Consider the following 208,616-nt stretch of genomic DNA (forward strand, 5'->3'; position numbering starts at 1 on the left):
TTCTCTCGCCTGTTGCTGTTGACGCTTATCCGCCAGTTGCTGCGCAATGGCGTAATAGCCGCAGACGGCGACGTTCGGGTTAATCGCCAGCACGCCGCACTGGGCATCCAGCACCGCAGGTTGCCCGGCGTAGCGACCGAGCGCGTCCAGGGGCAGCCCGCTGAGCACCGGAATCGCGGATGCGCGCGCCAGAATCAGCGTGTGCGACGTTCTGCCGGTTTTCTCCAGAATCATGCCGGACAGGTGCTGCAAATCGAGGCTCAGGAACTGGCTTGGCGTCAGATCTTCCGCCACCAGAATGGTCGGCTGTTCAAGAATCAACGTATTACGCGGGCATCGTTCCGGCCAGGTGATATGCAGCAACTGTTCGCTAATATCACGAATATCGCTTACCCGCTCGCGTAAGTAGTCGCTTGCGGAGGACGACAGCTTGTCGCACACCTGCTCCATATTGGCGATAATCGCCGCGCCCAGCCCCTTGTGCTGCTCGTCCATCAGGCGACGAATGTTTCCTGCAAACTCGTCATCCTGGATCAGCGACAGATGGGCGCTAAGGATCGTTTTACTTTCACCGTCACGTTCGCGAAGCTGTTGATTAAGCTGCTCCGCCAGCGTCGCCAGGCTATGTTCGAGCCGGGTGCTGTCTTCCGCGCTGGCCGGAATTGCGCGATACGCCTCCAGATTGTCGTTTTGCCACAACGTGAGCGCGCCAGCGCCGACGCCGTTAGCCAATACCGCGCCATACAGTAAATCGGGATTCAGTCGAACCAGCGAGCGCGGCAACGGATGCGCCGCCAGTTCCGCAGAGGTCGGCTGAACGCTGTCACTGTCGATAAACCGGTGCTGGAGATAGGTCTCCAGAGAACGCCTGGCCTGCTCTTCATCACTGCCGCTAATGTTCAGACTGCAACTGTCGTTAAACAGCGTTCCGGTGCCGATCAGCGCCAGCGAGCTTTTCGCATCCGCGCGCGCATTCTGGCGATGGTTAATAAACGTCACCTCGCTTTGCCACTGGCTGCACTGCTCTTTCAGTTCCCACGCCGGACGCGCATGCAGGCCATTTGGCAACGGGCAAAGAAATTGAATCGTTAACATAACAACTCCTGATTAACGCAAGACGCTCATCTGAAATCCGTAAGATGAACGACGGTCTCACGCGTAAGACGGGTAATAAGTGCCGATAAAAGTTGCTGCGTGTGGATAATGTCGCGGCAATCCGCAATGGACGCGGCGCAATGCCCGTGACGCGTGGCGGGCCCAATAACCACCGTCGGGGTTCCCGTCCCGGTCAAATGCACCGCTCCGCCATCCGTCCCTCCATTACTGAACATATCCAGTTGCAGCGGCAGACCGGAGTCACTGGCGACGCTTTCAACCCAGGCGGTCAGTTTGGGCGACGCGATAAGCGACTTATCGGCAAGCACCAGCATCGGCCCTTTACCGATCTGCCGATGATTCGCCGCGCCATAATCAAAGTTTTTCGCCCAGCAGGCGGTGTCCAGCACGATAGCGATATCGGGAGCAACCGCGCGAGCGGCCGTTTGCCCGCCGCGTAATCCGACCTCTTCGCTGGAGCTGGCTACCAGCCAGACCTCGGCGGGCAGCGCTGCGTCATGCCATTCACGCAGCAGCATGATCAACAAGTAGCACCCCAGTCGGTCATCAAACGCTTTCCCCATTACCCGCTGGTGTGGCAGCACCTGAAACGCAGAGTCAAAAGTGACGCGATCGCCAGGTCGAACGCCCGCCTGGATCACCTCATCATATGAGCGTGCGCCAATATCGACCCGCAAGGCGCCAACCTCATTTCCATTACGCTCGCCATCCAGCAAACCGGGAATTTTACTGTCTTCCCGCGTGGTAATACGCACGGGCTGGAGCTGGCGGGCCGCCATACGCACGTTGCCGACCGGCAACACATCGATCGCCCCTTCCGACGAGATACTGCGCACAATAAACCCCACCTCATCCATGTGCGCGCAGATCATCACTTTCGGCCCATCGGACTCATTAAGACGGATCAGCACCGATCCCAGCCCGTCAAAGCGCACCTCTTTGTGCAGACGATCCGCTTCCTCCAGTAAGATCTGGCGCACTTCCTGCTCTGAGGAGGCAATGGCATCCGCCTCGCTCAGGGCTTTTAACAGCGATAAATCCATTATGCTTCTCCCGTGAGCAATACTGTTTTCGGCATCGTGTAGAGCACTTCCACGCCGTCTTCCGTGACCAGTACGACATCTTCAATACGCACGCCGCCCTGCCCCGGCAGGTAAATGCCCGGCTCTACGGTCAGCAACATACCTGCGGCAAGTCGGGTGGTATCCGTTGGTGAAAAGCGCGGCGCTTCATGCACCTCAATGCCGATAGCGTGCCCGGTGTTGTGGCCAAAATAATCGCCATAGCCCGCCGCCTCAATCACCCGACGAGCCGCAGCATCCACCGCCTGGCAGCACACGCCCGGACGAATGGCGGCAATCGCCGCCTGCTGCGCCTCAAGAACCGTCTGGTAAACGGCGAACAGCGGATGAGATGCGACGGGCGCATCCTGCCCGTTCACGAGGAATGTTCGCGTCATATCCGAACAATACCCCTGATATTGCGCCCCAAAATCCAGGGTAATAAATTCACCCGCCGCGACGATTTTTTCGCTGGCTTTACCGTGGGGTAACGCCCCACGCCAGCCGCTGGCGACGATGGTGTCAAAAGAGGCTTTTTCCGCCCCCTGCTGGCGCATAAACCACTCCAGCTCCGCGGCAATTTCTCGTTCGCGAAGGCCGGGGCGAATAAAACGGCGGATATGCTCCGCGCTGCAATCGGCAATCCGGCAGGCCTCACGTATCAACGCTATTTCCTGTGCCGTTTTGATCTGTCGCAGCGCGTCCGGCGACGCGCTCACCAGCTTCGCCCGCAGCCTTTCCTGCCAGCGTTGCGCGCAATCCCAACTCACCTGCGCGCCTTCAAAACCAATGACCTGCAATTGCTCGTCGTCGATTATCTGGTTCACAATGGAAGTCAGCGTCTGCGACCCGGCCAACAGATGCAGTTGATCGCCATGCGCACGCGCTTCAACGTCAGCGTAATAGCGGCCATCCACCAGCAGATGCGCGCTTTTATGCGTGATAAAAACAAACCCGGCGCTGCTGGAAATCCCCAAATGCGGTTGCTTGTTCTGCCGGGATGAAATCAATACCGCATCCAGGCGTTGTTCCACCAGCCACTGGCGAAGCGATGCACGTAACGTCATGATGTCAGTCCTTTTTTCAGAGGCTTTCAATCAGCAGTTTGCCTCTGCGATACATCATGTGACGCAGGAAAACGACCATCAGCGCCGTGATCACCGCCCCTAACACGATCCCCGCCATATAGACGCCAAGATTGCTCACCAGCGGCCATGCCCAAATCGCAGACTCAGGGAACCACTGCACGGCGCCCAGCCAGACGGCGGTTGTCGAGCCGACAATCGCGCCCACCATATACGAAGGGATTGCCGTGATCGGGCTTTCCAGCGCGAAAGGAATCGCCCCCTCGCTGATCCCCATAAACGCCAGGAACATCGCGGTTTTGCCTTGCGGATACAGTTGCGCGTTAAACAGGCGTTTACCGGTTAAGCGACGATCGAGAATCGTTGCCAGCCCCAGACCAATCGGCGGGATCACAATCGCGATAGAACGCGCGGTGACGGGTAAAACGTGATCGGTAGTGAAACTAAAAGCGACAAATCCTGCGGCCTTGTTAATCGGGCCGCCGAGGTCAATTGCCGTTGCCGCTGAGATCCCCATTGCATACATCAGCGTTCCTTTTTCACCCGCCGCCGTCAGTAGCGTGCGGATACCGCCGTTGATCCATCCGCCAAACGGCGTGATCACGTAGTACATCGCTAGCATCACAAAAATGGCGGACAAAATGGGCAGCAAAAAGGTGGTTTTGAAGGCCAGTAAGAAATCAGGCAACTGGATTTTTTGATTCATCCACTTCACCAGATAGCCCGCGACAATCGAGATAATCAGCGCCCCGATGAACGTTGACGGTACGGGCGCGGTCGTTACCCATTGCAGGCTGGCCGGGTCAAAATTCAGTATCTGGGTTGGCTGGGTGGACATTAAGCCGCCGATGAATCCTGCGGGAAAGGCCAGCTTACCGCCGATAGAGTTAGCGACAAACGCCGCGAACATTGGAATCGCAAAGCCAAACAACACGCCGCCAAAGGATTGCGATAGCCAGGCGAATTTCAGTAATGAGAGGTTAAAACCGTCGAATTTTCCGCTATTCAGCGCATCCATAATGCCGGTATCTGCGGGAATTTTCAGCCAGCTATAGGCAATCAGCTGGCTGAAAGCGAGAATCACCCCACCCATGATTAACGTGGGCACCATGCGCGAAATACCCGACATGACGTGCTGCGGAAGTTCGCCCCAGAAGCTGTTACGGGAGGCCGGAGGGGTTTTTATTGCCGCTGCCGCACCGGATGCGCCAGGCACAACGGTTGCACTGCGTTTTTTAATGGCCATATGTGTATCCCTGTCGAAAATTATTGTTGCTCTGCCGCAATCATCTCTTCGATTTCTTTAATGATACCGGCGGCGTTTTTTATCGCGTCCTGGAGCGTAATTTCATACACATCGCGCGACTCAAACCGTTCATTGTCTTCGGGGGTCACGGCAACGGAATGGATGATTAGCGTCGCCTCAGCGATATCCTGCGCCGTCAGGCGATTCTGGATGCCGTCCGCCCCCTGGGTTTCAATTTTCACCTCGTATCCCGCTTCAACCGCCGCCTCTTCCAGCGCCTGAGCCGCCATAAATGTGTGGGCCAGCCCCATCGGGCATGCGCAAACAGCAATGAGTTTTTTCGCCATAACAGACTCCTCCAGATAGTTAACGAGAGAAATTATGGCGGTGAGAGCCTGCGCATTGTTATCAGACAAATAATGCTTTTACTGGACAAATAATCCCGTTAAACAGAAATGTGACGGGCGTCGGAAAGGTCGGTGACAGGCACAAAAAAACCGCGTCAGTGACGCGGTTTAAGGCCGGATAATGCAGGCAACGACTGTCATGCCCTGCCTGATGGCGCTAACGCGTATCAGGCCTGCCGATCTTCAATTACAGAATTTGCCCTAACGTCTGGCGCAGATGCGCGCCGGAGCCGAGCAGACCGGGATTATCATGCACAATCAGGTAAACCGGAATATCCTGAACGTAGGCTTTGAAACGGCCTTTGTCTTCAAACCCACCACGAAAGCCAGAGGCTTTAAAGAACTCCAGGAAGCGCGGCACGATGCCGCCCGCAATGTAGACGCCGCCAAACGTGCCCAGCGTCAACGCCAGATTACCGCCAAAACGGCCCATAATGACGCAAAACAGCGACAGCGCACGACGAGAGTCAATGCAGGTATCCGCCAGCGCGCGTTCGGTAATATCTTTCGGTTGCAGATTTTCCGGCAGACGGCCATCAGATTTGACGATAGCGCGATACAGATTCACCAGCCCAGGCCCCGACAACACGCGCTCGGCGGAGACGTGACCAATTTCCGCACGCAGTTCTTCGAGAATAATGCCTTCCTCTTCGCTGTTCGGCGCGAAGTCAACGTGACCGCCCTCGCCCGGCAGGCTGATCCAGCGTTTATCGACATGAACCAGGTGCGCCACCCCTAATCCGGTTCCGGCGCCGTAAACGGCAATCGGTTTGCCGGCAACCGGTTCCGCGCCGCCGAACTGGATCAGATGCTCTTTGCGCAGCATCGGGATCGCCATCGACACGGCGGTAAAATCGTTGATGATTTCCAGATGGCTAAAGCCAAGATTCTTTTTCATCTCCGCAATAGAAAATGCCCAGGTGTGGTTGGTCATCGCCACCCAGTCACCGGTGATCGGGCAGGCGATAGCGATACAGCCGTCTTCCACCCTGGCGCTATGCTCGTCCAGATACACGCGCACCACGGCTTCGAGGCTCGGATAGTCCAGCCCGGAATAGGTTTTCGCCTGCGAAATCTCCCCGCTGGTCATATCGCACAGAGCAAGACGCGCGTTGGTGCCGCCTACATCACCTACTAAAGCATATTTTGTCATTCTTCTACTGCTCCGCTAAAGTCAGAATAAATCTTTGCCACACTGTAAATTCATGGGGGCATAACAACAACGGTCGAGAGGCGAGCTCCCCAAAAATATCGATCTGCATCACATAATTACTTTATCGTTTCAGCACCATTTGCAGCGATGCCGTCGGGCAGGCTGTGCAAACTAAGCATATGACTCAGTATTAAGGAATAGATCATGCTCCATCCGCGAGCCAGAACGATGCTGTTATTATCGCTTCCCGCACTCATTATTGGCATTGCCTCCAGTCTGGTATTGATCGCCGTGATGAAAGTCGCCTCCGTTTTACAGCGCCTGCTGTGGGAGCAAATCCCCGTCGGCCTGGGCATTGCCCATGATTCCCCCGTCTGGATTATCGGCATGCTCACGTTTACCGGGATCATGGTCGGGCTTGTCATCCGCTACAGCCCTGGGCATGCGGGCCCGGACCCGGCGACCGAACCGCTGATCGGAGCGCCGATGAACCCTGTCGCGCTTCCGGGCCTGCTGATCGCGCTCATTCTCGGCCTGGCAGGTGGAGTAAGCCTGGGGCCGGAGCATCCCATTATGGCGGTGAATATCGCGCTGGCCGTCGCTATCGGCGCTCGCCTTTTCCCACGCATAGGGGCGCTGGACTGGACGATCCTGGCTTCCGCAGGCACTATCGGCGCGCTGTTCGGCACCCCTGTCGCCGCCGCGCTGATTTTCTCGCAAACCCTGAACAGCTCTGACGATACGCCCTTGTGGGATCGTCTGTTCGCTCCGCTGATGGCGGCAGCCGCGGGATCGTTAACCACCAGCCTGTTCTTCCATCCGCACTTCTCCTTGCCGATTGCGCACTACACGCAAATGCGGCTGAGCGATATTTTCAGCGGCGCAGTGGTGGCAGCCATTGCGATTGCGGCGGGTATGGTGGCGGTATGGTGTTTACCACGTCTGCATACGTTGGTGCATCGTCTGAAAAATCCGGTACTTATTCTCGGTATCGGTGGTTTTATGCTGGGGATTCTGGGCGTATTGGGCGGGCCGCTGACCCTCTTTAAAGGACTGGACGAGATGCAGCAGCTGGCGTTCAGCCAGACGCTGGGCGCCACGGACTACTTTATGCTGGCGATCGTTAAGCTGGGCGCGCTGGTTATCGCCGCCGCCTGCGGTTTCCGGGGCGGGCGTATCTTCCCGGCGGTCTTTGTGGGCGTGGCGCTGGGTCTGATGCTGCACGCGCATGTTGAAGCGGTTCCGGCGGCAATTACCGTCTCATGCGCGATTCTGGGGCTGATGCTGGTCGTAACCCGTGACGGCTGGCTGAGTCTGTTTATGGCCGCAGTCGTCGTACCGGACACCACCCTGCTTCCGCTGTTGTGCATCGTTATGCTTCCCGCCTGGCTCCTGCTGGCAGGCAAGCCAATGATGGCCGTCAACCGCCACGACAGATAACCGGCCACCGCGTTTACTCCCCGTTGCGCGATTCCAGCGCGCGGGTGACGGTACGCAGCAATTCCGGCAAATCGGCTTGGCAGCACGACCTCAATCAGCGAAAGCCGCTGCGGGGATTTCAGGCGCGCCAGCACTTCCTCCAGCTGGATAGCCTGCGTTACCCGCCAGCACTCCGCCTGACAGTTCGCACTGAGCGCCTGCGGAACCTGCGTCCAGTTCCATCCGGCGATATCGTTATAACGCTGGTTCGCCCCATGAATGGCGCGCTCCACGGTATAGCCATCGTTATTGAGCAGCAGAATGACCGGCGACTGTCCATCCCGCATCATCGACCCCAGTTCCTGAATCGTCAGCTGCGCCGCGCCGTCTCCGGTAATCAGAATCACTCGCCGTTCCGGGCAGGCGGTTTGCGCGCCAAAGGCGGCGGGCAAAGCATAGCCGATTGATCCCCAAAGCGGTTGCACCAGCACGTCCGCGCCAGCAGGCAGTGAAAGATCCGCCGCGCCAAACGCGGCGGTTCCCTGATCGGCAAGGATAATATCGCCCGGCAGCAGGTACGCCTGTACCGTATGCCAGAAGTTTTCTTGCGTCAGCGTCCCCTTCTCAATATGGCCGCCGGGCGCATGCGCCGGGGTCGGAGGAGGCGAAAATGAAAGTTCCAGACATAACTCGCGCAACGTAGTGACCGCCTGCTCCATCGACAGACCGCTGAACCAGCTATTCCCGACGCGCGAAGCATGCGGCTGGATTTCAATCGTGCGTTCCTGCGGCAGTTGCTGTGTGAAGCCCGCCGTCAGCGTATCGACAAACCGGGTGCCAACGCAGATAACGGTATCAGCCTCTTCAATCGCCTGACGCACCGATTCACTGCTGGCTCCGGCGCTGTATGTACCGACAAAATTCGGGTGCTGCTCATCAAACAGCCCTTTGCCCATGAGCAGCGTCGCGTGCGCTATTGGCGTTTCCGCCATCCAGCGTTGTAAAACTGGCTGCAAGCCAAAACGCAAGGCGAGAAAGTCTGCCAGCAGCGCCACGCGCGGGCTGTTCATCAGCCGCTGGCGCGCGCGATAGCAAAACGCCGCCACCGTGTCATTTTCCCCTTCAGCACGGTCAGGTGTGAGAACGTTTACAGGAGGGACAGCAGGTCGTTTTGCCACATCCGCCGGTAACATCAGATAGCCGGGTCTGCGCATCGTCAGCATTCCGCGTAATACGCGGTCGATTTCATAACAGGCGTTCTGTTCATTCAACACGGCGCTGGCGGCCGTTACAGCCTGGCTTATACGGTAAAAATGCTGAAAGTCGCCATCGCCGAGAGTGTGATGCATCAGTTCGCCCCGCCGCTGTGCGCCGCTGCATGGCGCGCCGACAATATGCAGCACGGGAACGTACTCTGCGTAGCTTCCCGCCAGGCCATTAAGCGCGCTTAACTCCCCTACGCCGAAAGTGGTCAACAACGCCCCTGCCCCGGCTAACCGGGCGTAGCCATCAGCCGCATAGGCGGCATTCAGCTCATTCGCGCACCCTACCCAGCATACGTCACGATGCGCAATCACATGGTCAAGAAACTGCAAATTATAATCGCCCGGCACACCAAAAAGATGCCCGATACCGCAGCCTGCCAGTCTGTCCAGCAGGTAATCCGCAACGGAATATGGGGTTTGCATGACAGCTATCCTTCTGACGGTAACCTCATGTTGAGTATTAAAGAACTGTGATAGCTGTCCAGAAAAGCTGCTGCAAAAGGGGTGGAAAGCAGGATTTACAGTTTTTCACGGTGTAATCTCATTGAATAACAATCCGTGTAAACGTATACACTGAAAACTCACGTCATTCAGAGGGCAACAACATGGTTTATCGGGCCGATGAAAATCGCTACCAGACAATGGAGTATCGCCGCTGCGGTCAGAGCGGTTTAAAGCTCCCCGCCATTTCACTTGGGCTATGGCACAATTTCGGTGATACCACTCAGGTAGAGAACAGCCGGGCGCTGCTACAGCGTGCTTTTGATCTGGGAATTACCCATTTTGATCTCGCGAATAATTACGGCCCGCCGCCAGGCTCAGCAGAGCGCCACTTTGGCCGTATCCTACAGGAAGACTTTTTACCGTGGCGCGATGAACTGATCATTTCTACTAAAGCGGGTTATACCATGTGGGATGGCCCTTACGGTGACTGGGGTTCGCGCAAGTATTTGATAGCCAGCCTCGATCAAAGCCTGAAACGTCTGGGGCTGGAATATGTCGATATCTTCTATCACCACCGCCCTGACCCGGAAACGCCGCTCAAAGAGACGATGAAAGCGCTGGATCATATTGTTCGTCAGGGAAAAGCGCTGTACGTCGGGATTTCCAACTATCCGGCGGATCTGGCCAGACAGGCCATTGAGATCCTGGACGACCTGGGCACGCCGTGCCTGATTCACCAGCCCAAATACTCGATGTTCGAGCGCTGGGTCGAAGACGGCTTGCTGGCCTTATTGCAGGAGAAAGGCGTTGGCAGTATCGCCTTTTCACCGCTGGCGGGCGGGCAATTAACCGATCGTTATCTCAACGGCATTCCGGCTGATTCCCGGGCCGCCAGCGGAAGCCGCTTCCTTAACCCGGATCAGATTACCCCAGAGAAACTGGAAAAAGTGCGCCAGTTAAATGCGCTGGCCGGACGTCGGGGGCAAAAACTGTCCCAGATGGCGCTGGCCTGGGTGCTGCGCGACGACAAAGTGACGTCAGTGCTGATTGGCGCCAGCAAGACCGCACAAATTGAAGATGCCGTGGGGATGCTGGCGAATCGTCATTTTTCTCCCGCCGAATGCGCAGAAATCAACGCAATCCTGAACGGCAGCCAATAATCATTTTTTAGCAAAAAGTGCTCTCGCTCATGATTTAAGAGTTAAGGCGATGAAACGGGGCTTTACCGCCCCGTAATATTGCGTTAACAGGCCGATTACGGCTCGATCGTGAAGGAGAAAAAGAATGTTCAGGTCACTGATTCTGGCGGTAGCCTTATTGGCTTTTACACCGCTTGCCGCGAACGCTGGCGAAATCACCCTGTTGCCATCGATAAAATTACAAATTGGCGATCGCGATAATTACGGTAACTACTGGGACGGCAGATACTGGCGCGACCGGGATTACTGGCACCACCATTATGAATGGCGTAAAAATCGCTGGTGGCGACACGATAATGGCTATCATCGCGGCTGGGATAAGCGCAAAGCCTATGAACGCGGCTACCGCGAAGGCTGGCGCGATCGCGACCACCACCCTGGCCGGGGTCACGGACACCGCCATTAAAAATAGCCCCGTTCAAACGGGGCTATTTTCGAATTGTGTTTTTATCAGCAATACCGATTCAACCATTTCTCTTAACTTCCCTGGCTATACGGTCTTCAAATCACAACCCCAGCGCGGTTCCTACCAGCAACCAGATATTCAGCGCCACCACCAGCACCACAATCATCCAGCCGATGTACTTAACCCATTGGGTATTCACCAGATCGCCCATCAATGTGCGATCGCTGGTAAAAATCAATAACGGCACCAGCGCCAGCGCAATGCCGAAACTCAGCAGGACCTGGCTCATCACCAGGATTCGGGTTGGATCAAGCCCCATAAGAATAACGATAAACGACGGCATCATCGTGATGGTGCGGCGTACCCACAGCGGAATGTGGAAGCGAACAAATCCCTGCATCACAACCTGCCCCGCCAGCGTACCGACCACGGTGGAAGAGAGCCCCGCCGCAACCAGGCTCAGGCCGAACACCGTCGCCGCAGCATGGCTAAGCAGCGGTTCCAGCGTCAGATACGCCTGATCAAGATCGGCAATACCGGTATGCCCGCTAAAATGGAACGCGGCGGCAGCGGTCGCCATCATCGCCAGGTTCACGAACCCTGCAATCGTCATCGCTATCGCCACATCCCATTTAGTGGCGGCATAGCGCTGCTGCCGGGAGCCGTCGTGCAGATGCTGCGTTAAAGAAGAGTGCAGATAGATAACGTGGGGCATGATGGTCGCGCCCAGCACCCCGGCAGCCAGAAATACCGCCTCAGAGTTCGGCAGGCTGGGGATGATCATCCCTTTGCTCAGCTGCGCCAGGCTTGGCTGCGAAAAAATCAGTTCCACAATATAGGCTGCGGCCACAAACAGCAGTAATCCGCCAATCACTTTTTCCAGCGGTTTTTGCCCACGACGCTGCAACATCAGAATCAGGAATGTGGCGATACCTGTCAGCACCGCCCCCTGCAACAGGGAGATGCCGAGAATGAGTTTAAAGCCGATCGCCGCCCCGATAAATTCCGCTAAGTCGGTGGCCATCGCGATGATTTCCGCCTGAACCCAATAGAACCAGACGACAGGGCGCGGGTAATGATCGCGAATTTGCTCCGCCAGGTTTTTGCTTGTCGCAATCCCCAGTTTGGCCGACAGAACCTGAATGAGCATCGCCATCAGGTTCGCCCAGACAACCACCCACAGCAATTTATAGCCAAAGCTGGCCCCGGCCTGGATATTAGTCGCAAAGTTACCGGGATCGATGTATCCGATCGCGGCGATGAACGCCGGGCCCATCAATGCGAGCCTTAACTTGCGCGCCGCCCGTCCACTATTGCTTTCAACGCGATCGTTTGTCATCTTTTGCCTCAGAAACATAGCCTTTGCTATGTTTTATGCTATGTTTATTGAGAATGATTATCAAGTGCATTTTAATGGGTAACGTTGATATCTCTGATAGCGCCAGGCTATGGGCCAGCAAGGGAGGGTCGAAAAACAAAACCAGGTTGTTTGTTAATTGTATGAGATTAGCACAATGACATAACTTTTCACTTCCATACTAAACATAACAGAAACGTATTCCAGATCACTAATTTTGAATCTCATCACAGCTCCTTATTATAGTGTGTGTTTGATCTCGTTTTCTTTATTGTTGTTGCATAGAATGTGCACGGAAATTAAACCTGCCTCATATTTGGAGCAAATATGGACCGCGTCCTTCATTTTGTCCTGGCCCTCGCTGTTGTTGCGGTACTCGCACTGCTGGTAAGCCATGACCGTAAAAAAATTCGCATTCGTTACGTCATTCAGCTGCTTGTTATCGAAGTTTTACTGGCCTGGTTCTTCCTGAACTCAAACGTTGGCCTGGGCTTCGTGAAAGGTTTCTCCGAGATGTTTGAAAAACTGCTCGGTTTTGCCAACGAAGGGACCAACTTCGTTTTCGGCAGCATGAACGATCAGGGCCTGGCCTTCTTCTTCCTGAAAGTCCTTTGCCCCATCGTCTTTATTTCCGCGCTGATCGGTATTCTTCAGCACATCCGCGTTCTGCCGGTTGTGATTCGCGCGATTGGTTTCCTCTTATCCAAAGTCAACGGGATGGGTAAACTGGAATCATTTAACGCCGTCAGTTCCCTGATTCTGGGCCAGTCTGAGAACTTTATCGCGTATAAAGACATCCTCGGCAAAATGTCCCGCAATCGTATGTACACGATGGCGGCAACGGCAATGTCTACCGTATCCATGTCTATCGTAGGCGCGTACATGACCATGCTGGAGCCGAAATATGTCGTTGCGGCGCTGGTTCTGAACATGTTCAGCACCTTTATCGTTCTGTCAGTGATCAACCCGTATCGCGTCGAAGCCAGCGAAGAAAATATTCAGATGTCTAACCTGCACGAAGGTCAGAGCTTCTTCGAAATGCTGGGCGAATACATTCTGGCAGGCTTTAAGGTCGCGATTATCGTTGCGGCGATGCTGATTGGCTTTATCGCCCTGATCGCGGCGCTGAACGCCCTGTTCGCGGCCGTTCTGGGCATCTCCTTCCAGGGCATTCTGGGTTACATCTTCTACCCGGTGGCCTGGGTCATGGGGGTTCCGGCGAATGAAGCGCTTCAGGTAGGCAGTATCATGGCGACCAAACTGGTATCTAATGAATTCGTCGCCATGATGGATCTACAGAAAATCGCCTCTACGCTCTCTCCGCGCGCGGAAGGCATCATCTCTGTATTCCTGGTCTCCTTCGCTAACTTCTCTTCCATCGGGATTATCGCCGGCGCGATTAAAGGTCTGAACGAAGAGCAAGGCAACGTGGTTTCACGTTTTGGTCTGAAACTGGTGTACGGCTCAACGCTGGTGAGCGTACTGTCTGCGTCTATCGCAGCGCTGGTGCTGTAATTACGGTATCGCCAGGCGGCGGCGCAAACGTCTTCATCTGGCCTTACGACGCGCAACCGGGGACATGTTCCCCGGTTTTTTATGGCTGTGGCGCTTCCAGCGGGCGCGGTCGCCCAATCAGATAACCTTGCAGATAGTTCACGCCCAGGCTTAAAAGTAATTCCCGCTGCTCCGGCGTCTCGACAAATTCGGCAACCACGCATAAGGATTTCGCTTTCGCGAGATCGGTAATTGATTTCACGATCATCGCATCCAGAGAGTCCGTCATAATGTCTTTTATGAAGCAACCATCAATCTTGATGATGTCTGCCCGCAGGCGTTTAAGACGTTCATAGTTCGCGTATCCCGTACCAAAATCATCAATGGCTATCCTGAAACCGAAATTCCGCAGTTGCGCAATATTCTGCGTGCTGATTTCAGAATTGGAAAACGCCTGCTCTTCGGTGATTTCGATGATCACGCTTTCAGGCGTAATACCATAACGCCTGAACAGGCCGATAATGCGTGATGCGCTCTCTTTATTCAGTAACGTCAACGGCATTAAATTGACCGAGAAACGGGCGCCCGGCGCTGTCGTCGGATGGGTGGCTATCCATCGCAGCAGGGCTTCCACAACCTGTAAATCAAAGCGGGCGCTGAGGTTAAATTGGGCAATCAGTGGAATAAACTGATCCGGCGTCATAATGCCGTCATCACTTTTCAGTCGCGCCAGAACCTCCGCATACCCTTTCCCCTGCGCGTTGAGAATCGGTTGCGCGTACAAAACCAGATCGCCGTTTTCCAGCGCCTTGCGAACCTTTTGCAGCAGTAATACCCGTTCCGTCGTCTGATCGGAGACCGCCTCAAGACTTTGGGTCAGCGCCATAACCCGGTGGTTCGCGCAGGATTGCTCCGACAGCCAGCTAAGCTGCCCCAGCAGGGGTTGTAGCGTCTCCTGTCTGCCGTCGTAAGCGCCCCACGCGGCGCCGTATTCCATGTCCAGCCCGGTATTGTTCCAGTAAATTTTGCGGCTATTGAGGAGATTAACCATATGTTGCAGGCGGGCTTCCGTCTCAGGGCCGCGAAGCACTAACAACAATTCGCTGCCTGGCACCTGAAATACGCTCTCGTTTTCTTGCAGGAACGGTTGCAGCATTCGACACACCGAGCGTTTGCAATGAACGCGCATCAGCATGCCGTAATGTCGACTCAAAAATTCCAGGTTTTCCATCCGCAGGCAGCACACCGTTTGTCCTGTTCCCTGCAACAAAAATTGCTCCAGCGCGCGAATGTTAGGAAGGCGCGTCAACGGGTCGGTTAATGCCTGACCATGCCACTGTCGGTTCAACCATTCGCTGCGTTGATAAATACACACCATATACAGCAAGCAAATACTAAAGGAGATGAGAACAGAGAGGATAAAGGCCAGTGAATATTCGGAGCCGACGCCCTGCAAGAAATTCCGGTTATACACCAGCAGGCACAGCGCAGAGATGGCCCAGCTGAGGTTCAGCAGCGGATAACTCAGCTTGCCCACGCCGAGCGTAAAAACAATAAAAAAGACGGGCACCAGATAACCGGCAATATAGTCGGCATCAAAAGGCGCGCACATCAGAACGATCAGCGCCACAACGACGGAGATCCAGGTCAGGGTAAACAGACGCTTCTCTTTGACCAGATACGGCGCAATGTCCCTGCGCCAGAAAATGCGGCAATAGCGCGGGTTGATTATCATCCGCAGAGGATAATAAAAGAGCATAGTGAAAATCAGGACCGCTGAAATCAGGCTCAGAATATCCACGATGGTATAAATAATGGTTGCCGTACCAAAGAATGTTGATATCGCAACAGGGTAGTCCAGACAATGCCCCGCGAGATACATGCTGGCTTTGATGCCCGCCGGCGCGACAAACCCGAGCCAGAAGATACGCAACCAGATATTCCTGTCAGGCAATCCATGACGCCAGCGCGCCCCCACTTGCCAGCGGACGATCCCGCAAATGCCCAATACGGAAAAGGTCTGACAAAATAACAGCACCGCTGCCTGCATTAACGGGAGATGAAGGTTCCAGTGATTGGTCGCCATCATCGCTAAAATGATGGGGACAATACCGCGTCGGCCAAATAAGAAAAGCACGGAAAACATGACGCATAGCGGCAGCCAGGCCAGGAAAATAGAGCTGTCATCGACAACGGCGAGCGGAGAAATAGAGCGGGAGAACTGTATACCGACAATGGATAGCGTCAAAGAAACGATAAATATTCTTATATTTTTTAGTAAGTTATGCTTATCCTGCATAGATTCCCTGTTCTCATCAGTCACGCTATAAGGCACACAAATAATAAGTTTATTCGTGACGCGAAGCAAACCTGCACAGGCCTGATATCAGGCGCTCTTACACGTTCTTTCATTTGATACAAAGGTATTGACGCTTACTGAAACTGTATTACAAAAATGGCGGGAACGCAGATACAAAAAACCCCCGCTTTTCAGCGAGGGTTCAAATTTTGGTGGAGCTAAGCGGGATCGAACCGCTGACCTCTTGCATGCCATGCAAGCGCTCTCCCAGCTGAGCTATAGCCCCACGATGCTTTTACGTACCAGATTTGTTGGGATTCAAATTTGGTGGAGCTAAGCGGGATCGAACCGCTGACCTCTTGCATGCCATGCAAGCGCTCTCCCAGCTGAGCTATAGCCCCGTCACGTAAAGCTTGTCGAGTTGACGGGCGGCATCATATGAATTCCCTTCGCATGTGTCAACGGCAAAATGCCGCCGGCAAATTCAATCGCTGAAAAAGCAGGCAAATGAAGAACATTGCGTAACAACTCGCATTTAGTAGTTAAACGCGTCACGGTTTCAACTAAAATGATGCTATAAAGTGAACCGCTAATTAACCATACGACTATTCAGGGAATCGTTATGTTCAAGGAACGGATGACGCCAGAAGAACTCGCTAATCTGACCGGTTACAGCCGACAAACCATCAATAAATGGGTGCGCAAGGAAGGCTGGACGACGTCGCCCAAACCAGGCGTACAGGGAGGAAAAGCCCGGCTGGTACACGTTAATGAGCAGGTTCGCGAATATATCCGCAGCGCCGAACGTTCTGCGGAGGGAGCATCGGAATCCTTTTCGTTAACCAGCGATACCTCTCTTGAATCGCTGCTGGTCACGCTGGCCAAAGAGATGACGCCATCTGAACAGAAGCACTTTACGTCTTTGCTTTTGCGTGAAGGGATTACCGGTTTGTTACAACGCTTAGGGATTCGCGATAGCAAATAATATGAAAAAATTACGCAGCAAAATGACGACCGAAGAGCTGGCGGAGTGCCTTGGCGTCGCCAGACAAACCGTTAATCGGTGGATCAGAGAACAAGGATGGGAAACTGAAAAGTTTCCGGGCGTAAAAGGCGGTCGGGCAAGGCTCATTCACATTGATGCTCGCGTACAGGAATTTATTCTTAACATCCCTGCCTTCCGCAACCATTCTGCGTTTTATCAGGCGGAAGAGCCGCTTGCCGAATACAGCCACGTTGTGCGCAGCCACGCCTATCGCCAGATTATTGATGCCGTGGAGAACATGTCGTCCAAAGAGCAGGAAAAGCTGGCGCAGTTTCTGTCGCGAGAAGGCATACGCGGTTTTCTCGCCCGTTTGGGCCTTGATGAATCGTAGACCCAATAAGCGCAGCGCCATCGGGCAACAGGCCGGATGGCGGCGCAACCCCCACCCGGCCTACGGTTAATACACCTTACTGCTGATTTTCACGTTCCGCGATAAAAGCCAGCGCTTTATTGATGCGCTCAATGCTGCGGGATTTACCAATCGCATGCACCGTGACGTCCAGCGCCGGAGACTGGCCTGCGCCAGTGACGGCAACGCGCAGCGGCATACCGACTTTCCCCATCCCCACTTCCAGTTCATCGGCTGTCGCCTGAATTGCATGGTGTACGTTTTCTGCGCTCCACTCTGTGATGGCCGCCAGCTTATCACGCACCACTTCCAGCGGCTGACGCGCGACCGGGCGCAGGTGTTTTTTCGCCGCATCCGCGTCGAACTCAGCAAAGTCCTCATAGAAATAGCGGCAGCTTTGCGCCATCTCTTTCAGTGTTTTGCAGCGTTCGCCCAGCAGTTTCACCAGTTCAGCCAGCTGCGGGCCGTTACGGGTATCGATATTCTCCTGCTCAATGTGCCATTGCAGGTGCGTTGCCACATATTCCGGCGCCAGAGAATTGATGTAGTGATGGTTCAGCCACAGCAGTTTGTCAGTGTTGAACGCACTGGCGGATTTGCTCACAGCATTCAACGAGAACAGCTTGATCATCTCTTCACGGGTGAAGATCTCCTGATCGCCGCTGGACCAGCCCAGACGCACCAGGTAGTTCAGCAGCGCTTCCGGCAGGTAGCCGTCGTCACGATACTGCATCACGCTGACCGCGCCATGACGCTTGGACAGTTTTTTACCGTCGTCGCCGTTGATCATGGAAACGTGCGCGTACACCGGAACCGGCGCGTTCAGCGCTTTCAGGATGTTAATCTGGCGCGGCGTGTTGTTGATATGGTCTTCGCCACGAATCACATGGGTGATTTCCATATCCCAGTCATCCACAACCACGCAGAAGTTATAGGTCGGGGAACCGTCGGTACGACGAATGATCAGATCGTCCAGCTCCTGGTTGCTGAATTCGATCGGCCCACGGATCTGGTCGTCAAAAATAACGGAGCCGTCCTGCGGGTTGGCAAAACGCACAACGCAAGGCTCATCGTCAGAATGATGTTCGTGACCATGACGGCAGCGGCCGTCGTAACGCGGCTTCTCGCCTTTCGCCATTTGTTCTTCGCGCAGTGCTTCCAGACGCTCTTTGGAGCAGTAGCATTTATATGCCGTACCCGCTTCCAGCATCTCATCAATCACCGCGTTGTAACGATCAAAACGTTTGGTCTGGAAATACGGGCCTTCATCCCATTCCAGGCTCAGCCAGTTCATACCATCCATAATGGCTTCAATAGCTTCCGGCGTGGAGCGTTCGAGATCGGTGTCTTCAATACGCAGCACAAACTCACCGCCGTGGTTACGTGCAAAAAGCCAGGAGTAAAGAGCAGTACGCGCGCCGCCGACGTGCAGATAGCCTGTCGGGCTTGGCGCGAAGCGAGTTTTGATTTTCATGAAATGGCCTTACGTTTATTAAAGATGCCGACAACCGGCAAATCCGGGAAAGATTATCAGGCTGGTATTCTATCACCGTGGTCTGATTCCTCAATGTTGTTCGGGTTGGAACATCACGCTTTGCGATTTTCGTATACAAATCATGCTGAACGGAGTAATTCGCGATCGTTTTGTTTAAATTTACGACGAACGGACAATTTCTTTAGAAAATGCGTTGACTCATTTTCAACTCTCCCTATAATGCGACTCCACACAGCGGGGGTGATTAGCTCAGCTGGGAGAGCACCTCCCTTACAAGGAGGGGGTCGGCGGTTCGATCCCGTCATCACCCACCAACTACTTTATGTAGTCTCCGCCGTGTAGCAAGAAATTGAGAAGTGGGTGATTAGCTCAGCTGGGAGAGCACCTCCCTTACAAGGAGGGGGTCGGCGGTTCGATCCCGTCATCACCCACCACTTTCTCGCCAGCTGGATTTCTTGCAGTAAAATGAAGTACCGAAGTGGGTGATTAGCTCAGCTGGGAGAGCACCTCCCTTACAAGGAGGGGGTCGGCGGTTCGATCCCGTCATCACCCACCACTTCGGGTCGTTAGCTCAGTTGGTAGAGCAGTTGACTTTTAATCAATTGGTCGCAGGTTCGAATCCTGCACGACCCACCAATGTAAAAAGGCGCCCTAAAGGTGCCTTTTTGCTATGCGCGATATTTATATGCCTGATGACGCTTCGCTTATCAGGCCTACGGGTCTTGTAGGCCGGATAAGGCGCTTGCGCCGCCATCCGGCAATGCTCAACGAATCAGCGCATCAATCAACTTCGTTAATGCCAGTGTTGCCTGCTGCGGCTCGTAAACAATATACAAATCTGCCGGAATACGTTCTTCCAGAGGGCGAAACACCACGCCCGGCCAGTTCATCTGCGCATAACTATCCGCGATTAACGTAATGCCAATCCCCATGCTGATCATCGCCAGCACCGTTTGCGGCTCCATAACTTCACGCACTATCATCGGCGTAAATCCGGCTTTCTGACAAACACGTTGCAAAAATGCCCAGTCGGTATGAATCGAAGGCATGGTAACGAAATATTCGTTGCGTAACGCATCAAGAGGGATCGCCGGGCAGCAAGCCAGAGGGTGATCTTCCGGCATCGCCACCAGAAATGCGGATTCATGTAAACGCAGACTGGTAAATCCCTCCGTCGGTTCGATCGCCATCCGCCAGATGCCAGCATCCAGCTCGCGTCGTTCCAGTAACGCCATCTGCATCGCAGGCATTTTTTCGCGAAATAACACCTCGACATTGGGGTTCTCTTTCAAAAAACGGCGCATCACAGGACGCATTTTCCCCCACATCGCCGTGCCCACAACGCCCAGTTCAATGCGCCCTGCCTCACCGCGTCCGATCTGTTCCACGCGCGCAAATGCCTGATTCGCGCTGAACAACAAACGCCGCGACTCTTCCATGAGAATTTTCCCCGCATGCGTTAACGCCACGCTGCGGGAATGGCGAACAAACAACGGCGTGCCGAGCTGATTTTCCAGCTCTTTGACATGAATACTCAGAGGAGGCTGAGACATATTCAGACGCGCCGCCGCCCGGCCAAAATGCAGCTCCTCAGCAACAGCGAGAAAATAGCGCAATAATTTAAGATCTATACGATGTACGCGTTCCATGATTATTGCGCTCCATAGATAAGGAATAATGCGCAACGTTAGCACATTTGTCTCAGGGACGTTGAAACGGCGGGCAGGCGCCCCGCCGTTTCAGCCGTTAGTGCGCCAGTGGTTTCGCCAGCCATTTTTCTGGCTCGTGTTTATATTTGAAAAACAGCGCAAAAATCACTGCCAGCGCCAGCGCATAAGCGGCGAATACCAGCCAGATGGTCTGCCAGTCTTTCACGCCGCCCACCGAGAAGTAGTCCACGGCGATACCGCTCAAAATTGACCCGACCCAGGCGCCTACACCATTGACCATAGTCATAAACAGCCCTTGCGCACTGGCGCGGATCGTCGAACTGACTTCCTGCTCAACAAATACCGATCCTGAAATATTGAAAAAGTCGAAAGCGCAACCGTAAACAATCATCGACATCAGCAGTAGCACAACGCCAAACGGGGATGGATCGCCAAACGCAAAAAAGCCAAAGCGCAGCGTCCATGCCAGCATACTCATCAGCATCACGGTTTTAATGCCAAAGCGTTTCAGAAAGAACGGGATAGTCAGAATGAAACCCACTTCAGCCATTTGGGAAACAGACAGCAGGATGGAGGGATATTTCACCACAACGCTGTCGGCAAACGCCGGATTGCGGGCAAAATCGTGCAGGAAGGGATTACCGAAAACATTCGTAATTTGCAGCACAGCCCCTAACATCATCGCAAACAAAAAGAAAATCGCCATTCGCGGATTTTTGAATAAGACAAACGCATCCAGCCCCAGTTTGCTGGCAAGCGTGGCGGACGTATTCTTCTTCGCCACCGGAATTTTCGGTAGCGTAAAGGCATACAGCGCCAGTAACAGCGAAGCGCCAGCGGCAATGTACAGCTGCGCGCTGCTTAGCTCCAGCCCCATCAGGCTGACCGTCCACATAGCGATAATAAAGCCCACGGTGCCAAAGACGCGAACGGGCGGGAATGCAGTAACCGGGTCCTGGCCGGACTGCGCCAGACAGGCGTAAGAAACGCTGTTGGATAAGGCAATAGTCGGCATATAGGCCATTGCATTAATTAACATTATCCAGAACATCGCATCCGGGTCGGTCACGGTCGTGGCATACAACAACGCGCCGGCGCACACCAGATGGCAGAGCATATATGTACGCTCGGCACGCAGCCATTTATCGGCGACGATCCCCATAATGCCCGGCATAATAATCGCCGCCAGCCCTTTTGAGCTGTAAATCATTCCAACGTTAGCGCCAGTAAAATGTAAGGTGTTAATCATGTAAGAACCCAGGGTCACCAGCCAGCTTCCCCAGATAAAATATTGTAAAAACGACATGACTTTTAAGCGGGACGTAATACCCATTTTTTTCGTTCCTTGCCGTAAAGTACGGCCCTGCAAGCAGGGCCATTATTATTTTGTGTTTTAAGCCAGTTGGCGTAAGAAGCCGCAAATCAGATTGATGAAGTTCTGCCGGGAAAGCTCAGCTGCCGCCAGCGTTTGCGCATGGGACAGTTTCACATCACCCAGCCCTTCCGCCAGATTGGTGATCGCGGATACGGCCACCACCTTTAGTCCGCAATGGCGCGCGCTAATCACCTCCGGGACGACCGACATTCCCACCACGTCGCCACCGATGATCTGCATCATGCGAATTTCCGCTGCCGCCTCAAAGTTCGGCCCCGGATAAGAGACAAACACCCCTTCGTGAAGCGTGAAGCCCTCTTCCCCTGCAACGCGCTGGAGAATGGCGCGGTAATCCGCATCGTAGGCATTGGCCAGCGAGAAGAAGCGATCGCCAAAGCGTTCGTCGTTCATCCCCACCATCGGCGTGCCCGGCATCGTATTGATATGATCGCTCAACGCGACCAGGCTGCCTGGCCCGACTTCCGGGCGCAGAGAGCCGGCGGCGTTAGTGCAAAACAGCAGTTCACAGCCCAGCAGTTTCAGGGTACGGATCGCGTCAGTCATGATCGTCATGCCGCGACCTTCGTAAAAGTGCCCACGGCCTTTCATACATGCCACCGGGACTCCAGCCAGATTCCCCAGCACCAGTTCCCCCGCATGCCCGTGAACGGTACTGACCGGAAAACCAGGCAAACGCGCATAAGAAATTGCCACCGCGTCTTCAATTTGCTCCGCCAGCGCTCCCAGACCGGAGCCAAGAATGAAAGCAACACGCGGGGTAAAATCAGGCTTGTGCGCGCGAATGATGTCAGCGCTGTACCAGGGATTCTGCGAAAAAAGGGTGTGGGTCATAAGGGGTCCTTAAAAACGGAATAATCGATAAATACGTTGGGTACGTCGTTGTTATAACGAGAGTAACCAACCGATTACCAATACCGTTTTCCCGGACGATCGATATAAAATGTATATTGATACGTAAAATAAAATGGTCAGACTTTGCCTGATTTGCCCACCAGAAATGGCAGGGACTGCTGAAGGTCTGTTCACCTCTGCCGATATTAATGTTTTAAGGCAAGAGGAAATGGTAATGACGACGATCAACACTTCAGTCTCCGCCGTTCAGAGCGGCAGCACGGGCAGCAAAGCCGCTACCGGTAACGATTTGTCTGCGCAAATCTCACGCATCACGCAGCAAATTACAAAGCTTACACAGCAGCTCAAAGAGGTTGCTGACGGCAGTGGCAGCACAGAAGAGAAACAAAAGCAGCAGGAACTGATACAGACGCAAATTAAAATGTTGCAGGCGCAGCTGGCGCAATTACAGCGCCAGCAGGCAGAAGAAACGCAGCAGAAGCAGGAGCAGAAACAACTCAGGGCCGAAGGTGTCAACGCGCCTTCCGACGATCACCAAATTGATGTTTATATCTGATACAACGGATCGCGTGCACGGCCAGCGGTAAGTTCACTGGCCTGCATGCGCACGACGTCCCACAGCGCCTGAGCCGCCGTAGAGAGCGACCGGTTCTTGCGTCTCGCCAGCATCAACTGCCTTTCGACGACGGGCGTCAGCCGTTTCACCTGCAAATGACTTCCCTGAGGCAGCGGTAACGCCAGCGCGGGCAACACGCTGATGCCAATCCCCGCCTCCACCATCGGAAACAGCGTTGCGGGATGCCCAATCTCCTGCACGATCGTGGCATCAATGGCAAAATGCGCGAAAGCCGCGTCAATCAACGGGCGGCTGCCGGAGGCGTAATCCTGTAATACCAGCCGCTCATGTTTAAGATCCTGCCAGTTAACCCACTCCCGCTGCGCTAACGGACTATCCTGGCGACACAACAGCAAAAAGGGTTCCGACAGTACGGCTTCACATTGCAAATCCGAAACAGCCCCGGGATCGATGACAATGCCAAAATCCACATCCCCCTGACGAATGCTCTCCAGCACCCACTGCTGGGGACGATCGTGCAGTACAAAATCAATTTCCGGGTACAGCTGGTTACTCTGCGCGATACACTGCGGGATAAGATGCGCGGAAATCGTCTGGCTGGCCGCCACGCGCACGGTGCCGGTTAACTGCGTCCCCACTCTTCCGGCTTCCCGCAGAGTACTGTGCAGTTCATCGAGAACACGCTCCAGACGCCCCGCCAGCTGCTGACCCGCTTCCGTCAGCGTCACTTCTCGCGTGGTGCGATCCAACAGCTTAACTCCCGTCTGCCGTTCCAGCTCTTTTACGCTGTGGCTCACCGCAGACTGACTCAGACCAATGACGTCCCCTGCCCGACTAAAGCTTTTAGCCTGAGCGACGGTGACGAAGATACGAAGTTGACGCAGAGAATAATTCATCTGTTAAATTCATATATAGATGCAATAAATCAATTTTATTTCTCAAACGGAAAAAAGCAAAATACCTGCATCGACTTTCAGGAGTTTTTATGAAACTTTTTCGTATTCTTGATCCGTTCACGCTGACGCTTATCACCGTCGTTTTGCTGGCCTCCTTTTTTCCGGCCAAAGGGGATTTCGTTCCGTTTTTTGAAGGCTTAACCACCGCCGCGATTGCGCTGCTGTTTTTTATGCATGGCGCAAAACTCTCACGCGAAGCCATTATCGCGGGCGGCAGCCACTGGCGGCTGCACCTGTGGGTAATGTGCAGCACCTTCATCCTGTTTCCGGTTCTCGGGGTGTTATTTGCCTGGTGGGCGCCCGTCAATGTCGATCCCATGCTGTATACCGGTTTCCTGTACCTGTGTATTTTGCCCGCGACCGTACAGTCTGCCATCGCCTTTACCTCTCTGGCGGGAGGAAACGTCGCGGCGGCCGTCTGTTCGGCATCGGCCTCCAGCCTGCTGGGGATTTTTCTTTCGCCGCTGCTCGTCGGCCTGGTGATGAATATCCACGGAGCAGAAGGCAGCCTGGAACAGGTCGGCAAGATCATGCTGCAACTGCTGCTGCCGTTTGTGCTGGGGCACCTGTCGCGTCCGTGGATTGGCAACTGGGTCGCGCGTCATAAAAAGTGGATTGCGAAAACGGACCAGACCTCCATTCTGCTGGTCGTCTATTCCGCATTCAGCGAAGCCGTCGTTAACGGTATCTGGCACAAAGTGGGATGGGGCTCGTTGTTGTTTATTGTCGTCGTCAGCCTTGTGCTGCTGGCGATTGTCATTGGCGTTAACGTGTTTGCCGCCCGCAGGTTCGGATTCAACAAAGCAGATGAGATAACCATTGTCTTCTGCGGGTCGAAAAAGAGTCTGGCGAACGGCATCCCGATGGCCAATATCCTGTTTCCCACCTCAGTGATTGGGATGATGGTGCTGCCGTTGATGATCTTCCATCAGATCCAGTTGATGGTCTGCGCGATGCTGGCGCGTCGCTACAAACGCCAGACCGATAAGTTGCAGGCGCAGCAAGAAGGCCGCGCCGCGAAGGCTTAAAGAGGCCGTTTCAGGGGCTGCACCAGCTGCGTCAGCCCCTCGGTTTTAATCAGCAGCGTGATTTGCATCAGCTCACCCAGTCTTCCCGCCGGAAATTCATCCTTACGGGCAAACCACAGCAAATACTCCTCCGGCACATCAATGAGCCGACGCCCTTTGTACTTGCCGAACGGCATCACCGTATTGGCTATCTCAATCAGCTGCTCTTTTTCCATGTCAGACACCCAGTAAGCGGAGCATCTCTGCTTCGTCGATCACGTCAATCCCCAGTTCCTGCGCTTTCGCCAGCTTAGATCCCGCCGCTTCGCCCGCAATCACCAGATCGGTTTTTTTCGATACGCTGCCCGCCACTTTCGCCCCCAGCGCCACGAGGCGCGCTTTCGCATCATCTCGCGACATCAGGCTGAGGCTGCCCGTCAGGACGATCGTTTTACCGGCAAACGGGCTGTCGATTTCGTCGGCGTTAACCACGATCGGCGCAGGCCAGTGAATGCCTTCCGCCAGTAACTGCCCGATCACGTCCCGGTTACTCTCTTCAGCAAAGAAGTTAAAGACGTGCGTAGCGACCACAATGCCGACATCCGGCACTTTTTGCAGTTCGTCGATAGAGGCCGCTTCCAGCGCCTCTAACGTACCGAAGTACGCCGCCAGCCCTGCCGCCGTGGCTTCGCCCACTTCGCGGATACCGAGCGCATAGAGGAATCGCGCGAAAGTGGTCTCTTTCGCTTTTTCCAGCGCATTCACCACATTCTGCGCCGATTTCGGCCCCATACGATCCAGGCCCGTCAGTTTGCCTGCCGTCAGACGGAACAGATCTGCCGGGGTGTGGACATACTCTTTCTCGACAAGCTGGTCGATAATTTTATCGCCCATGCCATCAACGTCCATTGCCCGGCGGGAAACAAAGTGCTTGAGCGACTCTTTGCGCTGCGCGCCGCAGATCAGGCCGCCGGTACAGCGAGCGACCGCTTCGCCTTCCACGCGCTCAACATCAGAACCGCACACCGGGCAATGCGTCGGGAACTCGACCGGGCGCGTCTCTTCCGGGCGTTCGGAAAGCACCACGTTCACCACCTGCGGGATCACATCCCCCGCACGGCGAATCACCACTTTGTCGCCAATGCGCAGGCCAAGACGCTCAATTTCATCCGCGTTGTGCAAGGTGGCGTTGCTGACCAGCACACCTGCAACATGCACCGGTTCGAGACGGGCGACGGGCGTGATCGCGCCAGTCCGCCCCACCTGGAACTCTACATCGCGTACAAACGTCATTTGCTCCTGCGCCGGGAACTTAAAGGCCACCGCCCAGCGCGGCGCGCGGGCGACGAATCCAAGCTGTTCCTGCAACGCCATCGAGTTGACTTTAATCACCACGCCGTCAATGTCAAAACCCAGCGTCGGGCGGTCTTCTTCCACTTTGTGATAGAAGTCCAGCACCGCTTCGGGAGAGTCGCACAGCGTCACCCGGTCGCTTACCGGAAGCCCCCAGGCTTTGAATTGCAGCAAGCGCCCCAGATGCGTATCGGGCAGTTCGCCACCTTCCAGAATGCCGACGCCGTAGCAAAAGAAAGTGAGCGGTCGCTTCGCGGTAATACGCGGATCAAGCTGGCGCAACGACCCCGCCGCAGCGTTACGCGGGTTGGCAAACACTTTATTACCGGTGCGGCGCGCCTCTTCATTAATTTTTTCAAACCCGGCCTGCGGCAGGAAAACTTCGCCACGAACCTCCAGACGCGCCGGAATGTTATCGCCACGCAGCTTCAGCGGAATAGCGCGAATGGTACGCACATTGGAGGTGATGTCCTCGCCGGTCGTTCCATCGCCACGCGTTGCCGCGCTGATCAGCACGCCGTTTTCATACAGGATGCTGACAGCCAGACCGTCCAGCTTCAGCTCGCAGCACCAGGTCAGTTTATCGCTGTTTTTTAGCCGATCCTGCACGCGCTTGTTAAACGCCAGAAAACTCTCTTCATCAAACACGTTGTCCAGCGACAACATGGGCACTTCGTGGCGAATCTGGCTGAACGCCGCCAGCGGCGCCGCTCCGACGCGTTGGCTCGGGGAGTCCGGCGTAATTAAATCTGGATGCTGCGCTTCCAGCTCACGAAGTTCGCGCATCAGACGGTCATACTCAGCGTCCGGGATCTCCGGCGCATCCATCACATGGTAAAGATACTCATGATGGCGAAGCGTGGTTCGCAGTTCTGTCAGTTGTTGTTCGATTGATTCCATATCGCACCATCAATGATAAAAAACCCCCGACAGGCGGGGGTTCAGAAAGGGGGGATCACGCCTGGGTTTCTCAGGCGTTGGATTCTTTCACTTCGCGAATGCGATCCTGATATTCACGCAGTTTCTGCGGCGTCATCATCCGGCGCTGGTCATCAAGCACCACGCCGCCGACTTCATCAGCGATATGCTGCGCAGACTGGAGCATCAGCTTAAAGTTTTGCAACTCGTCGCCGTAAGAAGGCACCTGCATAAAGATAGTGACCCCCGGCGTGGAGAAATCACCGGTCATTTCAGGATCAAACGTTCCCGGGTTCACCATGTTGGCCAGGCTAAACAGCGCAGGGCCGCTGCCATCCGGGCTCAGGTGGCGATGGAAAATATTCATATCGCCAAATTTGAAGCCCGCTTGCTGGATGCTGTTCAGCAGCACTTCGCCGCTAAGCTCGCTGCCATGATGAGCGGCGACGTTCATAATAATGACCGCTTCTTTACGCTGCGGTTTTTCCGCGACGGGCGCTTCTTCCACTACTGGTTCAGGCGCTGGCGCAGGCTCTGCGACAGGTTCCGCTGGCTGGAAAGTCTGCGGAGCAGGCTGAGGCGCAGGTTGCTGTGGCGCTGGCTGAACAGGCTGTTGCGGCGCAGACTGAACCTGCGGCGCTACCGGCTGTTGCTGTACTGGCTGCTGCACAGGCTGTGCCGGTTGTTGTGCCGGTTGCGGTTGCGACGGCTGCCCATACTGCGGCCGTTGCTGCGGCTGCGCTGGCGCTTCAGGCGGCTGCTGAGCCGGTTGACGAGGCTGTGCAGACGCATAAGGCGGCTGGTATTGGTGTTGCGGCGACTGACGAGGCGCATCATGCTCCTGAGCGTTGCCGGGGGCATGATTCACGCGGTGAACACGAACTTCACCCACGCCCTCCTCTTCTTCGACGTCATCGTCGTAAGAATCGTCGTCACGTTTTGACTTCATGCGTTTCAGTGGACGATCGCGGAACATAGAAGATCGTTCTTTACGGCTGGTCCAGAAACCATGTACCAGTAAAGCGATTATGGCGATCGCGCCAACAATGATTAATATCAGACGCAAATCCTGCATCATTATATTCTCTGTTGTTCTAACACCTTGCCACCACGGCAAACATTTACTCACTAAGAGTATTTGCCGATTACGTCAAGTGCAAGTGCGCTCTTGGCTTTCACAGCATAAAGATGAACGAAATCGTGCTTTTTGCTGTTTTTTCGAACATTTCTTAACTGGCGAACGCGTCACAACCCGGTAAGATACGCAAAGTTTACCCGGGGCTTTATTAAAGGAGCATGTCCTGATTATGGTGTCATCATCCGCAACTACACCTCGCAGCGGCTTTTACTATTTCTCACAGGGGTGGAAACTGGTCACGCAACCGGGGATCCGTCGCTTTGTTATTTTGCCGTTACTGGTAAACATTTTGCTGATGGGCGGCGCATTCTGGTGGCTGTTTACGCAACTGGACGTCTGGATCCCTTCGCTGATGAGCCACGTTCCCGACTGGTTGCAGTGGTTAAGCTATCTGCTGTGGCCCATTGCGGTCATCTCGGTTTTACTGGTCTTCGGCTATTTCTTTTCAACCATTGCCAACTGGATCGCCGCCCCTTTCAATGGTCTGCTGGCGGAACAGCTTGAGGCGCGCCTGACCGGCGCAACGCCGCCAGATACCGGCGTACTGGGGATTATGAAAGATGTGCCGCGCATTATGAAACGCGAATGGCAAAAGTTCATCTGGTATCTGCCGCGCGCCATTGTGCTGTTAATTCTCTATTTTATTCCAGGAGTCGGGCAAACCGTCGCCCCGGTGCTGTGGTTCCTGTTCAGCGCGTGGATGCTGGCGATTCAGTATTGCGACTATCCCTTCGACAACCACAAAGTCCCGTTCAAAGAGATGCGCACCGCCCTGCGCACGCAGAAAGTCGCCAATATGCAGTTCGGCGCGTTAACCAGTTTGTTCACCATGATCCCGGTGCTTAACCTGGTGATCATGCCCGTCGCCGTGTGTGGCGCAACGGCGATGTGGGTTGATTGCTACCGTTCCAGACATGGGTCATGGAAATGAATCACAGCACACTCATAAACCTGTAAAATAGTTGTATAAAAAAGGAGGGGCTTATGCCGCTCCTTATTCCATCTCGGTAGCCATTATTTCCCTTCCGAATATAGATATGCTAAATCCTTACTTCCGCATATTCTCTGAGCAGGTATGCTAGCCCATGTATCCCAATTTCATACAGTTAAGGACAGGCCATGAGTAAGATTTTTGAAGATAACTCGCTGACTATCGGTCATACGCCGCTGGTTCGACTGAACCGTATCGGTAACGGACGCATTCTGGCGAAGGTGGAATCACGTAACCCGAGCTTCAGCGTTAAATGCCGTATCGGTGCCAATATGATTTGGGATGCCGAAAAACGCGGCGTGCTGAAACCGGGCGTCGAACTGGTGGAACCGACCAGCGGCAACACCGGTATCGCGCTGGCTTATGTTGCTGCCGCGCGTGGCTACAAGCTGACGCTGACCATGCCGGACACCATGAGCGTTGAGCGTCGCAAACTGCTCAAAGCGCTGGGGGCGAACCTCGTACTGACCGAAGGCGCGAAAGGCATGAAAGGCGCTATCCAGAAAGCGGAAGAGATTGTCGCCAGCGATCCAGAAAAATACCTGCTGCTTCAGCAGTTCAGCAACCCGGCTAACCCGGAAATTCACGAAAAAACCACCGGCCCGGAAATCTGGGAAGATACCGATGGTCAGGTCGATGTCTTTATCTCCGGCGTCGGCACCGGCGGTACGCTGACAGGCGTCACCCGCTACATCAAAGGCACCAAAGGCAAAACGGACCTCATTACCGTAGCAGTAGAACCGACCGACTCTCCGGTTATCGCGCAGGCGCTGGCTGGTGAAGAACTGAAGCCCGGCCCGCACAAAATTCAGGGCATTGGCGCAGGCTTCATTCCGGGCAACCTCGATCTGAAACTGATTGATAAAGTTGTCGGTATCACAAATGAAGAAGCCATTTCCACCGCTCGTCGCCTGATGGAAGAGGAAGGTATTCTGGCGGGGATCTCTTCCGGCGCGGCCGTTGCGGCAGCACTTAAGCTCCAGGAAGATGAAACCTTTACCAATAAGAATATTGTGGTTATCCTACCGTCATCGGGTGAGCGTTATCTGAGCACTGCTTTGTTTGCCGATCTCTTTACTGAAAAAGAACTGCAACAGTAATGCCAGCATGTTAAAAACGCGTAAAAAAGCACCCTTTTGGGTGCTTTTTTGTGGCCTGCTTCAAATTTTCAACCCTCCTGGCATTGATTCACCCTGCCGGGTCTGGTATTTAACCAGACTAATTATTTTGATGCCCGAAATTAATCGTTACAGGAAAAGCGCTAGCTGAATCGATTTAATGATTTGGTTCAAGTCTTCCTTTCACGGCATAATGTTTAATGACGAGCGAAACGTCAGCGGCCAGCAGTTGCCAGCAACGGATTGCGCATAACACCTGGTGTGTCGCGTCCCGTTTACGCCGACGCTAACAATACAGGCTAAAGTCAAACCGCCAGGCTAGACTTTAGTTCCACAACACTAAACCTATAAGTTGGGGAAATACAATGTTCCAGCAAGAAGTTACCATTACCGCTCCGAACGGTCTGCACACCCGCCCTGCTGCTCAGTTTGTTAAAGAAGCGAAAGGCTTCACTTCTGAGATTACTGTGACTTCCAACGGCAAAAGCGCCAGCGCAAAAAGCCTGTTCAAACTACAGACTCTGGGCCTGACTCAGGGCACCGTTGTCACCATCGCTGCTGAAGGCGAAGACGAACAAAAAGCGGTAGAGCATCTGGTCAAACTGATGGCGGAACTCGAGTAAGTTCCCGGGTTCTTTTAAAAATCAGTCACAAGTAAGGTAGGGTTATGATTTCAGGCATTTTAGCATCCCCGGGTATCGCTTTCGGCAAAGCACTGCTGCTGAAAGAAGACGAAATCGTCATTGACCGGAAAAAAATTTCTGCCGACAAGGTTGATCAGGAAGTTGAACGTTTTCTGAGCGGTCGTGCCAAGGCATCTGCGCAACTGGAAGCGATCAAAACGAAAGCTGGTGAAACGTTCGGTGAAGAAAAAGAAGCCATCTTTGAAGGGCATATCATGCTGCTCGAAGATGAGGAGCTGGAGCAGGAAATCATAGCCCTGATTAAAGATAAGAACATGACGGCTGACGCAGCTGCGCATGAAGTTATCGAAGGTCAGGCCACTGCCCTGGAAGAACTGGATGATGAATACCTGAAAGAACGCGCGGCTGACGTGCGTGACATTGGTAAGCGCCTGCTGCGCAACATCCTGGGTCTGGCAATCATCGACCTGAGCGCAATCAAGGACGAAGTCATCCTGGTTGCCGCTGACCTGACCCCATCAGAAACCGCACAGCTGAACCTGCAAAAGGTGCTGGGTTTCATCACTGACGCAGGTGGACGTACCTCCCACACCTCTATCATGGCGCGTTCTCTGGAACTGCCGGCCATCGTGGGCACCGGTAACGTCACCTCTCAGGTGAAAAACGACGACTATCTGATTCTGGATGCCGTAAACAATCAGGTTTACGTCAACCCAACCAACGAAGAAATTGAAAAACTGCGCGCCGTTCAGGAGCAGGTTGCAACCGAGAAAGCGGAACTCGCTAAACTGAAAGATCTGCCGGCTATCACGCTGGACGGTCATCAGGTAGAAGTTTGCGCCAACATCGGTACCGTTCGTGACGTTGAAGGCGCAGAGCGCAATGGCGCGGAAGGCGTTGGTCTGTATCGTACTGAATTCCTGTTCATGGACCGTGACGCGCTGCCGACTGAAGAAGAACAGTTTGCGGCGTACAAAGCCGTCGCTGAAGCCTGCGGCTCTCAGGCGGTTATCGTCCGTACTATGGATATCGGCGGCGACAAAGAACTGCCGTACATGAACTTCCCGAAAGAAGAGAACCCGTTCCTGGGCTGGCGTGCGGTACGTATCGCTATGGATCGCAAAGAGATCCTGCGTGACCAGGTTCGCGCCATTCTGCGCGCCTCTGCGTTCGGTAAACTGCGCATCATGTTCCCGATGATCATCTCTGTTGAAGAAGTTCGCGCGCTGCGCAAAGAGATTGAAATCTACAAACAGGAACTGCGCGACGAAGGTAAAGCATTTGATGAAAGCATTGAGATTGGCGTGATGGTGGAAACACCGGCTGCGGCAATCATTGCTCGTCATTTAGCTAAAGAAGTTGATTTCTTTAGTATCGGCACCAATGATTTAACGCAGTACACCCTGGCAGTTGACCGTGGTAATGATATGATTTCACATCTTTACCAGCCAATGTCACCGTCCGTGCTGAACTTGATCAAGCAAGTTATTGATGCTTCTCATGCTGAAGGTAAATGGACTGGCATGTGTGGTGAGCTTGCAGGCGACGAACGTGCTACACTTCTGTTGCTGGGGATGGGTCTGGACGAATTCTCTATGAGCGCCATTTCTATCCCGCGCATTAAGAAGATTATCCGTAACACGAACTTCGAAGATGCGAAGGTGTTAGCAGAGCAGGCTCTTGCTCAACCGACAACGGACGAGTTAATGACGCTGGTTAACAAGTTCATTGAAGAAAAAACAATCTGCTAATCCACGAGATGCGGCCCAATTTACTGCTTAGGAGAAGATCATGGGTTTGTTCGATAAACTAAAATCTCTGGTTTCTGATGATAAGAAAGACACCGGAACTATTGAGATTGTTGCTCCGCTCTCTGGCGAGATCGTCAACATCGAAGACGTGCCGGATGTAGTTTTTGCCGAGAAAATCGTTGGCGATGGCATTGCTATCAAACCAACCGGTAACAAAATGGTCGCGCCAGTAGACGGCACCATCGGCAAAATCTTTGAAACCAACCATGCGTTCTCTATCGAATCGGATAGCGGCATTGAGCTGTTCGTTCACTTCGGTATCGACACCGTTGAACTGAAAGGCGAAGGCTTCAAGCGTATTGCTGAAGAAGGTCAACGCGTTAAAGTTGGCGATCCGGTAATTGAGTTCGATCTGCCGCTGCTGGAAGAAAAAGCCAAGTCTACCCTGACTCCGGTTGTTATCTCCAACATGGACGAAATCAAAGAACTGATCAAACTGTCCGGTAGCGTGACTGTGGGTGAAACCCCGGTTATCCGCATCAAGAAGTAATTCTTGCCGCAGGGAAAAATGGCGCCGACTGGCGCCATTTTTTTATCCTGGTTACGGTAAAACCGCGCCTGATGGCGCTTCGCTTATCAGGCCTACAATAAAATATCGCATGCCGGATAAGGCGATGTTTGCCTGATGGCGCTGCGCTTATCAGGCCTACAATAAAATGTCGTAGGCCGGATAAGGCGATGTTTGCCTGATGGCGCTTCGCTTATCAGGCCTACAACAAAATATCGTATGCCGAATAAGGCGATGTTTGCCTGATGGCGCTGCGCTTATCAGGCCTACAACAAAATATCGTATGCCGGATAAGGCGATGTTTGCCTGATGGCGCTGCGCTTATCAGGCCTACAATAAAAGATCGTAGGCCGGATAAGGCGTTTTTCGCCGCCATCCGGCATAGTTACGCACTCACAACAGCGAGGTGACCGGACGATAGCACTTCTCGCGCATCAGGATCTTCATCCCTTCCGGCCCGCTTTCCAGCATCCGCTTCTCCGAGTCCGACACCAGCAATTCACACTGATAGCCGCCCGCAATGCCGAACATCGCGCGCGCCACGCAGATATCCTCCAGCGCATCAAGCCCGCTCGTTTCAAAGTGACCAACCACACGCCCCTGCTGGCGAACCACCAGCCGATAGCTCTTCATCGCGCCTCCCCTGCCGGTGGCAGAATCAACTCATCACACCCGCAGCGCTGCGTCCAGGTCATCACCTCCAGCACACGCTCTGCGGCATGTCGCGTCGCCGCCGTCAGCGCTTTCCCCTGCACAATACCGCTCACCAGTTCGGCGCAGAACAAATCGCCCGTCCCTTTTAAATCGGTTTCCACACGCGGGTGTTCAATCACATCCACGCCGCCGTTCGTCACCACCGCCACATTGATGGTATCCGCCGTCTGGCCTGGCGCACTGGTGATCACAATCCACTTCAGCGTGTCGGAGAGCAGCGATTTCGCCGCCGCAACCGCTTCATCCAGCGTGCCGCACGGTTTGCCGCTGAGCATCTCCAGCTCGAACACATTCGGCGTCAGCCCCTGCGCCAGCGGCAGCAGATAATGACGATACGCCTGCGGGATTTCCGCTTTCACATACATTCCGCTGTCCGTGTCGCCAATCACCGGATCGACCAGAATACACACCTCAGGATGCGCGATCCGCACCGTTTCCAGCCATTTCGCCAGCAGAACGATTTGTTCCGCACTGCCCATATAGCCTGTCGTGACCGCTTTAAGCTCACGCAGCGCATCCCGCTCATTTAAGGCCTGGAGATAACCGCTGAACCAGTCGGCAGGAATAATGCCGCCGTAAAACGTTTCATAATGCGGCGTATTGCTGAACAGCACCGTGGGCACCGCCGTCACCCGCAAGCCCTGCGCTTTAATCGCCGGTACGGCAATACTGTTGCCTACGCTGCCGTACACCACCTGTGACTGAACGGCGACAATGTCGGTCTGTAAAGCCCGATGCTTATCGTCGAAGAGCACTGACTGTATTTCACTATCCTGCCCCATTTACCTCTCCTCTCACTGGACAGCGGGCTAACGCCTCACTATTATCGTCATATGCTAAAATTCATTTTGTCATAGGTCAATAATGATCGACGGAAAAACCGCCAGCGAAATCTTTGACAGTATTCGTCAGCATGTCACCACCGGCGCACTGGCGCCAGGGGAAACGCTGCCGCCGGTGCGGGAACTGGCATCGGAATTAAACGTGAACCGCAATACTGTCGCGGCGGCTTACAAACGGCTGGTGACATCCGGCCTGGCCCTGAGCCAGGGACGTAACGGTACGGTCATTAAAGGTGCGCCTTCTCCGCTCGCGCTGGAAGGAAGCAGCCCCAATACGCCGCTGACCGATCTTTCCGGCGGCAATCCCGATCCCCAACGGCTGCCCGATCTCAGCAGTTATTTTTCAACAATAAATAAGTCACCGCGTCTTTACGGCGATGCGGCCGTTTCTCCCGCCCTTCACGCGTGGGCGAAGCAGTGGATGCAGGATGCCATACCTGGCGAAGGCGAGATTGATATCACCAGTGGGGCGATTGACGCCATCGAGCGTCTGCTGTGCGCCCATTTACTGCCGGGTGACAGCGTGGCAGTGGAAGACCCCTGCTTTTTAAGCAGCATCAGTATGCTGCGCTACGCCGGGTTTTCCGCCATCCCCGTTGGCGTCGATAGCGAAGGTATGCAGCCTGAGATGCTGGAACAGGCGCTGAAAAATGGCGCCCGCGCCGTCATTTTAACCCCGCGCGCCCACAATCCTACGGGGTGCAGTTTGAGCGCCTCCCGCGCCGCCGCGCTACAGAACATTGTGGCGAAATACCCGCAAGCGCTGGTTATTATCGACGACCACTTTGCCCTGCTCTCTTCATCTCCCTGGCACCCGGTGATCGCCCCGGAGACGCTACACTGGTCAGTGGTTCGCTCGATGTCAAAGACGCTGGGGCCGGATCTGCGCCTCGCCATTGTCGCCAGCGATCCCGCCACCTCAGCCAGACTGCGCCTGCGCCTTAATTCCGGCAGTCAGTGGGTCAGCCATCTGTTGCAAGATTTAGTGCATGCCTGTCTGAGTGACAAAAACTATCAGCGAACGCTGGCGCAGACCCGGCAATTTTATGCTTCGCAGCAGCAGAAGCTGGCCTGCGCGCTCCAGCGAACCGGGCTTACACACGCCCCCGGCGATGGGCTGAATGCGTGGTTGCCGTTGAAAAGCCACAGCCAGAGCATCGCGTTTATGCTGGCGAAAGCGGGCTGGCTGGTACGGGAAGGCGAAGCATTTGGCGTCAATGCGCCCGCCCACGGTCTGCGTATTACGCTATCGACACTGGGCGACGGCGATATCAACAAACTGGCGGCTGATATCCATCAGGCGTTGAAACGTTAACAGGAGAGAAAAAGTGCGAGTTCATTTTGTCGTTCATGAGTCTTTCGAATCTGCCGGAGCCTATCTGCAATGGGCTGAGGATCGCGGTTATCCCCTCTCCTGGTCCCGCGTGTATGCCGGTGAACCTGTCCCCGCCAATGCGGATGGTTTCGATATGCTGGTGGTGTTTGGCGGCCCGCAGTCACCGCGTACTACGCTCGAAGAGTGCCCGTATTTTGACTCTTTAGCGGAACAGCGGCTTATTAATCAGGCGATCTCTGCGCGTCGTATTGTGATCGGCATCTGTCTTGGCTCCCAGTTGATTGGTGAGGCGCTGGGCGCAAAAGTACGCCAGAGCCCGGAAAAGGAGATCGGCCACTACCCGATTACGCTGACGGAAGCCGGGAAACAGAATCCGCTGCTTGCTCATTTCGGCTCTCCGCTTGTGGTCGGGCACTGGCACAACGATATGCCAGGGTTAACCGATCAGTCGGTCGTTCTCGCGACAAGCGAAGGATGTCCGCGCCAGATCGTGCAATACGGTAACGCCGTCTACGGTTTTCAGTGCCATATGGAGTTTACCGCCGAGGCGGTAGAAGGGCTGATCCAGCATTCAGAACAGGAACTGGCTGCGGCAAAAGGGAAGCGCTTTATTCGCTCGAACGCCGAAATGCGCGAGTGGAATTATCAGGAGATGAACGAGAAACTGTGGCACTTCCTCGACCTGCTGGTGGAGAAACGTAACGCTTGACGTTGCAGGCCGGATGAGACGCTTTGCGTCGTCATCCGGCGATCATGCCTTGCGGTTGCCGGATGGCGCTACGCTTATCAGGCCGACAGGCTAAATCCCTGCCCCCTGGCTGAAGTGTTCTTCGCCAAAGACGCCGGTAGAAAGATAGCGATCGCCGCGATCGCAGATGATCGCCACCACCACGGCGCCCGGCGTCGCGCGGGCAACGCGTAACGCACCGGCAACCGCGCCGCCGGAACTCACGCCGCAGAAAATACCTTCGCGTACTGCCAGTTCGCGCATGGTGTTTTCCGCCTCGCTCTGGTGAATATCCAGCACCTGATCCACAAGCTGAGCATTAAAAATACCCGGCATATATTCTGCGGGCCAGCGACGAATCCCCGGAATGCTGCTGCCCTCTTCCGGTTGCAGGCCAACAATCGTTACCGATTTTTCCTGTTCGCGCAGGAAGCGCGACACACCGGTAATCGTACCGGTTGTTCCCATACTGGAGACAAAGTGGGTGATGCGACCTGAGGTTTGCTGCCAGATTTCCGGCCCGGTCGTGGTGTAGTGCGCGTAAGGGTTGTCGGGATTGTTAAACTGATCGAGCAGCTTACCTTCGCCGCGTTCGGCCATTTCCAGCGCCAAATCGCGCGCGCCTTCCATTCCTTGCTCTTTAGACACCAGAATCAGATCCGCGCCATAGGCGCGCATCGCCGCGCGGCGCTCCTGGCTCATGTTGTCCGGCATCAGCAGTTTCATGCGATAGCCTTTCAGTGCGGCAATCATCGCCAGCGCAATACCGGTATTGCCGCTGGTCGCTTCAATCAGCACATCGCCGGGCTTAATTTCCCCGCGTTTTTCCGCCTGGACGATCATCGACAGCGCCGCCCGGTCTTTCACTGACCCGGCAGGGTTATTGCCTTCCAGCTTGACCCAAATTTCACTGCCGTTATCCGGCGCCATCCGCTGCAATTTCACCAGAGGCGTATTGCCAATTGTTTGTTCTAATGTGTTCACTTCTCTGTCCAGTAAAAAGCCCGGTGGCGCTTCGCTTACCGGGCCTACGCAGATCATATTGTAGGCCGGGTCAGCGCAGCGCCACCCGGCAAAACTACGTGATATTAACCTATCAGGCCGATTCTGCCAGAGCAAGCTCCTCTTCGCGCGTCTCAATGCGCTGGTTGCCATTGTACAACCGCGCATTTTGCAGCCCGACAAACAGCCGCTCGCCGCGCTGTGGGGGATTATCCCCCTGCATCACCACCGTCAGCGGTTCGTTATACCACCCCAGAGGCTGCACGACTAATTGGGTGTAGTGACCTTTCGGACTGGCCTCCAGCACCTGTACCGGCAGCGGGGAATCCAGACTGGTGCGACGGCTGACATCCACCTCCCACGGACGCAGGAACAGATCGACCGCTCCCTGGTACGCTGGCGTATACCCCAGCGGCCAGCGATGCGCGCCAACGTGGAACTGACCGCCGCGAATCGTTCCCTGCAAACGGTTCACTTCGCCCATAAACTCCAGCACAAAGCGGGTGGCGGGTTCACGCCACACCTGATCCGGCGCATCGGCCTGTTCAATGTTGCCCTGGCTCATCACCACCACGCGATCCGCCACTTCCGTAGCCTCTTCCTGATCGTGGGTGACAAACACGCTGGTGAATTTCAACTCTTCATGCAACTGACGCAGCCAGCGGCGCAGCTCTTTACGCACCTGCGCATCAAGCGCGCCAAACGGTTCATCCAGCAGCAGGATCTGCGGCTCAACCGCTAACGCGCGCGCCAGCGCCACGCGCTGTTTCTGCCCGCCGGAAAGCTGTGCCGGAAAACGCTCCGCCAGATGGGCCAGTTGCACCATTTCCAGCAGTTTCGTCACTTTCGCTTTAATGGCCGCCGCATTCGGACGTTCGCGACGCGGCAGCACCGTCAGGCCAAAGGCGATATTGTCGAACACCGTCATATGACGAAACAGCGCATAGTGCTGAAAAACAAAGCCGACTTTACGATCGCGCGCGTGCAGACGGCTTACGTCTGTACCGTGAAAACGAATGTGCCCGCTGGTCTGATGCTCCAGCCCGGCAATAATACGCAGCAGCGTGGTTTTACCGGAACCGGACGGCCCCAGCAAGGCAACCATCTGACCTGAAGGAATATCCAGCGAGATATCGTTCAGCACCTGGGTGCGACCAAAAGACTTCTTAATATTGGCAATCTCAATGCTCATGATTTTCCTCCTGTTGCGCACGTTTCTCCTGATTTTCCAGGCGCCATTGCAACATACTCTTCAAAAACAGGGTAATAATCGCCATCAGCGTCAGCAGCGCGGCAGCGGTAAAGGAGCCGACGGTGTTGTAGTCCTGCTCCAGTAATTCAATCTGTAACGGCAGCGACAGGGTTTCGCCGCGAATCGAGCCGGAAACCACCGACACCGCGCCGAACTCGCCAATGGCGCGCGCGTTGGTCAGCACCACGCCGTACAGCAGCGCCCAGCGAATATTAGGCAACGTAACGCGACGGAACATTTGCCAGCCGGAAGCGCCAAGCAGAATCGCCGCTTCATCTTCCTGGCTGCCCTGACTCAGCATAACCGGCACCAGTTCACGCACCACAAACGGACAGGTGACGAAAATAGTGACCAGCACCATCCCCGGCCAGGCGAACATAATTTGCAGGTTGTGCTCATCCAGCCAGTCGCCCAGCGGGCCGTTCGAGCCGTAAAACAGCAGGTAGACCAGACCGGCCACCACCGGCGAGACGGCAAACGGAATATCCAGCAGCGTCAGCAGCAGCTGGCGACCGGGAAAATTAAAGCGCGTCACCAGCCACGCCAGCAGAACGCCAAACACCAGGTTTACCGGTACGGCAATCAGCGCAATCAACACCGTCAGCCAGATCGCGTGCAGCATGTCCGGGTCGGCCAGGTTCTGTAAGACCGGCATCAGCCCTTTGCTGAAGGCCTGTACGAAGATATAAATCATCGGCACCAGCAAAATAAACGCCGAAACCAGCATCCCGGTGCCAATCAGAAACCATTTTCCCCAGTTAATGCGGGGGGCGTCATAACGCTTCAATTGGGTAACTTCCGCCATTAGTGACCTACCACACGTCGACCAAAGCGACTTTGCAGGGTGTTAATCGAGAACAGCAGCAACAGCGACGCCGCGAGGATCACCGACGCAATCGCGCTGGCCGCCGGATAGTCAAACTCCTGCAAACGAACAAAAATCATCAGCGAGGTCACTTCGGTTTTCCACGCGATGTTCCCGGCAATAAAAATCACCGCGCCAAACTCGCCGAGGCTTCGGGTAAACGAGAGCGCAATACCCGCCACCAGCGCAGGAGACAGCTCCGGCAACACCACTTTGCGGAAACTTTGCAGGCGCGTTGCGCCGAGCGTTTCCGCCGCTTCTTCATATTCCGGGCCTAACTCTTCCAGTACCGGCTGCACCGTGCGCACCACAAACGGGATGCTGGTAAAAGCCATCGCTACCGCGATGCCAAGCCAGGTGTAAGTCACTTTGATATCAAACTTCGCCAGCCATTCGCCGTAAAAACCGTTCACGGAAAACAATGACGCCAGCGTCAGACCCGCCACCGCCGTCGGCAGGGCAAACGGCAGATCCATCAGCGCATCCAGCAGCGTACGTCCCGGAAAGCGATAGCGGGTTAAGATCCACGCCATCAACAGGCCAAATACGCCGTTGAAGATTGATGCCACAAACGCCGACAACAGCGTGACTTTGTAGGCCGCCACCACCTGCGGGTTGGTGATAACCTCCCAGTATTGCGCCCAGCTCATTTGCGCCAGCTGCATCACCAGCGCGCTCAACGGAAGCAGCAATATCAGGCAGACGAACAACAGGCTGGTTCCGAGGCTTAAGGTAAAGCCGGGCAGCACACGTCTTGTCGATACTGCGAACATTACTTACGCCCCGCCGCCAACAGTTTGTCCAGCTCGCCGCCGCTGCCGAAGTGGGTTTTCATCACTTCCGGCCAGGAGCCAAACTTATCTTCCACGCGGAACAGTTCGGTCTGTGGGAATTTATCTTTCAGTTTGTCCATCACTTCCGGGTTATTCACGCGGTAGTAGAAGTCGGTGATGATGGTCTGCGCCTGCGGGCTGTAGAGCCAGTTCAGGTAAGCCTTCGCCGCTTTTTCAGTACCGTTGGCCTGTACGTTTTTATCCACCCATGCCACCGGGAATTCGGCCAGAATATTGGTTTTCGGGATAACGACTTCAAATCCCTGCGCTTCATACTGTTTACGGATGTTATTCACTTCCGATTCAAAGCTAATCAGCACATCGCCCAAGCCGCGTTCCGCAAAGGTGGTGGTCGCGCCGCGACCGCCGGTGTCAAACACTTCGACGTTCTTCAGGAACTGGGTCATAAACTGCTCGGTTTTGGCTTTGTCGCCACCGTCAGCTTTATCTGCCGCGCCCCATGCAGCCAGATAGGTGTAACGGGCGTTGCCTGAGGTTTTCGGGTTCGGGAAAATCAGTTTTACATCGGAACGCACAAGGTCATTCCAGTCATGGATATTTTTCGGATTCCCTTTGCGCACCAGGAATCCCATCGTGGAATAGAACGGTGAACTGTTATTCGGCAAACGGCTTTGCCAGTCGGCAGGGATCAGCTTGCCTTTGTCATGCAGGATCTGCACATCCGTGACCTGGTTATAGGTCACTACGTCAGCTTTCAGCCCTTGCAGGATCGCCAGCGCTTGTTTTGACGAACCGGCGTGAGACTGCTTGATGGTCAGCTTATCGCCGCCGTTATCTTTCGCCCACTGCTGTTCAAACGGCGGATTAAGGGCGGCAAACAGTTCGCGAGAAACGTCGTATGAGCTGTTCAGCAGCTCTGTTGCCTGCGCCTGCGTGGCCAACAACAGCATCGCGCTCAGCGCCAGGTATCTTTTTTTCAGTAAGTTAACAGCCATTGCGCACCCTTATAAATTTGATGACTTTCTTATGGTCATAATATTTATAACGGGTACGAAAGGAGTAACGGTTTTATATACCGTTTGATGATTTGAAAGTCGAAAAGGGAATAAGAGAATCCCTCCCCACATGCGGTGAGGAGGAAAGCGGCGTTAATCAGACGCCCACGCTCACGCTTTCAGGCAGCGTGCTGCCGCCATCAATCACGTTTTGCGTCCCGGTCAAATAGCTGGACTCATCCGATGCCAGGAAGGCCGCCAGTTCACCCACTTCGAGCGGACAGGCCAGACGGCGCATCGGGATCGCTTTCGCCATTTCGGTGAGTACCGATTCAGGATCGTCAGGATTAGACTGACGGGCAATATTTTCCGCCATCGGCGTGCGGACATAACCCGGACAGATTGCGTTCACACGAACGCCGGACTGCGCATACTCCACGGCCAGGGACTTGGTGAGTCCGATAATCGCCGCTTTAGACAGGGCATAAGCCGTTTCGCCTGGATCGGCCACCATATCCCCGGTCACGGAGGACATCATGACGATACGCCCATCTTTGCGTTCAACCATTTCCGGCAGAACGGCTTTTGTGACGTTCCAGACGCCTTTGATATTAATATCGATATGGAAATCGCGATCTTCTTCGCTCATGTCGAGGAAGTTGCCCAACCGGCAAACACCCGCATTGTTGACCAGAATATCAATTTTACCTTCTATCTTTTTCGCGCGCGCCACTGCCGCCGCGACCGATGCAAAATCCCTGACATCCGCTTTGATGGCGGTACAACGATGACCGCGTCCGCCCAGCTCATCCGCCAGTTTTTCCGCCTCATCGGAGATATCCAGCAAAATTAAATTCGCGCCGTGGCGAGCAAACACTCTGGCGATCCCCTCGCCAATGCCCTGTGACGCGCCGGTAATCAATGCCGTTTTGCCCGTGAGTTTACCCATTTCAATGTTCTCCTTTTCAGTCTGTTGCAGCGCATAAGCGGTGCGTCTTATGCGCTACTCTCGTCTCCAGCGAAACTACGATGAAGTCTTACACTCCATTAACATTGAAAATACAGAAAAAACAAATAAGTGCTGCGGAACAGCTCACTAATTAGGGTAAATCTTACGTAAAAGTCCCTAGCTCCTGCCTAAAAGATTAATCAGCTCGCTGCTGCGCTCAATCATACGAAGCGACTCAACATCATTGAGCTGCACCATGCCAACAAACAGCAGATCGGTCACCGAGTTCTGCGCGGTTCGGGTGGACATGGACGAACTGCGCCATTCGGTCTCACCGGATACGGTATCCAGCGTGTAATCGGCCAGCCGCCGCAGCGGAGAATCCGTCAAAGAGGTGATCGCAATCACCGTCGCCCCCTGCTTACGCGCCGCTTCGGCGCAAAGCACGATCTCCTTTTTCGACCCGCTGTAGGAAATGGCTATTTGCACGTCCCCTTCTTGCAAGGCCTGAGCAATGGTTGCCTGCACATGGGTATCGACCTCGCAGGCCACGCGATAACCAATTTTCATCAGCTTGAAGGATAAATCCCGTCCTACCAGCGCCGAACCGCCGACGCCCGTAATCTGAATAAGCCGAGCCTTGCTGATCAGGTTAATCACCTGCTTCAGGCGATCGAAATCCATCAGACTACAGGTTTCCTCCAGCGCGAACATTTTTTCTCTGTTCAGCTTACGGGCAATCACCTCCAGGCTGTCTTCACTGGTAATCGTACTGTGCAGATGCAGCGCCGTGTCATGTTTCTTTTCCCGGTTGACGCTGTACTCCTCAATGAGCGCCATTCTGAGCTCGGTGAATCCCTTCGCGCCAAGTTTCTGGGCAAATTTCACAATACTGGACTGGCTGACTTCCAGCTGCTTCGCCAGATTGCGGGAAGAAACGGTTTTTAGCTCGCTGACATGGGCCAAAAGAAAGCTGGCAATTTTCTGTTCATTTTCCGTTAACTCTCCCTCTGCATTACGCATTTTCGCCAGATACAACATCGCTCTTCCGCTCCCGTCATCATGGAATCATTAATTCCAACGCACTGTTCGCAGGATAACACAACGCGGGTGAGAATTTGATAGCCCTCACAATATTTGTATTGCGATTCAATGATTCTATTGTAAATATTTTTATGGAATATATGATTCCTTGCGTCTTTCATAGCAACAAAAAACTACACACAGAAAAGGATAATCATAATGAAACGTACTCTGAAGTCCCTGGCAATCTTTACTCTCCTCGCAACCAGCGCCAGCCATGCCGCCGTGATCTACCAGGCCAATGACGGATCGAATATCGATCTCTACGGACGTCTCGGATTCAATATCTCTGACAAGAAATCAGGCGACACCTCGGGCGATTTTGACGCGCGTATCGGTTTCTCCGCCCGCCAGGCGATTAATGACAAGCTGGCCGTTATTGGTTTTACGCAGTATCAGGTAAATGCCGCAGAGTACGCGAACAACATCAGCGCGGAAAACCCGAATGACTTCACCGCGCGTTACGTCTGGGCAGGGATTGATTTTGCCGAATACGGCAAGCTGACCGGCGGGCGCGTGTCATCCGGCCTGATCATGTTCACGGATATCGGCGATGTGTTCGCCAGCTCCGATGTCGCAATGGCTCGCCAGGCAAACTTTGTTGACCCGACGGCAGTACAGGTTTTCCGTCAGGACGGCACCATTCAGTACCAGAACACATTCGGCAATTTTGATTTCTCTACCGCCTATATTCTGGGCAACAACACCTCCGATCTGGATTACGGTTATAATGCCGCCCTTCGCTATACGCTCGATATGGGCGATTTTGGCCGCCTCCAGCCGGTGATTGCCGGTCAGACAGAGAAAGCGAGCCATGACGATACATCCACGCTGTCGGATAATAATGTCGATAAGTACACCTTTTATGGCATCGGCACCCGCTACTACCTGGGCGATTTCATGTTCGGCCTGCTCTATGCCCAGGATAAAGTGACCTACCTCGACGGTTCTGCGGACAGCACCGATAAAGATTACGAAGCAACGCTGGTCTGGAACGTCAGCCCGGACTGGGCGTTACGTACCGGCTATCGCCATCTGAAAAATGAGGACGGCGACGGGCTGAAACTGCGCGATACCACCTTTGAAGCGCAGTACAAACTCACCGTTCGCAGTTCCATATTTGCGTCTTACTCCTGGCGTAATGGTGAAGAAGGGAAAAAACGGACGAACGGCAATGATGTCTCCTTCGGCGGCAGCAACCCGGCTGATGACTATTTCCACCTTGGCTTACGTTACGAATTCTGATTCCCCTTTTCCGGGAGAGTAAAAATGAAGAAATATTTTGTGTCCGCCGCAGCACTGTTGTTTTGCAGCCAGGCTTTTGCCGCTCCGCATCTCTTTATTGGCGATAACGTCAGCGTGCTGGCGGCCCGTTCGGCAAAAGTCAGTATTTTTAGTAAAGACGTGGCGCTGCCAGACGGCGCTCAAAAAATGGTAGTGAAGTTCGACAGTCCAGCAAATCCTGAATCGGTGAACAATAACCGGGGCCGCGTGACGTCTAACCCGTATATCATCTCGTTTAACGCTTCCGGCAATGTGGATCTGCAACTGTCTGCGGGAAAACCGCTGGACGAAAAAGAAGCCAGTCAGATGGCGCAAAAACCGGTATTCACCCTGACGGCGGCCGGGAAACCCGTACCGTTTGATATCAAAATTCTCGACCGTGACAGCATCACCGTGTTCACCGACCTGAGCGCCATCGTCAACGATGACAGCACGATGATACCTTCTCCGGCGCGCTCCGCTTCCCCGGCGGCGCCCGCCACTTCGCATGACCAGCTCTCCCAGCTACAGCAACTGTATCTGAAAGCTGACGACACCCAGAAAAAAGCATTCCTGAAATGGGCGCTAAACCTGTAAGGCTGTAAGTAATATGCAACTTGAAAATATGATTACCGAAGGTGTTAACCGCGCCTCTTTTGAGATTGACCGGGCTTCCACCCTCGATATGTGCCGCATCATTAATGATGAAGATAAAACGGTTCCACTCGCCGTGGAGCAGGTTCTGCCCGAGATCGCCGCGGCTATCGACATCATTTATGCGCAGGTCAGCGCTGGCGGGCGGCTGATTTATACCGGCGCCGGAACGTCCGGTCGCCTGGGTATCCTTGACGCCAGCGAATGCCCCCCGACCTATGGCGTGGAATCAGGTCTGGTTATCGGTTTGATCGCCGGTGGCGAGCGCGCGATACAGCATGCGATTGAAGGCGCGGAAGACAACCGCGAGCTTGGGGTCAACGACCTGAAAGCCCTCGCACTCAATGAAAAAGATGTGGTTGTGGGCATTGCGGCCAGCGGTCGCACGCCGTATGTAATTGCCGGTCTGGAATATGCCCGTACGCTCGGCTGCCGGACGGTCGGGATCTCCTGCAATCCGGGGAGCGCCGTAGCAAAGGCGGCGGAGCTTGCCATCACGCCCGTTGTCGGCGCCGAAGTGGTGAGCGGTTCTTCCCGTATGAAGGCGGGCACCGCGCAGAAGCTGATTCTCAACATGCTGTCCACCGGCCTGATGATTAAATCCGGCAAGGTGTTTGGCAACCTGATGGTGGATGTTGTCGCCACGAACGAAAAACTCAACGTGCGTCAGGTAAATATTGTGAAAAATGCGACAGGCTGCACCGGGCAACAGGCTGAAGCCGCGCTGATGGCCTGTGGCCGTCACTGCAAAACCGCTATCGTCATGCTACTGAAAAACCTCAACGCAACAGAAGCCAGTCTGCGTCTTGAGCAACATGGCGGCTTCATTCGCCAGGTACTGGAAGAGGAATAAAGCGAATGGCAAAAGAAATCAGTAATGATCTCCTGAATACGATTATCTCCCGGGTCGGTGGCCCGGGTAATATTGCCACCTGCGGGAACTGCATGACCCGTTTACGCCTGGCGGTACATGACAGCGATCGGGTCGATCCGGCGATTAAAACGCTCGAAGGCGTGAAAGGCGTGGTCCTCTCGAATAACCAGGTGCAGGTCATTTTTGGCCCCGGTAAAGCGCAGCGGGCGGCAGATGCCATGAATGCGCTACTGAGCGACAACAGCGGCGCCGTCACGCAGGCGGCAGATATCGCCGCCAAAACCAAAAGCCAGCTAAAAGCGAAACAAACCTCAGGCATTCAGCAATTCCTGTCGAAGTTCGCCACTATTTTTACGCCGCTCATTCCCGGTTTTATTGCTGCGGGTCTGCTGCTGGGGATTGCCACGCTGCTGGGTACGGTATTGCACGTTCCGGCCGATGCGCAAGGTATGCTTCCCGACGCCCTGAACTTTATGAAAGTGTTCAGTAAAGGGCTGTTTACCTTTCTGGTCATTCTTATTGGCTATAACGCCGCGCAGGCTTTCGGCGGCACCGGCGTTAACGGGGCGATCATCGCCTCGCTGTTCCTGTTGGGATACAACCCTGCCGCTACCACGGGCTATTTCTCCGGTATTGAGGACTTCTTTGGCCTGCCGATCGACCCGCGCGGCAACATTATCGGCGTACTGATCGCCGCCTGGGCCAGCGCGCGTATTGAGGGCTTTATCCGACGCTTTATGCCCGACGATCTGGACATGCTGTTGACCTCCATGTTAACCCTGCTGGTCACCGCCGCACTGGCCTACCTGATCATCATGCCGCTGGGCGGCTGGCTGTTCGAAGGGATGTCATGGCTCTTTATCCACCTCAACAGCAACCCGCTGGGCTGCGCCGTTCTGGCGGGTCTGTTTCTTGTTTCGGTGGTGTTTGGCGTCCATCAGGGCTTCATTCCCGTCTATCTGGCATTAATGAGTAGCCAGGGATTCAACAGCCTGTTCCCTATTCTTTCTATGGCGGGCGCAGGTCAGGTCGGCGCCGCACTGGCGCTCTACTGGCGAGCAGAAAAACACAGCGTGTTACGCAGCCAGGTTCGCGGGGCGATTATTCCCGGCTTACTCGGTGTTGGCGAACCGCTGATTTACGGCGTTACGCTGCCACGAATGAAACCGTTTATCACCGCCTGCCTCGGCGGCGCTGCCGGGGGGCTATTCATCGGCTTAGTGGCCTGGTCGGGTCTGCCGATGGGCTTAAACAGCGCCTTTGGTCCATCCGGTCTGGTGGCGCTGCCGTTAATGACGTCCGCGCAAGGTATTCTGCCCGCAATGGCGGTATATGCCGGAGGAATGCTGATTGCGTATCTTGGCGGATTTATTTTTACCGCTCTCTTTGGCTGCCGTAATGTGAATCTGGACTAATACCATGAAAATGACATTACTTTTTGCTTCCCTGCTGGCGCTCAGTTGCACTGCCAGCGCCGCGCCATTTCCGGTATTGACTGACGCCGCGCCGGAAAAAGCAGGATTTAATATTGAACGGCTTAACGCGCTGGATAACTGGATAGCGCAACAGGTTGATGCCGGTTATCCGAGCGTTAACCTGCTCATTATTAAAGACAGTCATATTGTTTATCGTAAGGCCTGGGGTCAGGCTAAAAAATATGACGGCAGCGTCCTGATGTCTCATCCCGTCAAGGCAACCACTGACACCCTGTACGACCTGGCATCAAATACAAAAATGTATGCCACGAACTTTGCCCTGCAAAAACTGATGTCAGAGGGCAAATTACAGCCGGACGATCTTATCTCGAAATATATTCCCGATTTTGGCGATCGTCCGGGGGATGCGATTAAAGGGAAAAGCACGTTACGCATTGCGGATTTGCTGCATCATTCCGGCGGTTTCCCTGCTGACCCGCAATACCCGAACCAGGCCGTCGCGGGCGAGTTGTATTCGCAGGATAAAGCCACCACGCTGGAGATGATCAAACGCACGCCGCTGGCGTACCGCCCCGGCACGAAACACATCTACAGCGATGTGGATTATATGCTGCTTGGGTTTATCGTGGAGTCCGTGACGGGCCAGCCGCTCGATCGTTATGTTGAAGAGAACCTCTATCGCCCGCTCGGTTTAACGCATACGGTCTTTAACCCGCTACAGAAAGGCTTCCGCCAACAGCAGATCGCCGCGACGGAACTGAACGGCAATACCCGGGATGGCGTGATTCATTTCCCCAATATCCGCACGACCACCCTATGGGGCCAGGTGCATGATGAAAAAGCATTCTACTCGATGGGCGGTGTTTCAGGACATGCAGGACTGTTTTCGAATACCGGCGATATTGCGGTACTGATGCAGACCATGCTGAATGGCGGAGGGTACGGTAACGTGACGCTGTTCAGCCCGGAAACCGTGAAAATGTTCACGCAATCCTCGCCGGAGGATGCCACGTTTGGTCTCGGCTGGCGCGTTAACGGCAATGCGTCCATGACGCCGACATTCGGCACGCTGGCCAGCGCGCAGGCATACGGCCATACCGGATGGACAGGGACGCTGACCGTTATCGACCCGGCCAATCAGATGGCGATTGTGATGCTGAGCAACAAACCGCACTCACCCGTCGCCGACCCGCAAAAGAACCCGAATATGTTTAACAGCGGGCTGATGCCGATAGCCACATACGGTTGGGTGGTGGATCAAATATACGCGGCGCTAAAACATGAGTAACCGATAAGGCGGGACTACCGGGGGCGTTTCGCTTGCCCGGCCTACAAAAAGTCTCTGTAGGCCGGGTAAAACGACGCCGCCATCCGGCAAAAGAAATTACAGCGCCATCAATCTGTCCAGAGACGGTGCGAAGTAATAGCCGCCCGTCACTGGCTTCGTGAAGCGCAGCATGGCGTCACGCTTCCCGTCGGTATCGCCAAACATGCTCAGCAACTGCTGCTCAATATTGTACAGACGCGCGCAGTAAGCGCAGAAATAGAGGCCGTGGGTGCCGCTGGCCGTACCGTATGGCAGGCTCTGGCGCACAATTTTCAGCCCTTTGCCGTCCTCTTTCAGATCCACGCGGGTCAGGTGAGACGTGACCGGACGGTCATCGCCATCGATCTCTTCGTTGGCTTCTTTAGTACGACCAATCATCATCTCCTGGTCGTGAACGCTCATGCGGTTGAGCTGCGTCAGGTTGTGTTCCCAACGCTGAACGAACACGTAGCTGCCGCCCGCACCCACGCCGTCTTTGATGACCGCGACTTCGCGGCGAACCTCTTCTCCCGCCGGGTTTTCCGTCCCGTCAACGAAGCCGCTGAGATCGCGTTCTTCCACCCAACGGAAACCGTGGACTTCTTCCTGCACCTCGATGCACTCGCCAAAAGCCGCCATTGCCGCCTGCGCGACAGAGAAGTTCACGTCGTGACGCAGTGAAAGAATGTGGATCAGCACATCGTACTGGGTTGCTGGCGCCAGACCTTTACCGTAAGGGATAAAATCTTTCAGCTCTTCAGCCCCAACGCCGCCGCTCAGGGCGCGCCAGGTGTTGTTGCCAAATGCGACAACCGCGCCCAGATGCGCGTCAGGGAATTTCGCTTCGAAGGTTGCCAGTTTATCGGCAAACGCTTTGCTGGCCGCACGCAGGGCATCGACATCCCCTTTTACATTGGCTTCAATCCAAATCGCCGCGCGGCAGTGTTCTGGCAAAATGCCACTTTGAACCTGAGACATTGTTCCTCCTGAAAAATAAGAATGCCACGGCTGCGTGGCATTGATGGGCGTATTGTACCCGTTTTTTCAGCGAGGCGGTTTGTTCAGACGCAAATTAACGGCGCCAGATGATTTTGCTCACTTTCCAGTTCTTCAGCGTGTCGTCAGGAGGCATTAACCCTTCCGGGCCGTTCCACTCGCCGGAGAACAGATAGCTAATATGTTGACTGTCTTGTGCTTTACACTCGACCGACGCGCTGTCATCGCCCGTCGCTTTCTGGCAGTTACCGAAGGCTTTACTGTAAAGGTCGCTAAACGGCGTACCGATTTCAACGCCTGCATGCGATGGAATATCGCTGTCCAGCACATCAATACGGCTGATGGTTCCCTGGTCGCCATTGATAACCAGCGCAACCTTGTCCTCTTTCATCGCTTCAAAAAAACGCACCACGTTGCCGTTCTGGGTTTTCATTCCGCTACGCAGGCGATAGCCGCCATCCAGCGCGTCAGTAATCGCTTTTTCATCCAGCGGCGTGGACGCAGTTAATGCCCCAACGCCCTGCTCAGTGACCTCTGTCGACGAGCCAAACCAGTTCCACGGATTCGCAGCAGACCAGTTCACCGACGAGAGGGTTGAACAGCCGCTCAGCACCAGCGGCATTGCGCATAAAATCAAACGCAGCGATTTCATCTCACTTCCTTTCTTTATTAATCAACGTTGTTTGGAGTCCGGTTTCGCCAAAAAGTGCCGTTATTCTTTTACCGGTGCAAAGCAGGCGCGTAAACGACGGTTAGAGAGCAACCAGATAAGCGCGACAATATCGGCCACCACCAGCGCCAGCCCGATGCCGTTTACCGGTTCACCGTACAGCCACAGCACCGGTTGCCAGCAGAGCAGAACGCCCTGCGCCAGAATCAACAAGCCGCGCAGCCCGCGCCACAGCACCGGGAAAGCGTCGCGCCGCCCGCTCAGTAAAAACGCCAGTACCGCCGGGACGCCGGGCAACAACCCCAGCCAGAACGTATCGTGATCGGGATAAAACAGATTCAGCAGCGTATCGCCCTGCTCGCGGGAGGAGCCAGCAATCACAAACAGCACCCAGGTACGCGCCTGAAGCAGCAGCACGCACCAGAACAGAAAAGGCAGGCGCAAGCGCCCATGACCGTCGTAGTCAGCAGGATGAAACTCAGTACTCTTCATCTTCAATCAGACGCTTGCCCAGACTTAACGCGTCCGAATGTTCATAACCCAGGCGCTCGTACATGCCCAGTACAATGTCGTTGTCTTCCCGCACCATGATTTGGATTTTCGGGCAGCCGCGAGCAATGAGCTTTTTCTCCAGCCGGTTCAACAGCGCGTTGGCGATGCCACGACCGCGAAACTCCGGGTGTACGCCAAGATAATAGGCAGAACCCCGATGGCCGTCATAGCCGCCCATGACCGTACCGACCACCTCGCCATTCACCTCAGCGACCAGGAACAAGCTGACGTCATGGTTCAGCTTACGTTCGATATCCATTTCAGGATCGTTCCACGGACGCAGCAAATCGCAGCGCTCCCAGAGGGTGATCACCTCTTCGAAATCTTCCTGGCGAAAAACGCGTATCTCCATGGTATTGAGACCCTTTTCAAGGTTAAAACTCCGATTATGGCGCGAACGACTGATTTAGCCAATATCTGACGCGAAACGGCGAAAAAAATGGCATAATGACGGATTGTCACGTATTGAAATGAAAAGTAAAACAATTCTCATCACGAACAGTCGTAACGGATTACGCGATACGATATAACATCTGGAACTCAATTTTCACAACTCAGGCTGTATGAGCACTTTTAAACCCTTAAAAACTCTCACATCGCGCCGCCAGGTGCTGAAAGCCGGGCTGGCGGCTCTGACGCTGTCGGGCATGTCGCACGCCATCGCTAAAGAAGAAGCGCTAAAGACCAGTAATGGTCACAGCAAACCGAAGGCCAAAAAAGCAGGCGCCAGACGCATTGTTGTTCTCGATCCCGGCCACGGCGGTATCGACACCGGCGCGATTGGTCGCAACGGCTCGAAGGAAAAACACGTCGTGCTGGAGATCGCCAAAAACGTGCGCGCGATTTTGCGCAACCAGGGGATTGATGCGCGCCTGACACGCACGGGCGACACCTTTATTCCCCTGTACGATCGCGTGGAAATCGCCCACAAGCACGGCGCGGATCTGTTTATGTCCATCCACGCAGATGGCTTTACCAACCCCAGCGCCGCAGGAGCCTCGGTGTTTGCGCTTTCTAATCGCGGCGCCAGTAGCGCCATGGCGAAATACCTCTCCGACCGTGAAAACCGCGCCGATGAAGTCGCGGGGAAAAAAGCGACCGATAAAGATCATCTGTTGCAGCAGGTATTGTTCGATCTGGTGCAAACCGACACCATCAAAAACAGCCTGACGCTGGGATCGCATATTCTTAAGAAGATCAAGCCAGTGCATCGTCTGCACAGTCGCAATACGGAACAGGCGGCGTTTGTGGTGCTAAAATCACCGTCAATTCCCTCCGTACTGGTAGAAACCTCATTTATCACCAACCCGGAAGAGGAGCGTCTGTTAGGCACCACCGCATTCCGGCAGAAAATCGCCACCGCGATAGCCAATGGCGTGATCAGTTATTTCCACTGGTTTGATAACCAGAAAGCACACTCGAAGAAACGGTAATCATGAAACCCGATGCACAACGCGTAAAACAGTTCCTGCTCAGCCTTCAGGATGATATTTGCCAGCAGTTAGCCGCCGTTGATGGCGCTGATTTTGTTGAAGATAGCTGGCAGCGCGACGCGGGTGGCGGCGGGCGCAGCCGGGTACTGCGTAACGGCGGTGTCTTTGAGCAGGCTGGGGTAAATTTCTCCCATGTTCACGGCGACGCAATGCCCGCCTCCGCGACGGCACACCGCCCGGAGCTGGCAGGGCGCAGTTTTGAAGCGATGGGCGTGTCGCTGGTGGTGCATCCGTTGAATCCGTACATTCCAACCAGCCATGCCAATGTTCGTTTTTTTATTGCGGAGAAGCCCGGCGCGGAGCCGGTCTGGTGGTTTGGCGGCGGTTTCGACCTGACGCCCTATTACGCGTTTGAAGAGGATGCCATTCACTGGCACCGCACGGCGCGGGATCTGTGCCAGCCCTACGGCGAGGACGTCTATCCGCGCTATAAAAAATGGTGCGACGATTACTTTTTCCTGAAGCATCGCGATGAGCAGCGCGGCATTGGCGGGCTTTTCTTCGACGATCTGAACACGCCGGATTTCGACAGCTGCTTTCGCTTTATGCAGGCGGTAGGCAAAGGCTATACCGATGCTTTTCTGCCAATTGTCGAGCGGCGTAAAGCAATGGCCTGGGGCGAGCGCGAGCGTCATTTCCAGCTTTATCGCCGGGGCCGCTATGTGGAGTTTAATCTGGTGTGGGATCGCGGCACGCTGTTTGGCCTGCAAACGGGCGGACGCACCGAGTCCATTTTGATGTCGATGCCGCCGCTGGTGCGCTGGGAGTACGACTGGCAGCCGGAAGAAGGCAGCCCGGAAGCGGCGCTGAGCGAATTTATCAAAGTCCGCGACTGGGTGTAATTTACCTGGCCGCGTTTTTGCCTGATGACGGCTAACGCCTTATCCGGCCTACAACTACAACGGTAGCGCCCCGTAGGCCGGATAAGACGCAAAGCGTCGCATCCGGCACAATAATGTCATCACATCCACTGGCGCATACGCTGATGCAGCGTCAGCGACGGTTTTTCGGCAAACAGCTGCTGGTAATCGGTCGCGAACTGCCCCAGATGCCAGAACCCCCACTGCATTGCCGCCTCTTTGACCGTCGAACTTTGCGACCACGGACTGATCAGCTCCCTTCGCACCGCGTTTAATCGAATCCGCTTCAGCCACGCGTTCGGGCCAATCCCCAGAATCGCGTGAAACGCGTTTTGCAACGTGCGGCGGCTGACGTGCAGCTGATTGCACAGATCGAGCACCGTCAGCGGCTCCGACATATTCTCCAGCACGTATTCCCGCGCGCGGGACAGCAATTTTCGATAGCTCTGATGGCTGACGCTTTCTGCCGTTATAATCGGCTGCGCTTCTTCCAGCATCGTCCCCATCGCCAGCAGCAGGTTATCCCCCAGCACTTTACGCACCGCATGCTGATGCAGGTTTTCCGGGTTCTCGCTGAACGTCGCCAGCGCCTGCTGGACAAAGCCCCACAGCGCCGCTTTATGCTGCTCTTTCACCTCCAGCGCAGACTGGTTACGCAGCATATGCAGCACCCTTTCCGGGTGATGCAGGAAATTGGCCTGCCGGGTAAGCACCTCCTCCGAGATAACCACGCCAAGGATGGTGTAATCATCCGGCGTACTCAGCTCAAACTCCGTCCCGCCAGGACGGGTGGCGATCTCCGCGCTGCCAATGCACTGCGTGCCGATAAAACCTTGCTCGCCGCGCGTTGCCGGAATACCGAACCAGAAGGAGTTCGGCCAGACCAGGCAAGACTGACGCAGCGCCAGACCGGTGTACTCACGGAACACCTGAATTTCATCCAGCAGGATTTCCGTGAATTCCCCATGAAATTTACCGGGATGCAGCTGATCGTAAATCTGCTGCCAGGCGGTTATCGTCAGGGCGTGCTCATAGACGTCCGTTGTCAGCCGCTGGTGAACATTATCCACCTCAACCAGAGGCGTAAGTTTAACGTCTTCGGGTAACGCTTCATGATAAAGATGGTGCAAGTTTGCTGTACGAGTCTTTTTCATGATCTTCAAAGCCGGGGCGCAACGTCCCCGGCACCTCCGACAGGTTATACTTTCTTCAGACGATAGCGACTACTGCGTTTACGTAACGCCCCGTCAGAAAAGAGTTGCTCCAGCGCATTTCTGGCGCGCTCCAGTGACCAGCCAAAATGCGCGGCCACCTCCCCTGCCGTCATTCCCTGACGTACTGATGCTAATAACGCCAACAGCGCTTCTGAGGATTCAGAGGTAACAGGCGCATCTGGCGTCTTTCCGACTTTCGTTGGCTGGCGCTTAAAGCCGCCGATCAGCCACTGGGTGTCGTCTTCCGGCCGCCCAATTTCTTTGCGGCTGATAACACGGCCCGTGCGTTGTGCTGCGGCGCTTCCGGCATCCAGCGCCGCGCGACACGCCGCCAGATCGCCCTCCACCACCAGCGTCAGCCTGCCGGGATCGAGCACTTCGTGGCTGAGCAATCGCACATTGGCGGCTTTCAGCATGGCGTCCGCCGCATCAACGGCGGCAACCATGCCATCCACTTCCAGTAATCCCAGTGCATTGATCATCGCTACCTCTCTTACGCGCGCTGGACGGGATTACGGGCAATATCCAGAACGGCATCGGTAAAGGCGTTGCAGGCGGCTTTACAGGCGGCCTGGCTCCCCGTTAAAAACGCCGCAGAGTAGTTGGTTTCTGACGGCGGCGGCACGTAGGTCACCAGTTGAACATCGGCGGATTTCATCGCCGCATCAATGCCAAACGTCGCTTCCAGCGGCGGCGCCACCAGATAGGCGATAGGATCGCCCAGCGCGATGCCTGAGGTTGATGAGAGATAAGACCCGGTACGCGAAACCACATGCGCCAGGAATGCAGTATCTTCCGCATCGTTGGCCCACTGGAACGCTGCGCCGCCTTCAATATGCGCCACCATCGCATCCAGACCCGCCCGCACTTCCGCCGGGTTCGGGCCGCCCAACATAATCAAAACTTCACCGGCCGTCGGCGACGGCCCGTGGGCCGCTCCGGCATACAGTGAACGGCCATACACCACTTCCACCATCGCCTGTTTTGTCGCTTCGTCTGCCGCAATATATGTTACGTCATCAGAGTCTGCCGTGATGAGACCGAGGCTACGTATATGTGACGGTAATTTAAGCTCACGCGCGAAACCGTCATTCACCGAGGCAATCACGCGCATTGCGGTGACCGACGGTCGAATCAAATCTAATGCTGGCATGTTGCCTCCTTAACGGGTCATATTGATGCCGGATGCTTTCTGCTCCAGCATACGTTTCGCCAAATCCACAATTACCGCTGCGGCTTCAACCGGCGGCGTGCCGCCCTGGTGAATATTCGAAATACAGGTACGATCCGCTTCAACGGTGGTTGCCACCCGTGGTGAGTAAACCGCATAGCAGGAGAGGCTTTCCGACTGGCCTAAGCCAGGACGCTCGCCCACCAGCAGAATCACCACTTTCGCGCCGAGAATTTCGCCGATCTGATCTTCAATCTTCACGCGGCCATAGCGTACAAAGAACGGCGTCCCGACTTTCAGCCCCGCCTGTTTCAGGCCAGAGAGCAGCGGCGGCAGGATCTCTTCATAGTTGGCGGTAATCGCATCCGTCGATAAACCATCGGAAATCACCACCTGGACATCCGGGCTGGCGACACACTGCGCTTTCAGCGCGTCAATGGCCTCCTGGCTCAGACGACGCCCCATATCCGGGCGGGTCAGGTAGAGGTTTTTGTCGCTGATTTCCGAACGCACTTCCAGCAGCCCCTGTGCTTTCACCCACTCTTCCGGCACCTCTTTCAGGACGGTATCTTTCGAACGCGAGTGATCCGCCAGGAAGCGCAACAGCGCCAGGGTGCGCGGACGTGGGCCAGCGCGACCGGTACACACGCGCGCAGCGGTGCTGCGGCGCAGTTCGGCCAACACATCCGCGCGATGCGGATTCTCCACGCCTACCCAGGCTTTCGCCTCAGCCGAACCTAAATCCAGCGCGCAGCTTTCCGCCGCTGAAGGCGCTGAAGGTGCGGCACATTGTTTAGCGCTACAGGCTGGCGCGGATTCTGCGGGGGCCTGCGGCTGCGACTCGCCCATTGACGCCATTACACTGCGTACAATTTCTTCAATCTGTTTTTGATCCATCGTATGTCATCCCCGCGTCATCAGAAGAACAGTGACGGATCGCCCGCCCGCTTGGTCAGGCGACCGTTTTCCATAATGCCCATCGTTTCCAGCCAGCGCTCAAACTCCGGTGACGGACGCAGGTTGAGTAACTGACGTACCGTTGCGGTATCGTGGAATGCGGTGGTCTGGTAGTTGAGCATGATGTCGTCGCCGAGCGGCATGCCCATAATGTAGTTACAGCCTGCGGTGGCGAGCAGAATCATCAGGTTTTCGTTGAGGTTCTGATCGGCGTCGGCGTGGTTGGTGTAACAGCAATCGCAGCCCATTGAGATGCCGCTCAGCTTGCCCATAAAGTGATCTTCCAGACCAGCGCGAATAATCTGCCGGTCGTTGTAGAGATACTCCGGCCCGATAAAACCGACCACCGTATTCACCAGGAACGGATCGTAGTGCCGCGCCAGGCCGTAGTTACGCGCTTCCATCGTCACCTGGTCGGCGCCGAAGTTGGCTCCAGCCGAAAGCGCAGAACCCTGCCCGGTTTCAAAGTACAGGCAGTTTTCCCCGGCGATACGGTTGAACTCCGCGCCGACCGCACGCGCCTCATCCAGCATCGCCAGCTCCACGCCGAACTCTTTTAATCCTTTTTCGCTGCCGCAAATACTCTGGAAAATCAGCCCGCCCGGCGCGCCGCGACGAATGGCTTCAATCTGAGTGGTGACGTGCGCCAGCACGCAGCCCTGCGTCGGAATATTGAACTTGTCGATCACCCCGTACACGGTATCCAGCACGCGGCTTAAGTTTTCCACGTCGTCCGTTACCGGGTTAACGCCAATCACCGCATCGCCCGCCCCGAAAGAGAGCCCTTCATAGATTTGCGCGGCGATACTCTGTACATCGTCACGGGTATCGTTCGGCTGCAAACGGCAGCTAAAGGTGCCCGGAATACCGATGGTGGTGTTGGCCTTTTTGATCACCGGTATTTTCTTGCCACCGTAGATCAGGTCGGCGTTGGAGCAGATCTTCGCGACCGCCGCCACCACTTCCGAAGTCAGCCCTTTACGCGTAAACGCAATGTCATCGACGGACGTTTCATCACTCAGCACATATTCGCGCAGCTCACTGATGCTCCAGTTTTTAATGCGGTTATAGGCCGTTTCATTGACGTCGTCCTGAATCAGACGCGTCACGCAGTCCTCTTCATAGGAAATCACCGGGTTGTTGCGAATATCCGCCACCGACATTTCCGACAACACCTGTTTCGCGGCAACGCGCTCCTGTGAGCTTTCAGCCGCAACACCTGCCAGCACATCCCCCGAACGCAGTTCGTTGGCTTTTGCCAGCACCTCTTTTACATCCTTAAACTGATAAACATTGCCGAACAATGTGGTCTTTAGTTTCATAAGTCGTTCCCTCAGGAAGGAAATGCGAGTGATTTCACCGTCACCGGCACAACCGATCCGCCAAAAAGAGGCGTACCAATGTCGATATAGTCCCCCGCCCGGACGCTCACTTCGTCAATGACCGCCAGCGGGTGTTGCTGTAACTGTGGGCGCAATAACATGCCCAGGGCTTTGCCAAAGTCCTGCTCGGCCACCACCAGCAGGGGATGCGGATTGGGAAAACGCGCGGTAAACGCCAGCAGCGCGTCGATGACCGTGAGTAATGCCGCGTAGCGCACCGGAAGCCGGGCGGGAAGCGCCAGCACGTATGCGTCAGTGCCAGGGTCGAGATCGAGCTGAGTCAGCGCCTGTTCCCAGGCGGCCACCAGTTCGTTTTCATCTTGTGGAATAGCCACCGGCAGGTTGCGCAGCGGAAGCGCAACCCCCTCCAGCCAGATGGTGCTGCCGGACAGCGACAGCGTGTGCGCCCCCGCGCCAATCACCGTGGCGCGCACGGTTTGCGTCGGGAACTGCACGTTCATCTCACGCAGGCGCGGGTGCTCATGCAGCGCCGTCGCCAGCAGCGGGCCGACATCAGAAAAGCAGAACGGATCGGCAGGCTGATTGCGGTAGCACTCCCCGACGCCGCCGGAAAGGGTGATCACCTCCGGTTTCACCCCTGCGGGCAGTAATCCGGTTTGCATCAGCGCCTGCGCCAGCGGCGAAGGCTCGCCGTCAATGATTTCGACAATCAAATCCGCCATCCGCCGCACGACCTGCGCCAGCTGTGTGGCATTGAGCGAGCGGGCGTCAGTGCCCGCGCCGAACACCGCCTCAACGATCATCTGCCCCGGTTTATGCGCATGCACCACCCGCCCCTGACCGTCCGTTTCCAGCAATCTGCCGCCCACGTTCAGACAGGCGGAGCCGCTCACTTTTCCGGCGTCAAACAGAACATAGTTCGAAGTGCCGCCGCCGATGTCGATGTTGAGCACGCGACACAAACGCTGTTCAGACAGGGTCTGCGCCCCCGCGCCGTGCCCGGCAATCACCGATTCCAGATGCGGCCCGGCGCTGGCGACGACAAAATCGCCGAGAGACTGCGACAGCGCCATCACTGCCGGACGCGCATTGCGGGTTTTCGCGCTTTCGCCGGTAATGATGATCGCCCCGGAATCCACCGTCTCCGGCGCAATCCCCGCCGCCTGATACTGAGCCAGAATCAGCGCCTTAAGTTCGGCCTCTTTCAATCCGCCCTGCTTATCCACAGGGGTAAAAAAGACCGGGCTTTGCCAGCTAATTTCACGTTTGATAAATTCGTAGCGCGGCACCTGCGACACTGCCGCACGGTTAACCAGCTCAAGGCGTGAGAAGATCACCTGAGTGGTGGTGGTGCCGATATCGATACCGACGCTCAGTAGCTGGCGAGTGTTCACGACTGCGCCTCCACTTCCGTTTCTGCCGGAACATCTTCATCTTTGGGCACCAGCATCATCGCCACGCCAATCGCCGTCACGCCGCCGATCAGCTTGCCGACAATCATCGGGAAGATCATCGCGTTCATGTTGGCGGCCGCAAAGCCTAAGTGGTCGCCCAGCGCAAAGGCAGCGGAGACCGCGAAGGCGCAGTTGATCACTTTGCCGCGGGTATCCATCTGTTTCATCATGCCGAACATCGGAATATTGTTCGCCAGCGTCGCTACCATGCCGCCTGCCGCCATATTGTTGATTTTTAACAGGCCGCCAACGCGCATCAGCGGTTTTTCAAACCAGCGGGTCAGCAGAAGCACCATCGGATAGGCGCCGAGCAGAACGCAGGAGATAGAGCCGATCACTTCAATGGCGCGCATCACTTCGCCAGGCTGGTCGCCAGGGGACATGAAGATCGGGTCGAGGCCTGGGATCAGCTCCCATCCCAGCAGGAATTTAATCACCGCAGCCGCCAGACCAATGGTGATCAACGCCACCAGGAATTTAGCGAAGATCTGGAAACCGCTGATCATTTTCTCCGGGATAAATTTCAGCCCCAGCGCAACCAGCACCGCGACGATGATCACCGGGATCATGTTCATCAGGATCAGCGCGAAGGTGAACTCCACCGGTTGCCCGTTGATCTCCACGCCGGAGTACATCGCCACTAAACCACCGGCGATACAGCCAATGGGAATGGTAACAATCCCCGCCAGCACGCCCAGCGCCAGGTAGCGGCGGTCAGACGGCTCGATAATGCCGAGCGCCACCGGAATGGAGAAGACGATCGTCGGCCCCATCATCGCCCCCAGGATCAGACCGGAGTACAGCCATGCCGCCACATCGCCGCCCGCCAGTTCTTTGGCGAGGAAGAAGCCGCCCATATCGCAGGCCAGCAGCGTTCCGGCGAACATCGACGGGTTCGCGCCGAGCATTTCATACAGCGGGATAATCACCGGCCCGAGCAGCTTCGCCAGCACCGGCGCCAGGGCGGTCATACCGACCATCGCCAGCCCCAGCGCGCCCATCGCCATAAAACCTTCTTCAAACTGACCGCCCGACCCCTCGATGCTCTTACCGAATTTACCGAGAAAACGCGCCGAACCGCCAAACTGCGACAGGATCCTGTCCACGGCGGCAATCAGCATAAAGAACATCATGATGTACATGATGATTTCATTAATTCCCATAGCCCTATCTCCATTTGCCAGGTGTTTCATAGGCCTGATAAGCGCAGCGCCATCAGGCAATAGTGCCGCGTTTTTGCCGGATGGCGGCGCGAACGCCTTATCCGGCCTACATCCTGGTATGCTTTATTGTGCCGCCGCGTACAGGTCGATAATCTGTTCCTGTGTGGCGGTTCGTGGGTTACTGCGAATACAAATATCTTCCAGCGCGCCTTGCGCCCACGCGCTGTAATGCGCGGACGTCGCGCCAACGTCGGCGAGGCGTTTTGTCAGCCCGGTTTCAATAATCAGTTCGCTAACTGCGCCGATCGCGTCGCGATCGTCCGCTTTCTTGTTGAGTAACGCCCGGCCGATATGGCTGAACCGTTCGCGACACACCATGCGGTTAAATCCCATCACCGTCGGCAGCAACATACTGTTCGCCTGGCCATGCGGAATATGCAGCGTCGCGCCCGGCTGGTGCGCCATCGCATGACACAGCCCCAGCCCCGCGCTGGAAAAGGCCATCCCCGCCATGCAGGACGCCAGCAGCATGTTTTCCCGCGCCGCCATGTCGTGCCCGTTCCCCACCGCTTTCGGTAGCGACTTGCCGATCATCGCAATAGCGCCAATCGCCAGGCTGTCGGTAAACGGCGTGGCATTCAGAGCGCTATACGCCTCAACCGCATGGGTCAACGCGTCAATCCCGGTCATCGCCGTTACGTGAGAAGGCACCCCTTCCGTCAGCGCCGCATCCAGAATGGCGACGTCCGGCATCAGCGAGGCATGCGCCAGAACCTGCTTGCGCCCGCTTACCGCATCAATAATCACCGTCACGTTGGTGGTTTCCGACCCCGTACCCGCCGTTGTCGGCACGGCAATCAGCGGCAGACGCGGGCGCAGTACGCTCTGCGCCGTCATATCCGCCAGCGTCTGCCCTGGGTTGGTAAAGAGCAGCGCTACGGCTTTTGCCGCATCCAGCACCGAGCCGCCGCCAAACGCCACCACGCCGTCACATTTTGATTCGCGCAGCTGCGCGACCGCCGCGCAAACGTCAGTGATGGAAGGTTCTCCCACCGGGCAGGGCCAGATGCTCATCGCCACGCCTTTCATCGCCAGACTCCGTTCAAGCCCGGCGGTCATCCCTGCCTGATGCAGAAAACTGTCAACCATGACAAACAGATGCGTCAGCCCGCGCGTTTGCGCTTCCTGCCCGCAGGCGCTAAGCGCCCCCAGGCCGCACAGCGTGACGGGCGGAACGCTGAACGTTTTTATCCGTTGCAGATTCAGGGTATCGAATGCCTGAAAGAGCGCGGTCTGCAATTCACTTTGCATAGATCCCCTCCGCTTTTTCTTTCCCGCTGTTGGCAATCGCCAGCGGCGTCATAAACAGGCTGTGTTCAGGTAAATGCACCCGCAGTTCCGGGAAGCGTTTACGGAATAGTTCATCCACGCCCGGTTGCATACAGGAGCCGCCCGCCAGCCACAGATCGGCTATACCTTGCCCTTCGATATGCCGGGCAACAATCTCCGCCATCTTTTCGTATACCGGTTTTACCACCGGCCAAATCTCCCGGGCGTTGCTGCGCTTGAACTGCTCAGCGTCTTCCAGTTCGATGCGGCGGTTTCCGGCCAGCGTCAGGGAAATATGGTGTCCGCCGGTCGCTTCATCAGCGGAGTAAGTCACCTTGCCCTGCTTCACAATGGCGATCCCCGTCGTACCGCCGCCGATATCCACCACGCCCGCGTTATCCAGTCGCAGCAGATCCGCCACAGCGGTCGGCTCATCCAGCACATGACTGACCTCCAGCCCGGCGGATTCCAGAACATTGATGGAGATACGCGGGTCGGTGCCTGGCGGAAATGAGGTCGCCGCGTGGGTGAACTGGCAGCCAAGCTGGCGTTCGAGCGTGTCGAGATGGCGACGCACGATGGTGACGGCGCCGAAGAAGTCCCAGACGATGCCGTCACGCACGACGTCAGCCCAGTCCAGACAAACGGCGACTGGCTGCGCGTCGCGGTCGACAACCATCGACACCACATCGCACGTCCCTAAATCAATACCCAGCCACAGCGGCGAATCGCTGGCGACGGGATGCTGATTACACAGCTCAGCGGCTTTCTGGAGTCTCGGCGTCAGCCAACGTTGTTCATCGTGCGCCATCTCTTTTCTCCTTATAGACAGTCTGCTGGGCCGGAATCAGACAATGCGAAACGCATCCACCAACACGCAGCGACGCAGACGCACGAAGGTGCGCGCGCTGGTCACCCCTTCCCCGGTTGGCGTAGTAATGGTCATGGTGGTCCAGCCTTCGCCGCCCAGACCCAGCCCGGCGATACACGGCCCGTTCTTGACGAAGATGCTGGTATCAATGGCGTTTGCCATCCGGTTCATGTTGTCGATGTTGCGCGAGTGCATCGCCGCCGTATGGTGGCAACCGCCTTCCAGCGTGACCGCCAGCTCAATGGCCTCTTCTACGTTGGCAACCCGCACCACCGGCAGTACCGGCATCATCAGTTCCGTGACTGCGAACGGGTGCGTGGCAGGCGTTTCCACAAACAGCAAGCGCGTTTGCTCCGGCACCGTCAGCCCAATCGCGGCGGCGATTTTGGCGGCGTCACGCCCAACCCAGTCGCGGCTGACCGTTCCTTTGCCACGCTCGTCGATATTTTTCAGCAATACCGGCTGAAGCTGTTCGGCCTGTGCGGCGGTGAGTTTCACCGCATGCTGCCCTTCCATCAGGCGCATCAGTTCATCGGCAACGCTATCGACAACAATCAGCACCTTCTCGTCGGCGCAAATGATGTTGTTATCGAAGGATGCGCCTTTGACGATGGACTGCGCGGCACGCGCCAGGTCAGCGGTTTCATCCACCACCACCGGCGGGTTCCCGGCGCCTGCGGCAATCAGACGTTTGTTGGTGTGTTTACGCGCGGCCTCAACGACCGCTTCGCCGCCGGTCACCACCAGCAGGCCGATACCGGGATATTTAAAGAGGCGCTGGGCGGTTTCGATATCCGGGTTCGCAACGGTCACCAGCAGGTTAGCCGGGCCGCCTGCGGCAACAACCGCCTGGTTAAGCAGCGTAATGGCGCGCTGAGAAACCTTTTTCGCCGCCGGATGCGGCGCAAAGATCACGCTGTTGCCTGCGGCAATCAGGCTAATGGCGTTGTTAATCACGGTTGCCGCCGGATTGGTGGACGGCGTGACCGACGCCACAACCCCCCACGGCGCATTTTCAATTAAGGTCAGACCGTTATCGCCGGTCAGTACCTGCGGCGAGAGGCATTCCACGCCCGGCGTACCGCGCGCCTGCGCCACGTTTTTCGCTAATTTATCTTCGACGCGTCCCATGCCGGTTTCTGACACGGCAAGTTCCGCCAGTTCTCTGGCGTGCTTTTCACCCGCCTCACGTATCGCATGAATAGCGAGCTGGCGCATGGCCACGCTCTTCAGCCCCTGCTGAGCCACTTTCGCTGCGGCAACGGCGTCATCCAGGGAGGCAAAGACGCCCATTTCATGAACGGCGGCGGCAGGTTGACTGCTGTCTTTCATTTTCAGCAATACCGCTTTTACCACCTGTTCAATATCCTGTTGATTCATGATGTTCAGTCCTATTTATGGAAAACGACTTTCCCGCCAGCCACCACTTCATCGACAATACCAATCACGCACAGATCGACAGGTGAGGATTCGCTCCGATGCGCCTGGCGGGCAGAACTGCCGCTAACCAGCAGCACCCACTCCCCGGTTCCCGCCCCAATGCTGTCGATTGCAACGGCGCACTGCCCGTCGGGATTCCCTTCGGCATCAATCATTTTCACCATCAGCAATTTGTCATGCGCGAGTCCTTCATGGCGCACCGTACAAACAATTTGTCCTGTGACGACTGCCAGCTTCATACCCGCCTCCATGTGTTGTGTGTTGCGTGCCGAAACTGTAGGCCGGATAAGCGAGGCGCCATCCGGCATCGATGCCATCTCATTGCCGGATGGCGACGCGTTTGCGTCTTCTCCGGCCTACACGATCAGACGTAGCCATCCAGCTTAGATATTGCTGTCACCTTTGAAGCTGATCGGGAACACCTCTTCCAGATCGCCGTGCGGGCGCGGAATGACGTGTACGGAAACCAGTTCGCCAATACGCTGCGCCGCTGCGGCGCCGGCATCAGTAGCGGCTTTGCACGCTGCCACATCGCCACGCACCATCGCGGTGACCAGACCGCCGCCAATCTGCTTCACGCCAACCAGTTTCACGCGTGCTGCTTTAACCATCGCATCAGAGGCCTCAATCAGTGCAACCAGGCCCCGGGTTTCAATCATTCCTAATGCTTCCATTGTGTTTTCCTCTTCGGTAAGGGGGTCCAGACGGGACCTTTATACAACCAGTGTTTGCGAGTCGAGTTCACGACTCACGTCAGTCTGGCGCGGCACTGCTGCCACCAACGCCAGTTCGATAATTTCCTGTACGCTACAGCCTCGGGAGAGATCGTGAAGCGGTGCGGCAAGCCCCTGAATCAGCGGCCCAACGGCGCGATATCCTCCCAGACGCTGGGCGATTTTGTAGCCAATGTTGCCCGCTTCCAGTGACGGAAAGACCATCACATTGGCTTTGCCCTGTAACGGACTGGCGGGCGCTTTTTGCGCGGCGACGTCCGGGACAAAAGCGGCGTCGAACTGCAACTCGCCGTCAACAATCAAATCCGGCGCGCGCTCGCGAACGATCTCTGTCGCCTGCTGCACATTGGCGACATTGGGGTGACGCGCGCTGCCATGACTGGAGAACGACAGCATGGCGACCCGAGGCTCCTCTCCGGTAATGGTTCGCCAGGTCTGCGCGCTGGCGATGGCGATATCCGCCAGTTGCGCCGCCGTGGGTTGCGGCACCACGCTGCAATCGGCGAATCCCAGCGCCTGCCCGGTGTACTGCGGCAGCATCAGGAAGATCGACGACAGCGTTTTGCAGCCCGGCTGCAAACCGATCAGGCGTAGCCCTGCCCGCAGCACGTTCGCTGTCGAAGAGAGGTTGCCGGCAATGCACACATCGGCATGACCGGCGCTCACCATCGCGGCGGCGAACATCAGCGGGTCGTTCAGTTTTTCCAGCGCATCCGGCGGTGTTTTCTCTCCCGCCCGCGCCAGCCAACGCCCGGCGAACACCTCGCGCATAGACAGATTGCTCTGTGGGTCAATCACCTGAATGCCATCCATCGCGATACGGTGAGTGAGCGCAAACTGGCGTAGCGCAAACGGGCTGGTGACAAGAACCGGTCGCGCCAGACCATACCGTTGCAGATAGTGCGCCGCCTTCAGGACACGGACATCCAGCGCATCCGGGAAGACCACTCTGGCGGGCGTGCGTAAGGCCTGTTCGCGGCAACGTTCAATGATCATTGCTCCCCTCCCAGTCGCTGTTGAATCTGGCTGACGGTGAGCGGATGCTTTGTCACGCACAAAATCATCATCACGTAGACCGTACTGGAGAGGCGGTTCAACGCCTGTAGAAGATCCGGGCGCAGCACGTCAAAATTGCGGGTGATAAAGACCTGAGCGGCCACGACTTCCGTCTCACGCACTTTGGTACGCAGCAGATTCAGCAGCGCGGCATCGCGGCCGTGGCTGGCTTCCGGCACCAGATGATCGTGATCGAGATAGCGCAGCGGCTGATGGGACAGACGATGCAATTCGTCTTCGTTTAGCCCCACAATGGCCTGCGCGGCCAGCGGTTCATCCATCGCATCGGCACGCATGATGTTGCCCAGGCGGGAACGAATGTCGGCAAGCCAGGGCTGCCACTGCTCCGGCAACTCAATTTGCAGCCACACCACCAGCGCGATGGTGCTGTCCAGCGCGGCGCGAAATCCCAGGCGCGGATCGCTTTTCGCAACCATTTTGTCGGCGGTCAGGTGGGTCAGCGTATCGGGCTTTTTCGCCACCGGCTGGCGACACAGTTCGCAGCACGCCTTAGGGTGCGTATCGCTGCTGGTCAAACCGTGCACCGGCTGTAATTGCTGCTCATCGTCATCGACAAAAAGACGGCCTTGCTCATCCAGAAACTTGATGCGCAAATGGCGACTTTCCAGCAATTCCCGGGCAGATGGCGTCAGGCGAGCGTCAGCGGGAAGATGGATCTCCGCCCCTTCGCTGAGCGTATGATTCGCTCTGAGCCATGCTTCGGTAATGAAATCCTTCATACATCCGCCTTAGCAGGACTGCCAGTTCGCAGGCCAGGCAACGTATAAGAAGCGCACGGTCGACGGTGTGCCAAACTCAATGCTGGAGCCTTTCGGGATAAACATCACGTCCCCGGCTTTCGCGATCATGGTTTCGCCTTCATGACGCACATGCAGTTCGCCCTCCAGTACCATATCGATCTCGTCGTAGTTCAGCGTCCACGGGAAAAACGCGTTATCCCACTGCATGAACCCGGCGGCCATGCTGCTGCCGTCCTTGTCGGTGACCAAATCCGTTAAGCCGACGCAGTGGGGCTGCGCGCCGTCGAAGCGACCAAACTTCACGCTGCTGCCGTCGATCACTTTTACGCCGCCCTTGCCGGTGACCGACTTAAAGCCCGGCTGCATGTCAGCCTGCTCCAGCGACTGTTTTTCCTTCATCACTTTGTCCATCAGCTGCGCGACCAGGCTTTCGGTAAATTGCCCTTCCGGCAGTTGCGCGATGATGGTTTCACGAATGCGCTGACTTTCGGTTTTCGCGTCTTCCACCGGCGCGACAGCCGGTGCCGATTCGTCGCATTCCACGATCGTGAAGTCCAGCAGTTCCGCAACTTCGCGGGCCTCCGGGGTAATGATGCTGGCGCGCAGAACAACCGACATTTCCTGTTCGCCGCGTGCGTGAGCCGCACGAATATCGTTAGCTGTGATGAGTTTCTTCACCTGCGCCTTCCTCCTGTTCGGTGAGTGCTGCCAGATAATCCACCAGGTGCTGCACACTTTGCGGGTCATGGCTGTTGAGCTCGAAAATCGGCTCCTGAAATCCCAACCCGCTCAGTAGCTGTCGCGCGGCGGCGACGTCGGCATCCGGCATGTCCGTTTTGCTGATGACGGCGATGTGTCGTTTACTGGCGCCAATATCCAATAACCCGGCGGGTAAGCGACTTTCGCGGTCATTTGCCGCATGTACATAAATCAGCGTATCCACATCCTGTAGCGTGGTAATTAAGGCGTGATACCAGCGAGGATGGCTAAAATATTCTCCCGGCGTATCGATATCGCCGTTGTCATTAAATTCCACGGCTTGTGTTTTTCGGGCGAGGGAATAATTTCCCTGCAAGGCGTTAAAAAGCGTTGTTTTCCCCGCGCCAACGGTGCCGACAAACGCAATACGTTTCATTGCCGCCCCCCAATTAACTTTTTGTTAATTCGCACAACGTGAAATTTAATAAGCGTCCCAGCCCGTTGACCGTTTGCAATAAGGCTTCTTCGACGGCGCCAACGGAGCCATAAATCACCAGCGCGCCGCTGAATCTATCGAGAAAACCGATATGAACATCGGCGGCTTTCATGGCTAAATCGCCCGCGATCATCGCCGTTTCCCCTGGCGTTAGCGTCATGATGCCGATGGCGCCCGCTTCGGGAACGCCGATCTTTTTCGCCAGTTCTTCACCCGGGTGGGCAATCAGATGCGCCAGCGTGACCTGTTTCCCCGGCACAAATTCCTGAATAATGCGTTCTTTATCCATTGCTCACCGCCTCCGCTGAAACTGACCTCATCGTGGCAATTTTTTGTCAGAGTAAATAACAAAATTCGGCAAGCAGATTTAAAAGGTGAAGTAGATCACTAAGAAAGGAGGAAATAAAAAAGCGCGGGGAACCCCGCGCCGGAATGAATTAAAGTGAAATTACAGTGGCTGCGTTTGCGCTTCGACCACCGCCAGCGCCACCATATTAACGATACGGCGAACAGAAGCGATCGGCGTTAATACATGCACCGGTTTGGCAACGCCCATCAATACCGGCCCTACCGTCACGCCTTCCGAGCTGGAGACACGCAGTAAGTTGTAACTAATACGCGCGGCCTCCACGTTAGGCATAATTAAAATATTCGCCGCTCCTTTCAGCAGGCTGTCCGGCATCCTGTCGTTGCGAATACTTTCAACCAGCGCGGCATCACCGTGCATTTCTCCGTCGATCATCAGCTCAGGCGCGCGCTCGCGTACTAACTCCAGCGTCTGACGCATTTTGCAAGCAGCGACAGACTTAGACGAACCAAAGTTGGAATGCGACAACAGCGCCACCTTCGGCTCAATACCAAAGCGGCGCACCGTTTCCGCAGCCATTAACGTAATTTCCGCCAGTTGCTCCGGCGTCGGGTCGTCATTGACATAGGTGTCGGCGATAAAGGTGTTGCCGCTCGGCAACAGCAAGGCGTTCATCGCCCCCGCCGCGTGGACGCCCTCACGGTAGCCAAACAGTTCCTGCACCACGCTGAAGTGTTCGTGGTATTCGCCGATGGTGCCGCAGATCATCGCATCCGCTTCACCGCGCAGAACCATGATCGCGCCAATCACCGTGGTATTGCTGATCACCGCCCGCTGCGCCTGTTCCTGCGTCACGCCACGGCGTTTCATGATCTTATAGTATTCACCCCAGTACTCTTTGAAGCGCGGATCGGATTCATTATTGACGATCTCAAAATCCACACCCGATTTGATCTGTAGCCCCAGCTTCTGAATGCGCATTTCGATCACGCTCGGGCGACCAATCAGGATCGGTTTCGCCAGACCTAACGTAATCAGCTCCTGCGTCGCATGCAGGACACGCGCCTCTTCCCCTTCCGCCAGTACCACGCGCTTCGGCGCTTTACGGGCCAGAGAGAAGATTGGCTTCATGAACAGGTTGGTTTTGTAGACAAATTCGGTCAGCTTATCGATGTAGGCATCGAAATCAGCGATCGGCCTCGTCGCCACGCCGGAATCCATCGCCGCTTTCGCCACGGCAGGCGCAATCTTCACAATCAGGCGCGGGTCGAACGGTTTTGGAATGATGTATTCCGGGCCGAAGCTCAAATCCTGATCGCCATAGGCGGAAGCGACCACTTCACTTTGTTCGGCGTGCGCCAGTTCGGCAATGGCGTGTACCGCCGCCAGTTTCATCTCTTCGTTGATCGCGGTTGCGCCGACATCCAGCGCGCCACGGAAGATGAACGGGAAACAGAGCACATTGTTGACCTGGTTCGGATAGTCGGAACGTCCGGTACAAATGATGGCGTCTGAACGCACCTCTTTCGCCAGCGGCGGCAGAATTTCCGGCTCCGGGTTCGCCAGCGCCAGGATCATCGGCGCACGCGCCATTTTTTTCACCATCTCCTGGGTCAGCACTTTCGGGCCGGAACAGCCCAGGAAAATGTCCGCCCCGTCGATCACGTCATCCAGCGTGCGTTTGCCGTCATCCACCACCGCATAGGCCGCTTTGGTCTCCACCATGTTGGGTTCGCGATCTTTATAGATAACGCCTTTCGAGTCACAGACCACGATATTGTGTTTCTGCATCCCCAACGCTACCAGCAGGTTCATACAGGCGATTGCCGCCGCCCCTGCCCCGGAAACCACCATCCGCACGTCAGAGATATTTTTTTCCACCACGCGCAGGCCGTTAAGAATCGCGGCGGTGCTGATAATCGCCGTTCCGTGCTGGTCATCATGGAATACCGGAATATTCATGCGCTCACGCAGTTTCTGCTCGATATAGAAACATTCAGGCGCTTTAATATCTTCGAGGTTAATCCCGCCGAACGTCGGCTCCAGCGCGGCAACGACATCAATGAATTTATCCGGGTTATGTTCGTCGACTTCAATATCAAACACGTCGATGCCCGCGAATTTCTTAAACAGAACGCCCTTACCTTCCATTACCGGTTTACCGGCCAGCGCGCCGATGTTGCCCAGGCCGAGTACCGCCGTTCCGTTAGAGACCACCGCGACCAGATTGCCGCGAGCGGTGTATTTGTAAGCCGCCAGCGGGTCTTTTTCAATTTCAAGACACGGCGCCGCTACGCCTGGCGAATAGGCCAGCGCCAGATCGCGCTGTGTGGCAAGGGGCTTGGTCGGGGAAACCTGGATTTTACCTGGAACGGGAAATTCGTGGAAATCGAGGGCGCTTTGTTTTAATTGGTCATCCATCTTGTTGTTCCTTTCACGTATCGATCAAAAAAGTGGCGCGGGTAACCTCTGGTGCGCCGCACATTATCACCTCCCTGCGCGGCATAAACTTTGAAGGTAGCCATACTCTCACTACTCAAAGAAAGAATTTGTTATCAATTTATAGCATCCATGTTACCCGCTTAAACCCGCATTACCATGCCTGTCTGCTATGCTTTTTTGTTGTGTACTGCATGAATTTCTCAGAAGTGTGAATCAACGCACTCACCTAACGCTTTACTTTTCAAGGAGTATTTCCTATGAACCAGTTAGACGGCATCAAACAATTCACCACTGTCGTGGCAGACAGCGGCGATATCGAATCCATTCGCCATTATCAGCCTCAGGACGCCACCACCAATCCCTCGCTGCTGCTAAAAGCGGCTGGCCTTGCGCAATACAGCCATTTGATTGATGACGCGATCGCCTGGGGCAAGAAACGCGGTAAAACCCAGGAGCAACAGGTCGCCGAGGCCAGCGATAAACTGGCCGTCAATTTCGGTGCGGAAATTCTGAAAATCGTCCCCGGACGGGTCTCTACGGAAGTGGACGCGCGCTTATCCTTCGATAAAGAAAAAAGTATGCAGAAGGCCCGCCACCTGGTTGACCTCTACCAGCAGCAGGGCGTGGAAAAATCGCGCATTTTAATTAAGCTCGCGTCAACCTGGGAAGGGATACGGGCGGCGGAAGAGCTGGAGAAAGAAGGCATCAACTGTAACCTGACGCTGCTGTTCTCTTTTGCACAGGCGCGCGCCTGCGCGGAAGCGGGCGTTTTTCTGGTTTCGCCGTTTGTCGGGCGTATCTATGACTGGTATCAGGCGCACAGCCCGATGGACCCCTACGTCGTGGAAGAAGATCCGGGGGTGAAATCGGTACGTAATATCTATGACTACTTCAAACGTCACCGCTACGAAACCATCGTCATGGGGGCCAGTTTCCGTCGCACCGAGCAAATCCTGGCGCTGACAGGCTGCGACCGCCTGACCATTTCTCCCAACCTACTGAAAGCGCTACAAGAAAAAGAAGAGCCGGTGATCCGCAAACTGGTGCCGTCATCGCAGACGTTCCATCGCCCGACCCCGATGACCGAAGCGGAATTCCGCTGGGAACATAATCAGGACGCGATGGCCGTTGAGAAACTGTCGGAAGGTATCCGCCTGTTCGCCGTTGACCAACGCAAACTGGAAGACCTGCTCGCCGCCAAACTGTAAACCTTGCCACGGAGTGATTTATGTCCCGAAAAGACCTTGCCAATGCCATTCGTGCGCTCAGTATGGATGCCGTACAAAAAGCCAATTCCGGTCATCCCGGCGCGCCGATGGGCATGGCGGATATTGCCGAAGTGCTGTGGAATGATTTTCTCCGCCACAACCCGACCGACCCCACCTGGTATGACCGCGATCGCTTTATTCTTTCCAACGGCCACGCGTCAATGCTGCTCTACAGCCTGCTGCACCTGACCGGCTACGATCTGCCAATCGAGGAGCTGAAAAACTTCCGTCAGCTCCATTCAAAAACGCCGGGACACCCGGAAATCGGCTATACGCCAGGCGTTGAAACCACCACCGGGCCATTAGGTCAGGGACTGGCGAATGCCGTCGGTCTGGCGATTGCCGAACGCACGCTGGCCGCGCAGTTTAATCAGCCCGATCATGACATCGTCGATCACTACACGTATGTCTTTATGGGCGATGGCTGCCTGATGGAGGGGATTTCGCACGAAGTCTGCTCGCTGGCGGGTACGCTGGGGCTGGGCAAGCTAATCGGCTTCTACGATCACAACGGCATCTCAATTGATGGCGAAACCGAAGGCTGGTTTACCGACGATACCGCCAAACGGTTCGAAGCGTATCACTGGCATGTAGTGCATGAGATCGACGGACACGATCCCGAAGCCGTGAAGAAAGCGATTCTTGAAGCGCAGAGTGTGAAAGACAAACCGTCGTTGATTATTTGCCGGACGGTAATCGGCTTCGGCTCACCGAATAAAGCCGGGAAAGAGGAGTCTCACGGCGCGGCGCTGGGAGAAGAAGAGGTGGCGCTGACCCGCCAGAAACTGGGCTGGCATCACCCTGCTTTTGAGATCCCGAAAGAGATTTACCGTGCCTGGGATGCGCGTGAAAAAGGTGAAAAAGCGCAGCAGGCATGGCAGGAGAAGTTCGCGGCGTATCAGAAAGCGTATCCCGATCTGGCAAGAGCGTTTACCCGACGAATGCGCGGCGAGTTGCCAGAGTCCTGGGAAACCACGACGCGAAAATACATTGCTGAATTGCAGGCCAACCCGGCCAAAATCGCCACCCGCAAGGCATCGCAAAATACGCTGAACGCCTACGGCCCAATACTGCCGGAACTGCTCGGCGGCTCGGCGGATCTCGCGCCCAGTAACCTGACTATCTGGAAAGGTTCGACGTCGCTGAAAGAAGATCCGGCCGGGAATTACATTCACTACGGCGTGCGCGAATTTGGTATGACGGCCATTGCCAACGGCATTGCCCACCACGGCGGATTCGTGCCTTACACCGCGACCTTCCTGATGTTTGTGGAATACGCCCGTAACGCGGCGCGAATGGCGGCGTTGATGAAAGCCCGGCAGATCATGGTTTATACCCACGACTCTATCGGGCTGGGTGAAGATGGGCCGACGCACCAGGCCGTGGAGCAACTGGCCAGCCTGCGTCTGACGCCAAATTTCAGCACCTGGCGTCCGTGCGATCAGGTTGAGGCGGCAGTCGGCTGGAAGCTGGCGGTTGAGCGCCATACCGGCCCGACGGCGCTGATTCTCTCAAGGCAGAATCTGGCGCAGGTGGAGCGTACCCCGGAGCAGGTGAAGGAGATCGCCCGTGGTGGTTATGTGCTGAAAGACAGCGGCGGTAAGCCGGATGTAATCCTGATTGCTACCGGGTCTGAAATGGAAATCACTCTGCTGGCGGCGGAAAAGCTAACCGGAGAAGGCCATAACGTCCGGGTGGTGTCCCTGCCTTCGACGGATATTTTTGATGCTCAGGATGAGGCGTATCGCGAATCCGTGCTGCCGTCGAACGTTGCCGCTCGCGTGGCGATTGAGGCAGGCATTGCCGACTACTGGTACAAATATGTCGGGCTGAAAGGCGCGATTGTCGGGATGACGGGATATGGCGAATCGGCCCCGGCCGAAAAACTGTTCCCTTATTTCGGCTTTACGGTCGAGAATATCGTCGAAAAAGCGCATAAGGTGCTTAAAGCGTGAAAATGGATGAGTGGGTCGGAAGCCGGATGGCGACGCGATGCGTCTTATCCGGCCTACAAAATGGCCCGTAGGCCCGGTAAGCGTTAGCGCCACCGGGCGCCCCTAACGTGTGATCCACAACGTGGGCCAGGCATCTGGCCCATGCCAGTTATCGCAGCTTGGCTCTTCGGCATAACGCACCAGACGAAAACGCTGGCCGTCAAAACGCCAGCGCGTCTGGATACCGCAATCGGCCAACCCACGCCCTTTTGCCAGCGTGATTAATTCCCGGGATTTCTCGTCAAAAACCGCGTTCATCAGCTCCATATCATTGCTTTCAGCCCCGGAGTTAAAGGGCAAACGCAACCGTACAGCGCGGGAGGCGAATGGTTTTTTGCGTGAGACAATCCACGCGAGATCGACCGTATTATAGGCTCCGGCTTCGCAACCGATCATCAGCAGGGCTTTGTCATCGGTCAGGGCCGCGACGCGCACTTCCCGGCGCATCGGGTCAAGCGAGCAGTGAATACTGTTCATCCGCCAGTTACCGTAATCCAGCAGATCGTTGCGTTCATCATAAGAGAGCGGCGTCGGCGTTGGGTTGACGATAGCCACGCCTTTCAGCGCTGGCGCGGGCGGCACGCTGAGCGGCGGATCATTCCCTTTATCAATCCACGCCGTTTCGCTGCCAACGCGTTTTTGCTGTGCGTCGATAAACAACAGCGCAGCTTTAAGCCCCACCAGAGAAATCGTCTGTTTTCCCTTTTTCAGGGTAATCGCCTGGGCTTCCTGAATGGTCTGTAAAAACGCGGCAATGGTGGCGGTGTCGTCCGTCATCAGATGCCAGGGCGTGATACGCCATTGCCCGGCATTTAGCGGCAGCGGTTTTTCATCCAGCAGCAGACGCGGCGCAATCTCCGCCTCTTTCGCACCGGGCGAGGTCAGCCCCCCCAAATCAATGCGAAGTACCGCATCGGTATGCGCCCCGGCGCTGCGGCTTAACGTCATCACCAGCCCGCGATGTTCGCCGGTATTACGCGCCACGCAAAAGTTCTGATTGTTACAGGTGACCTGCCAGTCAGAAAAAGTCTGCTGCGCTGGCGCCGCCCACGTCAGCGACGTCGGCAGCAGGCCGAGCAGGAAAACGAAAATAACGCGATTGCGCATGGACGGTACAACCCCAGAAGAAAAACGAAACGGCTTTAGGCGGTATCTTCCTTGCGCGACTCCTGTGGCTCAATCAGATTTGTCGGATAGCGGCATCATTATGTAAAGAAATATAAACCTTATTTATCAATCCATTAGCGAGGAAGAATGCAAATAATTGAGCAATAACACGGTCTTACCGTCTCGTATCTCACCGGTTTTGATCATCGCCAGCGCCTGTGTTAATGGCAGTTCCAGTACCTCAATATCTTCATCTTCCACACCGCCGCCTGCGTTTGCCCGCTGGCTGTCGCTGTATTCTGCAATGAAGAAGTGAATCAGTTCCGTCACGCCGCCAGGCGACATATATAACTCAAACAGTTTACGCACCTCACCCACTTCATAGCCGGTCTCTTCAATCGCTTCTTTGCGAATGCACGCTTCCGGCTCGTCGTTATCCAGCAGCCCGGCGCAGGTTTCTATCAACTGGCCGCTTTCATTGCCGTTCACCCAGGTGGCAACGCGAAACTGGCGGATGAGCACCACGGTCTGCTTTTCACGGTTATACAGCAGGATCGTTGCGCCATTGCCGCGATCGTAAACCTCGCGCTTATGGCGAATCACATCGCCATTTTTACGGGTCAGATCGTAGGTAATATTGCGCAGGATAAAGTAGTTATCAGAGAGAACTTTGTCTTTGATGAGAGTAATTTTTTGCGACATACCGGCTCCACAGCGTAAGAAGACAGGTAATCTTACGCCGCAAGGCCGGTTTTGTCTGCGCGCTATCATGCTGCTCACGCCGAATGGAGACTTATCCGGTTTGCATGATCCCCAGCCACTGAATAATCCCCTGCGCGGCGTGACGCCCTTCCACCATCGCCGTCACCACCAGATCGGCGCCGCGCACGGCATCACCGCCCGCGAAGATTTTAGGATTACTGGTCTGGTAACGGAACGCGCTTTCGACATTTGCCGCAATGCGCCCCCAGTCATCCACTTTCACACCGTGCGCCTCCAGCCACGGCATACCATGCGGATGAAAACCAAATGCCATAATTACCGCATCAGCGGGCATGACAAACTCGCTGCCCGCGATGGGCATCGGGCGGCGACGCCCCTGCGCATCGGGTTCGCCAAGCTGAGTACGTAAAAAACGCACGCCGCTGACGCAACCGTCGGCATTCAGCACCAGCTCAATCGGTTGTACGTTAAATTCAAAGTGCGCCCCCTCTTCCCGCGCGTTTTTTACCTCTTTTTTCGACCCCGGCATATTTGCCTCGTCGCGACGATATGCGCAGGTCACCTGGCTTGCGCCATGACGCAGCGCGGTACGCACGCAGTCCATCGCGGTATCGCCGCCGCCCAGCACCACAACATTAAGCCCGGCGGTGTCGATAAAAGGTTCGTCAGGCAATTCATCCAGCCCCATAACCTGTTTCGTGTTGGCAATCAGGAACGGCAGCGCATCATATACGCCCGGCGCATCTTCGTTTGGCAGGTCGGCCTTCATGGAACGGTATGTGCCGACGCCGACAAAAACCGCATCGTACTCATCCAGCAGCGACGCCAGCCTGACGTCTTTGCCGACTTCGCAGTTCAGTTCAAAATGAATTCCCATCGCGCTGAAGATTTCGCGACGGCGCGCCAGCAGTGATTTATCCAGCTTAAAAGAGGGAATGCCAAAGGTCAGCAGGCCGCCAATTTCAGGGTGGCGATCGAACACAGTCGTGCTCACGCCATGACGCGCCAGCACATCCGCGCAGGCCAGCCCGGCCGGACCCGCGCCAATAATCGCCACGCGTTTATCCTGCTGCTGCACGCCGCTCAGGTCTGGCCGCCAGCCTTTGTCCAGCGCCCGGTCGGAAATGTAGCGTTCAATATTGCCGATCGTCACCGCGCCATACTCATCGCGCACCGTACAGGCGCCTTCGCACAGCCTGTCCTGCGGGCATACGCGCCCGGTAATTTCCGGCAGGCAGTTAGTCTGGTGCGACAGTGCCACCGCATCGTCAATGTTTCCTGCTTTTACCAGCTCAATCCACTGCGGAATATGGTTGTGCAGCGGGCACGTCCACTCGCAGATACTGTGTTCACCGCACTTCAGGCAGCGGGCCGCTTCGCGTTCAGCCTGCGCGGTACGAAACGGCAGGTAGATTTCATCAAAGCTGGTTTTTCGCGCGTCAATCGCCAGCTTATCCGGCTCGCCGCGTGGGGGCGTCGCCCGCATCTGTTCGACTTTATTGAGCTCACCAGGAGTGACTCCCGTCGCACAGACATGCCAGGGCTGATTTTCCTGACGCGCGGTGCGCAGACGCCGCGCTTTCGACAGCCGGGTCAACGACGCCTCCGTTACCAATTGCAACGCATCTGCCGGGCAGTTTTCAACACAGGCCGGGCCGCCTTCGCGATCCAGACACAAATCGCATTTGTGCGCCGTGGCTTTGACCTGATCCTGGCCTGTTGGCGTGAGGATTATCTGCATTGTGCCGAAGGGACAGGCAACCACGCAGGATTTACAGCCGATACATTTTTGCTGGTTGACCTGAACGCTGTCTTTGACATGACGGATTGCGCCATTTGGGCAACTCCGGGCGCAAGGCGCATCCTCGCAGTGGTGGCAGGTTACCGCGCTGCGCTGATGCTGATGTTTGATCACCGTAATTCGGGGCTGAAAATGCCGCTGATGCAGTACGTGTTGCTCATCATTGTGGGCCATTACGCAAGCGACCTCACAGGCATGGCATCCCAGGCACTGTTGGCTATTGGCCATAATAAAACGATTCATGGCGTCCTTCTGTTTTGGTGGCAAAAACCTTATTCTTTATATGAATGTTATTAACCGACGCCGAAGGGGTCGGCAATGTTCATTTGCCCAGGACGCACAACTATTTATCCAGAACCTGTGGCAGATCAATTTATTTCATCGCTGGTGAAATTGCGTTTCAGTTACACTTGCCAATGCCAATATTTATCCGTTCACTGTGAGCATATTTTTCGGGGATTACGCGCGTGGTCGTCAAACGCCCTGTCTCGGCCAGCCTGGCCCGGGCCTTTTTTTACATTGTGCTGCTGTCGATTCTCTCAACCGGTATCGCCCTGCTGACGCTGGCGAGCAGTTTGCGGGATGCCGAGGCCATTAACGTGGCCGGTTCACTGCGTATGCAGAGCTACCGACTGGGTTACGATCTGCAAAGCGGCAGTTCGCAATTGAACGCGCACCGTCAGCTTTTTCAGCAAGCGCTCAACTCTCCCGCGTTAAGTAACCTGAACGCCTGGTACGTTCCGCAGACGGTTAAAAGCCGTTACGGGCAACTGCATGCGAACTGGCTGGAGATGAACACGAGACTGGTGGATGCGGATATAAAGTGGTATCGCGCCAATATTAATAACTATGTCGATCAGATTGATCTCTTCGTTCTGGCGCTGCAACACTATGCCGAGCGCAAGGTGATGCTGGTGGTCGGCATATCGCTGGCGGGCGGCATCGGGATCTTCACGCTGGTCTTTTTCACCCTGCGGCGCATTCGCCAGCAGGTAGTCCAGCCGCTTAACCAACTGGTCGCCGCCAGCCAGCACATTGAACATGGTCAGTTCGACATCCCGCCGCTGAATACCCACTTGCCGAATGAGCTGGGGCTGCTGGCCAAAACGTTTAGCCAGATGTCGAGCGAGCTGCATAAGCTGTACCGCTCTCTCGAGGCTTCGGTAGAAGAAAAAACCCACGATCTGCACGAAGCCAACCGCCGTCTGGAAGTGCTGTACCAGTGCTCACAGGCGCTCAATACCAGCCAAATCGACGTTCACTGTTTCCGCCATATTTTACAGATCGTCCGCGAACATGACGCCGCGTACTATCTGGAATTAACCGTGGGCGATAACTGGCGGATCAGCGAAGGAGCGGAAAGCGCTGATTTGCCCATGCAGATTCTGCCGGTCACGATGCAGGAAACGGTCTACGGCGAACTGCACTGGCAAAGCCCCAACGTCAGCGCCTCCACCCCGCTGCTGCACAGCGTATCGACCATGCTGGGGCGCGGTTTGTACTTTAATCAGGCGCAAAAACATTTCCAGCAACTGCTGCTGATGGAGGAGCGCGCGACTATCGCCCGCGAGCTGCATGACTCACTGGCGCAGGTGCTCTCCTATTTGCGCATTCAGTTGACGCTGCTGAAGCGCTCAATTCCAGAAGATAACCTCCCCGCGCAAAGCATCATGGCGGATTTCTCCCGGGCGCTGAACGACGCTTATCGTCAGTTGCGCGAGCTGCTGACCACCTTCCGCCTGACGTTACAGCAGGCCGACTTACCTTCTGCGCTGCATGAAATGCTGGATACCCTGCAAAGCCAGACCTCTGCGAAACTGACGCTGGATTGCCGTTTACCGACGCTGGCGCTGGATGCGCAAATGCAGGTGCATCTGCTACAAATCGTTCGCGAGGCGGTGCTGAATGCGATTAAACACGCCAGCGCCACGGAGATCGCCGTTAGCTGCGTCACCGCCCCTGATGGCAACCATACGGTCTATATTCGGGATAACGGCGTCGGTATTGGCGAACCGAACGAACCAACGGGACACTACGGTCTGAACATTATGCGCGAGCGTGCGGAAAGACTTAGCGGCACGCTGAATTTCTCGCAACCGTCAGGGGGCGGGACGCTGGTCAGCATCAGTTTTCGCTCATCGGAAGATGAAGAGGGTCAATTAGCGTAAAGAACGGCAAAGCACCGCACGGCGGGAATACAGACAGGGCGGCACTGGCACAAAATGTATGCTGTAAACGTGCATGATAATTTACATTATCTTCTTTTTTTCTCCACGTTTGACACGTACCTTGCCGCTACAGTGAAGCAGGTCATACCCAATAATTATACGCAGAAACACGAGGTCCTCCTTTAATGGCGAATTTCTTTATCGATCGCCCCATTTTTGCCTGGGTGCTGGCAATCCTGTTGTGTCTGACGGGCACCCTGGCCATTCTCTCTTTGCCCGTAGAGCAATACCCCGACCTGGCGCCGCCAAACGTCCGTATTACCGCGAATTATCCGGGGGCATCCGCGCAGACGCTGGAAAATACCGTCACTCAGGTTATCGAACAGAATATGACCGGCCTCGATAATCTGATGTATATGTCGTCGCAAAGCAGCGGGACGGGCCAGGCAACGGTGACGCTCAGTTTTGTGGCCGGAACCGACCCCGATGAAGCCGTCCAGCAGGTACAAAACCAGCTGCAATCGGCAATGCGTAAATTGCCGCAGGCGGTACAGAACCAGGGCGTCACGGTCCGTAAAACCGGGGACACCAACATCCTGACCATTGCGTTTGTCTCCACCGACGGTTCAATGGATAAACAGGACATCGCCGACTATGTCGCCAGTAATATCCAGGACCCGCTCAGCCGCGTAAACGGCGTGGGGGATATCGATGCCTACGGTTCGCAATATTCGATGCGTATCTGGCTGGACCCGGCCAAACTCAACAGCTACCAGATGACCGCGAAAGATGTCACGGATGCCATCGAATCACAGAACGCGCAAATTGCCGTCGGGCAGCTTGGCGGCACGCCTTCGGTCGACAGGCAGGCGCTCAATGCGACAATCAACGCCCAGTCGCTGCTGCAAACGCCCGAGCAGTTTCGTGATATCACGCTGCGCGTAAACCAGGACGGTTCAGAGGTCAAGCTGGGCGATGTGGCGACCGTCGAAATGGGCGCTGAAAAATATGATTATCTCAGCCGCTTCAACGGTAATCCGGCCTCCGGTCTGGGGGTCAAACTGGCCTCTGGCGCCAACGAAATGGAAACCGCCAAACTGGTGCTTAACCGCCTGGACGAGCTGGCCGAATACTTCCCGCACGGTCTGGAGTATAAGGTGGCGTATGAAACCACCTCCTTCGTCAAAGCCTCGATTATCGATGTGGTGAAAACCCTGCTGGAAGCCATCGCGCTGGTGTTCCTGGTGATGTACCTGTTCCTGCAAAACTTCCGCGCCACGCTGATCCCCACTATCGCCGTACCGGTGGTATTGATGGGGACGTTCTCCGTCCTGTATGCCTTCGACTACAGCATTAACACGCTGACGATGTTCGCGATGGTGCTGGCGATCGGCCTGCTGGTCGATGACGCCATCGTGGTGGTGGAAAACGTCGAGCGCATCATGAGCGAGGAAGGTCTCTCGCCGCGCGAAGCCACCAGAAAATCGATGGGGCAGATACAAGGGGCGCTGGTCGGTATCGCGATGGTGCTGTCAGCCGTATTTGTGCCGATGGCTTTCTTTGGCGGTACGACCGGGGCTATCTATCGCCAGTTCTCCATCACGATTGTCGCCGCGATGGTGCTCTCCGTGCTGGTGGCGATGATCCTGACGCCCGCCCTGTGCGCCACGCTGCTAAAACCCCTGCACAAAGGCGAACATCACGGACAGAAAGGCTTCTTCGGCTGGTTTAACCGGACGTTCAACCGCAACGCTGAACGCTACGAGAAAGGCGTTGCGAAGATCCTGCATCGCAGCCTGCGCTGGATACTGATCTACGTTCTGTTGCTCGGCGCGATGGTGGTGCTGTTCCTGCGTCTGCCGACCTCCTTCTTGCCGCAGGAAGATCGCGGGATGTTTATTACCTCGGTACAGTTGCCAAGCGGCTCCACGCAGCAGCAGACCTTAAAAGTGGTGCAGGAAGTTGAAAAATATTACTTCACCCAGGAGAAAGACAACGTCATGTCCGTCTTCTCGACGGTGGGATCGGGGCCTGGCGGGAACGGTCAAAACGTGGCGCGCATGTTTGTCCGCTTAAAAGACTGGGACGAACGCAACGCCACAACCGGCACCTCGTTTGCCATTATTGAACGCGCCACGAAAGCCTTTAACAAGATTAAAGAAGCGCGCGTTTACGCCAGCAGTCCACCGGCAATCAGCGGTCTGGGCAGTTCCGCAGGGTTTGATATGGAACTTCAGGACCATGCGGGCGCCGGTCACGATGCCTTAATGGCCGCGCGCGATCGGTTGATTGAGCTGGCGGCGCAGGACAGTGCGCTGACCCGCGTGCGTCACAATGGTCTGGACGACAGTCCGCAGTTGCAAATTGATATCGATCAGCGCAAAGCCCAGGCGCTGGGCGTCTCTATCGACGACATCAATGACACGCTGCAAACCGCATGGGGCTCCAGTTACGTCAATGACTTTATGGACCGGGGTCGCGTGAAGAAGGTCTATGTACAGGCGGCGGCGAAATACCGCATGCTGCCGGACGATATCAATCTCTGGTATGTGCGTAATAAAGACGGCGGCATGGTGCCTTTCTCCGCCTTTGCGACGTCACGCTGGGAAACGGGCTCTCCGCGTCTGGAGCGCTATAACGGCTACTCGGCGGTCGAGATTGTCGGCGAAGCGGCGCCTGGCGTCAGTACCGGTACGGCAATGGATGTAATGGAGTCGCTGGTTCGCCAGTTGCCAACGGGGTTTGGGCTTGAATGGACGGCGATGTCTTATCAGGAACGCCTCTCTGGCGCGCAGGCGCCTGCGCTGTACGCCATTTCGCTGCTGGTCGTTTTCCTGTGTCTGGCCGCGCTGTATGAAAGCTGGTCGGTGCCGTTCTCGGTTATGCTGGTGGTGCCGCTGGGCGTCATTGGCGCGCTGCTCGCCACCTGGATGCGCGGACTGGAAAATGACGTTTACTTCCAGGTCGGGTTGCTAACGGTGATCGGCCTTTCCGCGAAAAACGCGATCCTGATTGTCGAATTCGCCAATGAGATGAACGAGAAAGGCCACGATCTGCTGGATGCCACGCTGCATGCCTGCCGCCAGCGTTTACGCCCAATTCTGATGACCTCTCTGGCCTTTATTTTCGGGGTGCTGCCGATGGCGATTAGCAACGGGGCGGGTTCCGGGAGCCAGCATGCCGTCGGGACAGGCGTCATGGGCGGGATGATCTCCGCCACCATCCTGGCGATTTACTTCGTACCGCTGTTCTTTGTGCTGGTGCGTCGCCGCTTCCCGCTGAAACCGAAGCCGGAATAAGGCACAAAAAAGGCGACTTACTTTGAGTCGCCTTTTTCTTATCCTTTTCAGGATCAGGATATCTTCCAGAAATTTATTTGCGAAGCATAACTTCGATAAAATCTTTCCAGTTCCCCAGTTCACGTTCAATCATAACAACCTCTCTTATTATTATGGCTATTCTACGAAAACATTATCCTCAAGAGAAGATAATTTAACCGATTGCAGTGATTACATCCTCCGGTGAATGGGGTTCATGGCATTACTATGACCCTGTAACCATAAATTTTATGTGACTTACTGCAATATTTTGAAACATTAATCCACTTCTGAAAACCGCGCTCATTTCAGTTAAGAAACAGCCTATTGCAGTTCGCTGGATTTATACTTCCCGATGAGATGCTTATTAAGCAACATTTCAGAATTATTATTCACAAGAGTTCAACAATGTTATATTTACCGTTTATTATGTCATGATAAATAACCGGTATATGGCAGTTCCGCACTGACGGATACCACGATAATATTGCTTAATTATTCGTAATTCGCGTAAAAGGATTCAACATGATCACCGTCTACGGCATCAAAAATTGTGACACGATTAAAAAGGCGCGACGCTGGCTGGAGGCTCACGGTATTGACTACCGCTTTCACGATTACCGCGCAGACGGAATCGATGCCGCGTTATTGAATACGTTTATTGCGGAGTCAGGCTGGCAACCCCTGCTGAATACGCGCGGAACGACATGGCGTAAACTTGATGAAGCCACGCGTAACGGCATCACGGATGCGGCGTCCGCCGCAGCATTAATGACTGAAATGCCAGCAATTATCAAACGCCCATTGCTCTGCGCGACCGGGAAGCCTATGCTGCTGGGTTTTAGCGAATCCAGTTATCAGCAGTTTTTTGATGAGGTGTAGTCTATGTCGTGCCCGGTTATTGAGCTGACACAGCAGCTTATTCGCCGCCCTTCCCTGAGTCCAGATGACGCAGGATGCCAGGCGTTAATGATTGAACGCCTGCGTGCAATCGGTTTTACCGTTGAGCATATGGATTTTGGCGATACACAGAATTTTTGGGCATGGCGCGGACAAGGCGAAACGCTGGCCTTTGCCGGGCATACCGATGTCGTACCTGCGGGTGATGTCGATCGCTGGATCAACCCGCCTTTTGAGCCGACAATCCGCGACGGAATGCTGTTTGGCCGTGGTGCGGCAGACATGAAAGGCTCTCTGGCGGCGATGGTCGTTGCGGCTGAACGTTTCGTCGCCCAGCATCCAGATCATCAGGGGCGTCTGGCGTTCCTTATCACCTCGGATGAAGAAGCCAGCGCGAAAAACGGCACCGTGAAGGTGGTCGAAACGCTGATGGCGCGTAACGAACGTCTGGATTATTGCCTGGTCGGCGAACCGTCCAGCACTGAAATCGTCGGGGATGTGGTCAAGAATGGTCGTCGCGGGTCGCTGACCTGTAACCTGACGATCCACGGTGTGCAGGGGCACGTCGCTTATCCTCATCTGGCGGATAACCCGGTGCATCGCGCAGCGCCGATGCTGAATGAACTGGTGGCGATCGAGTGGGATCAGGGAAATGAATTTTTCCCTGCAACCAGTATGCAGATTGCCAACATTCAGGCTGGCACCGGCAGCAATAACGTCATTCCGGGCGAGCTGTTTATTCAGTTCAATTTCCGCTTCAGCACCGAGCTTACCGATGAGACTCTCAAAGAGCGCGTTCACGCGCTGCTGGATAAACATCAATTACGCTACACGGTGGACTGGTGGCTTTCCGGCCAGCCGTTCCTGACGGCGCGCGGCAAGCTGGTGGATGCGGTGGTGAATGCCATTGAGCACTATAATGAGATAAAACCGCAGTTACTCACTACGGGTGGAACGTCCGACGGGCGCTTTATTGCGCGTATGGGGGCGCAGGTAGTCGAACTCGGGCCGGTCAACGCCACCATTCATAAAATTAATGAATGTGTTAATGCAGCCGATCTGCAACTGCTTGCCCGCATGTATCAACGTATTATGGAACAACTCGTCGCCTGACGCGTGTTCCTGTAAGAGGAAATAAGCATGGACTGGCTGGCAAAATATTGGTGGATTCTGGTGCTGGTGTTTTTGGTGGGTGTACTGATCAATGTGATCAAAGACCTCAAGCGGGTCGATCACAAAAAATTCCTCGCCAATAAACCGGAGCTGCCCCCGCATCGTGATTTTAACGATAAGTGGGACGATGACGACGACTGGCCGAAGAAAGATCAGCCAAAGAAATAGTCAGATAAACCTGTAGGCCTGATAAGCGTGTCGCCATCAGGCAACATACCGTCTGAATGCCGGATGGCGGCTTTGCCCTATCCGGCCTACGGTTCAGTTCCGGCTTATATCATTTCGATAATATCATCATCATTCGGCTTACCGCCGCTCAACGCTTCATCAAAGTAGTGTTTCGGCACGGTATAGCGCAAATGGTCGAGCGCAAACTGCATACTGCGATCGTCAATCGCATGGCCTAAATCCTCGACGATATCCAGCGTCACATCGCCTCCGGCACGGACTAACGCTTCCTGTGCGGCAACCGCATGAGATAACTCAATCACCCGGTCTTCACCGCCGTGAATCAAATGTACCGTTGTGGCGGTCGTGGCGATTTCCGGCAAGCTGGCGTAGCGTCCGTTGAAAGCAATCACGCGCGATGCCAGACCCGGCTCGGCTTTGATGCTTTCAAGAGACATAATCGCCCCCTGCGAAAACCCAATCAGCGCGGTAGCCTCCGGCCCAACGCCGCTCTGTTTCTGCCAGTAGCGAACCGTCTCGATAAACACCGGCATAATCGCATCAACCCGCGCCTGGCGGTTCTCTTCCGTCACATCCTGAACCGAAAACCACTGACGCCCAGGCGCCGGGCCACAAGGTTCCGCGCCGCCAATGCTGACCACCAGCGCCTCTGGAAATAACGGTGCGAACCAGGAGCCAATTTCTCCCATTGAGACCGGGTTATCGCCCACGCCATGAAACAGCAACAGCAGTTGTTTCGCGGGTTTATCGGGGCTTTGAACAACAAAATGGTCATGTTTCATGGCGATCTCCTTAACTGATAGAACAGATTCTACGCCGCTTAATCACAATGACCATGCCAGGAAATTGAAGGAGTTAGTGAAAAAATTGCCATTGCAAAACGCGTTCGCGTAACCGCTGCGCCCGTTCGTCATCCAGCGCGGTAAGCGCATGGGCGACTTCCCGGCGCTGGGCGACAAGCAGCGCTTTACGCCCAGGCAAACCCAGCCGGATACACAGATTCGCGTCGCTGCACTTCTCCTCCAGGCGTCCACGCAGCGCGGGGAGCGCCAGCTCGCTGCGCTCAAGCAGTCGACTCAGACTGCCTAACGACGTGAACAACGGTCGATGGGCAAACGCAAAGCCCGCCAGTTCATCCCAGTCATCATCATTAAGCGTAGACGCTTTCAGCGGGATAACCGGGATCGCTTCGCCGTTCCAGCGAGCAAGGATCTCCGCATCCCGGCGCAGACGCTGGTGCTCGCGGTGCGCCAGCCGCGCGCCGGTCTCGCTTATGGGCAGCAAAGCCATCGCCGTATAACAGCCGCTGCTCGCCTCCTTGTGGTTCCCCATCCGCACCAGCACAAAACCGCAACGCTGCCAGAATCGCCAGAGTTCGGCGGTATAACCAAAACTGACGGAGAGATAGTCGCACTGGCTGGCGCCGCCGTATGCCTCAGCGATCAGCTGCTGCCCAATCCCTTCCCGCTGGCGGGCCGGGTGGACGGCAATACGGCTCACCCGACGCCCGGTCAGCGTCGCCGCCAGCGGATCGCCGCCATGAGCGGCCAACGACTGCGCGACAAGATTTCCGCGCGGGCGACGATAGCCCGCCCACACGGCCTGGCTCAGCGCGGCCGATAATCCGCCCTCCTCCACCAGCCAGGCGGCCCCCGCCACTCGTTCAGCCGTAAAAGCGCCGAGAAAATGCTGCCCCGGCGCATCCATCATGCGACGCAGATCGAGCGGAGAGGTGCGGTAATGCGCGCCGGAAAGCAGCTGATACACCGCCAGCGGCTGCGCCGGCCCGGTATGCCAGAGCGCCTGCGTAAAAGCGGAGAACCGAATCGCCCCCTGCGGCGCATGGGCAAACGTCTCGTCGTCGAATATCAGCGCTTCGCCGACCCATTGTTCCAGCGGACACCCCTGCGCCCAGCGAACAGGCTGTCGCAGTTCAAAACGCCGGAGATGAGGAAAACGGGCGCAGAACTTCAGCAGAAAACCGCGTCCCGTCCCTTCATAGCCCTGAACGGTGGTGGTCAACAATATGCGTGAAAAACGCAACGCCAGGCGATGCAGCAGCGGCGCGGGGATTGCCGCCGCCTCATCGACAATCAGCCAGTCGGCCGTCTCCGTGCCCGCCAACAGCGCATCAGGAGCGAGAAAGCGAAATTTCTCACCGGCAAACTGCGCCAGCACGTCCGTCGCCGCTTTCGACGGCGCAGTTACAATGGCCGTCCCGCTCATCCGCGAAATTAACTGCCCGGCCAGCGCCGATTTACCCCGCCCTCGCGCCGCCGTAACGGCGGCCACGCCGGGTGGCATTCGCAGCAGGTGCTGCAAAATCGCGGCCTGCTCAGGCTGCGGTTCACCCGTAGCGGGTTGCCAGTGGGGACGGGCAGGAAAGCGCGGCCATGAAAACGGTTGAGACTGCTGCCAGTGCAGCGCCTGCTCGTCACGGGCCATCACGCGTTTGAGGTGCTGGATAAAATGTGGCGTTGCAACAGGCTGCGGGCAGTCGCTCCAGCGCAGCGAGTCCGCATCGGGACGGGATTCCCATGCAGAATACGGCGGCGTCAGCAGCACCAGCCAGCTTCCGGCTCGCAGCGTGCCGCTCAGCGCCGCGAATGCCGAGGCATCAAACCCCAACTGCGCATCAAAAACCGCGTGGCGGAACTCGCGTCCCAGTAGCGTTTGTAACGCCTGCGGCGTACAGTGCGGCGCGGCGGGCGCATCGGTTGCCACCCACAGCCAGTCGCCAGCCAATGCTTCTCGCAGCGCCAGCGCCCGTTCACGACACCAGGACGCATCGCCGCTGAGCACCAGCAGCCGACGAATCCCTTCCTGCGCCATTTGTGCGGTTAGCGCCCGCAATGCGTCATTGTCAGACATCCCTGCCCCGGTATGTTAAAAACCTTTGCCGAAGGTATTACATTGCGCCGGATCGCCGCTATCAAAACCGCGTTTAAACCAGGTATAGCGCTGCTCGGAAGTGCCGTGAGTGAAGCTGTCCGGCACCACGCGTCCCTGACTTTGTTGTTGCAGACGATCGTCGCCAATCGCCTGCGCCGCATTCAACGCTTCTTCCAGATCGCCGGATTCCAGTACGCCCTGTTGCTGCATGTTGTGCCCCCAGACGCCCGCGAAGCAATCCGCCTGTAGCTCCATACGTACGGAGAGTCGGTTCACTTCCGCTTGCGATGCGGTCTGTTGCAGCTGACGGACCTTCGGTTCGATGCCCAGCAGTTTTTGCACATGGTGCCCCACTTCGTGGGCGATAACGTAACCCTGGGCAAAATCGCCATCCGCGCCCAGTTTGTTTTTCATGTCATCGTAGAAGGAAAGATCGATGTAGACCGTGCCATCCGCCGGGCAATAGAACGGCCCCATCACGGACTGACCCGCACCGCATCCTGTGCGCGTCGCGCCACGGTACATCACCAGCTTAGGCTGCTGATATGTGCGCCCCATTTTCTCAAACTGCTGACCCCAGGTATCTTCTGTGGTCGCCAGAATGACGGAGGTAAACTTCGCGGCCTCGTCGTCATTTGGACTGATCGAACGCGTCGTTTCCTGCTGAGAAATCGGCTGCCCGGTCATTAAACCGGTAAGATCCACCCCGTAATAGCCCGCCACCAGCACGACAATCAGCAGAATGATTCCGCCTTTGCCGCTGGGCAAACGAAAACCCGGCCCGCCCATTGACGGGCCGCCGGAGCTATTGCGTCTGTCTTCTACATTGTCACTTTCACGACGCCCTTGCCAGCGCATAATCACCTCAACATACTATTCATTATGATGATGATCGTAGGCGGTTCAGCGCAAGATTACCATTAGAATAATGGTGGTAGAGAAAAACCGGAGAGCGTTGACTCTCCGGTTGATGCTGACGGAGGAAGAATTAATCTAACTGCACGCCCAGGCGACGTGCGACGGTCTCATAGGCTTCGATCAGACCGCCCAGACTCTGGCGGAAACGGTCTTTGTCCATTTTATCCAGCGTCTCTTTGTCCCACAGGCGGCTGCCGTCCGGGGAAAATTCATCGCCCAGCACTACTTCGCCTTTGTACAGACCAAACTCCAGTTTGAAATCGACCAGGATCAGACCGGCATCGTCAAACAGCTTTTTCAGCACGTCGTTAGCTTTGTAAGTCAGCTCTTTCATGCGCGCCAGATTCTCTTTGCTCACCCAGCCGAAGGTTTCGCAGTAAGAATCGTTGACCATCGGATCGTGCATCGCATCGTTTTTCAGGAACAGGTCGAACAGCGGCGGGTTCAGTTCGATGCCTTCTTCAATGCCCAGACGCTTGACCAGAGAACCAGCCGCACGGTTACGCACCACGCACTCGACCGGCACCATATCCAGCTTTTTCACCAGACACTCGGTATCGGACAGCAGCTGCTCCATCTGGGTCGGGATGCCCGCTTCTGCCAGTTTGGTCATGATGAAATGGTTAAACTTGTTGTTCACCATCCCTTTGCGATCAAACTGTTCAATGCGCGCGCCATCCCCTGCTGACGTATCATTGCGGAATTCGAGCACCAACAGGTCCGGGTTTTCCGTGCTGTATACGGTCTTCGCTTTACCACGATACAACTCAGCTTGCTTTTGCATCTTTATTACTCCTGGTGTGAATTAACGATAAAAATTCATTTTCTGCCACACTTTGCCGGATGGCGGCGTTGCCTTATCCGACCTACAGCCTGGGGGCGAAATTACGGTAAAAATTGCGTTTTTCTGCTGACGCACACGTTTGCGTATCATATCAGAAAAAAGGGCTGGATTGCTCCAGCCCCTCAATTTTTACTTGCTGAACGCTGCCTGGAAGACGGCAACCAGCGCGTCGTTCTGGCTCTGCGTCAGGGTATGCCCCTTCGGATCGATAAACTGTAGGCTACTGCGGTTGTCTAAATCGCCCACCTGCAATTTATAGTCGCCGGACGACAGCCCCGGATCGGTTGCGCCCAGATCCTGCCAGCCGCTGTCAGACAGCGGTTTGTAGGTCACTGCCAGGCTGCCCTGAGAACGCGTGCTGTCGGTCACTTTCATGCCCACTTTTTCAAGCGCGGCTGGCAGACGCTGCCACACCACGTTGAACGGCCCACGGACGACCAGCATTGGCAAACCGGTGTCATCTGCGGCGCTCTGCACATCCATCGTGGCGGCAGAACGGTTTTGCGCGGCGTTCGCAGCGTCGGTGGCGGTTTTATCCAGACCCGCCGAGATTACGTTCATCATCTCAGCGCTATAACGCTGTAGCGAAGCGGCATCTGCGGCAGGCTTGCCAGCCTGTTCCAGATTCACCAGTTTCACCGTTACAGCCTGCTGATAACCCTGCGGTTTCACCGAGATTTGATAACGTCCACGGTACTGCTGGTCTTCATCCAGACGGTTCCATTCAACCCAATCGGTCGTCAGGGTCTGGCTGGCGTCATCACGTTTTTCAATCGTGTAGTTTTTGGACTGAATCACGCTGACAACCTGCGGCCACAGGTTGGTATTGCGACCATTTTCCACCAGCAAGGTTGCGGTATCACCCGTAAACTGGGTACGCGCGCCGGTCACCAGCGCTAACGGCTGAGCAGGCGGACGAATGTCCAGCGCTTTGCCGACAGCGCCGCTGCCGTTGGTCACCGGAATGTTATAGTCGCCCGTCGTTACCGGCAGAATCATCCCTGCTGGCGCATGAAGTTCAGCAAGCGGCGCGGCTTCCAGATAGGATTCATCACCGCTCACCTGGCGCTTGTAGCGCGAGTCAGAGCTACAGGCCGCGAGCAGCATAATGAGCGAAACACCCGCAACCCTGGCCAGGCGCGACTTTTGTACTGAGTAAGCCATCAAATCTCCCTAAACTTTACAGCAAACCGGCATGCTTGAGCGCCGCTTTGACAATCTCACGACCCGTATCGGTGATCGGCGTCATCGGCAAGCGCAGCGTATCAGTCGCCACAAGTCCCAACTCCTTACATGCCCATTTCACCGGGATCGGATTGGGTTCGACAAATAGTTTGTTATGTAACGGCATCAGACGCTGATTAATCACCCGCGCGTCGGCAAAACGACCTTCCGCCGCCAGTTTGCACATTTCCGCCATATCACGCGCCGCAACGTTCGCGGTAACGGAAATCACGCCATGACCGCCGAGCTGTATGAAGTCCAACCCGGTCGCATCATCACCGCTGAGCAGAATAAAATCGTCTGAAACCAGCTCTTTGATCTGGTGAACCCGACTTAAGTTCCCTGTCGCCTCTTTGATTGCGACAATATTTTTTACTTTCGCCAGACGGCCGACGGTTTCCGGCAGCATATCGCAGCCTGTACGGGACGGCACATTATACAGAATTTGCGGCAGGTCAGTATGTTCAGCGATGGCTTTGAAATGCTGGAACAGACCTTCCTGAGTCGGGCGGTTGTAGTAAGGCGTCACTGTCAGGCAACCGACAACGCCGCTGTCGTTGAAACGCTGCGTCAGGCTAATGGCCTCCGCCGTCGCGTTCGCGCCCGTTCCGGCGATAACCGGAATACGCCCGTCCGCCAGCTCCAGCGTCATCATGACCACATCGCCATGCTCGTCATGGCTCAGCGTGGCGGATTCGCCGGTGGTGCCAACAGAAACAATCGCCGAGGTACCGCTGGCGACATGATAATCAATCAGTTTTTTCAGGCTTGACCGGCAGACATTACCTTTTTCATCCATCGGTGTAACAAGCGCGACAATACTTCCCGTGAACATGGGCCATCCTCTGTGCAAACAAGTTTCTCAATGGTACGTTTGGTACGACAATAAAAGCAAGAGACCATAGCCCTTCTGATTATTGTATGCAGGTTTTTTTTATGCTTTCCTTATGATTACCTCACCTCTCAAAGGAAGAACCGGTTTGACATCGTCATCACAACATTACCTGGTTATCACTGCGCTGGGTGCCGATCGCCCGGGAATTGTGAATACTATCACCCGCCATGTCAGCAGCTGCGGCTGTAATATCGAAGACAGCCGACTGGCCATGCTGGGCGATGAATTCACGTTTATCATGCTGCTGTCTGGTTCCTGGAACGCCATCACCCTGATTGAATCAACCTTGCCGTTGAAAGGCGCAGAGCTGGATTTGTTGATTGTGATGAAGCGCACCACCGCTCGCCCCCGTCCGGCCATGCCCGCAACGGTATGGGTACAGGTCGAGGTGGAAGATTCTCCGCATTTAATTGAACGTTTTACCGCGCTTTTCGACAGCCATCAGATGAACATCGCTGAGCTGGTCTCCCGCACGCAACCTGCTGAAAATGAAAAGGCTGCACAGCTGTTTATTCAAATCACCGCGCACAGTCCGGCATCCCATGATGCCGTAAATATTGAGCATGCCTTTAAAGCACTATGTACAGAACTCAATGCGCAAGGCAGTATTAACGTTGTTAATTACTCACAACATGATGAACAGGATGGAGTTAAGTAATGAATCCACTGAAAGCCGGTGACATCGCACCGAAATTTAGCTTGCCGGATCAAGACGGAGAACAAGTAAATTTGACCGACTTCCAGGGACAGCGCGTACTGGTGTATTTCTACCCTAAAGCCATGACGCCCGGCTGTACCGTACAGGCCTGTGGTTTACGCGATAACATGGACGATCTGAAAAAAGCAGGCGTAGACGTGTTGGGGATCAGCACCGATAAACCTGAAAAACTGTCTCGTTTCGCCGAAAAAGAGCTGCTTAACTTTACGCTCCTGTCCGATGAGGATCATCAGGTCTGCGAGCAATTCGGCGTCTGGGGGGAAAAATCCTTTATGGGGAAAACCTACGACGGCATCCATCGCATCAGCTTCCTGATCGACGCTGACGGCAAGATCGAACACGTATTTGACGACTTTAAAACCAGTAACCACCACGATGTAGTGCTGAACTGGCTGAAAGAAAACGCCTGATTTGCGTTTTGCCGGATAAAGCCTGATGCGACGCTAACGCGTCTTATCAGGCCGCTATCCGGCATACGCGTCGTTTATTCAAACGTTCCTTTCACGCACGCTTTACCGTCTTTCACCACCGCTTTGCCTTTCGCCCACAGATGGCTGACTTCCAGCGCCTGATTCAGCACCAGAATGTCGGCGTCACAACCTGCCGCCAGACGTCCTTTATGCTCAAAGCCGAGAAATTCCGCAACGGTGCGGGTAAGCGGACGCAGCGCCTGCTCCAGCGGCAGTTTATGCTGCGTAACTAACTGACGCAGCGTGCCGATCAGCGACTCAAAACCCGCCACGCCAATGCCCGTCAAATTCCCATGCTCATCAAATTCCGGCTGGCTGCCGTTGCCATCAGAACTCAGGGTAATGCGCGACAGCGGAACCTCATGGCGCAAGGCTGTCACGATGGCCGTCGCCGGATCGATCGGTTCATCAATGCTGCTGGTAATATCAATGTAGCCGCCATCAAGCGCGTACTCCAGCGCCGCCTGGAACAGCGGTTCGGCGCGGTTAACATGCGTCGGCAGCAGTTTCGTGATAGGGACATCGGCGTTGGCGAGAATATCGTACAGCGGTTCCAGCATGTGTGGGCTGTCGCCCATATGAAAGACGCTGATTCCCGGCTTCTGGCCCAGTAATCCCCCCACGCGGGACTGCGCCGCCATTGTCGCCAGCGCGGCGGAATTCGGCGCCGAAGAACGATGATCGGAGACGGCGCATTTCACGCCAATCACTTTATCGATCAACGCCACATCGCGATCGACGCTCCCGGTGATGGTTGGCGAAGGCAGAGAATACGCCCCCGTTAACATCCATGCGCTGATCCCTTCATATTCCAACGCGCGCGTTTTCGCCAGCAGAGATTCAGGATAACGGGTGATGCCGTCCGTTCCCAGCAGCCCGACAACGGAGGTGATACCGGCTTCAACCAACCGTGACAGCCGCACCTCTGGCGTACGGGTATGCGGCCCGGCTTCGCCGCCACCGCCGATGAGATGAACATGCTGATCGATAAATCCCGGGCAGACGATATCACCGTGAAGATCGATCTGCTGGCAACCGGGGAAGTCTTTCGCAGCGATAGTCGGCGCAATAGCGACAATTTTGCCGTTGGCAACCAGAATGTCCTGCTGGCCCAGATCGTCCGGGGCATATACGTGTCCGCGCTGAAAAAGCGTCAGATTAAGAATGGAATAGTCCATGATAGTCCTTTTTAAACAATAGCCTGCATTACCCAAATAGAGACCAGGGCATTAATCACGCACACCGCAATAATATGCGGGTAATAACGCGGATGAACGCCCGCCGTTCCCAGGCAGCGCCCTACATTCTGAACCGGGTTGCCCATCAGGTAAATGGCGGGTAACAGCACAGTGGCATCGTGACCGGACAGCGCGCCAGTAACCACCAGGCTGGCGCAGACGCCCACGCCGCCGCCCATACTCATCACCGCAGCCAGCAAAACGGTCGCCGATTCTCCCGGCAAACCCCATAGCGCCATTACCGGTTCACACACTCGCCCGACGATATCCAGCAACCCCGTCACCTTCAGCGCCTGAATAATGACAAAGGCCATGACGACGTTGGGCAACAGGCTGGTGGTGGCGATGGTAAAACCGCGCCGCGCGCCGTCGATAAACAGATCCATGACGTTTTTACGTACCTGTGCGCTCATTTCAGGCCTCCTGTTTCATACGACGATGTTCAAGCTGCGCGATCCACACCCGCAACAGGTTCGCACCGATAAATTTGAAGACTAAAATGACCGCCAGCGGCGTAATAACCGGTACGGTTATCGTGGCAAATAGCGCGGCGCCTGATGAGAAGTAGTTCGTCAGAATCGCGCTGCCGCTTGTCTGCCAGCAGGCGAAAATTGCCCGTTCCTGTTCGGTAATCACCCCCTCTTCCGCCAGCTCTTTGGTCATCCCGGCGGCGGCATCCGTATTTTGCAAATTGGCGATAAGCGCCAGGGAGCAAATGCCGGGGATGCCCAGGATCGGCCTGAGTATCGGCGTCATCAACTGCTGTGCGGCGCGCAGTCCGCCCAGCCCTTCCGTCACGGAAATAATGCCGAGCGATAAAATAACCGATGGCGCCAGCTCCAGTGCGAATAAAAAGCCATCTCTCGCCCCGGTACCGCCAGTGCCGCGAAATGAAACCGCCGTGTCGCCTGCTGCGTTAACCAGGCCAAACGCGCCATTGAGCACGGTAAAATCAAACACTCGCCACCATTCCGTACTTTTCGCGAACATGCCTGAAAAAAGGATAATGGTAATAAAAAAGGCGAGATAACCGCCCCACCCCACTTTTTGCTGCGTGTGCATCTGATGACCCATTTTTTTCTCCGGTTGGTCTTGTCCTTGTGAGATTAAAAAACCATCTATACCGGTAAGTTGAAAGCAAAAAAGGAGGGCGGGACAGCACATTCGGAAAACGTTCAGGAAAGGAGAAAGCGGATAAAACGTGGAACGCCCGATGACGTTGCGCCACCGGGCAGAGTGATAATCGTGCTTAACCGTCGCTGACCTGTCCGTCCGGCCAGGCATGTACCACGGCTTTAATTAACGTCGCCAGCGGGATGGCGAAGAACACGCCCCAGAAGCCCCACAGGCCGCCGAAAATCACCACCGACAGAATAATCACCAGCGGGTGCAGGTTGACGGCTTCTGAAAACAGTACCGGCACCAGCAGGTTTCCATCCAGCGCCTGAATGATCAGATACACGGCGAAGCAGCTCCAGAACTCCGTTCCGAGGCCAAACTGGAATAACGCCACGCCAATCACCGGAATGGTCACCACGAACGCGCCGATGTAGGGGATTAATACCGAGAATCCAACCAGAACCGCCAGCAGCAGCGAGTAGTTGAGACCAAAGAGCAGGAAGCCAAGCCAGGTCGCCACGCCAACCACCACCATCTCCAGCACTTTGCCACGAATATAGTTGGTGATCTGCTGGTTCATCTCCATCCAGACCTGCCCGGCCAGACCGCGATTGCGCGGCAGAACCCGGCGCACGGCATTCAGCATCTGCTCTTTATCTTTGATCAGGAAGAAGACCATCAGCGGCACCAGCACCAGATACACCGCCAGCGTCAACAACCCGACCAGAGAGGCCAGGGAGTATTTCACGACCGAATCACCTAACGTCAGCATCCGGGTGCGCATGTTTTCCGCCATCGCATCAATGATCCCGGCATCCATCAGCGCCGGGTAACGACGGGGTAACGTGGCGGCATAATCAGAGAGCTTATTGAGCATACCCGGCATATCGCGAATCAAATAGATCCCCTGCTGCCAGGCCACCGGCATCACGACAAACGCCATCAGCAGTAAAATGCCGACAAAAACAATCAGTACGATTGAGGTGGCCCAACGCCGGGAGCAGCCAATCGCCTCCAGACGGACCGTAGGCCACTCCAGCAGGTAAGCGAGGACAATAGCCACCAGCAACGGCGCCAGAAGCCCACTGAAAAAGAAAAGGATGCCAAAACCGGCAACCAGGATAACCAGCAAGGCGATCGCCTCCGGGTCGCTAAAACGACGGCGATACCACTGCATCAACATCTCAAGCATAGAAACCGTTCCCTGAACCTCAATAGCGGGATTGCGATCCCGAATTGTATCTAAATGTCACAAAAAAGACTTCGCTTTTTGTTGCTGATTCAGGAAACTGAAAAGTCATTTGAGCGGGGTATTCACCACCGGGTTTCGCAGTTACACTCCCTGTGCTGGCGTGGCGGAACGATACGTCGCGGCATCGGTCAAATGGCTATATTAAAGAAAACAGGACAGAGGTCTATGTTCAGGCTGTTGAAGAAAAACCTGGTTGCTACCCTCATCGCTGCGCTGACTATCGGTCAGATAGCCCCCGCGTTTGCAGATTCCGCAGACACGCTACCGGATATGGGGACCTCAGCAGGAAGCACGCTTTCTATCGGTCAGGAAATGCAAATGGGCGACTATTACGTTCGCCAGTTGCGCGGCAGCGCGCCGTTGATCAACGATCCGCTGTTGAGTCAGTACATCAACGCGCTGGGGATGCGTTTAGTCTCTCATGCAGACTCCGTGAAAACGCCGTTCCATTTCTTTTTGATTAACAACGACGAAATCAACGCCTTCGCCTTTTTCGGCGGCAACGTTGTGCTGCATTCCGCGCTCTTTCGCTATTCCGATAACGAAAGTCAGTTAGCCTCGGTGATGGCGCACGAAATTTCCCACGTAACCCAACGCCATCTGGCGCGCGCGATGGAAGATCAAAAGCGCAGCGCTCCGCTGACCTGGGTCGGTGCCTTAGGCTCTATTCTTCTGGCGATGGCCAGCCCGCAGGCCGGTATGGCGGCGCTGACCGGTACGCTGGCGGGAACGCGTCAGGGGATGATCAGCTTCACCCAACAAAACGAACAGGAAGCAGACCGAATCGGTATTCAGGTGCTGCAACGTTCAGGGTTCGATCCGCAAGCGATGCCGACGTTCCTGGAAAAACTGCTCGACCAGGCGCGCTACTCCACGCGTCCTCCCGAAATTTTGCTGACGCACCCCCTGCCGGAAAGCCGTCTGGCGGATGCCCGCAACCGTGCAAACCAGATGCGCCCGGTGGTAGTGGAATCGTCGGAAGATTTTTATCTGGCGAAGGCGCGTACGCTGGGAATGTACAATTCTGGCCGTAATCAGCTTACCAGCGACCTGCTCGACGCATGGGAAAAAGGAAACGTGCACCAACAGCGTGCGGCGCAATATGGCCGGGCGCTACAGGCGATGGAAGCCAGCAAGTACGACGAAGCTCGCAAAGCGCTGCAACCGTTGCTGACGACTGAACCGAATAACGCGTGGTATCTCGACCTGGCGACCGATATCGATCTGGGGCAGAAGAAAACCAGCGAAGCGATTAACCGTCTGAAAAATGCCCGCGATCTGCGCGCAAACCCGGTATTGCAGCTAAACCTGGCGAATGCTTATTTACAGGGCGGGCAAGCCAGAGAAGCCACGACCATCCTCAATCGCTACACTTTCAACAACAAAGACGACGGCAACGGCTGGGATCTCCTGGCGCAGGCTGAAGCGGCGCTCAATAACCGCGATCAGGAGCTGGCGGCGCGCGCCGAAGGCTATGCGCTGGCCGGGCGACTGGATCAGGCGATCTCTATGCTCAGCAGCGCAAGTTCTCAGGTCAAGCTGGGCAGCCAGCAACAGGCGCGTTACGATGCCCGTATCGACCAGCTTCGCCAGTTGCAGGAACGCTTTAAGCCATACACCAAAATGTAGTATTCGTTCTGTTGCCGGGTGGCGACGCTATCGCGTCTTATCCGGCCTACAGTTCGCGCGAAAGGAGAAATCATGTCTGATGCAGTAAAAATCTACCACAACCCGCGTTGTTCAAAGAGCCGCGACACGCTGAGCCTGCTGAAATCTAACGGCGTTGAACCGGAAGTGGTGCTTTACCTGGAAACACCTGCCGACGCAGCGACGCTACGTGAACTGCTGCGTATGTTAGGGATGTCCAGCGCACGCGAACTGATGCGCCAGAAAGAAGATCTCTACAAGTCACTCAATCTGGCCGACAGCCACCTGAGCGAAGAGGCGTTGATTCAGGCGATGGTGGAAAACCCGAAACTGATGGAGCGACCGATTGTCGTCGCCAACGGTCAGGCTCGTATTGGCCGCCCGCCGGAGCAGGTGCTGGAAATCGTGAGCTAATCCATGCGCCGCAGCGCTTCCAGAAAGTCCTGCGGCGTACAATCCCCCAGTTTTTTCTGTGTCTTACCACGGTTGTAGCATTCACATAAGCGGATAAGCAACTCGCTGGCAGATTCACTATTTAGCCGGGGAATAATCTCATTCAGCGGTACTGTCACCGACACCCAACCGGGAATCGTACCGGTTATTTGGCATGACATGCCGCGCGTCGCCAGGTGCGTTTTTAGCTGCGGGCATATGCGATAAGAAATATTTGTCTCAATAGATTGTATATCAGTCGGGCAGGTTTCCAGCAATTCATCCAGCCAGACCACGACCCGCTGCGGTGAAATACCCGCATACAGTCGGGCAAAGCACCAGCCGCTCATCGGCTCGCGCGCCCAGAACAAATGATGTTCGCCACCGTCGTCCATATGTAACGAGAGTGGAAGGTGATACAGCGCCAGATGATTCGGCAGCATCCCGGATTTTAACGCTTTTTTCCCTTGTAACGACGTCCGCTGTCGCCGAGGTGTCGCCGGTTTAAGATAACGATTCAACGTCGCGCGCGACACAACAATGCCCAGCACCTCGTTCACCAACAATAAGAGGTCATCCAGCGGCGCACCTGTTGCGTCGCGCAAGGCGTTCACCAAAACAACCTGCTCTTGTCTCATCGCTTTGTATATCGTCTTCGGCGTAGTTTGCCCATCACTAACCCGATCACGATGTCGCCATCGCCTTACTGTCGTAACAGAAATCCCAAGCTCGGCGGCAAGCTCTCTGTCGCTTTTTTCAGACTGTTGAAGATAGCGACGAATACGCGGTGTGGTAGTGGCATTGGCGTGCAATTTTATTTCCATCGCAAGAATCCCTGTCGATTTTTAGATAATTAATCTTATGAGATTTATATGCTAATCGCGATCACATTGTGAGCTATTTCACCTTTCGTTCACACGCCTTCGCAGATAATCCTCATGCATAGCACACACAACGTGAGTTAATCTTGTACGGAGTTCACAATGAACAATGTTCTGGGATTTCTTGAAGCAAAACTGATGCCTCTGGCGGCGAAAACCGCTCAGCAGCGGCATCTCGGCGCGATTCGTGGCGCATACGTTTCGTTTATGCCGTTTATTATCGTCGGCTCTATTCTGCTGGTGATCTCCTCGTTTCCGAATCAAAACTATCAGCAGTTTATGTCTCAGGCTTTTGGCGAGAGCTGGAGTGCGATTATTGAGATTCCGTTTAACGCGGTGTTCTCAACGATGTCGCTGTTTATCAGTTTCCTGGTCGCATTTCGTCTGGCGGAACACTACGGCGAAGATCGCATATCCTGCGGCATTCTGGCGCTGGTCTGTTTTCTGATCCTTACACCGTTTATCAAAGTGGCGGAAAGCGGCGGTATTACCGTGATCCCCGTAGAGTGGATTGGCACAAAAGGATTGTTCGTCGCGATGATCGGTTCGCTGCTGTGGACTGAACTTTTCTGCTGGCTAAAGCGTAAAAATCTGGTGATTAAAATGCCAGAAGGTGTGCCACCAGCGGTGCAAGAATCTTTTGCCGCGCTGATCCCCGCCTTACTGGTCATGATACTGGTACTGAGCATTCGCATCTTGTTTGAAAACACCCATTACCAGACCATCCATCAGTTTATTTACGAAGTGGTCGCCACACCGGTTCGTCATTACGGTACCTCTTACTTTGGCGCGCTGATGACAGTGTTCAGCATCACTATTTTGTGGTCGGTCGGTATTAACTCCGGCTCAATGGTTAACGGCATCATCCGTCCGCTGTGGATGGAAAACCAGACCGACAACATTGCGGCTATTCAGGCTGGCACCACACCCCCACACATCATTACGGAACAGTTTTTTGACATGATTTGGATGGGCGGCGCGGGCGCAACGTTGTCGCTGGTGTTAGCCATGCTTTTCTTTGCGCGCAGTAAAAACATGCGGGAAGTGGCGCGGCTCGGTGCCGGAGCGTCTGTGTTCAACATCAACGAACCGATTCTGTTCGGTCTGCCGGTGATAATGAATCCGATAATGCTGATCCCCTTCAACCTGGTGCCGCTGGTGCTGGTCACCGTATAGTATACCGCGATGAAGCTCGGCGCGGTCGCCGTCACCACGGGCGTCTTTATTCCGTGGACGCTGCCGCCAGTCATCAGCGGTTTTATCGTTACCGGACATATTAGCGGCAGCGTCATGCAGCTCATTAACCTGCTGATTGGCGCAATGCTGTATCTGCCCTTTATGCGGATCGTCGATAAACAGTACCGCGCGGCGGAACGGGCTGCCGTAACGCAGCCCGATGCACCACTTGCAAAACAGGAGTAAACCATGTGGGGAATTATCGCAACCTGGCGAATGGCGCTTGAAGGTGTGGCGGAATCCGCGTCTGTACTGGCTGCGGGGAACCCGGTCGCAATGGCGGTGGTAGACGCCGTCGCAACCGTTGAGGACTTTCCGTTTTATAAATCCGTGGGCTATGGCGGACTGCCTACTGAAAATGGCGAGGTCGAACTGGATGCCGCCTATATGGACGGCGATACCCTCGCGTTTGGGGCGGTCGGGAATCTGGTGGATATTGCCAACCCGGTGCGCGTCGCACATGCGTTAAGCCGTCAGCGCTATAACTGTCTGCTGGTTGGCCAGGGTGCGCGTGAATGGGCACTGAGCCAGGGATTTGCGGATAAAACCATGCTCACCGACAGAGCCATCCAGCACTATCAAAAACGCTGCCGGGAGACGCTGGATAAAGGCTTAAGTCCATATAACGGCCACGATACGGTCGGCATTATTGGTCTGGATAAACTGGGGTCGATGAGCGTTGCCACCTCCACCAGCGGCCTGTTTATGAAAAAACGCGGCCGCATTGGCGACTCTCCGGTTATTGGTTCCGGCTTCTATTGCGACAGTGAAGTCGGCGCAGCGACGGCAACGGGCGTCGGTGAAGATCTGATGAAAGGCTGCGCCAGCTATGAAATTGTTCGTCGCATGGCGCAGGGGATGACACCGCAACAAGCGGCTGATTCTGTCGTGTTTGAGCTGGAAGATAAATTGATGTCGCGATTTGGTCGCACAGGCGACCTCTCTGTGGTCTGCATGAACCGTAAAGGCGAGTTTGGCGCAGCCACTAACATCAAAACATTCTCGTTCGTTGTCGCTACCGCACGCCAACCGCTCACCGTATTTCGCGCCGAACGCCAGCACGAGAAGACCCATTATCACCCCGTCGATGAAGAATGGATGCAAGACTATGCCGCGCGGATACGTGCTCCAGTCGAGGAAGAGAAATGATTTCATACCAACTGATTTGCTCACCAGCAGAGGTTCAACCACAAGGCCATCTTATCGCACCTCCTGGCTGTTCGTTATTGCGGGATTCCGCTCTGCTCGCGGAAATGCACGTACTGGCGCAAGATAAAGTAGCGGATACCCGCTTTGGCTGCGCGCCTTTTACGCGAATTACCCTGTTGCCTGATGCGCTCTGGCAGGACAGCCTGACCGAAGGTTTACTCAATGCGATACGACCGCTGCTGGCCTCGCCAGTCAGCGAAAATGTGCTGATTGATGTCACCGAAATAAATGACACTGTACTGGCGCTGCTGCTGCGTTTTCTGTTCAATCAGGCGTATACGCTCAATGATTTACAATTGAAAAAAACGGATGCCACCGCCACTCGCATCCGCCATATCACCGCGTTCTGCCAGCCAGAACAATACGAGAAACGTGAAAAAATGTTCAGGCAGCAGCAGGCCATTGCCAACGGCATGGTCGCTGCAAGGCGGCTGGCGGATACCCCCTCCGATTGCTGTACGCCGCAGTTCGTGGTCAATGAGGCACAAACCCTGTGCGCCTCTTTTCCTGCGCTGCACTGTGAAGTCCTTGATGAACAACAAATTGTTGAACAAGGCCTCGGACTGCTCCATGCAGTTGGCAAAGGAGCGACCTGTCCACCGCGTTTGCTTGCCATTCATTACAACGGCATAAGTGACGGCCCGGTACGCTGCTATATAGGTAAAGGGATAACGTTTGATACCGGTGGCCTGTGGTTGAAAGAGGGCGCGGGTATGTACACCATGAAATATGACATGTGTGGCGCAGCCAACGTGTTGGGACTGCTCCTGACGGTTGCGGAGTTACAACTGCCCGTACGCATAATGGGCGTACTGGCGCTGGCTGAAAACGCGATCGGCCCGAACGCAATGCAGCCTGGCAGCGTTGCTCGCGCCTGCAACGGTATGACAGTGGAAATCAATAACACCGACGCCGAAGGACGGCTGGTGCTGGCCGACGCCATTGCATGGACGAGCCAACGACAGCCGCAGGCCCGTTATATCATCGACATGGCCACCTTGACCGGTGCGGTGGTGAAAGCGCTTGGCTACGAACTCAGCGGGCTGATGACTCAGGACGATGCGTTAAGACAGGCGCTAACAGAGGCTGGACGGCAGAGCGGAGATGAAGTCTGGTCTTTACCTCTGGATGCACGACTGAAAAAGCAGACCGAAAGCGCCATAGCCGATCTCTGTAATACGCCGACGAACAATGCGGCAATCAGCGCTTCCGCAGCCTGGTTACTGCATCATTTTTGCCCGTCGGATATCCCGTGGGCACATCTGGACATTAGCGGTACAGCGCTATGGCGAGAAAACGGCAGAAGCGTCGCGTCCGGCAGGCCGATTCCACTGCTGGTTGAGCACTTACTGGAAGATATTGCCTGAGTTTTTTGCCCGGCCACCGGGCAAAAACGGCAGCGTTACAGCGTCAGAATCTCTTTAACGAACGGAATGGTGAGTTTACGCTGTGCGGTGATTGAGGCGTGATCGAGCTGATCCAGCGTAATAAATAGCGTACGCATCTCGCGATCCAGCCGCTTCAACAGAAAACGCCCGACATCTTCCGGCAGTTCAAACCCACGCAGTCTGGCGCGCAGTTGTAACGCCTGGAGTTTGTCTTCATCAGAGAGAGGTTGCAGCTTGTAGATTTGCCCCCAGTCCAGACGAGAAGCCAGATCGGGTAATCCCAGCTTTAGCTGACGTGGAGGGCGATCGCCGGTGATCAGCAGGCGCGTTTTTCCCGACTCAAGGATGCGGTTATAGAGATCAAAGATCGCCATTTCCCACAGTTCATCTCCGGCGACACATTCAATATTGTCAATACACACCAGCGACAAATGCTCCATGCCGTCAAGCACTTCCGGTACAAACCAGGTGCGCTTATCCAGCGGCACATAGCCTACCGCGTCGCCGCGTTGCGACAGTTCAGCACACGCCGCGTGCAGTAGATGGCTACGGCCCGCGCCTTCACGCGACCAGAGATAAATATATCCGCTATGTTCCTGACGCAGCACGTTTTGCAGTGCAGCCAGTAAAGAGGCGTTATCCCCCGGCCAGAAACTTGCGAAAGTTTCGTCGTCAGGAAGATAAAGTGGCAGAGAGAGCTGTGCCGGAGTGTTCAGAGATACCTCAATCCAGGATTCCATAAAATCGCGATGAGTTTACCACAGAATTCCATCACGATAGAACCGGGCAGCAAGCACTGCCCGGTTTCAGGATTATTGCTGCGGCGTATCCGCGTCTTTCGCATCCAGCACCACTTCTTCCGGGCGCAGGACGCTGATCAGTTTGAAGATCAGGCTCAGGCCGATCCCAACAATGGTCGCCAGCGCCATTCCTTTCAGTTCAGCCGCGCCAATATGCACTTTCGCGCCGCTGACGCCGATGATCAAAATCACCGAAGTCAGGATCAAGTTCTGCGCTTTGTTGTAATCGACTTTTGATTCAATCAATACACGAATACCGGATGCCCCGATCACGCCGTACAGCAGCAGCGATACGCCGCCCATTACCGGCAGCGGGATTATCTGAATCGCAGCGGCCAGTTTACCCACGCAGGAGAGCAGAATGGCAAAAATCGCCGCGCCACCGATAACCCAGGTGCTGTACACGCGGGTGATCGCCATAACACCGATGTTTTCACCGTAGGTGGTGTTCGGCGTAGAACCGAAGAACCCGGAAATCATCGTTGATAACCCGTTGGCAAACATCGAACGATGCAGGCCAGGGTCACGAACCAGATCCTTTTTAACGATGTTCGCCGTCACGACCAGGTGGCCTACGTGTTCGGCAATCACCACCAGCGCCGCTGGCAGGATTGTCAGAATGGCAAACCATTCAAAGCGCGGCGTATAGAACGTCGGCAGCGCGAACCAGTGCGCTTCGGCAATCGGCGCGGTATCCACCACTCCCATTGCAAATGACAGCGCATAGCCTGCCAGCACGCCGATCAGGATCGGGATAATGGCCAGGAAACCCCGGAACAGCACGGAGCCAAAGACCGTCACCGCCAGGGTCACAAGGGAGATGGTAATGGTTTTGGTATCCGGGGATTGCCCTTCAGCAGGCAGTAACCCGGCCATTCCCGCAGCCACGCCCGCCAGTTCCAGACCGATAACGGCAACGATTGCGCCCATCGCCGCAGGCGGGAACATCACGTCCAGCCAGCCGGTTCCGGCTTTCTTCACGATAAAAGAGACCAGACAGAACAGCACGCCGCACATGATAAAACCACCCAGCGCCACTTCATACCCCAGCGGCAACAGCAGCAAAACCGGCGAAATAAAGGCAAAGCTCGACCCTAAATATGCAGGAATTTTACCTTTACAAATAAAGAGATACAGCAACGTACCGATGCCGTTAAACAGCAGAACGGTAGCCGGGTTGATATGAAACAGGACTGGCACCAGCACGGTTGCGCCAAACATGGCGAACAAATGCTGCAAACTAAGCGGGATTGTCTGTAAAAGCGGCGGTCTTTCACTTACCCCGATAGCACGGCGCGTCATAGTGTTTTCCTCTGAGTGTTGTATGTTATGGGTGTTTTATTCAAAAAAAAGCCGACTCTTAAAGTCGGCTCTTTATTATTCATTCACTTACTTCGTACCAAAGATCTTATCGCCGGCATCGCCGAGGCCCGGAATAATGTATCCGTGCTCGTTAAGTCCCTTATCAATCGATGCGGTGTACAGCTCAACATCCGGGTGCGCTTTCTCCAGCGCCGCAATGCCTTCCGGCGCAGCAACCAGCACCAGCACTTTAATGCTGTGGCAGCCTGCATTTTTCAGCAGATCGATCGTCGCAATCATTGAACCGCCGGTTGCCAGCATTGGGTCAACCACCAGCGCCATACGCTCATCGATGTTGGATACCAGTTTCTGGAAGTACGGAACGGGCTCCAGCGTTTCTTCGTTACGGTAGATGCCCACCACGCTGATACGCGCGCTCGGCACATGCTCCAGGACGCCTTCCATCATGCCCAGACCGGCACGCAGGATAGGAACCACTGTGATTTTTTTACCTTTGATTTGTTCGATTTCAACCGGGCCATTCCAGCCGTCGATGGTTACCGTTTCGGTTTCCAGGTCTGCGGTCGCTTCATAGGTCAGCAGGCTGCCTACTTCCGAGGCGAGTTCACGAAAGCGTTTAGTGCTAATGTCGTTTTCACGCATCAGACCCAGCTTGTGTTTGACGAGTGGGTGTTTGACTTCCACGATCTTCATACTCTTCTCCTTTCCTCAGACGAGTGGCAACCACAAAAAAAATCGCCGGATTATACCGCTTTTCCTCTCTGGCGCAACACAACGTATGCTTGACATGGATCAACCAAAGTGACATACGTCTGGAGAATGAGTATAAAACACGCCCCGCACAGATGGCGGGGCTGAATAACAACGCATTGAATCTTAAATGTTTTCTCCGTTATTTTTAATCACATTTTGATACCAGGCAAAAGATCTCTTCGGATGGCGCGCTAGCGTCCCGCTGCCGTCATTATTTTTATCGACATAGATAAAGCCATAACGTTTTTTCATCTCGCCCGTCCCCGCCGACACCAAATCAATGCAGCCCCACGGGGTGTAGCCCATCAAATCAACGCCATCTTCCACAACGGCTTTTTTCATTTCACGAATGTGCGCTGCGAGATAGTCGATACGATACCGATCGTCAACGGAACCATCTGCCTGCTGAATATCTATCGCGCCAAAACCGTTCTCGACAATAAACAACGGTAGCTGGTAGTGATCCCAGAACCAGTTGAGCGAGTAGCGTAACCCCACAGGATCGATCTGCCAGCCCCAGTCCGACTTCTGCACATACGGATTGGAGACCAGACTTTTCGTTTCGTCGTAATCAAGCTGTGGGTTATCTGCGGTCGCTTTCGTGGCAAAAGACATGTAATAGCTGAAACCGATATAGTCCACACAGCCCTGTAACAACGCCGCGCGATCTTCATCGGTGATATCCAGCGCAAAGCCCCGACGCGCAAAGTAGTTGAGGATATGCTGCGGATATTTCCCGCGCACATGCACATCCGTAAACCAGTAGCGACGGTGCATCGCGTTCATCGCCATCATCATATCGTCCGGCGCGCAGGTCAGCGGATAGATCGGACACATGGCGATCATGCAGCCAACCTGCAATGCCGGGTTGATCTCCCGCGCCGCTTTCACCGCCAGCGCGCTGGCGACCAGCTCATAGTGCGCCGCCTGATACATCACCGGTTCACGATCTTCGCCCGGCAGGTATTTCAGCCCCGAGTTGGTGAACGGCGCGAAATCTTCGTGATAATTGGCCTGGTTGTTGATCTCATTGAAGGTCATCCAGTATTTCACTTTGTGCTGATAGCGGGTAAATACCACTTTCGCGAAGCGCACGAAGAAATCGATCAGCTTACGGTTACGCCAGCCGCCATATTCCGTGACCAGATGGTAAGGCATTTCAAAATGCGACAGCGTAATCACCGGTTCAATACCGTACTTCAGGCATTCATCAAACAGGGCGTCATAAAACTGCAAACCCGCTTCATTCGGCTGTAATTCATCCCCCTGCGGGAAAATGCGCGTCCAGGCGATAGAGGTGCGAAAACATTTAAAGCCCATCTCGGCAAAGAGCTTAATATCGTCTTTGTAGCGGTGATAGAAATCGATAGCCTCATGGTTAGGATAATTTTTCCCGGCGATCACGCCGTCGGTAATTTCCCGCGGAACGCCATGCGCACCGGCGGTCATCACATCCGCCACGCTAATCCCCTTTCCGCCTTCCTGCCAGCCGCCTTCTAACTGGTGAGCGGCAACGGCGCCGCCCCACATGAAATTCGCTTTAAATCCAGACATACGTTTCCCTCATTGTAATTGCAATGTTAACGCCGCTACGCTGACAACCCGAAGCAAAACAGAAACCGGTTTCAGTACGATACTGTGCATAACTGGCGCAGGTTTCAAGCACGGTAATGAACCCGGTTTCATTTTCGTGGAGCAGTTCAAACAAATGGGTACACAACGGTAAAACGCTGAAAAATTCGGCAGATAAAAACGGATGCAGAGCAGGCTCGCAAACGTTTGCTTTCCCTGTTAGAATTGCGCCGAATTTAATTTTCACCGCAAGTAACGCGTGGGGACCTAAGCAGTGACCGACAAAACCTCTCTTAGCTATAAAGATGCCGGTGTTGATATTGACGCTGGTAATGCTCTGGTTGATCGAATCAAAGGCGTAGTGAAGAAAACTCGCCGCCCGGAAGTCATGGGTGGTTTGGGTGGCTTCGGCGCGCTGTGCGCATTGCCGCAAAAATATCGTGAGCCTGTACTGGTTTCCGGCACTGACGGCGTAGGGACAAAACTGCGTCTGGCGATGGATCTGAAACGCCACGACACCATCGGGATCGACCTGGTGGCGATGTGCGTCAACGATCTGGTCGTTCAGGGCGCGGAGCCGCTGTTCTTCCTGGATTACTACGCGACCGGCAAGCTGGACGTCGATACCGCCGCCAGCGTGATCAACGGTATTGCCGAAGGTTGTCTGCAATCAGGCTGCGCGCTGGTCGGCGGCGAAACCGCTGAAATGCCAGGGATGTATCATGGCGAAGATTACGATGTCGCCGGTTTCTGCGTCGGCGTGGTGGAAAAATCAGAAATTATCGACGGTTCCAAAGTGGCCGATGGCGATGTGTTGATTGCCCTTGGCTCCAGCGGCCCGCACTCCAACGGCTATTCTCTGGTGCGCAAGATCGTTGAAGTCAGCGGTTGCGACCCGGAAAACACCGAGCTGGAAGGCAAACCGTTAGCCGATCACCTGCTGGCGCCAACCCGCATTTATGTGAAGTCCATTCTGGAACTGATTGAAAAAGTCGATGTGCACGCCATCGCCCACCTGACCGGCGGCGGTTTCTGGGAAAATATTCCTCGCGTATTGCCGGATAACACCCAGGCGGTGATTGACGAATCTTCCTGGCAATGGCCAGCCGTCTTCAACTGGCTGCAAACCGCAGGCAACGTCAGCCAGCATGAAATGTATCGCACCTTCAACTGCGGCGTCGGGATGGTGATCGCCCTGCCGGAAGCGGAAGTGGATAACGCCCTCGCCCTGCTGAAAGCAAAAGGTGAAAACGCCTGGAAAATCGGTATCATTAAAGCCTCTGATTCCGAACAGCGCGTGGTTATTCAATGATGAATCTTGTGGTGCTTATTTCCGGCAACGGAAGCAATTTGCAGGCGATTATCGATGCCTGCAAAGAGAAAAGAATCAAAGGCACCCTTCGGGCAGTATTCAGCAACAAGGCCGACGCGTTCGGCCTTGAACGCGCGCGTGAGGCCGGAATTCCGGCACATGCGTTAACGGCCGATCAATTCGCCAGCCGTGAAGCGTTTGACCGCGAACTGATGCGTGAAATAGACGCTTACGCCCCCGATCTCGTGGTGCTGGCGGGCTATATGCGCATCCTGAGCCCCGCGTTCGTCGCCCACTATGAGGGGCGTCTACTCAATATTCACCCTTCCCTGCTGCCAAAATACCCGGGGTTGCATACGCACCGTCAGGCGCTGGAAAACGGCGATGAAGAACACGGAACCTCTGTCCATTTTGTTACCGATGAACTCGACGGCGGCCCGGTTATTCTGCAAGCGAAGATTCCGGTCTTTGAAGGCGACAGCGAAGATGAAATTACGGCCCGCGTTCAGACGCAGGAACACGCTATCTATCCTCTGGTCGTCAGTTGGTTTGTGGATGGCCGTCTGGAAATGCGTGATAACGCCGCCTGGCTGGATGGCAATCGCCTGCCGCCGCAAGGCTATGCCGCCGAGTAATAACATTCCCTCGCAGGACGGGTAAGCGAAGCGCCATCAGGCAATCCAACGTTTCAATGCCGGGTGGCGCGTCAACGCCTTATCCGGCCTACGCCTCAGGAATTCCCCTCATCTCTTTGCTTATCTGACGGTTTATTGTCATATTTTTCTGGCACAGTTGGACATCTGAGCGCAATGCTCGCCATAATAATCAGGCAGTGTCCCGTGAATAAAACGGAGTGTGAGTTGTAATGGGTCAGGAAAAACTATACATCGAGAAAGAGCTAAGTTGGTTAGCGTTCAACGAACGCGTGCTCCAGGAAGCTGCGGATAAATCAAATCCGCTTATTGAACGCATGCGCTTCCTGGGCATCTATTCCAATAACCTTGACGAGTTCTATAAAGTTCGTTTCGCCGAACTGAAACGTCGCATCATAATCAGCGAAGAACAGGGTTCTAATTCTCATTCTCGCCATCTGCTAGGAAAAATCCAGTCCCGGGTACTAAAAGCCGACCAGGAATTCGACAGCCTGTACAACGAATTGCTGCTGGAAATGGCGCGTAATCAGATCTTCTTAATCAACGAACGCCAACTGTCGGCCAACCAGCAAAGCTGGCTGCGGCATTATTTTAAACACTACTTACGCCAACACATCACGCCAATTCTGATCAATCGCGAGACGGATTTAGTTCAGTTTCTGAAAGATGATTACACCTATCTGGCCGTAGAGATTATTCGTGGCGATGCTATCCGCTACGCGCTGCTGGAAATTCCATCCGACAAAGTGCCGCGTTTTGTGAATCTGCCGCCGGAAGCGCCGCGTCGCCGTAAGCCGATGATCCTGCTGGATAACATTTTGCGCTACTGCCTGGACGACATCTTCAAAGGCTTCTTTGACTACGACGCGCTGAATGCCTACTCAATGAAGATGACCCGTGATGCCGAATACGATTTGGTGCATGAGATGGAATCGAGCCTGATGGAGCTGATGTCCTCCAGCCTGAAACAACGCCTGACCGCCGAGCCGGTGCGTTTTGTTTACCAGCGCGATATGCCAAACGCGCTGGTGGAAGTGCTGCGTGAAAAGCTGACCATCTCCCGCTACGACTCCATCGTACCCGGCGGCCGGTATCACAACTTCAAAGACTTCATTAGCTTCCCCAACGTGGGAAAAGCCAATCTGGTGAACAAGCCGCTGCCGCGACTGCGCCATCTCTGGTTCGATAAAGAGAAGTTCCGCAACGGGTTCGACGCCATTCGCGAGCGCGACGTTCTGCTCTATTATCCGTACCACACTTTCGAACATGTGCTGGAATTGCTGCGCCAGGCCTCCTTTGACCCCAGCGTGCTGGCGATCAAAATCAACATCTACCGTGTGGCGAAAGATTCACGCATCATCGACTCGATGATTCACGCCGCCCATAACGGCAAGAAAGTCACCGTGGTGGTAGAATTGCAGGCGCGATTCGATGAAGAGGCGAATATCCACTGGGCGAAGCGGCTGACCGAAGCAGGCGTACATGTGATCTTCTCGGCGCCAGGCCTGAAAATTCACGCCAAACTGTTCCTCATCTCGCGTAAAGAAGGCGATGAGGTGGTGCGTTATGCGCACATCGGCACAGGGAACTTCAACGAAAAAACGGCACGCCTGTACACCGACTATTCCTTACTGACCGCCGATGCGCGTATCACGAACGAAGTCCGTCGCGTGTTCAACTTTATCGAGAACCCTTACCGCCCGGTGACGTTCGACTATTTGCTGGTCTCTCCGCAGAACTCACGACGCCTGCTGTACGAGATGATCGATAAAGAAATCGCCAACGCCCAGCAAGGTCTCCCCTCCGGCATTACGCTGAAGCTGAATAACCTGGTGGACAAGGGGCTGGTCGACCGTCTGTACGCCGCATCCAGCTCGGGTGTGCCGGTCAATCTGCTGGTTCGTGGGATGTGTTCGCTGATTCCAAATCTGGAAGGCATTAGCGACAATATCCGCGTGATCAGTATCGTGGATCGTTATCTCGAACATGACCGGGTTTATATTTTTACCAACGGCGGCGACAAGCAGGTGTATCTTTCCTCCGCTGACTGGATGACGAGAAATATCGATTACCGTATCGAAGTTGCTGCGCCGCTGCTCGACCCGTGCCTTAAGCAACGCGTGCTGGATATTATTGACATCCTGTTTAGCGACACGGTAAAAGCCCGCTACATAGATAAAGAACTGAGTAATCGCTACGTGCCGCGCGGAAATCGTCGCAAGGTGCAGTCGCAACTGGCGATTTACGACTACATCAAATCACTCGAGCAACCTGACTAACGCTATGCCAATACATGACAAGACACCCCGGCCGCAGGAGTTCGCGGCGGTCGACCTCGGTTCGAACAGTTTTCATATGGTCATTGCCCGCGTGGTGGATGGCGCCATGCAGATCATCGGTCGGCTGAAACAGCGCGTACATCTGGCGGATGGTCTCGGCGAAGACAATATGTTAAGTGAAGAAGCGATAGAACGCGGGTTAAGCTGCTTATCGTTATTCGCCGAACGCCTACAGGGATTCTCCCCGTCAAGCGTGTGTATCGTAGGCACCCATACCCTGCGCCAGGCGCTGAACGCCACCGATTTTCTGAAGCGCGCGGAGAAGGTCATCCCCTACCCGATCGAAATCATTTCCGGTAACGAAGAAGCCCGCCTGATTTTTATGGGCGTGGAGCATACGCAGCCGGAAAAAGGCCGCAAGCTGGTGATCGATATCGGCGGGGGTTCGACGGAGTTAGTCATCGGTGAAAACTTCGAGCCCAAACTGGTCGAAAGCCGTCGCATGGGGTGCGTCAGTTTCGCACAAATCTATTTTCCTGGCGGCGCCATCAGCCCGGAAAATTTCCAGCGCGCCCGAATGGCCGCTGCGCAAAAACTGGAGACGTTAACCTGGCAGTTCCGCATTCAGGGCTGGAACGTCGCGCTGGGCGCGTCTGGCACCATCAAAGCCGCCCATGAAGTGCTGCTGGAAATGGGTGAGAAGGACGGCTTCATTACGCCAGAACGGCTGGATAAACTGATGGCTGAAGTGCTCAGGCACCGTTCCTTTGAAGCGCTGAGCCTGCCGGGTCTGTCTGAAGAGCGAAAAGCGGTCTTTGTACCGGGTCTGGCCATTCTGTGCGGCGTTTTTGATGCGCTGGCGATCCGCGAACTCCGCCTTTCCGACGGGGCGCTACGCGAAGGCGTGCTGTACGAAATGGAAGGCCGCTTCCGTCATCAGGATGTGCGCAGCCGTACGGCCAAAAGCCTGGCGAATCAGTATAACATCGACAGCGATCAGGCCCGGCGCGTGCTGGAAACAACCATGCAGATGTATGAACAGTGGCAGACGCAACAGCCAAAGCTGGCGCATCCACAGCTGGAAGCGTTACTGAAGTGGGCTGCAATGCTGCATGAGGTGGGGCTGAACATCAACCACAGCGGCCTGCACCGCCACTCTGCCTATATTCTGCAAAACAGCGATTTGCCGGGTTTTAACCAGGAACAGCAACTGATGATGGCGACATTAGTCCGTTATCATCGTAAAGCCGTTAAGCTGGATGACTTGCCCCGCTTTACGCTGTTCAAGAAAAAACAATTCCTGCCGTTGATTCAGCTGTTGCGCCTGGGCGTTCTGCTGAATAATCAGCGCCAGGCCACCACAACGCCGCCAACGCTACGGCTTAAAACTGACGACAATCACTGGACGTTGTGCTTCCCGCATGACTGGTTTAGCCAAAACGCGCTCGTCCTGCTCGATCTGGAAAAAGAGCAGCAATACTGGGAAGCGGTCACGGGCTGGCGTCTCAAAATCGAAGAAGAGAGTTCGCCCACTATCGCGGCGTAATTTCGCCTCAGGCACCAGACAATGGTGCCTGCACCTCTTCCAGCGTCGCCGCCAGCGGCCTGGGCTCGCCAAGCAAATAGCCCTGAAGGTAATCGATCCCCAACGCGCTCACCGCACTACGAATTTCTTCACTTTCCACATATTCCGCCACCACTTGCATATTCTTCATTCGCGCCAGATGACAAATGGACGCCACAATCTGGTAATCGAGACTGTTAGAAACGATATTGCGAATAAAGCTGCCATCGATCTTGAGAATATTCGCGCTCACATTTTTCAGCCGCGCATAACTGGCATAACCGGTTCCAAAATCATCAATCGCTATCTGGCAACCTAACTGTTGCAACTGTGACAACGTTGCCTGACCCTGTTCGGCATTGGAGAACGCATTGCTTTCGGTCACTTCAAAGATCAGCTGCCACGCTTCAACTTCATACTGGCTCAGCAGGTTACTGACATCAATCGGAAACTGGGCGCGGCATACCGACGTTGGTGACAGATTGATGGCAAACCGGTGGGCTGGCAGCTTATCCCGGTTCTGCGCCATAAAGCGCAGGGTATTTTCAATCACCCACAGATCGATGCTGGACGACAGGCCAAATTCGTGAGCAACGGGCAGGAAACCATCGGGATTGATCATGCCGCCATTATCGTCTTTCAGTCGCAGCAGTATTTCATGGTAAACATCGCCGCGAATGCCTGAAATCGGCTGCGCCATCAGGCAAAAATGATCGTGCTCCAGCGCATACTGCAAGCGGTTCATCATCGCCACTTTATCTTTCAGGTCCCGCTGCAAATGCATTGCGCCACGCCGCTGCATATTCTCCGGTTTGTTGGTCATCAGAGAAAGATCGGCGATGGTACTTAATTCGCCTAATAACAGATAGATATGGCTGACCGGAGAGCGCACATAGCAGTAGCTGACCCCAACCTGCGGCTGGAGCGGCATATCATCCCACATGAAACGGAATTGCTTGATATGGTTGTCCAGCGCTTCAATGCGCTGTTGATGCGACTCCATATTCAGACGCAGAATCAAATCATGCCCCGACAGCTGATACACGCACTCACCGGGCGCCAGCAAGGTGTTTATCCAGTGGGAGAGCTTTTGCTTGTACTGAATTCTCAGCATAACGCCATAGTTCTTCCCCAGTAATTCCAGGCCGGGCACGCGTAAAAAACAGAGTGCTGACCAGGGCGAATTTTTCAGCGCGCGATTTAGCGCCCGCAGGTTAGGCAGATGCACGACGGGATCAAGATACGCGAGCCGACGCGCCCGACCGCTGACGATTCTCTGGCGCGTCGCCAGCACCGCCATATAGCTCACAATAAAAGAGAAAACCAGGTAGCTTGAAGACGTAATAGTGAGTTGTGTGTCATACCCGGAGTAATAAGGCATGTAGCTCTGGTAATAATGAATTGCGGTAATGAGAACAGCCGACCATATCAGCGAAATAAATCGATAACCGTAGCGCATCGCTCCCCATAGCATTACCGGCAATAATAATGACAAGGTATAGTTAGTGCTAAATATTGAACTATTTTCATTCAATGGCATGCAAAGCATTGTCATGAGCAATGTCAGCACGAGCAACCAGATAACAACCTCTTTCTTTGTGACTTTCTTATCAAACTGTTGTTTCAGCTGCGCATAATATCCACGCAGATATAGCGGATTGCGGACAGTACGAATAATAAAATAACACAGCGGAACGCCGATAAGATTTCCCACCAGCAAAGCCTGATAGTTAATCAATGTATTGATATTAAAAGGCATTACGCCCATCATGCTTGATTTGCTCGCATACATTCCCAGGAAGGCGGCAAATTGAAAGAGCACCAGAAATAACGTCGCCGGGCAAAACACCTGCCAGAACATCCGCTGAAACATCAGATGAGCATCGCCATGAGACACCTGATTACGCCGGGGAGTAAACACGCGATACCCGCCCCAGCAGAGCACGACCGGGATAATGAAATGTCCGATAATGGAGAGCGTCTCATACAATCCCACTATCGGATAGCGGTTCCAGAAGATTGCGACCGCAATGCCTGGTAATGCCGCCCAGTCAAAAAATGACATCAGGCTAATGGTGAATGCCAGGGGAAGATAAAAAAGCGTGACATTGCCGGAACCCGTATTGGTATGCGCGTAGGTATTGGCAATGCTTAATATGGGCAACAGCAAAGAGGGTAAAATGAGAGGCAGCACCCACCATTTATCTCTGATTTTGATATAGGTCTGATTTAGTTTCATAGATGCTCAGCAAAAACCCTCGCTTCCTGCAAGGTGCTTCAGACAGGCATCCCACCTGACTTTAAAATAATAATAAAAACAACGTCACAATATGTGTCTTGATTCTAGTTATCAACGGGAAGCAACATTTGATATATATCAATCAATTTCCTTCTCATTAACTAATAATTACGTTTTTTCTGCTTCGTTATCATTAATTTATTATTAATGTAAATACTAAAATTATCTTCCATAACAATAAGAGATAAATCAACTGACGTATTTTTACATAATCGACAATTGACCATTCCTTTACAATGTGCCTTAATGTACCCATCGCCCACTATGCTGGGCATACCCTAAGGAACCTTTTGTGAGTCAGGCAACCAGTATGCGAAAACGACATCGATTTAACAGTCGAATGACCCGTATCGTACTGTTTATCAGTTTTCTCTTCTTCTTCGGACGCTTCGTCTACTCTTCTATCGGTGCCTGGCATCATCATCAGGATAAAAAAGAAGCTCAACAGTCCACTCTCTCAGTCGAGACGCCTGCTCAACGCTAAACTTTTCCTGCTCACATAAACATACTGTTTTCTGGATTGCATATGCATTCGCCAGACAGATAGCGCTGTGCCTCGGTCGGGTAATGGAATGGATTCTGGAAGATGACGTTGTAAGCGGTATCGTCGCCTGATTGTTCAGGCGGCAATCAGACGCCTGAACAACAACTGCTGTATATCCTGCCGATGTGACAAAATCGCATGTGCTGTCACTAATGCGCCGTCTACTGAATACAAAACTCGATAGCCTTCAGCGTGGTTAAACTCCCGGTACTTTGCACAGCCAATTTTCAGCAGTTCAGGGCAAATCTGGCATCCCAGCGGGAACTGGCCAACGGTACTCTCAAACTGCGTCAGTATATCTGCAATAACCGGACGCGGTTCAACATCAACATGGCGCAGAAAACCCGCTATTGTATCGATGCAGTGCTTTACCGTAAGCGTGTACTCAAAGGTCACCAGCTGTTCCATGGAAGTCCCTTAACGTTGAGTGCTCTGCGTTTAATCCGCAAGTCCATCCAGCAATTGGTCTTTTGAGAATACACGCCCTTCAGCTTTATCTTTCTCTGACAGGGTAAGCAGCTTCAGCAACGCAATAGCGTTTTCCCGCTCCTGCTGCTGGTCATAGGATTCTATAACATAAGCAGGGACACCATTTTGCGTGACCAGGATCGGTTCTGACAGATCAAGCGTTGCTGCGTTCTTTTTAACGTAGCTAATTGTCTCTACTTTCATGATACGCCCCACCGAATAGTCATTGGTCACTTTTCGGTTCAAATATAGACCACATTTAGACTAACAACAAGTATTCATCTTTTTCCTGCTGTCGAGGCTTGCTAATGTGGAGCGGCCAGCAAACGCTCTTCGACAATACCGTCACCTGTACCGTCAAAAGATGTGAGGTAGAGTGAATAGACATGAATACATAAAAACAAAAACCCTCTGCAATTACAGAGGGCTAATGATGAATCTGAATAGATATGATGAGCTATGAACTAGCTATACATCATTCCCACTCAATGGTTGCTGGCGGCTTACCGCTGATGTCATACACCACGCGGGAGATGCCGTTGACTTCGTTGATGATGCGGTTAGAGACGCGGCCGAGGAAATCATACGGCAGGTGCGCCCAGTGCGCGGTCATAAAGTCGATGGTTTCTACCGCACGCAGGGAGACAACCCAGTCGTATTTACGGCCATCGCCCATTACACCAACGGAGCGAACCGGCAGGAACACGGTGAACGCCTGGCTCACTTTGTTGTACAGATCCGCTTTGTGCAGCTCTTCGATGAAGATAGCATCCGCACGACGCAGCAGGTCGCAGTACTCTTTCTTCACTTCACCCAGCACGCGTACGCCCAGACCCGGCCCCGGGAACGGGTGACGGTACAGCATGTCGTACGGCAGGCCCAGTTCCAGACCAATCTTGCGCACTTCGTCTTTGAACAGCTCTTTCAGCGGCTCAACCAGACCCATCTTCATCTCTTTCGGCAGGCCGCCCACATTGTGGTGAGATTTGATGACGTGCGCTTTACCGGTGGCGGAAGCGGCGGACTCGATAACGTCAGGATAGATAGTGCCCTGCGCCAGCCATTTCACGTCTTCCAGTCTGAACGCTTCTTCGTCGAAGACTTCAACGAATACGCGACCGATGATCTTACGTTTCGCTTCTGGATCGTTTTCGCCTTTCAGCGCGGTCAGGAAACGTTCTTCCGCCGGAACGTGGACAATGTTGAGACCAAAATGATCGCCGAACATGTCCATTACCTGCTCGGCTTCGTTCAGACGCAGCAGGCCGTTATCAACGAATACACAGGTCAGGTTTTTACCGATGGCACGGTGCAGCAGCATCGCGGTAACGGAAGAGTCAACGCCGCCAGACAGGCCGAGGATCACTTTGTCGTCGCCAACCTGTTCACGGATGCGATTTACCGCATCGTCGATGATCTTCGCCGGAGTCCACAGCGCTTCACACTGGCAGATATCACGCACAAAGCGTTCCAGCATGCGCATACCCTGGCGGGTATGCGTGACTTCCGGGTGGAACTGCACGCCGTAAAAACGTTTTTCCTCGTTAGCCATAATAGCGAACGGGCAGGTTTCGGTGCTGGCAACGGTGACAAAGTCAGACGGGATAGCGGTAACTTTATCGCCGTGGCTCATCCACACGTCCAGCAGCGGCTTGCCGTCTGCGGTCAGGGAGTCTTCAATGCCGCGAATCAGCGCGCTGTCGGTTCTCACTTCCACCTGCGCGTAACCGAATTCACGTTCATTGGATGCTTCAACATGGCCGCCCAGTTGCATCGCCATCGTCTGCATACCGTAGCACACGCCGAATACCGGCACGCCAGCTTCAAACACATACTCCGGCGCGCGTGGGCTGTTTTCTTCAGTGGTGCTTTCCGGGCCGCCGGAAAGAATAATACCGCTTGGGTTGAATTCGCGAATTTGTGCTTCCGTAACATCCCACGCCCACAGTTCGCAGTAAACGCCGAGTTCACGCACGCGACGCGCAACCAGCTGAGTGTACTGAGAACCAAAATCCAGGATGAGAATGCGATGTTTATGAATATTTTCCGTCATTGACGCTAATTCCGAGGCAAGTGAAACAGATTAAATAAATCGCCCGACACGAGGTCGGGCGAAGAAAATCAGGAGCCCAGACGGTAGTTCGGGGACTCTTTGGTGATGGTCACGTCATGAACGTGGCTTTCCTGAATACCCGCACCGCTGATGCGTACAAACTCCGCTTTGGTACGCAGCGCGTCGATAGTACCACAGCCGGTCAGACCCATACAGGAGCGCAGGCCGCCCATCTGCTGGTGAATGATCTCTTTCAGGCGGCCTTTATACGCTACGCGGCCTTCGATACCTTCCGGCACCAGTTTGTCTGCCGCGTTATCGCTCTGGAAGTAACGGTCAGAGGAGCCTTTGGACATCGCGCCCAGAGAACCCATACCACGGTAGGATTTGTAAGAACGGCCCTGGTACAGTTCGATTTCGCCCGGGGATTCTTCAGTACCCGCCAGCATGGAACCGACCATTACCGCGCTTGCGCCTGCGGCGATCGCTTTGGCGATATCGCCGGAGAAACGAATACCGCCATCGGCGATAACCGGAATGCCCAGGCCTTCGAGTGCTTCTACTGCATCAGAGACAGCAGTAATTTGTGGAACGCCTACGCCTGTGACGATACGGGTCGTACAGATAGAGCCAGGACCGATACCCACTTTCACCGCACTGACGCCAGCGTCTGCCAGCGCGCGCGCGCCTGCGCCGGTTGCTACGTTGCCGCCGATGATTTGCAGATCCGGGTATTTGGCGCGGGTTTCACGAATGCGTTGTAGAACGCCTTCGGAGTGGCCGTGAGAGGAGTCGATCAGCAGTACGTCAACGCCAGCGGCAACCAGCGCGTCAACGCGCTCTTCGTTGCCCGCGCCCGCGCCGACTGCCGCGCCAACGCGCAGACGACCCTGCTCATCTTTACAGGCGTTCGGTTTACGTTCCGCTTTCTGGAAATCTTTTACGGTGATCATGCCGATCAGATGGAAGCTGTCATCCACAACCAGCGCTTTCTCAACGCGTTTTTCGTGCATTTTGGCAAAAACCACTTCACGCGCTTCACCTTCGCGCACTGTGACCAGGCGCTCTTTCGGCGTCATATACACGCTGACAGGCTGGCTCAGGTCGGTGACAAAACGCACGTCACGACCGGTAATGATACCGACCAGCTCGTTATCTTCGGTGACAACCGGATAGCCAGCAAAACCGTTACGTTCGGTCAGTTCTTTCACTTCACGCAGCGTGGTGGTTGGCAGAACGGTTTGCGGGTCGGTAACCACGCCGGATTCATGTTTCTTCACGCGGCGAACTTCTTCCGCCTGACGCTCGATAGACATGTTTTTGTGGATAAAACCAATGCCGCCTTCCTGTGCCAGGGCGATTGCAAGGCGCGCTTCCGTCACGGTATCCATTGCTGCGGAGAGCATAGGGATGTTCAGACGAATGGTTTTCGTCAACTGCGTGCTGAGGTCGGCAGTATTCGGCAGAACGGTGGAGTGAGCGGGAACGAGGAGGACGTCGTCAAACGTCAGAGCTTCTTTAGCAATACGTAGCATGGGCAATATCTCTAACCTGGGGGTGGATAAATATTGCCGTGGCATTATACAGAGCGAAACCGATTGCATCCACACTTTTTTGCAAATAATGCTTGCGATCCCCTGTGGGCGGGTTACTATCGACTGAATAACTTGCTGATTTAGAATTTGATCCCGCTCACATGTTATCCTCTCAGACCTCCTCAATCTTTACCGTAAGCCGCCTTAATCAGACGGTTCGTCTGCTGCTTGAGCAGGAAATGGGGCAAGTATGGATCAGCGGTGAAATCTCTAATTTCACGCAGCCCGCCTCCGGTCACTGGTACTTTACGCTAAAGGATGACACCGCCCAGGTACGCTGCGCGATGTTCCGTAACAGCAACCGCCGCGTCACTTTTCGCCCGCAGCACGGGCAGCAGGTGCTGGTTCGCGCCAATATCACCCTGTATGAGCCGCGCGGCGACTATCAGATCATCGTTGAAAGCATGCAGCCTGCGGGTGAAGGCCTGCTCCAGCAGAAATATGAATTACTGAAAGCAAAATTGCAGGCTGAAGGGCTGTTCGATCAGCAGTATAAACAACCGCTCCCCTCGCCCGCTCACTGCGTCGGGGTGATCACCTCAAAAACCGGTGCCGCTTTACATGACATTCTTCATGTCCTGAAACGCCGCGATCCCTCCCTGCCGGTTATCATCTACCCGACCGCTGTTCAGGGTGATGACGCGCCGGGCCAGATTGTTCGCGCCATTGAACGGGCTAACGCCCGAAGTGAATGCGACGTGCTGATCGTCGGGCGCGGCGGCGGTTCACTGGAAGATCTGTGGAGTTTTAACGATGAACGCGTCGCGCGGGCGATTTTCGCCAGCCGCATTCCGGTCGTTAGCGCCGTCGGCCATGAAACCGACGTCACCATCGCCGATTTTGTTGCCGACCTGCGCGCGCCGACGCCTTCCGCAGCCGCCGAGATAGTCAGCCGTAATCAGCAGGAGTTGCTGCGCCAGATTCAGTCCGCGCAACAACGCCTCGGGATGGCGATGGATTACTATCTGGCAAACCGCAACCGCCGTTTTACGCAGCTTTTCCATCGGTTACAGCAGCAACACCCGCAACTGCGCCTGGCGCGCCAGCAGACAATGCTGGAAAGATTGCGCCAGCGGATGAACTTCGCGCTGGATAATCAACTCAAGCGCGCGGCCTCGCGCCAGCAACGTGTCCTTCAGCGTTTAAACCAGCAAAACCCGCAGCCGCGAATTTATCGTGCGCAAACGCGTATTCAGCAGCTGGAGTATCGTCTGGCCGAGAACGTGCGCGCACGTCTGAGCGCCACACGCGAACGCTTTGGCAATGCGGTAACGCATCTTGAAGCCGTCAGCCCGCTCTCCACGCTGGCGCGTGGTTATAGCGTAACCACGGCGACGGACGGCAAGGTGCTGAAGCAAACCAGACAGGTGAAAGCCGGTGATGTGCTCACCACCCGGCTGTCAGACGGCTGGGTGGAAAGCGAAGTGAAAGGCGTGACGACCGCGAAGAAAACGCGCAGGAAAAAGACGGATTAAAGCGGCACAAACTCCACGCGCTTTTTAGAGATCAGCCCATGACCATTCTGGCAGAAATAATCCACCGCGCCGCAGGCTTTTAACACCTGGAGCGGCTTATGGCACTCCGGGCAGCGCGCTTCAAGTTCAATATCTTTATTGCAGCTGTCGCAGTGCGCCGCACCGTTTTGCGGTTCCAGCTCTGTATGGCAATCCGGGCAGGTAATCGACACGGTAACTCCTTTGATATGTTGCGAGCTGAGCATCAAAACCCATGACCAATAAATCCCTGAACGCCTGTTCCCGTCTCATTCGTTGAACTGCCAGGGCGTCACTCACGCCCCGGCCAGGTCGAATGTTGCATCAGGCGTTAGTGACCGGCTTCTGCTCATTTTTAGTCTGTGTATTTTCCAGCATACGACGAACCGGAACAATAAGCACGATCAGCACCGCAGCGCAAATCAGCAGGGCGACGGAGCAACGCGCGAAGAGGTCCGGCAGCATATCGAGCTGATCGGCCTTCACATGGCCGCCAATCAGGCCCGCAGCCAGGTTACCCAGCGCGCTCGCACAGAACCACAGCCCCATCATCTGACCGCGCATTCTTTCCGGCGCCAGCAGCGTCATGGTCGCCAGACCAATCGGGCTCAGGCACAGCTCGCCCAGCGTCAGCATCAGAATGCTGCCTACCAGCCAGAACGGCGATACGCCCGCCCCGCCGTTATTCAGTACGTTCTGCGCCGCCAGCATCATCAGGCCAAAGCCCGCCGCCGCACACAGAATACCGATAACAAACTTGGTGATGCTGCTCGGGCGAATGTTCATGCTCGCCAGCTTTGGCCATGCCCAGCTGAACACCGGCGCCAGCAGGATGATAAACAGGGCGTTGATCGACTGGAACCATACGGCTGGAATCTCAAAATCGCCGATCATGCGGTTAGTGTAGTCGTTGGCGAACAGGTTGAATGAGGTCGGCTTTTGCTCAAACGCAGACCAGAAGAATGCGGCTGAAACCAGCAGGATAAAGCAGACCAGCAGTCGTGCGCGCTCTTTACGGTTCAGGCCCGCAAAAACAAACAGGTAGATAAAGTAGAGCGCAACAGACGCCGCAATCACGTACACCAGCATGCTGGCTACCGCGACCGGGTTAATCACAATCACGCCCTGAGCGATCAGCGCAACAATAACCACCACGCCTACTGCCAGCGCCAGCAGCCATGCGCCCACGCCGTTTCTCTTCACTACCGGGCTGTTCCAGGTGGAGTCCAGCCCCACTTCGCTGTCGTAGCGTTTCATTGCCGGAACGGCAAACACGCGGAAGATGATCAACGCCACCAGCATCCCGATGCCGCCGATACCAAAGCCCCAGTGCCAGCCGTGGCTTTTAATCAGCCAGCCGGAGATCAGCGGCGCAATGAACGACCCCATATTGATGCCCATATAGAACAGCGAGAAACCGCCGTCACGACGCGCATCGCCTTTTTTATACAGCGTCCCTACCATGACCGAGATACAGGTCTTGAACAGGCCAGAACCGAGCACGATAAACATCAGGCCGATAAAGAACAGGTTGTCGCCCATCACGGCAGAGAGCGCAATCGACAGGTGGCCGAGCGCAATCAGAATCGAGCCGTACCAGACCGCTTTCTGCTGGCCGAGCCAGTTATCCGCCAGCCAGCCGCCCGGCAACGCCGCGAGATACATCGTACCGGCAAAGATACCGACAATCGCGGAGGCGTTTTCACGCGCCAGTCCCATGCCCCCGTCATAGACGGTCGCAGCCATAAACAGGATCAGTAACGGACGGATGCCGTAAAACGAGAAACGTTCCCACATCTCGGTGAAGAACAGCGAACCGAGCGGATAAGGATGGCCGAAGAACGTTCGGCTTTCTTTTTGATTAACAGAGGATTGCATAATTCTCCCGAAAAGGTATGTCGTTGTGCTTATAAACACCGCAATGCACGCCGACCAGTTACGTATCTGGCCGATTTTTTTACATGCGGCGAAGGGTTATTTAACCATTTGATAACCTGGAGCCAGTTTTGTCTAGTACCAACCCCTGGACTTTAAGATGAAAATTCGACAATTGTCTACTTTCTTAGATTTAAAGTTGGAAGAAAACGAATAGTCATTGACATCACACAGGGAAACCATCGGCTGGAGCAAAACAAAAAAACCCGCGACAAGCGCGGGTTTTATCAACGTCAGCGACGATTATTTGCTTTTTAATGTGAATGGCAAATAAGCCAGTTATCGATTGTTATAAAAGAGTTTTTTAATAAACACATCTAATTGTGTACACCCGTGTGTACATTAAAAAAACAAAGTGCTTACTTAATTCGCTCTATTTTTAATCAATTCCAAACGCTACGCGGTAGGGCGTTCATTCCAGGCATCATGAGCCAGTAAATTACCATCTTTATACAGATGGGTAATTTTTTCATAGTTCAGGGCCACTTCTTCCATATGGCCGGTTCCCGGACAGCCTCGCGTATCATGCATAACTGGACTGACCGAAATAACTTTCACATTTTCCAGAGTAATCCGGTAATACTCCGCCTCTTGTCCGGCGTGGTTAATGTGATAAAACTTGAATTCGGCTGATTTGAGCGTCTGACCGGTCGCTGCCGCCTTAAACAGATACGGCGATGTGCTATCAAGCTCTTTGGTAAACTGGAAAGGTGAATGCTGGCGTGTTCCCGTCACCTTCCCTGTCATTGGGTCGGTAGGGATAGTTAAATATGGTGTAACCCTCGAAGCTCAACACCTCCTTCACGGTCTTGTACATCGGAAGATCCACGGATCATTGCACCGCCATCGTCGGTCAAAAACAAGTGTACTGGTACTGCCATTTATAAAGCTCCTTGCAATTATTCGTACAACCATTTCCCGGCTTTAGCCGATTTAATAAACATGTCTATCGTGAAATCAGGAACATCTATAGGATTAGGCTTCTTGAATGGGTTCCATGAAAATTTAACTTCAGGGTAGTAGGTTTCAAGATGGAAATCAGACATGTCTACGCCAAATTCTTTTGCAAAATCTTCAACTAACTCTTCAACATCATCCTGATCAAGCTGCACATCAAAATGAATGTTTGACTCTGCCGTGTACGTGTCGTATTTCTTTTTCCTGAACATGTAAGCACCTGAACGAACAGAAAACATGTGTAGTACACGCTGTTCAATGTCGTCTTCGCCGATTACCATAACTTATCATTGCCTCTCGCTATGGTGTTGTATTCGCGGATCGAATTGTAGGTAATCTGTGAAACATCAGCCAAAAGAACAACCTCGCCAACCAATGGAATAGTACGGCCTACCCATGTACCAACCTTCCGCACCATTCTGCGTTTTACAGTCCACGGAGTATAACCACCGATCCATGTCGGCATTTTCAACCCGAACGGGAACATTCTATTTCCGAATACTTTCCTCACGCCTTTTGAAAGTCTGGAAGTTCCTTTCAGTGCCGTTTCTGGCTTAGTCCGAGTATCTTGGTCATTCATACCTGCGTACAGTGCATAAATTGCGGCAATGTCTTTAATGCCGAACTGGTCAGCAGTGTTGAAAATAAACACCATAAAAAATAGTTCAGAGGCGGTAAGATTCGACTTTCCAGCGTAGAAGTATGTTCCGTTTAATTCCTCAACCGTATCCACAGCCAATTCCTTTTTTGTGCAAAGGGCAATCATAACGGCCAATATTAAGCCATTCCAGAGCAACAGATTGATTTACATCAAGCACCAAGCGCATTCAGGAGCACACACCACCTTTTGCCAGCAGGACATACATACCACCAGCGCGGATTTTTCCGGATTGGGATAGGTTGACACTTTCCGGGAAAACTCGCATTTAACCTTAGGAAATCTTAGGAGGCCGGTTGACACTTTTGCGGAAAATCCGGGGTTTTATAGCAGCGTTAACGGGGATAAATTAATTCGGGGCCTGCAATCACAGGGGCTGTGGCCGGGTTGACGCTTTTTCGTAGGAAAGTGAAAAGTGTCAACCTGCGCGTTTCGTATCTCAGGAACGGTTTACACTTTGCCACCGGGCGACGTTGACACATATCACCTGTGCACCTTTTCGCGCCAGAGTGAAAGAGCCTTAATCCCCTCCGGATTCCAGTCCGCCATTTCATCAGGGTAATCCGTGGAGGTGTAAAACAGTTCGCGCCTCAGGGTCAACAGCAGCAGCGCCGCATTCTCTTTCAGGTCATAACGCTGAAAATAAAATTCAGCATCCTGCGTATCAAGATAAATACCTTCATCCTCCAGAAGCGCTACCTCATAGCCCAGTTCATCAGCTGCGGCGACAGCCACTGATTGATCGCCACAGCATCGAATGCTGTGATTTTCTCACCTAGCTTTGTTGGCTTCGGCAAAGTGCCGTCACGTACCTTGCGATCCAGAGTAGAAAGGCTCATACCCAGCATTTCAGCCAAACGATAGCGGCGGATGTAGCCGGTTGTAGGAATTGCAGACTGTGTGGAGGGTTGGTTTTTCATATGCCCCGTTACCTCTTGCTGGTGGTTGATGACTTGTAACGGAATAAATTGAAGACTGATTTGCCTCAAGGCGATAGGGTGCATATCCAGCTATGCACCATTATTTGTATTAGTCGGAATTGATCACTAATGAAAATGCCGTGTACTTATCTGGTTTAGGCGGTTGTAATTTTTATTTTTTTATCCAACGTTTGATTGAGTCTTTACTCACCGAGCCGTTGAAGTATTGATGTAGTTTCGAGAGCATTTCGTTTTTACTTGCCGCCGGATACTTCTCCCAAGTGTCTTTAAGTATTCTGATGGCTTTTGCATAATTGGGATTCCGTGGTTGTGATGAATTTTTTCGCTGCTTCAGTCGCTCAACAACCTTGCCAGAATGATAAACAAAGTGTAACTGTCCTAATTTCATGTTTTCATTGTAGAAAGCAACTTTTAACAGATTATCAGCAACGGAATCAAGCCCCATGAAATGCATAATGCAAGCCGAAAGAACTAAATCATTGCTTTCTTCTAATTTAAAAATATCGCCAAATGATCCATGCTCAACACCAGAAAATTCATTTATCAAATCAATTACTTCTGGTTTTGATATTTCATCTCGAAGATAAAACCTAAAGCCTTTATTTAACTCTTCAAGAACAGTTCTCTTTTCATTTGTTGTAACAAATCCCCGCGAACCTGATGCTGTTTCCATTATGTAAAAATCTGCGCTTTGGGAGAACTTCACGGCTTCATCAGCTATTCTTTTATTCACATTATTTACGTAATTGACAACTGGATGATTCGTTTTTTCCCCTGTTTTTTTGCTCACGAATGCACACATACTTTCATCCCTTTATTCAGCCAAACGCAAAGGCATTACGTTATATGTTTCACCTCGTTCCAACGCTACCAGCAAATCAGCCCACTGAGTCAGCGCCGCCTTGCGCTCGTTGAAATACTCATGCCGGTTACACCCTTGTGTACACGCTAATCATGCACTTTGTTGATTATTTATCATAGCTCTTGATATGAAAAAAGCCCGACGCAATGCGGGCTTCAGGATTTTTTGACAGCAGATGATTTTCAGTAAATCGTCATTTGCTTTTCTTAATGTGCTTAATCAGACGTTTACGCTTACGCATCTGAGTCGGGGTCAGCGTATTGCGCTTATTCGCATACGGGTTTTCCCCTTCTTTAAACTGAATACGGATAGGCGTTCCCATCACGTCCAGCGATTTGCGGAAGTAGTTCATCAGATAGCGCTTGTAAGAGTCCGGCAGGTCTTTCACCTGGTTGCCGTGAATCACCACGATTGGCGGGTTATATCCCCCGGCGTGGGCATATTTCAGCTTCACGCGGCGACCGCGAACCAGCGGCGGCTGGTGATCTTCAACCGCCATAGTCATGATGCGGGTCAGCATGGCGGTGCTGACGCGACGGGTTGAACTGTCATACGCTTCACGTACGGACTCAAACAGGTTGCCCACGCCGCTGCCATGCAGCGCAGAGATAAAGTGTACGCGCGCAAAGTCGATAAAGCCCAGACGGAAGTCCAGCGTCTCTTTCACCTGCTCTTTCACTTCCTGGGTCAGGCCGTCCCATTTATTCACGACGATGACAAGTGAGCGCCCACTATTAAGGATAAAGCCCAGCAGCGACAGATCCTGATCGGAAATCCCTTCGCGCGCATCAATAACCAGCATCACCACGTTGGCATCTTCAATCGCCTGCAACGTTTTAATGACGGAGAATTTTTCTACTGCATCGGTGACTTTCCCACGCTTGCGTACGCCTGCGGTATCAATCAGCACGTATTCACGCTCATCGCGTTCCATCGGAATATAGATACTGTCGCGCGTCGTTCCCGGCATGTCATAGACCACTACGCGGTCTTCACCCAGAATACGGTTAGTCAGTGTGGACTTACCTACGTTCGGACGACCGACAATCGCCAGTTTGATTGGCAGATCCTGAGGGTTGAAGTCATCTTCCGACTCCTCTTCCCCGTTCTCTTCCGCTGCCAGTTTCGCCCAGTATTCGGCGTCTTCATCCACCTCTTCCTGCGGGGCGACGTCGTCCATCCACGGCAGCAGAACATGCTCCAGCAGGCTGAGCACGCCACGACCGTGAGAAGCTGCAATCGGGTGAATTTCACCCAAACCCAGCGCATAGAAGTCGACAACCGCCTGATCGGGATCGAGCCCGTCAGTTTTGTTTGCCACAAGGAACGTGGGTTTTTCGCGGGAGCGCAGATGTTTGGCGATCGCTTCATCCGCTGGCATCAGGCCAGCACGCGCATCCACCATGAACAGCACAACATCAGCCTCTTCAATCGCCAGCAGCGACTGTTCCGCCATGCGGGTTTCCACACCGTCTTCGGTGCCATCAATACCGCCGGTATCAATACAGATAAACTCGCGGCCTTCAATCTCCGCACGACCGTACTTACGGTCACGAGTCAGACCCGGGAAATCCGCAACCAGCGCATCTCGGGTGCGAGTTAGACGGTTAAATAACGTGGATTTTCCGACGTTAGGGCGCCCGACAAGCGCGACCACAGGTACCATGTTTAAAGCCTCATTTAAAAAATCATCAAACAACGCGCGCGATTTTTGCGCCGTTGTTAAAAACAGTAAAACGGCCCCTGCACCAGGAGCCGTTTTTCAAAGCGTGCGGCCGTGACGATTAACGCGTAATAGAGTACAGCGTACCGTCTTTCGCCTGGATCAGCAGTTTGCCATCGGCAGAGACCGGTTCGGTCAGGAAGCCGGAGCTATCCACTTTTTGCTGAGCCACAAAACGACCGTCCTCAACGTTAATCCAGTGCATATAGCCTTCGCTATCACCTACCACCAGATTGCCATTATACAGCGCAGGCGATGTCAGCAGGCGGTGCAGCAGATCGCTTTGCGTCCACAGCGTCACGCCGCCGTCGGTGGTCAATGCCAGAATACGGTCGTTCTGATCCACCAGGTAGATACGATCGCCGTCAACGATGAAATCATTCACCGAGCCCAGCTCACGTTTCCACATAATCTGACCACTGCGCAGATCCAGCGCCGTCAGGTTACCATTATAAGCCAGCGCGTAAACGACGCCATTGACGATAACCGGCGTGGTATCGACATCGCTCAGACGGTCGATTTCAGTCGAACCGGTCGCCTGGGAAATACGCTGTTGCCAAATCATCTGGCCCTGCTGCATCAGCACGGCGCTGACGCGACCGTTATCACCACCCACAATGGCGGCGCCATACGCGGTAGCCGGAGCGGACTCACCGCGCAGCGAAAGCGACGGCATGTCGAGGTTCACGGTCCATTTGATCGCGCCGTCCGCCTCATTCAGCGCCTGCAACTGACCGTTGCTGGTATGAATAAGCACCAGGCCATCGCTGACAACCGGGCGAGATAACGCTTCACCGGCGACTTTCGTCTGCCATGCCGTCGTACCGTCAGCCGCGTTCAACGCATAAACCTGCGCTTTTTCGCTGCCAATATAGACATGGCCGCCGGAGACCGTTACGCCGCCAGACAGCAACGCAGGCGCTCTGGAGAACCAGCCGTCTTTCTCCGCCAGGTTCACGGACCAGACTTCTTTCCCGTCATCCGCGTTTACCGCTTTTACGGTGCCTTTACGGTCAGCCGCGTAGACCACGTTATCGGCATACGCCGGGTGCAGGTTGGAATAGAACTCGCCGATACCGCTACCTACAGACGTACTCCATGCGGTAGACGGCGTAAACTGGTTTTCCACCGTCGGCAACGGGGACATTTTGACAACATCTTCTTCGCCACTAAACAGTGAACAACCGCTCAATAACGTAACAGAAAGCAGTCCTGGCAGAAGTAATTTACGCAATTGCATCGGGTCCCTCTCAGATGGACAAATTATTGATTTTCATCTGCATCATTTCACTCAGCGCCGGGCTGGCATCGCTTTTCACGCCTGCTTCCCATGCGCTGCGCGCGCCTTGTTTATCGCCTTTGCTCAACAACGCTTCGCCACGCAGATCGGCGACAATCGCAGCCCATCCTTCACCTTTTACGGTATCGAGCGTTTTCAGCGCGGTATCGGCCTGCTTGAGCTGCACCTGAACGCGGGCAAGACGCAGATTAATCACCGCTTTGAGGTTCTCATCGCTGGTGGCCGCCAGTCCTTGCTGTAGCTGGGCTGCGGCTTTCTCAAGTTCATTTTGATCAACAAACTGCTGCGCCAGTTCCATAGAAGCTAACGCGCCGTAGGTATTTTTATTCTCCGTGGCGAATTTCTCCGCAGCGGAGATGCTATCCGGTTTGCCCGCGCTCACCGCGGTCACCGCATTTTGATATGCCAGAGAAGCAGAGCGTGCGGACTCCGTCTGATGACTGGTCCAGTAGCGCCAACCGAGCAGCGCGCCAACCCCTAAAATCACCCCAACAGCCAGCGCTTTGCCATTTTCAGCAAAGAAGCGTTTAATCGCATCAACCTGGTCGTTTTCGTTCTCGTAAATTTCCACGCTGTCCTTCTCCTTAACCCAATAACGTGCGCAAATGTGCGGTCACACTATCCTGTGCGACTGCCGTTTGCTCACCAGAGCGCAAATCCTTCACTACAACGGTGCCGTCAGCCACTTCGGACTCACCCAGCACCAGTGCAACGCGGGCGCCCCATTTATCGGCACGGGCAAACTGTTTCTTAAAGTTGCCGCCGCCGTGGTTAGTCATCAGTTTCACGCCCGGATTTTCATCACGCAGGCGCTCCGCCAGTGTCATCGCCGCAGACTGCATATCCGCGCCTGAGGCTACCAGGTATATATCGACAACAGGATCGGCATTAAATTCCAGATTAACTGCCTGAACTAACAAAACAAGTCGTTCCAGACCCATCGCAAAGCCCACCGCCGGGGTTGCGCGACCGCCAAGTTGCTCCACCAGACCGTCATAACGACCGCCGGCGCACACCGTGCCCTGAGACCCCAGACTGTTGGTTACCCATTCAAATACGGTGCGGTTGTAGTAATCAAGGCCGCGAACCAGACGCTGGTTGACGGTGTAAGCGATACCCGCCGCTTCCAGCAGTTTGCACAGACCGGCAAAGTGCTCGCGGGAGTCGTCATCCAGATAGTCGCCCAGAGCAGGCGCATCGTTGAGCAGCGCCTGAACGTCCGGGTTCTTGGAATCCAGCACGCGCAGCGGGTTGGTATACATGCGGCGTTTGCAGTCTTCGTCCAGCTTCTCTTTATGCTGTTCAAGGTATGCCACCAGCGCATCACGATAGTTGGCGCGCGCGTCAAGCGAACCGATGGAGTTCAGCTCCAGATTCACATGTTCAGCAATACCCAACGCACGCCACCAGCGCGCGGTCAGCAGAATCAGCTCCGCATCAATATCCGGCCCTTGCAGACCGAAGGCTTCGACACCCAACTGATGGAACTGACGATAACGCCCTTTCTGCGGACGCTCGTGGCGGAACATCGGCCCGATATACCACAAGCGCTGTTCCTGATTGTACAGGAGACCATGTTCGATACCGGCGCGTACGCAACCCGCCGTCCCTTCAGGACGCAACGTCAGGCTGTCGCCATTACGATCCTCAAAGGTGTACATCTCTTTTTCAACCACGTCAGTGACTTCACCGATAGCGCGTTTGAATAACGGGGTCTGCTCTACAATCGGCAAACGGATTTCACTGTAACCGTAGCTGCCGAGCACGTTTTTGAGTGTGCCTTCAATGCGCTGCCAGATGGCGGTTTCGCCAGGCAGATAATCGTTCATGCCGCGAATGGCTTGAATGTTTTTTGCCACGTTTATTCTCTTTCTGAATATAAAAATGAACCCTCAGCGCTTCCCAAACGATACGGGAGCCATGCGGGTTCAATCATACACGGGAAGCGCGCCGCTTCCCATCGCGTTATTATTTTTCAACCTGCTGCACGTCGATTCGACGCGCTTCGTCCATAATGCTGGCCTTCGCGCGGATACGGGCTTCAAGCTGCGTAATCATATCATCGTTGTCGAGTCTGTCTTTACGCACGCCGTCTTCATACAGGCCACTTTTTTTGTTGCCGCCCGTTACGCCCAGCGTCGAAACCAGCGCTTCGCCCGGCCCGTTCACCACACAGCCGATGATGGAAACGTCCATTGGCGTGATGATGTCTTCAAGGCGTTGTTCCAGCGCGTTGACCGTGCCGATGACGTCGAACTCCTGACGGGAACAGGTTGGGCAAGCGATAAAGTTGATCCCACGCGCACGAATGCGCAGCGATTTCAGAATATCGAAGCCCACTTTAATTTCTTCTACCGGATCGGCCGCCAGAGAGACGCGCAGCGTATCGCCAATGCCTTCCGACAGCAGTAAACCGAGGCCAATCGCCGATTTCACCGCGCCGCTGCGCGCGCCGCCCGCTTCGGTGATCCCAAGATGCAACGGTTGTTCGATCTGTTTCGCCAACAGACGATAGGATTCTACCGCGAGGAAAACATCCGAGGCTTTCACGCTGACTTTAAACTGATCGAAGTTCAGGCGATCGAGATGATCCACATGGCGCATCGCCGATTCCAGCAGCGCCTGCGGCGTCGGCTCACCGTATTTTTCCTGTAGATCTTTTTCCAGCGATCCGGCGTTTACGCCGATACGGATAGGGATATTTTTATCGCGGGCGCAATCAACAACGGTACGAATACGCTCTTCGTTACCGATGTTGCCTGGGTTGATTCGCAGGCAATCCACGCCATATTCCGCCACTTTCAGCGCAATGCGATAGTCAAAGTGGATATCAGCAACCAGCGGGACATTAACCTGCTGCTTGATCAGCTTAAACGCCTCTGCGGCATCCATTGTCGGCACGGAGACGCGGACGATATCCGCGCCAACACGTTCCAGCGCTTTAATTTGATTGACCGTCGCTTCCACATCCGTCGTGCGCGTATTGGTCATTGACTGTACGGCGATGGGGGCGCCATCGCCAATCGGCACATTCCCAACGTAAATACGTTTCGATTTTCTACGTTGAATTGGAGCCTGGTTATGCATGAAAAATCTCCCGCGTTGCCCGTCTGTTACTGCGCCGGTGATTGTTCGGCATTAAGGGTCAGACGCGCAACCTGGTTAGTTCTGATAAAACGGCTCAGATCGACAGGTTTTCCTTGATACTGGATCTGTACCGCAGCCGGGGCGCCAATTTTAAGCTTATAAGGCGCCTGACCGGTTAGGTTTAAATTGCCATCTTTACGCTGCATTCCGCTAAACAGTTTTTTCCCTGTCGCATCGGTGACTTCCAGCCAGCAATCGGCGGTAAAGTTCATCACCAGCGCGTTCTGATCGACCGCTGACGCAGCCACGCCCGCCTGCTCGGTCGGCAATGACGCCGCATCACCCGTCGCGGCAGGCGCCGTGGTTGCGGTATCCACATTCGCCTGAGAAGGCGCAACGACCGCATTCTGCTGAGCGTCTGCGGCAGGCGCCGTGGTCGTCGCGGACGCATCCGGCGTCTGCGGCACAGCGTTTGTCGCCGTAGAGTCAACAGGCGCAGTTGGCGCTGGCGTCGAATCCTGGCTTGCGGCTTCGCTGGTGTCCAGCGGTACGCTCTGGGCGCTATCGCCGCCGGCATTCAGTTCAGCAGAGGATTGATCGACCATCGTGGTGAGTTCTTCCTGCTGCGCCTTATGGTTTTGCCACCACCAGGCCCCCGTCAGGCCAACCACCACAAACAGCACCAGCCAGGTGAACGTCATCAACCAGCCATCGCGCTTTTTACGACGCTTACCTAAAGAGAAGCTCTGCATCGGCGCGACTTTGGAAGGACGAACCGGCGCCTGTTTTTCCAGACCGGGCAGCAGTTCTTCTTCAGGGATGTGCACCAGACGCGCATAAGAGCGGATATACCCGCGCAAAAACGTTGAAGCGAGATCGGCCGGGGCCTTATCTTCTTCAATATCGCGTACCGTGGAAACCTTCAGGCAAAGTCGCTCTGCAACCGCCTGCTGGCTGAGTCCGAGTTGTTCACGGGCATTGCGCAGACGAACGCCGGTGGATTGTGCTTCATTTTGGTCGTGCGTGGCTTCAGTATTCATTCGCTACAGCTGCTGGTACGTAAATTGGGGTTCAGGCGCCGGTGAGACACAATGCCCACCCGCACCGCGAAACATCTGGTCAGTTAACCTTAGTTGGACAGTATAAGACTGTCAGGCTACTTATGACAAAACAGCTTAATCCTTAAGGCTAAACTATTGTTGCACCGCTACATACTGCCCTAAAGTTGACAAAAACGCACCGTTAATATTGACCAGATAAGTACAACTTGAGGCATCATTCAACCAACATTGCGCCACTGTATACAAAACACACAATGGCGCAAGCCGTATCAGACCGCCTTAATGTCGATAGCCTCACCTTGCATACGCTTACGCAGAGTACGTTTGGTACGGTCAATCACATCCCCGGCAAGCTGACCACAAGCGGCATCGATATCATCGCCGCGTGTTTTACGCACAATGGTCGTGAAACCATAGCTCATCAACACCTTAGAAAAACGATCGATGCGGCTGTTGGAACTCCGGCCATACGGCGCGCCCGGGAACGGGTTCCACGGAATCAGGTTAATCTTACACGGCGTATCTTTCAGCAGTTCCGCCAGCTGATGCGCATGTTCCGTTCCATCGTTAATGTGGTCCAGCATGACGTATTCAATTGTGACGCGTCCCTGATTCGCATTGGATTTCTGCAAATAACGGCGAACCGCGTCGAGGAACGTTTCGATGTTGTACTTTCTGTTGATCGGTACAATTTCATCGCGAATTTCATCGTTCGGCGCATGCAAAGAGATCGCCAGCGCAACGTCAATCATGTCGCCCAGTTTATCCAGAGCCGGAACAACGCCTGACGTCGACAGCGTAACGCGGCGTTTAGACAGACCGAAACCGAAATCATCCAGCATGATTTCCATCGCCGGTACGACGTTGGTCAGGTTCAGCAGCGGTTCACCCATACCCATCATCACCACGTTGGTGATCGGGCGTTGCCCGGTGACTTTCGCCGCGCCGACGATTTTCGCCGCACGCCACACCTGGCCGATAATTTCAGAGACGCGCAGGTTACGGTTAAAGCCCTGCTGCGCAGTTGAGCAGAATTTACACTCCAGCGCGCAACCAACCTGTGAAGAGACGCACAGCGTGGCGCGATCGTCTTCCGGGATGTAGACCGTTTCCACGCGCTGATCGCCAACGGCAATCGCCCATTTGATGGTGCCATCTGAAGAACGCTGTTCTTCCACCACCTCTGGCGCGCGGATTTCCGCCACCTCTTTCAGTTTGCCACGTAACACTTTGTTGATGTCGGTCATCTCATCAAAGTTATCGCTGCAATAGTGGTACATCCACTTCATCACCTGATCGGCGCGGAAGGGTTTTTCACCTAATTCTTTAAAAAACTCCCGCATCTGCTGACGGTTCAGATCCAGCAGGTTGATTTTTCCATTTTTATCAGGAACAACTGGGGTGATGATTTCAGACGTGACAATTTGTTCAGACATATTCTATTCCGGCCTCGTTATTACACGTTATGGCCCCTGGAGGGTTGAAAAAAGAAGCGCCCCAGTGAGCGGTGCTCGTCCTGGGGCGCTGCATTGTACAAATTCTATCGCAAGGATGCCACGCCTGCGCGGGACATTAGCGAAAATAATGTGTAAAGGCAGAGCAGCGTCGTAGACCTGATAAGTCGTAGGCCGGATAAGCATCAGCGCCATCCGGCATTGCGCGACTGCCTGATGGCGACGCAGATGCGTCTTATCCGGCCTACATACTACATCACTGATTTATTAACGAGTGCGCGGGCACACTTCGCCTTCACCAAAGAAATAGGCGATTTCACGCTGAGCGGATTCCAGAGAATCTGAACCGTGGGTGCCGTTTTCGGTGAAGCTGTCCGCGTAGTCGGCACGCAGGGTGCCCGCCAGCGCGTTAGCCGGGTTGGTTGCGCCCAGCAGGTCGCGGTGACGCTGCACGGCATTTTCGCTTTCCAGTACGGAAACCACGATCGGGCCAGAGGTCATGAACTCGACCAGACCGTCGAAGAACGGCTTACCATCGTGCTCGGCATAGAAACCGCGCGCCTGCTCAACGGTCAGGTGCAGCATTTTCGTACCGACAATTTTGAACCCTGCTGCTTCAAAGCGCGCAAAGATGTTGCCAATAACGTTTTTTGCCACCGCATTTGGTTTGATGATGGAAAAAGTACGTTCAATCGCCATGATTACCTCTGTAATGTGTTCTGCTGTTGTATATATGCTTGTACGACCTGGCGCGGATTATAAAGAGCATCCGGGTTATTGCCTATGGATGAAGGTAACATTTTTTTAAAATAAGATGAGTATTAGCAACAAACTGTTGCTATCAGCTCTATTGCAGAGTAAATCGCAGCGCAGAAATCTGTCCAGCAGCATCCATAACCAGTAATTGATACTCGCCTTTTTCGGCAAGATGTAACGTAATATTCCGTTCGCGTTCTCCCAACGGCTCACCATTGAGGAACCACCAGCGCGCCCCCGCGCCACCACTGCTCTGAATCGATAAATCCACCCCGGAAGCGCCGGGTAACCGTTTCACTATCGCGCCATCACGCACGCCCGTTAACTGTAGAGGTAAAGGCGCATCCTGCCCCAGCGGCGGGCAGGCCGTCGAAGCCGTCGGTAGTCGCGCAGCGCGGCGTTCAGCAGCGGGCAACCAGGGCTCCAGCGGCAACGGCCAGACAATCAACGTCTGCTCCCGCGCCTGGGCGCAATCGGCGGCGACGCGTTTTCCGTCATTATCCAGCCAGACAGGAAAACGAATGCCGCTAATCCCTTCCTGTTCAGGTAACAGCAGCGTCGGCGGTTGGCTGTTCTCCAGCAGCCAGGTCGCCAGTCGACGGCGGCAGTTACTGTCTCCCGCCGAAAGCGCCTGTCCGCCCGGCCAGCAGATAACGCCCCGGCTCACCGACGCCGGACGCGGATCTTCAGGCTGCGTCGCGGCGCGCGCCATCAGCATATTATTCACCTGATTAAGCAGCGGCACCGCGCTGGCAAAACCAAACTGTCCGGCAACGGGTGTGCCGTCGGGCCTGCCCGTCCAGATGCCAGTCACGTAGCGGGAGCTAACACCTATCGCCCACGCGTCGCGATAGCCATAGCTGGTGCCGGTTTTCCAGGCGAGCGGCACTACGCGCGGCAGGGCGCTATCCGGCAACGGCTGCGCTTCATCGGCCATCACCCGCCGGATGATCCACGCCGCGCCCGGCGACATCAGCGGACGCTCCTGCAACGAATCCCCTGGCTGCAAGCGCAATATTGCCGCCTTGCCATGACGGGCGAACGCGCTGTATGCCGCCACCATCTCGTCCAGCCTTGCGCCCGCGCCGCCCAGAATCAGGGAAAGATTAGGGGCCGCGCCCGCAGGCAGATACAGCGGCAGGCCAACGTTACGCAGTTTTGCCGCAAAACGTTTTGGGCCATATGCTTCCAGCACCTGTACCGCAGGCAAATTTAACGAACGCACCAGCGCTTCGCTCATGCTGACGGGGCCATGAAACCCGCTGTCAAAGTTTCCCGGACGATAATCGCCGGTACGGCGCGGCACATCCTGTAACAGCGAGGCGGGATGGATCAACCCGTCATCCAGCGCCAGCCCATAGACAAAGGGTTTAAGCACCGATCCCGGCGATCGGATCGCAGTGACCATATCCACATGACCAAAACGACTGTCATCATTCATATCCACCGATCCAACCCAACCACGCACGCTCATATCGGTATGATCGACAACGATCATCGCCAGCGAACTGCGCGCAGGAAGCCGCCCCTTCCAGTTTTGCGCCAGCTCTTCAAGCTGACGCTGCAACCCGGCATCCAGCGTGGTGACGATTTTGTCACTGTTGCTTTTGCCCAGCATCATGCGTGAGAACAGCGGCGCCAGTTGCGGCATTTGTCGGGGCGCCAGCCAGACGGGTTCTTCGCGGGCCTCCTGAACATGCCGGGCCGACCATACGCCCTGCGCCGCCATCCGCTCCAGCACTTTATTGCGCGCCGCTTGCGCGCGTTCCGGCCAGCGATCGGGACGCAAGCGGCTCGGCGCCTGCGGTAAAACCGCCAGCAACGCCGCTTCCGAATAGCTCAGTTGCGCCGGTGGTTTACCCAGATAAGCCCAACTGGCGGCGCCGATGCCCTGCAACGTTCCGCCAAACGGCGCACGGTTCAGATACAGCGTCAGAATATCGCGCTTGGACAGGTGCCACTCCAGCTGGAGCGCGCGCCAGAGCTGGCGAAATTTACCGCCAAAGGTTCGCGGATGCGGGTCCAGCAGTCGCGCCACCTGCATGGTCAACGTACTGCCGCCGGAAATCACGCGTCCTGACGACAGATCCTGCCAGGCGGCACGCAGTACCGAAAACGGGTTCACGCCCGGATGCTGCCAGAACCAGCGGTCCTCGTAATTGATTAACGCGTCAAGATAGCGGGGAGAAACGTCTTCAATCGTCACGGGATAGCGCCAGATCCCCTCCGCATCGGCAAAGCGCCACAGCGGTGTGCCGTCATGCGCCACCACCACCCGTGCCGGATTGACCTCATGCAGCGGTAGCGGCCAGATTTTGTCCGCCGCCCAGACTGTCAGAATCATCAGAAATGGAGCGATGGCCAGCCAGCGCCAGCCACCGCGTAGACTACGCAGGACGATCATTTATGGCGTGACAATCAAAAGCCCCTCGGTTGATCCCGTCGCCCGCCACTGTGGAACATACATTGACTCCACCTGCGGGACAGGAACCTGATAGGTTCCCGGCGTCACCGCGCGCGCCAGATACACCAGCGTCACCGGCTGCCCCTGGTTAACCGCCACCGCCGCGACAAAGCGATCGTCACGGAACTCCATATGCTGAATATCCGCCTGCTGCATCTGATTTAACAGATTTTGCACTTCACTGCCGCTGTCCTGCAGGCTGGCGCTGCTGTTTGCTAGGTTCTGGTTTTCCAGCTCCAGACCGGCAGGCAGCAGGTCGACCACCAGCGCGTCTGGCACGTTTTGACTCGCTTTCACTTCGAGCCAGACCAGCACCAGTTCACCGCTGCGCAGGGAACTGAGCGATTTACTCTGACCATCGGTTCCCAGAATCTGGCGCTCGATGTGCAACACATTGCTGGCAGGTACGGGCGCCGTTTGCGGGTATCCGCTGCTGTCCAGACGCAGCCACAGCGGTTGGTCGCCGCTGTTGGTCACCTGCAACGCGGAAAGCCGATCGGCATCCAGATTACGCGTTTGCGCTTTATCGCCCGTCAACGGCTGGTCAGCGAGCGAAGTCTGCGCCTGCCATGTCCCCGGCAGATCCTGTAGCGTGCGCGCAGCAAGGAACAGCGCATTACTCTCCTGCGTCGAAAGCCAGCGCTGACCAAATGCCTGTTCAGAAAGCGTCGTCAGCAGCGTATTTTGCGCCTCGGGTTGCAGCTTATTTTCTTCCAGCAGCGACAGCATGAGCGCGTTATCACGCAACGGGCTACCGTAATCCGCCATCCATTGCTGCGCGTCACGGCGCGGCGTGTTCAGCGCCAGCGTCAGCGCCTGTTCACTGCGGCCGGCATCGCCCATATTTTTCAACGCAATGCCCAGTTGCAGAAGCGGCAAGCCCGACGCGGCCTGACCCCGGCGTTCCCAGATTTCCCGCAGCGCGCCAAGCGGCGCTTTTTGCTGACGCGCCAGCACCAGTCCCGCATACGCCTGAACGGCAAATTTGCTGGCCTGGGTATCGTCGCTATAGCGAACCGACATCATGCCCGGGTCCTGCAAATAGCGCAGCAGGCGTTCATTTCCCCGGTTAATCGCATCGGCCGGAACGCTGTATCCTTGCTCGCCAGCGCGCACGAGGAAATCCATCGCGTATGCGGTAAGCCAGTATTCTTCCGGCCCGTTGTTATCCCACAGGGCAAAACCGCCGTTATCACGCTGCATTTGCAGCATCCGGGAGATCCCCGTGTCGACTGCCGCACGGCGTTTTTCATCGGTATCACCCGCGATCCCCAACGCCTTCAGTTGCGCCGCGTTGGTATAGAGCGACGGGAACAGGCCGCTGGCGGTTTGTTCCAGACAACCATACGGATAAGCCTTCAGCTCCCGAATATAGCGCGCCAGGTTCAGCGGCGGTTTGCCGCTAAGCAACAACTGCCCCTGCAACGTTACCGGTGAGAAGTTCTCCAGATTTTGGGCGGGCGCATGCCAGGTTTCCCCCGCCTGAAGCACCGTTCCGCTATTTACCGTCTGCGCAGGCCAGGCCGGACGGACGCCAATTTTCCACTGCTTATGCTGAGCGGGAAGCGTCTCGCCAGGCAGGTTCAGGCCGGTCAGCGTGGCCTGCAATTCTCCCTCGCCAAACCCTTCTTTTGCGCGTACCGGGATAAACAAGGTCGTACGCACGCCCGGCGCCAGGTTTACCGGAGCAGGTTGCTGACTCACCAGTTCCAGTAACCCACTGGCGGCGAGTTCAATCGTCAACGTCTGCGGTTTGTCTGTCAGGTTAGTGACATCCAGCGTCAGGCGCGAAGTATCGCCGCCCGCCATAAAGCGTGGCTGATTCAGCTCCGCAATCACCGGAGCGGCAACAATCACCTTGCTTTCACTGCTGCCGAAGTCCTCTGCCGTCCATGCCTGGGCCATAACGCGTAACTCACCGTTAAAATCACCAATCGGCAACGTAACGGAACCTTCGCCCTGCTCATTGAGCGTAACCGGCAACGCCTGCTGCGCCACGATGTTGACATGGTTGACCGGCGGTTTGCCGCCGCGTTTGAGTTCATCGCCATCGCCGCCAAAACGCAGCGTCGCCAGACGTCCCTGCCCTTCAATCACCTGACCGTAGATATCATAAATATCCGCGCCATAGCGTTTTTGCCCGAAGAATGCCTGCCACGGATCTGGCGTAACGTAATCGGTGATATTCAACACTCCGCTGTCCACCGCAGAGAGCAGTACGTTGATCTGTTTTGGCGTTTCGCCATGTTTAGCGCTGGCTTTGACGTTCACCGTCAGCGGCTGGTTTGGACGTATTTTAGCCGGGCTTTCCAGCGTCAGATCCAGACGACGATTTTCATCCCCCAACGGCAGGTGCAGCAGCCCAACCGCGCGTTTCGGCGTCGCTGAACGCGACTTATCGCCCGGACGCACAACCAGCGCGCTCAGGTAGAGATCGTGTCGATTCCAGGCTTTATCGACGGGAATTGACAGGTCGAGGCCCTCGGCAGGTACATCTATTTCCTGCCACCAGAGCGGGCCGTCGCTTGATTCCACCATCGCGTAGCCTTTACCCGCCACCGGCGCGGCGACATGCAGTTTGATGGTGTCCCCAGGACGATAGGTGGGTTTATCCAGCTTCAGGGTGACGCGATCCGGGCGCGCCGCGCCGCTGCCGTCGCTGTTATCCTGCCAGCTGTAACCTGCCCAGAAGCGCACGCTGCTGATCGCATCGTTCGGGGCTTTCACTTCGAGACGATACGATCCCCAGTCAACCGGGAAGCTCACCTTGCCCGTTTCATCGGCGCTGAGATCCAGCGTCTGCTCCCCTTCAACCAGATCTTTTTGATCAAACTGCGACTGCCAGCCTTCGCTTTCCGACCAGTTCCAGTAGTAATCGCGCCGTTCACGGATCAAACGAACCTGCAAACCCGAAGCGGCTTTTTTATTGCCTTGCGCATCGGCGTAGACAATATCAAAGGCGGCGTTCCCGCCCTCATCCACGATGGGTTGGTTAACCGTGGCGTCAGTACGATAGTCATACACCGCTTTAGAGGCGAATTGCGGACGAATACCCGGCAAGGTATCGGCAGGCCAGATAGCCTGTTCCGCACGGCGAGTGACCGGGCGACCACCTGATTCCAGCAGGCTTGCCTGTAGGATCACCTGTAACGGCGAATGCGCTTCCTGCCACTGGCTGTTGGCGGAGACGTCGCCACGGCCATTTTCATCCAGCGTAAGCTGGACTTCGTCCAGACTGCGGGAAAGGTTTTCTTCTGCAATATCGCCAAACTGGAAGCCCGGCAGCGCCTGTACCGCTTCACGCTGCGGGCGCAGGAAGAGTTGCCCCTGTAACGTGTTGCCATTGGCAGGCGCTCCGTACAGGTAGTAACCAACAACGGAGAACGTCACTTCCTCCGACGGGGCTAACGGCGTTTTCTGCGCGCTGAGATTAAGCGCCATTCGCTCCGGCATAAAATCTTCGACATGGAAATCCCACATCCGGGGCTGGTTATCGCCCGTGTTCGCGCGGATGTGCCACATGCCGGTTGGCGCACCGCTATCCAGCGGATACGTAAAGCGGTATAACCCGTTTTCAGGCTGGCTGACAACGGTGCGCAGTACCTGACCGTCCGGCTTTACCACTTCCAGTTTGACGGGCTGATCGGGCAAGGTTTTACCGTCGCTGTCGCGCAGCAGTCCGTTGAGGATCACCGTTTCCCCAGGACGATACAGATCGCGCGGGCCGAACATAAAGAACTGTTTGCTGTAGCCCGTCGCGCCCGCAATCGCGAACTCCGCCAGATCCAGCGCGGGCAGTTTCAGATCCAACAGCGTGGTTTGTCCGTCTTTTCGCGCCAGCAACAGCGCCGCCTGCTGACTATTTTCCAGCTGTACATGCCCCTGCGCATCGCTGGCGGCTTGCGCCAGCGTCTGACCTTTCTCATCAAGCAGAGCAACCTCAACCCCCTGCTGCGCTGCGCCGTTTTCCAGACTCTGCGTAAAGATATCAAGACGATTGTGATAACGGTGGGCGGAAACGCCAATGTCGCTGAGGGTAAAGAGCGTGGCAGGATTACTGTAGTTGTAATGTCCGGCCTGATTCATTACCGCAATGTACACGCCCGCCTGTTGCAGGGGCTTAATGTCACTCAGCGGCAACAGGCGTTTTTCACGCGTATTACGTGCAGGATTGAGATCAAAACGCCCGGTATAGACCAGATCCGCCATTTTGAGCAGGTTGTCAGATTCCCAGTTCGAAAGAGCATTGCGGTATTCCCACTGGCTGACGAATGCCGCCAGCGACTCAGGCTTCACGCGAAAGAAGTTTACATCCACCTCGTTCACGTTCAGCGCCATGACCGGCAAGCCTTCCACCACTTTTCCCGGCAGCAGCGAGCCACGGCTGGCAAAGCCGACGCTCGGCTGAACGTCTCGCGTGGTAATGGTTTTTTCATACGCGCGGCCAAAAGCGGCTTTATTCAGCGCCGTTAAATCACGTTCAACGGACACCACCAGATCGCGGTTGGGTTCCAGGTGGCGCAAGCGCAGCTCTTTCAGATTCGGCGACAGCTCCCAGGCGCCATCAACCTTGCCGCTTTTTTTATCGACCACATGTACGGTGCGGGCAAAATCTTGTTCAGGATCTAACGGAATGGAGAACGTCAGCACCAGCGTCGCCGCGCCGTCCAACTGGACTTCGGAGGCGTCCAGCAGCGTCAGTTCTTTACCTTCGCTCTGTTGCGCCAGCTTTTGCAGTTGTGCCGAATCTTTCGTCGGAGCGGATTGCGCGGCGGGCGTCTCATCGTTTTTCACCGCCGTTGGCGCGTTATCGTTGTTATCGCACCCCGCCAACGCCAGCATGAGCATGCAAGCGGCTACGCGTATGTGTTTCATTCTTTCATCCCTGGCCACAGTGGCCCGTTAGCAACGTAGAGTAACTATTATGCGTGAGATTTCCCGTTGTGAAAGCCAGTATTCGTTATATAAGTTCTGATTTTTTCATCAGAAATGTGGTTTCACCAGACAAATCAGCCTCTTTTACTTGTCCCTTTGCGGTAAACGTCCGACAATTTGGCATTATTATGGCAAAAGATGGAGACGCCTATGTCCACCTCCTGGTTTGTCGCCGCCGACTGGCTGGCAGAGCATATCGACGATCCGCAAATTCAAATTATCGACGCCCGCATGGCACCTCCCGGACAGGAAGACAGGGATGTTGCGGGTGAATATCGTTCAGGCCACATCCCCGGAGCACTCTTTTTCGATATTGAAGCGCTCTCCGATCACACCTCGCCGCTGCCGCACATGATGCCTCGCCCGGAAGCCTTCGCCGTGGCGATGCGTGAACTGGGCGTACACCAGGACAGACATCTGGTGGTCTACGATGAAGGCAACCTGTTTTCCGCCCCGCGCGCGTGGTGGATGCTGCGAACGTTTGGCGTAGAAAACGTCTCAATTCTTGCCGGTGGCCTGGCGGGCTGGCAGCGCGATGAGCTGCCGCTTCAGGAAGGCGAAGTGGAACTCCCGGAAGGGGAATTTGACGTTAAATTCACGGTGGAGAAGGTTGTGCGTCTGACCGATGTACTTCTGGCGAGCCATGAAAGAACCGCGCAAATCGTTGATGCCCGCCCGGCGCCACGGTTTAATGCCGAAGCCGATGAACCGCGTCCGGGTCTGAAGCGTGGCCATATTCCCGGCGCGTTGAACGTGCCCTGGACAGAGCTGGTGCGTGAAGGGGAATTAAAAACGACCGATGAACTGGACGTCATTTTCTTCAGTCACGGCGTCAGTTTTGACAGACCAATTATCGCCAGCTGCGGTTCAGGTGTCACCGCGGCGGTCGTGGTGCTGGCGCTCGCCACGCTGGATGTGCCCAATGTCGCGTTGTATGACGGCGCATGGAGCGAATGGGGCGCGCGTAATGATTTACCGGTAGAACCGGCCTAACGTTTTGTAATGTGCCGGATGGCGCTTGCGCTTATCCGGCCTACCGCGCGAGGTGTCCCGGATGACGTTAACGCCATCCGGCTACCGGGATCAGATAATCCGATTCTGTTTGAAATCGCGCAGGAACCCGCCCCAGCGGCGCTCGTAGAACGGCGCGATGTGCTCGGTAATAAAGTGGCTGATGCCCTGCTCACCTTTTTTCACCTGACAGATATCAATCGGTTCATCGCCGGGCAAGGTGTCAGTCGCCACGCTGCCCGCCGCATGAATGATCTCTTCGATGTCGCCATCCGCTTCGATGCCAATCAACAGATTCGGCTGAGCGTCATTGCTCTCTTTAATGGTGCAAAGAAAGGCGCGCTTAACCAGTTTGATGGTTTTAAACAGCGTGGTCAGGGAGTCGATCATCTGCGCAGGTGGTTCTGCCACCTCAGACAGAATCAGCGATTCACCGCCTTCCAGCACTTCCTGTGTACTCAGCGGATTGCCCTCTTCACCGATCAGATGGCTGATCTCACGCGGCATAAACTCTTTGCCGGTAGGCAGTTTTGCGTTCAGGAAGAGCGTTTCGCCGAGCGTCATTTCAAATAACGTGCGCACCGGCATCACCACGAATGCCTGCTCGTCTTCTACCGCCTGCTGCAAGGCTTCCAGAGAGGTAAAAAACGGGATGACCGTCGTGCCGTCTTCTTTTTCCCAGTGCTGCAAATCCAGCGCGCTATCGTCAACAATCGCTTCGCCTTCAGCCGCTGTGCCTGGCACCCAGACGGTGGACTCCAGTAAGGTACGGAAAAATGCCGGACGATGCGCGGGTTCAGTCGCCGCCTTCTCCAGCAGGGTTTCTAATTCGTTTTTTGTTTCGGACATAAGGATCACAATAGAGATGCGTGTAGGGCGGGCAAGCGAAGCGCCCCCGCCGTTATCTTGCCGGATGGCGCTAACGCTTATCCGGCCTACATAATTATGCTGTTAACAGGTTAGCGATGGTGCGCACACCCAAACCGGTCGCCCCTGCCGACCACTGCTCAACCGGCGCTTTACGGTAGGTTGCAGAGCAGTCAATGTGCAGCCAGCCCTGCTGGTAGTTTTCGACAAAGTGCGACAGGAAGCCCGCTGCGGTGCTCGCCCCGGCAGGATACGCCGCGCTACCGGTATTGTTCAGTTCCGCAAAGTTAGAAGGCAACTGATTGCGGTGGAACTCCGCCAGCGGCAGACGCCAGAACGGTTCATTTTCTTCTGCCGCACTCGCCAGCAGACGCCCCGCCAGCGCGTCATCAAAACTGAACAACGCGTGGTAGTCGTTACCCAGCGCGGTTTTCGCGGCGCCGGTCAGCGTCGCCGCATCGATGATCAGCTCTGGTTTTTGCGCGCTGGCGTCGATCAGGCCATCCGCCAGCACCAGGCGCCCTTCCGCATCCGTGTTCATCACTTCCACGTTCTTACCGTTGCGATAATGAATAATATCGCCCAGTTTAAACGCGTTGCCGCTGATCAGGTTATCCGCGCAGCACAGGTACAGCTTCACGCGTTTGTTCAGACCACGGGTAATCGCAAATGCCAGCGCGCCCGTTACCGTTGCCGCACCGCCCATATCGGACTTCATCGAGTCCATAAATGCGCTTTGCTTGATGCTGTAACCGCCGGAGTCAAAGGTAATGCCTTTGCCCACCAGACAGGCGTAAACCGGCGCGTCTTTATCGCCGGTAGGGTTGTAATCCAGCGCCAGCAGCACCGGCGCGCGATCGGAACCCCGGCCAACGGTATGCAGCCCCATGTAGTTTTGCTCGCGCAGATCTTCGCCTTTGGTAATGCGGTAAGAGACGTGATCGCACGCGACGCTGCACAGCAGATCAACGGCACGCTGCGCCAGCTGTTCCGGCCCCAGCTCTTCCGCCGGTGCGTTAATGGTGTCACGCACCCAGTCAATGATCGCCAGACGGTTATCCAGTTCCTTCCGCTTCTCATCGTCAAGATCTGGCCACTCGACCTTGCGGCTGCCTTTCGGCCCTTTGTAACCCTGCCAGAATGCCCAGCTACGCTCCACATCCCAGCCAGCGCCGGTCAGTTGTACGTGTTTAATGCCCAGGCCGTCGATTTTACGCGCCGCGCGCTGGATTAAGCCGGAATCATCTTTACCGTTCAGGTGCAGGGTAATGCCGTCGTTATTGATGCTGTATGTGGCTTTGTCTCCCCAGCGAGCGTCAGCCGGTTGGGTGGAGAGCGTAATTTTCATCGCTTCAGTCATTGTTCTTTTCCTTCTTCGCGCATACAGGAAAACGGGCCACCCGTGGGCAGCCCGTTTATTTATTCAGCTTCGTCCAGCCAGACCAGCAGGATAGCCTCAAGGATCTTTTCATTTGATGCCTGCGGGTCATCATCAAAATCCTCAAGATCGCAAATCCATTGATGCAGGTCGGTGAAACGAACGGTCTTAGGATCGAGATCGGGGAACGCGTCGTACAGCGCCTCGCCGATTTCGCGGCTATCAGTCCACTTCAGTCCCATACTACCCTCTGTTAATGCTCGCGTGCATGGTTGATTGTGTAACGTGGGATTTCGACCACCAAATCTTCATCGGTGACGCGCGCCTGACAGCCTAAACGGCTCTCCGGCTCCAGACCCCAGGCTTTATCCAACATATCGTCTTCGTCTTCCGTGCTTTCCGGCAGGGAATCGAAACCTTCACGCACGATGCAGTGGCAGGTCGTGCAGGCACAGGATTTTTCACAGGCGTGTTCAATCTCGATACCGTTACGCAGGGCAACGTCAAGAATGGTTTCGCCGGTCTCAGCTTCCAGAACTGCGCCATCGGGACAGAGATCCTGATGAGGCAGAATAACAATCTTTGGCATATTAAACCTCGTCCACGGAATGGCCTTGCAGCGCGCGACGAACAGATTTGTCCATGCGGCGAGCGGCGAATTCCTGGGTTTGTTTGTCTACGTTTTTAATGGCTTGTTCTATCGCGTCAACATCATCGCTCTGCGCAACCTCGCTCAAGTGCGCGGCGGCATCATCAATGACCTGACGTTCTGCGGCGCTTAGCAGCGCGGCATCAGCAGCGAGCGCGCCGGTCAGGCTTTCCAGCACGCGCGCCGCTTCCACTTTTTGCTCTGCCAGCATACGGGCTTTTACATCCTGCTCGGCAAAGCTCATTGAATCCTGAATCATGGTGGCGATTTCGCTGTCCGTCAGACCGTAAGACGGTTTGACCTGGATAGACGCCTCAACGCCGGTGGATTTCTCCATCGCGGTGACGTTCAGCAGGCCATCGGCATCCACCTGGAAGGTGACGCGGATATGCGCCCCGCCCGCTGGCATCGCCGGGAGCCCGCGCAGCGCGAAGCGCGCCAGCGAACGGCAATCCTGCACCAGCTCGCGCTCGCCCTGCATGACATGGATCGACATCGCGGTCTGACCATCTTTAAAAGTGGTAAAGTCCTGCGCGCGCGCCACCGGAATGGTGGTGTTACGCGGGATCACTTTCTCCACCAGGCCACCCATGGTTTCCAGCCCCAGCGACAGCGGAATCACGTCCAGCAGCAGCATTTCACTGTCCGGCTTGTTGCCGACGAGGATATCCGCCTGAATCGCCGCGCCAATGGCGACGACCTTATCCGGGTCGATTGCCGTCAGCGGCGGACGACCAAAAAATTCGCCCACGCGTTCGCGCACCAGCGGCACACGGGTGGAGCCGCCGACCATCACCACTTCCAGCACCTCCTGCGCCTCAACGCCCGCATCTTTCAATGCGCGACGACAGGCCATCAGAGTACGTTTAACTAAAGCGGCGATAAGGTCATTAAACTGTTCACGGGTGATGTCGCCCTGCCAGCCCGCCACATTGACGCTAACGGAATCGGCATCGCTCAGCGCGATTTTTGCCGCGATGGCGGCATCCAGCAGTTCACGCTGGACACGGTTATCGCTGCGATCGGCAATGCCCGCCTGCTCACGGATGTAATCGGCCAGCAGATGGTCGAAGTCGTCGCCGCCGAGCGCGGAATCACCGCCGGTCGCCAGCACTTCAAACACGCCGCGACTCAGGCGCAAAATAGAGATATCGAAGGTGCCGCCGCCGAGGTCGTAAACCGCGATAACGCCTTCTTTGCCGGAGTCCAGACCGTAGGCGATCGCCGCCGCCGTAGGTTCATTGAGCAGACGCAAGACGTGCAGCCCCGCCAGACGCGCCGCGTCTTTCGTTCCCTGACGCTGTGCATCGTCAAAGTAAGCGGGCACGGTAATGACCACGCCATCCAGCTCGCCCGACAACGCTTCCGTCGCCCGCGCCGCCAGCGCTTTCAGGATATCGGCAGAAATACGTACCGGGTTGAGCAGACCTGCCGCCGTTTCAATCATCGGCAGACCATTTTCACTGGCCTGGAACTGATACGGCAGATGGGGATAGCGCGTCTGAATATCCGCCAGCGAGCGGCCCATCATGCGTTTTACCGAGCTGATGGTGTTAGCCGTGTCCTGCGCCGCGTTCGCACGCGCCGCGTAACCGACCGTGTGGCCCTGCTGCTGATAGTGAACGACTGACGGCAACAGATGGCGACCGTCGTGATCGGCCAGCGTTTCTGCCTGGCCGCTGCGAACGGTCGCAACCAATGAGTTGGTAGTACCTAAATCGATGCCTGCCGCCAGACGACGCTGGTGCGGCGCAGCGCTCAGACCAGGCTCACTAATTTGTAATAAGGCCATATTCGCTTCCGGGAATTAAAAATCGAGCAGCTTTTCTTCGAGTTGTTCGGCGCTGCTTCGCAGTTTATCGAGAAAACGCAGTTTACGCACGGTGTCCGCCGCCACGTCCCACGTCTCGTTGTCCAACTGTTCCACCATCAGCTGATGGCGGGCATCAAACATTGTTTTCACGCGCTTGATGAAACTTTCCAGTCGCGCTTCGTCCTTTGCCTGTTCTATTTCATCAAGCTCTTCACGCAGTTCCAGCTGTTCCATCAAAAACGCGGTATCGCGCACCGTATGCTGCTCGCTGGCCAGATCAAAGCCGTGTAGTGACAGTAAATATTCGGCGCGCATCAAAGGGTGACGCAGCGTTTGCCAGGCCTGATTAATGGTCGCGGAGTGTTGTACGGCGGCGAGTTGCTCAGCCTGCGTACCGCTGGCGAATTTATCAGGATGATACTGACGTTGAAGATCCTGAAAACGGAGGCTCAGCGCCTGGATATCGAGTTGATAGTGGGCTGGCAAGCCAAAGAGGGTGAAGTAGTCCATAACATTCTCAGGGCATCGACTCTCTGATGTTTCAGGGAGTCAGGTAAAACAAACCCCACGCGCAGGTGACCACGGTGGGGTTATCGGTAAGCACGTTACACGTTGAAGCTTTCGCCGCAACCACACTCGTCTTTTACGTTCGGGTTGGTGAATTTAAACCCTTCGTTCAGACCTTCTTTTACGAAGTCTAACTGCGTACCGTCCAGAAATTGCAGGCTCTTACCGTCGATCACGACTTTTACGCCTTTGTCTTCAAACACGGTGTCTTCTGCCGCCGGTTCATCAACAAATTCCAGTACATAAGCCATACCTGAACAGCCGGAAGTTCTCACCCCCAGGCGCAGGCCAAACCCTTTACCACGGTTTGCCAGAAAGGTATTTACTCGCGCTGCAGCACTGTCGCTAAGTGTAATCGACATAACAACCTCAACTCTTCTTATTTTGCTTCACGTTTGCTTTTGTAATCCGCAATAGCGGCTTTAATTGCGTCTTCTGCCAGAATGGAGCAGTGAATTTTCACCGGAGGCAGTTCAAGCTCGTCTGCGATATCGGTATTTTTAATCGCTTGCGCTTCGTCCAGGGACTTCCCTTTCACCCATTCGGTGACCAGGGAGCTGGACGCGATAGCGGAACCGCAGCCGTAAGTCTTGAAACGCGCGTCTTCAATGATACCTTCATTGTTGACTTTAATCTGCAACTTCATCACGTCGCCGCAAGCCGGTGCACCCACCATGCCGCTGCCTACGTTTTCGTCGCTGTTGTCAAAGGAACCCACGTTGCGTGGATTCTCGTAATGATCGATTACTTTTTCGCTGTAAGCCATTATAAATTCTCCTGATTCCGATACCGATTAATGATGAGCCCATTCGATGCTGTTCAAATCCACGCCCTGTTTGAACATTTCCCACAGCGGGGAAAGGTCACGCAGACGACCGATGGATTTGCGCACCAGCTCAATGGTGTAGTCGATCTCTTCTTCAGTAGTGAAACGACCTAAAGAGAAACGGATAGAGCTATGCGCCAGCTCGTCATTCATGCCCAGTGCGCGCAGCACATAGGACGGTTCCAGACTTGCGGACGTACAGGCGGAACCTGAAGACACCGCCAGATCTTTCAGCGCCATAATCAGGGATTCGCCTTCAACGTAGTTAAAGCTGACGTTGAGAATGTTCGGCGCGCCCTGTTCCAGGTCACCGTTCAGGTAAACTTCTTCGATATCGTTGATGCCGTTCCACAGACGGTTACGCAGCGTGCGCAGACGCGCCATCTCGGTTTCCATCTCTTCTTTCGCGATACGGTAAGCTTCGCCCATACCGACGATCTGGTGTACAGGCAGCGTACCGGAACGCATACCGCGCTCGTGACCGCCGCCGTGCATCTGCGCTTCGATACGAATACGCGGTTTACGACGCACATACAGCGCGCCAATCCCTTTCGGGCCATAGATTTTGTGGCCGGAGAAGGACATCAGGTCTACTTTCAGCTGGCTCAGGTCGATAGGCAGTTTGCCCACGCTCTGGGTGGCGTCAACGTGGTAGATAATGCCACGCGCACGGCACATTTCGCCGATGGTCGCGATATCCTGCACCACGCCGATTTCGTTGTTAACGTGCATGATGGACACAAGAATGGTGTCATCGCGCATCGCCGCTTCGAGTTCTTTCAGATCGATAATTCCGTTACTCTGCGGCGCCAGGTAAGTAACCTCAAACCCTTCGCGCTCAAGCTGACGGCAGGTATCCAGCACGGCTTTATGCTCGGTTTTGCTGGTGATGATGTGCTTGCCTTTTTTCTGATAAAAGTTGGCCGCACCTTTAATCGCCAGGTTGTCGGATTCAGTCGCACCGGAGGTAAAGACGATTTCACGCGGATCGGCGCCAACCAGTTCTGCGATCTGGTTGCGGGCGATATCTACCGCTTCTTCAGCTTGCCAGCCGAAACGGTGTGAACGAGAGGCCGGGTTACCAAAGGTTCCGTCCAGGGTCAAAAACTGCATCATTTTCTCGGCAACACGCGGGTCCACCGGCGTGGTTGCGGAGTAATCGAGATAGATCGGTAATTTCATTGCTCTATAAACTCCGTACATCGCTTCAATGCAAGGAATCAGGCAACCGGCTGGATGTACGACCGAGTACACGGGGCGAGTAAACGCCCCGGCCTGATTCTGAAATCTATTATAATTTTTTACCCTAACTGTTTTGCGGTGCAGCAAGGCGACAAGCTTGTGAAGCCCAGGCGCTTACATAAGTAAGTGACTGAGGTGAACAAGCGCGGCCAACGCAGCAGCGCCCCGAAACAGGGCGGGTAAATTACGCGCGCAGTTTAACGTCGATTGCGTCTTGCGTACGGGTGCTACGTGGCGCGTCATGGGTGTGCTGACGATCAGACACATCCAGAACTTCCTGGTTATTCACCAGTTCGCCTAAGGTAATGTTGTTGAGGAAACCGGTCAGACGGTCACTCAAATCACGCCACAGCGCATGCGTCAGGCATTTATCGCCGCCCTGACAGCCGCCTTTGCCCTGACAACGGGTCGCATCTACCGACTCGTCAACAGCGCTAATCACTTCGCCAACCGCGATGCTACCTGCGTCTTTACCCAACAGATAACCACCGCCTGGGCCACGTACGCTGGAAACCAGACCATTTTTACGCAAACGTGAAAACAGCTGTTCCAGATAAGAAAGGGAAATTCCCTGACGTTCAGAAATATCAGCCAACGGTACCGGGCCCGCTTCGGAGTTGAGCGCAACGTCCAACATTGCGGTCACGGCATAACGCCCTTTAGATGTCAGTCTCATGTCTTACTTAACCTCAAACTCGCCCCTGCCCGGGGTTTTTTATTGTAAAATGGGGGTATTGCATAGCAGGGTCAAGTCTGACATTCCCGACTAAATCAGTCAACTATTTACTTGACTAATTTAGTCAGGTATTTAACCTTCAGTGCCGTTTCTGTTTGCCGGATGGCGCTTCGCTTATCCGGCCTACAATATTCGGCCTGCAAATCGTGCAGCCATCCGGCATCAACACGCTTACTTGCCTTTATTCTGCTGCTCAATAGAAGCAAGAATGCCGCGCAGGATGTTCAGTTCCTGGCTTTCCGGGCGCGCACGCGTAAACAGACGACGCAGTTTGTTCATGACCTGCCCCGGATGGCCTTCACGGATGAAGCCAGTTGAAAGCAGCGTCTGCTCCAGATGGCCGTAAAAACGTTCCAGGTCGTCCACCAGCGGATATGGCGTCTCTTCATGTTCCGCCGCCTCGTCGTTTTCCTGCGTTGCCAGCCAGGCCATACGCACTTCGTAGGCGATCACCTGTACCGCCATCGCCAGGTTGAGCGAGCTGTATTCCGGGTTTGCGGCAATCGCCACATGGTAATGGCATTTTTGCAGTTCGTCGTTGGTCAGACCAACGCGCTCGCGGCCAAAGACCAGCGCAACCGGCGTATTCGCGGCTTCCGCCACGCTTTTCAGACCGCATTCGCGCGGGTCCAGCATCGGCCACGGCAGCGTGCGGGAACGCGCGCTGGTGCCGACCACCAGGCTACACCCTGCCAGCGCGTCATCGAGCGTATCGACGATCTGTGCATTGCCGATCACATCGCTGGCACCAGCCGCCAGCGCGATAGCCTGGGAGTCCGGCTTGACCAACGGATTGACCAGCCACAGGTTTGTTAAACCCATTGTTTTCATGGCGCGGGCAACAGAACCCATATTGCCGGTGTGAGAGGTTTCCACCAGCACAATTCGAATATTTTGCAGCATTGTCTTTCTTCGGCTAAAGATTATTCGGGCATATTATCATAAAACGGAGACATATTCCGAACTCGCTGCTATACTCTGCGCCGTTTTCCCGTTCTTTAACATCCAGTGAGAGAGACCGATGCATCCGATGCTGACCATCGCCGTGCGCGCAGCGCGCAAGGCGGGTAATGTAATTGCCAAACACTACGAAACGCCTGACTCAGTAGAAACCAGCCAGAAAGGCAGCAATGATTTTGTGACCAACGTCGATAAAGCCGCCGAAGCGATTATTATCGAAACGATCCGCAAATCTTACCCACAGCACACCATCATTACCGAAGAAAGCGGTGAACATGAAGGTACCGATCAGGATGTTCAATGGGTTATCGATCCACTGGATGGCACCACCAACTTTATCAAACGTCTGCCGCACTTCGCGGTATCTATCGCCGTACGCATCAAAGGCCGTACTGAAGTCGCGGTAGTTTACGATCCTATGCGTAACGAACTGTTCACCGCCACTCGCGGTCAGGGCGCACAGTTGAACGGTTACCGTCTGCGCGGCAGCACCGCGCGCGACCTGGATGGCACCATCCTGGCGACCGGTTTCCCGTTCAAAGCCAAACAGTATGCGACCACCTACATTAATATCGTTAGCAAACTGTTCACCGAATGCGCTGACTTCCGTCGCACCGGTTCTGCTGCGCTGGATCTGGCGTATGTGGCTGCGGGTCGCGTTGACGGTTTCTTTGAGATCGGTCTGCGTCCGTGGGATTTCGCCGGTGGCGAACTGCTGGTGCGTGAAGCGGGCGGTATCGTCAGCGACTTTACCGGCGGCCATAACTACATGACGACCGGTAACATCGTGGCCGGTAACCCGCGCGTGGTTAAAGCGATGCTGGCAAGCATGCGCGACGAATTGAGCGATGCGCTGAAGCGTTAATCGTTTGATGCCGGATGACGGCTAGCGCCTTATCCGGCCTACCAGGGGAGTTTCCCGTAGGCCTGATAAGCGAAGCGCCATCAGGCATTCATCCTACAACTGTGCTAAAACGGTCTTAATCCCCTGCCCACCGGCACCGCACTCATCCACATCACCACCGCCGCCACAACCAAAATCACGCCACCGGCTAACGCCAGCGTTGTCCATCCCACTTGCCGCCACAATACCGGCGTTTTATTGCCGCTTAATTTTACCGCCAGTGCGCGGAAACTGTGAACCAGCAACGCCAGAGAGGTAATGGTCAGCGAGGTTCCCGCCGCCATCGCCAGCGCCGACGCCATTCCCCAACTAAAGACGCCAATAACTTTACTGAACAGCAGCACCATAATCGCGCCGGAACAGGGGCGCATCCCCATCGACAGAATAATCATCAGCCGCGCGCGCCAGTCATCGCCATTCCTGAGTTGCTCTGGGTTCGGCAGATGCTGATGCCCACAGCCGCAATGTTCGTGGTGAACATGATGCGGCGTAAATGAGATAAATTTCGGCTTGCGCAGCAGCGCGCGAAGCGTCTTTAGCGCCCGCCAGCAAAGCAATATTCCCAGCACGCCGACTAACGCATAACTGCCCTTCTCCAGCCAGAAGCTACTCAGATGTAACTGCCTCGCCGGAAGCTGCAATACCGTCAGCACCACAACCACCAGCGCAATGGCCACCAGCCCCTGCAACAACGATGAGGCCAGCGTCAGGCCGATGCTTGATTTCAGCTTTGATGGATGCGTCGCCAGCCATGTGGTAATCACCACTTTTCCATGACCCGGCCCCAGCGCATGGAGTACGCCATACAGAAAGCTAAACAACAGCAGCGAACCGCCCGCCTGCGCCGGATTCGCCGCCACCGCTTTTAATAAAGCGCTCATCTGCTGATTCACTTCCCGCTGCCAGACAATGCTTTTCACCATCACCTGTGGCCAGGCCTGCCATAACCACAGCCCGCCCGCGATGGCCAGCAACAGAAATACCGCCAGCGGCCACAGCGGCAGCCAGCGTCGGGAGCGCGGGCGTTGTTGGGAGATTACTGACATTGCACCGTTACCTTCTGCGCGAACTGTTTACCCAAATCCATATCCTCCGGCGGTGCGTCTTCTTTATCCAGCGACTGCGCAAAACTGAGCGTCTCTTCACTCGGCATCGGCGTATGCACGCTCATGCTGCATTGTGTGCTTAACGCCTGCGGCAACGAGGCGTCCCGATCGTTGGCGTAGCTCATATCTACATAGTATGTGGGATCGAAGGTCGAGAAAGTATAAGTCTGGCCGCTCAGCGGCTGCGGTTCAGCCAACGGCAGGACAAACGTCAACACCGCCTGGTGCGCTTCCCGTTCCATTCCGTATTCCGTCGGGCGATTTTTAAACTTGACCTTTTGTCCGTTGTGCCACACTTCGGTGAAGTAGTGCTGGCCGAGCACGTTCGCCATCACTTCCGCCGCCAGCTTTTTCCAGATCTCCGAACCGGGCTTCGCGTCTCCCGCGTCGTAAAGCAGGTCGGCGGAGGTGATTTCATCCATCGTCCAGCGCATTTTTAGCGCCACAAACCGATCGTTTTCACTCACCAGCTGCGTCTGTAATCGAATAAAGCTATGAGGGTGCGCCTGCGCTGTGAAAGATAAAACAGCGAGAAAGAGTGTTAAAGCGCTGCGTTTAACTAATTGCATCTGTTCCTCACGTTAAAAATTCTGTGATGCTCGCCAGCATTCCTGGCGTAAAGCCCTCTTATAACCATTTCCACGCACAAACTTTAGCTATCCTTATCAAACAAACTAACGGGAGACCAGACAGATGATGCCAACGCTTACTTCGCCGTCTGTACTTTCTGCTCCCCAGCGCCGCTGCCAGGTTTTACTGACGCTTTTCCAGCCGGGGCAAATCGCCACCACGGAAACATTCAGCGCGCTCAATGGCGTCGATGATGAAATTGCCCGTGAGGATATCACCGAAACAGGCCTGGAGATCCAGCGCTATCATCGACTCGCCATCACAACGGGTCAGAACGGACGCTACCGAATCGAGGGGGCTGCGCTCAACCAACGTTTATGCCTTTTACACTGGCTCAGACGCGGCTTACGCATATGCCCGACTTTCATTACGCAACAGTTTACGCCGGCATTAAAAACCGAGCTTAAACGGAGAGGGATCGCGCGTACGTTGTATGACGATACCAATCTGCATGCGCTGATCAACCTTTGCTCGCGGCGGCTGCAAAAACCGTTTGAATGCCGGGATGTGCAGTTTCTGCGGCTGTTTTTACAATATTGCCTGCTACAGCATCATGCGGGCATCGCACCGGCGTTTAATCCGCTACAGAAACAGTGGGCGCAGTCCTGCGCCGAATATCCGCTCGCGCTGGAGATTGGCCGTCACTGGCAGCGCCGCGTCATGCAAAACGCGCCGCCCGACGAAACGCTGTTTATGGCTTTACTGTTTTCCATGATTCGCATCCCCGACCCTATCCACGACAACCATCAGCAGGATCGCCGCCTGCGCCTGGCTGTCGCCCGGCTGGTGTTGCGCTTTCGGGAAATGGGGCAGGTACGCTTCAGCGACGAACAGGGACTTAACGACCAACTCTATGTGCACCTTGCCCAGGCGCTGAGCAGAAGTTTATTCGCCATTGGTATTGATAACACGCTGCCGGAAGAGTTCAGTCGCCTCTACCCTCGGCTGGTGCGCACCACGCGTGACGCCCTCGCCGGGTTTGAAAGCGAATACGGTGTGCGTTTCTCTGATGAAGAGACAGGACTGGTCGCGGTGATTTTTGGCGCATGGCTGATGCAGGAGAACGACCTGCACGAAAAGCAGATCGTGCTACTGACAGGCAATAACGGCGAACTGGAGGCACACATTGAGCAGCAATTACGAGAACTGACGCTCCTGCCGCTCAATATTAAGCATGTGCCAACGCAGACCTTCCAGAAAGACGGTTCGCCGCGCGGCGTGGCGCTGATTGTCACCCCATATGCCACACCGCTGCCGCTCTTTTCGCCGCCGTTGATTCATGCGGACCTGTCGCTTACCGCACACCAACAGCAGCAGATCCGCAAAATACTGGAATCATGATGACGCGGCGACGTTAGGCCGTAAGAAAATAGCAGGCAACGCCACCAATGCCATCACCCAGAATACGCCGTTCCCTAAATGCTGATACAGGAATCCGGCGAATACGGTCATGATGGCGATGCTGCCGCCCATCGCCACGGCAGAATAGACCGCCTGTAGACGAATCACTTCGCTTCCCTGGCGAGCGGCGATGTAACGCATCGCGGCCAGATGGCAAACGGTAAAGGTGCCGCAATGCAGAATCTGGATCGCTATCAGCCACGGCAGCGCGGTGCTCCAGCCCATTAATCCCCAGCGGATGACGCCGCATACGGCGGAGAGCAATAGCAGATCGCGAGCGCTAAAACGGCGGAACAGTTTGTTGCTCAGCGCAAAAATAACCACTTCCGCCACCACGCCCAGCGACCACAAATACCCCACTGCCGAGGCGGAATAGCCCGCCCCCTGCCAGTAAATCGCGCTGAAGCCGTAATAAGCGGCATGCGCGCCTTGCAGCAGGCACACGCAGGCGAGAAAGCGCCAGCTCTGAACGACGAGCGTACGCCAGGCAGGCCAGCCCGCGCTCTCCTGATGACGGCTTTCCCCCTGCGGTAATACGCTCGGTCGCAGCAGCATACCTAACAGCATCGAGGCCACCCCAAGCGTCAATAGCCCCAGAATCGCCTGATAATCAAAGAGGCTCACCAGTTTCCCGGTCAACGCCGAGCCGATCACAAACGCAATGGACCCCCACAAACGCACCCGGCCATAGTCCATCGTTAACTGTTTTTGCCAGGTATTGGCCAGCGCATCGGTGAGCGGCACCAGCGGCGAGAAGAAGAGGTTAAAACCGATCATCACCACCATCAGCCACGCAACGTGCGTCCCTGCCCAGAATGCGAGGGCAAACACCAGCGTCAGCAGCGCCAGAAGGCGTAACGCAGAAATCAAGCGGGAAGGATCGCTCACCCGTGGCGCAATCAACAGGCTACCGAGGAAACGCGCCACCAGCCCCGCCCCCAGCAGGAGACCGATGGTTTCCGGCGTCAGTCCCAGGCCTTTAAGCCAGACGCTCCAGAATGGCAGAAAAATACCGTAGCTAAAGAAGTAGGTAAAATAACCGAGCGCCAGCCAGCGCGTGGAGTGCAAAACCATGATTCCCTCCCGTATGGAGGCGATAGTCTGGCGATAAATGCAGGCTGGCGCAAGAGAGCATTAACAGGCGAATAACATCTTTTTTAGCCTAAACAACAGCGATTTGCATCGCGAAATGGCACTGGTCTCCCTGAGCTAAAGCCTGGAGTCCCGGTTGCCCCGGCATGTTGTGGGCATTTACCGGGTGCGACTGCGGTTCCAGACACAAGAATGACTCCCCTTGCATTCTGAATAGCATAAGCCAGGGCGTTTGCGATAAAAGCGTGACCTTCATCACATCACGCTGCACGATCGCCCGCCCACTCCAGCCGGAATACCCTACGTTAAGCCACGCATCCTCGCCATATTGCGCGCCGGAAAAATCCGCCTGCCGGGGAATATCGCTTTGCCATTCCTGCGGCAGATGCTGCTTACCTTCCGGCCAGTAACCGCTGGCGGCAAACTGCACGGTACTGTGACGATCAAAAGCAAAGTACGGGTGGAATCCGCAACCATAAAGCATCGGTCGTTCCCCCCGGTGCGTTATCGTCAGCGAGGCATGAAGCACAGAGGCGTCCAGCTGATAGTGAAGATCCGCGACATAATCATAACCGCACGCCATTTGACGACCTGAACGCAGATGACAGGCATCCTCATGAACGGCAATCGTATCCCAGCGCCTGAGCCAGCCGTCACCGTGCAGAAAGAAAACGGCATCCTCCTCATGCCGGGGAAGATTCACCTCCTCTCCCCGGAACAAAAAACGGTTTTCGGCAACGCGATTGGCGACCGGCAGCATGGGGAACAGGCCGCATTCGCCGGGTTTTACGCCGCATCCTTCACGTAAAACGGCCTGCTGATGCGCTAATGAAAACAAACTCAACAATCTGCCGCCCTGTGGATCAACACGCATCCGCAGATACGTGTTTTGTAATGTCAGCGTATCGTCCATTACCGTGCGCTTCGCTGTTGAGCTGACGGGCTGGATTTCACATGCCGCGCCGCCAGTTGCTCTTCCAGCGCTTCCAGCGTCACGCCTTTCGTTTCAGGCACATTGCGCAGCACGTAGAAATACCCCATCGCGCAGATAACGCCGTAAAGCAGGAAACTGCCCGCCGCTCCCAGCCCCGCATTAAGCAGCGGGAACGTGTAGGTCAGCAGGAAGCAGGCAATCCAGAGCGCCAGCGTCCCCAGCGACATCGCCAGACCACGGACGCGGTTCGGGAAGATTTCCGACAACAGAACCCAGGTGACAGGCGCCAGCGTCAGGGCGTAAATCGCAATAGCCGCCAGCACCAGCACCAGAACCGGCCAGCCCATAATCCCCATCCCGTAAGCGGCAGCAATCAGTACATAAATCACCGTGAGTCCTGAAGCGCCAAACAGCATCAGTTTTCGGCGACCAATTTTATCGACCAGCGGCAGCGCTGCGAGGGTGAAGACGAGGTTAATAATCCCTGTGGCGACAATGGATTTTAACGTTCCGTTGATATCAAACCCTGCGGAAGCGAAGATCTCCTGCGCATAGTTGAAGATCACATTGATCCCGCACCATTGCTGGAAGACGGCCAGCACCATGCCGATGATGACAATCGGTTTAATCTGCGGCTGCAACAGCGTTGACCAGGCCACTTTGTGGTTGTCTTTCAGCAGAGTATGTTCTATTTCCCGCAACGTCTGCCCGGCATACTCCGCTGAGCCAATCCGTTGCAGCATGGCGCGGGCGCGTTCAGGTTTGCCCGCTTTGACCAGCCAGCGCGGTGATTCCGGCACAAAGAACATCAGAACCAGAAACGCCAGCGCAGGCACCAGTTCCGCGCCGAACATCCAGCGCCAGCCCATCTGCCCATTCCAGCTTTCAACAATCGCCTGCCGGGTCGCGTCGGTCGCCACCGGTTCAGCAATCATCAGGTTAATGAGCTGGGCCGCCAGCACGCCGATCACGATCGTGAGTTGGTTGACCGCCACAAAACGGCCACGCTTTTCCGCCGGGCTGACTTCCGCGATGTACAGCGGGCTAAGGGCGGACGCCAGGCCGATTCCTACGCCGCCAACGATACGGTAAATCACAAACATATCGAAATTGCTGGCGACAGCGGTTCCCCAGGACGATGCGCTGAACAGGATCGCGGCCAGAATCAGCGGCATTTTTCGCCCAAATTTATCAGCGCACCAGCCGGACATCAGTGCACCAAAGATACAGCCGACCAGCGCTGAACTCATCGCCCAGCCGGACTGCGCGGGATCGGTAATTGAAAAATAGGCTTCGTAGAACGGTTTGGCGCCGCCAATCACCACCCAGTCATAGCCAAACAGCAAGCCGCCGCAGGCGGCAACCAGACAGATAGTCCAGACATAACCGATTCTTAAATGTGTCTGCGTGTTATTCATTATGATTCCTCTTTCAGGGAAACGCAGGGAACAGCAGGTTTCAGGTGGAGTCGCCTCCACCTGTTCAGGGTCTATTGAAATAACGGTACGTTGAGCGCATGGCGCAGCAGCTGCGCCTTGTCATGCGTCGGATTGCGTTGCAGGAGCGCGTTTAGCGCCTGCTGGCACGCCGGGATATCGCCCAGCCCCAGATGGCCCAGCGCGGTAATGAACAGGCAGTGCTGCTGGTGTTTCTCCTGCGCGGGTGTATCCAGCACGACCAGATCCGGTAACGATACGGCGAAGAAATCGACGTCGGGAACCTTGTCACGCTGCGTCTCCACCCATTGCAGGAAACTCTGGAAAAGAAGGTTCGCTTCAGTGCAGTCACCTGACGCTTTCAGCGCCATCCCCTGCCAGAAGAGATAATCCACCGGCTGGTCATTGTAGTAACGTCCCGCGTCCAGCGAGCTGCCTCCGCGAGTCGCGCGGGTGAAATAGCGCTGCGCCTCATCATGATGACCTTGCTGGCGCGCGCAATAGCCCAGCAAATACCAGATGTCATTATCCGTTTGTCCCGGTAAACGCCCCTCGCCGAGATTGTGCGGATAGTGCAACGCCTGCTGAAGCAAAACGGTGGCGTTTTGCGGCTCGCCACGGCGAATAGCTTCCAGCGCCTGATGGATCTGATTCAGTAAATATTGCCCGGTGGCTTTGCCCTCCCCGCCTTCCCAGGGGTGAAAAACACGTTCGCGCAACACCCCGGCGGCCGCTTCGTAGCGACCGAGGCTATTCCATACGCTAAGCAATTCCACGGTCAGATCGTCGCGATGGAAAACAATCTCTTTGCTGGCCTCCAGCTGTTGTAAACGCGCCCCGGCTGGCGCTGCCATCAGTTTGTTCAGATAATCCAGCTCAAACAGGAAGCGGGCATTCTTCGGCTCCAGCACGACTGCCTGAGACAGGTATTTCAGCGCTTTCTGCGCATCGTGCTGTTTGTTCCAGGCGTAAATCCCCAGCAGCCGATGCACCGGCGCGAAATTCGGTTCCTGCTCCAGCGTAAACTGCCAGCAATTCACCGCCTCTTCATAACAACGTTTGCTGTACCAGAAACAACCCAGCAGATAGCGAGCGAAGGCGCAATCCGACAGCGTTTGCAGCATTTGCACTTCGTCGAGCGTGTTGGGAAAACGAACGCGGTTGTGCAAACAGTCGCGAGCCTGCGCAATAAACGGTTGCGGATCATCACTCAGCGATGCGCGCCACAGCATGGGCAGCGTCTCCTGGCTGTCGAGCAGCGTCAGCACCGCGCGGGCGGCCTCTTTTTGCCCACAAGAGACCAGCCAACCCGCCAGCTCGCAGGCGTTGGTGCCACGGCGCCCGGTAATGGCGATAAGCGCCTCTTTCGCCGCCTCATCCTGACGGATAGCCCAACGCGCATAATGCAGGGTGTAACTCAGCGGGTACTCAATAAGCTGCTGTGAAATATACGCCAGCGCTTCGGCTGTGCGCCCGAGTCCGGCCAGAACCAGTGCTTTCAGCCCCATCGCCAGATTATTGCTGCCATTAAAGCGCAAACTCAGATTCACTTTCTCCAGCGCATCGGCGTAATCATTCCGCTTCATGGCGATTCGCGCCAGCGACCAGAAGGCCGCGTCACGACAGTTGCCGCTCCAGCTGGCTTTGTAATAGTGCTCACGGGCGAAGTCGTCCTTGCCCTGGCGTTCCAGCGCGGCGGCCAGCAGCATACTCGCTTCCCCATCACGCGGGTTTTTATTGAGCTTATGCGCCCGCTGTAAAGCAGACTGCGCACAGCGCTCTGCCTGCGCCCAGTCCGCACGATTCAGCGCCAGCGTACCCAGCGCAACATTGTTGCGATAGTCATGCGGGTCCACGTCCAGCGCTCGCTGGTAATACTCTTCTGCATAGCGGCTGGCATGGTTGTACTGCTCCAGATGCTGACCAATAAAATAGAGCTCATCAGTACTGGACAGCGCCTCTGGCAGTTCGGGCGCGCAGGCCGCTTTCGGCAACGGCAAGTCCTCCGCGATATGCTCCTCATACGCCAGCAGCGTGACGCCATCACGACGGGCAACGGTCATTTTCACCCGCGCGTGGCCCGCGTCAGAAAGATCGGCGCGCCAGCTTTGACCGGGTTCCAGCGTGAGTGTTTTTTCAAAGAACGGTTGCCCCTGGGCACAAAGCGTTACCTGAACGTCATGTAGCGGCGCAACGGCATAAACGCCGGATGAAAGCTGGTTCCCTTCTCGCTCAAGGCGCAGCGCAAGCTGCGTACTGGCATTTTGCACCATGCCCAGTTCACTGTAGGGCAGGAAATTCTGCACGAAGACTTTCTCTTCATACGGCGCAAGCCAGGTAAAATCAGGCTGGTTGTCGGTGAAGACCCCGGTCATGAGTTCAATGTACGGGCCGTTGTCATCGGTCAGGTTGCGATCCCAGGCCACGCCAAAATCACCGTATCCCCACGTCCACTGTTTTTTACCCGGCGAAATATGGTGGTCGGCCACATGCAGCAGTCCCCCTCGTTCGCCATGATGCCAGGCGCCGACAAAATCATAATCTGACTTTTCAGCCATATAAGAGGTCGGCACCGGCACATTTTTATAACGCGAGATATCCACGCCGGCGGAGTAGTCCACTTTGTAATAAGTGCCCGTCGCGATCGGAAAGGCGGAGACATCCCGTTTACCGTGGTCATATACGGCAGTGACGTCCGGCGGGAAGACGCTCTGGTGGTCGTCTCCGCCTTTCACCGCCGGGTTTGCCCACCACAAAAAATGGCGCGGCGTAGCGTTGCCGTTAAAGACTTTTCCGGTGATTTCAATTAATGCCCGATCGGGGTACAGCGTAAATCCGGTCATCACCTGCAAGCCGCGCATGGGTTCCACTTCCCCCATCCACACGGTTTGTTCTCCGCGTTCGCCCTGCTGACAGGTAAAATCCACCGGCATAAATGTGGTAGGACGGTGATGCTGCGGCCAGTTAAATTCAATCCCACCGGAGATCCACGGCCCCAGCAGCCCGACCAGCGCGGGTTTCACCACTTCGTTGTAGTAAACAAAATCACGCTGCTGCACTTTGTCATACGCGCGATGAATACGTCCGCCCAGCTCCGGCAACAGCATGATGCGAATAAAATCATTCTCCATCCAGACTGCCTGATACTCGCGCATTTCACGTTCACCGGTCAGCGTATCGATGACGCCATAAGGATAAACCGCGCCTGAAGACCCCTGATAAACCCGCTTTTCCAGGAACATCGGGTTCGGATCTTCTTCGCCGGTTGTCCACGTAGGGAGTGAGAGTGTTTCCTGCCAGACCTTAACTGAACCGTACATGTCATTCTCCACTAAACAAACAAAAGTAAAATTTCACCTTGCTGCTATTCTGGGGCAGATAACTGGCGTTAAAATACGCAATGCTCACGCAATATAGTTAAGGGAGTTAAGTGTATGCAGCGTACAGGGTTCAATAACGCCCGGGTCAGGCAAGCCAACAAGCAGATCTTTCTGTCGCACCTGTGGCGTGAAAAACAGCTCAGTAAATCCCGGCTGGCGCAGCTCAGCGGCCTGTCGATTCCGGCGGTCAGCAATATTCTGGAGGAGTTGATCGATGAGGGAAGAATTTGCCATTCCCGGGAGACGTTAAGCCAACGAGGGCTGAGTAGCGGCAGCTATCATCTGCCCGAACAGGGAGACTGGACGCTGTGTATGAACGTGACGCCCACCAGCATCACCAGCCAGCTGGCAGATGCGCGTCTGGTCGCCGTAGGCGACTGGCGCCATGCGGAGATCAATGCCGGTTCGCCAAAAGCCTTGCTGACCGCGCTTGCTGCGCACTGGCGGGAATATCGTCAGCGCTATCCCGACGTGACCATCAATCTGGCATTAGGCGTTCACGGTCAGGTCGATCCCATTACCGGGGCGTCAAAAACCATGCCGCAGGCACCGTGGAAAACCCCGGTTGAGATTAAATATTTGCTGGAGGAGATGCTCGGCGTACAGGTGCGGTTAGACAATGACTGCGTGATGCTGGCGCTGGCGGAGAAGTGGCAAAACCCGGCGGCAAACCGCGATTTCTGCGTCATTAACGTCGATTACGGGATTGGTTCCTCCTTTGTCATCAACGACAACATCTGGCGCGGCAGTTTGTATGGCAGCGGTCAGATCGGACATACCATCGTCAACCCGGACGGGGTGGCCTGTGATTGCGGCCGCTACGGCTGTCTGGAAACTGTGGCCTCGCTCAGCGCGCTTAAAAAGCAGGCTCGACGGTGGATGAAAACGCAGCCCACGGCGGATTGCGATCCAGAAACTATCACCATCGATCAACTGATTACCGCCTGGCAACAGGGCGATGTCCGCATCCAGGCCTGGGTGGAACACGCCGCCAGCGCGATTGGCCTGAGTTTATATAACTTTCTGAATATCCTGAATATTAACCAAATCTGGATTTATGGCCGCAGTTGCGCCTTTGGCGAAAGCTGGCTGAATACGCTGGTGCAGCAAACGGGGTTTAATCCCTTTGATCATGGCGATAACCCGCAGGCAAGGTCCACCCGGATCGGCTTTGGCACACTCAGTCGTTCGCAACAGTTGATGGGGATCGGCTATCTGTACGTCGAATCACAGCTAAACGCGCTCTGAGTATGAGTCCGACACCCAGCGATGAAAGGAGATCCGCTTGTCGAACGAAAAACCACCGGCGTGGTATTAAAATTATTCATATAACCGGGTATCAAAGTCACGCCTGGATTCGCCCGCACGGCATGACCCGGAAATAAAAAAGGCTTCCCGCAGGAAGCCTTTTTCACGATGCCAGGCGTATCGCTTACGCGTAAACCGGGAAACGTGCGCAGATGTCCAGCACTTTGCCTTTGATGCGCTCGATAACCGCTTCATCGTTGATGTTGTCCAGCACATCGCACATCCAGCCAGCCAGCTCTTTAGCTTCAGCTTCTTTAAAGCCGCGACGCGTAATGGCCGGAGAACCGATACGGATACCGGAAGTGACGAACGGACTCTTCGGATCGTTTGGCACGCTGTTTTTGTTAACGGTGATGTTGGCACGACCCAGCGCGGCGTCAGCTTCTTTACCGGTCAGGTTTTTGTCCACCAGATCCAGCAGGAACAGGTGGTTCTCCGTACCGCCGGAAACCACTTTGTAGCCACGGTTCAGGAACACTTCCACCATCGCTTTGGCGTTTTTGGCAACCTGCTGCTGGTAGACTTTGAACTCCGGTTCCATCGCTTCTTTCAGCGCCACCGCTTTACCGGCGATCACGTGCATCAGCGGGCCACCCTGAGCACTAGGGAAAACGGCAGAGTTCAGTTTTTTGTACAACTCTTCGTCACCGCCTTTCGCCAGGATCAGGCCGCCGCGCGGACCCGCCAGGGTTTTGTGCGTGGTGGTGGTCACAACGTGAGCATGCGGAACCGGGTTCGGGTAAACGCCTGCGGCGATAAGACCCGCGACGTGCGCCATATCAACAAACAGGTACGCGCCAATGCTGTCGGCAATTTCACGCATTTTTGCCCAGTCAACGACGCCGGAATAAGCAGAGAAGCCGCCGATGATCATCTTCGGTTTGTGAGTCTGAGCCAGCTTCGCCATCTCTTCGTAGTCAATTTTACCGGACTCATCGATGCCGTAAGGCACGATGTTGTACAGTTTACCGGAGAAGTTTACCGGAGAACCGTGAGTCAGGTGGCCACCTTGCGCCAGGTTCATACCCAGAACGGTGTCGCCCGGTTGCAGCAGCGCAGTGTAGACCGCGAAGTTAGCCTGAGAACCAGAGTGCGGCTGGACGTTGGCGTAGTCTGCGCCAAACAGTTCTTTCGCGCGGTCAATCGCCAGTTGCTCAACGACATCCACATATTCGCAACCGCCGTAGTAGCGCTTGCCCGGATATCCTTCAGCATATTTGTTGGTCAGCTGAGACCCCTGCGCCTGCATCACGCGCGGGCTGGTGTAGTTTTCGGAGGCGATCAGTTCGATGTGCTCTTCCTGACGTACTTTTTCCTGCTCCATAGCCTGCCACAGTTCGGCATCATAATCGGCAATGTTCATTTCACGCTTTAACATCCGCATCTCCTGACTCAGCTAACGATAAATTTTTGGCCTAAAAAGGCAATCCCGTGGGACAACGGCCAACAGTATAACCGAATCATTCTGCGATAACAGGTCTTGACAAAGGATTTTACGCAAACGATTACCTTCATGCTGTACAAGGCTTTGTCGAATGAAGACCTTACGAATTTCAACGGATTTCTTTTCAGGTTTGTGATGCAGATTTTTCACGTTGTAACGTTAAAAACGCAAAGTTACAAAGAACCATTTACAATACAGGGTTATTTTTTATAAGATGCATTTGACATACATCATTAAAGTCTCAGATAAAGGAAGACAGTATGCTTGACGCTCAAACCATCGCCACAGTAAAAGCCACCATTCCCCTGCTGGTTGAAACCGGTCCAAAACTGACCGCCCATTTCTACGATCGCATGTTTACCCACAACCCTGAACTCAAAGAAATTTTTAACATGAGTAACCAGCGAAATGGCGATCAACGTGAAGCGCTGTTTAACGCCATCGCGGCCTATGCCAGCAATATCGAAAACCTGCCTGCGCTGCTGCCTGCGGTAGAAAAAATCGCCCAGAAGCACACCAGTTTCCAGATCAAACCAGAACAGTACAACATCGTTGGCGGCCACCTGCTGGCAACGCTGGACGAAATGTTCAGCCCAGGCCAGGAAGTGCTGGATGCCTGGGGTAAAGCGTATGGCGTTCTGGCCAATGTCTTTATCAATCGCGAAGCGCAAATCTACAGCGAAAACGCCAGCAAGAATGGCGGCTGGGAAGGCACTCGTCCGTTCCGCATCGTCGCGAAAACGCCGCGCAGCGCCCTGATTACCAGCTTTGAATTTGAACCGGTCGATGGCGGCCCGGTCGCAGAATATCATCCGGGTCAATACCTGGGGGTCTGGCTGAAACCGGAAGGCTTCCCGCATCAGGAGATCCGTCAGTATTCCCTGACCCGCAAGCCGGATGGTAAAGGTTATCGCATCGCAGTTAAGCGTGAAGATGGCGGTCAGGTTTCCAGCTGGCTGCACAACCACGCAAGCGTCGGCGATATCGTCCACTTAGCCGCTCCGGCAGGTGATTTCTTCATGGATGTCGCAACGGATACGCCTGTTTCCCTGATTTCCGCAGGCGTCGGCCAGACTCCGATGCTGGCTATGCTGGATACGCTGACCAAAGCCAACCACACCGCGCAGGTGAACTGGTTCCACGCGGCGGAAAACGGCGACGTGCATGCGTTTGCAGATGAAGTGAGCGAGCTGGGTAAAACCCTGCCGCGCTTTACCGCACATACCTGGTATCGCGAACCGACAGAAGCCGATCGTGCGAATGGCGCGTTCGACAGCACAGGTCTGATGGATTTAAACAAACTGGAAAGTGCGATCAGCGATCCGGCAATGCAGTTTTATCTGTGCGGTCCGGTCGGCTTTATGCAGTTTGCTGCGAAGCAGCTGACAGGGCTGGGCGTGAAAAGCGAAAACATTCATTACGAATGCTTCGGCCCACATAAAGTGCTGTAATTAAGTCATGCCTGATGGCGCTGCGCTTATCAGGCCTACGGGATTTTGTAGGCCAGATAAGGTGTTTACACCGCCATCCGGCAAGCACGACGCGGCTTAAATTGCCGCGTCGTCTTCTTCACCGGTACGAATACGAATCACGCGCGCAACGTCAAAGACGAAAATTTTACCGTCACCGATTTTCCCCGTCTGCGCGGTGCGAATAATGGTGTCAACGCAGGTATCCACGATATCGTCGGTCACCACGATTTCAATTTTCACCTTCGGCAGAAAATCCACCATATATTCCGCGCCACGGTACAGCTCGGTATGGCCTTTCTGACGCCCAAAGCCTTTCACTTCGGTAACCGTCATACCGGTAATGCCTACCTCAGCCAGCGCTTCACGGACGTCGTCCAGCTTGAAGGGTTTAATAATCGCATCAATCTTTTTCATGCTATTCCTTGAAAAGGTCGCCTGTCTTTTAATCTGATAAACGTAACATAATTCACGCTACTTTACGGCATGAAAACTACTCTTTGAAATCGTTTGCATCCAACTCATGGCGCGAGAGCAGCTTATAAAATTCCGTCCGGTTACGTCCTGCCATTCTCGCCGCATGGGTGACATTCCCTTTGGTGATTTGCAGCAGTTTACGCAAGTAGTTAAGCTCAAACTGATTACGCGCCTCAACAAACGTCGGCAGCGCCGTATTTTCGCCTTCCAGCGCCTGCTCTACCAGCGCGTCGCTGATGACCGGCGAGGAAGTTAACGCCACGCACTGCTCAATAACGTTCACCAACTGACGCACGTTTCCCGGCCAGCTTGCGGTCATCAGACGCTTCATCGCATCCGTTGAAAACGCCCGCACAAACGGTTTATGCCGCTCTGCTGACTGGCGCAGAAGATGATTCGCCAGCAGCGGAATATCTTCCGTACGCTCCGCCAGCGTCGGGATCTTCAGACTCACCACGTTCAGACGGTAATATAAGTCTTCGCGAAATTCACCCCGCGCCATCGCCTTAGGCAGATCGCGGTGCGTTGCGGAGATAATGCGCACATCAATATCGATATCGCGATTGCTGCCAAGCGGTCTGACTTTGCGCTCTTGCAGAACGCGCAGCAGCTTAACCTGTAACGGCGCGGGCATATCGCCGATTTCGTCAAGAAACAGCGTGCCGCCTTCCGCCGCCTGAAATAACCCTTCGCGATTGCTGACCGCGCCGGTAAACGCCCCGCGCGCGTGGCCAAACAGTTCGGACTCCAGTAGCTGTTCCGGCAGCGCGCCGCAGTTAATGGCGATGAAAGGTTTACTGCTGCGCGGGCTGGCGTTATGGATAGCCTGCGCGAAAATCTCTTTCCCGGTGCCGCTTTGCCCGTTAATCAGCACGCTGACATCCGATTGCGCCACCATCCGCGCCTGTTCCAGCAGGCGTATCATCAACGGACTGCGCGTAACGATTGATTCGCGCCAGCTGTCGTCCATTGCCGGCGCCGACTGTTCAAGCGCGTCATCAATGGCCTGATACAGCGCATCTTTATCGACCGGTTTGGTCAGAAAGCTAAACACGCCTTTTTGCGTCGCCGCCACCGCATCAGGAATAGAGCCGTGTGCGGTCAAAATGATGACGGGTATGCCAGGCTGGACTTTCTGGATTTCCGTGAACAGCTGCATGCCATCCATTTCATCCATCCGCAGATCGCTAATGACCAGATCCACTTTCTCGCGATTCAGTACGCGCAGCCCTTCCTGACCGCTTTCCGCCGTCACGACGCTGTAGCCTTCGCTGGTCAGGCGCATCCCCAGCAGTTTCAACAGCCCCGGGTCATCGTCCACGAGCAGCAGATGTGCCGGTTTGCGGCTTATCATGGCGTTACCTCATCTTGTGGCAGTGTGGAAGATGCGCCGTCGTCAGGCGCTGCGGGTTTGTCATTTCCGTGTGTCGCGTCAGGATTGTAGTTGCCTGCGGGTTTGCGCGTGGAGAGCTGACGCTCAATATCAGTCAGATTCTCCAGCTTGCGCGTCGTGAGATCGAGCTGCGCCTGTAAGTGCTGATGCTGCTGACGCAACGTATCAAGCTCGCTATCCGACGCTTGCTGGAGTTTACTGTAACGCTGGCGCTCTTCGGCAAGCTGTAACTGTAGCGCCTGACCGTCGCGCCAGAGCTGATAGAGCGGGCGCACCTGAGCGGGAATTTGCGCGCTTAGCGCATCGAGGCGAGTGACCATATCGCGCCGTTCAAGGGGCGTAATTTTAGCATCCGCCAGCAGAATCCCGCGTTTGAACGTGTTCTGCCAGCTGCCATCTTCCAGCGCCCGCGCTTCATTGCGTGACTGAACAGGCAACAGGCGATCGGCACAATCAATTGCCCGCTGCCAGTAAAGCGGATTGTTATCCGTCGATGGCCCTTTGAGTAACCAGATATCCGAACAGTCGGTAGAGAGATAATCCGCCAGCTGATACGGTGGAATTTTTTCCTGCGACGCATCATTTACGACATGCTTCGCGGCATGTGGCGCGCACCCCATCAGCACCAGGCAAGGCACACTCGCTAACCATCCTCTTCGGGGAAATAATCGCTTCAGAACTCGAACAAAAACGTGTGGCATACTCACCAGGCTTAGCTTCATTTTTAGTGGTTTTTCGATGCAGATAGCGGCAGTTCTATACGAAAGCAAACTTCTTGCGCATTCTCATCGACCAGATACAGTTCCCCCTGCATACGACGGATGCAGTCCCTGGCGATACTTAACCCTAATCCGCTCCCCTTCACCGCACCTTTACGCTGATGGCTTCCCTGGAAAAAGGGTTCAAAAATCATGGCCCTTTCCGCTTCCGGGATCGGCGTGCCCGTATTGATCACATCAATGTGCGCCTTTGAACCATATACATTGCTGCGAATACAAATGTTACCGGATTCAGCGCCATAGTGCACCGCATTGGAATAAAGATTGTCCAGCACGCTCATTAATAGCATCGGCTCGGCCAGACAGCTGTCGATAGCCAGCCTGACCTCGGTATGCATCATTTTAGCGCGCGCAGGCAAACTGTGAGCGGAAACCACCATATCCACCAGCGGTTCAAGCTCCACGGTTTCCATCTCAATCGCGCTGTCTGCCAGTTTCCTGTTGTAATCAAGCAGTTGCTCAATCAACTTCTGTAAGTTGCGGCTGCTATCGTCCAGAATGCCGACGACCTCTTTTTGCTCCGGCGTCAACGGCCCCACGACCTGATCGGCCAGCAGCTCTGTCCCTTCGCGCATACTGGCCAGCGGCGTTTTCAGCTCATGCGACAGGTGACGTAAAAACTGATGCCGTTGGGATTCCAGCCAGGACAGACGTTCACTCAACCAGATAATGCGCTGCCCCACCGAACGCAGCTCGCGCGGCCCGGTAAACGACACGGTATTCCCCAGAGAGCGCCCTTCTCCCAGCCGGTTAATCATCCGTTCTATCCCTTTCACCGGCCCAATGATCATCCTTGTAAAAAGCAGTACCATCGCCAGACTGACCAGAAACAGCACCAGCGCCTGCCAGCCGAAGAATTGTCCGCGCTCTGCGATTTCCTGCTGTAACTGCTGCCCGCGCGAGAACACCACCGTGCGCGTTGCCTGCACCATTTCCGTATTGGCATTGGCAAAAGCCTCCAGCCGCGCGGCGGCGGTAGCGTCAGGGCCGCTATTTTTACACTGTAATTGTGCAAGACCGTTCAGATCATCGCGTAGCGCCTGGTAAAGTTTAGCGTCCGGCAATACTCCCGCATGTGCGTCCAGCATTTCGCTGTAGCGTTTTCGCTGGCTCTGATACACCTTCGCCAGCGTACGGTCGTCGAGCACGCAATATTGCCGGTAGCTGCGCTCCATCTCCAGCGCCACGTTGGTCATCGCTTCGCTGCGCCGGGCATCTATCAGCGTGGTGCGGTTAGTCTGCGCCGCCTGGGCACTGAGCGCGTTGAGACTTTGCCAGGCCTGCCAGGCCAGTACCAACAAAGGTAACAGAATCAGCAGAAATGCCAGCATAACCAGTTGTCGCAAGGACCGGGGAAAAACAGACCAGCGCTTCAAGGCGTTACTCTCATCGGATAAGGATACAAGGATGCTAACCGAGGGGAACATCAGATACAACAAAGCCGGGATTAACCCGGCTTTGTTATGGAATAAGGCGGTGCCTAACTCGACGTTTCGCCCGGTGGTTGATAAAGCGACGCTATTATCAGAAGTTGGACGGCAGGCACCTTGTTGTGCGTCATTCGAAGTTTATGTAGCGCTTCCCGAAGGGGCTGACATAAGAAGGTGAATGAGCCACTGGTTACTATTATGCAGTAAGTGTGCCAATTCTGAAAACAAATAATTAACATTATGATTTTATTTGGTTTTATAGAGAAACCGTCACCATTACAAAACGAACAAAATTTCATCAAGGTGTCGCCATTCAGAGACACCTAAAAACAAACCTTACGCCATCTTTGTAAATCAATGAGTTAAATGTCTCCTTTTGGCGACACAAACAATCTGCTGATGTCGGCATTTCCCGACACCTTTATGGTTGATGGCTGGGCAAAAAAAAGCTCCCTTACGGAAGCTTCCTTGCCGGATGGCGGCTTCGCCTTATCCGGCCTACGCGTATGTCCAGGCCCGATAGCGCTTTGCTTATCGGGCCATTTACGTGCGGATTAACCTAACTGCTTACGCGCATTGCGGAAAATACGCATCCACGGGCTGTCTTCGCCCCAGTTTTCCGGGTGCCAGGAGTTGCTGACGGTGCGGAAGACGCGCTCCGGGTGCGGCATCATAATGGTTGCACGACCGTTTTCCGTGGTAACGGCGGTGATGCCATTTGGCGATCCGTTCGGGTTGGCCGGGTAGTTTTCCGTAACCTTACCGAAGTTATCGACATAACGCAGCGCAACCAGACCTTTGCTTTCCAGTCCGGCCAGATGCGCATCGTCACGCACTTCAACGCGTCCTTCACCGTGGGACACCGCGACAGGCATCTGTGAGCCAACCATTCCCTGCAACAGCAGAGACGGGCTTTGGGTCACTTCCACCAGGCTGAAGCGCGCTTCAAAACGGTCAGAATGGTTACGCACAAAACGCGGCCACAGCTCGCTCCCCGGAATCAGTTCACGCAGGTTAGACATCATCTGGCAACCGTTACATACGCCAAGCGCCAGCGTCTGCGGGCGGTGGAAGAACGTTTCGAACTCGTCGCGTACGCGATTGTTGAACAGAATCGATTTCGCCCAGCCTTCACCCGCGCCCAGCACGTCACCGTAAGAGAAACCGCCACAGGCAACCAGCGCCTGGAAATTACCCAGCCCAATACGGCCAGCCAGCAGATCGCTCATATGCACATCAATCGCGTCAAAGCCCGCGCGATGGAACGCCGCCGCCATCTCAACGTGGGAGTTCACGCCCTGTTCGCGCAGTACGGCAACCTTCGGACGCGCGCCGGTAGCAATATACGGCGCGGCGATATCTTCATTGATATCGAACGACAATTTCACGTTCAGACCCGGGTCGGCATCGTTGGTTTTTGCGTCATGTTCCTGATCGGCACATTCCGGGTTGTCGCGCAGGCGCTGCATCTGCCAGGTCGTTTCCGCCCACCAGGTACGAAGCGTGGTGCGGCTTTCGCTGAAGACGACCTGCCCGTTGGATTCAATCACAAAACGGTCGCCGGAAACGGCCTGACCTAAATAGTGTACGCAGTCACTCAGACCGTGCTTCGCCAGCAGCGCCTCGACCGCTTCGCGATCGGCCGCCCGCACCTGAATCACTGCGCCCAGCTCTTCGTTAAACAGCGCCGCCAGGCGATCGTCGCCAGATGTTGCAATATCGACCTGAATACCGCAGTGACCGGTAAAGGCCATCTCGGCAAGCGTGACCAGCAGGCCGCCGTCGGAACGGTCGTGATACGCCAGCAGTTTACGCTGCGCCACCAGCGCCTGAATCGCATCGTAGAAGCCTTTCAACTGTGCCACATCGCGCACGTCTGCCGGTTTGTCGCCCAGTTGACGATACACCTGCGCCAGCGCCGTTGCGCCCAGCGCGTTATGCCCCTGACCCAAATCGATCAGCAGCAGCGCGTTATCTTCGGTCGAGAGCTGCGGCGTGATGGTATGACGCACATCTTCCACGCGGGCAAACGCGGAAATCACCAGCGACAGCGGCGAGGTCATTTCGCGCTGCTCGTTGCCTTCCTGCCAGCGGGTTTTCATCGACATAGAGTCTTTGCCCACCGGAATCGTCAGGCCAAGCTGCGGGCAGAGTTCTTCGCCTACCGCTTTCACCGCGTCATACAGACCGGCATCTTCACCCGGATGACCGGCCGCCGCCATCCAGTTTGCGGACAGCTTGATGCGTTTGATATCGCCAATCTGGGTCGCGGCGATGTTCATCAGCGCTTCGCCAACGGCCAGACGGGCGGAAGCGGCAAAGTCCAGCAGCGCTACCGGCGCACGTTCACCGATAGACATCGCTTCACCGTAGTAGCTGTCGAGGCTGGCGGTGGTCACCGCGCAGTTCGCCACCGGCACCTGCCACGGGCCGACCATCTGATCGCGCGCCACCATACCGGTCACGGTACGGTCGCCAATGGTCACCAGGAATGTTTTCTCCGCCACGGTCGGCAGATGCAGAACCCGTTTAACCGCGTCAGCAATCGTGATATCAGCACGATCCAGCGCATCGCCTTTCGCTGTCAGCGTCTGCACGTCGCGGGTCATTTTCGGCGTTTTACCCAGCAGCACGTCCAGCGGCAGATCGATCGGTTGATTATCGAAATGACGGTCGTTCAGGGACAGATGCTGTTCTTCGGTGGCCTCACCGATCACCGCATACGGCGCGCGCTCACGCTTGCACAACTCATCAAACAGCGGCAACTGGTCGGCGGCCACGGCCAGCACATAACGCTCCTGAGACTCGTTACACCAGATTTCCAGCGGGCTCATGCCCGGCTCATCGCTGAGGATATCGCGCAGCTCAAATTTACCGCCGCGCCCGCCGTCGCTCACCAGCTCCGGCATCGCGTTGGAGAGACCGCCTGCCCCGACGTCGTGAATAAACAGGATCGGGTTAGCATCGCCTAACTGCCAGCAGCGGTCGATCACTTCCTGGCAGCGACGTTCCATTTCCGGGTTATCACGCTGTACGGAGGCAAAGTCGAGCTCCGCATCCGACTGACCAGAAGCCATAGAGGACGCCGCCCCGCCCCCCAGGCCAATGTTCATCGCCGGCCCACCGAGCACGATCAGCTTCGCGCCAACGACGATCTCGCCTTTCTGTACGTGATCGGCGCGGATGTTGCCGATCCCGCCCGCCAGCATGATCGGCTTGTGGTAGCCGCGCAGCTCTTCGCCGTTGTGGCTGTTTACTTTTTCTTCGTAAGTACGGAAGTACCCGTTCAACGCCGGGCGACCAAATTCATTATTAAACGCCGCGCCGCCCAGCGGGCCTTCGGTCATAATGTCCAGCGCGGTAACGATACGCTCTGGTTTACCAAAATCTTCTTCCCACGGCTGCTCAAAGCCCGGAATACACAGGTTAGACACGGAGAAGCCCACCAGACCCGCTTTTGGCTTCGCGCCGCGTCCGGTTGCGCCTTCATCACGAATCTCACCACCGGAACCAGTCGCCGCGCCCGGCCACGGCGAGATCGCCGTCGGGTGGTTATGGGTTTCCACCTTCATCAGGATATGCGCAGGCTCCTGATGGAAGTCATAGCGACCGCTCTCGTGGTCAGCGAAGTAGCGTCCCACGTCAGAACCTTCCATCACCGCCGCGTTATCTTTATAGGCAGACAACACATGATCCGGCGTGGTTTCAAAGGTGTTTTTGATCATCTTAAACAGCGACTTCGGCTGCGGTTTCCCGTCGATAACCCAGTCAGCGTTAAAAATCTTATGGCGACAGTGTTCGGAGTTTGCCTGCGCGAACATATACAGTTCGATATCGTTCGGATTGCGCCCCAGCTTCGTAAAGGCGTCTTGCAGGTAATCAATTTCGTCATCCGCCAGCGCCAGGCCCAGACGCAGGTTGGCGTCAGTCAGCGCCTGACGCCCTTCACCCAGCAGATCCACACTGGCAACCGGCGCAGGCTGGTGATGAACAAACAGTTTTTCCGCATCAGATAAAGAAGAGAACACGGTCTCCATCATCCGGTCGTGCAGTTCAGCGGCAATCGTCTGCCACTGTTCAGCCGTGAGCGTAGCGGCTTCAACGTAGTATGCAACGCCACGCTCCAGGCGGCTTACCTGTTGCAGACCGCAGTTATGGGCGATATCAGTCGCTTTGGAAGACCAGGGGGAGATGGTGCCAGGACGCGGCGTGACCAGCAGCAGCTTTCCTTCAGGGGTATGGCTGCTTAAGCTCGGCCCATATTTCAGCAAACGTGCAAGTTGCGCGTGCTCATCCTCGTTTAAGGGGGCGCTCAGGTCAGCAAAATGGACATACTCAGCGTAAATATTGTGGACCTGAAGATTGGCCGCCTGAAAACGCGCCAGCAGTTTGTTAATACGGAATGCAGACAGTGCAGGCGAACCACGCAGAATTTCCATCATAAGTCTCTCGTCTTCGAAGCGCCTGAGGCGCTTTAAGTGTGCGCAAGGGGGAAAACGGGCGACATTATAAAGAATCTGACGCCCCGACGAAACCGTTTGCGTCGAAATAAAATCGCCGCCTTTTCTTATCATACGGTGCGGCCAATCATTCTAATTAGTTGCCAACTGGCGCATTGTTGCGCAAAATGCCGCACATTCATGATGATTTTAACCCACCAAAATGACATTAGCAGGCTGAGATTACGCACGATTCAGAGAATTAACTAATTGAAAAAATTAAAGATTAATTATCTGTTCATCGGCATATTGACTCTGCTGCTGGCAGCGGCCCTCTGGCCATCAATCCCCTGGTTCGGCAAAGCCGACAATCGTATCGCCGCGATCCAATCGCGGGGAGAGTTACGCGTCTCAACAATAGAGTCGCCGCTGACCTACGCCCGCATTAACGGAAAAAAGTACGGTCTGGATTACGAACTGGCGCAGCAGTTCGCCAGCTATCTTGGCGTAAAGCTGAAAATTACCGTACGCCAGAATATCAGCCAGCTATTTGACGATTTAGATAATGGCAACGCCGATCTGCTGGCGGCAGGACTGGTTTACAACAGCGAGCGCGTGAAGAATTATCAACCCGGCCCGACCTACTATTCCGTTTCGCAACAGCTGGTTTACCGGGTAGGACAATACCGGCCTCGCACGCTGGCCACGGTGAATGAAAACCAGCTCTCTATCGCGCCTGGGCATGTCGTGGTGAATGACTTGCAGGCGCTGAAAGAGACAAAATTTCCCGATCTGAGCTGGAAAGTCGATGACAAAAAAGGGACGGCGGCGCTGCTCAGCGAAGTCATCAGCGGCAATCTGGACTATACCATTGCCGATTCTGTCGCGATCAGCCTGTTCCAGCGCGTACATCCTGAACTGGCCGTCGCGCTGGATGTCACCGATGAGCAGCCTGTCACCTGGTTTAGCCAACTGGACGATGACAACACGCTTTCCGCTGCGCTGCTCGATTTCTTCAACGCTATTAATGAAGACGGCTCACTGGCGCGTATGGAAGAGAAGTATCTGGGGCACGGCGACGATTTTGATTATGTCGATACCCGCACCTTCCTGCGGGCCGTGGACGGCGTACTGCCCGATCTCCAGCCGTTGTTTGAAAAATACGCGCAGGAGATAGACTGGCGCCTGCTGGCCGCAATTTCCTATCAGGAGTCGCACTGGGACCCGCTGGCCACCTCCCCGACGGGCGTTCGCGGTCTGATGATGCTCACCAAAAACACCGCGCAAAGTCTGGGGCTGACGGACCGTACCGATGCGGAACAGAGCATCAGCGGCGGTGTGCGTTATATCCAGGATATGATGGGCAAAGTGCCTGAAACCGTGCCGGAAGAGGAGCGTATCTGGTTTGCGCTCGCCGCCTATAACATGGGTTATGCGCATATGCTTGATGCCCGTGCGTTGACGGTCAAGACCAGGGGCAACCCGGATAGCTGGGCCGATGTAAAACAACGGCTGCCGCTGCTCAGCCAGAAACAATATTACAGCAAGCTGACGTACGGCTATGCGCGCGGGCATGAAGCCTACGCTTATGTGGAAAATATTCGGAAGTATCAGATTAGCCTGGTCGGCTATCTGCAAGAAAAAGAGAAGCAGACGGCAGAAGCGATAAAGCTGGCGCAGGATTACCCGGCAGTGTCTCCGGCCGAGTTTGACACGGAGACATTTCCTTTCTCTTCTTTCTTATCGCAGCCGTCATCGAACTACCTGTCACACTCTCCTTCTTTGCCGTTTTCACTGAAGAAGAAAGACGAAAACTAATCTCACAGGGCTGGACGCTTTCACGCCCTGGCCGCCCTACAACGATTCTTGCGAAGATTTTTTTAGCGCTTTGATCTCCTGGCGACGCATGCGAAAGAAATCACTGAGCAGCGCTGCGCACTCATCGCGTAACACACCTTCGGTGATCTCTACGCGGTGGTTCATGCCCGGATGATGCAATACGTCCATCAGCGACCCTGCCGCGCCGGTTTTCGCGTCGCGAGCGCCAAATACCACCCGCCCAATGCGGCTGTGTACCATTGCTCCCGCGCACATCACGCACGGCTCCAGCGTCACGTAAAGCGTGGTATCCAGCAAACGGTAGTTCTGAAGCACCAGCCCACCCTGACGTAGCGCCATGATTTCAGCGTGCGCAGTGGGATCATGATGACCTATCGGACGGTTCCAGCCTTCGCCAATGACGCGATTGTTATGCACCAATACCGCGCCAACCGGCACTTCACGCTCATCCCAGGCGCGTTTCGCCAGCGTCAACGCATGACGCATCCAGTATTCGTGGCTAAATTCAACATCAGACAAAGGAGACACTCCGGTAATAAAAGCGGGCGCATTATACATGGGCGCTATCGTTAACTCTATTCGAGTTGCTGGAGCTCCCCTCGCGGCGTGACGCGCCAGCGATGCTGGCAAAAATAGAGAAGCGGGTTATCCTGCTTACTGTCGCTGTAGCCGCTGTACAGACGTAACGGCGCACCAATCTGGCGTTCCAGTTGGGCGACCTTCTCGTGCCCCAGACATCGCATAGTCAGCAGCCAGCCGCCGTAGCCACGCCGCATCTGGCTGGCGATCAAGTTCACGCGCGGCAGCCAGAGCGTATCGAAATAGACCTGTTCCACCAGCGATTGCGGAGAGCCGGTAATCAGCCAGATATCAGCGTCAGAGCTTAACAGATAGGTCGTCAGGCGCTCCTGAACAACCGGAAACGCCGTGACGTTATCGCGAAACCAGCGAACGAAATCCGCCTGATGCGCCTTGAGCCGCGCTTCACTGTGACCGAAGGTACAACCCCATAACAGCAGGCTCATCGGCCAACGCGCCGCCCGACCTTCAATCAACAAGCCAATCCCGATAACCGGCAATAACGGCAGCACGAGCAACGCATTCAGCGGCTGGCGACGCAACAGATAACGCAGGAAACTGCCAAACATATCCTGCTGGTGCAACGTACCGTCCAAATCAAAAAATACGACACGACGCTCGTGATTAACCAAACCCTACTCCTCTGGATTGTTGAAGCCCAATAGCCGGGTCAACCGAAACCCGGCGATAATCGTTACCAGATAGACTAACAGATAGAACCTCAATTTTCCGGTAACGTTAGCGTTCTAACGCCGCCCGTAGAAATCCCCGGTGAGCGGACAATTTCGCCCTTGCGTCTTCGGCATTCAGCCCGGTAAGCGCCATCAGAATGGCCGGTTTAACCTCGAAATCTGTCTGCTTAAGCAACGCTTCGGCCTCTTCACGCGTAATCCCGGTAGCCTCAACCACCATCCGGCACGCTCTGTCGACGAGCTTAACGTTGGTGGCTTTCATATCCACCATCAGGTTCTGGTACACCTTGCCGAACTTCACCATCGCCCCGGTGGAGATCATATTGAGCACCAGTTTTTGCGCAGTACCGGATTTCAGTCGCGTCGAACCGGTTAGCGCCTCCGGCCCAACGACCGGCGAGATGGCGATGTCAGCTTCACGCGCGATGGGAGAATCGGGATTACAGGAGATAGCCACCGTGACGCAGCCCACCTGACGCGCGTATTTCAACCCGCCAATGACGTACGGCGTACGACCGGACGCCGCCAGCCCGACAACCAGATCCTGCGCGGTCACGTTAAGCGCCCGGAGATCGTCCTCCCCTAACTGCTGACTGTCTTCCGCGCCTTCCACCGCTTTCAGCAGCGCGCCGGGCCCACCGGCAATCAGCCCGATCACCAGCCCGTGCGGTACGCCAAACGTTGGTGGGCATTCGGAGGCGTCCAGAACGCCAAGGCGTCCGCTGGTGCCTGCGCCCATATAAATAATGCGCCCTCCCGCCTTTAAGGCGTCGGCGGCGGCATCTACCGCGCGGGCAATGTCTGGCAGCGTCTCTTTTACTGCTTGCGCTACAAGCGTATCCTGTTGATTAAAACGATGAACCAGCTCAAGCGTAGGGAGTGCGTCAAGATCCATAGTCTGTGGATTGCGGGTTTCTGAAACTAACGAGCCGAGATTCATTTTTGTTCCTTAGGAATTTTTAATTCATAATAACTATAACAATGGAATATTATATTCTTTCGGGCGAGGGAAAATCTTTTTATGATCCCCGTCATGTTTTTCGCCAGGAGTCCTCATGAACTGTTTGATTCGTATACGTCAGCGTTATCCGGACCTCGCACAAAGCGATAAAAAGCTTGCTGATTATATTCTTGCTCAGCCGGATGATACACGGCATCTCAGCTCACAACAGCTTGCCGTTGAGGCGGGCGTCAGTCAGTCCAGCGTGGTGAAATTCGCGCAGAAACTGGGCTTCAAAGGCTTTCCGGCACTGAAGCTGGCGATCAGCGAAGCGCTGGCCAGCAATCCAAATCCTCACTCTATTCCGGTACATAATCAGATCCGGGGCGACGATCCGATGCGGCTTGTCGGCGAAAAATTGATCGAGGAAAATGTCGCCGCAATGCACGCAACGCTCGATGTTAACAGCGAAGAGAAATTGTTCGAAAGCGTCATGATGCTGCGCAATGCCCGGCGTGTTGTCATAACCGGTATTGGCACATCGGGCCTGGTGGCGCAGAACTTCGCCTGGAAGCTGATGAAGATAGGATTCAATGTCGTCGCCGAACACGATATGCATGCGCTGTTAGCCACCGTGCAGGCGCTGGCGCCGGACGATCTCCTGCTGGCTATCTCCTATAGCGGCGAGCGCAGAGAGTTGAATATGGCGGCGGATGAAACGTTGCGGGTGGGAGGAAAGGTTCTGGCGATCACCGGCTTTACACCGAATGCCCTGCAACAACGCGCCACCCGTTGCCTGTATACGATCGCCGAAGAGCAGGCCACGCGCAGCGCCGCAATCTCCTCTACGCATGCGCAGACGATGTTGACGGATTTGCTCTTTATGGCGCTGGTACAGCAGGATTTGGGGCGCGCGCCAGAGCGTATTCGCCACAGTGAGGCCCTGGTAAAAAAACTGGTCTGAGCAAAGAATGCGCGTATAATGCCCGCCCGGTTTGTGATGTTTTGAGAGTTTCCTGATGGCCCTGTTAATCACTAAAAAGTGTATCAATTGCGATATGTGCGAGCCTGAATGCCCGAATGAGGCGATTTCAATGGGCGACAGCATTTACGAGATTAACAGCGACAAATGCACCGAATGCGTGGGCCATTACGAAACACCGACCTGCCAGAAGGTGTGCCCGATCCCCAATACCATTCTCAAAGACCCGGCGCATGTCGAAACGGAAGAACAGCTGTGGGATAAGTTTGTTCTGATGCATCACGCAGATAAGCTGTAACCCACCCTGATGGAATGACGCCAGGCCGGATGGCGGCGTAAACGCCTTATCCGGCCTACAAAGACCCGAATCTAGCTTTCGATGATCACCGTCGCACAGGCGTAATGACGTTCATCCGCTAATGTCACATGCATATGCGCCACGCCCAGCCTCTCCGCCAGTTTCAACGCCTCGCCCCACAAACGCAAACGCGGTTTACCCAGCTCATCGTTAAACACTTCAAACTGATTGAACGCCAGCCCGTTGCGAATGCCGGTGCCGAACGCTTTTGCCGCCGCCTCTTTTACCGCAAAACGCTTGGCGAGAAAACGCACCGGTTGCTGATGCGTCTCCCAGATAGCCCATTCGTTGTCGCTAAGCACGCGTCTTGCCAGGCGCTCTCCAGAACGGGAGATCACCGCCTCAATGCGGGCGATCTCCACAATATCCGTGCCTAACCCCAGAATCGCCATTAGCCGCGCGCTTCCAGCATCAGGCGTTTCATCTCGGCGACCGCCTCTTTCAGGCCGCTCATGACCGCCCGCCCAATAATGGCATGACCGATGTTCAGTTCATGCATTTCCGGCAGTGCGGCAATGGCCTGCACATTGTGATAGGTCAGGCCATGACCGGCGTTCACTTTCAGCCCCAGGCTTGCCGCAAACGTCGCCGCTTTGGCGATGCGCGCCAGTTCCTGCGCTTGCTCAGCATCCGTTTTGGCATCCGCATAACAGCCGGTATGGATTTCAATGTACGGTGCGCCAACGTCCGCAGCGGCTTTAATCTGTTCTTCATCGGCATCAATGAACAGCGATACCAGAATGCCTGCATCTGCCAGCCGTTTGCAGGCATCACGCATTTTGTCACGCTGACCCGCGACGTCCAGCCCGCCTTCGGTGGTCACTTCCTGACGTTTTTCCGGCACCAGGCAGCAAAAATGCGGCTTCGTCTCAACGGCAATCGCCAGCATCTCTTCAGTCACCGCCATTTCCAGATTCATACGCGTATCCAGCGTCTGGCGCAAAATGCGTACATCACGGTCGGTAATATGGCGACGATCCTCGCGCAGGTGTACGGTTATACCATCCGCCCCCGCCTGCTCGGCGATAAACGCCGCCTGTACCGGGTCGGGGTAAGCAGTACCACGCGCATTACGTAAAGTGGCAATATGGTCAATGTTGACGCCTAACAGTAATTCAGCCATGACAATCCTCGTTAATCATTATTCGTATTTTCTGCCCGCCCTGGCCGTTTCGGCATAAATTGTCGAAACAGTTCCCGGCTTTTTAACGGCTTACCACCAAGATACGGCTTTAGCGCCATGCGGGTAAAGCGTTTCGCCGCGCGCAACGTATCAACATCAGGAAATTCTCGTGCATCCAGCGCTTTCAGATGCCGCCCGGTAAAGGTGCTGTTATCAATGACCACGCTGGCCATGAATCCCTTCTCTTCGCGATAGCGGTAGGTCATGGTGTCATCGACCGTCTCGCCGCTCCCTGCGCAATGCAGAAAATCCACGCCGTAGCCCAGATGCCCCAGCAGGGCGAGTTCGAAACGGCGAAGCGCAGGTTCGGGCGAACCGGTCGCGCCAGCCAGCGACTGAATACAGTTCAGGTAATCAAAAAAGAGTTCAGAGAAGCGCGTTTCGTATTCCAGAACGCGGGAAAGCAGTTCGTTGATGTACAAACCGCTATAAAGCGTGATACCGCTTAAGGGGAGCGCCAGAGAGACCGCTTCAGCGCTGCGTAAGGTTTTCACCTCGCCGCGCCCGCCAAAGCGGAGCAACAGTGGCGTAAAAGGTTGTAATGCGCCTTTCAGACTGGAACGTTTAGAGCGTGCACCTTTGGCAACCAGACGCACACGTCCCGACTCTTCCGTGAAGACGTCCAGCATCAGGCTGGTTTCGCTCCAGGGGCGACTATGCAGGACGAAAGCTCTCTGCCAGCCTTCCACGTAGTGCTAACTCAGAGGTCGTCTACATAACCGAGACTGCGCAGCGCACGCTCGTCATCGGCCCAGCCGGATTTCACTTTCACCCACAGTTCCAGGTGTACCGGCGCTTCGAACATTTCCTGCATGTCTTTTCGCGCTTCGATACCGATGGTCTTGATTTTGGCTCCTTTGTTGCCAATGACCATCTTCTTCTGCCCTTCGCGCTCAACGAGGATCAGGCCGTTAATATCATAACCGCCGCGTTCGTTAGAAACGAAACGTTCAATCTCAACGGTTACGGAATACGGCAGTTCGGCACCGAGGAAACGCATCAGTTTTTCACGGATGATTTCAGACGCCATAAAGCGCTGTGAACGATCGGTGATGTAATCTTCCGGGAAGTGATGAGTCGCTTCTGGCAGGTGCTTACGCACGATACCAGCGATGGTATCCACGTTCATGCCAGTTTCCGCAGAAACAGGCACGATATCGAGGAAGTTCATCTGGCTTGCCAGGAATTGCAGATGCGGCAGCAGATCGGCTTTTTCCTGTACGTTATCCACTTTGTTAACGGCCAGAATGACCGGCGCTTTACCGTCGCGCAGTTTATTCAGCACCATCTCGTCGTCCGGCGTCCAGCGGGTGCCTTCCACGACAAAAATGACCAGCTCAACGTCGCCAATCGAGCTGCTTGCCGCCTTGTTCATCAGGCGGTTGATGGCGCGTTTTTCTTCCATATGCAGCCCCGGCGTATCAACATAGATAGCCTGGTACGCCCCTTCGGTATGGATACCAACGATACGGTGACGCGTGGTCTGCGCTTTACGGGACGTGATCGAGATCTTCTGTCCGAGCAGCTTGTTCAACAGGGTGGATTTGCCTACGTTCGGACGTCCGACGATGGCAATAAATCCGCAATAGCTTTTATCTTCGCTCATTCCAGCTCCAGTTTTTTCAGCGCCTGTTCGGCGGCAGCCTGCTCCGCCTTACGACGGCTCGAACCCGTGCCAACCACCGGTTCACTCAGGCCGCTGACCTGGCAGTGGATAGTAAATTCCTGATCGTGTGCTTCGCCGCGCACCTGCACCACCAGATAAGACGGCAGCGGGAGATGACGACCCTGCAAATATTCCTGCAAACGCGTTTTCGGATCTTTTTGTTTATCGCCCGGGCTGATTTCATTCAGGCGCGTTTGATACCAGTTAAGGATCAACTTCTCGACGGTTTGGATATCGCTGTCGAGAAAAACGCCGCCGATTAACGCTTCTACGGTATCCGCCAGAATAGATTCACGACGGTAGCCGCCGCTTTTCAGTTCACCTGGCCCTAAACGTAAGCATTCACCCAGATCAAATTCACGGGCCAATTCCGCCAGCGTATTGCCGCGCACCAGCGTGGCGCGCATACGACTCATATCACCTTCGTCCACACGCGGGAAGCGGTGATAAAGCGCGTTGGCGATAACAAAGCTCAAAATCGAGTCGCCTAAAAATTCTAAACGCTCATTGTGTTTACTGCTGGCGCTGCGGTGGGTTAATGCCTGCTGCAACAGCTCCTGATGAGTAAAAGTGTAGCCCAGCTTCCGTTGAAGCCGATTAATTACGATGGGGTTCATGCGATACCAATAAATGAATGCGTCAACAATTCAGCACACGAAACAGACCTGAGGAAACCAACGCTGTTTAGTGTGCCGTGGCAACCTGACGGCGCCAACCTAAAACTTCGGGGGAATATTCTATACACAACGACAGGGGATGTCGTTAGTCTGCGGAGATTTATCCAATAAATAATTCATGTTGTCGCCGCAATGACGACAACATGAACGATTATCAGAAATTAATGGATCCCACCAATACGGCTTAAGCGTACGCCGGTCGGCCATTCACCTTCCTGTTTGTCGAAACTCATCCAGATCGCGGTCGCTTTACCAACCAGATTCGCTTCCGGTACAAATCCCCAGTAACGGCTGTCCGCGCTGTTATCGCGGTTATCACCCATCATGAAGTATTGTCCTGGCGGTACGATCCAGGTCGCCAGTTGCTGCCCCGGCTGACGGTAATACATCCCCGCCTGATCCTGTGCGATCGGTACGGTCAGAATACGGTGGGTTACGTCACCCAGTGTCTCTTTGCGCTCCGCCAGACGAATGCCGTTATCTTTCGTTTCGTTTAATGGCACTTCGAAGAACCCACTGCTGGCTTCTCCCCCATTACGGCGGGCAAAGGTCTGCACGAAATCGCTGGGCTGAACGTCGGAGTAAGTCACCGGCAGCGCGTTTTCACATGCCTGACCGGAACGGCACCCTGGCTGTACAGTAACCTCTTTGGCTACCGGATCGTACGTCACTTTGTCACCCGGCAGGCCGACAGCGCGTTTAATGTAGTCCAGGCGCGGATCTTCCGGGTATTTAAAGACCACGATATCACCGCGTTTCGGATGACCCGTTTCAATCAACGTTTTCTGGTAAATCGGATCTTTAATTCCATAGGCGAATTTCTCCACCAGAATAAAGTCACCGATTAACAGCGTCGGCATCATCGAACCCGACGGGATCTGGAAAGGTTCATAGATAAATGAACGCACCACCAGCACAATCGCCAGTACCGGAAAAACCGAAGCCCCTGTTTCCAGCCAGCCCGGCTTAGGCGCCACTTTTTTCAACGTGGCTTTATCCAGTGAATCACCCGTAACGGCCTGTGCCGCTGCCTGACGTTCCCGACGTTTTGGCGCGAAGATAAATTTATCAACGCACCATAAAATGCCCGTCACCAGTGTGGCAATCACCAGAATCAGGGCAAACATATTCGCCATGCCAACTCCTTAGGATTATTTGCTGTCTTTACCGACATGCAGAATGGCGAGGAACGCTTCCTGAGGCAGTTCGACGTTACCGATCTGCTTCATTCGCTTCTTACCTTCTTTCTGTTTCTGTAGCAGCTTTTTCTTACGGCTGATATCACCGCCGTAACACTTGGCCAGAACGTTTTTACGCAACTGCTTCACGGTAGAACGCGCAATAATATGCGTGCCAATCGCCGCCTGAATCGCAATGTCGAACTGCTGACGAGGGATCAGCTCTTTCATCTTCTCCACCAGCTCACGACCACGGCTCTGCGAATTACCACGGTGAGTGATCAGCGCCAGCGCATCGACACGTTCGTTGTTGATCAGCACGTCGACGCGCACCATATCGGACGCCTGGAAGCGCTTGAAGTTATAATCCAGCGACGCATAGCCACGAGACGTTGATTTCAGGCGGTCGAAGAAATCGAGCACCACTTCCGCCATCGGGATTTCATAAGTCAGCGCCACCTGGTTACCGTGGTACACCATGTTGGTCTGGACGCCGCGCTTCTCGACACACAGCGTAATGACGTTGCCCAGGTATGCCTGAGGCAGCAGCATATGACACTCGGCAATCGGCTCGCGCAGTTCATAGATGTTATTCAGCGGCGGCAGCTTGGACGGGCTATCGACATAGATAATCTCTTTCGCCGTGGTTTCCACTTCGTACACAACGGTCGGCGCAGTGGTGATCAGGTCCAGATCGTATTCACGTTCCAGACGCTCCTGAATGATCTCCATGTGCAGCAGACCCAGGAAGCCACAGCGGAAGCCGAAGCCCAGCGCGGTTGAACTTTCCGGCTCGTAGAACAGAGAGGCGTCGTTCAGGCTCAGCTTGCCGAGCGCATCCCTGAAGTTCTCATAGTCATCAGAACTCACCGGGAACAGACCGGCGTATACCTGCGGCTTCACTTTTTTGAAGCCCGGAAGCGCTTTCTCTGCCGGGTTACGCGCCAGCGTTAATGTATCGCCAACCGGGGCGCCATGAATGTCTTTAATTGCGCAAACCAGCCAGCCTACCTCGCCGCACTTCAGTTCGGTACGGTCAATCTGCTTTGGCGTGAAGATCCCCAGACGGTCAGCGTTATAAACCTGCCCGGTGCTCATCACTTTGACTTTGTCGCCTTTACGCATGGTGCCGTTTTTAATACGCACCAGCGACACTACGCCGAGGTAGTTATCGAACCAGGAGTCGATAATCAGCGCTTGCAGCGGGCCTTCTGGATCGCCTTCCGGCGGCGGGATATCGCGCACCAGGCGTTCCAGCACATCCTGTACGCCTACGCCGGTTTTTGCCGAGCAGCGAACGGCATCGGTCGCATCAATGCCAACAATGTCTTCGATCTCTTCAGCCACACGCTCAGGATCGGCGGCTGGCAGGTCAATCTTGTTCAGAACCGGCACCACTTCGAGATCCATTTCCATCGCGGTATAGCAGTTCGCCAGCGTTTGCGCTTCGACGCCCTGCCCGGCGTCAACCACCAGCAGTGCGCCTTCACACGCCGCCAGTGAGCGGGAAACTTCATATGAGAAGTCAACGTGGCCTGGGGTGTCGATAAAGTTCAGTTGATAGGTTTCACCATCAGCCGCTTTGTAATCCAGCGTCACGCTTTGCGCTTTGATAGTAATACCGCGCTCACGCTCAAGATCCATTGAGTCGAGAACCTGCGCTTCCATTTCACGGTCAGACAGGCCACCGCAGATCTGGATAATGCGGTCAGACAGCGTCGATTTACCGTGGTCGATATGAGCAATGATCGAAAAGTTACGTATGTTCTTCATATAGAGTAATTATTGTGCCTTACGCCTGCCTGAGCAGGCTCTTAGAAGTCGCTGTTCTGAGCTTAACGTCTGTTTAACTGAAACGCCGCATTCTACACTACAACACTGAGGCGAGGAAATGTTCATACAGCAAGGATAGCGGGAACCGGAAACGGCATCGCTTTTCTGATGTAAAACGTCGTAAGGGAAGCATGATGCCCGATAGCACGAGCTTATCGGGCCTGGAGAGTCTGCTTATCGTTCCCAGGCCGGATCAGGCGAAGCCGCCATCCGGCAAAAATATCACGGGTTCGTTTCGGAAGATGGTGTTTCAACGCGAACCAGACCAGGAGGAAGAGCAACGTTAAGAATGACCGGCTGCCAGGCCTCGCGTTCAGCCAGTTTACGCGAGTAGCCGCGCGCAATCAGAAAACCCCCGACGCCGCCCAGCACCGCGCCGCTCAACGCGGCAATATCAGAACCAAACAGTACCTGGAACAACGCCGCGAAGATAAACAGCCCAACCAGCGGCGACAGGTAAACCAGCATTGCTGACCCCAGCAGGCTGCCTTCGGCAATGCCCAGTTCCACTTTTTGACCAGGCGCCAGCGGTTCGGCACTTGGCACCACAATGGTATGTGTGGTTTGCGGCCCGAGTTTATTCAGCACACGACTGCCGCATCCGGCCCGTGAGGCGCAACTGCTGCACGATGCTTTGACGTCGCAGCTCACCAGTGCCTGGCCATTTTGCCAGGAGACAACGGTCGCCCACTCTTTAATCATTGTGCCGCCCCGAACTTAATATTGTCCGCAATGCGTTTCGCGGTTTGCGGCGGAAGTTCGCCGACAATCGTAATTTCAGCGTTTTCACGTACGCTGGTGCTGACCGTTCTGCGCCCGGTTCGCAGCATCTGATCGGTGCTGTTCTGCGTCGCACGATTCACGTTCACAGAGAAACTGAATAGGCCGTCAGAATAGAGGCGTGACTCGATAGGCAGATTATCCATTGTAGGCAGCGGGCGTCGGCTGCTGGAGACTTCGCTAAACCCTTGCGGCAACCACGTCGGGCTCCAGTTGAACTTCGCCTTTTCCCCCACAGGAACAGAAAGCAATGGCGGCAAATTCGCTTTTGCCAGCATCTGCATGCTATTACCGACGTCCTGATTCACGGCGAAGGAAATCACGCGGAACTGCTCCAGCGTTTCACCATCCCGGTCAAGGAGATCCACCCGCATCGGCAGCTTTGTTTCGGTATCCAGCCATACGATATAGCTGTAACGGGTGCCGTCGCGCGCGACAACACGAATGACTTCACACAGCCTGTCGGCAATGCGGGTGCGGCCTACGGAAATAAAGTCATACCAGGGAGAAAGACGTTTAAAGTCGGCATAGATAAGGGACGGCAGAGAATCGACAATATAGTCGCCGTTCAGGGTGAACGGTTCGAGCCCGGGTTCGAAGTAGCTGATTTCGTTACCACGCTGCACCACTTCCCGGCGCGGGCCATCCATTTGCAACAGTTGTGCAAGAGGACGATTGTCCAGGCGTGCATGTCGATAACGCAGAGACTCAACGCCTTGTTTATTGATGCTGACGAATGACAGCTCGTAATTCAGTGACTGGCTGGCCAGATTCATCTGCTGCAATAACGCCCCGGACGCAGTATTGGCCGAGGCGTTAACAGAGAAGAACAGGCTACCCGCCACAAGTGACATGGCAAACCAAAGTTGCTTCATTACTGCGATTGCGTTCCTAAAGTTTGAATTCCTGGCACCTGTACAGCGGCTTGCTGTGTTTGCGCCTGCTCAAACTGAAGCTGTTCGGAGTGCAGTCGGCGTTGCAGTTCGTAATCCTGCAACATGGCATTAATGCGACGACGCTGCTCCTGCACCTGCTGTTGCTGACCGCCGTTAGCCGTCGCGTCAGAAGGTACTCCCAGGCTCACCGGACTGGCTTTGCCCATCATCGGTAATGTATTGAATACCGGCGTTTCGGGCTGCTGGGACGTTTCAGATTGTCCATTATAGTGCTGGACGCCAACAATAACTGCAAGTGATACGCATGCAGCCACACCCATTTGAGTGAGCTGCGCCGCCCACGGACGCATTTTCTGCCAGAATGGCATTTTCTGCCACTGGTGCGGTGCGGGCTGGGCCTCAGGAATCAGCGGCGCCGTCTGGCGTACCGGCTCATTTTCGATGGCGGCCATTACGCGGGCGGAAATATCGAAATGGAGAACGTCAGCGGTATCACCCCGCATGGAATCGCGGATCAGGTGATAACTCTCCCATGTTTTTTGCATTTCCGGGTCGTGAGCCAGTTCTTTCAGCAGCTCACTGTCCAGCGTTTCGCCATCCATTAAAGCGGAAAGTTTTTCTTTCTGCATGCCTAATACCTTTTCCAGTATCCCGCTATCGTCAACGCCTGATAAGCGGTTGAACTTTATTATCAATAGCTTCCCGCGCACGGAAGATACGTGAACGCACCGTACCCACCGGACAATCCATGATAGCGGCTATCTCTTCATAGCTCAGGCCATCCAGCTCCCGCAAGGTTATTGCCATGCGTAAATCCTCGGGGAGGGACTCAATAGTTCGGAAAACTATCTGTCTCAGCTCTTCTGACAACATTAAGTTCTCAGGGTTCGAAATTTCTTTCAATGCGCCGCCACTTTCGAAGTTTTCTGCGTCAATCGCATCAACATCGCTGGAAGGCGGCCTGCGTCCCTGAGCAACCAGGTAATTCTTCGCCGTATTGACGGCAATACGGTACAACCAGGTATAAAAAGCGCTATCCCCCCGGAAAGAATCCAGCGCGCGATAGGCCTTAATAAATGACTCTTGCACCACATCGGGAACATCGCCCGACGGTACATAGCGGGAAACCAGGCTCGCCACTTTATGCTGGTAGCGCACTACCAGTAAGTTAAAGGCTTTCTGATCTCCCTTCTGGACCCGTTCAACCAGGACCTGGTCCGTTAACTGCTCGCTCATCCGAGGTAAAGTCTCCCCAAACCAAATTTCCACGCGCTCTCGAAACGCCACTCCATAAACTGCACTATGAGCAAGCAACAGCTTAGAGTGTCTCTTTTTCGTAAAGTTCCGTTACGCATCTGTTTTTGTTTGTCATGTTGTAGACAGATCATTATCTCTCATTATAAGTCTACAGAGTCTGAACAACGCACTATCTGTATAGAAATGCCCTTTTAGCCGCTTGAAGAGTAACCCAACAGCCACTTTATTTCATCACATAATCTGGCGCTAACGGCCTGCTTCGCAAAATATTTTCTTTGTTTTACTTCCCCTTGAATTTTCCTTTAATGTTTAGCCATTGCAACACATTCAAAAATAAAACGTGCTGTATCGCGCAGTATGGTGCTATGCTGCCCAAACACTGTTTAGTAAATTAAACAAACGCTATGACTACGACTCCTGAACTTTCCTGTGACGTGCTGATTATTGGCAGCGGTGCTGCCGGACTCTCTCTGGCGCTGCGCCTGGCTGAAAAACATCAGGTGATTGTCCTGAGTAAAGGCCCGGTGAGCGAAGGCTCAACGTTTTATGCTCAGGGCGGTATTGCCGCCGTTTTCGACGAGACGGACAGTATCGATTCGCATGTTGAAGATACACTGATCGCCGGGGCCGGTATTTGCGATCGCCACGCGGTGGAGTTTGTCGCCAGCAATGCCCGCTCTTGCGTACAGTGGCTTATCGATCAGGGTGTATTATTTGACACCCAGGTGCAACCGAACGGGGAAGAGAGCTACCATCTGACCCGTGAAGGCGGCCATAGCCATCGCCGTATCCTGCATGCGGCTGACGCCACCGGCAAAGAAGTGGAAACTACCCTGGTCAGCAAGGCGCAGAACCATCCGAATATTCGCGTACTGGAGCGGAGTAACGCCGTCGATCTGATCATCTCCGATAAAATCGGCCTGCCAGGAACACGCCGCGTCGTCGGCGCCTGGATCTGGAATCGGAATAAAGAGTCGGTCGAAACATGCCACGCGAAGTCAGTCGTTCTGGCGACAGGCGGGGCATCGAAAGTGTATCAGTACACCACCAACCCGGATATCTCTTCCGGCGACGGTATCGCGATGGCCTGGCGCGCCGGGTGCCGCGTCGCGAATCTTGAATTTAATCAGTTCCACCCTACCGCGCTGTATCATCCTCAGGCACGAAACTTTCTGCTGACGGAAGCGCTGCGTGGCGAAGGGGCGCATCTCAAGCGCCCGGACGGCACGCGCTTTATGCCTGATTTTGATGAGCGTGGCGAACTGGCTCCGCGCGATATCGTCGCTCGCGCCATTGACCACGAAATGAAGCGTCTCGGCGCAGACTGCATGTTCCTCGACATCAGCCATAAACCGGAAGCATTTGTCCGTCAACACTTCCCAATGATTTATGAAAAATTGCTGGGGTTGGGAATCGATCTGACTAAAGAGCCGGTGCCGGTCGTACCTGCCGCCCACTACACCTGCGGCGGCGTGATGGTCGACGATTTTGGACGAACCGATGTGGACGGTCTGTATGCCATTGGCGAAGTAAGCTATACCGGCCTGCACGGCGCGAATCGCATGGCGTCCAATTCTCTGTTGGAGTGTCTGGTGTATGGCTGGTCAGCGGCAGAGGATATCGACAGACGTATGCCGTATGCCCGTAGCGTTAGCACGCTTCCGGCCTGGGATGAAAGTCGCGTTGAAAACCCGGATGAGCTGGTCGTGATCCAGCATAACTGGCATGAGCTACGTCTGTTTATGTGGGACTATGTCGGCATTGTGCGCACCACCAAACGTCTGGAGCGCGCCCTGCGACGCATTACGATGCTGCAACAGGAAATCGACGAATATTACGCTAACTTCCGCGTATCGAATAATCTGCTGGAGCTGCGCAACCTGGTGCAGGTCGCGGAACTGATTGTGCGCTGCGCGATGATGCGTAAAGAGAGCCGTGGCCTGCACTATACGCTGGATTACCCCGCATTGCTGCCGGAATCCGGCCCGTCGGTGCTTTCGCCGCTCAACGCTTACATGAACAAATAAAACGCCTGGGTCAGCGCCGTGTACCCTTCAGAGTAAAGCTGGTCTGGCCCACGAATCACCAGGCGATCGCTAAAGCATTCCCCCGTTCGCGGGGAAAATGCCAACAGTACCCGATGAGGCAATCGCGACTCCGTTTCGGCTACGTCGGTACGTAAACGCAAATGCCAGCCCATGCTTAACGCCTGCTGCGTGAAGATGTTGCCAGTCTGTTCCGGCAGCACCACGCAGAAAAATCCCTCTTCCGTAATACAGTCAGCCGCAGTGGTAAGTAACGCTTCGTGATCGAGCGTGGTGGTATAACGCGCCTGCTCTCGCTGCGGCGTTGCGCATTCCACCCCTTGTTCATAATAAGGCGGGTTACTGATGATAAGATCAAAGCGCGCGGTCTGGCGCGGCACCCACTGCCGGACATCTTCCGTATGCACCGTTATCCGCTGCGGCCACGGTGAGTGGGCGATATTCTCCTGCGCCTGCGTCGCCGCTTCGCTGTCCAGTTCAACGGCATCAATGGTGACGCTTTCGTCGGTACGCTGCGCCAACATCAGCGCCAGCAGACCGCTGCCGGTACCAATATCGAGGATCCGCGTTACGCCTGCGACTGGTGCCCATGCTCCCAATAAAATACCATCAGTACCGACTTTCATCGCGCAGCGATCGTGCGCCACAAAAAACTGCTTAAAGGTAAATCCATTACGACGAAGTGTGGATGTAGACTGGGACATGAAAGAACAACCTTCCTGGAAAAACGGCAATAGCGTAGGGTGAAAACAATACCTGAGAAGCGATATCCATACAAACAGATGAAGATTGCAGCCGTAACGTCTATAATCAGCGCCCCACACAGAGGTAGAACATGACTGTAACGACTTTTTCCGAACTTGAACTCGATGAAAGCCTGCTGGATGCCCTCCAGGATAAAGGTTTTACTCGCCCGACCGCCATTCAGGCTGCCGCCATTCCGCCTGCGCTCGATGGGCGTGATGTACTCGGTTCTGCGCCGACAGGCACCGGTAAAACGGCGGCATACCTGCTGCCAGCGTTGCAGCACCTGCTCGACTTCCCGCGTAAAAAATCCGGTCCGCCGCGTATTCTGATCCTTACGCCGACCCGCGAACTGGCGATGCAGGTTGCCGATCACGCCCGTGAACTGGCGAAACACACCCATCTGGATATTGCGACAATCACCGGCGGCGTGGCTTATATGAACCATGCCGAGGTGTTCAGCGAGAACCAGGATATTGTGGTCGCCACCACGGGTCGCCTGCTGCAATATATTAAAGAAGAAAACTTTGACTGCCGCGCGGTTGAAACGCTGATTCTTGATGAAGCCGACCGTATGCTGGACATGGGCTTCGCCCAGGATATCGAGCATATCGCAGGTGAAACCCGCTGGCGCAAACAGACCATGCTGTTCTCCGCTACGCTGGAAGGCGGCGCGATTAACGATTTTGCTGAACGTCTGCTGGAAGATCCGGTCGAGGTCTCAGCGACCCCGTCTACCCGCGAACGCAAAAAGATTCATCAATGGTACTACCGTGCCGATGACATTCAGCACAAAACCGCTTTGCTGGTACACCTGTTAAAACAACCTGAAGCCACCCGTTCTATCGTCTTCGTGCGTAAACGTGAGCGTGTACATGAGCTGGCAGGCTGGCTGCGCGAAGCAGGCATCAATAACTGCTATCTCGAAGGCGAGATGGTACAGGGTAAGCGTAACGAAGCGATCAAACGTCTGACCGATGGCCGCGTGAACGTGCTGATCGCAACCGACGTCGCCGCTCGCGGGATTGATATCCCTGATGTAAGCCATGTTTTTAACTTCGATATGCCACGCAGCAGCGATACCTATCTGCACCGTATCGGCCGTACCGGACGTGCAGGGCGTAAAGGAACAGCGATTTCCCTGGTAGAAGCGCATGACCATCTGCTGCTGGGAAAAGTGGGTCGCTATATTGAAGAGACGCTGAAAGCGCGCGTCATTGATGAATTGCGTCCAACCACTCGTGCGCCAAGCGAAAAACTGACCGGCAAGCCATCCAAGAAAGTGCTGGCTAAACGTGCTGAGAAGAAAAAACAAGAAAAAGAGAAGCCGCGCGTGAAGAAACGTCACCGTGATACCAAAAACATTGGTAAACGCCGCAAGCCTGCTGGTACGGGTACGGACGCGCAGAAGCAGTCCAACGAAGAGTAAAAAAAACGCCGGGGCTAACCCGGCGTTTTTATGTTATCAGTCAGCCTTACAGGCTTTCAGTAAAGGTACGAGCGATAACGTCGCGCTGCTGTTCCGGCGTCAGGGAGTTAAAACGCACGGCATAGCCAGAAACACGGATGGTCAGCTGCGGATATTTTTCCGGGTGCTTAACGGCATCTTCCAGCGTTTCGCGACGCAGAACGTTAACGTTCAGGTGCTGACCGCCTTCAACGCGAACTTCCGGTTTTACTTCCATCGGAATTTCACGGTATTCGATTTCACCCAGTTTGTTCACTGCAACCACTTCATCTTCGGCAAAACCGGCTTTCGCTGCGATGCAACGTGCTTCGCCTTTTTCGCTGTCCAGCAACCAGAAAGAATTCAGCAGGTCGTCGTTAGCGGCTTTAGTAATCTGGATACCTGTAATCATGTGATGCCTCCCCGGCAAAAGTGTTTGATTATGATCGGCCTGTTCGCGGCCAATTGGTAAAACCATTGTTGCTTGAGTGTATATATACCCCTCACACACCCTTGATTCTTTGATTTAAATCAACAAAAACCACACCACAAAGAGGGTGTTGCATGGAATTTATTGTTTTACATCAACTTACACCATATCCACACATAAACTTTTTACATAAATTTTCAACTATCTTTAAGGGGTAGCCGGGTTTGTGACGCACGCGATTTTGCACCATAGAAAGAAGCAGTTAAGCTATGCAGATTGAAAAATTCGCAGGAGAGCGAGATGGCCACCGATTTAACCTGGCACGATGTGCTGGCAGATGAGAAGCAGCAGCCCTATTTTGTTAACACACTCCATACCGTTGCGGGCGAACGTCAGTCAGGAATGACAGTCTATCCTCCACAGAAGGATGTATTTAACGCGTTTCGCTTCACTGAACTCGGTGATGTCAAAGTGGTGATTCTGGGGCAAGACCCTTATCACGGCCCTGGGCAGGCGCATGGTCTGGCGTTTTCTGTTCGTCCGGGTATTGCCACACCGCCTTCTCTGCTGAACATGTATAAAGAACTGGAAACGTCCATACCGGGCTTTACCCGCCCGGCTCATGGGTATCTGGAGAGCTGGGCGCGTCAGGGGGTATTGTTATTAAATACCGTGCTGACCGTCCGCGCAGGCCAGGCGCATTCTCACGCCAGTCTGGGATGGGAAACCTTTACAGACAAAGTGATCAGCCTTGTTAACGAACATCGTGAAGGGGTCGTCTTTTTACTCTGGGGTTCACACGCACAAAAGAAAGGGGCGATTATCGATCGCCAGCGCCATTACGTGTTGAGAGCGCCGCATCCATCGCCGTTGTCGGCACATCGGGGATTCTTTGGCTGTAACCATTTTGTATTGGCGAATCAGTGGCTGGAGCAGCACGGCGAGAAGCCGATTGACTGGATGCCGGTATTACCGGCAGAGAGCGAATAAGTTTTTGCTTTGCGCCGGGTGGCGGCTTCGCCTTACCCGGCCTACGAATCATTACCGCAGGCCCGGATAAGCGCAGCGCCATCAGGCGTTTACGCCGAGTACCCGGCCTACGAATCATTGCCGTAGGCCTGATAAGCGCAGCGCCATCAGGCACTTACACCTGATTATGCTTTATTCTGACGCCACCATTCGCCCAGCAATACGCCGGTTGCGACAGAGACGTTGAGGTTTTCAACATTTCCGGTGCCATCAATTTTCACGCACAGATCGCCAGGTTCACGCGCGGCTTCCGGCAGGGACTCCAGCTCACGCCCTAACACCAGCACCATTTTCGCTGGCAGCGCCGTACTAAACAACGGCTTGCCCTGATCGCTGGATGTGGTGACGATCGTATAACCCGCCTGACGGAAATCATCCAGCACATCCACAATGCTGTCGCCCGTGATCGGCTGAACATGCTCCGCGCCGCCTTCCGCCGTACGGATCGCCGCACCGGATTCAAGAAGCGCCGCGTCCTGTACCACCACACCTTTTACGCCAAAGTGCGCACAGCTACGCATCATGCCGCCAAGGTTGTGCGGGTTAGCCACATCTTCCAGCGCCAGCACGCAATCCTGCGCGTCCGCCTGGCTTACCCACTGCTTAACGGTCGTACCGTTACGCTTTTTAATCAGGAAACAAACGCCGCCGTGGTGCTCAGTTCCAGAGGCTTTCGCCAGTTCAGCTTCATCCACAACGTGGTACGCTTTGCGGTTAGCCGCCATCCAGCGTAACGCTTCTTTAAAGCGAGGGGTCACGCTCTGAATGAACCATGCGCGAACAATCGCATCCGGGCGACTCTGGAACAAGGCCTGACAGGCATTTTCGCCGTAGACACGGGTCTCTTCCGCACGCTGACGACGTAAAACTTCAGGATCGATAAAACTTTTACCGCTGATTCCACCGTGATCGGCTTTCTCAGGCGTGTCATCGCCTGGCGCACGGGAAACGGTACGCCACGGTGAGTCTTCACGCTTACGATCGCGAATCTGACCGCTTCTTTCATCACGAGCATCGCGGGCGGGGCGACGGCCACCGTCAGTACGAGACTTTCCTGGACGACCTCCCCCTTTCCCGGTACGCGGGTTATGGGTGCGTTTATCAGAGTCATCATCACTGCGGACATACATCACTTTGACCTTGCCGCTTTTGTTCTTTAATTCATCGTTCATGCTTTTCTCCACCAGCGCTGCGCGAAGCGCGAAGATTACCCGATGTGCACCCGGTTAGCCATTATTTCATTTAAAAGCTAATGACTATTGTACTCATTGAATAAAACACATTGTTGTTTAAAACACTCTCATCGATAATATGTAACATATTGGAAACATATCGGCGTGATTGCCGGAAAAGTCTACCCTACTCATCCAGAGGTTAGTTATGAATACCGTTTGTACCAGTTGCCAGGCAATCAACCGCATTCCCGATGATCGTATTCAGGATGCGGCAAAATGTGGACGCTGTGGTCACGACCTGTTCGATGGAGAGGTGATTAATGCGACCGGTGAAACGCTGGATAAGCTGCTGAAAGACGATCTCCCTGTGGTGGTCGATTTCTGGGCGCCGTGGTGCGGCCCATGCCGTAACTTTGCCCCGATTTTTGAAGATGTCGCGGAAGAGCGCAGCGGTAAGGTGCGTTTTGTGAAAGTTAACACAGAAGCGGAACGTGAACTCAGCGCCCGTTTCGGTATCCGCAGCATCCCGACCATCATGATCTTTAAGAACGGCGAAGTCATCGACATGTTAAATGGCGCAGTTCCTAAAGCACCATTTGACAGCTGGCTGAACGAATCGCTGTAATCTCCACGGGGCACATCTTGTGCCCCGTTTTCACCTCTGCGACAATAGCGTTTTTCACTGTATTCTTCCATGACTGATAACGCTGTTCTCCAGTTACGCGCCGAACGCCTCGCACGCGCCACGCGTCCTTTTCTTGCCAGAGGAAACCGCATTCGTCGCTGTCAGCGCTGTCTGCTCCCGTTGAAACTCTGCCTGTGTGATACCCTCTCACCTTCTCAGGCGACAAGCCGTTTTTGTCTGGTGATGTTTGATACCGAGCCAATGAAACCCAGCAATACGGGGCGTCTGATTGCCGATATTCTGCCGGAAACAACGGCCTTTCAATGGTCACGTACCGAACCGCCGCAGGCGCTGCTCGATCTGGTTAACAACCCGAATTATCAGCCGATGGTCGTATTCCCCGCCTCCTATGCCGGGGAAGAACGCGAGGTCATTTTCACGCCACCAGCCGGAAAACCGCCGCTGTTTATCATGCTCGACGGCACCTGGCCGGAAGCGCGCAAAATGTTCCGTAAAAGCCCTTATCTCGATAACCTGCCGGTTATTTCCGTTGATTTATCGCGTCTTTCCGCCTATCACCTGCGAGAAATTCATGCCGAAGGGCAGTATTGCACTGCCGAAGTGGCAATAGCGTTGCTGGATCTGGCGGGCGACACGGCTGCGGCAACCCATTTAGGCGATCACTTCTCACGCTTTAAAACGCGCTATCTGGCAGGAAAAACGCAACATCAGGGAAGCGTCACAACAGAAACAGCAGAAAGCGTTTAAAATCATTCGGTCACTTCTGCGTAAGGGAGACCGGCATGAGTCAGAGAGGACTGGAAGCACTACTGCGACCAAAATCGATAGCGGTGCTAGGGGCGTCGATGAAGCCCAATCGCGCAGGTTACCTGATGATGCGTAACCTGCTGGCAGGAGGCTTTAATGGCCCGGTATTACCTGTAACGCCCGCATGGAAAGCCGTCTTAGGCGTCCTGGCCTGGCCCGACGTCGCCAGTTTGCCTTTTACACCGGATCTCGCCGTTCTGTGCACCAACGCCAGCCGTAATATCGCGTTGCTGGAGGCGCTGGGGGAAAAAGGCTGTAAAACCTGCATTATTTTGTCGGCGCCCGCAGCGCAGCACGCTGAACTTCTGGCATGTGCCCAACGCTATAAAATGCGACTACTCGGCCCAAACAGCCTGGGTTTACTCGCCCCCTGGCAAGGGCTTAACGCCAGTTTCTCTCCGGTTCCGATCAAACGTGGAAAACTCGCGTTTATTTCGCAATCCGCCGCCGTCTCCAATACGATTCTCGACTGGGCGCAACAACGGGAGATGGGCTTTTCTTATTTTATCGCGCTTGGCGACAGTCTGGACATTGATGTTGATGAACTGCTGGATTATCTGGCGCGCGACAGTAAAACCAGCGCCATTTTGCTCTATCTCGAACATCTGAGCGACGCGCGACGCTTTGTCTCCGCCGCCCGTAGCGCATCGCGAAATAAACCCATTCTGGTGATTAAAAGCGGTCGCAGCCCGGCGGCGCAACGTTTGTTAAATACCAGTGTCGGCATGGACCCGGCATGGGATGCCGCCATCCAGCGTGCGGGGCTTTTACGCGTGCAGGATACTCACGAACTCTTCTCGGCGGTCGAAACGCTGAGCCATATGCGGCCATTACGTGGCGACAGGTTGATGATCATCAGCAATGGCGCTGCGCCCGCCGCGCTGGCGCTGGATGAGCTGTGGTCGCGCAACGGCAAGCTCGCCACCCTGAGCGAAGAGACCCGACTTAAGCTAAGCGAAGCACTACCTGCTCACGTCGATATCGCCAACCCGCTGGATTTGCGTGATGATGCCAGCTGTGAACACTACGTCAAAACGCTGAATATCTTACTCGCCAGCCAGGATTTTGATGCGCTGATGGTGATCCACTCACCCAGCGCCGCCGCACCAGGTACCGAGAGCGCACACGCGCTCATTGAAGCGGTAAAACATCATCCCAGAGGGAAATTCGTCACCTTACTCACCAACTGGTGCGGCGAGTTTTCCTCTCAGGAAGCCCGCAAAATGTTCAGTGAAGCGGGATTACCTACCTATCGAACACCGGAAGGCACCATCACTGCCTTTATGCACATGGTGGAATACCGGCGTAACCAGAAGCAATTACGGGAAACCCCGGTGTTGCCGGGCAACCTGACCTCAGACACGGCTCAAGCGCATAACCTGTTACAGCAGGCGATTGCAGAGGGTGCAACGTCGCTGGATACCCATGAAGTTCAGCCCATCCTGCAGGCGTATGGGTTACACACGCTTCCCACCTGGATTGCTGGCGACAGCGCGGAAGCAGTGCATATCGCCGAGCAAATTGGCTACCCGGTAGCGTTAAAACTGCGTTCGCCGGATATTCCGCATAAATCGGAAGTTCAGGGGGTAATGCTCTATCTGCGCACGGCAACGGAAGTTCAGCAAGCCGCGAATGCCATTTTCGATCGTGTAAAAATGGCCTGGCCTCAGGCGCGCATTCACGGTCTGTTAGTCCAGAGTATGGCGAACCGTGCCGGCGCGCAGGAACTTCGCGTCGTCGTCGAACACGACCCGGTCTTTGGGCCGCTGATTATGCTTGGCGAAGGCGGCGTAGAGTGGCGACCCGAAGAGCAGGCCGTCGTCGCGCTGCCGCCGTTAAACATGAATCTGGCGCGCTATTTGGTTATTCAGGGAATCAAAAGTAAAAAAATTCGTGGCCGGAGCGCGCTACGCCCGCTGGATATCACAGGGTTAAGCCAGCTGCTGGTACAGGTCTCGAACCTGATTGTCGATTGCCCGGAAATTCAGCGTCTGGATATCCATCCCCTGCTGGCTTCTGCTGGCGAGTTTACCGCGCTGGACGTCACGCTGGATATCGCCCCTTATGATGGCGACAACGAGAGCCGACTCGCTATTCGCCCCTATCCGCAGCAGCTTGAAGAGTGGGTTGAGATGAAAAATGGCGAACGTTGCCTGTTTCGCCCTATCCTGCCGGAAGATGAGCCTTATCTACAGCAGTTCATTTCTCAGGTAACAAAAGAGGATTTGTATTACCGTTATTTTAGCGAGATCAATGAATTTACTCATGAAGATTTAGCCAACATGACGCAGATCGACTACGATCGGGAAATGGCATTTGTTGCCGTGCGCCGTATTGATCAAACTGAAGAAATCCTCGGGGTAACGCGCGCTATCTCCGACCCGGATAACATTGATGCGGAATTTGCCGTGCTGGTTCGCTCAGATCTCAAAGGGTTAGGATTAGGCCGGCGATTAATGGAAAAATTGATTGCTTATACCCGAGATCACGGACTGAGACGCCTGAATGGCATTACGATGCCAAACAATCGCGGCATGGTGGCACTGGCCCGAAAGCTCGGGTTTGATGTTGATATCCAGCTCGAAGAGGGGATTGTTGGGCTGACGCTGAATCTGGCCCAATACGAGGAATCGTGAGTAAGGTACTGGAAATGTTGACCACTTTAACGGGTACTGGTGTTATCATTGCTCGCTTATGTCGTCTGCATAGCACAGAGGACCCTTCAATGAACAGAGAAGAAATGCACTGTGATGTTGTCAAAATTTAAGCGTAATAAACATCAACAACACCTTGCCCAACTACCTAAGATCTCTCAGCCAGTTGATGATGTAGATTTCTTTTATGCTCCCGCTAATTTCAGGGAGACTCTGCTGGAGAAGATAGCCAGCGCGACGCAGCGTATTTGCATTATTGCCCTGTATCTTGAACAGGATGACGGCGGCAAGGGCATACTCGACGCGCTCTATGAGGCTAAACGGCAGCGTCCTGAGCTGGATGTTCGGGTACTTGTCGACTGGCATCGCGCTCAGCGTGGACGTATTGGCGCAGCCGCGTCCAATACTAACGCTGACTGGTATTGCCGAATGGCGCAAGAAAACCCAGGCATCGATATTCCTGTCTACGGCGTGCCGATTAACACGCGTGAAGCGCTTGGCGTACTGCATTTTAAAGGCTTTATCATTGATGATAGCGTCCTTTACAGCGGCGCCAGCCTGAACGACGTCTATCTGCATCAGCATGATAAATATCGTTATGATCGTTACCAGTTGATTCGTAATGCAAAGATGGCCGACATCATGTATGAGTGGGTCACGCAGAATCTGCTTAACGGTCGCGGCGTAAATCGCCTGGACAGTGCCCAGCGTCCGAAAAGCCCGGAGATTAAAAACGACATTCGTTTGTATCGCCAGGAATTGCGCGATGCGTCATACCATTTCCAGGGCGATGCCGACAACGAGCAACTTTCCGTTACGCCACTGGTTGGGCTGGGAAAATCGAGCCTGCTGAACAAGACCATTTTCCATCTTATGCCCTGTGCAGAGCATAAGCTCACAATTTGCACACCTTATTTCAACTTGCCTGCGCTGTTGGTTCGTAACATCATCCAACTGCTGCGCGAAGGGAAAAAGGTTGAGATTATCGTGGGTGATAAAACCGCCAACGACTTTTATATCCCTGAGGATGAACCGTTTAAAATCATCGGCGCGCTTCCCTATCTCTACGAGATTAACCTGCGTCGCTTCCTCAGCCGCTTGCAGTATTACGTCAATACCGATCAGCTCGTAGTGCGTTTGTGGAAAGATGACGACAATACTTATCACCTGAAAGGAATGTGGGTTGATGATAAGTGGATGCTGCTCACCGGGAACAACCTTAACCCGCGAGCATGGCGTCTGGATCTGGAAAACGCAATTCTGATTCACGATCCAAAACAGGAACTTGCTCCCCAGAGAGAGAAAGAGCTGGAGCTTATCCGCACTCACACCACGGTTGTTAAGCATTACCGCGATCTACAAAGCATCGCTGACTATCCGGTTAAAGTCCGTAAACTCATCCGCAGACTCCGTCGTATTCGAATCGACAGATTAATCAGCCGTATTCTGTAAATCAAAAAGCCCCGTCCCTGCGACGGGGTTTTTCCTGTGAGGGTCACGGTGCGTTTCCTTATACTTTTTGGCATGTTGTTGCTCTCAGGCTGTAGCCATATGTCCAATGACAACTGGAGCGGGCAGGATAAAGCGCAACACTTCATTGCATCAGCCATGCTTTCCGCCGCCGGGAATGAGTATGCCCGGCATCAGGGAATGAGCCACGATCGCAGTGCAACCGTTGGGCTGCTGTTCTCCATTAGTCTCGGTGCGTCAAAAGAGATGTGGGACAGCCGCCCCGGAGGGAGCGGCTGGAGCTGGAAAGATTTCGCCTGGGATGTCGCAGGCGCAACCACGGGTTACGCCGTCTGGCAAATGGCGCGGAACTAGAGACGTAACCCTTTTCCCTTGCGGTGCAGCATCAGCGACACCAGAAATGCCACGATAGCCATAATGGTCACATACCAGAAGAATGATGTCTCCATACCAACGGACTTCAGAGACAGCGCAACATATTCCGCAGAGCCGCCGAACAGCGCATTCGCCACCGCATAAGAAAGCCCTACCCCCAATGCCCGCACCTGGGCAGGAAACATTTCTGCCTTCAGGATCCCACTGATTGAGGTGTAGAAACTCACGATCAACAGGGCGCACATCACCAACCCAAAGGCTGCGTAAGGTGACGTGACATTCTGTAATGCTGACAGAATAGGTACGGTGAATAGCGCAGCCAGAGCGCCAAAGCAGAGCATTGATGTCCGTCGGCCGATTTTATCTGAGAGAGCGCCAAACAGGGGTTGAATTAGCATGTAGACAAACAGCGCCGCCGTCATGATTCCGCTGGCGACATTGGCATGCATACCGGCGGTATTCACCAGATACTTCTGCATATAGGTTGTGAAGGTATAGAAACACAGCGAACCCGCAGCGGTAAATCCCAGTACCATAATAAACGCTTTACGGTTACGCCATAGTCCTTTGAGCGATCCAGCCTCTTTCAGCGCGCGGGTTTCTTGTTTTGAGGTTTCATCCAACTGTCGACGCAACCAAAGCGCGACAACGGCCAGTACGGCGCCCAATGCAAAAGGAATACGCCATCCCCATTCTCTGAGGGAAGATTCCTCCAGCGTTTGCTGCAAGATAACCACAACCAGCAGTGCCAGTAACTGACCACCGATCAGAGTGACATACTGGAACGATGCGTAAAAACCTTTGCGGCCTTCAACAGCTACCTCACTCATATAGGTCGCACTGGTTCCGTATTCTCCTCCAACAGACAGCCCCTGAAACAGACGAGCCAACAGCAGAAGAGCCGGAGCCCAGGTGCCGATCGTGGCATACCCCGGCAGGCAGGCAATGACTAACGAGCCCATACACATCATGCAAACAGAGAGAAGCATTGATTTCTTACGACCATGCTTATCGGCAATCCGACCAAAAAGCCAGCCGCCAATGGGACGCATCAGGAAGCCTGCGGCGAAAACTCCGGCGGTCTGTAAAAGCTGAGTGGTGGTATTTCCCGAAGGAAAAAAGATGTGCGCAAAGTAGAGAGAGCAGAAGGAATAGACATAGAAATCAAACCACTCGACCAGATTCCCTGATGATGCCCCCACAATTGCCCATACGCGACGACGGGTGTCACTGCTTGCCAGCGACCCGTTTACAGTTACACTGCTTTCAGTCATTAGAAATATACTCCCGCCAAAGATCCACCCGAGCTCGTCGGTGCTTTTCACTGTCTTTTTTAGTGAATGAAATGTTATATAATTGTTATTATTTATTTTGTGACAGAGATCGATATTTTAGTTAGCAGGAAAACGATTTAGGAGTATACGGAGGGAATAGTCATCCGGCAGAACAGCGCATATATGCCGGGCGCATGAACGCAAAAAGGCCATCCCTCAGGATGGCCTCTTCACTTAATTAATGCCTGGCAGTTCCCTACTCTCGC

188 protein-coding genes, 6 tRNA genes and 7 pseudogenes (1 of these 201 cut by a window edge) are annotated in these 208,616 nt (G+C 54.9%); 63 read left to right on the forward strand and 138 right to left on the reverse strand.

Annotated elements, in window-relative coordinates; genetic code table 11:
* From ptsP to glk, 6 genes are all read right to left on the reverse strand, one after another.
* Positions 1–1,095: the beginning of a phosphoenolpyruvate--protein phosphotransferase gene (gene ptsP / locus OGV79_RS19510; protein WP_230010361.1), read on the reverse strand. It extends 1,401 nt beyond the left edge of the window; only the first 1,095 of its 2,496 coding nucleotides appear in the window; it begins with the start codon at positions 1,093–1,095; its stop codon lies beyond the left edge, outside the window.
* Between the two features lie 26 nt (positions 1,096–1,121).
* Positions 1,122–2,159 carry an aminopeptidase gene (gene ypdE / locus OGV79_RS19515; RefSeq protein WP_230010358.1) on the reverse strand — a complete coding sequence of 346 codons (1,038 nt, stop codon included), beginning with the start codon at positions 2,157–2,159 and terminating at the stop codon, positions 1,122–1,124.
* Positions 2,159–3,244: an aminopeptidase gene (gene ypdF / locus OGV79_RS19520; protein WP_230010355.1), complete on the reverse strand. Its 1,086-nt coding sequence runs from the start codon at positions 3,242–3,244 to the stop codon at positions 2,159–2,161. The genes ypdE and ypdF overlap by 1 nt, the downstream gene beginning before the upstream one ends.
* Positions 3,245–3,260: 16 nt before the next feature.
* Complete coding sequence (locus tag OGV79_RS19525) at positions 3,261–4,508, reverse strand: PTS fructose transporter subunit IIC (RefSeq protein ID WP_047462213.1); 1,248 nt, start codon at positions 4,506–4,508, stop codon at positions 3,261–3,263.
* A gap of 20 nt (positions 4,509–4,528) precedes the next feature.
* Positions 4,529–4,855, reverse strand: a complete 327-nt coding sequence (locus OGV79_RS19530; RefSeq protein ID WP_047462211.1) for a PTS fructose transporter subunit IIB — start codon at positions 4,853–4,855, stop codon at positions 4,529–4,531.
* Positions 4,856–5,102: 247 nt separating this feature from the next.
* Positions 5,103–6,068, reverse strand: a complete 966-nt coding sequence (gene glk, locus OGV79_RS19535) for a glucokinase (protein ID WP_049011635.1) — start codon at positions 6,066–6,068, stop codon at positions 5,103–5,105.
* A 204-nt stretch (positions 6,069–6,272) separates the two neighbouring features.
* On the opposite strand from glk, the gene OGV79_RS19540 reads away from it, so the two are divergent.
* Complete coding sequence (locus OGV79_RS19540; RefSeq protein ID WP_200073627.1) at positions 6,273–7,508, forward strand: ion channel protein; 1,236 nt, start codon at positions 6,273–6,275, stop codon at positions 7,506–7,508.
* Positions 7,509–7,521: 13 nt separating this feature from the next.
* Here OGV79_RS19540 and OGV79_RS19545 read toward each other — a convergent pair.
* Positions 7,522–9,175 (reverse strand): annotated as a pseudogene (locus tag OGV79_RS19545) (alpha-keto acid decarboxylase family protein).
* 182 nt (positions 9,176–9,357) lie between these two features.
* Between OGV79_RS19545 and mgrA the strand changes: the two are divergent.
* Positions 9,358–10,356 carry an L-glyceraldehyde 3-phosphate reductase gene (gene mgrA, locus OGV79_RS19550; protein WP_047462199.1) on the forward strand — a complete coding sequence of 333 codons (999 nt, stop codon included), beginning with the start codon at positions 9,358–9,360 and terminating at the stop codon, positions 10,354–10,356.
* A 124-nt stretch (positions 10,357–10,480) separates the two neighbouring features.
* Positions 10,481–10,801: a DUF2502 domain-containing protein YpeC gene (ypeC, locus tag OGV79_RS19555; RefSeq protein WP_200075589.1), complete on the forward strand. Its 321-nt coding sequence runs from the start codon at positions 10,481–10,483 to the stop codon at positions 10,799–10,801.
* Between the two features lie 100 nt (positions 10,802–10,901).
* Here ypeC and OGV79_RS19560 read toward each other — a convergent pair whose 3' ends face one another.
* On the reverse strand, positions 10,902–12,140 hold the full coding sequence (locus OGV79_RS19560; RefSeq protein ID WP_230010349.1) for an Nramp family divalent metal transporter: 1,239 nt from the start codon (positions 12,138–12,140) through the stop codon (positions 10,902–10,904).
* Entirely contained in the window at positions 12,121–12,210 is a 90-nt protein-coding gene (locus tag OGV79_RS21735) for a hypothetical protein (RefSeq protein WP_418222348.1), read from the reverse strand. Before OGV79_RS21735 ends, OGV79_RS19560 begins: the two co-directional genes overlap by 20 nt.
* Positions 12,211–12,485: 275 nt before the next feature.
* On the opposite strand from OGV79_RS21735, the gene nupC reads away from it, so the two are divergent.
* Entirely contained in the window at positions 12,486–13,673 is a 1,188-nt protein-coding gene (nupC, locus tag OGV79_RS19565; protein WP_012131386.1) for a nucleoside permease NupC, read from the forward strand.
* A gap of 79 nt (positions 13,674–13,752) precedes the next feature.
* Here nupC and OGV79_RS19570 read toward each other — a convergent pair whose 3' ends face one another.
* The 3 genes from OGV79_RS19570 to OGV79_RS19580 form a co-directional block, all read right to left on the reverse strand.
* Positions 13,753–15,951 carry a bifunctional diguanylate cyclase/phosphodiesterase gene (locus OGV79_RS19570; protein WP_286468816.1) on the reverse strand — a complete coding sequence of 733 codons (2,199 nt, stop codon included), beginning with the start codon at positions 15,949–15,951 and terminating at the stop codon, positions 13,753–13,755.
* Positions 15,952–16,161: 210 nt separating this feature from the next.
* Positions 16,162–16,237, reverse strand: a tRNA-Ala gene (locus OGV79_RS19575).
* Between the two features lie 39 nt (positions 16,238–16,276).
* Positions 16,277–16,352: transfer RNA gene (locus tag OGV79_RS19580), tRNA-Ala, on the reverse strand.
* Positions 16,353–16,573: 221 nt separating this feature from the next.
* Between OGV79_RS19580 and OGV79_RS19585 the strand changes: the two genes are divergently transcribed.
* Together OGV79_RS19585 and OGV79_RS19590 are read left to right on the forward strand one after the other, a co-directional pair.
* Complete coding sequence (locus OGV79_RS19585) at positions 16,574–16,936, forward strand: YfeC-like transcriptional regulator (protein WP_012131384.1); 363 nt, start codon at positions 16,574–16,576, stop codon at positions 16,934–16,936.
* Position 16,937: 1 nt separating this feature from the next.
* Positions 16,938–17,327, forward strand: a complete 390-nt coding sequence (locus tag OGV79_RS19590) for a MerR family transcriptional regulator (protein WP_012131383.1) — start codon at positions 16,938–16,940, stop codon at positions 17,325–17,327.
* 76 nt (positions 17,328–17,403) lie between these two features.
* On the opposite strand, the gene gltX is transcribed toward OGV79_RS19590, so the two are convergent.
* On the reverse strand, positions 17,404–18,819 hold the full coding sequence (gltX, locus tag OGV79_RS19595) for a glutamate--tRNA ligase (protein ID WP_047462188.1): 1,416 nt from the start codon (positions 18,817–18,819) through the stop codon (positions 17,404–17,406).
* Positions 18,820–19,078: 259 nt separating this feature from the next.
* Between gltX and OGV79_RS19600 the strand changes: the two genes are divergently transcribed.
* From OGV79_RS19600 to OGV79_RS19615, 4 genes are all read left to right on the forward strand, one after another.
* Positions 19,079–19,154 (forward strand) — tRNA-Val (locus OGV79_RS19600).
* 44 nt (positions 19,155–19,198) lie between these two features.
* Positions 19,199–19,274, forward strand: a tRNA-Val gene (locus OGV79_RS19605).
* 46 nt (positions 19,275–19,320) lie between these two features.
* Positions 19,321–19,396, forward strand: a tRNA-Val gene (locus OGV79_RS19610).
* Between the two features lie 4 nt (positions 19,397–19,400).
* A tRNA-Lys gene (locus OGV79_RS19615) sits at positions 19,401–19,476 on the forward strand.
* Positions 19,477–19,604: 128 nt separating this feature from the next.
* Here the strand turns inward: OGV79_RS19615 and OGV79_RS19620 are convergent.
* The 3 genes from OGV79_RS19620 to xapA form a co-directional block, all read right to left on the reverse strand.
* Positions 19,605–20,489: a LysR family transcriptional regulator gene (locus OGV79_RS19620; RefSeq protein WP_115614583.1), complete on the reverse strand. Its 885-nt coding sequence runs from the start codon at positions 20,487–20,489 to the stop codon at positions 19,605–19,607.
* A 97-nt stretch (positions 20,490–20,586) separates the two neighbouring features.
* Complete coding sequence (locus OGV79_RS19625; RefSeq protein WP_286468817.1) at positions 20,587–21,843, reverse strand: nucleoside permease; 1,257 nt, start codon at positions 21,841–21,843, stop codon at positions 20,587–20,589.
* A 60-nt stretch (positions 21,844–21,903) separates the two neighbouring features.
* Positions 21,904–22,737, reverse strand: coding sequence for a xanthosine phosphorylase (gene xapA, locus OGV79_RS19630; protein ID WP_286468818.1), 834 nt, complete (start codon positions 22,735–22,737; stop codon positions 21,904–21,906).
* Between the two features lie 235 nt (positions 22,738–22,972).
* Between xapA and OGV79_RS19635 the strand changes: the two genes are divergently transcribed.
* Complete coding sequence (locus OGV79_RS19635; RefSeq protein WP_024130136.1) at positions 22,973–23,314, forward strand: FlxA-like family protein; 342 nt, start codon at positions 22,973–22,975, stop codon at positions 23,312–23,314.
* Here OGV79_RS19635 and OGV79_RS19640 read toward each other — a convergent pair.
* A complete protein-coding gene (locus OGV79_RS19640) occupies positions 23,305–24,231 on the reverse strand; it encodes a LysR family transcriptional regulator (protein ID WP_012131376.1) in 927 nt (308 codons plus the stop codon). The two genes, OGV79_RS19635 and OGV79_RS19640, sit on opposite strands and share 10 nt — an antisense overlap.
* A gap of 89 nt (positions 24,232–24,320) precedes the next feature.
* Here OGV79_RS19640 and OGV79_RS19645 point away from each other — a divergent pair, with 89 nt between their 5' ends.
* Positions 24,321–25,319 (forward strand): bile acid:sodium symporter family protein, encoded by a 999-nt coding sequence (locus OGV79_RS19645; protein ID WP_012131374.1) that lies wholly within the window; start codon positions 24,321–24,323, stop codon positions 25,317–25,319.
* Here OGV79_RS19645 and OGV79_RS19650 read toward each other — a convergent pair.
* The 3 genes from OGV79_RS19650 to zipA form a co-directional block, all read right to left on the reverse strand.
* Positions 25,316–25,534 carry a DUF3820 family protein gene (locus OGV79_RS19650; protein ID WP_012131373.1) on the reverse strand — a complete coding sequence of 73 codons (219 nt, stop codon included), beginning with the start codon at positions 25,532–25,534 and terminating at the stop codon, positions 25,316–25,318. The two genes, OGV79_RS19645 and OGV79_RS19650, sit on opposite strands and share 4 nt — an antisense overlap.
* Before the next feature lies 1 nt (position 25,535).
* A complete protein-coding gene (ligA, locus tag OGV79_RS19655) occupies positions 25,536–27,551 on the reverse strand; it encodes an NAD-dependent DNA ligase LigA (protein WP_058667836.1) in 2,016 nt (671 codons plus the stop codon).
* Between the two features lie 70 nt (positions 27,552–27,621).
* A complete protein-coding gene (gene zipA, locus OGV79_RS19660) occupies positions 27,622–28,647 on the reverse strand; it encodes a cell division protein ZipA (protein WP_012131371.1) in 1,026 nt (341 codons plus the stop codon).
* Between the two features lie 229 nt (positions 28,648–28,876).
* Here zipA and cysZ point away from each other — a divergent pair, with 229 nt between their 5' ends.
* The 5 genes from cysZ (at position 28,877) to crr (ending at position 33,761) form a co-directional block, all read left to right on the forward strand.
* Positions 28,877–29,638, forward strand: a complete 762-nt coding sequence (cysZ, locus tag OGV79_RS19665) for a sulfate transporter CysZ (RefSeq protein WP_286468819.1) — start codon at positions 28,877–28,879, stop codon at positions 29,636–29,638.
* Between the two features lie 188 nt (positions 29,639–29,826).
* Positions 29,827–30,798 carry a cysteine synthase A gene (gene cysK, locus OGV79_RS19670; RefSeq protein WP_047462171.1) on the forward strand — a complete coding sequence of 324 codons (972 nt, stop codon included), beginning with the start codon at positions 29,827–29,829 and terminating at the stop codon, positions 30,796–30,798.
* Between the two features lie 383 nt (positions 30,799–31,181).
* Positions 31,182–31,439, forward strand: coding sequence for a phosphocarrier protein Hpr (gene ptsH / locus OGV79_RS19675; RefSeq protein ID WP_005971891.1), 258 nt, complete (start codon positions 31,182–31,184; stop codon positions 31,437–31,439).
* Positions 31,440–31,483: 44 nt separating this feature from the next.
* On the forward strand, positions 31,484–33,211 hold the full coding sequence (ptsI, locus tag OGV79_RS19680) for a phosphoenolpyruvate-protein phosphotransferase PtsI (protein WP_286468820.1): 1,728 nt from the start codon (positions 31,484–31,486) through the stop codon (positions 33,209–33,211).
* A gap of 40 nt (positions 33,212–33,251) precedes the next feature.
* Positions 33,252–33,761, forward strand: coding sequence for a PTS glucose transporter subunit IIA (gene crr, locus OGV79_RS19685; RefSeq protein ID WP_000522253.1), 510 nt, complete (start codon positions 33,252–33,254; stop codon positions 33,759–33,761).
* A gap of 411 nt (positions 33,762–34,172) precedes the next feature.
* On the opposite strand, the gene OGV79_RS19690 is transcribed toward crr, so the two are convergent.
* The gene (locus tag OGV79_RS19690) at positions 34,173–34,412 is read right to left on the reverse strand and encodes a hypothetical protein (RefSeq protein ID WP_012131365.1); all 240 of its coding nucleotides are present in this window, start codon (positions 34,410–34,412) and stop codon (positions 34,173–34,175) included.
* On the reverse strand, positions 34,409–35,275 hold the full coding sequence (gene pdxK, locus OGV79_RS19695; protein ID WP_012131364.1) for a pyridoxine/pyridoxal/pyridoxamine kinase: 867 nt from the start codon (positions 35,273–35,275) through the stop codon (positions 34,409–34,411). Before pdxK ends, OGV79_RS19690 begins: the two co-directional genes overlap by 4 nt.
* A gap of 82 nt (positions 35,276–35,357) precedes the next feature.
* On the opposite strand from pdxK, the gene ptsJ reads away from it, so the two are divergent.
* Together ptsJ and OGV79_RS19705 are read left to right on the forward strand one after the other, a co-directional pair.
* Complete coding sequence (gene ptsJ, locus OGV79_RS19700; protein WP_130028540.1) at positions 35,358–36,650, forward strand: MocR-like B6 salvage transcription factor PtsJ; 1,293 nt, start codon at positions 35,358–35,360, stop codon at positions 36,648–36,650.
* 13 nt (positions 36,651–36,663) lie between these two features.
* Entirely contained in the window at positions 36,664–37,380 is a 717-nt protein-coding gene (locus tag OGV79_RS19705; RefSeq protein ID WP_115614578.1) for a type 1 glutamine amidotransferase, read from the forward strand.
* Between the two features lie 90 nt (positions 37,381–37,470).
* Here the strand turns inward: OGV79_RS19705 and cysM are convergent, their stop codons facing one another.
* From cysM to murR, 7 genes are all read right to left on the reverse strand, one after another.
* Complete coding sequence (gene cysM, locus OGV79_RS19710) at positions 37,471–38,382, reverse strand: cysteine synthase CysM (protein WP_047463959.1); 912 nt, start codon at positions 38,380–38,382, stop codon at positions 37,471–37,473.
* A 112-nt stretch (positions 38,383–38,494) separates the two neighbouring features.
* Positions 38,495–39,592 (reverse strand): sulfate/thiosulfate ABC transporter ATP-binding protein CysA, encoded by a 1,098-nt coding sequence (gene cysA / locus OGV79_RS19715; RefSeq protein WP_012131360.1) that lies wholly within the window; start codon positions 39,590–39,592, stop codon positions 38,495–38,497.
* Positions 39,582–40,457 carry a sulfate/thiosulfate ABC transporter permease CysW gene (cysW, locus tag OGV79_RS19720; RefSeq protein WP_012131359.1) on the reverse strand — a complete coding sequence of 292 codons (876 nt, stop codon included), beginning with the start codon at positions 40,455–40,457 and terminating at the stop codon, positions 39,582–39,584. The genes cysA and cysW overlap by 11 nt, the downstream gene beginning before the upstream one ends.
* A complete protein-coding gene (cysT, locus tag OGV79_RS19725; protein WP_012131358.1) occupies positions 40,457–41,290 on the reverse strand; it encodes a sulfate/thiosulfate ABC transporter permease CysT in 834 nt (277 codons plus the stop codon). Before cysT ends, cysW begins: the two co-directional genes overlap by 1 nt.
* A complete protein-coding gene (gene cysP / locus OGV79_RS19730) occupies positions 41,290–42,306 on the reverse strand; it encodes a thiosulfate/sulfate ABC transporter substrate-binding protein CysP (RefSeq protein ID WP_101744326.1) in 1,017 nt (338 codons plus the stop codon). The genes cysT and cysP overlap by 1 nt, the downstream gene beginning before the upstream one ends.
* A gap of 157 nt (positions 42,307–42,463) precedes the next feature.
* Positions 42,464–43,255: an SDR family oxidoreductase UcpA gene (gene ucpA / locus OGV79_RS19735; RefSeq protein WP_012131356.1), complete on the reverse strand. Its 792-nt coding sequence runs from the start codon at positions 43,253–43,255 to the stop codon at positions 42,464–42,466.
* Positions 43,256–43,432: 177 nt separating this feature from the next.
* The gene (gene murR / locus OGV79_RS19740) at positions 43,433–44,296 is read right to left on the reverse strand and encodes an HTH-type transcriptional regulator MurR (protein WP_012131355.1); all 864 of its coding nucleotides are present in this window, start codon (positions 44,294–44,296) and stop codon (positions 43,433–43,435) included.
* A 201-nt stretch (positions 44,297–44,497) separates the two neighbouring features.
* Here murR and OGV79_RS19745 point away from each other — a divergent pair, with 201 nt between their 5' ends.
* From OGV79_RS19745 to pbp4b, 5 genes are read left to right on the forward strand one after another with little or no spacing between them, the layout of a single operon-like run.
* Positions 44,498–45,583 carry a porin gene (locus OGV79_RS19745; protein ID WP_012131354.1) on the forward strand — a complete coding sequence of 362 codons (1,086 nt, stop codon included), beginning with the start codon at positions 44,498–44,500 and terminating at the stop codon, positions 45,581–45,583.
* Between the two features lie 24 nt (positions 45,584–45,607).
* Positions 45,608–46,198, forward strand: coding sequence for a DUF2057 family protein (locus OGV79_RS19750; protein ID WP_012131352.1), 591 nt, complete (start codon positions 45,608–45,610; stop codon positions 46,196–46,198).
* 13 nt (positions 46,199–46,211) lie between these two features.
* Entirely contained in the window at positions 46,212–47,108 is an 897-nt protein-coding gene (gene murQ / locus OGV79_RS19755; RefSeq protein WP_115608984.1) for an N-acetylmuramic acid 6-phosphate etherase, read from the forward strand.
* Positions 47,109–47,113: 5 nt separating this feature from the next.
* Complete coding sequence (gene murP, locus OGV79_RS19760; RefSeq protein WP_060815889.1) at positions 47,114–48,544, forward strand: PTS N-acetylmuramic acid transporter subunit IIBC; 1,431 nt, start codon at positions 47,114–47,116, stop codon at positions 48,542–48,544.
* Positions 48,545–48,548: 4 nt separating this feature from the next.
* Complete coding sequence (gene pbp4b / locus OGV79_RS19765; protein ID WP_047462148.1) at positions 48,549–49,853, forward strand: penicillin binding protein PBP4B; 1,305 nt, start codon at positions 48,549–48,551, stop codon at positions 49,851–49,853.
* A gap of 96 nt (positions 49,854–49,949) precedes the next feature.
* Here pbp4b and OGV79_RS19770 read toward each other — a convergent pair whose 3' ends face one another.
* From OGV79_RS19770 to OGV79_RS19785, 4 genes are all read right to left on the reverse strand, one after another.
* A complete protein-coding gene (locus OGV79_RS19770) occupies positions 49,950–50,849 on the reverse strand; it encodes a Dyp-type peroxidase (protein WP_286468821.1) in 900 nt (299 codons plus the stop codon).
* 94 nt (positions 50,850–50,943) lie between these two features.
* Positions 50,944–51,519: an RpoE-regulated lipoprotein gene (locus OGV79_RS19775; RefSeq protein WP_200030498.1), complete on the reverse strand. Its 576-nt coding sequence runs from the start codon at positions 51,517–51,519 to the stop codon at positions 50,944–50,946.
* Positions 51,520–51,579: 60 nt separating this feature from the next.
* Positions 51,580–52,029, reverse strand: coding sequence for a DUF2919 domain-containing protein (locus OGV79_RS19780; protein WP_049009818.1), 450 nt, complete (start codon positions 52,027–52,029; stop codon positions 51,580–51,582).
* Positions 52,016–52,441 carry a GNAT family acetyltransferase gene (locus tag OGV79_RS19785; RefSeq protein ID WP_012131345.1) on the reverse strand — a complete coding sequence of 142 codons (426 nt, stop codon included), beginning with the start codon at positions 52,439–52,441 and terminating at the stop codon, positions 52,016–52,018. Before OGV79_RS19785 ends, OGV79_RS19780 begins: the two co-directional genes overlap by 14 nt.
* Before the next feature lie 211 nt (positions 52,442–52,652).
* Between OGV79_RS19785 and amiA the strand changes: the two genes are divergently transcribed.
* The gene (amiA, locus tag OGV79_RS19790; RefSeq protein WP_071258031.1) at positions 52,653–53,522 is read left to right on the forward strand and encodes an N-acetylmuramoyl-L-alanine amidase AmiA; all 870 of its coding nucleotides are present in this window, start codon (positions 52,653–52,655) and stop codon (positions 53,520–53,522) included.
* A gap of 2 nt (positions 53,523–53,524) precedes the next feature.
* Positions 53,525–54,424 (forward strand): oxygen-dependent coproporphyrinogen oxidase, encoded by a 900-nt coding sequence (gene hemF, locus OGV79_RS19795; protein ID WP_101744322.1) that lies wholly within the window; start codon positions 53,525–53,527, stop codon positions 54,422–54,424.
* 119 nt (positions 54,425–54,543) lie between these two features.
* On the opposite strand, the gene eutR is transcribed toward hemF, so the two are convergent.
* From eutR to maeB, 18 genes are all read right to left on the reverse strand, one after another.
* On the reverse strand, positions 54,544–55,596 hold the full coding sequence (eutR, locus tag OGV79_RS19800) for an HTH-type transcriptional regulator EutR (RefSeq protein ID WP_012131341.1): 1,053 nt from the start codon (positions 55,594–55,596) through the stop codon (positions 54,544–54,546).
* A gap of 44 nt (positions 55,597–55,640) precedes the next feature.
* On the reverse strand, positions 55,641–56,138 hold the full coding sequence (gene eutK, locus OGV79_RS19805) for an ethanolamine utilization microcompartment protein EutK (protein WP_012131340.1): 498 nt from the start codon (positions 56,136–56,138) through the stop codon (positions 55,641–55,643).
* Positions 56,139–56,149: 11 nt separating this feature from the next.
* Positions 56,150–56,809, reverse strand: a complete 660-nt coding sequence (gene eutL / locus OGV79_RS19810) for an ethanolamine utilization microcompartment protein EutL (protein WP_047462132.1) — start codon at positions 56,807–56,809, stop codon at positions 56,150–56,152.
* 9 nt (positions 56,810–56,818) lie between these two features.
* Positions 56,819–57,724 (reverse strand): ethanolamine ammonia-lyase subunit EutC, encoded by a 906-nt coding sequence (eutC, locus tag OGV79_RS19815; protein ID WP_012131338.1) that lies wholly within the window; start codon positions 57,722–57,724, stop codon positions 56,819–56,821.
* 20 nt (positions 57,725–57,744) lie between these two features.
* On the reverse strand, positions 57,745–59,106 hold the full coding sequence (gene eutB / locus OGV79_RS19820) for an ethanolamine ammonia-lyase subunit alpha (RefSeq protein WP_286468822.1): 1,362 nt from the start codon (positions 59,104–59,106) through the stop codon (positions 57,745–57,747).
* Positions 59,107–59,117: 11 nt separating this feature from the next.
* Positions 59,118–60,521 (reverse strand): ethanolamine ammonia-lyase reactivating factor EutA, encoded by a 1,404-nt coding sequence (gene eutA / locus OGV79_RS19825; protein WP_012131336.1) that lies wholly within the window; start codon positions 60,519–60,521, stop codon positions 59,118–59,120.
* Positions 60,518–61,744, reverse strand: a complete 1,227-nt coding sequence (gene eutH / locus OGV79_RS19830; RefSeq protein WP_047462122.1) for an ethanolamine utilization protein EutH — start codon at positions 61,742–61,744, stop codon at positions 60,518–60,520. The genes eutA and eutH overlap by 4 nt, the downstream gene beginning before the upstream one ends.
* 123 nt (positions 61,745–61,867) lie before the next feature.
* Positions 61,868–63,055, reverse strand: coding sequence for an ethanolamine utilization ethanol dehydrogenase EutG (eutG, locus tag OGV79_RS19835; RefSeq protein ID WP_012131334.1), 1,188 nt, complete (start codon positions 63,053–63,055; stop codon positions 61,868–61,870).
* Positions 63,045–63,884, reverse strand: a complete 840-nt coding sequence (gene eutJ / locus OGV79_RS19840; protein WP_012131333.1) for an ethanolamine utilization protein EutJ — start codon at positions 63,882–63,884, stop codon at positions 63,045–63,047. Before eutJ ends, eutG begins: the two co-directional genes overlap by 11 nt.
* A 36-nt stretch (positions 63,885–63,920) precedes the next feature.
* Positions 63,921–65,324, reverse strand: coding sequence for an aldehyde dehydrogenase family protein (locus OGV79_RS19845; RefSeq protein ID WP_047462117.1), 1,404 nt, complete (start codon positions 65,322–65,324; stop codon positions 63,921–63,923).
* 11 nt (positions 65,325–65,335) lie between these two features.
* Positions 65,336–65,623 carry an ethanolamine utilization microcompartment protein EutN gene (gene eutN / locus OGV79_RS19850; protein WP_024130131.1) on the reverse strand — a complete coding sequence of 96 codons (288 nt, stop codon included), beginning with the start codon at positions 65,621–65,623 and terminating at the stop codon, positions 65,336–65,338.
* 144 nt (positions 65,624–65,767) lie between these two features.
* Positions 65,768–66,058, reverse strand: a complete 291-nt coding sequence (gene eutM, locus OGV79_RS19855) for an ethanolamine utilization microcompartment protein EutM (RefSeq protein WP_000387720.1) — start codon at positions 66,056–66,058, stop codon at positions 65,768–65,770.
* A gap of 39 nt (positions 66,059–66,097) precedes the next feature.
* Positions 66,098–67,114, reverse strand: a complete 1,017-nt coding sequence (gene pta, locus OGV79_RS19860; protein ID WP_286468823.1) for a phosphate acetyltransferase — start codon at positions 67,112–67,114, stop codon at positions 66,098–66,100.
* Entirely contained in the window at positions 67,111–67,914 is an 804-nt protein-coding gene (gene eutT, locus OGV79_RS19865) for an ethanolamine utilization cob(I)yrinic acid a,c-diamide adenosyltransferase EutT (protein WP_012131329.1), read from the reverse strand. Before eutT ends, pta begins: the two co-directional genes overlap by 4 nt.
* A gap of 9 nt (positions 67,915–67,923) precedes the next feature.
* Positions 67,924–68,613 (reverse strand): ethanolamine utilization acetate kinase EutQ, encoded by a 690-nt coding sequence (gene eutQ, locus OGV79_RS19870; protein ID WP_012131328.1) that lies wholly within the window; start codon positions 68,611–68,613, stop codon positions 67,924–67,926.
* On the reverse strand, positions 68,591–69,070 hold the full coding sequence (gene eutP, locus OGV79_RS19875; protein ID WP_012131327.1) for an ethanolamine utilization acetate kinase EutP: 480 nt from the start codon (positions 69,068–69,070) through the stop codon (positions 68,591–68,593). The genes eutQ and eutP overlap by 23 nt, the downstream gene beginning before the upstream one ends.
* 13 nt (positions 69,071–69,083) lie before the next feature.
* A complete protein-coding gene (gene eutS, locus OGV79_RS19880; protein WP_047462111.1) occupies positions 69,084–69,419 on the reverse strand; it encodes an ethanolamine utilization microcompartment protein EutS in 336 nt (111 codons plus the stop codon).
* A 159-nt stretch (positions 69,420–69,578) separates the two neighbouring features.
* A complete protein-coding gene (maeB, locus tag OGV79_RS19885) occupies positions 69,579–71,858 on the reverse strand; it encodes an NADP-dependent oxaloacetate-decarboxylating malate dehydrogenase (RefSeq protein WP_286468824.1) in 2,280 nt (759 codons plus the stop codon).
* A 278-nt stretch (positions 71,859–72,136) separates the two neighbouring features.
* On the opposite strand from maeB, the gene tal reads away from it, so the two are divergent.
* Together tal and tkt are read left to right on the forward strand one after the other, a co-directional pair.
* A complete protein-coding gene (gene tal / locus OGV79_RS19890; protein ID WP_104868368.1) occupies positions 72,137–73,087 on the forward strand; it encodes a transaldolase in 951 nt (316 codons plus the stop codon).
* A 20-nt stretch (positions 73,088–73,107) separates the two neighbouring features.
* A complete protein-coding gene (gene tkt / locus OGV79_RS19895; RefSeq protein ID WP_012131322.1) occupies positions 73,108–75,102 on the forward strand; it encodes a transketolase in 1,995 nt (664 codons plus the stop codon).
* 102 nt (positions 75,103–75,204) lie between these two features.
* Here the strand turns inward: tkt and OGV79_RS19900 are convergent, their stop codons facing one another.
* The 3 genes from OGV79_RS19900 to aegA all read right to left on the reverse strand — a co-directional run bounded on the left by OGV79_RS19900 (position 75,205) and on the right by aegA (position 79,015).
* Positions 75,205–76,248 carry a DUF1176 domain-containing protein gene (locus OGV79_RS19900; RefSeq protein ID WP_047462103.1) on the reverse strand — a complete coding sequence of 348 codons (1,044 nt, stop codon included), beginning with the start codon at positions 76,246–76,248 and terminating at the stop codon, positions 75,205–75,207.
* 126 nt (positions 76,249–76,374) lie between these two features.
* Entirely contained in the window at positions 76,375–76,950 is a 576-nt protein-coding gene (gene nudK, locus OGV79_RS19905; RefSeq protein ID WP_049009707.1) for a GDP-mannose pyrophosphatase NudK, read from the reverse strand.
* A gap of 91 nt (positions 76,951–77,041) precedes the next feature.
* Positions 77,042–79,015, reverse strand: coding sequence for a formate-dependent uric acid utilization protein AegA (aegA, locus tag OGV79_RS19910; protein WP_286468825.1), 1,974 nt, complete (start codon positions 79,013–79,015; stop codon positions 77,042–77,044).
* A gap of 224 nt (positions 79,016–79,239) precedes the next feature.
* Between aegA and narQ the strand changes: the two genes are divergently transcribed.
* Positions 79,240–80,940, forward strand: a complete 1,701-nt coding sequence (narQ, locus tag OGV79_RS19915) for a nitrate/nitrite two-component system sensor histidine kinase NarQ (protein WP_012131314.1) — start codon at positions 79,240–79,242, stop codon at positions 80,938–80,940.
* Positions 80,941–81,125: 185 nt separating this feature from the next.
* Positions 81,126–84,239, forward strand: coding sequence for a multidrug efflux RND transporter permease AcrD (gene acrD, locus OGV79_RS19920; RefSeq protein ID WP_012131312.1), 3,114 nt, complete (start codon positions 81,126–81,128; stop codon positions 84,237–84,239).
* 73 nt (positions 84,240–84,312) lie between these two features.
* Here acrD and ypfM read toward each other — a convergent pair whose 3' ends face one another.
* Positions 84,313–84,372, reverse strand: a complete 60-nt coding sequence (ypfM, locus tag OGV79_RS19925; RefSeq protein ID WP_001386977.1) for a protein YpfM — start codon at positions 84,370–84,372, stop codon at positions 84,313–84,315.
* A gap of 410 nt (positions 84,373–84,782) precedes the next feature.
* Between ypfM and OGV79_RS19930 the strand changes: the two genes are divergently transcribed.
* Genes OGV79_RS19930 through OGV79_RS19940 form a run of 3 tightly spaced genes read left to right on the forward strand, consistent with a single transcriptional unit; the run spans position 84,783 to position 86,498 of the window.
* Positions 84,783–85,139: an ArsC family reductase gene (locus tag OGV79_RS19930; protein WP_012131310.1), complete on the forward strand. Its 357-nt coding sequence runs from the start codon at positions 84,783–84,785 to the stop codon at positions 85,137–85,139.
* Between the two features lie 3 nt (positions 85,140–85,142).
* Positions 85,143–86,270: a succinyl-diaminopimelate desuccinylase gene (dapE, locus tag OGV79_RS19935; RefSeq protein WP_012131309.1), complete on the forward strand. Its 1,128-nt coding sequence runs from the start codon at positions 85,143–85,145 to the stop codon at positions 86,268–86,270.
* Between the two features lie 27 nt (positions 86,271–86,297).
* Positions 86,298–86,498: a YpfN family protein gene (locus OGV79_RS19940; protein WP_012131308.1), complete on the forward strand. Its 201-nt coding sequence runs from the start codon at positions 86,298–86,300 to the stop codon at positions 86,496–86,498.
* Positions 86,499–86,602: 104 nt separating this feature from the next.
* Here OGV79_RS19940 and ypfH read toward each other — a convergent pair whose 3' ends face one another.
* The 6 genes from ypfH to dapA all read right to left on the reverse strand — a co-directional run bounded on the left by ypfH (position 86,603) and on the right by dapA (position 93,232).
* On the reverse strand, positions 86,603–87,301 hold the full coding sequence (ypfH, locus tag OGV79_RS19945; RefSeq protein ID WP_012131307.1) for an esterase: 699 nt from the start codon (positions 87,299–87,301) through the stop codon (positions 86,603–86,605).
* Positions 87,302–87,374: 73 nt separating this feature from the next.
* The gene (locus OGV79_RS19950; protein ID WP_286468826.1) at positions 87,375–89,390 is read right to left on the reverse strand and encodes a tRNA(Met) cytidine acetyltransferase TmcA; all 2,016 of its coding nucleotides are present in this window, start codon (positions 89,388–89,390) and stop codon (positions 87,375–87,377) included.
* Positions 89,391–89,405: 15 nt separating this feature from the next.
* Entirely contained in the window at positions 89,406–90,269 is an 864-nt protein-coding gene (gene ypfJ / locus OGV79_RS19955; protein ID WP_024130129.1) for a KPN_02809 family neutral zinc metallopeptidase, read from the reverse strand.
* Positions 90,270–90,399: 130 nt separating this feature from the next.
* Positions 90,400–91,113 carry a phosphoribosylaminoimidazolesuccinocarboxamide synthase gene (gene purC / locus OGV79_RS19960; protein ID WP_012131304.1) on the reverse strand — a complete coding sequence of 238 codons (714 nt, stop codon included), beginning with the start codon at positions 91,111–91,113 and terminating at the stop codon, positions 90,400–90,402.
* 189 nt (positions 91,114–91,302) lie between these two features.
* Positions 91,303–92,337 carry an outer membrane protein assembly factor BamC gene (gene bamC / locus OGV79_RS19965; RefSeq protein ID WP_012131303.1) on the reverse strand — a complete coding sequence of 345 codons (1,035 nt, stop codon included), beginning with the start codon at positions 92,335–92,337 and terminating at the stop codon, positions 91,303–91,305.
* 16 nt (positions 92,338–92,353) lie between these two features.
* Entirely contained in the window at positions 92,354–93,232 is an 879-nt protein-coding gene (gene dapA, locus OGV79_RS19970; protein ID WP_012131302.1) for a 4-hydroxy-tetrahydrodipicolinate synthase, read from the reverse strand.
* Between the two features lie 145 nt (positions 93,233–93,377).
* Here dapA and OGV79_RS19975 point away from each other — a divergent pair, with 145 nt between their 5' ends.
* A complete protein-coding gene (locus OGV79_RS19975) occupies positions 93,378–93,950 on the forward strand; it encodes a glycine cleavage system transcriptional repressor (RefSeq protein ID WP_200030502.1) in 573 nt (190 codons plus the stop codon).
* Positions 93,950–94,420, forward strand: a complete 471-nt coding sequence (bcp, locus tag OGV79_RS19980; protein WP_012131300.1) for a thioredoxin-dependent thiol peroxidase — start codon at positions 93,950–93,952, stop codon at positions 94,418–94,420. Before OGV79_RS19975 ends, bcp begins: the two co-directional genes overlap by 1 nt.
* A gap of 74 nt (positions 94,421–94,494) precedes the next feature.
* Here the strand turns inward: bcp and iadA are convergent, their stop codons facing one another.
* The 4 genes from iadA to OGV79_RS20000 all read right to left on the reverse strand — a co-directional run bounded on the left by iadA (position 94,495) and on the right by OGV79_RS20000 (position 98,029).
* Positions 94,495–95,658 carry a beta-aspartyl-peptidase gene (iadA, locus tag OGV79_RS19985; protein WP_286468827.1) on the reverse strand — a complete coding sequence of 388 codons (1,164 nt, stop codon included), beginning with the start codon at positions 95,656–95,658 and terminating at the stop codon, positions 94,495–94,497.
* An 11-nt stretch (positions 95,659–95,669) separates the two neighbouring features.
* On the reverse strand, positions 95,670–96,131 hold the full coding sequence (locus OGV79_RS19990; RefSeq protein WP_047462074.1) for a YjiG family protein: 462 nt from the start codon (positions 96,129–96,131) through the stop codon (positions 95,670–95,672).
* A 1-nt stretch (position 96,132) separates the two neighbouring features.
* Complete coding sequence (locus tag OGV79_RS19995; protein WP_024130126.1) at positions 96,133–96,792, reverse strand: nucleoside recognition domain-containing protein; 660 nt, start codon at positions 96,790–96,792, stop codon at positions 96,133–96,135.
* A 175-nt stretch (positions 96,793–96,967) separates the two neighbouring features.
* Positions 96,968–98,029 carry an AI-2E family transporter gene (locus OGV79_RS20000; protein WP_012131296.1) on the reverse strand — a complete coding sequence of 354 codons (1,062 nt, stop codon included), beginning with the start codon at positions 98,027–98,029 and terminating at the stop codon, positions 96,968–96,970.
* Between the two features lie 225 nt (positions 98,030–98,254).
* Here OGV79_RS20000 and bepA point away from each other — a divergent pair, with 225 nt between their 5' ends.
* Together bepA and arsC are read left to right on the forward strand one after the other, a co-directional pair.
* Entirely contained in the window at positions 98,255–99,718 is a 1,464-nt protein-coding gene (bepA, locus tag OGV79_RS20005) for a beta-barrel assembly-enhancing protease (protein WP_286468828.1), read from the forward strand.
* A gap of 72 nt (positions 99,719–99,790) precedes the next feature.
* On the forward strand, positions 99,791–100,150 hold the full coding sequence (gene arsC / locus OGV79_RS20010; RefSeq protein ID WP_012131294.1) for an arsenate reductase (glutaredoxin): 360 nt from the start codon (positions 99,791–99,793) through the stop codon (positions 100,148–100,150).
* On the opposite strand, the gene OGV79_RS20015 is transcribed toward arsC, so the two are convergent.
* Positions 100,147–100,992 (reverse strand): XRE family transcriptional regulator, encoded by an 846-nt coding sequence (locus tag OGV79_RS20015; RefSeq protein ID WP_286468829.1) that lies wholly within the window; start codon positions 100,990–100,992, stop codon positions 100,147–100,149. The two genes, arsC and OGV79_RS20015, sit on opposite strands and share 4 nt — an antisense overlap.
* Before the next feature lie 159 nt (positions 100,993–101,151).
* Here OGV79_RS20015 and celB point away from each other — a divergent pair.
* The 3 genes and pseudogenes from celB (at position 101,152) to OGV79_RS20030 (ending at position 104,861) form a co-directional block, all read left to right on the forward strand.
* A pseudogene (gene celB / locus OGV79_RS20020) lies at positions 101,152–102,471 on the forward strand (PTS cellobiose transporter subunit IIC).
* A gap of 3 nt (positions 102,472–102,474) precedes the next feature.
* Positions 102,475–103,434 (forward strand): glycosylasparaginase, encoded by a 960-nt coding sequence (locus OGV79_RS20025; RefSeq protein WP_214318683.1) that lies wholly within the window; start codon positions 102,475–102,477, stop codon positions 103,432–103,434.
* Positions 103,431–104,861: a leucyl aminopeptidase family protein gene (locus OGV79_RS20030; RefSeq protein WP_286468830.1), complete on the forward strand. Its 1,431-nt coding sequence runs from the start codon at positions 103,431–103,433 to the stop codon at positions 104,859–104,861. Before OGV79_RS20025 ends, OGV79_RS20030 begins: the two co-directional genes overlap by 4 nt.
* 35 nt (positions 104,862–104,896) lie before the next feature.
* Here OGV79_RS20030 and OGV79_RS20035 read toward each other — a convergent pair whose 3' ends face one another.
* The 4 genes from OGV79_RS20035 to OGV79_RS20050 form a co-directional block, all read right to left on the reverse strand.
* Positions 104,897–105,598 (reverse strand): DnaA inactivator Hda, encoded by a 702-nt coding sequence (locus OGV79_RS20035; protein ID WP_213164963.1) that lies wholly within the window; start codon positions 105,596–105,598, stop codon positions 104,897–104,899.
* Positions 105,599–105,694: 96 nt separating this feature from the next.
* Positions 105,695–106,984, reverse strand: a complete 1,290-nt coding sequence (gene uraA / locus OGV79_RS20040; RefSeq protein WP_012131287.1) for a uracil permease — start codon at positions 106,982–106,984, stop codon at positions 105,695–105,697.
* A gap of 87 nt (positions 106,985–107,071) precedes the next feature.
* The gene (upp, locus tag OGV79_RS20045; RefSeq protein ID WP_012131286.1) at positions 107,072–107,698 is read right to left on the reverse strand and encodes a uracil phosphoribosyltransferase; all 627 of its coding nucleotides are present in this window, start codon (positions 107,696–107,698) and stop codon (positions 107,072–107,074) included.
* Between the two features lie 183 nt (positions 107,699–107,881).
* Entirely contained in the window at positions 107,882–109,312 is a 1,431-nt protein-coding gene (locus OGV79_RS20050; RefSeq protein WP_047462059.1) for a 6-phospho-beta-glucosidase, read from the reverse strand.
* Between the two features lie 292 nt (positions 109,313–109,604).
* On the opposite strand from OGV79_RS20050, the gene purM reads away from it, so the two are divergent.
* From purM to ppx, 4 genes are all read left to right on the forward strand, one after another.
* Positions 109,605–110,642 (forward strand): phosphoribosylformylglycinamidine cyclo-ligase, encoded by a 1,038-nt coding sequence (gene purM, locus OGV79_RS20055; protein WP_024130122.1) that lies wholly within the window; start codon positions 109,605–109,607, stop codon positions 110,640–110,642.
* Positions 110,642–111,277 (forward strand): phosphoribosylglycinamide formyltransferase, encoded by a 636-nt coding sequence (gene purN / locus OGV79_RS20060; RefSeq protein ID WP_200026717.1) that lies wholly within the window; start codon positions 110,642–110,644, stop codon positions 111,275–111,277. The genes purM and purN overlap by 1 nt, the downstream gene beginning before the upstream one ends.
* 230 nt (positions 111,278–111,507) lie before the next feature.
* On the forward strand, positions 111,508–113,574 hold the full coding sequence (gene ppk1 / locus OGV79_RS20065; RefSeq protein ID WP_012131280.1) for a polyphosphate kinase 1: 2,067 nt from the start codon (positions 111,508–111,510) through the stop codon (positions 113,572–113,574).
* 4 nt (positions 113,575–113,578) lie between these two features.
* The gene (gene ppx, locus OGV79_RS20070) at positions 113,579–115,120 is read left to right on the forward strand and encodes an exopolyphosphatase (RefSeq protein ID WP_286468831.1); all 1,542 of its coding nucleotides are present in this window, start codon (positions 113,579–113,581) and stop codon (positions 115,118–115,120) included.
* 7 nt (positions 115,121–115,127) lie between these two features.
* Here the strand turns inward: ppx and OGV79_RS20075 are convergent, their stop codons facing one another.
* Together OGV79_RS20075 and OGV79_RS21740 are read right to left on the reverse strand one after the other, a co-directional pair.
* Entirely contained in the window at positions 115,128–117,377 is a 2,250-nt protein-coding gene (locus OGV79_RS20075) for a sensor domain-containing phosphodiesterase (protein WP_115614565.1), read from the reverse strand.
* A gap of 164 nt (positions 117,378–117,541) precedes the next feature.
* Positions 117,542–117,610: pseudogene (locus OGV79_RS21740) on the reverse strand (hypothetical protein); the annotation flags it as partial.
* A 119-nt stretch (positions 117,611–117,729) separates the two neighbouring features.
* Here OGV79_RS21740 and OGV79_RS20080 point away from each other — a divergent pair.
* Positions 117,730–117,921, forward strand: a complete 192-nt coding sequence (locus tag OGV79_RS20080; RefSeq protein ID WP_012131276.1) for a YfgG family protein — start codon at positions 117,730–117,732, stop codon at positions 117,919–117,921.
* 135 nt (positions 117,922–118,056) lie between these two features.
* Here OGV79_RS20080 and OGV79_RS20085 read toward each other — a convergent pair whose 3' ends face one another.
* From OGV79_RS20085 to guaB, 4 genes are all read right to left on the reverse strand, one after another.
* The gene (locus OGV79_RS20085; RefSeq protein WP_012131275.1) at positions 118,057–118,389 is read right to left on the reverse strand and encodes a type II toxin-antitoxin system RelE/ParE family toxin; all 333 of its coding nucleotides are present in this window, start codon (positions 118,387–118,389) and stop codon (positions 118,057–118,059) included.
* Between the two features lie 30 nt (positions 118,390–118,419).
* Complete coding sequence (locus tag OGV79_RS20090; RefSeq protein WP_004853132.1) at positions 118,420–118,653, reverse strand: type II toxin-antitoxin system Phd/YefM family antitoxin; 234 nt, start codon at positions 118,651–118,653, stop codon at positions 118,420–118,422.
* 271 nt (positions 118,654–118,924) lie between these two features.
* Positions 118,925–120,502 (reverse strand): glutamine-hydrolyzing GMP synthase, encoded by a 1,578-nt coding sequence (gene guaA / locus OGV79_RS20095; RefSeq protein ID WP_058667885.1) that lies wholly within the window; start codon positions 120,500–120,502, stop codon positions 118,925–118,927.
* Between the two features lie 68 nt (positions 120,503–120,570).
* Positions 120,571–122,037 carry an IMP dehydrogenase gene (guaB, locus tag OGV79_RS20100; protein ID WP_012131273.1) on the reverse strand — a complete coding sequence of 489 codons (1,467 nt, stop codon included), beginning with the start codon at positions 122,035–122,037 and terminating at the stop codon, positions 120,571–120,573.
* A gap of 161 nt (positions 122,038–122,198) precedes the next feature.
* On the opposite strand from guaB, the gene xseA reads away from it, so the two are divergent.
* Complete coding sequence (gene xseA / locus OGV79_RS20105) at positions 122,199–123,572, forward strand: exodeoxyribonuclease VII large subunit (RefSeq protein WP_104868347.1); 1,374 nt, start codon at positions 122,199–122,201, stop codon at positions 123,570–123,572.
* On the opposite strand, the gene OGV79_RS20110 is transcribed toward xseA, so the two are convergent.
* From OGV79_RS20110 to OGV79_RS20200, 18 genes and pseudogenes are all read right to left on the reverse strand, one after another.
* Entirely contained in the window at positions 123,569–123,784 is a 216-nt protein-coding gene (locus OGV79_RS20110) for a zinc ribbon domain-containing protein (protein ID WP_058669111.1), read from the reverse strand. The two genes, xseA and OGV79_RS20110, sit on opposite strands and share 4 nt — an antisense overlap.
* Positions 123,785–123,914: 130 nt before the next feature.
* On the reverse strand, positions 123,915–125,468 hold the full coding sequence (locus tag OGV79_RS20115; protein WP_012131270.1) for a peptide MFS transporter: 1,554 nt from the start codon (positions 125,466–125,468) through the stop codon (positions 123,915–123,917).
* Positions 125,469–125,921: 453 nt separating this feature from the next.
* Positions 125,922–126,406, reverse strand: a pseudogene (locus OGV79_RS20120) (Hcp family type VI secretion system effector).
* A gap of 18 nt (positions 126,407–126,424) precedes the next feature.
* Positions 126,425–126,763, reverse strand: coding sequence for a DUF1493 family protein (locus OGV79_RS20125; RefSeq protein ID WP_110493955.1), 339 nt, complete (start codon positions 126,761–126,763; stop codon positions 126,425–126,427).
* A complete protein-coding gene (locus OGV79_RS20130; RefSeq protein WP_110494891.1) occupies positions 126,757–127,215 on the reverse strand; it encodes an STM2901 family protein in 459 nt (152 codons plus the stop codon). Before OGV79_RS20130 ends, OGV79_RS20125 begins: the two co-directional genes overlap by 7 nt.
* A 408-nt stretch (positions 127,216–127,623) precedes the next feature.
* Positions 127,624–127,875: a hypothetical protein gene (locus tag OGV79_RS20135; protein ID WP_110493954.1), complete on the reverse strand. Its 252-nt coding sequence runs from the start codon at positions 127,873–127,875 to the stop codon at positions 127,624–127,626.
* Complete coding sequence (locus OGV79_RS20140; protein ID WP_110494890.1) at positions 127,836–128,060, reverse strand: helix-turn-helix transcriptional regulator; 225 nt, start codon at positions 128,058–128,060, stop codon at positions 127,836–127,838. Before OGV79_RS20140 ends, OGV79_RS20135 begins: the two co-directional genes overlap by 40 nt.
* Before the next feature lie 172 nt (positions 128,061–128,232).
* Entirely contained in the window at positions 128,233–128,883 is a 651-nt protein-coding gene (locus OGV79_RS20145) for a hypothetical protein (protein ID WP_110493953.1), read from the reverse strand.
* A 253-nt stretch (positions 128,884–129,136) separates the two neighbouring features.
* Positions 129,137–130,609 carry a ribosome biogenesis GTPase Der gene (gene der / locus OGV79_RS20155; RefSeq protein ID WP_230010269.1) on the reverse strand — a complete coding sequence of 491 codons (1,473 nt, stop codon included), beginning with the start codon at positions 130,607–130,609 and terminating at the stop codon, positions 129,137–129,139.
* Positions 130,610–130,727: 118 nt separating this feature from the next.
* Positions 130,728–131,906 (reverse strand): outer membrane protein assembly factor BamB, encoded by a 1,179-nt coding sequence (gene bamB, locus OGV79_RS20160; RefSeq protein WP_047462014.1) that lies wholly within the window; start codon positions 131,904–131,906, stop codon positions 130,728–130,730.
* A gap of 10 nt (positions 131,907–131,916) precedes the next feature.
* Positions 131,917–132,537: a YfgM family protein gene (locus OGV79_RS20165; RefSeq protein ID WP_012131267.1), complete on the reverse strand. Its 621-nt coding sequence runs from the start codon at positions 132,535–132,537 to the stop codon at positions 131,917–131,919.
* A 13-nt stretch (positions 132,538–132,550) separates the two neighbouring features.
* The gene (hisS, locus tag OGV79_RS20170) at positions 132,551–133,825 is read right to left on the reverse strand and encodes a histidine--tRNA ligase (RefSeq protein ID WP_286468832.1); all 1,275 of its coding nucleotides are present in this window, start codon (positions 133,823–133,825) and stop codon (positions 132,551–132,553) included.
* Between the two features lie 109 nt (positions 133,826–133,934).
* Positions 133,935–135,053, reverse strand: a complete 1,119-nt coding sequence (gene ispG, locus OGV79_RS20175; protein ID WP_012131265.1) for a flavodoxin-dependent (E)-4-hydroxy-3-methylbut-2-enyl-diphosphate synthase — start codon at positions 135,051–135,053, stop codon at positions 133,935–133,937.
* A gap of 26 nt (positions 135,054–135,079) precedes the next feature.
* On the reverse strand, positions 135,080–136,093 hold the full coding sequence (rodZ, locus tag OGV79_RS20180; RefSeq protein ID WP_200030540.1) for a cytoskeleton protein RodZ: 1,014 nt from the start codon (positions 136,091–136,093) through the stop codon (positions 135,080–135,082).
* A gap of 290 nt (positions 136,094–136,383) precedes the next feature.
* Entirely contained in the window at positions 136,384–137,550 is a 1,167-nt protein-coding gene (gene rlmN / locus OGV79_RS20185) for a dual-specificity RNA methyltransferase RlmN (protein ID WP_012131263.1), read from the reverse strand.
* 285 nt (positions 137,551–137,835) lie between these two features.
* The gene (gene ndk / locus OGV79_RS20190; RefSeq protein ID WP_012131261.1) at positions 137,836–138,267 is read right to left on the reverse strand and encodes a nucleoside-diphosphate kinase; all 432 of its coding nucleotides are present in this window, start codon (positions 138,265–138,267) and stop codon (positions 137,836–137,838) included.
* Positions 138,268–138,415: 148 nt separating this feature from the next.
* Positions 138,416–140,728, reverse strand: coding sequence for a peptidoglycan glycosyltransferase PbpC (gene pbpC / locus OGV79_RS20195; RefSeq protein WP_286468833.1), 2,313 nt, complete (start codon positions 140,726–140,728; stop codon positions 138,416–138,418).
* Complete coding sequence (locus tag OGV79_RS20200; protein WP_286468834.1) at positions 140,729–145,663, reverse strand: alpha-2-macroglobulin family protein; 4,935 nt, start codon at positions 145,661–145,663, stop codon at positions 140,729–140,731.
* A gap of 210 nt (positions 145,664–145,873) precedes the next feature.
* On the opposite strand from OGV79_RS20200, the gene sseA reads away from it, so the two are divergent.
* Positions 145,874–146,716, forward strand: coding sequence for a 3-mercaptopyruvate sulfurtransferase (sseA, locus tag OGV79_RS20205; RefSeq protein ID WP_198448665.1), 843 nt, complete (start codon positions 145,874–145,876; stop codon positions 146,714–146,716).
* Between the two features lie 90 nt (positions 146,717–146,806).
* On the opposite strand, the gene sseB is transcribed toward sseA, so the two are convergent.
* The 11 genes from sseB to trmJ form a co-directional block, all read right to left on the reverse strand.
* A complete protein-coding gene (gene sseB, locus OGV79_RS20210; protein ID WP_012131255.1) occupies positions 146,807–147,583 on the reverse strand; it encodes an enhanced serine sensitivity protein SseB in 777 nt (258 codons plus the stop codon).
* Between the two features lie 94 nt (positions 147,584–147,677).
* Positions 147,678–148,961 (reverse strand): aminopeptidase PepB, encoded by a 1,284-nt coding sequence (gene pepB, locus OGV79_RS20215; RefSeq protein ID WP_286460261.1) that lies wholly within the window; start codon positions 148,959–148,961, stop codon positions 147,678–147,680.
* Positions 148,962–149,020: 59 nt separating this feature from the next.
* Positions 149,021–149,221, reverse strand: a complete 201-nt coding sequence (gene iscX, locus OGV79_RS20220) for a Fe-S cluster assembly protein IscX (protein ID WP_012131252.1) — start codon at positions 149,219–149,221, stop codon at positions 149,021–149,023.
* A gap of 11 nt (positions 149,222–149,232) precedes the next feature.
* Positions 149,233–149,568, reverse strand: a complete 336-nt coding sequence (fdx, locus tag OGV79_RS20225) for an ISC system 2Fe-2S type ferredoxin (RefSeq protein WP_012131251.1) — start codon at positions 149,566–149,568, stop codon at positions 149,233–149,235.
* Position 149,569: 1 nt separating this feature from the next.
* Positions 149,570–151,420 (reverse strand): Fe-S protein assembly chaperone HscA, encoded by a 1,851-nt coding sequence (gene hscA / locus OGV79_RS20230; protein ID WP_110493950.1) that lies wholly within the window; start codon positions 151,418–151,420, stop codon positions 149,570–149,572.
* A gap of 15 nt (positions 151,421–151,435) precedes the next feature.
* Positions 151,436–151,951, reverse strand: a complete 516-nt coding sequence (gene hscB, locus OGV79_RS20235; protein WP_200075576.1) for a co-chaperone HscB — start codon at positions 151,949–151,951, stop codon at positions 151,436–151,438.
* Positions 151,952–152,046: 95 nt separating this feature from the next.
* A complete protein-coding gene (gene iscA, locus OGV79_RS20240) occupies positions 152,047–152,370 on the reverse strand; it encodes an iron-sulfur cluster assembly protein IscA (RefSeq protein ID WP_004104506.1) in 324 nt (107 codons plus the stop codon).
* A gap of 17 nt (positions 152,371–152,387) precedes the next feature.
* Positions 152,388–152,774 carry a Fe-S cluster assembly scaffold IscU gene (iscU, locus tag OGV79_RS20245; protein ID WP_002913991.1) on the reverse strand — a complete coding sequence of 129 codons (387 nt, stop codon included), beginning with the start codon at positions 152,772–152,774 and terminating at the stop codon, positions 152,388–152,390.
* 27 nt (positions 152,775–152,801) lie between these two features.
* Positions 152,802–154,016, reverse strand: a complete 1,215-nt coding sequence (gene iscS, locus OGV79_RS20250; protein ID WP_024130117.1) for a cysteine desulfurase — start codon at positions 154,014–154,016, stop codon at positions 152,802–152,804.
* A gap of 244 nt (positions 154,017–154,260) precedes the next feature.
* The gene (gene iscR, locus OGV79_RS20255; protein ID WP_012131246.1) at positions 154,261–154,752 is read right to left on the reverse strand and encodes a Fe-S cluster assembly transcriptional regulator IscR; all 492 of its coding nucleotides are present in this window, start codon (positions 154,750–154,752) and stop codon (positions 154,261–154,263) included.
* A 231-nt stretch (positions 154,753–154,983) separates the two neighbouring features.
* Positions 154,984–155,715: a tRNA (cytosine(32)/uridine(32)-2'-O)-methyltransferase TrmJ gene (gene trmJ / locus OGV79_RS20260; RefSeq protein ID WP_071258072.1), complete on the reverse strand. Its 732-nt coding sequence runs from the start codon at positions 155,713–155,715 to the stop codon at positions 154,984–154,986.
* A 118-nt stretch (positions 155,716–155,833) separates the two neighbouring features.
* Here trmJ and suhB point away from each other — a divergent pair, with 118 nt between their 5' ends.
* Positions 155,834–156,637, forward strand: coding sequence for an inositol-1-monophosphatase (suhB, locus tag OGV79_RS20265; RefSeq protein WP_024130116.1), 804 nt, complete (start codon positions 155,834–155,836; stop codon positions 156,635–156,637).
* Between the two features lie 104 nt (positions 156,638–156,741).
* Here the strand turns inward: suhB and OGV79_RS20270 are convergent, their stop codons facing one another.
* Together OGV79_RS20270 and OGV79_RS20275 are read right to left on the reverse strand one after the other, a co-directional pair.
* On the reverse strand, positions 156,742–157,722 hold the full coding sequence (locus OGV79_RS20270; RefSeq protein WP_115181284.1) for a nickel/cobalt transporter: 981 nt from the start codon (positions 157,720–157,722) through the stop codon (positions 156,742–156,744).
* Entirely contained in the window at positions 157,713–158,351 is a 639-nt protein-coding gene (locus tag OGV79_RS20275) for a DUF1007 family protein (protein WP_286468835.1), read from the reverse strand. The genes OGV79_RS20270 and OGV79_RS20275 overlap by 10 nt, the downstream gene beginning before the upstream one ends.
* Before the next feature lie 124 nt (positions 158,352–158,475).
* Here OGV79_RS20275 and csiE point away from each other — a divergent pair, with 124 nt between their 5' ends.
* Positions 158,476–159,753, forward strand: a complete 1,278-nt coding sequence (gene csiE / locus OGV79_RS20280) for a stationary phase inducible protein CsiE (protein WP_058667907.1) — start codon at positions 158,476–158,478, stop codon at positions 159,751–159,753.
* Here csiE and OGV79_RS20285 read toward each other — a convergent pair.
* From OGV79_RS20285 to OGV79_RS20300, 4 genes are all read right to left on the reverse strand, one after another.
* Positions 159,748–160,887 (reverse strand): 3-phenylpropionate MFS transporter, encoded by a 1,140-nt coding sequence (locus tag OGV79_RS20285; protein ID WP_047461985.1) that lies wholly within the window; start codon positions 160,885–160,887, stop codon positions 159,748–159,750. The genes csiE and OGV79_RS20285 overlap by 6 nt on opposite strands.
* 88 nt (positions 160,888–160,975) lie before the next feature.
* Positions 160,976–161,818 (reverse strand): aldose 1-epimerase, encoded by an 843-nt coding sequence (locus OGV79_RS20290; RefSeq protein ID WP_286468836.1) that lies wholly within the window; start codon positions 161,816–161,818, stop codon positions 160,976–160,978.
* Positions 161,818–163,257 (reverse strand): sugar porter family MFS transporter, encoded by a 1,440-nt coding sequence (locus OGV79_RS20295; RefSeq protein WP_114848596.1) that lies wholly within the window; start codon positions 163,255–163,257, stop codon positions 161,818–161,820. The genes OGV79_RS20290 and OGV79_RS20295 overlap by 1 nt, the downstream gene beginning before the upstream one ends.
* Positions 163,258–163,328: 71 nt before the next feature.
* Entirely contained in the window at positions 163,329–166,595 is a 3,267-nt protein-coding gene (locus tag OGV79_RS20300; protein ID WP_286468838.1) for a DUF5107 domain-containing protein, read from the reverse strand.
* A gap of 114 nt (positions 166,596–166,709) precedes the next feature.
* Between OGV79_RS20300 and OGV79_RS20305 the strand changes: the two genes are divergently transcribed.
* A complete protein-coding gene (locus OGV79_RS20305) occupies positions 166,710–167,903 on the forward strand; it encodes an ROK family transcriptional regulator (protein ID WP_047461977.1) in 1,194 nt (397 codons plus the stop codon).
* A gap of 17 nt (positions 167,904–167,920) precedes the next feature.
* On the opposite strand, the pseudogene OGV79_RS21745 reads toward OGV79_RS20305, so the two are convergent.
* Both OGV79_RS21745 and glyA read right to left on the reverse strand, forming a co-directional pair.
* A pseudogene (locus OGV79_RS21745) lies at positions 167,921–168,007 on the reverse strand (hypothetical protein); the annotation flags it as partial.
* 80 nt (positions 168,008–168,087) lie between these two features.
* The gene (gene glyA / locus OGV79_RS20310; RefSeq protein ID WP_049009096.1) at positions 168,088–169,341 is read right to left on the reverse strand and encodes a serine hydroxymethyltransferase; all 1,254 of its coding nucleotides are present in this window, start codon (positions 169,339–169,341) and stop codon (positions 168,088–168,090) included.
* A 326-nt stretch (positions 169,342–169,667) separates the two neighbouring features.
* On the opposite strand from glyA, the gene hmpA reads away from it, so the two are divergent.
* Both hmpA and OGV79_RS21750 read left to right on the forward strand, forming a co-directional pair.
* Complete coding sequence (gene hmpA / locus OGV79_RS20315; protein WP_012131231.1) at positions 169,668–170,858, forward strand: NO-inducible flavohemoprotein; 1,191 nt, start codon at positions 169,668–169,670, stop codon at positions 170,856–170,858.
* 4 nt (positions 170,859–170,862) lie between these two features.
* Positions 170,863–170,958, forward strand: a pseudogene (locus OGV79_RS21750) (hypothetical protein); the annotation flags it as partial.
* Here the strand turns inward: OGV79_RS21750 and glnB are convergent.
* The 5 genes from glnB to purL all read right to left on the reverse strand — a co-directional run bounded on the left by glnB (position 170,955) and on the right by purL (position 179,397).
* Positions 170,955–171,293, reverse strand: coding sequence for a nitrogen regulatory protein P-II (gene glnB, locus OGV79_RS20320; protein ID WP_002914032.1), 339 nt, complete (start codon positions 171,291–171,293; stop codon positions 170,955–170,957). The pseudogene OGV79_RS21750 and the gene glnB overlap by 4 nt on opposite strands.
* A gap of 76 nt (positions 171,294–171,369) precedes the next feature.
* The gene (gene glrR, locus OGV79_RS20325; protein WP_309146683.1) at positions 171,370–172,704 is read right to left on the reverse strand and encodes a two-component system response regulator GlrR; all 1,335 of its coding nucleotides are present in this window, start codon (positions 172,702–172,704) and stop codon (positions 171,370–171,372) included.
* Positions 172,704–173,447: a two-component system QseEF-associated lipoprotein QseG gene (qseG, locus tag OGV79_RS20330; protein WP_048902375.1), complete on the reverse strand. Its 744-nt coding sequence runs from the start codon at positions 173,445–173,447 to the stop codon at positions 172,704–172,706. Before qseG ends, glrR begins: the two co-directional genes overlap by 1 nt.
* Positions 173,448–173,470: 23 nt before the next feature.
* Entirely contained in the window at positions 173,471–174,901 is a 1,431-nt protein-coding gene (gene qseE / locus OGV79_RS20335) for a two component system sensor histidine kinase QseE/GlrK (protein ID WP_047461964.1), read from the reverse strand.
* 608 nt (positions 174,902–175,509) lie between these two features.
* On the reverse strand, positions 175,510–179,397 hold the full coding sequence (purL, locus tag OGV79_RS20340) for a phosphoribosylformylglycinamidine synthase (protein WP_286468839.1): 3,888 nt from the start codon (positions 179,395–179,397) through the stop codon (positions 175,510–175,512).
* A gap of 267 nt (positions 179,398–179,664) precedes the next feature.
* Here purL and mltF point away from each other — a divergent pair, with 267 nt between their 5' ends.
* Complete coding sequence (gene mltF, locus OGV79_RS20345; protein ID WP_047461956.1) at positions 179,665–181,212, forward strand: membrane-bound lytic murein transglycosylase MltF; 1,548 nt, start codon at positions 179,665–179,667, stop codon at positions 181,210–181,212.
* 36 nt (positions 181,213–181,248) lie between these two features.
* Here mltF and tadA read toward each other — a convergent pair whose 3' ends face one another.
* The 4 genes and pseudogenes from tadA to murQ (OGV79_RS20365) all read right to left on the reverse strand — a co-directional run bounded on the left by tadA (position 181,249) and on the right by murQ (OGV79_RS20365) (position 183,444).
* On the reverse strand, positions 181,249–181,791 hold the full coding sequence (gene tadA / locus OGV79_RS20350) for a tRNA adenosine(34) deaminase TadA (protein WP_012131222.1): 543 nt from the start codon (positions 181,789–181,791) through the stop codon (positions 181,249–181,251).
* Between the two features lie 17 nt (positions 181,792–181,808).
* On the reverse strand, positions 181,809–182,444 hold the full coding sequence (gene yfhb, locus OGV79_RS20355) for a phosphatidylglycerophosphatase C (RefSeq protein WP_286468840.1): 636 nt from the start codon (positions 182,442–182,444) through the stop codon (positions 181,809–181,811).
* A 3-nt stretch (positions 182,445–182,447) separates the two neighbouring features.
* A pseudogene (locus tag OGV79_RS20360) lies at positions 182,448–182,549 on the reverse strand (PTS transporter subunit EIIC); the annotation flags it as partial.
* Position 182,550: 1 nt separating this feature from the next.
* The gene (murQ, locus tag OGV79_RS20365; RefSeq protein ID WP_286468841.1) at positions 182,551–183,444 is read right to left on the reverse strand and encodes an N-acetylmuramic acid 6-phosphate etherase; all 894 of its coding nucleotides are present in this window, start codon (positions 183,442–183,444) and stop codon (positions 182,551–182,553) included.
* Positions 183,445–183,559: 115 nt separating this feature from the next.
* On the opposite strand from murQ (OGV79_RS20365), the gene OGV79_RS20370 reads away from it, so the two are divergent.
* Together OGV79_RS20370 and yfhL are read left to right on the forward strand one after the other, a co-directional pair.
* Positions 183,560–184,408 carry a MurR/RpiR family transcriptional regulator gene (locus OGV79_RS20370; RefSeq protein ID WP_012131219.1) on the forward strand — a complete coding sequence of 283 codons (849 nt, stop codon included), beginning with the start codon at positions 183,560–183,562 and terminating at the stop codon, positions 184,406–184,408.
* 55 nt (positions 184,409–184,463) lie between these two features.
* Positions 184,464–184,724 carry a 4Fe-4S dicluster ferredoxin YfhL gene (gene yfhL / locus OGV79_RS20375; RefSeq protein ID WP_012131218.1) on the forward strand — a complete coding sequence of 87 codons (261 nt, stop codon included), beginning with the start codon at positions 184,464–184,466 and terminating at the stop codon, positions 184,722–184,724.
* 71 nt (positions 184,725–184,795) lie between these two features.
* Here the strand turns inward: yfhL and acpS are convergent, their stop codons facing one another.
* From acpS to rseD, 12 genes are all read right to left on the reverse strand, one after another.
* A complete protein-coding gene (gene acpS / locus OGV79_RS20380) occupies positions 184,796–185,176 on the reverse strand; it encodes a holo-ACP synthase (RefSeq protein ID WP_012131217.1) in 381 nt (126 codons plus the stop codon).
* Positions 185,176–185,907 carry a pyridoxine 5'-phosphate synthase gene (gene pdxJ, locus OGV79_RS20385; RefSeq protein WP_012131216.1) on the reverse strand — a complete coding sequence of 244 codons (732 nt, stop codon included), beginning with the start codon at positions 185,905–185,907 and terminating at the stop codon, positions 185,176–185,178. The genes acpS and pdxJ overlap by 1 nt, the downstream gene beginning before the upstream one ends.
* An 11-nt stretch (positions 185,908–185,918) precedes the next feature.
* Positions 185,919–186,656: a DNA repair protein RecO gene (recO, locus tag OGV79_RS20390; protein ID WP_024130108.1), complete on the reverse strand. Its 738-nt coding sequence runs from the start codon at positions 186,654–186,656 to the stop codon at positions 185,919–185,921.
* 11 nt (positions 186,657–186,667) lie between these two features.
* The gene (gene era / locus OGV79_RS20395) at positions 186,668–187,573 is read right to left on the reverse strand and encodes a GTPase Era (protein ID WP_012131214.1); all 906 of its coding nucleotides are present in this window, start codon (positions 187,571–187,573) and stop codon (positions 186,668–186,670) included.
* Positions 187,570–188,250 (reverse strand): ribonuclease III, encoded by a 681-nt coding sequence (gene rnc / locus OGV79_RS20400; protein ID WP_024130107.1) that lies wholly within the window; start codon positions 188,248–188,250, stop codon positions 187,570–187,572. Before rnc ends, era begins: the two co-directional genes overlap by 4 nt.
* Positions 188,251–188,471: 221 nt before the next feature.
* Positions 188,472–189,446, reverse strand: a complete 975-nt coding sequence (lepB, locus tag OGV79_RS20405; protein WP_286468842.1) for a signal peptidase I — start codon at positions 189,444–189,446, stop codon at positions 188,472–188,474.
* Between the two features lie 15 nt (positions 189,447–189,461).
* The gene (gene lepA, locus OGV79_RS20410) at positions 189,462–191,261 is read right to left on the reverse strand and encodes a translation elongation factor 4 (protein WP_047461945.1); all 1,800 of its coding nucleotides are present in this window, start codon (positions 191,259–191,261) and stop codon (positions 189,462–189,464) included.
* A gap of 282 nt (positions 191,262–191,543) precedes the next feature.
* Positions 191,544–192,023: a SoxR-reducing system protein RseC gene (gene rseC, locus OGV79_RS20415; protein ID WP_012131211.1), complete on the reverse strand. Its 480-nt coding sequence runs from the start codon at positions 192,021–192,023 to the stop codon at positions 191,544–191,546.
* A complete protein-coding gene (gene rseB / locus OGV79_RS20420; RefSeq protein ID WP_012131210.1) occupies positions 192,020–192,976 on the reverse strand; it encodes a sigma-E factor regulatory protein RseB in 957 nt (318 codons plus the stop codon). Before rseB ends, rseC begins: the two co-directional genes overlap by 4 nt.
* Positions 192,976–193,626 (reverse strand): anti-sigma-E factor RseA, encoded by a 651-nt coding sequence (gene rseA / locus OGV79_RS20425; RefSeq protein ID WP_047461936.1) that lies wholly within the window; start codon positions 193,624–193,626, stop codon positions 192,976–192,978. The genes rseB and rseA overlap by 1 nt, the downstream gene beginning before the upstream one ends.
* A 31-nt stretch (positions 193,627–193,657) precedes the next feature.
* The gene (rpoE, locus tag OGV79_RS20430) at positions 193,658–194,233 is read right to left on the reverse strand and encodes an RNA polymerase sigma factor RpoE (protein WP_006176728.1); all 576 of its coding nucleotides are present in this window, start codon (positions 194,231–194,233) and stop codon (positions 193,658–193,660) included.
* The gene (rseD, locus tag OGV79_RS20435) at positions 194,230–194,385 is read right to left on the reverse strand and encodes a rpoE leader peptide RseD (RefSeq protein WP_123907454.1); all 156 of its coding nucleotides are present in this window, start codon (positions 194,383–194,385) and stop codon (positions 194,230–194,232) included. Before rseD ends, rpoE begins: the two co-directional genes overlap by 4 nt.
* Positions 194,386–194,658: 273 nt before the next feature.
* On the opposite strand from rseD, the gene nadB reads away from it, so the two are divergent.
* Entirely contained in the window at positions 194,659–196,281 is a 1,623-nt protein-coding gene (gene nadB / locus OGV79_RS20440; protein WP_049009471.1) for an L-aspartate oxidase, read from the forward strand.
* Here the strand turns inward: nadB and trmN are convergent.
* Complete coding sequence (gene trmN, locus OGV79_RS20445; protein ID WP_104868330.1) at positions 196,266–197,003, reverse strand: tRNA(1)(Val) (adenine(37)-N(6))-methyltransferase TrmN; 738 nt, start codon at positions 197,001–197,003, stop codon at positions 196,266–196,268. The genes nadB and trmN overlap by 16 nt on opposite strands.
* A 131-nt stretch (positions 197,004–197,134) precedes the next feature.
* On the opposite strand from trmN, the gene srmB reads away from it, so the two are divergent.
* Complete coding sequence (srmB, locus tag OGV79_RS20450) at positions 197,135–198,472, forward strand: ATP-dependent RNA helicase SrmB (RefSeq protein ID WP_012131206.1); 1,338 nt, start codon at positions 197,135–197,137, stop codon at positions 198,470–198,472.
* Positions 198,473–198,518: 46 nt separating this feature from the next.
* On the opposite strand, the gene grcA is transcribed toward srmB, so the two are convergent.
* A complete protein-coding gene (grcA, locus tag OGV79_RS20455; protein WP_012131205.1) occupies positions 198,519–198,902 on the reverse strand; it encodes an autonomous glycyl radical cofactor GrcA in 384 nt (127 codons plus the stop codon).
* Between the two features lie 318 nt (positions 198,903–199,220).
* Here grcA and ung point away from each other — a divergent pair, with 318 nt between their 5' ends.
* Positions 199,221–199,910, forward strand: coding sequence for a uracil-DNA glycosylase (ung, locus tag OGV79_RS20460; RefSeq protein WP_047461918.1), 690 nt, complete (start codon positions 199,221–199,223; stop codon positions 199,908–199,910).
* Between the two features lie 164 nt (positions 199,911–200,074).
* On the opposite strand, the gene OGV79_RS20465 is transcribed toward ung, so the two are convergent.
* Entirely contained in the window at positions 200,075–201,121 is a 1,047-nt protein-coding gene (locus tag OGV79_RS20465) for a tRNA/rRNA methyltransferase (RefSeq protein WP_012131203.1), read from the reverse strand.
* Positions 201,122–201,329: 208 nt separating this feature from the next.
* Here OGV79_RS20465 and trxC point away from each other — a divergent pair, with 208 nt between their 5' ends.
* From trxC to OGV79_RS20495, 5 genes are all read left to right on the forward strand, one after another.
* A complete protein-coding gene (trxC, locus tag OGV79_RS20470) occupies positions 201,330–201,749 on the forward strand; it encodes a thioredoxin TrxC (RefSeq protein ID WP_047461913.1) in 420 nt (139 codons plus the stop codon).
* 69 nt (positions 201,750–201,818) lie between these two features.
* A complete protein-coding gene (tapT, locus tag OGV79_RS20475) occupies positions 201,819–202,517 on the forward strand; it encodes a tRNA-uridine aminocarboxypropyltransferase (RefSeq protein ID WP_275374671.1) in 699 nt (232 codons plus the stop codon).
* A 35-nt stretch (positions 202,518–202,552) separates the two neighbouring features.
* Positions 202,553–205,213, forward strand: coding sequence for a bifunctional acetate--CoA ligase family protein/GNAT family N-acetyltransferase (locus OGV79_RS20480; protein ID WP_047461908.1), 2,661 nt, complete (start codon positions 202,553–202,555; stop codon positions 205,211–205,213).
* A gap of 114 nt (positions 205,214–205,327) precedes the next feature.
* On the forward strand, positions 205,328–206,683 hold the full coding sequence (pssA, locus tag OGV79_RS20490; RefSeq protein WP_012131199.1) for a CDP-diacylglycerol--serine O-phosphatidyltransferase: 1,356 nt from the start codon (positions 205,328–205,330) through the stop codon (positions 206,681–206,683).
* Between the two features lie 48 nt (positions 206,684–206,731).
* Positions 206,732–207,055 (forward strand): YfiM family lipoprotein, encoded by a 324-nt coding sequence (locus OGV79_RS20495; RefSeq protein ID WP_286468843.1) that lies wholly within the window; start codon positions 206,732–206,734, stop codon positions 207,053–207,055.
* On the opposite strand, the gene OGV79_RS20500 is transcribed toward OGV79_RS20495, so the two are convergent.
* Positions 207,052–208,350, reverse strand: a complete 1,299-nt coding sequence (locus OGV79_RS20500) for an MFS transporter (protein WP_047461905.1) — start codon at positions 208,348–208,350, stop codon at positions 207,052–207,054. The two genes, OGV79_RS20495 and OGV79_RS20500, sit on opposite strands and share 4 nt — an antisense overlap.
* Positions 208,351–208,616: the final 266 nt, after the last annotated feature.

The sequence above is a fragment of the Citrobacter sp. CK185 genome (assembly GCF_030333565.1).
GTDB lineage: Bacteria > Pseudomonadota > Gammaproteobacteria > Enterobacterales > Enterobacteriaceae > Citrobacter_B > Citrobacter_B koseri.

Bases quoted from the DNA above. Each gene is read 5' to 3' on its own strand.
- ptsI (WP_286468820.1), top strand. From the start codon at position 31,484: ATGATTTCAGGCATTTTAGCATCCCCGGGTATCGCTTTCGGCAAAGCA.
- acrD (WP_012131312.1), top strand. From the start codon at position 81,126: ATGGCGAATTTCTTTATCGATCGCCCCATTTTTGCCTGGGTGCTGGCA.
- ppk1 (WP_012131280.1), top strand. From the start codon at position 111,508: ATGGGTCAGGAAAAACTATACATCGAGAAAGAGCTAAGTTGGTTAGCG.
- glnB (WP_002914032.1), bottom strand. From the start codon at position 171,293: ATGAAAAAGATTGATGCGATTATTAAACCCTTCAAGCTGGACGACGTC.
- purL (WP_286468839.1), bottom strand. From the start codon at position 179,397: ATGATGGAAATTCTGCGTGGTTCGCCTGCACTGTCTGCATTCCGTATT.
- iscS (WP_024130117.1), bottom strand. From the start codon at position 154,016: ATGAAATTACCGATCTATCTCGATTACTCCGCAACCACGCCGGTGGAC.
- grcA (WP_012131205.1), bottom strand. From the start codon at position 198,902: ATGATTACAGGTATCCAGATTACTAAAGCCGCTAACGACGACCTGCTG.
- lepB (WP_286468842.1), bottom strand. From the start codon at position 189,446: ATGGCGAATATGTTTGCCCTGATTCTGGTGATTGCCACACTGGTGACG.
- xapA (WP_286468818.1), bottom strand. From the start codon at position 22,737: ATGACCCACACCCTTTTTTCGCAGAATCCCTGGTACAGCGCTGACATC.
- era (WP_012131214.1), bottom strand. From the start codon at position 187,573: ATGAGCGAAGATAAAAGCTATTGCGGATTTATTGCCATCGTCGGACGT.
- eutT (WP_012131329.1), bottom strand. From the start codon at position 67,914: ATGAAGGATTTCATTACCGAAGCATGGCTCAGAGCGAATCATACGCTC.
- gltX (WP_047462188.1), bottom strand. From the start codon at position 18,819: ATGAAAATCAAAACTCGCTTCGCGCCAAGCCCGACAGGCTATCTGCAC.
- OGV79_RS20305 (WP_047461977.1), top strand. From the start codon at position 166,710: ATGCAGCGTACAGGGTTCAATAACGCCCGGGTCAGGCAAGCCAACAAG.
- OGV79_RS21735 (WP_418222348.1), bottom strand. From the start codon at position 12,210: ATGCACTTGATAATCATTCTCAATAAACATAGCATAAAACATAGCAAA.
- OGV79_RS19900 (WP_047462103.1), bottom strand. From the start codon at position 76,248: ATGCGCAATCGCGTTATTTTCGTTTTCCTGCTCGGCCTGCTGCCGACG.
- OGV79_RS20025 (WP_214318683.1), top strand. From the start codon at position 102,475: ATGTGGGGAATTATCGCAACCTGGCGAATGGCGCTTGAAGGTGTGGCG.
- guaB (WP_012131273.1), bottom strand. From the start codon at position 122,037: ATGCTACGTATTGCTAAAGAAGCTCTGACGTTTGACGACGTCCTCCTC.
- OGV79_RS19950 (WP_286468826.1), bottom strand. From the start codon at position 89,390: ATGTCTGACAATGACGCATTGCGGGCGCTAACCGCACAAATGGCGCAG.
- hemF (WP_101744322.1), top strand. From the start codon at position 53,525: ATGAAACCCGATGCACAACGCGTAAAACAGTTCCTGCTCAGCCTTCAG.
- OGV79_RS20085 (WP_012131275.1), bottom strand. From the start codon at position 118,389: ATGGAACAGCTGGTGACCTTTGAGTACACGCTTACGGTAAAGCACTGC.
- ypfJ (WP_024130129.1), bottom strand. From the start codon at position 90,269: ATGCGCTGGCAAGGGCGTCGTGAAAGTGACAATGTAGAAGACAGACGC.
- OGV79_RS20145 (WP_110493953.1), bottom strand. From the start codon at position 128,883: ATGTGTGCATTCGTGAGCAAAAAAACAGGGGAAAAAACGAATCATCCA.
- OGV79_RS19635 (WP_024130136.1), top strand. From the start codon at position 22,973: ATGACGACGATCAACACTTCAGTCTCCGCCGTTCAGAGCGGCAGCACG.
- OGV79_RS20270 (WP_115181284.1), bottom strand. From the start codon at position 157,722: ATGTCAGTAATCTCCCAACAACGCCCGCGCTCCCGACGCTGGCTGCCG.
- ypfH (WP_012131307.1), bottom strand. From the start codon at position 87,301: ATGAAACATGACCATTTTGTTGTTCAAAGCCCCGATAAACCCGCGAAA.
- OGV79_RS19750 (WP_012131352.1), top strand. From the start codon at position 45,608: ATGAAGAAATATTTTGTGTCCGCCGCAGCACTGTTGTTTTGCAGCCAG.
- cysZ (WP_286468819.1), top strand. From the start codon at position 28,877: ATGGTGTCATCATCCGCAACTACACCTCGCAGCGGCTTTTACTATTTC.
- xseA (WP_104868347.1), top strand. From the start codon at position 122,199: ATGTTATCCTCTCAGACCTCCTCAATCTTTACCGTAAGCCGCCTTAAT.
- eutL (WP_047462132.1), bottom strand. From the start codon at position 56,809: ATGCCAGCATTAGATTTGATTCGACCGTCGGTCACCGCAATGCGCGTG.
- OGV79_RS19780 (WP_049009818.1), bottom strand. From the start codon at position 52,029: ATGAAGAGTACTGAGTTTCATCCTGCTGACTACGACGGTCATGGGCGC.
- bepA (WP_286468828.1), top strand. From the start codon at position 98,255: ATGTTCAGGCTGTTGAAGAAAAACCTGGTTGCTACCCTCATCGCTGCG.
- mgrA (WP_047462199.1), top strand. From the start codon at position 9,358: ATGGTTTATCGGGCCGATGAAAATCGCTACCAGACAATGGAGTATCGC.
- eutS (WP_047462111.1), bottom strand. From the start codon at position 69,419: ATGGATAAAGAACGCATTATTCAGGAATTTGTGCCGGGGAAACAGGTC.
- OGV79_RS19620 (WP_115614583.1), bottom strand. From the start codon at position 20,489: ATGGAACGCGTACATCGTATAGATCTTAAATTATTGCGCTATTTTCTC.
- ypdF (WP_230010355.1), bottom strand. From the start codon at position 3,244: ATGACGTTACGTGCATCGCTTCGCCAGTGGCTGGTGGAACAACGCCTG.
- eutG (WP_012131334.1), bottom strand. From the start codon at position 63,055: ATGCAAAGTGAATTGCAGACCGCGCTCTTTCAGGCATTCGATACCCTG.
- guaA (WP_058667885.1), bottom strand. From the start codon at position 120,502: ATGACGGAAAATATTCATAAACATCGCATTCTCATCCTGGATTTTGGT.
- OGV79_RS19990 (WP_047462074.1), bottom strand. From the start codon at position 96,131: ATGAGCGCACAGGTACGTAAAAACGTCATGGATCTGTTTATCGACGGC.
- OGV79_RS19940 (WP_012131308.1), top strand. From the start codon at position 86,298: ATGGACTGGCTGGCAAAATATTGGTGGATTCTGGTGCTGGTGTTTTTG.
- tadA (WP_012131222.1), bottom strand. From the start codon at position 181,791: ATGTATAATGCGCCCGCTTTTATTACCGGAGTGTCTCCTTTGTCTGAT.
- srmB (WP_012131206.1), top strand. From the start codon at position 197,135: ATGACTGTAACGACTTTTTCCGAACTTGAACTCGATGAAAGCCTGCTG.
- tal (WP_104868368.1), top strand. From the start codon at position 72,137: ATGAACCAGTTAGACGGCATCAAACAATTCACCACTGTCGTGGCAGAC.
- eutB (WP_286468822.1), bottom strand. From the start codon at position 59,106: ATGAAACTAAAGACCACATTGTTCGGCAATGTTTATCAGTTTAAGGAT.
- ung (WP_047461918.1), top strand. From the start codon at position 199,221: ATGGCCACCGATTTAACCTGGCACGATGTGCTGGCAGATGAGAAGCAG.
- OGV79_RS19930 (WP_012131310.1), top strand. From the start codon at position 84,783: ATGATCACCGTCTACGGCATCAAAAATTGTGACACGATTAAAAAGGCG.
- acpS (WP_012131217.1), bottom strand. From the start codon at position 185,176: ATGGCGATTCTGGGGTTAGGCACGGATATTGTGGAGATCGCCCGCATT.
- OGV79_RS20075 (WP_115614565.1), bottom strand. From the start codon at position 117,377: ATGAAACTAAATCAGACCTATATCAAAATCAGAGATAAATGGTGGGTG.
- cysA (WP_012131360.1), bottom strand. From the start codon at position 39,592: ATGAGCATTGAGATTGCCAATATTAAGAAGTCTTTTGGTCGCACCCAG.
- ptsJ (WP_130028540.1), top strand. From the start codon at position 35,358: ATGATCGACGGAAAAACCGCCAGCGAAATCTTTGACAGTATTCGTCAG.
- OGV79_RS19590 (WP_012131383.1), top strand. From the start codon at position 16,938: ATGAAAAAATTACGCAGCAAAATGACGACCGAAGAGCTGGCGGAGTGC.
- OGV79_RS20140 (WP_110494890.1), bottom strand. From the start codon at position 128,060: ATGAAAAACCAACCCTCCACACAGTCTGCAATTCCTACAACCGGCTAC.
- glyA (WP_049009096.1), bottom strand. From the start codon at position 169,341: ATGTTAAAGCGTGAAATGAACATTGCCGATTATGATGCCGAACTGTGG.
- eutH (WP_047462122.1), bottom strand. From the start codon at position 61,744: ATGGGAATTAATGAAATCATCATGTACATCATGATGTTCTTTATGCTG.
- eutK (WP_012131340.1), bottom strand. From the start codon at position 56,138: ATGATCAATGCACTGGGATTACTGGAAGTGGATGGCATGGTTGCCGCC.
- OGV79_RS20200 (WP_286468834.1), bottom strand. From the start codon at position 145,663: ATGAAACACATACGCGTAGCCGCTTGCATGCTCATGCTGGCGTTGGCG.
- murQ (WP_286468841.1), bottom strand. From the start codon at position 183,444: ATGAATCTCGGCTCGTTAGTTTCAGAAACCCGCAATCCACAGACTATG.
- rodZ (WP_200030540.1), bottom strand. From the start codon at position 136,093: ATGAATACTGAAGCCACGCACGACCAAAATGAAGCACAATCCACCGGC.
- ypdE (WP_230010358.1), bottom strand. From the start codon at position 2,159: ATGGATTTATCGCTGTTAAAAGCCCTGAGCGAGGCGGATGCCATTGCC.
- iscA (WP_004104506.1), bottom strand. From the start codon at position 152,370: ATGTCGATTACACTTAGCGACAGTGCTGCAGCGCGAGTAAATACCTTT.
- iscU (WP_002913991.1), bottom strand. From the start codon at position 152,774: ATGGCTTACAGCGAAAAAGTAATCGATCATTACGAGAATCCACGCAAC.
- OGV79_RS20000 (WP_012131296.1), bottom strand. From the start codon at position 98,029: ATGCTTGAGATGTTGATGCAGTGGTATCGCCGTCGTTTTAGCGACCCG.
- rpoE (WP_006176728.1), bottom strand. From the start codon at position 194,233: ATGAGCGAGCAGTTAACGGACCAGGTCCTGGTTGAACGGGTCCAGAAG.
- OGV79_RS20300 (WP_286468838.1), bottom strand. From the start codon at position 166,595: ATGTACGGTTCAGTTAAGGTCTGGCAGGAAACACTCTCACTCCCTACG.
- OGV79_RS19645 (WP_012131374.1), top strand. From the start codon at position 24,321: ATGAAACTTTTTCGTATTCTTGATCCGTTCACGCTGACGCTTATCACC.
- qseG (WP_048902375.1), bottom strand. From the start codon at position 173,447: ATGCCACACGTTTTTGTTCGAGTTCTGAAGCGATTATTTCCCCGAAGA.
- cysK (WP_047462171.1), top strand. From the start codon at position 29,827: ATGAGTAAGATTTTTGAAGATAACTCGCTGACTATCGGTCATACGCCG.
- dapE (WP_012131309.1), top strand. From the start codon at position 85,143: ATGTCGTGCCCGGTTATTGAGCTGACACAGCAGCTTATTCGCCGCCCT.
- sseA (WP_198448665.1), top strand. From the start codon at position 145,874: ATGTCCACCTCCTGGTTTGTCGCCGCCGACTGGCTGGCAGAGCATATC.
- der (WP_230010269.1), bottom strand. From the start codon at position 130,609: ATGGTACCTGTGGTCGCGCTTGTCGGGCGCCCTAACGTCGGAAAATCC.
- pbp4b (WP_047462148.1), top strand. From the start codon at position 48,549: ATGAAAATGACATTACTTTTTGCTTCCCTGCTGGCGCTCAGTTGCACT.
- cysW (WP_012131359.1), bottom strand. From the start codon at position 40,457: ATGGCGGAAGTTACCCAATTGAAGCGTTATGACGCCCCCCGCATTAAC.
- suhB (WP_024130116.1), top strand. From the start codon at position 155,834: ATGCATCCGATGCTGACCATCGCCGTGCGCGCAGCGCGCAAGGCGGGT.
- ligA (WP_058667836.1), bottom strand. From the start codon at position 27,551: ATGGAATCAATCGAACAACAACTGACAGAACTGCGAACCACGCTTCGC.
- rseB (WP_012131210.1), bottom strand. From the start codon at position 192,976: ATGAAGCAACTTTGGTTTGCCATGTCACTTGTGGCGGGTAGCCTGTTC.
- bcp (WP_012131300.1), top strand. From the start codon at position 93,950: ATGAATCCACTGAAAGCCGGTGACATCGCACCGAAATTTAGCTTGCCG.
- crr (WP_000522253.1), top strand. From the start codon at position 33,252: ATGGGTTTGTTCGATAAACTAAAATCTCTGGTTTCTGATGATAAGAAA.
- eutC (WP_012131338.1), bottom strand. From the start codon at position 57,724: ATGGATCAAAAACAGATTGAAGAAATTGTACGCAGTGTAATGGCGTCA.
- OGV79_RS20480 (WP_047461908.1), top strand. From the start codon at position 202,553: ATGAGTCAGAGAGGACTGGAAGCACTACTGCGACCAAAATCGATAGCG.
- cysT (WP_012131358.1), bottom strand. From the start codon at position 41,290: ATGTTCGCAGTATCGACAAGACGTGTGCTGCCCGGCTTTACCTTAAGC.
- nupC (WP_012131386.1), top strand. From the start codon at position 12,486: ATGGACCGCGTCCTTCATTTTGTCCTGGCCCTCGCTGTTGTTGCGGTA.
- arsC (WP_012131294.1), top strand. From the start codon at position 99,791: ATGTCTGATGCAGTAAAAATCTACCACAACCCGCGTTGTTCAAAGAGC.
- ptsH (WP_005971891.1), top strand. From the start codon at position 31,182: ATGTTCCAGCAAGAAGTTACCATTACCGCTCCGAACGGTCTGCACACC.
- bamB (WP_047462014.1), bottom strand. From the start codon at position 131,906: ATGCAATTGCGTAAATTACTTCTGCCAGGACTGCTTTCTGTTACGTTA.
- lepA (WP_047461945.1), bottom strand. From the start codon at position 191,261: ATGAAGAACATACGTAACTTTTCGATCATTGCTCATATCGACCACGGT.
- OGV79_RS20295 (WP_114848596.1), bottom strand. From the start codon at position 163,257: ATGAATAACACGCAGACACATTTAAGAATCGGTTATGTCTGGACTATC.
- iadA (WP_286468827.1), bottom strand. From the start codon at position 95,658: ATGGACTATTCCATTCTTAATCTGACGCTTTTTCAGCGCGGACACGTA.
- ucpA (WP_012131356.1), bottom strand. From the start codon at position 43,255: ATGGGTAAACTCACGGGCAAAACGGCATTGATTACCGGCGCGTCACAG.
- pbpC (WP_286468833.1), bottom strand. From the start codon at position 140,728: ATGATCGTCCTGCGTAGTCTACGCGGTGGCTGGCGCTGGCTGGCCATC.
- rnc (WP_024130107.1), bottom strand. From the start codon at position 188,250: ATGAACCCCATCGTAATTAATCGGCTTCAACGGAAGCTGGGCTACACT.
- tapT (WP_275374671.1), top strand. From the start codon at position 201,819: ATGACTGATAACGCTGTTCTCCAGTTACGCGCCGAACGCCTCGCACGC.
- OGV79_RS19570 (WP_286468816.1), bottom strand. From the start codon at position 15,951: ATGCAGGATAAGCATAACTTACTAAAAAATATAAGAATATTTATCGTT.
- eutN (WP_024130131.1), bottom strand. From the start codon at position 65,623: ATGAAGCTGGCAGTCGTCACAGGACAAATTGTTTGTACGGTGCGCCAT.
- tkt (WP_012131322.1), top strand. From the start codon at position 73,108: ATGTCCCGAAAAGACCTTGCCAATGCCATTCGTGCGCTCAGTATGGAT.
- OGV79_RS19525 (WP_047462213.1), bottom strand. From the start codon at position 4,508: ATGGCCATTAAAAAACGCAGTGCAACCGTTGTGCCTGGCGCATCCGGT.
- trxC (WP_047461913.1), top strand. From the start codon at position 201,330: ATGAATACCGTTTGTACCAGTTGCCAGGCAATCAACCGCATTCCCGAT.
- purC (WP_012131304.1), bottom strand. From the start codon at position 91,113: ATGCAAAAGCAAGCTGAGTTGTATCGTGGTAAAGCGAAGACCGTATAC.
- csiE (WP_058667907.1), top strand. From the start codon at position 158,476: ATGATGCCAACGCTTACTTCGCCGTCTGTACTTTCTGCTCCCCAGCGC.
- hscA (WP_110493950.1), bottom strand. From the start codon at position 151,420: ATGGCCTTATTACAAATTAGTGAGCCTGGTCTGAGCGCTGCGCCGCAC.
- cysP (WP_101744326.1), bottom strand. From the start codon at position 42,306: ATGGCTGTTAACTTACTGAAAAAAAGATACCTGGCGCTGAGCGCGATG.
- OGV79_RS20115 (WP_012131270.1), bottom strand. From the start codon at position 125,468: ATGCAATCCTCTGTTAATCAAAAAGAAAGCCGAACGTTCTTCGGCCAT.
- OGV79_RS20285 (WP_047461985.1), bottom strand. From the start codon at position 160,887: ATGGTTTTGCACTCCACGCGCTGGCTGGCGCTCGGTTATTTTACCTAC.
- rseD (WP_123907454.1), bottom strand. From the start codon at position 194,385: ATGATCTGTCTACAACATGACAAACAAAAACAGATGCGTAACGGAACT.
- sseB (WP_012131255.1), bottom strand. From the start codon at position 147,583: ATGTCCGAAACAAAAAACGAATTAGAAACCCTGCTGGAGAAGGCGGCG.
- pepB (WP_286460261.1), bottom strand. From the start codon at position 148,961: ATGACTGAAGCGATGAAAATTACGCTCTCCACCCAACCGGCTGACGCT.
- zipA (WP_012131371.1), bottom strand. From the start codon at position 28,647: ATGATGCAGGATTTGCGTCTGATATTAATCATTGTTGGCGCGATCGCC.
- OGV79_RS19995 (WP_024130126.1), bottom strand. From the start codon at position 96,792: ATGGGTCATCAGATGCACACGCAGCAAAAAGTGGGGTGGGGCGGTTAT.
- OGV79_RS20125 (WP_110493955.1), bottom strand. From the start codon at position 126,763: ATGGTAATCGGCGAAGACGACATTGAACAGCGTGTACTACACATGTTT.
- OGV79_RS19640 (WP_012131376.1), bottom strand. From the start codon at position 24,231: ATGAATTATTCTCTGCGTCAACTTCGTATCTTCGTCACCGTCGCTCAG.
- OGV79_RS20030 (WP_286468830.1), top strand. From the start codon at position 103,431: ATGATTTCATACCAACTGATTTGCTCACCAGCAGAGGTTCAACCACAA.
- trmN (WP_104868330.1), bottom strand. From the start codon at position 197,003: ATGTCCCAGTCTACATCCACACTTCGTCGTAATGGATTTACCTTTAAG.
- OGV79_RS20050 (WP_047462059.1), bottom strand. From the start codon at position 109,312: ATGTCTGGATTTAAAGCGAATTTCATGTGGGGCGGCGCCGTTGCCGCT.
- bamC (WP_012131303.1), bottom strand. From the start codon at position 92,337: ATGGCTTACTCAGTACAAAAGTCGCGCCTGGCCAGGGTTGCGGGTGTT.
- OGV79_RS19625 (WP_286468817.1), bottom strand. From the start codon at position 21,843: ATGGGTATTACGTCCCGCTTAAAAGTCATGTCGTTTTTACAATATTTT.
- nadB (WP_049009471.1), top strand. From the start codon at position 194,659: ATGACTACGACTCCTGAACTTTCCTGTGACGTGCTGATTATTGGCAGC.
- OGV79_RS19585 (WP_012131384.1), top strand. From the start codon at position 16,574: ATGTTCAAGGAACGGATGACGCCAGAAGAACTCGCTAATCTGACCGGT.
- ypeC (WP_200075589.1), top strand. From the start codon at position 10,481: ATGTTCAGGTCACTGATTCTGGCGGTAGCCTTATTGGCTTTTACACCG.
- rlmN (WP_012131263.1), bottom strand. From the start codon at position 137,550: ATGTCTGAACAAATTGTCACGTCTGAAATCATCACCCCAGTTGTTCCT.
- yfhL (WP_012131218.1), top strand. From the start codon at position 184,464: ATGGCCCTGTTAATCACTAAAAAGTGTATCAATTGCGATATGTGCGAG.
- OGV79_RS19560 (WP_230010349.1), bottom strand. From the start codon at position 12,140: ATGACAAACGATCGCGTTGAAAGCAATAGTGGACGGGCGGCGCGCAAG.
- eutM (WP_000387720.1), bottom strand. From the start codon at position 66,058: ATGGAAGCATTAGGAATGATTGAAACCCGGGGCCTGGTTGCACTGATT.
- rseC (WP_012131211.1), bottom strand. From the start codon at position 192,023: ATGATTAAAGAGTGGGCGACCGTTGTCTCCTGGCAAAATGGCCAGGCA.
- rseA (WP_047461936.1), bottom strand. From the start codon at position 193,626: ATGCAGAAAGAAAAACTTTCCGCTTTAATGGATGGCGAAACGCTGGAC.
- pdxJ (WP_012131216.1), bottom strand. From the start codon at position 185,907: ATGGCTGAATTACTGTTAGGCGTCAACATTGACCATATTGCCACTTTA.
- OGV79_RS20290 (WP_286468836.1), bottom strand. From the start codon at position 161,818: ATGGACGATACGCTGACATTACAAAACACGTATCTGCGGATGCGTGTT.
- OGV79_RS20015 (WP_286468829.1), bottom strand. From the start codon at position 100,992: ATGGAAATAAAATTGCACGCCAATGCCACTACCACACCGCGTATTCGT.
- OGV79_RS20275 (WP_286468835.1), bottom strand. From the start codon at position 158,351: ATGCAATTAGTTAAACGCAGCGCTTTAACACTCTTTCTCGCTGTTTTA.
- OGV79_RS20370 (WP_012131219.1), top strand. From the start codon at position 183,560: ATGAACTGTTTGATTCGTATACGTCAGCGTTATCCGGACCTCGCACAA.
- OGV79_RS20090 (WP_004853132.1), bottom strand. From the start codon at position 118,653: ATGAAAGTAGAGACAATTAGCTACGTTAAAAAGAACGCAGCAACGCTT.
- purN (WP_200026717.1), top strand. From the start codon at position 110,642: ATGAATCTTGTGGTGCTTATTTCCGGCAACGGAAGCAATTTGCAGGCG.
- ndk (WP_012131261.1), bottom strand. From the start codon at position 138,267: ATGGCGATTGAACGTACTTTTTCCATCATCAAACCAAATGCGGTGGCA.
- OGV79_RS19540 (WP_200073627.1), top strand. From the start codon at position 6,273: ATGCTCCATCCGCGAGCCAGAACGATGCTGTTATTATCGCTTCCCGCA.
- OGV79_RS19775 (WP_200030498.1), bottom strand. From the start codon at position 51,519: ATGAAATCGCTGCGTTTGATTTTATGCGCAATGCCGCTGGTGCTGAGC.
- murP (WP_060815889.1), top strand. From the start codon at position 47,114: ATGGCAAAAGAAATCAGTAATGATCTCCTGAATACGATTATCTCCCGG.
- uraA (WP_012131287.1), bottom strand. From the start codon at position 106,984: ATGACGCGCCGTGCTATCGGGGTAAGTGAAAGACCGCCGCTTTTACAG.
- OGV79_RS20500 (WP_047461905.1), bottom strand. From the start codon at position 208,350: ATGACTGAAAGCAGTGTAACTGTAAACGGGTCGCTGGCAAGCAGTGAC.
- nudK (WP_049009707.1), bottom strand. From the start codon at position 76,950: ATGTCGCAAAAAATTACTCTCATCAAAGACAAAGTTCTCTCTGATAAC.
- pta (WP_286468823.1), bottom strand. From the start codon at position 67,114: ATGATCATTGAACGTTGCCGCGAACAGGCCTTACGCACGCCCGCCAGA.
- hmpA (WP_012131231.1), top strand. From the start codon at position 169,668: ATGCTTGACGCTCAAACCATCGCCACAGTAAAAGCCACCATTCCCCTG.
- OGV79_RS19785 (WP_012131345.1), bottom strand. From the start codon at position 52,441: ATGGAGATACGCGTTTTTCGCCAGGAAGATTTCGAAGAGGTGATCACC.
- eutP (WP_012131327.1), bottom strand. From the start codon at position 69,070: ATGAAACGTATTGCGTTTGTCGGCACCGTTGGCGCGGGGAAAACAACG.
- OGV79_RS19530 (WP_047462211.1), bottom strand. From the start codon at position 4,855: ATGGCGAAAAAACTCATTGCTGTTTGCGCATGCCCGATGGGGCTGGCC.
- OGV79_RS19690 (WP_012131365.1), bottom strand. From the start codon at position 34,412: ATGAAGAGCTATCGGCTGGTGGTTCGCCAGCAGGGGCGTGTGGTTGGT.
- pdxK (WP_012131364.1), bottom strand. From the start codon at position 35,275: ATGGGGCAGGATAGTGAAATACAGTCAGTGCTCTTCGACGATAAGCAT.
- amiA (WP_071258031.1), top strand. From the start codon at position 52,653: ATGAGCACTTTTAAACCCTTAAAAACTCTCACATCGCGCCGCCAGGTG.
- aegA (WP_286468825.1), bottom strand. From the start codon at position 79,015: ATGAATCGTTTTATTATGGCCAATAGCCAACAGTGCCTGGGATGCCAT.
- hscB (WP_200075576.1), bottom strand. From the start codon at position 151,951: ATGGACTACTTCACCCTCTTTGGCTTGCCAGCCCACTATCAACTCGAT.
- murQ (WP_115608984.1), top strand. From the start codon at position 46,212: ATGCAACTTGAAAATATGATTACCGAAGGTGTTAACCGCGCCTCTTTT.
- OGV79_RS19745 (WP_012131354.1), top strand. From the start codon at position 44,498: ATGAAACGTACTCTGAAGTCCCTGGCAATCTTTACTCTCCTCGCAACC.
- OGV79_RS20465 (WP_012131203.1), bottom strand. From the start codon at position 201,121: ATGAACGATGAATTAAAGAACAAAAGCGGCAAGGTCAAAGTGATGTAT.
- eutJ (WP_012131333.1), bottom strand. From the start codon at position 63,884: ATGGCGCACGATGAACAACGTTGGCTGACGCCGAGACTCCAGAAAGCC.
- fdx (WP_012131251.1), bottom strand. From the start codon at position 149,568: ATGCCAAAGATTGTTATTCTGCCTCATCAGGATCTCTGTCCCGATGGC.
- eutR (WP_012131341.1), bottom strand. From the start codon at position 55,596: ATGAAAAAGACTCGTACAGCAAACTTGCACCATCTTTATCATGAAGCG.
- ispG (WP_012131265.1), bottom strand. From the start codon at position 135,053: ATGCATAACCAGGCTCCAATTCAACGTAGAAAATCGAAACGTATTTAC.
- OGV79_RS19845 (WP_047462117.1), bottom strand. From the start codon at position 65,324: ATGAATCAACAGGATATTGAACAGGTGGTAAAAGCGGTATTGCTGAAA.
- pssA (WP_012131199.1), top strand. From the start codon at position 205,328: ATGTTGTCAAAATTTAAGCGTAATAAACATCAACAACACCTTGCCCAA.
- murR (WP_012131355.1), bottom strand. From the start codon at position 44,296: ATGTTGTATCTGGCGAAAATGCGTAATGCAGAGGGAGAGTTAACGGAA.
- glk (WP_049011635.1), bottom strand. From the start codon at position 6,068: ATGACAAAATATGCTTTAGTAGGTGATGTAGGCGGCACCAACGCGCGT.
- ppx (WP_286468831.1), top strand. From the start codon at position 113,579: ATGCCAATACATGACAAGACACCCCGGCCGCAGGAGTTCGCGGCGGTC.
- OGV79_RS19650 (WP_012131373.1), bottom strand. From the start codon at position 25,534: ATGGAAAAAGAGCAGCTGATTGAGATAGCCAATACGGTGATGCCGTTC.
- upp (WP_012131286.1), bottom strand. From the start codon at position 107,698: ATGAAGATCGTGGAAGTCAAACACCCACTCGTCAAACACAAGCTGGGT.
- iscR (WP_012131246.1), bottom strand. From the start codon at position 154,752: ATGAGACTGACATCTAAAGGGCGTTATGCCGTGACCGCAATGTTGGAC.
- iscX (WP_012131252.1), bottom strand. From the start codon at position 149,221: ATGGGACTGAAGTGGACTGATAGCCGCGAAATCGGCGAGGCGCTGTAC.
- OGV79_RS19770 (WP_286468821.1), bottom strand. From the start codon at position 50,849: ATGTCTCAGGTTCAAAGTGGCATTTTGCCAGAACACTGCCGCGCGGCG.
- maeB (WP_286468824.1), bottom strand. From the start codon at position 71,858: ATGGATGACCAATTAAAACAAAGCGCCCTCGATTTCCACGAATTTCCC.
- trmJ (WP_071258072.1), bottom strand. From the start codon at position 155,715: ATGCTGCAAAATATTCGAATTGTGCTGGTGGAAACCTCTCACACCGGC.
- dapA (WP_012131302.1), bottom strand. From the start codon at position 93,232: ATGTTCACGGGAAGTATTGTCGCGCTTGTTACACCGATGGATGAAAAA.